This is a genomic window from Paenibacillus sp. FSL H7-0735, assembly GCF_038008505.1.
Lineage (GTDB): Bacteria > Bacillota > Bacilli > Paenibacillales > Paenibacillaceae > Paenibacillus_AQ > Paenibacillus_AQ odorifer.
On sequence record NZ_JBBOZH010000002.1, the window covers coordinates 288,358 to 519,043 of the forward strand.

Below are 230,686 nucleotides of genomic sequence, written 5' to 3' on the forward strand. Positions count from 1 at the left end.
TGTCATGTAAAATCCAATATGATTTCTACGCTCAGCCCGCAGATCTAACAACGACCTCCTGCTGGCCTGAGAATTGTTTAACAATCGCATGGGCTGCATCTTTTCCCTGCTGTGCCGCTGATACAACCATGGCCTCGCCTTTACCTGAACCAAATATGATGTCCCCAGCGGCATAAATCTGCGGATCGGAGGTTTGGCAGGTGACCTCATTCACCCTCACAACCCCACGGTCATGCATAAGACCTAAGGAATCTATTAGATCCAGACGACGCTTTTGACCAATAGCTATTACAACTGCATCTACAGGAATCAAGAACTCAGAACCCTCGATCGGCATAGGTATTGGACGCCCATCTTTGCCCAGCTCCTCCGTCAGCTTCATCTGCACACATTCCAGTGCAGTTACATTCCCAAGCCCATCACCCACGATACGTTTCGGTAAGGTAAGCCAGTTGAACTCCACACCTTCCTGCTTCGCAAATTCATATTCAAAGTCATAAGCCGTCATCTCTTCGCGGGTCCGGCGGTAGACCATTTTCACATTGGTGGCTCCCAGCCGCACTGAGCAAGTCGCTGCATCAATAGCCGTATTCCCTGCACCAATGACAGCGACCCGCTGACCCATCAGCTCTAGTAGAGGAATGCCCGTCTTAGTGGATTCTACGAGCGCAATAGCATCATAAACTCCAGCCATTTTTTCACCCTCAATCCCTATTGGAGGCACATAACCCATACCCGCTGCCAAAACGATGGCATCATAATTCGACTTCAGCTCATCTACAGAAACATCTACTCCGACTTTCACACCTGTACGTATTTCCACACCCAGCTTCTCTACCTGCTCTACTTCCCAAAGAGATACAGACTGCGGGAGCCGAAACGATACAATCCCATGTGTATCCAGCCCACCCGCTAACGCCTTCGCTTCGTAGATCACAACAGCAAAACCTTCACGAGCGAGTTCCCTAGCCGCTGACAATCCCGCAGGACCACCGCCGATAACGGCTACCTTTTTCCCATTAGGAATGCCAGCCTTAAATAATTGAACTCCGCTGTTCATCGCCCAATCTATCGCATAACGCTGCAGCAGTCCGATTTGGATCGGCGCCGAGGCATCATTTAACACACAGGCGCCTTCACACAGCTCATCTGTAGGACAAACACGAGCACAGCTGGCACCCACAGGATTGGAATCCATAATCGTCTGTGCCGAGCCTTTCAGATTGTCAGTGGCGATCCGTTTGATAAAGGAGGGAATATTAATGCTGGTCGGACATGCTTTTATACATGGGGCATCGTAGCAATATAGACAGCGATTGGACTCATCCATGGCACCTTTATGGGTCAGAGGCGGCTCAGCCTCGGCGAAATTACGCATGAACATATCAGGTGTAAATGCTGTTAACGGAGAAGAATGCTCCATCACTAGTCCCTCCTTATGGGTAATTTTTCATATTTGTGTTATATAATATAACATTATTTCAAGTTTTGTCTGAATATTTTGCTTACATCTTTTAATTATTGTAGTAATATAAGCTTTAACAGAAATTATCTCTCAACGTTCTCCCTGATTAGGTTATATATACTGACATCCGTTAATCAAACTATAGTCATTTCGAATTTTCGTTGCATTAGACACTTTGTCTAATTTCAAAACTGTATTTTTTACGTGTGAGAATAGGCTGAGAATAACAGGGCATTAACCGAAGGCCGGAGCGCAGAAGATCGAGGGGGAGTAACTATGGACTGGGAGCTTGTATTAACCATTCGTGACGCTTTAAAAAGACCACTATTCACAGAAGCCGAGGTGATCGGCGGGAAAAGCGGCCTAAGCCGTGCCATTCGCTGGGTGCATGTGCTGGAAAGTGCCAACTTCGAGACTCTGATTCATGGCGAAGAAATGATTTTGACTACGGGGATTGGTGCAAGTGTCGATCTCCCTTCCTCCTTGGAGTTTATGCAGAACCTGATCGACAAAAATGCAGCTTGCCTATGTATTGAGTTAGGTACGTATTTCAGCACCATCCCGCAAGAGATGATCGAATTAGCCGATAGGCATGACTTTCCGCTAATCATCTTCACCCGCACGGTTCGTTTCGTAGATATCACGCTGGATCTTCATTCGATTATCATCAACCGGCATCACCGGATGCTCCAAGAACTTGAAAAAATCTCACGTGAATTCCACCGTCTGACCTTAACTTCACAAGGAACGCTGAAAGTGCTGCAATTATTGTGCAAAAGCACCCGCACACAAATTGTCTATATGCAGCTGCAAGGCAAACCCTTATTTTTCCCGGCCCTTTCGCCGGAAGAGCAGGCTCCATTGCTGAATTTTTTCACCGCCTTCGGCGACGAGCTGGAAGGAATTCAACCTGACGCTGCCCCCTATATCCGGGAATATGGACAGAAGACCATCGCGCTCAAGCCTGTAGGTGCGCTGGATCAGACCTGGGCTTACATTCTGATGGTATGCAATCACAAACCACAGGAATTCGACTGTCTGCTGCTGGATTCCGCCTCTTTGTCCATTGCTCAGGAGCTGCTGCGAACCCGGTATATGGAGGAGCGCAAGCTTTTTTCAGAAAATCTATGGGTCGACGAGCTGATCAATGGCCGCATCGAAGATGATAACCGCTTAAAGGGCCTGATAGGCTCTAATTTCAATGTGGTCAACGAGCTCCCTTACCGTGTATGCCTTATAGAGATCAAGAACCCCAGAGATGTAAAATGGAACAGCTCGGAGAACGAATGGGAGTCCATCACCTTCCACCTTTCGCTCATCCTGCGTTCCATCTTTGAGAAATATTCTTTACGTCCGCTGATCACCCTTAAGAACAATCGCCTCACCGTCATCGCCCTCGACATCCAATCAAAAATGCCTGGCAAAATGCGACTTCAACAAGCACTTGAGGCCCTGCAGAACATCCGCTCCGATGAGAAACTCAAGGATTTGCAGCTCGTCATTGGAGTCAGTAAATCACATAAGCGCCTAAAACGAGCCTATTCCGGTTATCAGGAAGCCCTACAGGCATTGTCGTTATACTCCTGTTACCAGAAGTCACTGCTCTTCTATGAAGAGCTGGGTGTATTCCAGTTGCTGTTGAGCTTAAATGACGGAAAAACGTTGCAGAACTTCATTCGCAGTTATCTCGGCCCGCTAATCGACCACGACCAAACCAAAGGCAGCGAGCTGCTGCTTACCCTTCGTGTTTATCTGGATCATGATGGTTCCAAACAAATTGCCGCTCGAAACTTATTCATTGTCAGACAGTCACTTTATTATCGCCTGGACAAAATAACAGAGCTACTGGGTGAAGACTTCATGCAGCCAGAGAATCGGATCTCCATTCAAGTCGCCCTGCGCGCTTACCAATTTCTATATCCAGACAAAATCACTTTACCTAGCCCCCGTTCAGCACAGATTTAAAGGTATCGATAATAAATTCTATATCTTCATCCGTGGAGGATAACGGCGGGGCGAAGGTAAGCACATTGTTGAACCCAGCTACGGTATCGCCATTTTTGCCGATGATAAGCCCCTTGGACTTACATTCGGCAATAATTCCTTTCACAATATTCAGATCAACCGGCTTCTTACTGACCTTGTCTTCAACCAGCTCAACCCCTGTCACCAAACCAAAGCTGCGGACATCACCTACAAGCTTGTGATCAAGCAGCTCGGTAAATTCTGTATTTATTCTGTTACCTAAAAGATCCGCACGTTCCACCAGCTTCTCCTGCTCGATAATCTCCAGATTACGCAGCGCCAGCGCACAGGAGGCAGGGTTGCCACCAAAAGTATTCACATGGCGAAAATGGCCATAGTCATCGCTATTGTCCTTAAATACCTCATAGATATCCTTACGAACAGCAGTCGCGGATAAAGGAAGATAAGCGCTAGTCAGTCCCTTAGCCATCGTTACGATGTCAGGCTTCACATTAAAGTTGTGATGACCAAACTTACGTCCAGAACGTCCGAATCCACAAATCACCTCATCCATAATGAGCAACACACCGTGCTTACGGCAGATTTCCTGCACCCGATCCAAATAAACCTGATGCGGTACAATGACGCCACCACCCGTAATTACAGGCTCCATAATCACCGCAGCTACCGTCTCCACGCCTTCCCAGATGATCATATCCTCTATGGACTGTGCACACTGGAGGTTGAATTCTTCCACAGTCATCCCGGCCGGGCGGCGATAGCTGTCCGGGGGAGCTACATGCAGAAACCCACCCGCCAGCGGTTCATATTTATATTTGCGCTGGGCCTGGCCTGTTGCAGATAATGCACCCAGCGAACTGCCGTGATATCCACGATAACGGGCAATGAATTTATGGCGATAATGCTGGCCGATTTGCTGCTGGTACTGGCGTGCCATTTTGAAAGCAGCCTCATTGGCTTCCGATCCACTATTGGAAAAGAAGATCACGTAGTCGTCTCCGAGCCATTCATTCAGCTTCTCCGCCAGCGCAATCGCCGGGAGATGACTTTGTGTCAGAGGAAAATAAGGCAGGGTCAGCAACTGATTGTAAGCAGCTTCCGCCAGCTCCTTGCGCCCGTATCCCACATTTACACACCATAAGCCAGACATCCCATCCAAAAATCGATTGCCCTGTATATCCGTAATCCACGACCCACTCGCCGAGGCGGCAATCATAGGCGGATTCTTTTCACTATAAGGCGTAATGTTGTGCCATAAATATTCCTGATCCTTCTTCACCGCAAGCTCGCTATCGTTCCCCAGACTCTGCATAACATTTTCTCCTCTCAGCAGCTCATTTTCTCTAATAACGGGCAGTGATCATCTTTTTACGCGTATAGAACTCCACCCCATCACGCCCATTGGCATGCAGGTCTCCATAGAACGATTTCTTATAACCCGAGAAGGGGAAAAATGCCATGGGCGCAGGCACGCCCAGATTCACACCCAACATCCCTGCATCAATTTCTTCCCGAAATTCACGAACCGCCTTTGCGCTGTCTGTATAAATACAAGCCCCATTCGCGAATGGGGACTGATTCGTTACCCCAATCGCTTCACTCAGACTTTTCACACGAATCACTGACAATACCGGTGCAAAAATCTCATCCTTCCAGATGGTCATTCCCGGCTGTACATGATCAAATATCGTCGGCCCGATAAAATAACCCGCACCACCCGTAGCAGCATCCTTCCGCCCGTCTCTCACAAGCTTGGCTGCCTCAGCTTCACCAGTCTCAATGTAATAAAGCGTCCGCTCCTTATTCGACTGGCGAATTACCGGACCCAAAAACACCCCGTCATCGGCGCCATTACCAATCTTAAGCTCATCCGCAGCCGCAGCCAGACGGTTCACTAGCTCGTCAGCGATATCCTCATGAACCACTACGACCGAGCAAGCCATACACCGCTCACCTGCCGAGCCAAAGGAGGCCGCAATGATATTTTTGACCGCATTGTCCAGCTCCGCATCAGGCAGCACAATCGAGTGATTCTTAGCGCCTGCCAATGCCTGAACCCGCTTCCCTTGCGCCGTCCCTGCCTTATATACATATTCCGCAACCGGCTGCGAACCCACGAACGAAATCGCCTTCACTTCATCATGCTCCAGCAGCCCATTCACAACCTCGTGTGCCCCATGTACCACATTCAGCACGCCAGGCGGGAAACCCGCTTCGACAAATAGCTCGGCTAACCGATTAACCAGTAACGGCGTACGCTCGGAAGGCTTTAGCACAAAGGTATTTCCACAAGCAATGGCAAGCGGAAACATCCAGCAAGGAACCATCATCGGAAAGTTAAACGGGGCAATTCCCCCGATAACACCCAATGGATAGCGGTACATCCCGGATTCAATTCCGGTAGCAATGTCCGGGAGCTGGCTGCCCATCATCAACGTGGGGATGCCTGCGGCAAATTCCACACACTCAATTCCACGCTGCACCTCACCTTGCGCCTCTTCCAGACTTTTGCCATTCTCCAGCGTAATCAGCTCGGCCAGCTCATGCCAATGCTTTACCAGCAGCTGTTGATAATGAAAAAAGTAGCGGGCACGACGCGGCACAGCGACCCTTTTCCACGCTTGAAATGCCACCGCAGCCGCTTCTACCGCCGCACCCAGCTCTTCCTTACTAGAAATGGGTACATAAGCAATCACTTCACCTGTCGCCGGATTATAAACCTCTTCATCTCGCCCGGACGACGATTCTACCCAAGCTCCATTCACATAATTCTTAACTCTTTCAGCCTTCGTTACTAGGAGAGACATAGCTCGCACCTCTTTCTCTGTTTCAGATGCACTGATGGACTGCTGATTATAATAGATGACCGCCAAATCAGGCGGCCATCCACTATAACATTAAGCTCAGTTGGTTATTTTGCCGCCATTTCTACGATTTCGTTCGTATAAGCCTCATCTACCTTAACCGCTTCTTTAATGACACCAAATTTAAGCGAAATATCAGCGGTTTGCTGGAACGCCGCCGCATCGGTATATCCCATCTTGGCACTGTCAAAGCCTTCAGGCAGAATCAGCTTGGCAACCTCAGTCATCATTGTCAGTTGATGTTCCTTCGTCGTACTGCCGTCTTCCGCTTGTTTCATCACACTGTCCACGGCGGCCGCAGGATCAGTAATTGCATCTTTCCAGCCCTTCAGGGAGGCACGCACAAACTTTGCCGCAGTCTCTTTGTTCTCCGCAAGCCATTCCTTATTAGCGAACAAGTTATCCTCAAGCATTGCAACGCCTTCTGTATTCATGTCGATGACATTCAGATCCTCAGCCTTAATGCCTGACTCCAACACCACTTGGTACTCGTTATAAGTCATCGCTGAGGCCGCATCGATCTGATCGCCCAAGAACTGATCCATCGTGAACCCTTGCTTCGTAAAGCTTAGATCCTTATTCGGATCGAACTTATATTTATCGAATAACGCTAATAGTTCAAATTCGTTGCCACCCATCCAGTTGCCGACTTTTTTACCCTTAAGATCAGCGGCTGAGTTGATGCCCGCCGATTTTTTGGAGACCAGGACCAATCCGCTCTTTTGATAGATTTGCGCGATCTGCACCAGCGGCATTCCCTCTTCAAGACTCGGCAGCAAGCTGGCTACCCAGCCTACACCGATATCTGCGGAGCCGCCTGCCACTTGCTGTTCCGGAACGATATCAGGTCCACCCGGCAGAATTTCTACATCCAAGCCTTCTTCCTTGTAATATCCTTTATCCTGCGCCACAAAATACCCAGCGAATTGTGCCTGCGGCACCCATTTCAGCTGTAGCTTCACTGTAACCGGATCAGCAGCCGGTTCAGTAGCAGCACTTGCGTCAGGAGCTGCTGATGCTTCAGGGGCAGTCGTAGCTTCAGCTGCCGAGTTATTATTGTTGCCACCGCAACCCGCCATTAAAGAAACACTCAACATCATCACGATTGCCAACAAACCACCACGAAATTTGCGTTTTTTCCCGTTCATCAACCGAACTCCCCCTATCGTAATTTAAGTTTGTAACAAGCACAGTATGGACAAGCATCGTGGTGCGTTTATGCATACAGCCGCGGGCGGTTTCTCTTTTCCATTCCCACTATGGCCGGATGTAATGAGGGTGAGATTAAGTACGCTGCGAAGGATGCCACTTAATGAATACTTTCTCCAGCCGCTCAACCACTAAATAGAAGAGCACGCCTGCAATTGCAGCCAGCACAATACAGGACCAGCCCAGTGGCATTTTGGCAACTTTAATGGAATTGGAGAGCAGATATCCAAGCCCCTTTGAGGAGAAAAAGAATTCCCCAACAATGGCGCCAATCATACTGGCAGTTGCATTAATCTTCAGTGCTGTAAATACATAGGGCAGACTGCTCTGAATCCGCAGATAACGGAACACTGCCGGTTTACCTGCCGCATAAGAATGCATCAGATCCAGCGCCAATGGATCAATCGCCGCCATGCCCTTATAGGCGTTGATCGCCATCGCTGCCATTGTAGTTGCTGTTACTATGGCAATTCGTGAGCCTATCCCATCTCCAAACCACAGATTCATGATGGGCGCGAGGGCGACGATGGGCACAGCATTTAGGGCGGCAACCAGCGTCAAGCTTCCACTCCCCCAACGCGGCCAAGCCGTAGCGACTAAAGCGATCAGGAAGCCGATAGCAGAACCAACCAACATTCCCAGCACAGCTTCAGCAAGCGTGTATCCGGTATAGGACAACAACAAGCTGAAATTATCTCGCATAGTTTCGGCGATGGCTGTAGGCAGCGGGAGTTGATACTTTTTCAGATCAAAGATCTTATGAAAGAATTGAAATTCCCATAGTGCAAGAAATAACAGACCTGCCAGTACAGGCAGCAGCACCCCTGCACTAAATATCCTCTTCAGCATTCGTGAGCCGCCTCGACTCGCCGTAGCTTCCGCAGGTTTCGGAACGGCTACAGCATTCTTTTGTGTAGCCGTTAGCGCCGGCTGAGCCATTTCTTTACCAGTAGAGCCTATAAACGTGGTCTCCCGAACGGAGTTAGTTTCCATTAGCGGCTGCCTCCTTTCGGACGATATTCTGGCTGCCAAGGCGTTACCAGACGTTCTATCAGACTGATTAACCAGTAGCTTACGATCCCCAGCAAGGCACCCACAATCACCGTAGACCAGAACATATAGGTGTGAGAGCTTCCATAATAGAGATTGCGCAGCATAATTACACCAATGCCATGCTGGGCACCCATAAGCTCCACCAGAATAGCTCCAGTCACAGCAAGTGGGGCAGCTATCTTAAGTCCACCGAACAAACCCGGCAAAGCCGCTGGGAATCTGAGCTTCCAATAGACCGCCCAAGGTTTAGCCGCGTAAGAATGCATCAATTCGAGCGCTGATGGATCTACACTCCGCAAGCCGCGCAGCATGTTCAGAGCCACCGGGAAAAAGGTGATATATCCCGAAATAATAATCCGCGAGGTCTGCTCATCGCGCACAATCCCGTAGATGATGGGTGCCAACCCCAGAATCGGAATCATCTGCGAGGCAATAGCATAAGGAAAAGTTAATTGCTCTATTGTCTTCGACAAGCTCATCAGCACCGCCAATGAGGCACCAGCTACCGCTCCAATCAGGAAGCCAACGCCAGCATTACCGAAGGTCGCGGCCCCCTCCTTCAAGAGCGTGCCTCCATACTGCCACAAGGTAGCTAACACCTCATGAACATATGGCAGCTTGGACTGTGCTAACGGTGTCTCCACCACATGGAGTAGCATCCAGGAAGTCCCTTCCCAGACTAGCAGCAGGCCAAAAATCCAGACGAACAACGGCAGCAGACGACCTCGTACAAAGATACTGCCCCCTTTCATCACTACACCCCTTCGAAGCTGTCGCGAATACGTGCGATCAGTTCGAAAAACTCTGGGCTATTTCTCATTTCCGCCGTTCGCGGACGTGGCAGAGGAATTTCAACCACAGCGGACAAGCGACCTGGATGCGGGGAAAGAACAAACACCCGGTCAGAGAGGAATATAGATTCAGGAATACTATGAGTTACAAAAACAATTGTGTTCTGCACTTTACTCCAGACAGACAATAACTCTTCATTCAATCGCTCACGCGTAAATTCATCCAGCGCAGAGAACGGCTCATCCATGAGCAGAATTTCCGGCTCCATCGATAGCGCTCTGGCAATCGCTACACGCTGCTGCATCCCGCCGCTGAGCTGCCACGGATATTTATCCGCAAAGCTCTGCAGCCCCACCAGATCAAGAAGCTCCATCGCCTTTTCCTCACGGATCGACTTCTTCACCCCCATCAGCTCCAGTGGCAAAGTGATGTTATGCTTCACTTTCCGCCAGTCGTATAGCACTGGACTTTGAAAAACAATGCCATATTTTTGCGCCAGCCTGGCTTCTCTGGCACTTTTCCCAGCTACCACAATGTTCCCGCCTGTTGGTGCTATGAGATCGGCCATCAGTCTAAGCAGCGTCGTTTTGCCACATCCGGAAGGTCCGAGCAGGGAGACGAACTCCCCTTTGGCAATATCAAGACTCACCTGATGCAGGGCAAGCACTTCCGCAGCTTCTGTCCGATAACGCATTTCAACATTCTCCAGCTGAATCTCAGGAATATTTGTCGCTAGTGATGACATCCTCAGCCCCCCTTTTCAAAATAAGCCATGTTTATTATGTTATATAAACTGACGCCATTTAGATAAAATAAAGAAAACTTCTATTGCATGTAGTATTAACTAACATGTTACACGCTGCTCACTGGACTCTCACTAGACAATTAGTAAAATAGCTCCTGTTAAATTGCGTCATTTTGTCTAGGAGACATTTTTTTGACTACAAACCCGAAGTATTTTTTTTATATCCGTAGATATGTGGTAATATTTATCCATATCTTTCCTCGGCAGGTGACAATAGACCCATGGGATCTATAATCTCGAACTATATTGTAATTGTTGCTATATCAGGTGTGCTGAGCGTCTTATTAGCCCTTTTCGCCTATTATAAAAAAACTGATTTCTTAGGAATCAGGGCTTTTGTTATAAGCTCCTTTACCTCTGCTATTTACACCTTCGGCTTCGCATTAGAGTTATCGGGGAAAACCCTGGAGGAAATCAGCTTCTGGATTAAGTTAGAATATCTGGGGATGCCCTTCATTGCGCCAGCTAGTCTAATCATGGTGATCCATTTCGTTGGGCTGGAGACGCTGTTTAAAAAAGGCATACGGGCGGCGTTATTTATCATTCCGTTCATTACAACGCTGCTGGTTTGGACCAATGATTACCATCATCTCTTCTATAAATCCATTTATTTACGGGAAAATACGCCCACCCCACTCGTTGATGTTGTGATGGGACCTTGGTATATCGTTCACGGCAGCTTTACTTTTGGCTGTCTGCTGGCAGCCATTTGCCTCATGATATGGCAGTGGAACCGGATGAAGCGGGTATACCGCAGGCAGATCATCACAATAATAATCGGGTTAAGTCTTCCAACTCTTGGCTCTTTTTTGTATCTGATGGGCTTGACTCCTTACGGTATGGATCCCGTCCCGATCATTATGAGCCTGACCTCCTCCCTATATATTTGGGCTATTTTATCCCGGGGCATGTTAACGGCTGCGCCTATTGCTCGTGAGAATCTCTTCGAGAGCATGCGGGAGGGAGTGCTTGTCACCGACCGCTCGGACATGCTCGTCGATTACAATCGTGCAGCCGCGGATATGATAGAGGGGCTCAACTCCTCATCGATTGGCAAACCGCTAGCGCAATTGTTTCTTAACGCAGGCAAAGACGCCTTGTCCTATGTGATGGACGCCGAGCCGCTGTTGCGCGAAGAACGGGAAGTGGCTTGGAACAAAGCAGAGGAGATCTGCTATTATCAAATCCGCTCCTCTCCGGTACAAAAACAAGAGGGGCACATAGCAGGACAGATGATCATGCTGATTGACGTGACTGAACGAATACTGCTTCAGGAGAAGCTGCGCCAATTGGCTACGATGGACAGCCTAACCGGTATCTATAACCGCTCCTATTTTTTGGAGCTGAGTCGAGCACTGCTTGCCCGGTCCGCCAGCCTGCGAAGTTCATTATCTATGATTTTGCTGGATGTGGACTTCTTCAAGAGCATTAATGACCGCTATGGCCATCAATATGGAGATCAAGCTCTACAGCATATTGTCCAAGTGTGCAGCAGACATCTGCGGGAGGGAGATCTCTTTGGCCGTTATGGTGGCGAGGAATTTGTGATCTCTCTGCCAGAGACGCCGCTGAAGCAAGCTGCATTGCTCTGCGAAACTATCCGCGCGGATATTGAACAAAGCACCTTATATACCGTCATCGGGCCCATTAATGTGACCGCCAGCTTTGGAGTTGTGGAGGCCCTAAGTCCAGAGGCTACTCTAGAAGAACTGCTATCTGAGGCCGACCATGCTCTGTATAGCTCTAAACGGAATGGACGCAACGCTGTGCATCTCTCCCAAAGGTCAGAAATCATTCTTTTCAAACCTGTTTAATGACAATCATGTCCCTTCCTGCGCATTCAACAACTGGCCTTATTTTTCATAGTCTGTTTTTAAGTTTAATAAGAGTTATCTGAAAAACTAATCAGAGTGTTGAGAGTAAAATTTGCTTGATGGGATATGGAGGCGTAAGAAATAATGAGGAACCATACAATGATGCAGTTTTTTGAATGGCATGTTGCTGCGGACGGGAAACACTGGGATCGCTTAAAAGAAACTGCACCCGCGCTAAAAGCCGTAGGCATTGATTCTGTTTGGGTACCTCCTGTGACAAAGGCCGTCTCCGCAGAAGATACAGGCTATGGCGTGTATGATCTATACGATCTGGGCGAATATGACCAAAAAGGTACGGTACGCACCAAATATGGTACCAAACAAGCACTGATCAACGCAATTTCGGAATGTCAAAAGAATGGCATCGCCGTTTACGTTGATTTGGTCATGAATCATAAGGCAGGCGCGGATGAAAAAGAAGTATTCCAAGTCATCGAGGTCGACCCCAATGATCGGATGAAAGAAATTTCGAAACCTTTCGAGATTGAGGGCTGGACAAAATTCACCTTCCCTGGCCGCGGGAATGAACACTCTGCCTTTAAGTGGAATCACAATCATTTTAACGGCACTGACTTTGACGCCAAAGAAGAGCGAACCGGCGTATTCCGCATAGTAGGCGAGAATAAAGCGTGGAATCAGAATGTTGACGACGAGTTCGGAAACTATGATTATCTAATGTTCGCTAATATTGATTACAGCCATCCGGAAGTCAAAAAAGAAATGATCCAATGGGGAAAATGGCTGGTGGACACCCTCCACTGCAGCGGCTTCCGCTTGGATGCCATCAAACATATCAACCATGAGTTTGTTAAAGAATTCGCGGTAGAGATGTTTAATAAATGTGAGAAGGACTTCTATATCGTCGGTGAATTCTGGAATTCCGACTTAGAGTCCTGCCGACAATTTCTGAATACCGTCGATTATAAAATTGACCTCTTCGATGTATCCCTTCACTACAAGCTGCATTCAGCTTCCTTGGAGGGCAGAAACTATGATCTGACCAAAATTCTTGATGACACACTGGTGCAGACCCATCCCACCAATGCTGTAACCTTCGTTGACAATCATGATTCTCAGCCTCACGAAGCCCTGGAATCCTGGGTTGATGATTGGTTCAAGCAAAGTGCTTACGCGCTTATCCTGCTGCGACGGGATGGATATCCTGTGGTCTTTTACGGGGATTATTATGGGATCGAAGGACCAACACCTGTAGCAGGTAAAAAAGATGCGATTGACCCTCTGCTGTATACCCGCTATCACAAAGCTTATGGTGAACAGAAGGATTATTTCGATCATCCTAACACGATTGGCTGGACACGGCTCGGCGTGGAGGATATTGAACACTCCGGTTGTGCGGTGGTAATCAGTAATGGTGAGAATGGCCAGAAGAGAATGTTCGTAGGAGAACATCGCGCCGGTGAAGCATGGGTGGATTTCACCCATAACCATAAAGCCACCATAACCATTGAAAAAGATGGTTGGGCGACCTTCCCGGTCAATGGCGGCAGCGTCTCCGTCTGGGCTCTGCCGGATGCAGAAGCTGACAAGAAGTAAATCACTTGTACCTGATTAAAAAGGTGCCCAACGCCGTTTGGCGTTGGGCACCTTTTTTTAGTTATTCGCTTTATGCTCCGGATGTCGGGATACAAGCCTCACCAGATCCAGCGTTAAGACGGGTAATGTTAGGGACGCTGGATAAGCCAAGTAACGCGGCTCCCACTCTGGATTGAACTTTTCCTTGTAACGACGCAATCTGGCAAAACCGTAACCATGCCCATGCCCACCTCTATTAAACACTTGATGAGCCAGCTTCTCCTCCTTCAGAGCTCCGGGGTCCTGCCCCCCACTGGATGATAGAGGAGTGTTGCCTAGATTAAATCGCCGATACCCCTTTGACTTCGCCCATTCCAGCATACAAACCAATAAATAATCTACCGTCCCGTTTGGGACATTCTTCCGCTGGCGCAACAAATCTACGGACAGGGTCAATCCTTGATCATACCCCGGGGCAATAGAAGCAAATGCCAGTATTGTACCTTTGGCGTTCCGCAGCACCGCAATGGGAGCCAGTTGCAGATAGTCGACCTTAAACCAGCCTAACGAATAACCCTTTTCCGCTCGGCCATTCAACCACTCGTCCGAAATCGCTCGCAGTTCTCTCAGCAAACTATCAGCAAGCGGCGCTTCTGTAATTTCAACAAACATGCCTTCCCGTTCAAAACGATCGCTTACACTTTGCAGATCACCTTTCTTCAGACCACTGAGTGCAATGTTATCAAGGCTTACCGCTGCCTCTTCACCCAGCTTAAAAAAGCGATAGCCCTGCTCCTGATAGACCGATAAAAAAGCAGATGAAGCTTGATAGAAAACTACAACCAGACCATACTGATCTGCAGCTTGTCTAAATTCACTGATGGCTTCATTTATTAAGCTTCTCTCTCCCAGCGGATCACCCAGCACAACGAGCTTATCCCTAACTCTGGCGAAAGCGAGCAGCACTTTATCGTTCTGAGCCCAGAAGAAGCCCTTATCACCCAAAAATAACGTATGCGTTAAGGTATTGCCTTGAACTCCATCTAGAAAATGTTTCAGCTTAGCTACATCCAAGGTCCCGAACAGCTCGTTCTCCTTATGATGGGGCCTGAGGTTTACCCACATTATGAGCAGTACCCAAGACAAGACCAATCCTCCCACTGCCGTAAATGCAACATGACTATATCGCTGCAACCATTCAGGTTGCACACCCGGAGGCAGATGCTTCAGAAATCCACGATGTACATAACAGCCCATCAGATAGTAGCTTAGTGCAATTACTGAAGTGAGGGCAAACCACCGGATCGCGCTCTGCCTGCTGATTGGCGCACTAATCCGATAAAACCGCGATCTGGATATCCAAAGAATAAGCGCTACTATAAGTAGCAACAGCGCCTCTTCATAATCAAACCCCTTAGTGACTGCAAACAATGATCCAATAAACAGAAGTATGCTAGTCCATACATATGCACTATGAACCCGCAATGTAATGCCCCGCGACAATAAAATCAGCATAAAACCAATAAGTACTGACAGATGATGAGATAGCTGCATTACCGGAAACGGCAATATTTCCTCCGTAATCTTCAACCTATACAGCAATCCGGGTACTGCTGTAGATAGTAAGAGAATAAGCCCGCTAGCTAGTACCAGCTTGCCAAGAGCCCACATCCCAAGATCGCTCAGAAAGGTATACTGACCCGGCCAGCCCCAGATCTTCTGCCATTTGTTAAGAGAGGGTTCAAACCCTGGAACTGAACGATCTTGATCCTTTTTTCCTTGCAGGCCAATTTCCAGTGCAGCCAGCACCAATCCGATCAACCAAGGAATGACATAATAAAACAATCGAAAGATGACAAGCACCGCCATCGCCTTATCGGTCTGGTAGCCAAGCTGTGTCAGCCCGAGCAAGGCAATAAGGTCAAATGCACCGATACCGCCGGGTGCCATACTCAAGATGCCGGCAATGGCAGCAATCGTAAATATACCAAAGATAGCTATAAAATGGACCTCATCCAAGAGATGGCTGCTGATGGTCCAAAACGTCACGCCAGCAAAGCTCCATTCCAGAAAGGAAGCACCGACGGAATTAACGACTGTAAGCCATGGTGTTCTACCTTTTCCCCGGTTAATCCATTTCGCATAAAGCGATGAGCGCTGTACAAACACAAAAACCGGCAAATAAAGCGCCATTCCCCATACTGCAAATACCAGCCAGCGATGTTCTTCCAGCAAAGCCGTTGCCGGGAGTAAACCAAAGATATTCGCCCATGAAAGTAGCGATAACCCGGTAATCATAAGCGGCGACAGAAATACAATGGCGGGCGTTAGCACGGAGGTCGGCACTCCGCTTTTTTTATACAGCAGCGTCCTTAAACCAACTCCAGCCAGTCCTGCAAACCCAATCAAATTATTAAATGTATTAGCAATCCATGCATACCGAAAGGTACTCCACAGCCCTACTTTTAAACGAAAATGTGCCCGAATCAAATAATCATAAGCACTCATAACAGCTACGGAAAGAAGTGCAAAACCAATCATTTGCAAAATAGCAGACGTAGGTACTCGCCTTAGTTCACGCATTATAAGTCCTAAATGAACCTGCTTCAGCTCATGTTGTCCCTCCCAGTATACGAACGCTATGATAGCCACTGGAAAAAGGGCTCTGACCGCCCGGATCCGATAGATAGATAAGATCAGTCTTACAATTTTGAATCTTTCTAATGTCTGTTGCTTTGAATGCATGAGCCCACCTGCCTTTACCGCTGACACACGTTGTGCTAGACAATTTTTACAACTAGTCCATTATAGCAATTCTTGGAATAGAAGACCCGTGATAATCAACACCTACTCTATTAGACTGCCAGCAAATCCCTAACCCCTGCAACAGTTAAAGATTTTATAGAAAATGAGGATAAGCATAGTTAATATATTACGAAGCTGGACAGATCAATATGACGGAACTTTATTTTAGCGGTATCTTTCTAGTATTGGCCAACAATGTGATAAAAGAACATTTAAATTGTAGTCTAAACTTAAAAATACATAACAAAAAGGACATCCCTCACGGCAAAGGATGCCCTTTTTGTTATGTAACACGACTTAGTATGGTTTATACACGAATATCAAATCTGCCTTGGCTATTCGTTGTTGCGGTAGCGATCTCTTGCGGGCTTGCCGCAGCAAGCGCGTTGTTTGCAGGTTTGGCAGGTGCTTCTGCACTACTGCTTGCTGCGGAAGCACTGCTCTGCGACTTCTGGGAAATTTGTGCCTCGATTTGCTTGATCTGCTGCTCAATTTGTTTCGTTTTCGTTTCTTTGGTCTTCGCGTCATCCGAGCTGGCATCAATCTTGTCCAATTCGGCTTCCAGCTTCGCTTTTTGTTTCTCGAGCGCGCTGGTATCTGTAGTACTAGACGTCGAGGTGGTATACGATGTAGAACCTGAGACTGCGGATATACTCATAATCATCCCTCCCTTCCTTACCTCCAATATAATCCTTTTGCAGATAAGGAACGTTAAAACCCGCTGAAAGTTTGCTGAAAGTATTGCTCGCTTTCAAGGTTATAAGGATAAGCTGTTAGGAATTGGCGTTTCCCCGTCTGACCAACAGAAAATAAGACAGAATAGAGAGAACACCCGTACAGGCAATCACAATCGCCATCGGAAGTGCTGAGTCTACGCCCCCAAGGCCCACAAGCGGTGCTACACAGCTACCAAGCAGCAACGGTAACAGTCCGATTAAAGCCGAAGCACTGCCTGCGGCTTCTCCTTGGTCCTGCATTGCAAGTGAGAAGCTGGTTGCTCCGACAATCCCCACACTGGAGACAACGGCGAACAGACAGATTAGAATAGGGATCAGCCCTCCCCCTACCAGGATCGTAAGCAGCAGCAAGACGCCCCCCGTTGTACAGAGCAGCAACCCGCTAAGCAGTAGCTTCGTCTCACTCACCTTACCAGCTAGTCTGCCGGCGATTTGACCTGTAATAATAATCCCAATCCCGTTCACAGCAAAGATCAAACTGTATACCTGCGGAGTAACCGCAAAAATATTTTGCAAAACAAAAGATGACCCTGAGATATAAGCGAACATAGACGCTGTAACAAAACCTTGGGACAAGGCATAACCCATAAACTTGCGGTTGCCAAGTAACACCTTAAAGGTAAGCAGAGTACCCTTCAACCCGCTCTTGGAGCGCCGCTCCTTCGGCAATGTCTCAGGCAAGCGCAGGAGAATCGTCAAGCAGAAGATAATTCCGGCAGCAAATAATACGAGGAATATCCCCTGCCATGTAGTCACTCTTAAAAGCTGTCCTCCAATGACTGGAGCCAAAATCGGACCCAGACCATTAACAATCATCAATAAAGAGAAAAATTTCGTTAGTTCAGAGCCACTATACAGATCACGCACAGCCGCCCTAGAGACAACTACACCCACTGAACCAGCAAGACCTTGAATAAACCGCAAAACAATTAAAAGTCCAATCGAAGGACTAAAAGCACATAGCACTGAGGAAACGGCATAGATGAACATCCCTATAAGCAGTGGACGGCGACGTCCATATACATCACTCAGTGGTCCAGCTACTAACTGACCTGAGGCCAGTCCCAATAAAAAGAAGGTGAGACTTAGCTGCACCAAAGCAGCCGTCGTACCGAAATCGTCGACAAGTGTAGGCAGCGCCGGCAAATACATGTCAATCGACAACGGCCCAATGGTTGTAATGGAGCCCAGAATAACAGCAAGTTGCAATCTCTGCTTCCTAGAGGGTCCATCTACAGCAAGTTTATTAGCATTTTGCATTCCAATCATGATCCTTACGTCAACCTTTCTAAAGCAACCCGGGGGCCTTTTTTTGTATTCTTCATACTAACGTAAAGGAACTCAAATGATCAATCCTTTTATAAGGCCTCATTCGGGGCTAATAACTTAAAAATAACCGCCAAAAGGCGGTTATCCTAATTGTTTTATGCATTTTGAGATGTGCTAAATCCCTGCAGCCAATCTTTGGCGGCTTCGGCTTCCGCCATACTCAAACGGTGACCTTGGTTGCCCCAATGGGTTGTAACCTCAGCGCCTGCTTTCTGCAGAATCCCCTCTAGCTCCTGAGTTTCCGTAGATGTTATTAGCGGATCATTCGTACCTGCCCCAATAAAGATAGACACCCCTTCTAGAGAAGGAAGCTCCACATTGCGTAATGGCACCATCGGATGCAACAGCACTGCCGCGCGGAAAATGTCCTTATAATGAAACAGAAGGCTACCAGCAATGTTTGCACCGTTAGAGTAGCCAACCGCTACCAGATTGTTGGCATCAAACCCGTATTTCTCTGCCGCTTCATCCAGAAACTGCTTAATCTCATGGGTACGGAAAACTAAGTCCGCTTCATCGAACACTCCTTCTGCCAGCCGACGGAAGAATCGTGGCATGCCATTCTCCAGCACATTGCCCCGTATACCTAGCACCGATGAATCTGGGGATAACATCTCAGCCAGCGGCAGCAAATCCTGCTCATTACCACCTGTACCATGAAACAACACTAACGTAGGTTTAGTTATATCTTTACCTTTACGGAATACATGAATCATCCCTGCTTCACCTCAATTTCTCTTACTTGAATAGGCGTTAAGTTTTCTTCGATGGCCGCGCGATGCGGCTCAAACCAGGACGGCAGCATCAACTTTTCACCCAACGCATCTGGGGCTTCATCACGGGCAAAACCCGGAGGATCTGTAGCGATCTCGAACAGGATTCCTCCTCTTTCACGGAAATAGATCGCATTAAAATACTGACGGTCTTGAACGGGTGTAGGTCTATGCCCATGACTCTGTACATGGCGCGACCATTCCAGTTGCTCTGCATCATCCTTTGCCCGCCACGCGATGTGATGAACTGTCCCTGCACCTCCCGCTCCGAGCGGAACGGGTGATGTCTTCAAATCAATAATATTACCTAGCTCCCCATTGGTTCTATAGCGAGTATATCCATCTCCGTCAGCAATATGTTCCATACCCAGCGTATGAACAAGTGTCTCAGCTGTTTGCAACGGATTGCTGCTATACAGCACAGCCCCGCCAAAACCTTTGATCGCGTATTTAGTAGGAATCCCACCAAAGGACCACTTACTGAGCGGGCCTTCCTCACGTTCCACCAGTTCAATCCGCAGACCGTCGTAATCGGCAAAAGCTAAATAGGGTTCCGAGATCCGACTTCCTTTTGTAACCGAAATTCCGTATTCAGCAAGGCGTTGTTCCCAGAATTGCAGAGCACCAACCGGCACTGCGTAGATCGTTACACCAACTTGACCACTGCCGATTCTGCCTCTACGCCCTACAGGTGAAGGGAAAAATGTAATAATCGTTCCCGGAGCACCCTGCTCATTCCCAAAGTATAAATGATAGACCTCTGGAGCATCAAAATTAATCGTTTTTTTCACGAGCCGTAGGCCCAGAATCCCGGCGTAGAAATCAACATTGCGCTGAGCGTCTCCGACAAAAGCTGTAATATGGTGTATTCCTGCAGTTTGAAGTGTCATTATTATAAACTCCCTTCTTAGTTAAAAAACAATGCATCTAGAGAAATCGAACCTGGTCCCGTAAGCGCCACACCTACCGCAAATACCAGAACCGTGAGCGGAAACTCAATCCCGTTCGAAGTGGACCAGAAACCATTTGGAGCATGAACCTTAACGATTGCCCCCAGCATCGTGGCAGCGATCAACACCGCTGCAACAGGCGTTAACAGTCCTGCCGCGAACATAAATCCGCCCACCAGCTCCATAATCCCTGCTAAAATCGCCATAGTCACACCCGGTTTGATTCCGATGGACTCCATCCAGCCTCCCGTACCCTTCGGACCGTAACCTCCGAACCATCCAAATAGCTTTTGTGCACCATGTCCTATAAACGCAAGTCCAATCACCAATCTCATTAATAACAGTCCTACACTTATCATTTTTACATTCCCCTATTCCTTTGATTTAATTATCTTAATGTTAAGATATTGGGTAAAAAAGAGCGCCCGGCGAACCGGAATAACCTATGGGCTGCTCTCCTCTTCCCTCTTCTATCTACAACTCGGAGGCGTTAAACGTATCGCCGCCCTTAATCGTACCCGAGTTAAAACCTTTGTAGAACCAGCGCTTTCTCTGCTCTGAGGTACCGTGAGTGAAACTATCCGGCACTGCATAGCCCTGAGCCTGCTTCTGAATCGTATCATCGCCGACGGCGCTTGCAGCTGCCAGAGCTTCCTCTAAGTCGCCTTCCTCCAGCAGATTCATACCCTGAGCATGATTGGCCCAGACACCGGCGAAATAATCAGCCTGCAGCTCAAAACGAACCTGATATTTGTTGTACTCCTTCTCACTCAACGTCTGACGAAGGGAATCGAGCTGTTTCGAGGTGCCTAGTAATGTCTGTACATGATGTCCAACCTCATGGGCAATAACATAAGCCATGGCGAAGTCGCCCGGCGCATGGAAGCGTTGCTGCAACTCATCATAAAAGCTCAGATCAATATATAGTTTGGTGTCACCCGGACAGTAGAACGGACCGACTGCCGAGGTCGCTGTTCCGCAAGCAGAGTCTACACTCCCACTGTATAGCACTAAGGTGGGGTCCGTATAGGTCATTCCCTGCTGCTGAAAAATCTCACCCCAAACCTCCTCTGTGTCGGCAAGAACTACCGATACAAACTCCGCAAGCTCTTGCTCCTCTGCGGTCTGTTCATAAGGGGCCGTTGAACTGGAGCCTGTGGAAGTCAAACTTCCCAGGATATCCCCGGCATTGCCTCCACTGAGTAACGTGATGACCAGGACAAGGATAATTCCTCCGATCCCGCCACCAATCATCTTGCCGCCGCCGCTCATGCCTCTGCGGTCCTCCACGTTCGAACTCCCTCTTCTTCCCTGCCATTTCATGGCCAAGCCCCCAGTCGAAATATCAGGTAATCTTAAGTAAATGGCTACCTGGCTTCGTTAAGTTAAATATCTTATTAGTGATATACCCAAAAAAGCAGGGTTTCACTTATACTTACTGGAGTTGGGAGAATGAGGATGGAGCCGAACTACTTCCAACATTATAGAGGCGCCTAGTTATTCGTCATGTTCGCAGCGCCTACACACCTTTGCCAAGCTTTTTCATTAATTCGATAGCCTGGACTTTCTCTTCCTTATCTAATCCACCCATCAAATCATGAATTGAGGCTACATGACGAGGGAAAATCTCATCAAACAGTTCACGGCCTGCATCCGTAATCTCCGCATAAGTAACGCGGCGATCCTCGCTACAGGGTACACGTTTCAGCAGTCCCTTTTTCTCCAACTTGTCGATATTATAGGTAATGCTTCCGCTCGTAACGAGAATTTTCTCCCCGATCTGCTGCAGCGGAATCCGCGTTCTATGGTAAAGTACTTCAAGCACCATGAATTCAGCCGAAGCCAAGCCATAACTCTTCATATCCTTCACCGCATGATCCATTAGGCTCTTATAAGCTTTAGATAAGACTACGAACAATTTCAGTGAGGCGGCTTGTTCTTCGTCAGGTGCACTCTCTGTATTACGCAGATTTACTTGTTTATCACTCATCAATTCCACCTCCACTTCAATCAAACTTGTATTCAATCCATTTATTTGTCTTTACATTAAATATCTTTAAGTTAAGATAACTATATATCTTCCCATCCTCCTTGTCAACCTCATCGCTAAAAAAGTCACTTCCGTCTAGAGACCGGTAAGTTTCCTTTGACACTTTACAGGGAGTGATAAAAATCACCCCAAGTTTGACCTGACCTATAAAAGGGCGTATTCTTGTCTTTACGAATGACTCTTTAGTAAGCGATTTCAATACCCTAAAGGAGGCGACCTGATGAGTTCGTTCAATCCAACCCCTACCGAAGAAGCTATGGAAGGGCAGGCTGGAGCACGACGCGTGCTGATCGTGACAGCCGTAGACGCGGAGCGTGACGCGGTCCTGCGCGGCCTGCAAGGCAGCGACAGGTTCCATGTTATCGCTGCCGGCGCAGGGCCGGCAGCGGCGGCGGCGGGAACCGCCGCGGCACTCGCAGCCGGTTCTTACGGCTGCGTATTGAGCGTCGGGATCGGCGGCGGATTCCCGGGGCTGGCACCTTTAGGCTCGCTGGTTGTAGCCAGCGAGATGATTGCCGCCGACCTCGGGGCCGAGACGCCGGAGGGCTTCCGCAGCGCTGCCGAGCTCGGCTTCGGCAGTGTGTCCGTGCCGGCTGACCGCGGCACGGTGCAAGCGGTTTCGGCCGCGCTGACAGCGGCCGGGTTACCCGTAAGCACGGGCACCGTGCTTACGGTCTCGACGGCGACCGGCACCGCGGAGACGGCCGCCTCCCATCTCGCGCGGCATCCCCATGCCGTCGCGGAAGCGATGGAGGGCCACGGAGTCGCCGTGGCCGCCCAGGCGCTGGGGCTCCCGGTACTGGAGCTCCGCGCCATCTCGAACCCGGTCGGTCCCCGCGACCGGGCCGCATGGAAGATCGGTGATGCAATGGAAGCATTAACGGCGGCAGCCGCTATATTACTGGAGGTGCTGTAATGACAACTGAGCTTAATATCGCTTTTTCCCCTTGCCCTAACGATACCTTTGTATTTCATGCCTGGGCGCACGGGCTTGTCCCGAATGCACCTAGGCTGAATGTAACCTATGCCGACATTGATATTACCAATACGCTGGCCGCTGACGGAGAAGGACCAGAAGTCCTCAAAATCTCCTACGCTGCTCTGCCTTGGGTTCTGGAGCGGTACAAACTGCTGCCATGCGGCGGCGCTTTAGGTCGCGGCTGCGGCCCGCTGCTGCTTACAGCAAGTGGACCCCATGCGATCAAACGCCCAGAAAAGCTAGCCGGACGCCGGATTGCTGTGCCTAGCGAACGCTCTACGGCTTATTTGCTTTTCCGATTATGGGCAGCACAAAATGTAACTGGAGGCATCGGCGAAATAGTCGTAATGCCTTTCGATGAGATTATGCCTGCCGTACGGGATGGTCATATCGATGCAGGGCTGGTAATTCACGAAGCCCGCTTCACTTACGCCTCGTATGGTCTTAATATGCTGACTGATTTAGGCAGCTGGTGGGAAAGCGATACCGGACTGCCCATTCCACTCGGCGCTATCATTGCCCGCCGTGATTTAGATGCCGATGCTATCACCGGCTGGATTCGCAGCTCTCTTCAGTATGCGTGGGATCATCCAACGGATTCCAGAGACTATGTGCTTAGCCATGCTCAAGAGTTGGCTCCTGAAGTGGCTAAATCGCACATCGATCTCTACGTTAATGACTTCTCGATGAATTTGGGTGATGACGGCTATGCCGCAATCTCTGCCCTGCTTGATCGTGCTGCGGCAGAAGGACTTGTGCCTGCAATCGATCCAGCACTGCTTCGTTAACATTTACTAGATAGTTTAACAATCCCCGGCTACACCTAAAAGGTGTTCTCCGGGGATTTTATTTATTCTACGTAACATTCCCAGCCAGCCATTATTTGGCTTATCGAACCAGTGATTATACAATAGACTATAAACATGATCTATGAGGGAGGATCACATGATACCTGAAAAAAACAGCAAACAAAACATCGACCGCTTTCTGGGCTTTCAAAATGAATATGACCGCTACCGTCCCGAAGCCCCTGAGATGATTATCAAATTGCTAACAGATTACCTAGGTACCACCCCTTCACTCGTCGCAGATATAGGCTGCGGTACGGGTTTGTCTACTTTTCTCTGGAAGGATGCCGCAGAACGCGTAATCGGTGTCGAGCCTAATCCAGATATGTTGGGAAAAGCAATCGATAAACTTAGCAGATTAGAAGCACCCCAATCAATTACTTTTGTGCAAGGCTACTCCAACCAGCTTCCGCTTGCATCAGATAGTGTAGACATAGTTACCTGCTCGCAATCATTCCACTGGATGGATCCTCAAACTACACTGCAAGAAATCTCCCGGGTCTTAAAAAAAGGCGGAGTATTTGCCGCCTACGATTGCGATTGGCCTTTATCTCTTCAGCAAAATGTAGAAGAACAATACAACCAGCTGATCTCCAAAACAGAAGAATGGCTGGCTTCGCTTTTGCCTAATGAGGAGAGAGCACATAAATGGTACAAAGAAGGCCATTTGTCACGGATCAAAGCTAGTGGGGCCTTCTCTTTTGCCAGAGAAATCGTATTCCACAACCTTGAGTCCTGCGACGCCCAGCGATATATCGGTTTAACCCTAAGTCAAGGGGGAGTGCAAACCGTAATGAAACTAGACGCTACCTTGCTTGAGCAAGATATCGCCGCTTACACCGCCGCGGTTGAACAGCATTTTCAAGGCAGAACATTAGAGGTTCTGATCAGCTACCGAATGAGAATCGGCATCAAATAATCTTCGATCACAACCAAAAAAACGCCCCGCCCCCTCATATGAGGAGTTCGGAGCGTTTTCTTCTTTTTATTTAACTTCTTCCATGAATACCCTTAGGTTCTCTACGATTTCTTTCGATTTTGAATGATGTAAGTAATGTCCGCCTTCAAATGTCATTACTTTTCCATGCACAGAATCCTTGACTTGCCCTTCATGCAGAGGAATCCAGTCTTTCACGGTAGTATTATTCGCTTGTATAAAGAAGATAATGGGAAGATTCTTGTCGAATGTTAAGCCTCTGGAGGCAACAAAGTTAGGATAAATATGTTCCATTTCATTTAAGGTAGTGGAATTGTTCATATTTTTAAGCGAAATCAATTTCATTTGTTTTTTGGTTTCATCATCAAATGGCAGTCCATCATAAGGGTCACCGCTTAATTGCAAGCCCAATCTTATGATCCCTGAATCTTTAAGCAGCTTTAATTTTTTAATTGGGAATTTAACATCCATACCGCCTTGCTCCGGAACACTACTATCAATACCCACAAAAGCACTCACTTCGTTTGGATATTTCTTCGCATATTCCAATCCGTAAATACCTCCAATCGAGTGGCCCATTAGAATGTATTGGTCAATGTTAAGATTCTGAACGGCTTCATGAATTTCACTAACGATATTCTCTGTAGTTCGTTCTTTTTTTGTTTCATCACTGAGTCCATACCCAAACGGTTCAACCGCCACCACTTTGTAGAATGGTGATAACTCATCAATCAACGGCTTGAAATCAAGCGCTGGTGCTCCTGTTCCAAAGCCTGGTATGAGCACGATCGTCTGTTTACCTTCTCCTTGAATCAAAACATTCATATTTTTCCCGTCAACAGGGACTAACTGACCATAGTGCTGTATTTTTTTCTGGTCTGTTTTGTTGCTGATCACATTAACTGTATAGACAACGGCTAGAAAAAGTACGACCACGATCACTATTGCTCCTAGTATTTTGAGCAACAGGTTACGCAGTTTATGTTTTTTCTGTCCATTCCCCGTTTTTTTGTCCGCTTGTTGTGTCACCCTCATCTTCTCCTGTCTTTAATCTGTTTATTAAGCTCTCTTAATGTTTCGCTAATGAGATCATAACTAACAAAGATGTACCCCTCATGACGGCAATATGAACTGAAAATGAACAGGTAAAAAAAAATGCTACGGCAGCACAAGACAAGAAAACTTGCCAGTACTGCTGTAGCAATGAAAAATACGGGATGCATCCAAGCCCTCGCAAGGCACCGCCTGGAAGCTAATTACTCTGTCGGCGCTATAATTGGCAGGGTGACAACGATGGTCGTTCCTTGACCGGGTTCGCTTTCCACGCGGATATCCCCTTTATGAAGCGTTACGATCTGTTTAACAATGGCAAGTCCCATCCCGCTGCCACCATATTTACGACTGTGGGATCGATCAGCCTTAAAGAACCGTTCAAATATACGTTGCTGATCCTCAAGTGAAATCCCGATGCCAGTGTCTGTTATCCGAACGGTCACGTTGTTGATATCTTGTTTGAGGCTGACGTTAATTACACTGTTATCCTTAGAAAACTTGATGCTGTTGCCAAGGAGATTGGTCCATACCTGACTTAACAGGTCATAATCAGCCAGTAGGATAATAGGCTTCAGATCAAGGTCGAAGCTGATGTTACGAGCTGACCATTGCGGCTGAATTGCTACGATTACTCTTCTTATCTGTTCGTCCAGATTGAATGTAGTTAGCCGTAGCTGCTGGGACTGCGATTCTAATAAACTCAGCTTCAGCAGGCTGTCACTCATTTTAGACATCCGTTCTGCTTCAGCGATAATAATATCCAGATAACGATTTCGCTCTTGTTCTGCAAGATCTACTCGCTTGAGCGCAATCGCATACCCAGATATTGAGGTGAGCGGAGACTGGACCTCATGCGACACATTGGATACAAACTCCTTACGCATCTGCTCAAGCTGCTGCAGATCGTGCATCATTTCTTCAAAGCTGCGAGCCAAGGTACCTAGCTCACCGGTTTGTTTAATATTCAGCTCGACGTTAAAATCACCAGCTGCTATTCGTCTGGTCGCTTTGGTTAGCTTCTTGATCGGTCTGACTAAGAACATCGCGGCTACCAGAATCAAGAGGCTTCCAGCTATCAATGAATAGAGTAAGAAATTTAATACCAAATTCCTTCTGGCAGTGATGGAAGGGGGATTAAGCGTCTCCACAAACATCGCTTTGGTGCCGTCTTCCGTTCTCAGCTGTAAGCCTAGGAGAAGCGCAGAAATATTCCTGTTATGAGGTTGATATACTTCTCCTGCGAGAACTTTTTTTATTTCTTCCATAGTTACAGGGACCGGCTTGTGCCCATTAAGCGTTCCGTAAGATTGGAATTTACCCGCTTCATCGAAAATTCGGATGTGGTAGGAATCAAGCTGCTTCATTCCACTTACGAAAGAGTTGGCTCCACGAAATGGGAAGGTCTCGTAAACCCTGACAATATCCTGTCCAAAATGCAATAAGGGAATTCGCGTGTTCTCGTTCAGTTTATCTTCGAATACCCAAGTTGCCACAAACAAAGCAATGATTGTGCCCCCGATTACGGAGGCTAGGAAGGTCAGTACAACGCGTGTATATATGGATCTAATCATTCGTACACCTCAAGCCTGTAGCCAAGTCCACGCACCGTCTCAATACGAAAATCAGGGGTAGTCGCAAACCGTTCACGCAGGCGTTTAATATGCACGTCAATCGTCCGATCATCTCCAGCATAATCAATTCCCCAAATTTGATCGATCAACTGCTCGCGCGTATAGACTTGTCCGGGTGTCCCAGCAAGCTTGTACAGCAATTCGAACTCCTTGAGGGGTAAGGCAAATGACTCCGTGCCTCTCATCACCTTATAGGTCTGCCGATCAAGGATGACGTTACCAATTTGGATCATCTGCGTGGAGCCGATCCGATATCGTTTCAGCAATGACCTAACACGGACCGTCAGCTCCAACGGATCGAAGGGTTTAGTTAAATAATCATCCGTACCTAATTCGAAGCCCTTCACTTTCTCCCAGGTTTCGCCTCTGGCAGTCAATATAAGTAATGGAAGATCAGGATTAGCTCTGCGGAGCTCCTTACAAAGCATCCAACCATCCATATTTGGCATCATAATATCCAGCACGACAAGATCGACATGTGTTCCAGCATATACGGCGAGCGCTTCCTTGCCATCCACAGCTTCAACTGTTTCGAATCCGTCGTTGCGGAGAAATAAACAGACAAGTTCGCGAATGTTCGCATCGTCGTCAGCAACCAGTATAGTAGGCATTCGTTTCCTCTTTTCCTGTTGTCCATTCTTACTATTATACTATATTATACTTTCGGCTAAACTGTCTGTTGTCTTGAGACTACACGATGATCAAACCGAAAAAGAGCGTCTAACACGGTTACCCGTATGTAGACGCTCTTAATGTCGTTTCGCTTTAGCTCTAGCTTTAGTCAGCTTACTTCTTATTCATCTTAAACATTAGGAACAGCTCATTATAATGAGCAAGCATCCGTTTGCCAAGGTTGTCGTATACTTCAAGCCGGTCCGTAATTTCAGCAGGTGGATAGAAACGGGTATCCTCAGAAGTTTCCTCAGGAAGCAGCTCCAGCGCAGGAATGTTAGGCGTGGAATAACCTACATATTCTGCATTCTTAGCAGCAACGTCTGGGCGGAGCATGAAGTTGATGAACTGATGCGCTCCATCCACGTTTTTCGCTGTCCGAGGGATAACCATGTTATCAAACCACTTATTCGAACCTTCTTCCGGTACTACATAATCCAGCTTATCATTCTCGTCCATGATCTCGGAAGCATCGCCGGACCAGACAATCCCAACCGCAGCTTCTTCATTTGCCAGCAGCATCTTGATCTCATCACCGACAATCGCCTTCACGTTAGGAGACAACTTGTTGAGCTTGGTCAGTGCTTCTTGCAGATGCGCCTCATCCTTGTCATTAACAGAATAATGCAGGCTGTTCAAAGCCATGCCCATCACTTCACGGGCTCCGTCCACCAGGAAGATGCTATTATGCAGTCTGCTGTCCCAGAGAGAATCCCAGCTGGTGAAGTCCATGCCCTTGGTCATTTCCGGATTGAAAATAATCCCGACGGTCCCCCAGAAATAAGGCACGGAATATTTGTTGTCTGGATCAAACGAAAGGTCCATAAACCGTGAATCAATATTCTTTAGATTTGAAATCTTGCTATGATCCAGCGGGATGAGCAGATCTTCTTCTTTCATCTTAGCAATGGCATAATCCGAAGGGATTACAACATCAAAGGTAGTTCCACCCTGCTCAACCTTGGTCAACATAGCTTCATTGGAATCGAAGGTTTGATAAATGACTGTTAAGCCGGTCTCTTTTTCAAATTCCTTCAATAGATCCGGATCAACATAGTCGCCCCAGTTATAGATAGTCAGTGTGTTTCCACCCGAATATCCCTCTCTCGAATTCATCCAAGAGCCCAAGTACATAAGCGCAAATGCCGTGATAAGGATCGCCAGAAAAGCATTTATCAGCTGTTTCATCTAGGCACCCCCGCTTCTGCAACAGGCTCCGCCACAGCTTCTGCTGTGTTATGACGATTTTTCTTAAGGGTCAGGAAGTAATAACCAACCACAAGCAGAATGGTGAACAGGAAGATCAGTGTCGACAGCGCATTAATCGATAGCGATACCCCTTGTCGAGCTCTAGAGTATATCTCAACCGATAACGTCGAATAACCGTTGCCTGTTACGAAGAATGTAACTGCAAAGTCATCCAGTGAATACGTAAGCGCCATAAAAAATCCGCTGAATATCCCTGGTTTAATAATCGGCAAAATAACTTTAGTCAGCACATCCTTACGGCTTGCCCCAAGATCACGGGCTGCATCCGTCAACGTAGGGCTCATTTCCTGTAGATGCGGCAAAATCATCAATACGGCAATCGGCACACTGAATGAAACGTGTGAAAGCAGAACAGACGCGAAGCCCAGCTTGATGCCAGCAATGGTGAACAGGATGAGGAATGAAGCACCAATAATGACATCTGGACTGACGATCAGCACGTTATTCAGTGACAGCAAGGTGTTCTTAGCGCGGCGATTCTGCACACTTTTAATGGCCAGCGCACCAATAATAGCGATAAGGGTCGCAATAGCCGAGGATAGCAGCGCGATCACAAGCGTATTGATTACGATAATAATCAGGCGCTTGTCTTGGACCACCTCACGGTAGTAATCCAGCGTAAAGCCCTCGAACTTATGCATCGTCCCCCCACTGTTGAACGAATAGTACATTAAATAGAAGATAGGTGCATACAGAACAATGAACACCAGAACTAGGTAGAGGTTAGAGAATCCATTTTTATTTCTCATTCCGCGCCCCTTTCCGCGATCCGCCTGTGATAATCATAAACAGCGCCATGATGGCAATCAGAAACACTGCAACTGTAGAACCCATGCCCCAGTCCTGAGTGACCAGGAAATGCTGCTCAATTGCGGTGCCCAGCGTAATGACCCTGTTGCCTGCAATCAGACGGGTGATCATAAATAGGGACAGCGCAGGTATGAATACTGCCATACAGCCTGAGCGTACTCCCGAAATGGTCAGCGGAAAAATAACACGTCTAAACGTGGTCCAGCCCGAAGCTCCTAAATCACGTGCCGCATCCAGCAAGGATAAATTTAAATCCTCCAAAGCGCTGTATATCGGCAGGATCATAAACGGGATAAAAATATAGACAGATACAAATACAAAGCTGAATCCCGTAAACAGAATTTGCTGTTCTCCGATTCCAAGCAGATCAAAGAAATTATTGATCGGACCAAATGTACCGAATATCCCTATAAAAGCGTAGGTTTTTAGCAGCAAATTAATCCATGTCGGCAAAATAATCAGCAATAACCACAGCTGCTTATGTTTGGTTCTCGTCAGCAGATAAGCCGCCGGATAGGCAACCAGCAAAGAGAATGCTGTAATCAGAAACGCGTACCAGAACGAGGTCAGCGTCATTTTCAAATATACAGGGGTGAAGAAACTGACGTAATTATCCAGAGTAATATGGCCATCCAAATCAAATAACGAATAGTAGATGACAAGCACTACCGGTGCAATTACAAACAATGCGATCCAGAGGTAATAAGGGATGAGATAGTACGATTTGCCCTTATTCTTCATGACTCTCCACCTCGCCATAAGCTTCCAGACGTCTGTCGAATTCTTCCTCCGTTTCACCGAAACGCATAACATGGATCGCTTCCGGATCAAAATAAAGGCCAATTTCACTGCCTACAGTCGCCTTACGTGTAGAATGCACAAGCCATTCATGCCCGGATTCATCATAACAGCTGATTTCATAATGCACGCCCCGGAACAGCTGGGAATCAACCCGCACACGTAGTTTACCCTGTTCCAGCGTAGAAATTTCCAAATCCTCAGGACGAATAACAATCTCTACGGATTCATTCGGTTTCAGCCCGGCATCGAAACATTCGAAGCGGCGGCCGTTAAACTCCACCAGATAATCCTCGATCATAACTCCCGGCACAATGTTCGATTCGCCAATAAAATCCGCCACAAAACGGTTAATCGGCTCATCGTAAATATCATTAGGAGTGCCGCTTTGCTCGATTTTTCCTTTATTCATGACAAAAATCCAGTCGGACATCGCGAGTGCCTCTTCCTGGTCATGGGTTACAAAAATAAAGGTAATCCCTAGCCGCTGCTGCATTTCCCGCAGTATGTACTGCATCTCCGTGCGCAGCTTGAGGTCTAGCGCCGATAGAGGCTCGTCCAGCAATAGAACCTGTGGCTCATTCACAATCGCCCGGGCAATGGCGACCCGCTGGCGCTGACCGCCGGACATTTCGTTAATCGCACGCTGCTCATAACCCACAAGGTTAACGAAGCTTAGCGCTTCCTGTACCTTCTTCGTGATTACGTCCTTCTTAAGCTTCTTAATGCGCAGTCCGAAAGCCACATTCTCGAATACGTTCAGGTGCGGAAACAATGCGTAATCCTGAAATACCGTATTGACCTGCCGCTCATTGGCGGGAATGTGGTTAATTACTTTTCCATTTAAATAGATAGAGCCGCTCGTTGGCTCAGCGAACCCGGCGATCAATCGAAGAATAGTTGTTTTACCACAGCCAGATGGACCAAGTAGTGTATAGAATTTGCCGCGCTCTATCTCAAAGCTGACTCCTTTTAACACCGGATCTTCGTCGTCATATTGCTTAGTAACTTCTTCAAATGAAATGATGGTACCTTCCTGAATAGCTATAGCTAACAACCTCCCTTACCTTAGTAATACAATACTATTTTACCCGCATCTTGCGGAGAACAATCGAAATGGGTATGCTCAGCGCTAATAAGCGACAATTTCCCCTCTCCTTCGACGCTCCAATAGATATAGCATATTAGATTGTACCATTATATGCGATAGCTTACATTGTTAAATGCTAAGCATAAACTTAACAAGTTTGTAAAAAGTCCAGTCTTCCATGCCCTTTTTGAGGTGCTATAATGAAAACGAACTGAAAAGCCAGTGTGGTTTTCTTATTTTTGCGAAAGAAGATGAATGATAATGAACGAGGGGTTACTAGACCGCCTTGAAAAATATGGATTCTCACTTTACATGATACGAATTACGCTTGCCGCATCACTATCCTGGGTAGCCGTACACAGTTTATATGGTGACCAATATTTATACTTTGCACCGCTTGCAGCCATTCTCATTACTCAAGCCAGTGTGAAGGCATCACTCGAAAAAGGAATCTACCGCCTGATCGGCATTATTATCGGTGGAATTGTCAGCCTGATTGTAGGCCAATTCTTCGATGTAGGTGCATTTTCCATTCTGCTAATTCTGCTCATCGGGATTGGGATTGCCACTGCCTGTCGGATGAATATCCAAGCGGTTTCGCAGGTCGGGGTGACCTCGGTTCTGGCCCTTACCTTTTATCACAATGATTACGTGCTTTGGAGAGTCGCCGAAACCTTTATTGGTGTGCTCATTGCCTTGATCATCAATATGATTATCGTTCCACCAAACAGGTTCGTCAAGGTAAAAGCATTGGCACTCGATGGAAGCCTTCTACTTTCGGAAGCATTAAAAGGCCTCGTAGGCATAAGACGAGACTCTTCAAAGGATAATAATATGCTGGAGCAAGCAGGTAAACTGCTGTCTGCCAGCAATCAACAACAGAAGGAAATGTTCTACACCATTGCTCATTATCAGTGTCGTGGTGATCTAAAGGGACTTATACAAGCCACAGCACATCTAAAGACCATTCATTCCTATGTTAAAGAAATTTCCGACGATATTTGCTTGCTGCCAGCACATCATGCCAATTCTGACTGGATGCTGGAAGTGCTGGAGGCAACAGCCGATTGTATAGCTGTTTATGGTACGAAGACCTTATCCAAGGTTGAATGCCAACGTTCACTTACAGATTGTCTGCATCGTGCCCGCGACTTGCAGGCGGCCAGCTTCTCTGAACTGCAAGGACGGTGCTCACTGACTTCCGTTCGTGATCTAGGTGCGCTCTTCAGTCACTTAAACCGGGTACTCGAAGAAGTGGAACGTGCTAGTTCTGCTACTTACGTAGTTGCAGCTCGGCCTTCAACAGCTGAAATCACACGCGCTATACGCTTAATTAAAAAAGGACTCTCCCAGAAGCTCTAAGCTTGGGAGTGTCCTTTTTTTTATGTTCAATCCCTATTAGACATAATGCCCTTTTGCTCGATTGGTTACTACAACCATCCAACAAATTTAACTAGACTGATTGTTTGGCGGCACGCCCTATCTTCACATTTACCAGAACAATACTGCTAACAATCAGTAATAATCCAATCACAAGGTTTATGGTAATCTGTTCTTTCAAAAAAACTACGCTGGTAGCTATCGAGATCAGGGGGATTAAGAAGGTGAATGAACCTACTTTTCCTGCTTCTCCTTCGTTAATCAGCTTGAAATAGATTAGCCAGCCCAGAGCAATAACAAAAATTGCGATAAACAAGGTATCCACAATAAAGGTTCCACTCCAGGTGATATCCGACCATTTCTCCGTAGCTGACCCCGAAAGTAGCAGAATGATGCCACCAATCGTGATTTGCATAGCCGTCATCCACAGCATATCCACACGTACAGCATTCCGTTTCATATATATTGTTCCTAATGCCCAGCTTAAGGCACTGGCTAAAGCCAGCACAATTCCCCATATGGAGATACTCCCATTAATTCCACCGATACTAAGAGAGGCTACCCCGAGAAAACCAAGCAGCAAACCAGCCATTTTAAGCCCGTACATGCTCTCACCTAACCACAGCCAAGAAAAAATACCTAACAATACAGGCTGCAAAAATACAATCGATGAGAACAATCCCGCCGGAACATACTGCAAGCCAATCGTCTGAAATCCATAATAAAACACAATACTAAGGACCGCCGAGATCAGATAGATCGGCCAGAGCTGCTTGAAGCGAAGCTCCTTCACCTTGGGCAGTGCAATTAGAATCAGAATAATACCGCCTACGACGGTTCGAATACCTGCAAATAATAGAGGTGGAGCGTAGTCTAAGGCGATTTTGGATATAGGCCAATTAATGCCCCATACAATCACCAAAAAAATAAGAAGGATCATACTTTTCTTCTGCTGATTCATTTGTTCACTTCCTTGGTGTAGATTCATCACAAATGATACAATAAACAAGAGCATAAATGAAATGAATAATAATCATAAGGGGCATATCATATTTGTTATGAACAATACTCAAATTCGTTTATTCGTCAAAATCGCCGAAAGCGGCAGCTTTACTAAAGCTGGTGTAGAACTGAATATGACACAGCCTGCGGTCAGCCGGGCGATCTCGTCCCTCGAAGCCGAATTAGACGTGAAGCTCTTGCTTCGAGATCGGCGTAATGGCCTGATGCTTACGGATATCGGCAAACGTATTCTTGTTATTTTCCGTGAAATTCTAATGGGCTTTGATAAGGTCAATCAGGAGATTTATGCAGAGAGAGGTCTTGAAAAAGGGAGTATCCGCATTGGGGCTTTTCCTGTGGCATCTGCTCATTTTCTACCGAAGATTATTAGCTCTATCACTAGAAGATATCCAAACATTACGATTAGCCTACAGGAGGGTTCTATCGCTGAAGTCAGAGAATGGCTGGATTCAAAAGAAATTGATGTTGGCTTATTGCTCGCTCCCAGTGCAGAATTCGAAACCATTCCATTATATAGAGAGAAATTGTTTGCCGTTTTTAGAGATGACCATCCCCTGCAAAAGCGATCCATTGTATGTGTGCAAGAATTAGCGAACGAGCCCATGTTGATTTGCAAAGCAGGATATGAACCGCCTGTTGTAGAGCTATTCCGCAGAAGTAATAGCCATCTGAATGTAAAATATGTGGTTAATAACTTTGCAACAGCTCTTAATATGGTTCAGGAGGGGCTGGCAATCGGCGTGATGTCTGAACTGTCCTTGTTATCTCTGCCTCCAAATGTGGTTACCCGTGAGCTGCAGCCGGATGCTTATAGAGATATCCAAATTGCGGTCAGCTCGCTTGCCGACACTTCAATTGCTGTAAAGCTCTTCATTGAGACAGCGCTGGATCTTTTCACTCAAAAATAAATGGATTAATGAATAGATGATAAGGAGTGCTGAGGATGAACTTTAAAAGACTAGGAAATAGCGGATTACAGGTATCCGCATTAGGACTGGGAACGAACGCTTTCGGCAAACGTGCGGATCAAGAGACCTCCATTCAGATTGTACATGCTGCGCTTGATCATGGAATTAATTTCATAGACACTGCTAATATTTACGCTGGCTCAGAATCCGAGCGAATCATTGGTCTGGCCTTGGAAGGTAGGAGACAGGAGGCTGTTCTCGCAACTAAAGCAGGTTTAGTTAAAAATGAGGGTCCCAACGGCAGCGGCTCCTCCCGTCGCCATTTGCTGCAGGAGCTTGAAGATAGCCTTCGCCGCCTAAAGACGGACTATATCGATCTGTACCAGATTCATACCTTTGATCCCTATACGCCGCTTGAAGAAACCTTACGAACCTTGGACGATATGGTATCCTCGGGCAAAATCCGTTATATCGGGGCCTCCAACTATACAGCATGGCAATTAATGAAGGCGATTGGGATTAGTGAAGCACGCAACTTCACCAAGTACATTTCAATTCAGTGCAGCTACTCCTTAGCAGACCGGACACCGGAGAATGAGCTTCTTTCGCTCTGCCTGGATCAAGGGGTAGGGATCATTCCTTACTTTCCACTAGCTGGCGGAATTCTCACAGGCAAATATAATACAAGCGATTCAGCCCCATCAGGGTCCAGAGCAGATACCGATCCTAATTTCAAAAGATTCCTTGATGATGACCGGATCAAGCTCGGAAGCCAAGTGAGCCAAATTGCTGAGAAAATGGAAACCTCATCTACTGCGCTCTCCTTAGCTTGGCTTATGAATCGGCCTGCCGTCTCGACGGTTATTGTCGGGGCTACACGTGTGCAACAGCTGGAACAAAATTTGCTTAGTACCTCGCTTGTACTTAATGAAGAAACTTCGGCCAAGCTGGAGGAAGCCAGCGATTCCTTCCGGTATGGCGAGCCGTTCGCCTTTTACCGACTCCCATAGAGTCTCGTGCTCTAACTTCTTACAAGGATGGAGGAAAGATTAATGACAACCTATACAGCTGACAGCATTCAAGGGATGCTTGAAGAGCATAAGGATTTTTTTAATAGCGGCGTAACTAAGGAGGTTTCTTTTCGTCTCCAGCAGCTGCTCAAGCTTAAGAATATTATTAAACAATACGAAGGACGAATCATCACCGCACTACAACAGGATTTAGGAAAAGGTGAGTTCGAAGCCTATGCCACAGAAATCGGCTTTACGCTGGACAGTATCGGCTACATGATGAAACATCTCAAGCGTTGGGCGAAGCCTAAAAAGGTTCGATCCCCGCTGCACTTATTTCCTGCAAAAAGTTATATTTTAAGTGAGCCTTACGGCACAACGCTCATTATTGGCCCGTTTAATTATCCATTTCAGTTGCTAATTGAGCCCCTGATCGGCGCCATTGCCGCTGGTAACTGCGCTGTCCTCAAGCCATCTGAGAGCACACCTGCCATCTCGTCCGTGGTTGAGCAGCTTATTCAGGAGACCTTCGAGCCGCAGTATATCCGCGTAATTCAGGGTGAAAAAGAGACCACTAATTTACTGATCCACGCCAAATTTGATTATATTTTCTTTACGGGCAGTGTGCCTGTCGGCAAAATCGTAATGGAAGCGGCAGCGAAAAATTTAGTGCCTGTAACCTTGGAGCTTGGCGGGAAAAGTCCGGTTATTGTTGATAAGACCGCTAATCTTGATGTTGCAGCGAAACGGATTGTCTGGGGCAAGCTGCTGAACGCGGGCCAAACCTGTATCGCACCGGATTATCTGTTGGTCCATAAGGATATTGCCAAAGAATTGATCACCAAAATCAAACATCACATCACTGAGTTCTACGGTCAGGATGCACAGCCTAATACAGATTACGGCCGGATCGTGAATGATCGCCAGCTGCAAAGACTTGCCGACCTCATTGCGCGTGATCAAAACAAGTTGATTATGGGCGGCACCATCGTACCAGAAGAACGTTATATTGAGCCAACTCTAATCTATCCTGCTACTTGGACGGATGCTGCTATGGAAGATGAGATCTTCGGTCCGATTCTACCTATATTAGAATATCATCAATTGGATGAGGCCATTCAGAGCATTAATGAACACCCAAAGCCACTGGCACTATACCTATTCACGGAGGATAAGAGTGTAGAACAAGAGGTGCTGTCCCGGGTCTCATTCGGGGGAGGCTGTATCAATGATACGATCTCACATGTGGCGAGCACTTATCTTCCGTTTGGTGGAGTAGGAAACTCCGGAATCGGGGGTTATCACGGGAAGTATAGCTTTGAGGTCTTCTCCCATCGTAAAAGCATCGTCAAGCGAGGCACACGGATCGACCTCGGAATCGTGTATCCTCCTTATGGCAATAAAGTGAAGCTGGTTCGAAAAGTAATGAAATAAACAAAGCAGCAAACCTCCCATGATCGGGAGGTTTGCTGCTTATCAGGGTAACTACGCAAACAGCTCTAACAATTTCTCAACACTTATCTCAGCGGTGGAAGCCAGACATAGATCCGCTGTCTCGGTCACGAGCGCCACTCCAGCTCCCACTGACTTCATACCAGCAGCATTAATTGCGGCTATTCCCTCCTCGGTATCCTCAATCGCCACGCAGCAGTCTGGGGATATGCCCAGCATCTCTGCAACCTGCAAGTGAATCTCTGGATCTGGCTTGCTTCTACGCAAGTTGCCAGGGTCAGCCACCGCCTGAAACCAATGCCCGATCTGCAAGCGTTCGAGAATCAGCAGCGCATTCTCATTAACTGAGGCCAGTCCGATAGCGATCCCTCTTTGCTGTAAATCGGACAACACGCTGTGGATACCCGGATACAGCTCAGCAGGCGTCATTTGCTGAACAAGCTGTCTGTACTTCTCGTTCTTTTTGTTGCAGAGCATTCCCTTTACCGGTTGCGGCAAATTCAGTCCACTACTCTCCAGAATGACTTCTAAAGATTCCATTCGACTTAGGCCCTTGAGACTCTTATGCTTCTCTCGATCAAAAGAAAGTGCAAGCTCATCCGCCAGATCCTTCCAAGCCTCATAATGATACTCTCCAGTATCAGTAATTATCCCGTCCAGCTCGAAAATAACAGCTTCAAGCTGCTTCACATTCGAAAGCCTCAGCGGCTTCTGCGCAGACAACTGTATAAGGTTTCCCTTATGCATAATCTCAAGCTCTTCGCCCTCCAGCAGCGTATAGATCACTTCTGTATCACTCACAAAAATATCCAATAGCTGTCCAGCACTTGTTATTTTAAACCGATAGCTCTCCCACTGCGCTGGCACACTAGGATTAAATGATAACATCCCGCCGCATAAGCGCATGCCACCAAAACCATTCACAATCGACAGCCAGGAGCCTGCCATAGCAGCAGTATGCAGCCCATCCTTGACGTTGCGGTTGATGTCATCCAAGTCCATCCGTACCGTGCGGTCAAAATAGGAATAGGCTCCCGTCAAATCACCAATCTCAGCAGATATTATACTGTGAATGCACGGTGACAATGAAGAATCATGCGTCGTCAGCGGCTCATAATAATTATAATTCCGGATCTTATCCGCCAAGCTGAATTGGTCACCCAGCAGAAACATCGCCATTACCAAGTCCGCCTGTTTCAACACCTGATGCCGGTAAATTACCAACGGATGGTAGTTGAGCAGCAGCGGATATTTATCGGCTGGTGTATGCTCGAAATCCCATTTTTTCTTGGAGAGAAACGTGTCGTCTTGAGCATAAATGCCAAGTCCCTCATCAAAGGGGATAAACATTTTGTCCGCCGCTTCCAGCCACACTAATGTCTCATGCCCAGTCAGACCGATTTTTTGCTTCAGACGTTCGAAATGCTCAGGATACTGCTTAGACAATATCCCTGCCATCTCGTGTGCATAATAAAGCTGATCCTGGACCATAAAGTTGGTGTATGCATTATTGTTGACAATAGCTGTATATTCATCAGGACCGGTTACTGCATCAATACAAAAGGCACCGCCCCTAGCCGGATTAAAGTACCCCAAGTCCAACCAAAAGCGGGAAGTTTCGAATAAAATTTCCGCTCCCTTCGTAACCAAAAAATCATAATCTCCGGTAGCCAGTACATACTGCTTGATGGCATACGCAATATCCGCATTAATATGCATTTGCGCCGTGCCTGCCGGGAAATACGCAGAGTTCTCTGCCCCGTCTATAGTCCGCCAAGGGAACAAGGCACCCTTCTGCGACATTACCGCTGCACGCTCCCGTGCTTTGTCTAACGTGGCATAACGAAATTCGAGCAGCTTTCGGCTAATCTCCGGCTGTGTGAACGTAAAGAAGGGCAGCATATACATCTCGGTATCCCAGAAATAGTGCCCTTCGTATCCTTCACCCGTTAATCCCTTGGCCCCAATATTCGTAACCCCGTCACGGCCTACGGATTGAAGCAGTTGAAAAGCATTAAAGCGAATCCCCTGCTGAAGCGCAAGATCACCATGAATCTCCACATCCGTATGTGCCCAGTATCGATCCAGATAAGCCTGCTGTTCCTGGGCAAGCGCTTCAAACCCGCTATGGTCTGCTAAGTGTAATATTTCAGTACTTCTACTGAGTAGTTCGTCTTCCGGATAATCTTTAGAGGTATGGTAAGAGATATATTTGGTTAGTGAGACGCTTTCCCCACGCTCCACCGGGACGACAAACTGCATGGATAATTTCTGCCCCTCATGCTGCACGGTCCTTTTATCCTCAGATCTTGAATCGAGCTTATGACTTACCCCTGTTAATAAGGCAAACTGGGTATGCCGCGTCCGCTGCTTCATCCATAAGAAGGACTGTCCCGGTTCATGACCGGTATCCTCCAGGAGCAGACTGGGCTCCTTGCCTCCCGAGCCCAATCTGGGATCATCCGTTACCTTAGGTTTTTGGATCTTGCCGTCGATGGATGAAGTGAAGGTAAGCACTCCGCTGAAATTCAGCGCTTTAACCTCATAATCTATCGCCGCCAGATGTTTGTGCTGCAAAGTCACCATCCGCCGGATATGAAGGTGTACCCGGTGACCAGCTGGAGATTCCCAATCTACCTGCCGATGCAGAACCCCGCTTCGCATATCCAGCTTTCGTTCATAATGGTGCACTTGCCCACTGTTTAACTGAAAGGTCTGCCCTTCAATACTCAGTTCAATAATCTTGGCATCTGTTACGTTCAGCATCGCTTGATTGCGGGATGGATATCCGTAGGCTCCCTCTGGATATACAATGGGCTCCGAATCAAAAAAACCATTCAAATAATTGCCTGTTACAGACGAGCCTGAGCTGCCGTGGTAACCTTCTTCGAAATTACCGCGCATGCCAATATATCCATTGCCAAGAGCAAAAATACTCTCGCTTCTTTGATTGTTCTCTTCACTATAAGCTTCCTCATCAAGACTCCACTCCCGGTAAGGATATACCACCGCCGGATGTACGTATGGTTTCATCTTCATCTCTCTAAGCTCCCCCTGATCACAGTTTCATTCGGGTTCTAAATCATTAACCTTTCACCGACCCACCCATAAGCCCTCTGACGAAATACTTTTGCAGCAGGAAAAAAATAGCGAGCGGCATCAGCATGGAGATAAATGCAGCCGAAGTAAGTAAATGCCAATCGTTGCCTCGTGAGCCTACTAAATCGGCAATTTTCATCGACATAACTTGCACAGACGGTTGATTGCCGATAAAAATCAATGAGACTAAATAGTCATTCCACACCCATAGGAATTGGAAGATCCCGATAGAAGCCAGTGCTGGCACTGATAGAGGCAGAATTAGCCTGCTGAATATAGTGAAATGACTTGCCCCATCCATGAAAGCCGATTCGAACAAATCCTTCGGCAATTGACTGATAAAGTTGTACATAAAGTACGTAACCAGCGGTAATCCAAAAGCCGTATGCGCCAGCCAAATTCCCAGATAACTTCCGTTTAGCCCAAGTGCGGTATAATCCTTAAGCACTGGAATAAGCGCAACCTGTATCGGAATGACGAGCATTGCAATAATGATGACAAAAAGAATTTTGCGCCCAGGAAACCGCAGCCAGGCAAAAGCATATGCAGCAAAAGAAGCGATCAACACCGGAATAACTGTTGCTGGAACAGCGATCGTTAGCGTATTCCAGAAGGCCTGTGACAATCCGGAGCCTTTTTGCACCGTTTCACTGCCATCAGCCTGTTTCAGCTTGTATTCCTTACCGGAAAGCACATTATTATAGTTATCCAGCGTGAGATCCGGTGTCATCTTCCAACCTTGTATCTGTTCATTTACGGTACGTGCTCTACGATTCTCCCACATAAGCCGGCTGCCATCAGCCTTCACGCCAGCCTTCAGCTCATCATCTGTATAAGTTTTACCGTTCACCTCAATTGGCTCCCGAAGATCCACATCCTTGGATAGCTGAATCGTCTCTCCAGCCTTCCACTCCTGATGGGGAAAAGCTTTCCACCATCCAGTCTGCAGAATGTCAGCAGCCGGACGGAAGGAGGAAATGAATAGCCCAAGAGTCGGAAGCAGCCAAATAAAACAGATCACACCCAGCACGATATTTACAACCGTTTTGCTGCCTTTTCTCTTCTTTTTGCCAGCCATTAGAATCCCCCCTGCTTACGGAACTGACGTAGATTGATTATGATTACAGGCAGCACCGCGATCAGTAGAACAATAGCCAGCGTGGAGCCGTAGCCGAAATTACGGTACATAAAGAATTGCCGGTAGAACTGTGTAGCAACAACCTCTGTATCGTATTGACCTCCTGTCATCACCATGACGACGTCAAATATTTTCAACGTAAAGACGATAATGGTCGTTGTCACTGTCAGAATGGTTGATGAAATATATGGAATCATGATTCCAAAGAAAATCTTCACCTCATTTGCTCCATCCACTCGTGCAGCTTCCAAAATGTCGTCAGGAACCCCTTTGATTGCCGCCGAGAAAATCACCATTGCAAATCCAGTCTGCATCCAGATCAAAATGATAATGAGGAAAAAGTTATTCCACGGCTGAAGCATACTCGTCCAGGCTTGGGGTTCTCCCCCAAAATAAGTAACGATTGCGTTCAACAGCCCGATTTGTTCGTCGCCCGGTTGATAGTAATATACGAATTTCCAAATGACTCCTGCCGCTACAAAGGAAATCGCCATCGGCATAAAGATGATCGATTTGGCAATTTTCTCATAGCTGCTGCGATCGGCAAGAATAGCAATTAAGAGCCCGAATGCTACACAGGCCAGCGTACCGACGAATACCCAAAGTAAATTGTTACGCAATGCCGTTGCCATCAGATGATCGCTAAAGATCGCTGCATAATTGCTCAGGCCCACAAATTTTTCTGAAGAAGCATTAAAAAAGCTCAAATATAATGTTCGCAGCGCAGGCAGGACCAGTAACCAGCCCAGAATAATCACTGCCGGACCAATAAAGATATAAGGCAGCACCTTTCGCCGGATATGATCAGGGTACTGCTCAACCGCCCAAGTCAGTGTATAGTAAATCAGATAAACACCTAGAACTCCCCAGAGGACAGCCAGAACCGCTGTTAGCAGCGGATTTAATGTGGAATCCCGGAAGAATAAAAAGATTGCGCCGTTAACAACAATATTCGCTAACAACACTACTAGGGACAGCATTACCGCCTTCAGGCTGACGGTTGGCCTAGCTTGTGGTTGTGTTGGCATTTGTGGCTGTGGCTGTGATTGTGCACCCATATTAGCTCCAGCTCCTCCTATAAGTTTTGCGGAGCAAAACTCTTATCATAAGCATCGAACTCACTAGTTAGAAAACAAAAAGAGGGGCAGACATTCCTCTTTTCCCACTGCCCCTCTTTTTACTGTGCGCTTTAAATATTAGGTTAGTTGTTCCAGCCGGACTGGATTTGTTCCAAGGCTTGATCCAGTGTCGCTGTACCGCTCACATAGTCGGTCATCCCTTTCCAGAAGGTGCCTGCACCCACTTTACCCGGCATCAGGTCAGAGCCATCAAAACGCAGTGTGGAAGCATCCTGAACCAACTTCGCCATCCGGCGATCGGATTCAGAGGTATACCAATCAAGGGAAGCATCATTCATAGGAGCAATTACGCCGCCAGATTGTACCCAGCTCTTAATCGACTCTCCAGTGGTGAAGAACTCCATGACTGCACGAACCTCTGGACGATCGTTGAACATAGCGTAAATATCACCTGCAACCAGCACTGGTTTACCATATTGCGCATCAATTGGTGGCAAGTAGAACCAATCATAATCCTGATCAACCTTTGCCGTTTCAGGGAAGAAGCTTGTAATAAAGTTACCAAGCATATTAAACCAGGCTTTAGGCGGATCAGTGAACATTGGCGCTGGGGCATCCCCGAAGGATGTCGTCACGATGGACTTAGCGCCACCGTAAACATAATCCTTGTTGAGCCAAATTTTAGACATGATTTCAACAGCATTTTTTACTTCTGGTGAAGTAAATGGCAGTTCACCTTTTACCCATTTATCGTAGTTCTCAGGCGTAGTCGTACGAAGCATTATATTTTCGACCCAGTCTGTTGCTGGCCAACCCGTTGCAGCACCGCTCTCAATGCCAATAGCCCAGGCAGGATCGCCATCCTTAGCAATTTGTTCCGTCAGCGCCATCAGCTCATCCCAAGTTTCAGGAACCTTGTAGCCTGCATCATCAAATTGTTTCTTTGGATACCATACCAAGCTTTTTACATTACTGCGGTTCCAAATCCCCGCCATGATCTTCCCGTCTTTTCCGTCCATCGTAGACATATCGAGCCAGCTCTTGTTGTAATTAGCCGTCAATTTATCTTGATCCAGCACGCTGGTCAAATCGATAACCTTGCCCGTCTTAGCAATCGACGCCAGCAGTCCCGGCTGCGGGAAGTCAGCGATATCAGGAGCATTACCGCCGTCCACACGAATATTTATTGTAGCTTCGAACTCCTTGGAGCCCTCGTATTGAATATCGATCCCTGTCTTCTCTTCAAATTCTTTAATGCTGCTCTCAAATTTCACTTGGTCAGCATCTACGAAGGGGCCAAACATTGTTACTTTAGTCCCTTTATATTCACCTTTCATCGCTAAATCTAACGGGGAACCCGAAGGTTCAGCACTAGGTGTGTTTGTCGCTTTCTCGGTGTTATCTGCTGTTGGGCTGACTGTTGCCGCCGGTGGATCTGTAGGCGCCGCATTATTGTTGCCTCCGCCGCATGCGCTCAGCGTCATTGTGAAGGATAAACACAGTACTAAAGCCAACGACTTTTTACGTCCTGAGATCTTCTTCATCTTTTGTACATCCCCTTTAATGGTTATAGAGATAACATCTTATTCAATCATCCGGGCACCCTGGCATGTATTAGCAGCTTGTAGCAGATCACCTCCTTGCAAAGCTTTTCAGAAGACAGGTAAATATCCTAAAATCAAACTCCATCACAAATGTAATTTAATAATAGCGCTTACATTTTTTATATTATCATAATTAGTAACCGTTTCCAATCGGAAAATGAGATGTTTTTCATAAGAATTCATACTATTTTCTATCCTAACATTTAAATTTTAATTAAGACCGATACACAGCTCTGAAAAGCTTTTCAGAAGAAGGTCACAAAAATAAAGGGCCTTTATTTTTCCCGCGTGGATTCCCGCACAATCAGCTTATGCTCCATCTTTTCATTCAATACCTGGACACCACCTGTTGTGAGCAATTCATGCAGCATCTCCGCCGCCCGATAACCTAACTCATAAATCGGCTGTGCAATTGTGGTCAGCTTTGGAATGAACATACTCGACATACGCAAATTATCAAATCCAATCACAGATACCTGCCCCGGAACTAGAATATTACGATCCTTCAGATAAGAAATCGTCCCCATTGCAAATTCGTCAGCAACACAGAAAACGGCAGTCAGCTCGGGATAATCAGTAAACAACTCATGCGCCGCTTGATAAGCGTGTTCGAACCGGTGATTGGCATACTTGCTCTTCACAATATTCTGTTGTAGTCCAAACTCTGTTAACGCTCTTACAAAACCCTCATAACGAGGCGGGCCGGATACGGAGTTATCATGGTTAAAACCAATCATGCCAATGTCCTTATGCCCTAAATCAATCAGAAACTTTACCGCATCGTAAGCCGCCTGTTCATCATCTACCTCCACAGATGGAATGTCGTACTCATCAGAATGCGAGGATACCAACACAAAAGGAATTCTACAACCGACTAATTTGTCATGTGTCTCAGGATAAAGGACATCACTGGCGAACACGATCCCATCCACCTGCTTCTCATGGAAGTTATCAATGTAAGACAACATCCGTTCTTTGTCGCGGTCCGTATTGCAGATCATTAAACTGTATCCAAGCTTGATGCATGCATCCTGCATTCCCCGAATAACCCCTGCGAAATACAGGTTCTCAATATCCGGAATCAGCAGGCCCAGTGTAAAAGACTTCTTGTAGATCAGGCCCCGTGCAAACGCATTTGGTTGATATTGCAAACGTTCTACAGCCTCCATCACTCGATTCCGTTTGCTCTCTACGACCGTATTCGGTGCATTCATAACACGCGATACGGTGCTGATCGACACCTCCGCCATTCTGGCAACATCTCTTATGGTTGGCTTCATAACGATAACTTCCTTTTTTTCAGGTAACTTTTCGATGTGATTATAGCAAGCCCGTTAAGAAATAACAACAGATTTTTTAAAGCGCTTACATTTTATTTAAAAGACATACTTATTCCTTATCTAAACATTACAAAGTGCGTATAACTTACTTAAAGTGTGTATATAGTTTTATTACATGGTATACTAGGCGAGTAGCATTATTCGCAGCTACAAATACTGCTCTAGACTATCTGAGCGTTTATTATAGGAGGGATTACATTGAAGCAACAGCGCGATATTCGATTCTCCGTACTGGACTTAGCCTCTATTGTGGAGGGTGGCACAGCGGCAGACTCTTTTCATAACTCTTTAGCTTTAGCTCAACATGCTGAGGCATGGGGCTATCACCGGTATTGGTTTGCTGAGCATCACAACATGATTGGTGTTGCCAGTTCTGCTACCTCACTCTTAATTGGCCACATTGCTGGCGGCACAAAAAGCATACGCGTAGGCTCTGGAGGCATCATGTTGTCCAACCACGCACCACTTGTCATTGCTGAACAATTCGGGACCCTCGAATCCCTATATCCAGGACGGATTGATTTAGGACTGGGCAGAGCCCCGGGATCGGATCAACCGGCTTCCCGTGCGCTACGCCGTGGTCTCGGAAGCGACGGCAGTGACTTCCCCGAGCAGTTAAGTGAGCTCAGAGCCTACTTCGATCCTGCAGGTGCAGGATCACGACCGGCCGGAGTTCGTGCGGTTCCCGGTGAAGGCTTGAATATCCCCATCTGGCTGCTGGGCTCCAGCGGTTTTAGTGCTCAGCTGGCAGGAAAACTAGGTTTACCTTTTGCTTTCGCCAGCCATTTCGCACCAGAGTATTTACTACAGGCCTTACACATCTATCATAGCAATTTCCGTCCTTCAGCAGCACTAGACAAGCCTTATGTGATGGTCGGAGTTGGCATTACAGCGGCCGATACTGTGAATGAGGCAAGACGACTGGCTACCTCGCAGCAGCAGCAATTCCTTAATATCATCCGCGGACGTACGGGGAAGTTACAACCACCGGTTGATAGTATGGAGGGGCTATGGACGATGCAAGAAAAAGCAGCCATGCTTGAGAAGCAGCGTTACTCTTTCGCTGGTGATAAAGCAGCAATTAAAGAACGGCTTCAAGAAATTCTGCAAGAGACACAGGCCGATGAATTGATTGTTTCTGGTGGAATTTATGATCATAACGCTCGTCTACGCTCTTATGAGATTGTAGCCGAAGCTATGAAGGAAATCTAATTTATCATCATAATTAAGGCAAGACGATAGGTCTGGTATCGGGGTTTGAGCCCTATTCCAGATGTATGTCTTGCCTTTTTATTTTGCATTCATAATCGTTCTCAATAAAACACAATTAAAACAATGAATTATATAAAAATAAAGAGTTAAATAGAGAAAACTGCTGTAAATCCATTAATATAACTGATATTTGATCAAATATGATGAATTTTCTTCTAATATCCCATTTTTGTTTAGATATTATTTTGTTTATACTTTAGTTATTCGCTATAACGAACGAATTGACGGTAGATCTCTATCCTCTCCTTCCGCTTTCACGGAGATTCCTGCATGCGCACAAAAAAAGTGGTTCTGTGAGATACTACTTATTTCGACAATGTTTGATGGAAAATACGATTAGAAAAGAAGAATTTGCCGGAAACCCGCAAATGATGTCTACAAAATTTAATATGGGGTTCAGGAGAAAGGAGCGAGTAAAGTGAAGAAGAAATATCGCTCGGCTTTCATAGCTGCTTATATCCTGACTATTCTAGCAGGAGTCATCTGGCATGCTGGCGGAGTTAGTGCGCAAGATACCATTAAGCTTACGGTGAATTCGCATACGACGAGCACAACCACCATGAACAATATGCAGCCTGGTGATGAAACGAACTCAGAATACACAATTATTAATGCAGGTAGTGAGGGCTTTAATTACTATGTGGACTTCAAATTCATCTCTGGAGACGCAGAATTATACGATATTCTCCAAATGACACTCGAAAAAGAGGGAGTAATCATCTATTCAGGGGTGATGAGCGAGGCTGCCGGAAGAGTTACCATCGGTTCACTTGCCGGGGGAGAACAAAGTGTAATCCAAATGGATGTAATTTTCCCGTGGGAAGCAGGGAACGAATATCAAGGTAAAACCACAACTGTAGCCTTTGAGTTCTCCGCTTCTGGAGGACCGGAGCCATCCGCTGAACCTAGTCCTTCACCGACAGCAACGGCCACAGCTCAGCCTACACCTGAGCCAACACCGACAGCGACTACTACGCCTACAATAGAGCCAACTTCGACACCTACTGCCACGGCTACAGCTACACCTGAAGCTTCGCCGACAGCAACAGCATCACCAACCACGACACCAACAGATTCACCGACAACTACCGCTTCACCAACTGCAACGGCAGTCGCCACACCAGGGCAATCAACGACACCAACACCATCGCCAACACCTACAGCTTCAACAGTAGTAGATGAAATTAGTGTTACTGAAGCACCGATCCCACTGGGTGGAGGCGATAATGAGCCAACAGCATCACCAAGTGCTGGCAGCCAAACTACCAGCGCAACACCGCAGCCAAGCAATGAAATCGCCTTGCCTGATGATGAGCTTCCACTGGGGGCACCAGAGGTTGGCAACAAGCTTCCGAATACCGCTGAGCCTTGGTATAACTTGATTCTTGCCAGCTTAGCCATTGCGGTACTCAGCGTGATTATCATGCGCAGATTGAAATCGAAGAAATAACCACATTTTGCAGCATAAGTCTGGAGGTGAGAGAGTATGAAGGAGCGTAATGGTGTCTTGCTAGCCGTGAAGCTAATCTTCATACTCTCTTTAGTTGTGTTGATTTACTCGGTTGTACAGGTGGTCAAAGCACCGATCGAAGCTAAACAGGCTTTAAATGATTGGGCAAAAAAGAGGGAGGAAACAGTCGCCCACTCCCGTTCTGCCGAAGAAACCCCTCTTCCCTTGGGAATGGTCAGTTCAGCCAAGGAACAGCCGCCCCCCGCTCATTCCTATACAGAAGGTGAAATCATAGGAGAGATTCGTTTCCCCAAATTAAACAAAAAGATCGCAGTGCTAGAAGGCACGGAAAGCCCCGAGCTAAAAAAGGGAGCCGGACATTATAAAGGCAGCGCAGCTATCGGTGCCACCGGCAATAGTGTGCTCGCAGGCCACCGCGATACAGTGTTCCGTAATCTGGGAGAACTCGTGGCTGGAGATCTTATCGAGCTGGAAAGTACGGACGGGACTTTTACCTATGAAGTAACAGGCAGCACAATTGTTGACGGGGACGAACGTGGTGCTATAAAGCCAAGTGATAAGGCCATCCTCACGTTGATTACCTGTTATCCCTTTTCATATGTGGGATCTGCACCGGACCGTTATTTACTTTCAGCGAAGTTAGTGAAACAAGAAATATTACCGCATTAAACCTAAATATTACCTCAATCTTCTTCCTCAGGGATGAGACCTTATATGGAAAGTGATACTATATATATACAATAGTAAAGAGGAGATGACCCAAGGTGAAGAAAGAGGTTGTAGAACGGTTTATTTCGTATGCACAAATGGATACCCAATCGAATGAAGATAATGAGACTTGCCCATCCACTCCGGGACAGATGGTTCTGGCCCACAAGCTGGTTGAAGAGCTTAAGGAGATCGGCATGGAGGAAGTCCAGGTGGACGAGCATGGCTATGTTATGGCGACACTCCCTGCGAATACGGACAAGGATGTTCCGACCATTGGTTTTTTAGCCCATTTGGATACGGCGACTGATTTTACCGGAACGAATGTGAAGCCACAGATTATCGAGAACTATGATGGTCAAGATATTCTTTTGAATAAAGAGCTGAATGTTGTATTGTCCACAGCGAGCTTTCCGGAGCTGGCGGAATACAAAGGCCACACCTTAATTACAACTGATGGCACGACCCTGCTTGGCGCAGATAATAAAGCCGGTATTGCTGAGATTATGACCGCCATGCATTACCTCATTCAACATCCAGAAATCAAACACGGCAAGATTAGAGTTGCCTTCACACCAGACGAAGAAATCGGCCGCGGGCCTCATAAATTTGACGTAGCCGCTTTTAATGCTTCCTATGCTTACACTGTAGACGGAGGTCCACTCGGAGAATTAGAGTATGAAAGCTTTAATGCTGCGTCTGCTAAAATCTCAGTCTACGGCGTTAATGTTCACCCTGGTACTGCAAAAGGAAAGATGATTCATTCCGCCAAAATCGCCATGGCACTTCATCTCAGACTCCCTGCTGAGGAAGCGCCCGAATATACAGACGGTTATGATGGCTTTTATCACCTAAGCTCTATAGAAGGCACACCTGAATTCAGCAAGCTGCAATATATCATCCGCGACTTCGACCGTGAGAAATTCGAGGCACGTAAAGCTTATCTCTCAGCTGTCGTAGAAGAATTCAAAAGCATCCATGGCGAAGAGAACATCGTGCTTGAAATGAAGGACCAATATTACAATATGCGCGAAAAAATCGAGCCTGTGCGTCATATCGTCGATATTGCCCATGAGGCGATGGAGAACCTTAACATCACACCGATCATCCGCCCGATTCGCGGAGGTACAGATGGCTCGCAGCTTTCCTACATGGGCTTGCCGACACCTAATATTTTCACCGGAGGCGAGAATTTCCATGGCAAATTCGAATATGCGTCTGCGGACAATATGGTAAAAGCGGTAAATGTTATCGTGGAGATTGCTAAGCTATTCGAACAGAAAGCCTAAAGCATTATCCGCATCACTCCTTTAAAACACCAAAAATCCCTGTAGAGGCCGATCCAGACCTCTCAGGGATTATTAATGTTCTTAGACTATTCGATTAGCATCTTTCTTCCGGCGGCGTGTCCTTCCAGATCACGTTTTCTCCGTAATTCTTACCCCAATCGTACATCAATCGAAGGACGGGAAGCAGACTTTGGCCGTATGAAGTCAGGGAATACTCTACTTTTGGTGGAACCTCAGCGTAAACTTTTCTTAGAACCAACTGGTCCTCTTCAAGCTCGCGAAGCTGATTGGTCAACATTTTTTGCGTGATATGAGGAATTAGCTTTTTCAGCTCGCTGAACCGCTTTGTCCCTTCAAGCCCAAGATGCCAGAGGATAATCAGCTTCCATTTCCCTCCGATCACCGCAAGCGTTAATTCCTTCTCACAGTTAATTTCCTTCAAGTTTATGCGATCTTTAATCTCGGTTGCCATTCCTAAAGTGCCTCCTCTCTCCTGTTATCATACTAACACAAAAACGAATAACCTCCTTATAGGAAGGCATTCGTTTCTGTACGTTCACTCTAAATTAGCATGCTTGCCGAACATTTGCTGATTCGTCTGCCCCGTCTTCTCCATCATTCGCAGAATAATAGCATCATAAAAGACCAACATCGTCTGTTCGAATAAAGAAGCCATCGGCTGGATCGTGCTGTAGCTTCCACTGGCCGGATCTTTTGGAGATCCCGGCAGTTTCACTGTGTAGCCCGCTAAACGTCCAACCGTCGAATCCGGCGCAATGGTAACGGCAACAACTTCTGCACCCACCCCTTTGGCTTTCTCAGCCATAGAGATCAACCCTTTCGTCTCACCGGAACCGGAACCGAGGACTAACACATCCCCCTGTTCAATCCCCGGAGTCACCGTTTCGCCTACAACATAAGCCTCTTTACCAACATGCATTAACCGCATAGCAAAGGCCCGTCCCATCAATCCAGATCTGCCCGCTCCAGCCACGAAGATCTTGTTGGACTGAAGCAGCAGCTCAGCCATTCGCTCAGTCTCTTCTTCATCAAGCTGAGATATGGAGCGCTGGAGCTCCTCTATAATTTGCTGCGCGTATTTCATTGTATCCATTGTAATCTTAAGCCTGACTAACTAGACGTTTCATTTCTGCTGCGGCAGCCTTTTGATCCGCTTCACCTGTGATGCCTCCGCCAACGATGACAAGATCAGGGTTCGCGGCGATCACTTCTGGAAGTGTGCTTAGCTTGATCCCTCCAGCGATAGCTGTTTTTGCCTGCTTAACCACACTCTTAATCGCATTTAAATCTGCAAAAGAATTTTTACCTTCCGCTTGATGGTCATATCCAGAGTGCACACAGATATAGTCTACGCCAAGTGCGTCTACTTCAGCCGCTCTTGTTTGGATATCCTTCACATTGATCAGATCAACTAGAATCTCTTTATTGGTTTTCTTCGCTTCCTCCACTGCACCTCTAATGGTAGAATCATCAGAAACACCAAGTACAGTAACGATATCCGCGCCCGCTTCCACGGCCTTCATCACTTCATATCCACCTGCGTCCATGATTTTCAAATCTGCCAACACAGTCAAAGCAGGAAAAGCCTCTTTAATTGCTTTCACTGCATGCAAACCTTCATTTATAACGATAGGTGTTCCAATTTCAACGATATCTATAAATTCGGCAACTTTTGAGACAACCTCTTTCGCTCCCGCAATGTCCACTAAATCCAACGCTAATTGTAATTTCATATTTATTTGCACTCCTCATTAATATATTTTAGTAAGTCATGTACAAATTGTAGTTCCTTACATCCCTCTAGGGAAGTAGGCACTTTATTGTGATGTAGTTACCTGGAGGATACTAATGCGCGGTTAAAGGGCTCTTTTCGACCTAAATTAAAAACGTTTTGTCATTTTTCTGTAAAAATACTGCATTTCCATGAAAGCTGTGCTAATATTACAGTTTGTTTATGAAATTTTAGGAAGTACATCATAATATAAGAAGGTGCACAATGAAGCAAAATAATCACCAGGAATTCAACCTGGTCAAACTGACCTGGCCGATTTTCCTCGAGCTATTCCTCTTTATGCTCATGGGTAGTGTGGATACTTTTATGATCAGTTCAGTGTCCGACGATGCCGTGTCTGGTGTCGGCGCAGCGAATCAGATCATTGCGATAGCAATTTTAGTCCTCAGTGTAATTGGTAACGGTGCAGCTATTGTGGTCTCCCAATATCTCGGTTCCAAAAAACCTCTGGAAGCCGCTCAAGTGACCGGCAATGCCATTACCCTAAACCTGTTAGTCGGCATTCTTCTAAGTACGTTTTTGCTGATATTCGGAGGGACGCTACTGACTGCGCTGAATGTAAAAGGGGATATCCTCATTTACGCCAAAGCCTATATGAATATTGTTGGGGGCGGTATTTTTCTGCAAGCATTAATCAATGCTCTGGCGACCACTATCCGTACTCACGGTTTCACCAAACAGACGATGGTCGTATCCTTGCTGATGAACATTATTCACGTGGTGGGCAACTACCTGCTCATTTATGGTCATTTCGGACTTCCGGCGTTAGGTGTGGAGGGTGCGGCTATCTCAACAGTGATGAGTCGATTTATCTGCCTGATCCTTTTCTTCCTGCTGCTCTACAGAGTGATGGAGGTACGGGTGAAAGTAACCTATTACATTCATCTTTCTAAAAAATACGTGCTGCAAATTCTCAAAATTGGCATCCCGTCTGCTTTTGAATCCATCACTTATCAATCATGCCAGCTTGTATTCACACTCTATATTACTTATTTAGGCGCTGAAGCTATGGCTACTCGCCAGTACGCGCTTAATATTTCCAATTATATTTATTTATTCAGTGTAGCTGTCTCTATGGGAACTTCCATCGTTGTAGGACATCTCGTGGGAGCTAGACGCCCTGATGAAGCCTATAAGCGTGTATTCACCAGTGTAAAGTGGGCGCTGCTGGTTACCGTAATAATAGATGCTGTGGTGATTTTCTTCCGGGTACCGCTATTCGGGCTTTTCACAGACAATGAGAACATCATTAGGATGGGGGCGCAGGTCATATTGCTTAGCTTCTTCCTGGAAACCGGGCGCACAACCAATCTGGTTATCATTAACTCTTTACGCGCCTCGGGCGATGCCAAATTCCCTGTATATATGGGACTGATCTCTATGGTCTGCATGAGCTTACCTCTTGGTTATTTCCTGGTGTTCCAACTTGATCTCGGGTTAGCCGGCGTGTGGATTGCCACTGCGGTGGACGAGTGGGTGAGAGCCGTCATTATGTATTTCCGTTGGAAAAGCCGAGCTTGGGAGAAACATGGACTTATTGAACACGAAGCTCCAGAACACTGTACGCCTTCCGCTACTCCCGCAGCTGTAAATTAACATGTATACTCAGAGGTTCTTTAAGGTCATATCAGATCTTAAGGAACCTTCTTTTTTATTTACGCCAACATTACATAAAATTTGAGAATGAATGAACCATTCTACGTTACAATAGATAGAACATAATTAACAAAGCTAAAGGAGAGAGCTTCATGCCGGAGGAAACCGGAATTCATGAGTTACTGACGCTCAAAACGATTGCGGAGACTTTGAACAGTTCCAATGAGCTGAGACCCATGCTCGATACAGTCATGGGCAAGCTACTTGAGTTAACCGGAAACACTGCAGGCTGGATCTTCCTGAGCGAAGAATACATGGAATATGAGTGTGCCGCTGATCGAGGTCTGCCACCTGCACTACAACGCGACAATAAACAACCAATGCAGTGCGGAAGCTGCTGGTGCCTAAGCCGCCTATGGGATGATCGGCTCGAGCATGCCGTCAACATTCTAAGCTGCAAGCGGCTCAGTAACGCCAGGCAGTATAACTGGGGCGACACGCTGGGGATCACCCACCACGCTACCGTCCCGCTGCATTCAGGTGAGCGTTACTTGGGACTTATGAATGTGGCTGCACCAGGCAAAGCACATTACGCCGACAGCGAGCTGGCTCTGCTGCAATCCGTGGCTTTGCAAATTGGCAGTGCTATTGAACGGATGCAGTTATATAGCACCGAGCAGCGCCGCGCGAATCTGTACGCCAAATTAGGCGAATTCAGCGCAGCTTTAAATCTAACCGCCAACCAATGTATCTCGCCCAGTATTCTAATCGAGAAAAGCGCCGCCCTGATTGGCGACTATTTCGATTGGCCCTTTGCAGCGATTATCGGGCAGCATGAGGGACAATTCGAAGTCCATGCTGCCTATGCGGCTAATATAACGCCGGAAACAGCTCCCTTCGAGCTCTCGGATTCTTTTAAAGTACGTCTAGGAGATATCGCAAAAGGACAACGCTTTGCGACATTAAGCCCTGATGAAGAGCAGGAAATTACGAAGTCCTGCTGTTCTGAACAACCTGTTGCGGAGCGTGTCGTGATGCTCGCTGTGCCCTTTCGGCAGATTGCCGCACAAGGTGCAGGAATTCTACTGATCACCTCACCCAAAGCACTAGCCTCCGCAACTGCGGATGGAGAGGTGCTTGAGGCTGTCGCTGAACATATTTCCGCTACATTGGAAAGTGCTCAGCTTGGAGAGAAACGCCGCGAAATTGCGCGTCTTGACGAGCGGAATCGTCTGGCCCGTGACCTGCACGACTCCGTGAACCAGATCCTCTTCTCCCTCTCAATGACCGCCAAAGGCGTGGAAAGCATGCTGAAGCAGGAGCATATCTCCCATCCTGCTACTGAAGCTGTCCGCGATATTCAAGCTTTATCCCAGTCAGCACTCAAAGAAATGCGTGCATTAATTATGCAGCTTCGGCCTGCCGGACTGGAAGCCGGTTTATTGACTGCGCTGCAGGCTCATGGCCAGCAGCTAGGGCTGCTGATACAGACGCAACGGAGCGGTGTTCACGAACTTCCCCGCAACGTGGAGGAAGGGCTGTGGCGCATTGGCCAAGAAGCGCTCAATAATGTACGAAAGCATTCCGGAACCTCTAAAGCGGAGGTATCTCTGCATCTGAATGCAGCCGAGGTGGTAATGAGCGTTGCCGACCAAGGTAAAGGCGGGGCCAAACGTCGTTCTAACACAGACACTAATGAATCTCTTGGTCTGCATATTATGAAGGAAAGAGCAGAAGCTCTCTCCGGTCGTATTCATATCCACAGTGTGGAAAATCAAGGCACAACGGTTGAGGCAATCATACCTCTGCCCATCCAATCTACATGAAGTCGGGTGATCATAAATGACGATAAACTTATTATTAGTAGACGACCATGCAATGGTACGCCGTGGGCTGCAAGTATTTCTCTCCACACAACCCGATATCAAGGTTATTGGGGAGGCCTCCAACGGCCGCGAGGCACTGGAAAAAACAGCTGAATTGAACCCGGATGTCATATTAATGGATTTGCATATGCCCATTATGGACGGCATTGAGACCGCTCAAGCACTGAGGATCTCCCACCCGCAGGTCAAGGTCATTGTATTGACCTCCTTTTCGGATCAGGATCATGTACTCCCGGCTATCCGCGTAGGAATCAAAGGCTATTTGCTTAAAGATATAGAACCAGAAGCGCTGGTAGTTGCGATCCGCAAGGTACATAACGGGCAAGTGGAGCTACATTCCGAGGCTGCCAGCCAACTGATGAATCTAATGGCGACCTCTACACTAGAGCAATTGGAACTTAATGCTTCCGATCCGAACGGCCCAAACGCAACACCTGCTGCGATCACCGGATTAGAGCTTCTTACTCCACGCGAGCAAGAAGTATTAGACCTGATTGCGCTCGGTATGAGTAACAAAGAGATTGCCAGCAAGCTGGTCATCACCGAAAAAACCGTTAAGACCCATGTCAGCCACGTTCTCGGAAAGCTAAACTTAGCGGATCGGACTCAGGCTGCCATTTTCGCATTGAAAGGCGGCTATAACGCCTAGAATCAAAACTCCTCTACAACTTTAGTCTTAGACGCTCAGCACAATGGCTGAGCGTTTTTATTATGTATGTTCATTCCATGTGCTGATGTTAACAGAGGCCGATTCAACTATCATTGGTTTATAGCAATTGACCTCACATAGGAGTGGATACAGATGAAAGTGATGATCCTGACAGGCAGTAATCGAAAAGAAGCAACCAGCACGAAGCTGGCAGAACATGCTGCCCATTTCATTAGTCAGCATGGGGAAAAGGTTACCGTGTTTGACCTCTACAAACGCCCACTTCCCTTTTATTCACCAGACGAGATTTACACAGAGCATGAACATTTAAACGAGCTTAAACAAGAGATTTTAGCAGCGGATGCAGTAATCTTGGTTACTCCGGAATATCACGGCTCGGTAAGTGGCGTATTAAAAAATGCGATTGATCATCTAGGCCAGGCGCATTTCAACGGTAAAGTTGTGTTATCCGCCAGTTCAGCCGGGGGAGCGGTAGGGATAAGCTCATTACTTCAATTGCAAGCCATCGTACGTAACCTGCACGGCATTAATACACCAGACTGGATCTCCATCGGCGGACTGCAACGCAAGCGGTTCGAGGTCGGGTATGACGGATACGAGGGTGGGCAAGAAATCGAAGATCGCATCCACCTAGTATTAGAAGCATTCCTGAATTTAGCCCGCAAAATCGACAGATCGGCAGGTGCTATCCAATGATCAAAGGGCTATATGAAGCACATTTACCAGTAAGCAATCTTGAGGTATCCATCGAATTTTATGAGAAATTAGGTCTGAAAATGGCTTGGCGGGATGAAGAAACTGTATTCTTCTGGATCGAGGAAGGTCGGAGCTGGATTGGTCTTTGGGAAGGCCAGGAGGTTCAAACCCCATACCACCCGTCCTTGCGGCATATTGCCTTCCGTGTCACTTACGAGGACTTGAAGCAATCACTGCAATGGCTGGAATCGATTGGGGTAGAGGCTGTTCCGTTCCGCAACCGGACTTCTGTTGAGCCTTTTATCCGGGCTTATCAAGGAAATGCTTCTGTCTACTTCAACGACCCTGACGGCAACAGCTTGGAATTTATGTGCCACGTAGAGGTCCCTGAGCATCTGAAGCCTATTTCAAAGAACATAACCTTAACGGAATGGGAGAAATTACTGCACAGTAAATAAAATACTCAAACAAAAAAACAGCTGCTCCCGTCCAAGGGTCCAGCTGTTTGAGTATATTAGCTTCTTCGATTACTTAATCGAAATGCCCTTCTTCATGGCCTTCATGTCTGCATTCGTATTCACAAGCGTTGGCAGTATCTTCATACTTCTAGTCATGGGAGAGTTGCATTGCCAGCAGGTAGGTACATATTGAAAGGCGAAATTATCGCGCATCCAACCTGTGCAACCTTCCTTGGTACAGGACCAAATTGCTGTGTCTTCTTGCGGAAGTTCCTCCAGTGCTTTTTTACGAAAATACATAAGTACCCCTCCTTGGATCGAATCGAGACGATTTCGCTACCCTATTAGGGGCAGATTCATATATGAAAATAAAAAAAGCTGCCCTCAACTTGTGTTAAGGGCAGCCTGATTTTTAAACTACAGTTTTACAACGTTTTCGGCTTGTGGTCCACGAGCGCCTTGAGTTACGTTGAACTCAACGCGTTGGCCTTCGTCCAAAGATTTAAATCCGTCGCCTGTGATTGCGGAGAAGTGTACGAATACGTCGCTTCCACCTTCAACCTCGATAAAACCGAATCCTTTGTCTGCGTTAAACCATTTCACTGTACCTGTTTGCATGATATTACCTCCAATATTTTATTTAACACATGTCCTTTTATTCCTACGTAGTGTACGAACAAATAAAAATTCACACATTGGAAAAGGACTCATACGCACAAATGATAACCTTTTACAATATGTGAATTAAGGGTTAAATTTATGATTGATTTCATTGTACCACACTAAATCACTAAAAGCAATGCGTATGCCTATTTAATTTTCACTCCGGCTCTTATTGCCTGTAAACAGCAGCAGCCGAGCCGGACGAATACCCATGTTAGTCGATATAACCTGCCAATCCTTTATCCATCAAGTAATCCATTTCTGCATCAAGAATGGTCTCTACTGTGATTTCATCCAGCTTCACATCACGTTGGGCAGTGACATAGTCGACCAGATCATCGCTGTCGATGTCTACCTCACCCTTGGCGTTCACCTTGGCCTTATTGATAAAGGTCTGTTCATGCTTCAATACTAAGCGGATGATTTGCGGATCCACTTTGGTTTTGGCAGATAATACATTTACTAGCTCCTGCTCATTTACTTTGTCACTCATTTTTTAAATTTCATCTCCTTACAATTATTACACAATCATTGTAGCATATTTCGCGCTTTAACGCGTCATTACGCGAAGTATACCGCGGTTTATTCACACTTTTCTTATCATCCCAGCGTCTATAACGTTCCACTTGAAGTAAGTTATTTAATAAAAACAGTTGTGAGGAACATTGACTTGTGCCAAAATATAAAAAAAGTGTTGGACCAAATGAATACTAGAAAAGGCGGTTGAATTCATGAGCTCTGTATCTACCCAGCAATTAGACACAAACAGCAACAAGGCACATCGTTATATCGAAGACGTATACGCACAGGTTGTTGCGCGTAATCCTTTTGAGCCCGAATTTCATCAGGCCGTAAAGGAAATCCTTGAATCTTTGCTTCCAATCCTTGCTGCTGAACCTAAGTATCAGGAAAATGCCATTCTGGAAAGATTGGTTGAGCCAGAACGTTTGATTATGTTCCGTGTTCCTTGGACAGACGATCAAGGTAAGGTCAGAGTTAACCGTGGATATCGTGTACAGTTCAGCAGTGCAATTGGACCTTACAAAGGTGGACTTCGTTTTCACCCATCCGTTAATGCTAGTATTATCAAATTCCTTGGTTTCGAGCAAATCTTCAAAAATGCTCTTACCGGCCAACACATCGGTGGAGGTAAAGGCGGATCCGACTTTGATCCTAAAGGTAAATCCGAAGGCGAAATCATGCGTTTTGCACAAAGCTTCATGACTGAATTGCAAAATTACATCGGTCCTGACCAAGACGTTCCTGCAGGAGATATCGGTGTAGGTGGTCGTGAGATCGGCTACATGTACGGACAATACAAGCGGATCCGCGGAGGATATCCGGCTGGCGTATTGACTGGTAAAGGTATTGGTTACGGCGGAAGTCAGGCTCGGACAGAGGCTACTGGTTACGGTACGGTTTATTTCGTAAACGAGATGCTGAAGGCAAAAGGCCTTTCTTTTGAAGGAAGCCGCGTTGTTGTTTCCGGTTCTGGTAATGTAGCGATCTATGCGATCGAAAAAGCTGTACAGCTAGGCGCTAAAGTCGTAGCTTGTAGTGATTCGGCCGGATATATCTATGACGAAAATGGGATTAACCTCGAAACTGTCCGCCGCCTAAAAGAAGTCGAAAGAAAACGGATTAGTGAATATGTGAATGAACATCCTAACGCTGTGTATACTGAAGATTCCACGCAAATTTGGACCATTCCTTGTGATATCGCCCTTCCGAGTGCTACTCAGAATGAGATTGATGAAGCCATGGCATTGAAACTGATTGAGAATGGTGTAAAAGCAGTAGGCGAAGGTGCCAATATGCCATCCACCCTTGAAGCTATTCATCAGTTCCAACAAGCTGGCGTGCTATTCGCACCTGCCAAAGCTGCTAATGCTGGCGGCGTAGCTGTATCTGCGCTTGAAATGGCACAAAACAGCATGCGGTTGTCCTGGAGCTTTGAAGAAGTAGATACGAAGCTGCATGAAATCATGGTTTCCATCTACGAACAATCTGTAAATGCATCCGAGCAATATGGACAGTCCGGCAACCTTGTTGCAGGAGCGAACATCGCTGGATTCAAAAAAGTGGCCGACGCTATGCTGGCTGAAGGTGTAATCTAAATAAATTACCGGCGCTCTAGTCACGAACGCCGACATACAAAAGTCCCCGTAACCGGTCAGTAAGAATCCGGTAACGGGGACTTTTTGTATATCTAAGCGTTCCATCCGGGGATCTTCCGCAAATCCCCGTCCCCTATCGATTGAGTACTCTCCACAGTCGTATTGGGGGGTGAAGAAGCCGTACGAATGTAACAGGAATCTATTCCTATCGTTAGTGCCCCTGCAATATCCGTACGGGGATCATTCCCGATCATGATGGCCGAACGCAAATCCGCTCCATAATGCTCAACTAAATAACGATAAAATAGCGGATCCGGCTTACTCACTCCTGCTTCGGAGGAAATGGCAATGCCATCGAATAAAGGAAGAATATTCAGCATCGTTAATTCTGCTTCTATAAAGGTTTTCTGGCCATTGGAGAGCAAAAACACCTTTTTGCCACGTTCTCTTAATGTTTGCAGAATTTCAAGCACACCCTCATAAAGTGAGATATGGATCATCGATAATGTCCGCAGCCATCTAACCGTTTCATGTAACCACGCTTGATCCGGTTCTCCACCCAATTGACGGGCCACAGAACGAAACACATCCTCCATTACGAAATCTGGATACTGACAATTCCGCGCGGCTTTGGTGAGCTGTAAATCCCTCTCCCGCAGAAATTGTGCCTGTAGCTCACTTCCCGTTATGGACATCCCCTGATATCCGAAATGGAGTGATAATCGATCCCATACCTCCGGCTTCTCCTCATCTGTCTGAATATCGATCAATGTGCCATACAGGTCGAAAATATAAGTCTCGTACATCCACCGTCTTCCTTCCTATTATTCTCTCTGTATTTTATCCTTTAGTACCATTATCGGCGGTTGTCTGGCCCTCCTCCATCCGGTTTGACACCTTTTGATAGAGATAGGAGATGCCGAGCAAGCAGATGCCAAAGCTGGCATAGGCTATGATTTTGCTGCCAGTGTTCAGCAGACCCAAATCATAAAGCAGCAGCTTGCCCGTTGCCAGCAGTGTTAATCCAAGGCCGAAGCGCCGGATGTACACATACCTTTTGCGGAAGCCATACATGATAAACAGAACGGCTAATAGTAGATAAATGAGACTAAAAATTAACCCTGCATCACTCAATTGCAATTGCACTCCTAGGAAAGCGGTGATAATGCCGAGTAGATAAATCGCCATGAAAACAGGATAGATCTCCATACTCTTAAACTGGCGATTCAGCGCTGCAATCAGCAGATCACGTCCGCTAAACCAAACAAAGATATTAAAGATAATCAGTACGGCCAGTGCGATATAATCAGCTGCTGTATTTTGCGCGAGATTATTTTGCAGACTTGGCAGGCCTACTGTAATTACTATACAAATGACGTAGCCAATCCCAAACAGAAATCTCACAAAATATTTAACAATTGTGTCATACAGCACCTTCACCTTTGGCAGCGCGTAAGCCAGAACCAAGGTCCATACAGCGGAGAGCAGTAAATTATAGAAGGTTCTATGCGCAAAGTCCTCCGGTACAACCAGATGATACAATCTTCTCGATTCATACAAGCCGTAAATCCAGAAATTTAATAACGCCGCATATTTAAACCACAAGGCTAAGGTGATTTCATAAGGTTCGCTGCGCTGAAGAGCATCCTTACGGTTATGCTGAACAGCATACAACACCGCGACAATCAGCATGCCTGCTGTGATAAAGACATATTTTAGCGGGAAGTAGACATCTCTAAAATTCGTCCATTGATAGTCTGCGACCCACTGCGTCGGTACATTTAGACAGAAGAATACTACAAGGCAGAGCATCATAATGCCCCAGCCTGCCCTTTCCATCCCCTTAAAGCGGTTCAGATTGCCATACAGCGTAAGAACGACGCCCTCAATCAGCCAACCGATGGACCACCAAGCCGCTCCAAATTGAAATGGAATCATCAATATGCCGAAGGTCAGTGAAGTGGCGTAGAACAGCAGCATGCTTTCTTTTTCCTGTGGCATCAGCTTCTCAAGCCCTCGACCCAGACCAAGATACAGCAGGCAGAAAAGCAACGCCAGTGCACCATTGTAATCCTTCAGTCCTGCATCCATAAATAAAATATACAAGGTGAGACAGCTAATAAACGTATTACATCCTAAGAGAGAGAAATCCCACCAGGACAGCTTGGAACGATATTTGAACGGATACCACAAGGTAATTCCCAGATACATCGCAAAAGTCAAAACAGCATAACACATATTAATTCCGTTGCTATCCGACAAAGCTATTAATATAAGCATGGAGGGTGTATTAAATAAGTAGCTGATATAATTTACAACGTTCCAGCGTTTGCGGAAAGAAATCAATAAGATAAATAAATTCAATAGAAACAAGTAACCCATAGCCACATAAACCGCGTTGCCCGAAAGTCCAAACGCCCCCAGATAAGAGTATAAGGGCAGATACCCTCCGATTAAGCCCAGCGCACAAATACTCCGTGATTCATACCTTAAAGACAGGAGTACCGCAGTTAAAGTAACGAGTACAGACAAGGATAACCCTACATATATACCAATAATATCAAGCAGAAAATAGCTATAAAAAATAGAGCCATACAGCACCGAAATGCCGCCGCCAAGCAGCCCTAAAGCGAAGGTGCCTTTTCCTTTGCGGTATAACCACTCCCCGCCTCCCAGCATCAATAAGCCCAGTAGAAAAAAAGCGCTTCCCTTCATATAACCTGTGAACCAGTTGGAATAGGTATACCGGAAGCCTGCCCCCACCGCCAAAATCAACAGCAGAATACCCAGCTTATTAATCCAGCTTAGTCCAATCTTCATTTCGATCTGATTTTGTTTTCTTCGGCGCTTAAGCACCTCTTCAGTGATCTCTTCCGAGGCAAAATCATGTAATCCATTATCCATGCCTGAGTTAAGGCGAAGTTCCGCTTCCCTCAGTCTCTGCCGCTGTGCCAGCACGCGCTCATTTAATTCTGCCGCCAACGCCCCGAGTCGACTGGATATCTCTGCTTGTTCCTCACCTAACTGCCTGGAGGCTTTGTGGTACAGCTGCTGAATATGACGTTTCGTCTCCACTTCAAAAACCGTCAGCCGATCCGTATGAGCGTGGCTTCTAGAGGCAAAATAAGTCTGCAGCTTCTGCCTCGACACTTTAAGAATGCCCAGCTTCTCATCTAAAATTTGTTCCGTTAGCGCAACTCTTAGCTCAGTATTCTCTTCTTGAAGCTTACCTACCTGAGTCTTTAGCTCGACCAAAGCAAGCTTATGCTTCTCATATTGCTTCTTCAAGTATTCATTCTCGTTGACCAGATCGTGACTTTCATATTCCGCAATCAGAGCCTCATATTCCTTAATAAGCCCGTCCTGCTGTACCTTCATGAATCTCAGTCGATCTTTGAATGACTCCATAGCGCCTCCTTATGTGAGCGATTGTTAATACTTACATATTACTACATATAGCTGGGGGGTCTTATGCTTTTTTATATTTGCAGTGAATGAAGATTACGATCGGGATGCAAAAAAACTGCAACATTTTGGAGGGGTGTCCCGTCAGAATAATAACAACACTAACAAAAGATTTTAAAAGGAGCTCACAACCATGAACAACATTTTAAAAACCAGTACAGTTCTTTTAACTTTGTCCCTAGCCCTATCTACAGGAGCAGCTTATGCTGCACCCACCACAACTTCTGCTAAAAATGAGGCTACACAAACCTCCGCTAGCGTTAATCAAAAGACGTTTGCGATTGAAATCAACGGATCGACCATTAAAGAAACAGGCTTCCAAAGCACAAGCGGCAAAGAACCGATGGTGCCACTACGTTCGATTACTGAAGCCCTTGGATTTGAATTAACCTGGAATGCACAGAATAAATCCGTTGAACTTATCAATGGCGCTGTATTCACTACAGTGAAGGCTGGAGAAGACCGTTATAGCATCAACAAAATGTATACAACACTTGGAACTGCACCACAATTGGTTGACTCCACTTTGTATGTCCCAGCTTCCTTTTTAAGCGAAGTAATTCATCAAAACATGACTGTGAAGGGAGATTCCATTGTGATCAACACAAATGCCGCCGAGCAGCACACGACTAAGACTGGTGTGATTACAGCTGTCTATGATGGTGGTAAATACCAATCCGTTCAAATCCAAGGTGTAGGTACGGATGGAATCGTATTAAATGTAGGGGAAGATACGGTTATTGAGATGGCAGACGGCACTAAAATTGCACTCAAAGATCTCCATATCGGGATGACTGTAAAAGCAGAACACTCCATGGTCATGACTATGAGTCTTCCGCCACAAACACCAACTTACAAGATCACTGTTCTGGACAAGCAGAAACAAGATGATCTTCTAGGTACTGCTGGTACTATTGAAGAAGTTCAAAAAGACGATAAGGGAAATATCAGCATCACTGTTAAAGGCAGTGGCCTGAGCGAATTGTCACAAAAAGAAGTAGTGCTGCGCATTAGCGAAGATACAGTACTCATTAACAAAGACGGCGAAGCTGTTAAAAGCAGCGAGCTTGTTAAAGGTACAAAGGTTATCGGATTCTACAGCCCGGTGCTGACTAGAAGCCTGCCACCCATCGGCACAGCTGTCAAAGTTGTAGTTGATTCTGTGCAACAATAAGAGAGACACTGGAATCTTATTAAAAGGATTCCAATGAGACATTAAAACAGCGATCCTTCCATTATGGGAGGATCGCTGTTTTGCGTTTGAGACAATAGGTTGGCTGACTCGCTTCAGCCGATTTGAGGTAAATGAAAGCCGGCTTAACGCCTAGGCACACTTTTGCTCGCCTGCTGCAGAGTTTTAGATGATCATAATCGCGAAACTCAAGGACCCAGCTGACGTTATTTGCGATCTTTCCGCCTTCAGAGCAAATTTTCGGACTCCAGCGCCACTATTCATTAAAAAGAAGGGCATATTCGGTGTTTTCCATACCAATAGCGTCAGTGGGGTCCGTTAGAATTACAAATGTGGTAAAAAGCAACGTTAACAGTCAGCTGTGTCCGATAGCAGATTATAGTTACTTCGTTCGCGCAACTTCACTCGAGTTGTCCGAAGTTGGAGGTCTAGTTCAAGGTCAACAAAACAGGGGTGCCCCAGCAGCCATTGTCATGACTGCTAGGACACCCCGTGATTGTTCCCTTCCATATATCTATTTCATGAATCGCTAGCTAGAATCAATTGCATCAACGCTAATAAACGTTCCAGGTTAATCGGCTTGCTGAGATAATCTGTTGCCCCTGCCTGAAGGATTTTAGCCTTATCTTCCTTCATCGCTTTTGCAGTCAGTGCAATGATGGGAATATCCTTCTTTGCGGGCATTTGTCTGATCCGGTTGATTGCCTCATACCCGTTCATCACTGGCATCATAATATCCATAAGAACGATGTCTATAGAAGCTGCTTGCACCAGTTCATATAGGCCGCTCTCTCCGTTAGTAGCTGTAGTTACATGCAGCCCGCGCTTTCTTAGGGTATTTGATAAAGCGAACAAATTCCGTTCATCATCATCCACGATAAGTACATGCTTTTGATTCAGAGAAGTGAAGTCAGTACGTGTATCCGCAGCCGTTGTAGCGGCAAGGACCACTCCACTTCCCATCTCTTGAATAACAGTCGCATGATCAGCCACCTCCACAAGGCTTGGAGCCTCAAGCTGCAAAGGCAAATACACTGTAAAGACACTGCCCGCACCCTCTTGGCTCTCCAGCGTAATTCTACCACCAAGTAATGTCGCCAGCTCTCTGGATATGGATAAACCAAGCCCAGTTCCCCCATATTGACGTTCTGTATTTCCATTCGCCTGTTGAAACGCTTCGAAGATAATGGACTGTTTGTCTTCTGAAATCCCAATTCCAGTATCTTTGATGGCGAAGGCAATAAATACCCCAGTACCCAAATCTGCCAAATCCAGCAGCTCGCCCTTAGTTGCTAAACGGATTTCCAGAGTGACTGCACCTTCTGCTGTAAACTTAAACGCATTGGACAACAAATTTATAATAATTTGCCGTACTCTTTGAGCATCTGAATAAAATAGCAGGGGCAAGTCCTCTCCGAGCTGTATTTGCAAAGGAATCTCTTTTTTGCGGGAAAGCTGACTGAAGTTCTGGATCATTGCCTCCGGAATCTCCGATATATTTATCGCTTCAATTTCAATATTCAGCTTTCCTGCCTCAACCTTGGACAAATCCAGAATGTCATTAATCAGCGCCAGCAGATCTTGTCCCGAAGAATGAATGGCTTTTGAGAATTCAATATCCTCTTCGCTTAAAGCTCCCGACTGATTCTCCATAAGAAATTCGGAGAGCAGCAGAATGCCGTTAAGCGGAGTTCGCAGTTCGTGAGACATGTTAGCCAGAAACTCTGATTTATATTGTGAGCTTTGCTGCAATAACTCTGTGTATTCACTGAGTTCCGTTTGAGCTCTTTCCGCCTCTAGTGACTTTTGTTCCGCCAGCAGTTTCTTATCCTCCAGCTTTCTATTCGTTGCATGCAGTGACTCCGTCTGGATTTGCAGCTCCTCAGACTGAGTCTGTAGTTCCTCGGTATATACCTGTAGCTCTTCGTTTAGACGCTGAGATTGTGCCAGAAGTTGGTCAATCTTCATAATGCTAATCGTACTGTTAATTGCGGAGCCAAAGGCATTCGAAATAGACCCTAGGAACTTAACCTGCAATTGCGTAAGTGGAGCAAAGGCGGCGATTTCCACCACAGCAACTACCTCACCCGAAAAAGAAATCGGCATTAGTAGAAGCGCCTTCGGCGCAGAAATACCCAACCCAGATTGTATGCTAATATAATCCTCCGGCAGATCCTGTATTTGCATCAAGCGCGCCTCTTTAGCACATTGTCCAACTAGACCTTCTCCGATCTGGAATGCCCGCTGATCTGGAATGTTACTGCTTCCGCCAAAAGTAGAGACTCTCTTAAAGAAATCTCGATCATGGTCCTGTGTTCGAACATATAAGGAACCATATGGGTAATCGAGGACTTCTGCGGTTTTGCCAAGAAAAATGTCGCCCAGTTGCGAGATATGTGTGATGCCCTGATACCTCGCCAACAATTCGTTTGCGTTAGCCTGAATCCATATCCGCTCTTGTTGCGTGTCTATCAGATGATTCGTAGCTACGCTCAGATCCCTGATCTCATCATTCGTGGTGATCTCTATCCTTGTCTTCATATCTTCGTCAGATTCCAATTCTGCAATCGTATGGGTAACTTTACGAACCGTACTAACGATGGCGCGTGAATTGATCCACGAAGCGACCATCGCGGTAACCGCTATAATTGCCCAAGCAATATAAAGAAGCTCTAGCAATAATTTATTCTTGTCTGCTTGTCTAGCAATCAGACTGTTGGTGTTCTCTTTCATCGTCTCGCGGTAAGTGCTGATCTGATTACGAATCCGGTCCATTTGATCTTTGCCGTCGTCGGAATTGAAGTATCTTAGGAGCTCAGCGTCCTGTCCCTCTTTTTTCAACTGGATCACATAATTTCCGGACTGTTCGATCCATTGCTTAATTTTACTTTCAATACCCAACAGACGCTGTAGCTGTAAAGAATCATTAGCAGTCAGCACGTAAAGCTTATCATAATTAGCTTCCCATTCAGCCTTACCCAAATTGTAGGGCTCCAGATACTTGTTATCGCCGGTGATGACATATCCACGTTGTCCGGTTTCCATATCTAAAATATTCTTCTCAATTAGATTAGCCAAATTAGTAATCTCTCGATCCTGATGAGAGATGAAGCTGGTTTCCCGCTGTAGAGCATTGATTCTTCCATGCATGACAAAAACAAATCCTAATAGACAGATCACGATTAAAACTGTAATTGACAGTATTTTATACTGCAAAGTGAATCGACGTTTGTTCACAACTAGCCTCCGTCCTGTCTTCTAACTATAAACCCCTTTCTATTCTACATCATTGCAAAAGATTACTTGAATAAGGCTTCATTAATTCTTCTATGTAAATTTTGACTGCTGCTAATTTAAACAATTTCCGCAGGGTTGAAACACTTGTTTTTCCCGGAATAAAAAAAAACCCACAAGTGCCTTTCACCTTGAAGGGTTACCTAAATATCTAACTTAGCAAATACAAGTTTTCTTCTTCACACCAAGCTTCCCAGCCTGTTCAACCTTAGCAATATAATCAACAGCCATGGGAACTTTACAAGCGGTTTGTCCCATGTTCACCTGGACCTTACCTATACCTGCTGCGATCTTTGCTGCCTCCTCATGCAGTTCTGTGATACTGCTGCCCACCATAATTACAAAAGTATTCATCGTATAACGGACACGATTCCGCTCCTGATGAATAGTAGCGCCTACTTGTTGTAACAACTCCCTAATCTCAGCGATGTCCAGCTTATCATCCGGTGTAATTGAAATGTAATTTGCATAAGTGCTCCAGCCGCAAACGGCTATTAGTTCATCCGAGGAACGAATCCACTCTCTCGCAAGTTCCAATCCATATGGACTCTCTGCGGCGAGAGGGGATACTATATATTCCACTACCGCATGCCAACTGGCCGCCGAAGCCCAGCTTTGAAGCTCTTGCTTCGTCATAGTCTTGGGATTGACGGTTAGCCCAGCCAAATACATTGCATCGTAATTGCCTGTCTGATACAAAGCCCTTGCCAGACTCTGATCTTTTTTCACATCCTTAACCAGCTTCTTCATATCCCCTACCTTTACTCCAAATAAAGGTTCCACTGCGCCATGTCGTAAGAAGGTACGTTTCGTCTGCTCTGTACCCATCTCCTCAAGCTTGCTCATCACTTCATCAACAGTCAGATTCATTAGGCCACTCCCTTATCTTCGATGTTCTTATCCCTTTACTGTTTCTCTTATGATCGGTTCACGACCTAACGTAACTCTGTTCTTCCCTGTATTCTTAGAGTGATATAACGCTTCATCCGCTTCCCGATATAAATCTTCGAAAGTCACCTCTCTACGCTCCGTAAAAGAGATTCCGATACTTGCGGTAAGATGAATGCTATCCTGTTCATTCAAGATTATCGTGTAATCACTCATCATTGTACGAAAATTCTCTGCTTCTTTTAAGGCTGCACATTTATCTTCAGCGAAAAAGCATACGGCAAATTCCTCGCCACCCACTCTTCCAGCAATACCTTTATTCTGGTATACCTGAAGTATTTTATTCGAGAAATCAACTAACGCCTGATCGCCCGCTAAATGACCATAAGTATCATTAATTAATTTAAAATCATCAATGTCAAATAACAGCAGAGCCAATCCTAATCCATCCGGGATCGTTTGATTCTGGACCCTTTGCATGAAATGCCTGCGATTATATAGCCCTGTCAGATCGTCAACCGTTGCCTGATAGACCAGCTCACGCTCATACCGCTTCTTCTCACTATGATCACTAAATACAATAAGCATACCCTTATTCTCTGTTGTCGCATGTTCCGTAGCAATTAAAGAAACCCCATAACAGAGCTCCCCTGCGCCAGAACAAACTACCTCAAACTGTCCCTCCGTCCTCTGACTGTAATGAGCTGCAATGTCTTTGTGAGACTTCATAAAAAGATCAATGTTTTTTCCCATCCAGTTATCGTTCGCTATTCCGGTAATGTCGTATAAAATAGCAGTCGCCGCATCATTTATGCCAATGATATTATCATAACGGTCAGTCAGAACTACGCCGTCTTTCATGTGCTCTAGAATTTTGTTTTTGGTTAGAGGGAAGATGGTTAATTTGGAGCTAACAAAAAGTGCGAAATAAGCCGCTATAATCGCAGGCAAATAAGTAAACGCCGTAAAACCTGTAATGGTAATCTTCAAGAGGGGGAGTAAAAAGACGGAAATAACCGGAACTAGCAAACCCACCAACAGCAGCAAATTAGTCCGCAAATAAACTCTCGGGGTATTCAGTAGGGAAACTGCCAGCAAGCAGACTGCATATAGCCCAAAAAGCTGATCATACGCAATAAAAGCCATACTAAGGAGCGTAGGCTTTACAGCAATTCCACTAACACCCGCGACCGTCAGGACGGCCACTTCACTGCGCATCAGATGATGATAGCTATCCGTAAAAATAAGAAGTACATCCATAACAATAGGGATAGAGAAGATTGCAAGCTTCACGGGCAGGCGCCCTGTGGAAGGAGATACGTATTCTTTTACCACAGCATAAGTAAAGAGCGCACTAAAAAAAAGCGGAGCCTGCTGCACATTCTTCCACCACAGCTTAGACTGAAAAGAGAGTGACATAATCTCTCCCGCCGTTGCAACAAATATAAGGCTGACTAACAGCATTAAGATCCACAAATAGCGTCTCCCTGCTAACTTACGGTGCCGATAGGAGCTGACGCCCATGTACAGACTTAGAACACTGCCCATTAATAAGTAATACGGATATCCCTGAATCCATGGCATGCCATATTTCTCCTATTTTTCAAGTCGCTCCTATCATTATAGCCTAATCCTTGGTACAAATGAATCAACAATAACAGCACATCTTATGCCTTAAATTTCACCCGATTGGAGAACATATATTTTCTGGCTAAATCCTTAAATGTTATTTTATCTTGTGCCGATTCAAAGAAACGTTTAGGGATAATCAGCGCTCTCTGTGTGGACACAAAAAACACAAACAAGTTCGTAGTTTCACCTATCTTATGTATCTCTTCCCACTTCACTTGTCCAGTGCCCGCTTCGGAAAGATAAGATATGCCTTCATCTGAAATCGTATAATTTTGCGGTTGCTGAATTAGGCTATCTGTTTTGAACGCCTTTTTCGATTTTTTGATCAAGCTTGCCTTGGTCATATACCATAAGACAGCGGCAAGAATTATAGCAGTCACAGCCAGGATTGAGATGCTTTGAGTACTGTAATCCTTAGTAATTAATAACAAAATCATAAAGTAAGCGACTACGCTAAAAGAGTTGAGTATAATCCGGCTATTCAAGCTGAACCATAAGTTAAACTCCTGAACGTCTTCACTCTTTAGGACTGTATCTACTTTTATTACATTTTCCATCACTGATCGCTCCCTCGACGCCATGTATATTTTTAAATTCATCTCATTTTAACATGCCTGAACACAAAAAAGGGACATCCCCGAAGCGATTGCTTCTACATGGGTTGTCCCTCTTCAATCCGTAAGGATTCTTATTTCTTTTGTGCAAGACGTTGTTTGAACTTGTCAACACGGCCGCCTTGTTCTGTATCTCTTTGTTTACCAGTGTAAAATGGGTGGGATGCGGAACTTGCGTCCACACGGAGCACTGGGTAAGTGTTGCCGTCTTCCCATTCCATAGTTTCATTGGATGATTTAGTAGATGCACTCAAGAATTTGAAGCCTACGCTTGCATCCAAGAAAATCACTTGGTTGTACTTAGGATGTATGCCTTCTCTCATTCTAATCGTCCTCCTTCTGAATAAATTCGTGGAGCCTTTATGGTAAATTATCCAAATGATCTGTAGGTTTATATATAGTATAACCTAATAAACGTAGGAAAATTCGTAAATCTTACGATTTAGACCACCGCTCCATCATACGCTTATTTAGAGTACAAAGCAACTAATATTGAAATTACTAATATTTCCATAACCTTTCAAAGCCTACCCATAACGCCGGAGGTTAGAGCGATTTCACCATTCCTCCATCGACTAAAAGAGATTGTCCCGTAACATAAGTATTCGCAAAAGAGCCTAGAAAAACAGCAGCCTTGCCGAATTCTTCGGGCGTGCCCAATCTTCCTAACGGGATTTGCAGCAGCGCTTCCTCTTGAATCTGCTCCATAGGGATCCCCTCTGCTTGCGCACGTTTGCCGTCTAGTTGAAGAATCCTGTCGGTTGCAATACGCCCTGGTGCGATCGTATTAATTAAAATGCGATCCGCAGCCAGCTCAGTAGCCAAGCTCTTGGTCAAGGCATACACGCCAGCGCGAAAAACATTGGAAAGAATCAGTTCCTCAATAGGCTGCTTGATAGAAATCGAGCTTATATTAACGATTCGCCCTGCCCCAGAAGAGCGCAGATGCGGCAGTGATTCACGAATCAAACGAATAGTGCTCATCAGTGTGAGCTCAAACCCTTGGTTCCAATCCGCGTCTTCCATATCAGCGAAACCTCCGCCATGAGGACCCCCCGCATTGGTCACTACAATATCAAGCCCACCGTTTTTGGCTACAGCCGTTTGAATAGCATGTACGATATCCTCTGGGACAGTCACATCCATCTGAACAATGTTCACCTGCTGTCCTGTGGCTGCCTGAATCTCTTTCTGTGCGTCTACAAGCTGTTCCATACTCCTGCTGGCGATCATTACCTTCGCCCCCTCACGGGCATACTCCAGCGCAGTTGCGAGTCCTAACCCTTTACTTGCTGCGGCTACAAAAACTGATTTCCCACGAAGTCCCAAGTCCATCATTAATGCCTCCTTCTTAATTAAACTCCCAACAGCTAAGACTTAAATTACCATACTGATAACTTCGGTGCAGCAGCTTCGCTTCTTTCCCGTTATCGCCAGCTCCCATAGCTATTATCAGAGGGATAAAGTGCTCATTAGTCGGCACTGCATCAACGCCATAGGGAGCAAGCTCCTGATAGTTAAATAGCGACTCTGTATCCCAAGCTTCCACCCTGTGCTGCAGCCAGTCATCGAATGTCTCCGCCCATTTCTCGACGTTCTCCATTCCCCACTTCACGCTACGCAAATTATGGACGGTTCCACCGCTGCCAATAATCATAATATCCTGCTCACGCAGCTCAGATAAAGCCTTACCCATTAAATATTGCTGTTCATTGGACAGCTCTCGATTAACTGACAAAGATACGACAGGAATATCTGCATTCGGATAGATTAATTTAAGAATAGCCCAAGCTCCGTGATCTAGTCCACGCTCTGTATTTAATTTGCTGACAATCCCATTCTTGTGGAACAGAGACATAATTTGCTGTGCAACCTCATTGTCCCCTTTGGCAGGATAAGTCATTCGATACATCTCATCTGGGAAGCCATAGAAATCATAGATGGTGTCGAAAGTCTCCATAACTCCAACCGACTGTGTGTGTTCTTCAAAATGTGCAGAAAATAGAACAATCGCTTTAGGTTTGACATTCCTCTCAGCGAGCTCCCCAAGAAATTTCGTATATGCATTGTTATCAAGTACCAGAGAAGGGGCACCATGGGCAATAAAGTAAGAAGGTATCATAGTTTGTCACTCCCTAAGTTCTGCAGGAACCAAGCGATCAGGTCCTGCTGATTCTGCGGTAATACACCATGATCCGAAGGATAAGTTTTATAGGTTAATAATGGGGTTAGACCTTCGAAATAAGCGGCTGTTTCTGTCCCCACTGAAATTGGAAATACAGAATCATATTCACCATGCGAGATGAATACCGATACCTCCTGCACACTCTTCAGCTCATAATCTGTCTTCACAAACCCCGGAACATAACCGTTCAGCGCCACAATTCCCCGAAGCGAATTCCCCATTGTAAGAGCGAGTGTCATGGACAAAATGGCTCCTTGACTGAAGCCAAGCAGATAACGGTGTTTAGCATCTATAGGATATTTGTCGGTGGCGTATTCGATAAACTGCTGCAATTGCGATACAGCCTGATCAAACTGCTCACGGATGGGATGACCTAGACTTTTGAGATCATAATATTGAAATCCAGCACCTAAAATCATATTTCCCCGAATCCCGATAATAATAAACTCTTCAGACAAGGGCTCGACAAGTCCGAACATATTCTTCTCATTGGAACCTTTGCCATGCAAGGTGAAGATAACCGGATAAACCCGATTCACATCGTAGCCGGAAGGTAGACTGACATCATATATATAAGGTGCCTTCATACTAAACACTCCTTCAAAATATTTGTAATACAAAAATAATATTTGTAAGGATAATATTATAAACCTCTGGCTAGTATGTCAATTAATAATTTGTTAATATAAAAATATATTTGCTATTACTAATATTAAAAGGGGCTTTACTTATGAATATAGGTTCAAACATTCGTACAATCCGTAAAAGAAAACATATAACGATTGCCCAAATCTGTGAAACTACTGGCCTGTCACAAGGTTTTATGAGCCAAGTTGAGACTAATAAGACCTCTCCTTCGATCGCTACCCTTAGCCTGATTGCTGATGCACTGAACGTTCCGTTAGCTTATTTGCTGTTAAAAAAGGAAGAGCGGATGCAGGTGGTACGATCCAAGGAGCGGCAAATCACCAGCAGTGGAAGTGATCGACTGCAAGTTGAACATTTAAGCTCGGCAGGTGGTGTACGAATGGTGCTTGTCCATTTCCCTCCGGGTACTTCTACGGGTGAAACTCCGCAGGCGCACGAAGGCAAAGAGGTCCATTTAGTGATAAAAGGTGAGGTTTATGCGGAGCAAGGTGAAGATTTCGGGATGTTCCAAGCGGGGGATTCCTTTAGCTGGAATGCCTGTGTGCCACATCTGGTCATAAATAAAGGCGATGAGCCGGCAAGCGTGCTCATCGCCATCCATACAGAGGCTGATAGTGAAACTGTTGATTTTTAAGCTGGCCTACACGTCGTACTCCAGCTGTTTTTTGGCCTGAACAATGAAATCCAGCGGATTCTCAATCGTGCCGGCTTGGTATTCGACCGCCCCAATCTTAAGACCCAGGCTGACCTTATATTTTCTGGAGAAATTATTGTCATTCAACTCCTGAAGCTTGAGCTTAATCCGCTCGATCACAATCTTCGCCCCATCGCTGTCCGTGAACAGCAGCAGGCCCCATGTTGCTTCATCCTTATCTAGCAGATAGAGTGCATCATTGGTACGAATACTCGCCTGACTAAGCTGAGACACGTCATAGATAGCTTCTGCCAGCTGATCTTCAGGAATGATCCGTCTGATCTCTTTCCAATACTTCACCTTCACCACTAGCAGGGTGAGCGGAATCTGATAGCGGGTCGAAATGCTTGTAAATAATGTAGCATCCGTCTGAAAAGAAATACTGTTCCGCAAATTTGTGTTTTCATCGACGATAGCCATATTGGCAGTCTTTTTGCGTAGCTGCTCATTCTCCACCTGCAAATCACGGCTGCTTAAAGTGAATACCCATAGAACGACCGTTAATAGCGGAGTCATAATTAACCAGAAATAAGTATTCAGGCTAATCGTCTCCCCTAGCGTTATCGTCTGGTACATCGTGTAGAATCCGTAAGCAAAGATAAACACCAGATTCAAGACCAGCCCTGCAGTGACCGTTGTAAAATACGTAACAATGGCCAGAATAAAAGCCACCGTTAAAATGATAATATTCTGGAGGTAATCATCCGGCGCCCCGGCAATGAAGACGATACAGAGGAACGATAACACCAGGAATGATAAGAGAGCGATGTCCGACACTAAGCTGCGATTACGTCTCACGCTTATCACCACGTTTCTTCATGTGTTTGCGAAGCAGCAGGATCAGCGATAGAACCACCAGCGTTAGAACCAGTAAAATCACAATGATAAAACTGAGTACATCCGACCGTTCCATTATTTTTTGGGCCACAGAGTCCTCGGCTGCTCCAGTGATCGTTTTGAAGCGGTGTGCGCTGACATTACCGTCTTTATCAACGATTGCACCATCGCCAAACACCTTCCACTTGTCCCGTTCTGTAGCGAGCAGCTTCGATCCTAAGTAATACTCTTCCGAGCTGACTCCCGTAACCGCGAGCAATGCACGTCCCGCCTCAAATGGCGAATCAATCAGCTGCAGTGTTCCGATTCGTGCACCGTATTGCTCTTCAATACTCATTTTCTCATTGGAGCGAATTGTGGTTCCATCTCCGTTATATTGAAAATAAAGCTTAGCATTCTGATCACGGATCACCTTATTATTCTTATAAGCACCAATAGCGATGATATTATTATTTTTCAAATGATCGGCGCTGACAGTATCGGTATAGAACTGGATGTTCCCTATATTTCCGCTGGCATATTTACCAAGCAGATTAAAGATATTCGATACACTTAAATAGGCGTAATCATCCATTTGTTCGGGCAGTACAACCGCTACATGATTATAGATCCCATCGCGGATGAACGGATATGGATAGTTATTAAATAAGAGATCCGTGCGATCCTTCGTATTCAGCTGCATTACAGAATCTTTACTGATATAAGCCCATGGCATTTGATCCCGATCGATAATACATCTGGCTCCTTCGATCTCCAAATCAAAAGCCACTGTCACCGAGAAATTTCCGGAGATATTCAAGTTCTGAGGCACCGAGAGATTAAGAATATCGCCATTCGCCAGTTCCTTAGTCAGCTTCTTACTGCCAATCGGAGTATTGTTGATGCTCACGGTAACCAATGAACGAGTAAAATCCAAATTCTGTGCATAACGGAAATCCAGGCTGATTTTACCGGAATCGGCAATCGAGCGGTTCGCTGGCAATGAAATAAAATACGTCTGCTCCTGATGATGTGCCCCGGTCAGTTTATCACCTGTCTCAGTGAACGTGATGTTAGAGCTAATCGAAAGCGCAGGTGCTGACACTTCTGTAGCATCCGTTACTGTTTTCAGATCACTAGTGATCTGCCCGATCAGCTCTGGATTAGCAATCAAACGACCCGCTTTAATCAGCAAGTTCTCATCCTTCGAGGTTACAACCAAGGTGGGCTGGGTATCCTTATTCACTAGCTGGAGCAGCGCGTGCGTACCCAAATCTTCAGTGGAGCTTAGCTTAGCTTTCAGTTCGCTTGGTACTCTGTCATACATAGCTACCAGTACAACTGCGGCCTTATTCTGCACAGTGTCTGCCCGGTAGGGAAGTAGGGGAATAGTCTTATCATTTAACGTAATCCCCTTAACAAACCCGGAGAGCGCATAAGTGGCTGCTTCCATTTCTGCCGCCGTGCTTTTGTCCGGTACAGTCAGAATACTCTGACTCTTCGTTAAGGTATCTATCCCGGCGAATCGCTCGCTGAAGTCACTGATCCCTCCACTCAAGGGCTTTGCGGTATAAATCACGTTAACACTGGACGTATTGAACAGATGCAGCCAATTATCCGACGTTTCATCGACCGAACAAAAGAGGTCATCTTGACGATCTGTCTTCAAATAGCCCTGAATGCCCAGTGTATTCGTCCCTTTTTTCAGAAACCCCTTGGGTGCCGCAAGGGTCAACAGCTGTTCGCCGTTGTCTTGTAGTGACGGACGAAACGTATAGAACGGGCTGCCGTTTAGCGTTAAGGTAACACTAGAAATCTGCTCTTCGGTAATTTGTGAAATTTGAAAATGCAGTTTGATCTTTACTTGATCCACATTCCAATAATCCAGAACCTCAAAATATTGCTGCTGGGCACTCGAACCTGTTAAGGACGAGTCCGTTCCCGTAAATGAGGTTGTATAAGTCGACTTATGATCCTGCGGCAACGTCTCTGCGGCAGCTGGATGGATTGGAATTAACAAAAGGGAGAGGCAGGTTAACAGTATAACCAGCTGTTTTTTTATCTTCATGTTCTGTTTCTCCTGTGATTACATTTTTCTCATATGACTTTTTGGTGCCTCGTTAGTAGCGCTCTGTCTTGTACCATTTGGCTTCTCTTTTGAAGATGAGGTCTTTCAGGTATAGATATAACCCGTTAGCCGCGACAACCATCCACAGCTGGCAATAAGACACATACATCAACATCACAATCCCTAGATTGGACAAGCTCATCTCGCCCTTTTCTGTCGTTAGCGTGATGAAGGTCCCCACAACGAAAAGAATAATAGCGAGCAGCCATAAGAAATTACTAAGACCTGCAATAGTAGTATGCACATAACCCAAAGCATGCAGGATCAGCAGCACATCGGAGGTGATTAACGACAGCAGCAGCAAGAAGTAAATGGATAGAAAATAAAGAATATCGAACCGGACCTTTGCGGCCGATTTATTGAACAGCAGCGGAATATTTTTGACAATGACATAAATATTGCCCTTCGCCCAGCGGGTTCGCTGCTTGAACCAGACCTTTAGGGTCTGGGGTTCCTGCTCCCACGTGACGGATTTCGGCTGGAACTTGATTTGGTAACCCATCATATAAATCCGGAAGCTGATTTCTGTATCCTCGGCTATCGCTTTGACATCCCAGCCACCGATGCTTTCCACAATTGACCTGCGCATAATGAAATTGGTTCCCGGAATAGTGCAAAGCTTGAACAGCTTCCAGCGTCCCGCTTGAGCCATCCATTGAAAGGATAAGGTCTCAATATTAATGAACCGGGTCAGTAAACTTGCATCACGATTACGGGTCCGGAACTTCCCGATCACTGCACCGAGGCTGGAATCATGCATGATCTCAGCAACCAGATAACGCAAAGCTGTTTTCTCCGGAGTATTGTCGGCATCATAAATGGCGATTAGCTCCCCTTTACAGCTGGTAAAGCCTATATTCAAGGCATTGGATTTACCTTTGCCTCCTGTAACTGCATCCGTATTAATGACTACCAGCTGGCGCCCCGGATTTCGGGATTGTATTCCCGCCAGCAGCTCGGCACTGTTATCAGAGGAATTATCATTAATTACAATAATCTCATACCGATCTTGCGGATAATCCAGCGCGAGCAGAGATTCAACCGTCTTACAAATCACTACCCCCTCATTGTGAGCGGGAACCATAATTGAAACAAAAGGATATTCACCCTCTATCTCTGGTATATCCTCATTTTCGGATTTAATGTAATATAGATAGCCCGCGATAATGAGGGTCACATTCACCAGCAGCAGAGACCAAATACAGATCACCGCAATCACCATCAGCACGTCTGAAATCGTCATAGGGTCCTCCAAATCACGATTAGTTGTCTCATTTCAAAAACTTTCTGCGATATAACCGGTATCCGATCATCAGCAATCCGCCAAACAGCAGCAGAGAAATCATGATCACAACAATAAAAAATTGATTCTGAATATTGAAAAGTCTAGTAAAGCTCTTTTGCTGTTCCTCTGTGTAGCGATAATCGCTATCTACTGTTTCCGGTGTATAGTCCAGGCTTAGAGGTTGTCCATTAATAGAAATCATTCCATCTAGTGAGGAGATTGTGTTCTGATCAGTAACGACCTGATGCTCTTCTTGCTTATAATCGGCAAAAGAAACCCAATTCCGTTCCAGACTTTGCAGCATTTCTTCAAGCTGACGCTCATCCTCGGGCATGTCGACGGTGATTACAGTATCCATCGGCAATTGCGGTATCACTTTATTGGATGTAGGCAAAGCCTGAAGAAATTCCAGCGGAACGCTATATAAAGAGGATGGAAAGGATTTAGAGGTGTCGCTCTGCTCCATATAATCAATCTGTTCATCCGGATATAACACCACGGAATCAAAAAAGCTCATCCCCGCTTCTGAATACTCTTTGTCATACGACCAATGCATTTCCGCCCCGACTCCAAGCGGCCCAAGCCCATTTTCGGCCAACAGATTGATGAAATCATTCATCTTTTCTTTAAGCGTATGGTCAATGGAGCTTATCGTTGGCATCACCACTGGGGCATTGACCAGAATGCTTCCATTGCTGGATTGCACACTTTTCATGGCCACTAAATAACGCTGCATGGCCGGATAATCGGTATTGCTGAACACAGGCCGCACACTTGCAAGAAACGGAATCCCCAGTTGATACAGCCGCTCACCCGTTTCTGCCAGCAGTCGCAGATCGGAGAAAGGATAGATTTCTTTGATCGCAAGGTACATTTTAGGAGCAGCAGTGATATGGAGCCAATCCTTCAGAACATACGCCATCCCCAGCGTACTGACATTCCCTTGTTCAAAATATGGGGCATATGTATCATTCCCCTTACTCACAGCGTACGGTGCTTGCAGACCCTCCTCCGCAAAAGATAGTTTCCCAAAGGATTTGACCGCCTGACTCGCTGCAATATAAGGCATATCCTGCACCTTAGCTTGAATTCCGGAGAACTGTCCAATTTCGAGCTCAGCACTCCCGTCATAGATCACATCAGTGGTTAGCTGTAACGCCTTCATTAGACTAGCGGGTGGGTTGTACCCGATATGCAAATACTGCCCCTGATAATGCTCCCAATCCTCTATATAGGATTTATTCGTGATCGAAATATCCGCTTCGTTACGGACCATGATCACTCTGGAGTAATTTTTCAGCATCCCCTGCTCGTATTGATCTAGGCTTCGAAGTGTAACCTTTGTCGAGTAAGCTGCCAGCAGACGTTGAAGTTCAGTCACATTTCCATCCTTAGCGGTCCCCTTGGCAAGGCTGTCATAGAGCAGTAAGACTTGTTGTGGCGATGCAGCAGATTGAACAGGAGTGGTGGGAAGCAATAGGATGGTTAAGCTCAGCGTCAGCAGCAATATACAGTATAAGATCCCTCTGCGCTTCAAACACTCACATCCTTTTGAGGCTTTGTAAATGGACTAGACGTGGTGGGGCTCTCGTTAACCGGCTTTTTACGATTTTTGGAGAATCTGCGTCCGATCACACTAGATACTGTCAGAAAGGTCACCAAATCAAAAGATAAAGTGAACAAGAATTCATGCTTGGAAATGTCGGCATCACCAGCACCGATAATCGATACAAAAATGCCTGAAAGACCAATGCCTATCGTAGCGACAATCAATACCATCCGCTGCAATCCTCTAAAATTACGTGCCTTAATGGCTGTTACGAAAGAAGGCATATACAGACCGATGACAAGCACTGTCCAAAGGAAGATAAAACCTATCGTTCGTGGTGCCAAAGCCTTTTTCAGCTGACTGTATCCAGTAAAAAAGTGACTCTGTGCTCGAAATTCCTTCCCAAGGGATTGCTCGTAATTGCCCATCGCCGCTGGTTTGATCGAGAATGCACTTTGAGCAGCTACATTAAGAATCGAGTTAAGCTGATCCGGATTCGATATATAGTATTTAAGGATCGAAACAAATCCGTAACGACTGTAAAAGTTCTCTTGGAGGATCGGTGAATTCACATCAATAGTTCCGTATTTCTCGTAGTAAATGCTATTCTTCAAGATGGCATATTGTTCATCAATATCGAATGACTTCAGTGCCTTCTCCGGATCGGAGGAATCCTTCAGCACCCCGCGGGTCATGGCATGGAACTGGTTAATATTCACGAACTCATCCGAGATATTCAAATAGGTGAACACACCCGCGAACAGGATCAAAGCAAGGGAAACCATTGTCAGAATGCGAAATATTTTATCCCTGCGAATCCAAAGGAGCGAACACCCCAGAACCGCAATGATTATACCCACTGGCGCATTTTGCTGCTTGGAAGTAGTCAGGATGATCGTACTGATCAAGAACAGGGCCAGCAGCACATAGTCATTGTATCTTTTTTGATATAACAACAACCAAGCTGCGAACATAGTAATCATCGTGATCATCACGACGCTCTCGCCGTAAAAGGAGTTGAAATAAGCGGTATACCCGGTATCTCCAAATATAAAAATAGCAATACCTGCAGTGACCCATCCCTGCTTGCGGGTCATCCCCCATGTAACAGCCTCTATTAATAAGTAGATCGCCGCAACATATAAAATCGTATAAATGACTGCTTGAAACCGGATATCGAAAACCTCGCTGCTAAAAAACAGCTTATTAAGTCCAATGGCCAGCTTGATAAATAGGGACTGCGAAGAAAATAATGTCGCGCCATTCTCATTAAAATATTGAAAGATTCCATATTGCTTTACAAAATAACCAAAGTATTGCTCGTCATAATCCGGCAGATTGAAATAAATTCCGTTACTATAGATGCTGCGAAAAAAATCACCATTATCCGCCATTCCGACATACGGGGCGGTAAATAAGGCTATGATGGTTAGAAGCAACACTCCAACAGCAGTGATAAAAGCCGGGGACAATGGCAACGGTAGGTTAGCGAGTGTCATCCCCTGCCTCAGAGGTGATTTCACCGTGTTGTTTATCATGCAGATTCACCTTCGTTACTATAGGTTTAAATTAATAGACATAGGCCAATGATGCCATCAGATTATCAAAGGAATAGGCTTGGCCACTAGCTACATCGCCGAAGCCTCCATACAGTGAGCTGCCGGCATCGGTTATTCTGAACTCGTTCATTCTTTCAATGCTTTTGCGATAGAGTGCATCGTCTCCGATCTCGGCACCAATCATAGCCGTAATAGCGTAAATGGCTGTTGAGCGAATATCGTTAAGCGGCTTTCCCTCACGCGAATATTGTCCATATAATGTGCCAGCTTCGACCTGCTGCTTGATATAATCAATGCTGGAGGATTTCTGCTGGTCTACCTCTGCCAAAGCCAGAATAGACAGTAGCGATTCTACTGTATTGATATTCTCCGAAGTATAGGTTCCACTCTCATAATTAAACCTTGTTTCATAGAAGGGAAACTCATCTGATAAATATCCATCTTTCAGTATAACGCTCATATTATTCAACAAAAATTCACGAGATTCTCCAGAAACCGACAATTTTCGCATTGTACCTAAATCAATATAACATAAAGTAACGAATGTGTTGGTTTTTTTGTAATTTTCATCATAGAAGTCATACATATATCCATTTTTTACATTATAGTTATAAAATCTTTCACCATACTTATCCGCTTCCTCTGTATAGTGTTTATCCCTAAACGTATCCCCCGCTTCATAAAGCGCACGAATGATACGTAAGTCATCAACGGCAGCATTCACAGGATATAATTTCTGCTGTTTAGGGCTATATCGGTAGCTAAAACCGCCCTTCATATCAAAGGTTTGCTTAGCCAGCGCCCATTCTTCTGCAAATCGCTCTTTCTCACCACTCCGTACGGCTGCCAGCATCCTCAGAGAGGCAGACTCACTTAGAATCTCATGGCCGCTTGCCGCTTCCCCGGATTGCTCTGTTTCAATTAAATTCGTATAAACACCGGACGAGCCGGTAAGCTTCGTAACAATAAATTGCTCTAAAGCATCCAATTCCTGTGAATGGTCCCCCACATCATTATTAGCCGAACCCGTAGGATTCGGTGGCTCTGTTGTATGAACATTCGCGGAGGGCGAGGGTGTTGATGCCGGCGTTGCTGTTTGCTCGCATGCTGTTAATGCTGTAAAACCTATAAGTACCACTACAGCAACAGCTATCTCTTTCCTCAAAAAATCACCTCCCTAAGCATCTGCTTATATTGCCTAGTATTATCTATAACGGTAATATACATCACATACTTAATCCAAATGTTAAATTTATGAAACCATTAGATGAAAAAAAGAGGCATCCACACGCCTTCTGACGAGCAGACCCCTCTTTTTCTATCATCTATTTACTTTATTCCATACGTTCCCAAAAACGATGGGCAGAAATGGCCGCAACGAAGCTAGCCGCAAAAACTTCCCCACCATCGCCTATTACGACGCCCGGACTGCTTCTGTGTTCATCTGTTGCAAGCAGCTCAGCAAGTGTTGTGGTCATCGCGATGGGTTTAAAATGTGCATATGCTTGGTTGAGGAATAGCGCTGCATCTTTATGGAATTTCTTGCGCTCTGCATTTCCACCAGCCGCATAAATCGCATCGAAGAGCACCGAATCTGTAGTGGATAAGGTGTGGATGACTTCAAGCTCTGTGCCGTTTGAGCCTTTAATAAATCCAAGCTTATCACTGATTAGCTCCGGTTGAATCCCAGCTCCCATAAGCGTGTCCAATACAGGCATTACCGCAGCTTCATCAAAACCATCCCCGATAATCACGCCTACTTTACGCGTGTTGGGATGTTTTTTCGTATTAGCTTGACTTAAGGCTGGGGAAGCTTGAGTGACCTCAGAACCGCCAACTTCTGGAGCCGCTACTCCAATGGCTTCTGCCACAGGTACAGCAAGCTCAGAGGTAATGTTAGCGAGCATATTTACGACCTGCTGTCGGACCGACTTACTCTTAACCTTCCCAAGCTCGAAAGAATAAGCTTCGATAATATGCAATTGTTCCGGAGGGCTCATACTATTCCAGAATAACTTGGCTTGTGAAAAATGATCCTCAAAGCTTTTACTCCGGCTCCGTACCTTACGGCCCTCAACCTTTTCTTGATAATGCACATAACCGCCTTCAGCCTCTGGGACAGGTCTCGGTGTATTTTGGGCCAGAGAATTATTATGATAACTCACAGTGCCCTGATTAATCGTCTGCCGCCCATATCCGTCACGCTGGTTGTTGTGGAAAGGACACACCGGTCTATTAATCGGCAATTCATGAAAGTTAGGACCCCCAAGCCGAATCAGCTGGGTATCCGTATAAGAGAATAGTCTGCCCTGAAGTAGCGGGTCATTGGTGAAATCAATACCTGGCACTACATGTCCAGGGTGGAAAGCCACCTGCTCCGTTTCGGCAAAAACATTATCCACGTTGCGGTTCAAGGTCATTTTCCCAACGATCTGCACGGGCACGTCTTCCTCTGGCCATAGCTTTGTAGGGTCCAACACGTCGAAATCAAACTTGAATTCATCTTCTTCACTAAGAAGCTGAATGCCCAGCTCGTATTCCGGAAAGTTGCCGGCTTCAATCGATTCCCATAAATCACGTCGGTGAAAGTCAGGGTCCGCTCCTGATATTTTCTGTGCTTCGTCCCACACCAAAGAGTGTACACCAAGCACTGGTTTCCAATGGAATTTAACAAAATGTGCTTTCCCCTGCTCATTGATCAGACGGAAGGTATGAACCCCAAACCCTTCCATCATCCGGAAGCTTCGCGGAATGGCGCGGTCAGACATCAGCCACATCGCCATATGGGCCGATTCCTGGTTATTGGCGATGAAATCCCAGAAGGTATCATGGGCTGATGCCGCCTGAGGCATTTCATTATGCGGCTCCGGCTTAAGCGCATGCACTAGATCAGGGAACTTAATCGCATCCTGTATAAAAAAGACCGGCATATTATTGCCTACCAAATCATAATTGCCTTCTTCGGTATAAAATTTGGTCGAGAAGCCCCGGGCATCCCGCACAGTTTCGGCTGAACCCCGTGATCCTGCTACCGTTGAGAACCGGACAAACACCGGGGTCTTTACGGACGGATCTTGAAGGAATTTCGCCTTCGTATATTCTTTCAACGATTTATATACTTCAAACTCCCCGTGGGCGGCAAATCCGCGTGCATGCACGATCCGCTCAGGAATCCGCTCGTGATCGAAATGGGTCATTTTTTCCCGAAAATGAAAATCCTCCAGCAAGGTTGGCCCCCGGTCACCGGCTTTTAGGGAGAACTCATCCTCGGACACTTTCAATCCCTGATTGGTTGTTAAAGCGTGACCTTCGTCCTTACTGCGAAACTGTTCCAGTTGCTCATTTTTGCTATTTCCGTTCACTTTTTGCTGTTCACTCATTAACAATGGCTCCTTCCGAAAGGTAGAGTAACGATAATATTCATCTCTTACCCTTAAGGAAGGAACGGCAAACAAAAAGAAGCGGAATTCCGAGAAGCCCTTCTCCCGAAAATCCGCTTACTCGCTTATCTCTGACCTAACCTTTAATTCTCCGGTACGTCTCTTCATCCGAAACAATATATAATCTAGCCTCTTTAGGAATAGGCTGGCCCAGCTTGCGATTGATGCTAAGGTCACTACGATCCGAGAGTAAAGTTGCACCTTGAAGGAGCAATTCCTGAAACGCCTGCCCATAGGTCTTCCATGCACTATTCACTGGAATCTCATAAATATCATCCCCATACTGGCGGCTCAGCAGCTGCGTAATCACCTCTGAATTCCCCTCTTGTAGAGCGGATCGGACAGCCAATCTAGAAATGGCATCATGCGACAGAACGAATTCATTGACCTGAACATGCCTGAAATTCTGTATATTCTTCTCCTGCATAATTTCTACGGTAGTATGTACTTGTGGCGCTATGCGCTCAATGCTGGAGGCGATAAGCAGAGACTTCCCGTCAATTAGCGATGCCTCATCAATCCGTGTGTCTCCGAACACAATGGCTGCCCGGGCTTCGTATATGTTAGCTTTAAGGAGAATCTCATCGCTGGAAGCATCACCGCTTACAAAGTGGACCTGTTCCATATGCTCCAGCGGATGCCGTCCTATCTCATCAATGATGACGATATGACATTTAGGTGAATAGCATAACACCTCATCTACCGCAGCTTGTGCTTTCTTACTCCAATTGATTAATATCACATGATCCTTTCCCCGGAAGCTCAATGTTCCTGCTCCTCTCCTTCTCTGCACTTCTGCAATAGAGTCAATGACCTTGCCAATAACCAAGCTGAGAAGACCAATCCCAAAAATATACAGAAACATGGTGAATAGCTTACCAACTACAGTCTCGGCAAAATAATCCCCATACCCAACGGTGGCCATCGTTGTCATGACCCAATAGAAGGCATTAAACCAGTTGTGGAATGTACTCGGTTCAAGCAGGTAAGCTATCGATGCGCTAAGAATTATAAAGATCAAAATAATCAAACCGATCGACCGTTTGCGTAAACGCATCATCCTGGTGGATATTCTCAGAAAAAAATGCATCTGCCATCCCTTCCTCACATTAATAAAGCTGCCTCTCGAGGTTATTACTGAGGGCAGCCTTATCCATGTCCATCTGCGATTTTTGAACTAAACAATCAAACTGCTGACTGCAAACGCTGTGCCGATAAACACCAAGCAGAGCATAGTGCCTACTGCCACATTGCCTTTTTCCAGATGTTCTGAAATTTTAAAGCTTGGGGTCGCCAATTCAAAAATCCAGTAAGCAGCGATGAGGCACACATAACCGACAGCAAACCAAATGATCATATGCAGAATAGAGGTATTCGTATACGCCGCTACTCCAATGATAATTGCTGTGGCGAGAAATTTGCCGCCAAGCGCTAGAGCTACAGCCACATTCCCTTTTTTCAGCTCTTCCATATCCTTGAACGGGGTCATCAAGCCAAAGATAACCATACCCAACAATTGCAGAAGAATAATCACAAATATACTGACTATCAAATTAACAACAATCGTCACTTTGCCCACCCCCGAAATTTCGCATATGCCGAGTCATAATCGGCGAAATCATGTACTTCCTCAAGGACTACGGAAGCGGTCTTTTCTTTCTCTAATGCTGCATAACGCTCATCGTCTATCGGCTGCTTGATCCGGTTGCCGGAAGGCAGCTCAAGGACGGCAAAGTTTCTTGTCTTCTCATTATATTTTGTCTTGTATACTCCTACAAGATCAACATCCGTAGTTACCGATACCTTAAGGTTGGTAAGGTCCTCTACTGCTGTTTTTTCATCGGGATACGATTTAATGGTCGTCCAGGAAGATAGGCGGACTTCATTGCGTTGGTCAGCATCTGTGATCAGCTCAGCGTCCATGAACTGCAATGTCCATATTTTATCGCCAGTAGCATAATTCTCATCATTCGGCAGCAGCTCATTATCCGGCAACACCGTCATATCGCTGCCAATTAGATCGCCTACTGTACTCTCCACAACCCGGTAATCCCAAGGTACCCGTGCAACACTATCAGAAGTTTCGGCAGTGCCTGAATCAAACACACTCCCCTGATTACTGGAACATGCACTAAGCAGCAGCACCGTTAGAAGCATCATACATAAAGCGCCGATCCGGGCCTTTACTAATCTAGTAGACGACTTGTTTATAGCCTTACTTTTATCCAACTATCTCACTCCCAACGCGATAAAATGACTGGCATTGCCCGTAATCAGTCCGCCAGCCCGGCCGAGCAGCCCACACGGCTTCCCATTAATGACGAACATGCCTGTCAGTAGGTGGAATTCACCTTCGGCGGTGTGTATTCGGGCTAGTTCAGCTCTTTTTTGATATACAGAGGGAAAAAGCTGACTGCTATCATAACCCTCTTCGTCCTCAATTTCCAGAGTTCCACTATCGTCAAAGAGACGTACAGAACCGCCTTCGCGGCCAAATACAGATTTGGACACAAAGCTGCCAGAGAACACAGGCTTATTATAAGTCGGCAAAATATAACGTGAGATCGCCTCACGCTCTTCATTGTCAAATAATAAGCCAAGCTCATACATTCCCCACACAGCTGCAATCAATCCCTTAGACTGCAACAGGATACTGTGAGGTCCATTAAAAAGCTGAAGATTTCCCTGCTCAACGGCATAGGCAAGTGCATCTCCACCTTCGTCGACGGCCATCCACTCTTTAGGATATAGAGCAAACATCCGCTGTATCACCCGGTCCTCCCCATCCTTCAGAATGCCCTCATCGACCCACAGGTCGAGGCAATCCACACACTGAATAGTAAGTCCGCTATGTCTGACCAAGGCTTCAATCGTACCTGAATCTTCAAGATGGGACCCATAAGCAACACAAGCTGCGGTATCTGGACGTTCTATCTGCCATGCTGCGGCAAGTTGTTCCTTCATCGCATGATTTGGACTAGCCACACCCGCCTGTTCACAGATCCAAGGTGTTGCTATGGAAGCCTCCACATAACCTGTAGGTGTATCGGCATTCAGTTCCAGAAGCTTGATTGTTCCATCATGAGCTATCGCAAAATCAAACCTTGCATACCGGCTGATTAAGCCTTCTTCCGGAATAGGAGACCCATCAAGCATCTCCCAAAGAACAGGGGGAATGCCCAGTAGCTCATACAAATCGCGTTTTAGATGTATATACCGAACCGCCTTATCGAGGATAGCCCAAAGCTTTGCGGAGGCTTCCTCAAGCTCCTTGTAAATGTCGCTGCGCATCACAGCTATTGCATCCATCCAATACTCTTCTTCCTCTAGATCTGCCCAAGTGAACCCAAGCTCATACAGCGCTTGTACCCGTGGGCCCCGCTCCAGATCAGACAAATCCAGGATCTCAAACACGCTCTGCTGATCACTCATCCGCCGAAACCACTCTTGCTTGAACCTGATCTCGATGAAGATTTCGAGCCTGAGCTTGATTTAGAGTTCTTCGAAGAGTTTAAGCCACTGGAAGTGCCCCCGATTCCGGTCTTCGAAGAGGAACCCCTTCTCGTGATGGAACCCGTGGATGAGGTTGAGGTTTTAGGTTTCACTACAGAACCGGGCACCTTTTTATTCTGAAACTTTTCGCTGCTATAAGTAGGTGGTTTATAAGTGGTTCTCGTGCCTCCATAATAGGTAGGACGGTCCTTAGCCCATCCTCTGGAAGAGTAATTGGCACCGCTGTTAAACAACATATGATACAGAAGCAAATCCGTCCAGCCAAAACCTGAATGATAACCGCCATAGTTATTCACTACAGTTGTCCCGTTTGAAGTTACTACGCCTTGGCCTTGCTCCTCTACCTCTTTCGTACCTTCTTCGGGATAGGGAATATTCCAATCCACATTTTTATCAAAATAAGCTTTAACCTCTTCATTAGACCAAGAGACTAGCTGTGGTTCGCCCGCAGAAGTATTCGCGCTAGCCCCCGCTCCGCCAGGAATAAACATAGCATTCGCTAATAAGGCTATGCCTAGCGATGTTGATAATACACGGATGGGTTTGCCATCGGCGGTAAATAATTTTGATGCAGGCAATTCCTTATCCCTTTCTTCTTTAGCCATCGTAAGGTTCTCCTTCCCTGATGATCTTCTATCCCTCAGTGTGCATCGGAACAAGCAAAAGCTCCAGCTTGCCCTCATCCACATTCAGTCGTCCTTCAACCGCTTCATATTCCTTACTGCCCACCACTATATAATTGACATGTTCAAGTGCAGTTATCATATTCATGCTCCACGTACGCTCTTCAATTACTCGTAGATCACCCTCTGGCATTTTTTCGATTAAAACTACACTCATCCCGTTATCCATTATTACCATTCCTTCCTTATATCTGCTATAGCATCTGATACGTTTTTATCACCTTTTCGTTTCAGTTCTAAGCTTGTATAGATTGCCCAGTATTACTTTTGGAATGAGAACGTCTGTATAAAAGGAGAACTCCTAACGAACACAAGCTGACAAGAAGCAACAGTCCGTATACATGCTCATATGCTTTTGCCGGCGCAAGATCACGCTGAGCATGCAGCAACAGCCCACAGACCGCAACAGATACAGAACCTCCAAAGAACTGAATCAGTTGTAAAAGCCCCATACCTGAACCAATCCAAGTTCGCGGAAGAACCCGAGAAGCTTCATTATTTAAGGATGCCATTGTCGCCGAGAAGGCAGGAGAGAAGCAAAGATAACCAAGCAGAAGAACTACAGGAGATACAGAAAGGTTCAGCGCAAATGCAGCCATAACAGCGGCAAGGATACAATGTCCTATGATTAAGAAGCGCAAGTTGCCATACCGGTCAATAAAACGTCCAACAAAACGGGTAAGAAATGCGGATAATAACGCACCAGGTGCGATAAACAAACCAATCATCAACGCCGATTTACCAAACAGATTAGCGAGCACAAGCGGCATCAGGAACAAATTCCCCAAGTTCAGCACCAGAATACAAAAGCCTATGGTAACTAGCTTCAAGTATCCCGGCATTTTTAGCAGCTGCGGGTTAATAAAGGATTCCTTCGCCTTCTTCAAATACCAAGCGTGCACGATAATAGACACTATGCCCACTGCTAACCATACCAGAGATTGGGTAGTTACGGCTACCAGCAGACTTGCCGCATTTACAACGGTCAACGCCGCCCCAATAACATCAAAGCTTGCAGGCTGAGGCTGTTCCTTAGGTAATAACCGCAGCAGCACTGGCAATACAACAAGCACAAGGCAAGTAATTCCGAATAACCCATTCCAGCCAAAATACTGACTGATGACGCCACCGAAAATAGGGCCCAACCCAAAGGCCATTGCACTCCCTGCGGAGATCATGGCGATAGCCGCACCACGTCTTTCAATAGGTACATAACGGCTGGCCAGTACGAGACCCAATCCAGCCATCGCACCCGCGCCGGCAGATTGTACTATTCTCGTTATCAATAATGTATTAAAGTCATGCGCAAATAATCCAAACACTGAGGCTAACCCAAGAGTAATTAAGCCAACGGTCAAAAGTCTCCGAATCGGCACCACGTCTGATAAGCGGCTATAAATAACCGTCGATAAAGCATATCCAATCGAATAGCTCGAAATTACCCATGAACCTAGATCAGCAGAAATTTGGAGATCCTGAATAATGGTTGGAAGTGATACATTAAACATCGTTGTGTTCATCACTACGATAAAAAGGCACATGGTCCATAATGGCATGACTACTTTATCATTCATTACTACTTTATCATTCATTCCTATCCATCCCTGTCCTAATTTATCTATACAAGCTTATCTAAGTTTATGCCTATAAAATCAGGATGGCAATTGGAATAGGGGGATTTAGATTACTTCCGCCACATCAATCCGCACAACAATTCAAACAACTCCATGTAGTTGCGTGGATTTTTGCCCGTCAATGTATGAATGCGATTAAGCCGGTAGTTCAGTGTATTTCGGTGAATATTCAGCTTCTGTACAGTACGATTATGGTCCCCATTCTCAGCAATAAATACTTGCAGCGTTTCAATCAGGCCTGTCTTATCGCCCGACTGATCCAGCAGAGCATAAATCGTCCCGGGCCGTTCCGCCCCGTCATAGGAGAGATGAATTAAGAATTTTAGTTCCTCATAAGTGTACAGTTTCTTGAGCGGGTCGACTCTGCTGCCAACACTAATCGCCGCCTGGGCCTGTTCAAGTGAATATGCAGCTAACTCCGCTGCTTCGCCAGAACCTATTCGCCCCACATTCGTACATGAATTTAGTTTTCCTATAAGCTCTTTATAAAGAAAAGCATCCGTTATGAAAAAAACCGCCTTATCATTCTCCAAATTCCAGTAATGTGGATAAGACCTAAATACATTTTTGAATTCTTTTCCGTTCACATCGCCTTCCACAAGGATCGCCCAGCATTTTTTCTTAAGATCAAGCCCATAGCTGCCAGCCCGTTCCAAAAACTCAAGATCATATGCTTCTTTACGATAGGATAATTCATGATAAAATTTCACACGTTTTACTCGCTCATCCTGTTCCAGCTTGTTCCTTGCTTCCTGCTCAATAAGTAATATAGTAGTGACTCTGACCAGCTTACTAAACGGCCTCACCTCATCTGGATGTCCCGTAATACCTACCACACCTAAAACTTTATGATCTATAATAATGGGTTCATTCACCCCCGGCTTCATGCCGCTGCCATCCTCGTACACTTCAAAGACCTGCCCACTTTGAATGGCTATTCTCGCTCCCTCATGTAAAGTTCCGACCCGTTTTAGATCTCCGCTCCCTACAATAAAGCCGCTCTCATCCATAACATTAATGTTATAAGGAACTACGCTCATCATTTCTTGTGCTATTTGTCCTGCGAGTGATTTCGATATCTTCATGACTGTACCTCCTGTTCCTTTATATTCTACTCAGAAAGCTTCTACCTTAAAAAAGAAAAAAGGGGCTGACTCCGTTCAGTCAGCCCCTCTATCACCTTCTATAATTCAATCAGCTTCCTTGGTTCAGCATGGCTAACCTAGCTACATTCTCAGCCGTTCTTTCCAGGTTCTCTTGCCCTTTATTCAAAGCATCCTCCAATGAAGCTGCGCCTGGCATAATGCCAAAAATAGCATCGATCCCTTTATCATACAGCACTTCCGTCTGATCGCCGATCCGTCCCGCGAAGGCCAGTACGGGTTTATTATATTTCTTAGCTACCTCAGCAACGCCAAGCGGGGTCTTGCCATATTGGGTCTGGAAATCGATGCTTCCTTCCCCGGTCCACACCATGTCCGCCTGCTGCACCTTTTCTTCAAGTCCAGTATAGTCGATCACAAGCTCAATGCCCTTTTTTAATATTCCGTTTAAGAACACTACCAGTCCTGCCCCAAGTCCACCCGCTGCACCAGCTCCAGGCATATCTATAATATCGAAACCCAATTGCTCTTTGATGACACTCGCATAATGATGCAGATTACTGTCCAGCTGTTTGATCATATCTGAAGTAGCCCCTTTTTGCGGACCAAATACATTGGAAGCCCCGGTCGGACCACATAATGGATTCGTAACGTCGCAGGCCACTTCAACCTGTACATCCTTCAGGCGAGGGTCAAATCCACTCAGATCAACACGGGCTAATCTGCCAAGCTCACCACCACCAAATAACAACTCATTGCCTTCGGCATCCAGCAGCCTGCCGCCTAATGCCTGCACCATCCCGGCGCCTCCGTCATTGGTGGCACTGCCACCGATACCGATCAGCAGCTTGCTGACCCCACGATCCAGACATGCTTTGATTAACTGTCCTGTCCCGTAGGTGGTTGTAATCAATGGGTTACGTGTCTCAGGGGATACCAGCTGAATGCCACTCGCACTAGCCATTTCCAGCACCCCTGTCAGCCCGTCTCCTGTGATTCCGTAGGATGCGCTAACTTCATTGCCAAGTGGCCCTTTAACTTTTGTTATATATACTGTACCTTCCGTTGCATCGACCAAGGACTGCATCGTTCCTTCGCCGCCATCTGCCATGGGTACATGAATACAAGTAATATTAGAATTTACTTTATGAATGCCTTTTTCCATGGCTTCACAAGCTTCTTTGGCTGTCATGCTTTCCTTGAAAGAATCCGGTGCCAATACGATGACAAAGTCTTTATTCATAGAATATCCGTCCCTTCTAGTTGCAAATATAAATTATAGGATGAAGCCGTATAATATAGTGGCGACGATAGCCATCGTCAGACCCACGAGACTTTCATAAGGAATCAGTGACATCCGGTCCTTAATGTTCATCTTAACGGAATCTGCGGTCACGTGGAAGAAGTTACCATGTGGCAGATGGTCAATAACTGTAGCCCCGGTGTGCACCATAATTGCTGCATTTAGCGGCGCTGTGCCCATCGAAAGAATAGCGGGACCAAATGATCCGGCAGCCACGATAGAAGCCGTAGAGGTTGATGCTGTAGCAGCCGCCATCAGGATTCCTGCAATTGGAGCAAGGAACGTTCCGGAAATTCCCATAGCCGTTATTGCATCTACAACAGTAGCGCTCAGATCCGATTTCGAGATAATACCAGCGATAGCACCAGCACCAATCAGGATAATGGCTGTACCTGTCATTTTATTTAACCCTGAGGTTGTAAAAGAAATGATGTTCTTCGTTTGTTTCATAGCAATCAATCCAATAATGCCGGCAAGAGGCAAGATGATCATAGAATCGACTTTAAATGATTTCAGCAATTCGATATTTAGTATATTTCCGATTGGGTTAATGGCTAGAAGCAAAATAGCGACAACTGGAGCGACGATAGCACGGCCAAAGCTAGGTTTAACCTTAGTGCTGTCTTCCTCTTTAGTTACAACGTCGCCCTCTGCAATTTTCACACCTTTGTTGACCAACAGATTAGCAATAATAACAGTGACAATCAGACCCGCAACGGCTGGGATGAATCCATGAATCATGACCTGAGCCAAATCTACATCAAAGCCTTTAGCTACGGCAATGGTGTTCGGGTTCGGTGAAATAATGTTACCGGCTTTACCGCCACCGACCAGTGCGAGCAGCAAAGCGGTTTTGGAAATGCCGATCTTCTTACCTACGGACAAAGCGATTGGAGCGACAATAATGATAGCGACTGTGATGAATACGCCCACTGCTGTAATTATCATAGTAGCCAGCGCTATAGATAATAACGCTTTCTTTTCACCAAGCTTATCTACTATGGTCTCGGCCATTCGTTCGGCTGCCCCTGATTCAATCAATACCCCGGCCAGCACACCAGCTGCGAGAACACGTACAACTGCACCCATAACACTATTCGTTCCGTCGATGACATATTGTACTGTCTCTGCAATGGATGCCCCGCCTAATATCCCTCCGGCAATCGCGCCTAAAAAGAGTGCGTAGACCGGGTTAACCTTTTTGAAAATCAATACGACGGCCAGAATCAATCCCGCAATCGCGCCCATCCAGTTAATTACTGTGCCTTCCATCTCTAGTTGCCCCCTAGTATAAGAATTTGACACTATACAGTGTGTAATTTGATAACGCTTTCTAAACTGAGTATACTGCGCTTACAAACCCAATAATATTGACGGGACAACCTATTTTTTTGTGCATATGCACAAGCTCTGAGCATGAGAAAAAGACCAAGCTTAGGTTTCAGCACACCAGAGCTTGGTCTTTTAACATGAATTAGACGTATTAAGAAACTTGAGTTTCTTTCGTTAGAATAGGGGCAGCAGGATCTTCTGCCAGAACATTATCCTTTGTCTTCGAGAGGAAGATATTCAGCACAATCGCTGTAAGGGAACCGGATACGATACCGTTTTGCAGCAGCATCCGGGCGAATTCAGGCAATTGATCGAACATCGCAGGTACAGTTGCCGAACCCAAACCAACAGCGATACTACAAGCGGCAATCAGCAGATTACCATCCTTACGCAGATCTACCTCTGACAGAATCGACATCCCGGAAACAGCAACCGATCCGAACATCACGATCATCGCTCCACCCAGTACGGCATTGGGAATAACCGTTGTCAGAGCCGCCAATTTAGGCAGTAATCCAAGCACAACCATAATCCCGCCGGCTGCAAAAATAACATTCCGGGTTTTGACCCGAGTCAGCGAGACCAGACCTACATTTTGCGAAAATGCTGTGTACGGAAATGCATTAAAGATCCCGCCCAGCATAATCGCCAAACCTTCCGAACGCAGCCCGTTTACGATCTGCTTTTGTTCCACTTTCTGATCCGTTACTTTACCAATCGCAAAGTAAACGCCTGTGGACTCCACCATACTAACAATATTAACAATGATCATAGTGAAAATAGCCGTAAGATTGAACTGAGGCCATCCGAAGTAGAAAGGCTGTGCAACACTTACCCAAGAGGCTTCACCTACTGTAGAGAAACTAACAATGCCCATTCCATAAGCAATAATTGTACCCACTAAAAGACCTATCAAGACAGAGACCGAGCGAAGAAATCCTGTAGTAAAACGGTTAACCGCTAAAATGACCAGCAGCGTGATCAGTGCAAGCAACAAATTGCGGGGATTCCCAAAATCAGCGCTGCCTTCTCCGCCAGCTACGCTATTCATAGCTACAGGAATAAGAGATAACCCAATAATGGTCACGACTGAGCCCGTTACTATCGTTGGGAAAAACCTCAGCAGCTTCCCGTAAAGGGGGGCCGCCAGTACCACGAATAGACCAGATAAAATAATTGCTCCGTACACCGTTGCCAAATTGTTGGCACTGCCGATAGCGATAATCGGCCCTACTGCCGTAAAGGTACATCCAAGAATAACCGGCAGCCTGCTGCCAAAATACTTAGTGCCCATAATCTGCAGCAAAGTAGCTAACCCGCAAGTAAACAAATCAGCTGCGATAAGATAGGCCATTTGGGTGGCATTCAGGTTCAGCGCGTTTCCTACGATCAGCGGAACAACAACTGCTCCGGCATACATCGCCAGTACATGCTGAAATCCTAACGCAAATACTTTTTTCTTGCTTAACATCTCGCACTCTCCTTGATTGGCTCTTTTGAACTTTCATTATCAATGAAGTGAACTTCACCTGGTGACATAGATGTGATCCGGGCTAAAGCATGGACTTCTATCCCTCTATCCTCGAGTAGACTCCGGCCTTCTTGGAAGCATTTTTCAATCACACAACCAACGCCAAGGAGCTCAGCGCCAGCCTCTTGCACGATATCAACCAATCCAACAAGAGCAGCACCAGTAGCCAAAAAGTCATCTACAATAAGCACCTTATCGCTTGGTCCGATATATTTTTGCGAGACACTAACCATATAATCCTCTTTGCGTGTAAAAGAATGTACCGGCGCGGAATAGACCGCTTCAGATAAGGTCACTGCTTTCTTTTTCTTCGCATATACAAACGGTACGCCTAAGGCGATGGCCGTAGCCATGGCGAATTGAATGCCACTTGCTTCAATAGTGATGATCTTAGTGATAGGTAAATGTCCAAACAACCGCTTGAACTCCTGTCCAATTTGTAAGGCAAGCTCCGTATCCACCTGATGATTCAGAAATGAATCTACCTTTAGTACCGTATCTGATAAAATAAGACCCTCTTGTCTGATGCGCTCTTGAAGTACCTTCATAGTAAACTTGATCTCTCCTTCTGAATTAAAAACAAAAAAAGGACAAATCCCTTGAGTCGTTTCTCTCAAGTGAATTTGTCCTTCTGGGTTTTTGTCCCTTAGTGGTGTAACACTGCATAGTGTCCGCATCGCTCGGTCCAGTCCTTCCATAGTCAGGAAGCGGAACCCTAGATGCGCTATTTCACTCATAGTCGGATAATTACAGTGGTTATCCGGTAGAAACTTATGGGCCATATTCCCAAGATTATATGAGTTGACAAGCAAATATAAGGATAATGTATAATGTGAAACTTATATTTTTATAAATGTTCGATATGAATACCTTGTATATCTTACACGCTCTGTCTGGTGCTTACAAGCAAAATTTTAAGCAATTTGCATGCCATTTTCAGGTTATTTTCACGAAATTCAATTGTTTACATTTAGTAGTTGTTACTCCAATATCTTCTGCGCTGTTTCTTGGGTCGTTACAAGTACATTCATATAACCGCCATTTAGCGCACCACGGATCCCTGTAACCTTCTCAAGTGACTCCGCTACACCAATCGAATACCGAGCTTGCTTGATCTGCTCCAGCTCAATAGTCAGCGTTCGATCCGATATTCCGGTATGCACGGGAATCCCGTTGCCATCATAGAATCGTGAACAGATATCACCAGCGACCTTTCCATTCTCCAGCTCAGCAATCACTGCATCACCATAAAATCCGCGCCACGCCTCTTCCCCTTTCATTTCCGGTGATCCGATGCCGAACACAGCGATATCCAGATGGTCCCACGCCTTGGCAATGGTCTGATAATACTGCGAATTCATCAGTTGATCTCTAGTTTCCTTTTGCTCCGTGATCGCTGGAACATCAATCATTAACGAGCGCGCACCCCATTTCAGGGCAGCTTGATAGCAGATGTTATTTACATGGTACCCGCTCTCCATCTTTCCTGATGGGCCGCCGACCGTAGGTACACAGGTTACAAAAGGTCTCTGGGCTTGTGTTAGGCTTTCTACAACGGCAGCTAAGCTGCTTCCCCAAGAAAACCCAATCGTATCTTTCGGCTGAAGCACTTGCTCGAGCCATCTCGCACAGGCTTGTCCTATAGCTTTGCGTTTAATCGTACTGGACTGTGCAGGGTCTACCTCCACAACAATGGCTTCCCGTAGCCCGAACCGCTCCTTCAGCTCCTGCTCCAATGTAAAATGATCGCCAGTATCGTAATTAATAGTTATTGTAACGATACCTTCTTCACGTACCCTCTTTAGCATCCTGCTGATGGTGGTACGATATATACCAAGTTTGCTAGAGATTTCACTCTGCGTTAAATTCTGTTCATAATACATTTGTGCTATTTTAATGAGCAGCTTCTTATCTTCTTTTCGATCCATGTTACAACGCCCCCGCTATATTCAACAGTTTGACGGATTTAGAACCCCCCGCTATACTGTAGACGATTGTTTTGCACATTTATCATTATATTGCACAAATGTGCTTAATATCAAAACTTTTATGGAGATGAATGGTTCAGATGGAATCAAGGTTATCTCTAAATAAAAACAAACAATCCAAACAGGTGAGGTGCTGGAAATGAATCCCTTAAAGTGGGCAATTGTAGGTCCGGGAAGTATAGCTGCCGAATTTGCGGCTGCGCTGAATGAAACGGGGGAAACATTGTATGCGGTTGGATCGCGGAGCTTAGAGAAAGCACAACAATTCGCTAATCAATATGGAGCCACGAAAGCTTATGGCAATTACAGTGAAATGCTGCAAGATCCCGCAATTGATGTAGTGTACATCTCTACGCCACATAGCAATCATTATGAATACATCATTGAAAGCTTACAGAATAACAAACATGTTCTCTGCGAAAAAGCAATCACAGTGAACAGCACACAACTTCAAGAGGTCACCCGACTTGCCGCTGAAAAGGATCTGGTTGTGGCCGAAGCTATGACCATCTACCATATGCCACTGTATAAGAAACTGCGGCAGCTCATTGATGACGGCATCATTGGGCGCCCCAAAATGGTGCAGGTCTCCTTTGGCAGCCATAAAGAATATGATGTGAACAACCGTTTCTTCAGCAAAGATCTGGCGGGCGGAGCACTGCTGGATATTGGGACGTATGCGTTGTCCTTCACAAGATTCTTCCTGTCCAAACAGCCCCATGAGATTCTTACTACAGTAAAACGATTCGAGACAGGAGTGGACGAGCAATCCGGCATTATTCTTAACAATGCTGCAGATGAAATGGCGGTAATCTCCCTTACAATGCGCTCTAAAATGCCTAAACGGGGCGTGGTTGCAGGAGAATTAGGCTTTATTACCGTAGACAATTTCCCGCGGGCCAGCAAAGCCACCATTCAATATTTGGATGGCACAGTAGAGACGATTGAGGCTGGAGATACAGCCAAGGCTTTACAATACGAGATTGAAGATATGCGGCGGTATATTGCAGATAAAAGCCATAAAGAGACCCTCGACCTCTCCTTGGATGTCATGGACATTATGAGCAATGTCCGGGAGCAATGGGGGATCAAATATAGCTTTGAATAAATAAACCGATTATTAGGCAGCAACTTAGGCAAATGATTGTTTTTCGAGGTGGTCCGCCCTTATTCATCACTTAATCCCCCCATCTGCATTAATGTTAATGAAGTCAAAGTATGGGAGAGTGAATATGGGTGGCCTATAAAAGAGACCGGATCGTTGTCATTATTCAAAAAGGAAAACGGCGCATAATTACAAGGACCCCACTCCACGGAGTGGACAGATTAATCTTTGTCATCAACAATCAATATACGAACGCCCCCAACACTACACAAATTGCAAGCGGTGCAGGACGCAGCAGTGCAAGCGGCAATAATGCCGCCATTGCTTCTCCCTATACACGCCAACAACAAAGTGTCGGCGCAGGCGGTGATGCGACTAACCTAGGCAGTGGGGGCAACAAACGCGGCAAAGCTAAGCCCCTCTTATTATATCCTTATCGCAAAGAAGTTGTGGTCGTTATCAATACCCAGACGGTTAAACTGCCTAAACGGAGCCAGAATGCCTCCGCAACTCAGGTAGCAAGCGGAGGCGGAACGTTCAGCACCGGTGGAACAAACTCCGCTATTGAAAGTCCAGGAACAAGACAGCAACAGGCGGTTGGTGGAGGATCGGGTGGGCACGCCACTAACAAAGGCACAACTAAACGGCGCCACCTCAAACAACGGTCTCGTTAACCCTTTCGGGACTATATAACAAGCATAGCAAAAAGCATGGGCAAACCCGACGAGATCAGGGCGCCCATGCTTTTTTTTGGGTTTGGTGAGTTGCGTTACAGGTACTTTTTAGTACCTATAGCACTTTAAAGTACGTACTATACTTAATGGACAGATCTCTTCATAATAGCACTTACCGGCCGGTGATTAACACAGCGTAGGAGTGAAAGAAATGTCCTTAGATAAAAGAAGAAGCACCTTGGCGCTCTTAGCTCTAGCCATTAGTGCCTTTGCGATTGGAACCACTGAGTTTATCAGTGTGGGGCTGCTGCCTCTAATCGCCACGGATCTGCATATACCGGTAACCACAGCCGGGTTGACCGTTACTTTATACGCTTTAGGAGTAACTTTTGGCGCACCCATCTTAACGTCGCTAACCACGTTGATATCACGCAAAACATTGCTGCTAAGCATTATGATCGTTTTTATTATCGGCAATAGTCTTGCGGCGGCTGCGGACGGGATTACATTGCTGTTAATCGCGAGAGTGATTTCCGCCCTGGCCCATGGCTTGTTCATGTCGATTGCTTCGACCATTGCCGCCGACCTCGTGCCTGAGGATCGTAAGGCCAGTGCCATTGCCATCATGTTCACTGGACTTACAGTAGCTACTGTTACTGGCGTTCCGCTAGGTACGTTCCTTGGTCAACAACTCGGCTGGCGTGCTGCATTTGTTGCTATCATTGCAATCGGGCTTATAGCACTCATCGGCAATCTGATCCTTGTTCCTTCATCCGGGCTGCGCAAAGGTACCCACACACCCCTTCGTGAGCAAGTTAAGCTGGTCACCAATGGGCGTTTACTGCTTGCCTTCGCGATTACAGCTTTGGGCTATGGGGGCACATTTGTAGTCTTTACTTATTTATCGCCCCTTCTGCATGAGATCAGCGGATTCAAAGAGAATACAGTCGCCGTCATCTTGCTTGTCTACGGCATTGCGATTGCCATCGGGAACGTGATTGGAGGTAAAGCCGCCAACCGCAAACCAATGAATGCTCTATTCTATATGTTTGCAGTCCAAGCTGTCGTCTTATTTGTCTTAGCTTTTACCGCACCTTACAAGGTTGCCGCACTGATTACGATCTTCTTTATGGGACTGTTAGCTTTCATGAACGTGCCCGGCTTGCAAGTACATGTTGTTACGCTTGCAGATCGATATGCGCCAAGTGCACGAGATGTAGCTTCTGCATTAAATATTGCTGCTTTTAACGCTGGTATTGCCATTGGTGCGTACCTTGGCGGCATCGTCACAGATCATATGGGACTGATTCATACCACTTGGGTAGGTGCAATCATGGTTCTGTCCGCAGTATTACTGACGGCATGGAGCCGTGCTCTGGAGAAGAAAGATGAGGCTCCTCTCCAGACTAAAGCTGCTTAAACAGCAGTCCATTAACAACCCAAACAAACTTTTAAATATCTTAGGAGGTTACTTTATTATGGCTCAACATCTACAGGATACAACTACATTACACAACGGTGTAAATATGCCTTGGCTAGGGCTTGGCGTATTTAAAGTAGAAGAAGGCGCAGAACTGATACAAGCGATCAAGTCCGCTATTAAACACGGTTACCGCAGCATTGACACTGCCGCAATTTATGAGAATGAAACAGGCGTGGGACAAGCCATCCAAGAGGCTCTACAAGAGAACAACTTGTCCAGAGAAGAACTTTTCGTAACCACAAAGGTCTGGACCGCAGATATGGGCTACGAAGAGACCATTGCCGCCTACGAGACTAGCTTAGCTAAACTCGGACTTGAATACCTGGATTTGTACCTTATTCACTGGCCTGTAAAAGGAAAATATAAAGAGTCTTGGAGAGCGCTTGAAACGTTGTATAAAGAGGGCCGGGTAAAAGCCATTGGGGTCAGCAACTTCCAGATTCACCATCTTGAAGATGTACTGAAGGATGCTGAGATTAAGCCGATGGTCAATCAAGTTGAATTACATCCCTATTTGAATCAGCAAGAGCTGCTCGACTTCTGCAAAGAGCAAGGAATCCAATTAGAAGCTTGGTCTCCGTTAATGCAAGGTCAATTGTTCGATCAGCCTGTACTGAAACAAATTGCTGCCAAACATGACAAATCCGTCGCTCAAGTTATTGTCCGTTGGGACCTGCAACGTGGGATTATCACTATTCCTAAGTCTACTAAAGAACACCGGATCATCGAAAATGTAGACGTGTTTGATTTCAATTTATCTGACGAGGATATGACTCTAATTAACTCTCTCAACCAAGATCAACGGGTAGGTCCAGACCCAGATCATTTTGATTTCTAAGGGCTTACGCACCTTGCACTAACACTATAAGCACCGGCAACACGAGAAACGAAGCAAGCGTCGTCCACAAAATACATTTGGATACCAGCTCCGGTGAGGCATTAAAGCGCTCGGCTAACACTACGGCGTTGACGGCAACTGGCATAGAAGCCAAAATCAGCAGCACAGAGAACAAGGTCCCGGTTATTTGCAGGATCGATAATCCGAGGTAAGCCACTAGCGGCGCTAAGATTAATCGAATCGACATCCCTGTCCAAAAAGTAGACTGGCCCTTGCGTGCGGATGGCATGGTTCTCACTTTAACCATCTGTGCGCCAAGGATCGCCAGTACCACCGGCGAATATCCTCCAGCTACCAAGGCAACCCCTGTAGCCACCTCTGTAGGCAAATGCAGGCCAAAGATGCGGAGAAGAAGGGCCAACAGAGCTGCGTAAATGGCAGGAAGCGAAAAGACCGATTTCACTGCATTTTTTACCGAAAACTGAGATCTTGCTGCAAAATAAACGCCTATCGTATTCACGATAATCATCTGTCCGATCACATATACAGAGGCCTTATCGAGACCAAGCTGTCCGAAAGCTAGCAACACCAGCGGAAGTCCATAATTCACGCTATTCGTAAACGTTGAAATCAAGGTCAGACCGGATACTTCGGATGGATCTAGCTTCAATAATTTTCCGACTATATTCGCAATCGCCCATAAGAAGATTAGATTTAGAAGCGAAAAGGCGAGCGTCCTATAAATATCATTCATGGATATCTCGGCAGTAGCCAATGTATTTAAAATAATTGCCGGCGTTAAAAAGTATAGATAAAGCGTCAATAACGGCTTCGTATCCAGATTCTTAAACCGCCCAAGCAGCGCACCCACGATCACAGGAATGGACAAGGGCACGATGACTTGGTATAACGTCGATAACACACTTTGGATCATGAATAGAACTCCTCTGCTGTAGTTTACTTCAAACTATAAGCGCAACAGCGCAGAACGTCTAAGATATGAAATCAATATACCTCATAGCCAAAACCTATCATGCCAACAAAAAAAGCTCCCAGCCCTTACAAAGGGTTGAGAGCTTTTCGGTATATTGTTACATCATTTTGATCTCAAGCAACTCATATTTAATGATGCCCATCGGTGCATTTACACTAACAATATCGCCGACCTTTTTACCCAGCAATTCCTTGCCTAGCGGGCTTTCATAGGAAATCTTGTTATTAAGAACATCTGCCTCAGCAGCTCCAACAATTCTATATTCGATCTTCTCCGAATATTCGATGTCATTCAGAATAACAATACAACCCATACTAACCTTTGACAGATCCATTTGGCTCTCATCCACGATCTTGGCTTTGGTCAACATTTTCTCCAGAATCATAATACGAGTCTCCATGAACGATTGATCGTCCTTGGCCGAATGGTACTCACTATTTTCCTTCAAGTCTCCATAGCTGATCGCCAATTTAAGCCGTGCCGCCAATTCCTTACGCCCTGCGCCTTTCAATTCCTTCAGCTCTTCCTCTAATTGAGCCAACCCTTCTTTGGTCAAGAACACTTCTTCATTAGACATGTATACAACTCCTATTTAGATAATTTACAGCTTGAACATATAAATGCTTATATTTTAAAAAAATCCCTGCCACAATTGAACATTGGGCAAGGAGGTCAATGCTGCTTAATTATTCTGGCAAATGCTCTTTACAAAAAAGGAGTAACGCTTCTTCCTCGTCCTCTTCCATATCGAAATCGAGCAGTTGACCTGAAGTTGTCTCCTGTAGATCATAACTTACGATGCTGACTTGATCTTCATCCACCTTAATAATCGCTCTAGCGGATACTCCGTTCTCTACATACAGCTCATCATCCTCTGGAACGTCCAGTTGAACGACAAATTCATACCGTTTACCGGTTAGTATACCGAAAGGATCTTTTACATTCTCCACATTGTAGCCCGTAAATGTCAACATAACTCAATCAACCTCTTTTCCTAATACCTGCCACGTCATTGTATCACAAAAAGTAACATATTGTTGTCGAGGTAGTCCATCAAGCCATGGCTTTGGATTTCTTGATTTGTTTGCTTCGCAGCTGTCCGCAGGCAGCATCAATATCCACACCATGCTCCAGACGAGTGCTTACGCTGACACCCTGCTTCTTCAAGGTATCAAAAAAGGCCCGCACCGTCTCCCGCTCGCTTCTTTGATATTGGCTGTGTTCATCCACCGGGTTATAAGGAATCAAATTCACATTGACGAGCGGGCGTCGATCGCCAATCAGCTCGGCCAGTTCAAGCGCATGCTCTCTGCCGTCGTTTACATCCTTCATCAGAATGTATTCCAGCGTAATTCTCCGCTTGGTTTTCTCCAAATAATAATCTATAGACTCCATTAGCTTCTCTATTGGAATGGCCTTGTTAATCTTCATGATCTGCGTCCGCAGTTCATTATTAGGGGCATGCAAAGAAACCGCCAGGTTCACCTGCGTATTCGCATCCGCAAATTCAACGATTTTGTTAGCCAATCCGCTCGTTGATACGGTAATCCCTCTACCCGCAATTGCTAGTCCCTTGTGATCTTTGACAATCGCCAGGAAATCGAGCAGGTTCTTGAAGTTATCGAATGGCTCGCCAATGCCCATCACTACGACGTGACTGACCTTTTGATCCAGGTTCGCCGCATCCAGATGCTGCTGGACCTTCATAATCTGCTCCACAATCTCTCCGCTGGAGAGATCACGGCTCTTCGCCAACAGCCCACTTGCACAGAAGCTGCAGCCGATATTGCAGCCCACTTGCGTGGTTACACATACAGACAAGCCGTATTTCTGTCTCATAAGCACTGTCTCGATCAGGTTGCCATCCTTTAGGCGGAACAGGAACTTAATCGTTCCATCCGCAGATTCCTGCTTCACATGTTCTTCCAAGGTATGAATGACAAAATTCTGCTCTAATAATTCTACACAATCTTTATTTACATCGAGCATTTCCGAAAAGTCTGTAATCCGCTTCCGATAAAGCCAATCCCAGACCTGCGTAGCCCGAAACTTTTTATGTCCACGTTCTAACAGCCATGCCGCCAGTTGATCAAAAGTTAATCCATAAATGGATTCTATATTCATTCGTTATCCTCTTTTCAAAACGTTAAAGTTCAGACCATCACTACTCATTGTCTCAAATTTTTTTTATTAAAACAAGGGGAGTTATTGGGTTGTGTCGAAGTTTACACCATTAAAGTCTGTTCTATGAACATGTATCTAAGGAGCGATGGAATCATATGGGTTCAACAAGAATAAAAGCAATCAGTCTCACCCTTCTAGCTGCCGTTCTAATCCTTGGCGGTTTTTTAGTGTATATTACCCTCACTGACTACAAACCACAGGAGATTACTACCCTTACTGTAAACAATAATCCGCAGCAAGTACTGAAGCAGGGAGAGTCCTTCTCGGTAACCACCTTTAATATTGGCTACGCCGGGTTGGATAAAGGCCAAGATTTCTTTATGGATGGCGGAACAAAGTCACGCTCAAGCAGTAGGGAACAAACGAAGACAAACCTTGAGGCCGTAGCGTCCCTTATGACAACTACAGACTCGGACCTGTTCATGTTGCAGGAGGTCGACGTCGATTCTTCCCGTAGCAACGGTATAGATGAAGTCTCTTTCTTGTCGAATAAGTTCGCTGATTACAGCAATGTTTTCGCGACCAACTACAAGGTACCTTGGGTACCACTTCCAGTTCTTGATCCGATGGGCTCGGTGAACAGCGGTTTATTAACTTTATCCCGTTTTAACAGCACAAGTAATATTAGATATGATCTCCCGGGCAAAGAAACCTGGCCTCGCCAACAGTTTGATCTCGATCGTGCTTTTGTGGAGAGCAGATTGCCCGTTGATAACGGAAAAGAACTGATTCTGATCAATCTTCATTTATCAGCTTTTGACCAAGGCGGAACGATTCGTAAACAGCAGTTGGAGTATTTATCGGCTTATATCAAGAAGGAGAATGACAAAGGGAATTACCTCATCTTAGGGGGAGATTGGAACCATTCCCTTCCGGGTACAGCTCCTGATGCTTTCGAGACAACGCAGGATTGGCCGCAATGGCTGCAAGAATTCCCAGAACATTTTCAACAGGGCTTTCAGTGGGCCGTAGATGCCAAGGTACCCTCCGTCCGGACGCTCGATGTTGCCTATTCAGAAGGTGTGAATTTCCGCGCAGTGATTGATGGCTTTCTAGTCTCACCAAACGTCAGCATAAGCGGCGTACAGGGTCATGAGTTATCCTTCGAACACAGTGATCACAACCCTGTAACAGCCACTTTTATTCTGCAATAACATGGATTCTCTGATTCTATTTAAACACAACAAATTTCAGGTTTTTCTCTTGAAAATACTTAATGATAGCAGGCAAAGCTTCTACAGTAATCTTCTTTTCGTGAAATAGATAGACTCCGCCGGACGGATCGGCATGATGAACATATTGAAGAATATCCTCTGGGTTCTTGACGTTCCAATCCTCGGGATCACGATTCCACAATAATACCTTCATCTGCTGTTCCGTCACCTTGGCGGTTAACTTGTCATTGATCGCCCCATATGGCGGCCGAAAAATAGTAATCGGTGATTGTGTAATTTCCTCCAGCGCCTGATTAGTCTTCGCCAAGTTAATCCGGTTCTCCTCAACGCCATTAGCAGTCATTTTGCTATGATCCCACGAATGACTCCCAACCGACATCTTATGCTCATTAGCATACCTAACGGCTTCCGCATTATGAGCTACCTTATTCCCAATGAATAAAAAGGTGGCAGCCACCTTATGTTCTACTAGAATATCTACAATCTCTTTCGTATACTTTGACGGTCCATCATCAAATGACAAGGCAACATAACCCTTTGGCAAGCTATACAAAAATTCATTCTCAGGTAATTCATACTTTTCGTACGGTAATGTCTGTTCTTGAGGAGGGACTGAAGGTTCTGGTGTAGGCTCGGCTTGCTGGTTATGAACCGATATCGTCTGCGCAAGGGTAACGAACGGTACCGAAAGTAATGGCTCAGAGTCGGCCCCTAATACGGGTTCCTCCAGCGCTTCAGCACTATCTACGAGTTGTCCATCCATTCGCAGAGGTAACACAAATATCAAACAAGCGAACATGAGACACAGCAGTGCAACCAGTCCAATTCGTTTGGTCTTCTTTCTGCTTATCCTATGCCCTGGTTCTGTAGAGGGAAGCATGGTCTGAACTACCCTCTCCTCTTCTACTTGAGGATAGTCCTGCTGCTTTAATTGAAGAAGTTGGTTTACATAATTTTCAGAACAGGCAAAATACAATGTTTCGCTGTAAGCTCTGTTCATTATAATCAGCGTGCTGTAGTAACTATTCCGAAACGGATCCCACTTCGGATACAGCGACAATCTCATTCTCCCTCCGGAAAAGGGACCTAGCGCCTTCAATTGTTCGTATGTAAATTCATCTATGGTGAGCTTGCTTCTTGCGTACCCAACATTACGGGTTAGACCTACCTCAATCTGATAACCGGCCTGTTCATGCTCAAGCGACAGTAACTCAATCATTAGAATGGTGTCCGGTTCCTTAGGTGCCATGAATCCTATGTATCTCCGTTTCCATCGTTTCGATCCGTCAGACTACTGCCACTCCCAAAAGGAACCGTCATCCGATTGGTAAAATCGCTGATCATACCCGAGAGATACGCCTTTTCTTGGCGAATCGTATCGTACTTCTGTTTTAAATGTGCATTCTCAATCTCAACCCGTCCGATTTTCTCTTCCAGATCATTCATCTTTTTAAGTTTCTCTGCATGGGCTTCGTTATGTTTTTGAATCAGATTTACATATTTTTGCTGCTCCAGCTCAATGGTACTCTTTAATTCCTCGATCTCAGCTGTGAGCGCAGTTTGAAGCTCGCGGTAATCCTCCAGCACTTGATCGACCTTCAAATTTCTCTCAATCAACTTATGCTCAAGCTCGCGGACATTCTTTTCTCTTTCCTCAATGACCTTATTAAGGTTTTTCATATCCCGGTTTAATCGCTCCACATGACTGCTGGAATGGGTCAACCGATCCTGAAGCTCATTAATATTGGTCTCCGCATGTTGTCTGGCCTGAATAATCTGCTCCACGGAGAAGATCAAATCGAGTGATTTTTTATCAAGCTGAGCTTTGCCTGTCGTAACCAATCCAGCTAAAGTCTCGTCCGAGGTCTTTTCTTCTATTTCTTCGACCTGATCATCTAATAACTGTACCTTTTGAACCATATCCGACTTGGATTGCTTATCCACTGAATCTTTCTTTTTAAAAAAGGGGGAAATCATCGATTTTATCACCTCAATTATAAAAAAATGTCAAAAAATGTCGAGTGCCCACGAGTCTATTATAGTTTACTTATCTTGTATGTAAGTGAGCCTTTATATCTAACTTTCTGAAATGCACCTAAAGACCTATTTTCTTCTGCAAAATAAAAAAAGCACCCCTTCGGGTGCTTTGATTTCAATTGAATTTATCGGGAAATTGTTTGATCAATCCCTCGGTTAAGATATCTGCGAACATGATCATATGCTCCAGCCCTTTATCAAATGCGACAATTTCGGCATCCCAATCCTTTTTAACTCTAGCCGTCACGTCATCAGTAATCAATTCCAGATGTTCATGAAGCATTTCCTTTAATTGTTCATAAGAATATTTGGGATTCTGACTACTAAGGAACTTGGCAATGTCATCGGCGTTGGTATACCACTCTTTATTGTATTTTTCCACATCGGCCTGATTTCCAGCCTTCGCAGCATCTAGGACTTTTCCGGCAATAAGAATATGCTCCCGCAATAATTGAGCTACCTTATCTCCAACTGCCTCACCGTAATACGGTTTAAAGGCATCCCCTATGTCCTGCTGATTCTGTAACAGCCTTGCCAGTACCTTCTCCTTATCCTCGGAATCTGCAAAGGCGCTAACAATGTAGTTTTTTGTCCATACCACATGATCGATCCATAACTTCCTAAGATTATCCTTAAGCTCAATTACGGAAGGGGTTAAGCATTGCTTGTGGGAGCTCTTTTTCTCTTTAGCTGCTGCAGCATCAGCAATTGTAGGTGTAACACTTACAACCAGAAACATACACAATAAGGTTAGCTTCAACATCAAATTCTTATTTTTCAATATGACCTATCTCCTTGTGAACAGTAATGGATTTGAATATCTTGTATATTGTGCACCTTTACTTCCATTTCATTCACAGCTGATCTCAGAACACAAAAAAAGCACCATCACGTGGACGGCGCCTGAGTCTAACTATTATCTAAACATCACTTTGTCTACATTGTATTTAGATTTCAGTTCATTAATGATATAGGTTTCGTAGATCTCTCTATGAACTGGACTTTCGATTAAACATACATCAATTCTGGTGACCTCGTCCCGATGTTGCTTGATGTCAGATACGGTGTCTTCAAAATGTTTTTTAATTCTTGGTCTTAACTTTCTCGCTTTACCTACAAACAACAACTCATCTTGATCATTGTAGAACATAAAGATACCGCCGTAATCTCTCGGAATCAGGTGAAAATCAGTAAATCCGTAAATATTGCTTAACTGCGGGTTAATTTGTTTAGTAATACTAACATCCGCTTTGGGAATCGTTATGTTGATCATTAGCTCACGTCCTCTTTCTATATAGGAGTAAATAGTATCATAAATCGCTAAGTAAGACCATTCAATCTGGCGCAGTCAAATAAATACAATAAAAGCAAGTTCGATTGATCTAATGGAAATATTACTAAAAATATGGCATTATTCAAAGCCTTCCTGCCCAAGGGTTGCGGTCTTAGACAGGAGAGGATTATAAATAAAATAGAGGCGTTTGCATCATGATATATAGATATTTGTCATCTAGGAGGATTTGATTCATGGCAGTAACAGACCGGCAAAAAATAGTAGATAGCGTCCCGCAAAAGGGTTTCTTCGGACATCCTAAGGGACTTTTCACCCTTTTCTTCACAGAATTTTGGGAGCGTTTCTCTTATTATGGCATGCGAGCTATCCTTGTCTACTACATGTATTATGAAGTAAGCCAAGGCGGCCTCGGATTACCTGAAGATATGGCACTTTCTATTATGTCTATCTATGGATCGCTTGTATATATGTCAGGGATCATCGGAGGCTGGCTTGCAGATCGGCTTCTCGGAACTTCGAGGGCTGTTTTCTACGGCGGCGTTTTAATCATGTTCGGGCATATACTACTGGCTATTCCAGGCAATACCACATTATTTTTTGCTTCGATGGTTTTAATCGTACTCGGAACGGGTCTACTGAAACCCAATGTTTCAAGTATTGTCGGCGAAATTTATAGCGAGCAGGATAACCGCCGTGACGCTGCCTTCAGCATTTTTTATATGGGCATCAACTTGGGAGGATTTCTCTCCCCACTAATTGTTGGCGCAGTAGGCATGAATAATTTCCATCTAGGTTTCTCGATTGCCGCAGTCGGAATGTTTATTGGACTAGTCGTTTATATTATGACTCGCACAAAAAATCTGGGTCTGGCCGGTACGATTGTACACAACCCTATTCCTGCAGATCAGAAGAAAAAAATCTTTACTTGGATTGGTGTAGGATTAGTTGTACTTGCGATTTTGATTACGATCGGCATTCTTACCGGAGTGCTTACCTTTGAAACATTAATAAAAATAGTAGGGGTATTAGGCTTACTTATTCCTACGATGTATTTCATTATGATGTACCGCAGTCCCAAAACAACAGCCGTTGAACGGTCAAGAATTCTCGCATACATTCCTTTATTTATCGCATCGATTATGTTCTGGGCGATTCAAGAGCAGACTTCCACAGTTCTAGCTAGTTTCGCTGATAAACGGACCCAATTGGATTTTGTAGGCTTACACATTTCTCCTGCTTGGTTCCAATCGCTTAACCCGCTGTTTATTATCACTCTTGCACCTATATTTGCCTGGTTGTGGTTAAAGCTCGGTAACCGTCAACCCTCGATTCCGCAAAAGTTCTCGCTTGGTTTATTGTTTGCCGGTTTATCCTTCCTGGTGATTCTAGTACCTGCTTATTTCGGTGGAGCTAATTCACTTGTGAATCCATTATGGCTGGTACTCAGCTATTTTATCATCGTAATCGGGGAGTTATGCTTGTCCCCTGTGGGCTTATCAGCAACGACCAAACTGGCACCAGCGGCTTTTACCGCTCAAATGATGAGTATGTGGTTCTTATCGAATGCCGCTGCCCAAGCAATTAATGCTCAGATTGTGAAGTTCTATACCCCGGATACCGAAATGATGTATTTTGGAGTAATTGGCGGAGTGGCCCTTATCCTTGCGCTTATCCTCTTCCTATTCGCTTCCAAAATTCAGAATTTCATGAAAGGGATACATTAAACACACCCAAAGGCTGCCCGAGATTCTCTCGGCAGCCTTTTTTTGGTTTCCTATAGTTATCCAACCTCTACACCAGAAACATGGCGACAATCGTCGTGACTACCAGCCCAATCAATACAGGCTTAACATTCCGTCTCACCAGCTCAAAGGGGCTTACTCCGCAAATAGCGGCGGCCGGAATCAATGCCCACGGAATCAGCGTGCCTCCACCCACCCAAATGGCAGCTACCTGACCCAGCGCAGTTAAAGTCGCCGCATCGGAATGTGTGGCCACCGCAAACAATTTCCCAATGGACCCGGCAAGTGAAATGCCCGAGAACCCTGAACCATCTAGGCCTGTAATGGCTCCGGTTATAGTTGCGGTCACAGCACCCACTGCGCCGTTCAGAGGAACGTTATGAGCTAGAGCGACCCCTAGATCATTTACAATCCCCTGAGATGCGGCGGGCAGCACTTTGCCGAATAATTCAGCAAACGCCGAATCCCCCAGATAGAAAAAAGCGGCAATCGGTATCACAGGACCAAATACTTTGAAGCCAAACGTAAGTCCATCAATCAGATAAGAAGTTACTTGCTCCAATCCTTTATTACGATGTGCCAACAAGGTGACTACAACCAAAATGAATACCGCAGTTCCACCAACTAAGGCAGTTGCATCTCCACCCTGCAAATCGAGCAGGAACATGCCTGCTACATCGGCTAAAAACAGGATGGGAATGGCGATGGCCAGCCATTTTTTCAATGCTGGATGAATCACCGCTGGATCCTCTGCCGTATCATTCTCTGCAGATAACGCACTCCCGGCACTTTTCCCGGCAATAAGCCCGTCTCGCCAAGTTCCCTTCTTCTGATCTCTGCGCATCATCCAATACGCCGTTATCGTAGTCACCACGCCCATAACAATTACAAGCGGAACACTCGCCTCCATGACACTGGTCACTGGAAGTCCTGCCGCATCTGCTGTTAATTTAGGCGCACCTTGAATAATATAATCACCTGAGAGTGCAATCCCGTGGCCAAATAAATTCATTGCCATCGCCGCTCCAAGAGCAGGCAGTCCCACTCGAATGGCAACCGGCAGCAGCACAACCCCGATCAAGGCCACTGCGGGTGAAGGCCAGAAGAACCATGAGGTGACCATCATAATCAGACCGATCCCCCAAAAGGCTATGAACGGTGTGCGCAAAAAGCGGGTAAGTGGAGCAACCATGATCTCGTTAATCCCCGTGCGTGTTAATACCCGGCTCATGGCTACTATGATCGAAATAATCATGATCGTACCCATTAGCTCCTTGGTTGCATATACAAAAGAGTTGAATACACCCGTGACTGAACCACTGACGGTTTCCGTGGCTAACCACCCAAGTACAAAGATGCCCGCAATACAGATCATCGTTGTGTCCCGTCTCTTGATCAGAAGTGCCATTATAAATATGATAAATGCCAGATATACATAATGGAGCGCTGTTAACTGGATGCCCATCTCTGCACCACACCCTTCTCCTACTATCCGAGTGCTATATGGTATGCAGGGGTGTAGGCTAATGTTCGGTAGAAATAGACCTAAAACAGCAAAAGAAGCCGTCCCGCGCGTAGAGAAAATCTACGTATGGGACGGCTTCTTAGTGTTTCTTAATTAAAGATTATTATTTAGCTACGACTCCGCCATCAACCGGCAGCTCAACACCTGTAATGTAAGAAGCTTCATCAGAAGCCAAGAACAATACAGCTTCAGCTACTTCAGAAGCACGACCAACACGTGGCAGCGCAGTCTGAGACATAAAGAAGCTATGCATTTTTTCGTTATTTACAAATTCAGCACTCATTGGGGTTTCGATAAATCCTGGGTGAACAGAGTTCACACGAATGTTATCTTTACCAAAGTCTACAGCTGCTGCTTTACTTAGCATACGAACTGCACCTTTAGAAGCTGTATAAGCACCAGCACCGCTGCTGCCAGTCAAACCTGCGATGGATGAAATATTAACGATAGAACCACCTTTATTATTCTTCATTTGAGGAACAACATGCTTCATGCCAAGGAATACGCTGCTCACGTTGATGTTCATTACTTTGTTCCATTGATCAACAGTGGATTCGAGCAATTGAACCGGGAATGAGATCCCTGCATTGTTTACCAAAATGTCGATTTTCCCGAACTTGCTAATCACATCTTCTACAACCTTGATCCAGTCTTCTTCGGAAGCCACATTATGTGCATAAGCTGCTGCTTGTCCACCATTTGCTTCAATTTCCTTCACAACTGCTTGTACGGCAGCCTCGTTAATATCAGTTGCCACAACTGTAGCGCCCTCTTTGGACAATAAAAGGGCTTCTTCACGGCCCATGCCACTGCCTGCACCTGTAATAATTGCTACTTTATTAGTTAGACGATTCATAATTAGGTCTCCTCTATAATCGTATTGTGATATAATATTTGAGTGATGATAGTCACACTATCACTGTGATATACATCATATCATTTTTGTAAAAGAACTACAACCACTCCTTGCTTAATCCAATAAACGGTGGATATAATACTAATAATTGAAAATCCCAATCAAAAAATGGAAGGGTCTAGCCCTCATGAATCCTAAAACACGATACGAAAAAGAAAGATCCGATGGTAAGCAGCAACGATTAATTACGATCCTCGAATCCGCAGAACGAGTATTATCACAAAAAGGAATCGAAAAGTCGACGATGCAAGATGTCGCAAGCGAAGCCAATATCGGGATTGCGACGTTATTTCGCTATTTTCCCAGAAAAGAAAAACTCGTAGTGGCTGTAGCCACCCGAATGCTGGAGCCTATGCTCGATCATTTTAAATACGTAGCGGACTTGCCCCTTACTTGTCTTGAACAAATCGAGAAATTATTTGATTTCTTTATTCAGGATCAGAATCATCTAAGTATTATTTTTATGGTCAATTTCGAAAGCTACGCCTCACACTCAAGTGAGCCTGTTGAGGATGTTCTAAGTTTCAATGCACTCAACCGCAAAATTTGGCATGAATACTCCAGGATCATTCAAAATGGGGTAGAAGACGGTTCTATTCGTGCGGGTCTCCCCGTAAAAGAGACCTTAATTACGCTCATGAATAGCTTTGCCCTCTTTTCCAGAAAACTAACGATGAAAAAAAACATTCTCCTGCTGGAATCGGATCTAGACTCCGACGATCAGCTTGAGCTGCTTAAACAAATTTTTCTGGATCATTTAAAAGCCTAAAAAGCGCCAGTTTCCTTAGGAGGGGAACTTGGCGCTTTTTCTATAGTCAAACAAAAAGAGACATTTCCGAGGAAAATGCCTCTATCCAGACTCAAGTTGCGACCTGTATACTGCCTTCGTCAGCTAGTGAAATGGGCAGGTTGCGACGGGTGATTGTTGATAAAGAAAACGAGGGCTGAAATCATATTCTTTTAACGTACGATCATGCCAAATCGGTGTAGACGAAGGTGACATAGGCGGAATCAGCCAGGACCAGCGTCCTGAGACTTTACGCCCCTGCTCGTTCTCCTGTTGCTGGAATCGAACAAATTGATCTGCTGCTGTATGGTGATCCACGATGCTGACACCTGCTTGCTTGAAGGAATGCAGCACTGCGCGATTCAGCTCAAGAAGCGCCCGATCCTTCCAAAGCGTTGTATTGCTGGAGCGATCCAGTCCCATCACATCAGCTATAGCTGGCAAAGTGTTGTATCGTCCGGTATCCCCCAAGTTACGCGAGCCGATTTCAGTCTCCATGTACCAACCGTTAAAAGGAGCAGCCGTGTACAGAATACCGCCAATTTCCAACTGCATGTCCGTGATAATGGGTACAGAATACCAACGGAGCTGAAGCTCAGCAAAACGTTCAATTTCAGGATGTGTTAACGGTACCTCCTGAATGAGGTGATCAGGAATAGGGAAAACGTAAGGATGCCCGTTGCCAATACTGATCACTAACGGCAACACATCATAATCGCCACCTGTTCCTTGCCAACCTAGTTGCTGGCATATTTTTGTGAATTCATCCGATGCCGGATCGCCAGCGCGTCCGTGTTCTTCATCGCCAGGATACCCGGCATAACGAATCAATTGGTGGTTCCAGATCCGAATCCGCTGATTCGGATCTTCTCCGCTGCGGAAGACCGTGATGAGTGAACGAATACGTCCTCCGTTGTTCGCCTTTTCCAGATGTCGCAGCAACGCTTCAGCAACTTGTTCCTCAGTCTCTGCTTGGCGTTCATCGACCAGCTCAATGGATTGCCAAAAAAGACGCCCAATGCAGCGGCTATTGTGGCGCCAGGCCATTCTTGCACCATGCGCTAATTCTTCCGTTGTATGTGTGTAACTGCCTGATTGGTTAATTTCCTCATGTACGGCTAGGATGCGATGATCCGTCTCGGCTTCAGACTTGTCTAGTTCAGCGTAACATTGTCGAATGAAAGCTTCCGCCTGCCGGGTTAATTCTTCGATGTGCTTGCCATTCATATCCCTAATCCCCCATCTACACCCTTGCTTAAACTCTCAATCCAGTATAACATCCCTCTTCCTATGCCACATCTTTCAGGGAACAGCGCATAAGAACAACCCGTGAAGCTTGGAGCTTCACAGGTTGCGGCAGGAACATTTAGCGCTCTGAACGTTTCCCTTGCTTATTCAATGAGGCAAGTCTGCTCTTATCCTCGGTCAACAGTTCTTCAGCCAACTCCACACCTTGAGGACCTAGCCAGTCCTGAGCTTGCTGAATCGCCTGCTCAGTATGTGCCAGGCGGTTCTCAGCCTGTGCCAAAGTCTGTTCTGTTGGATGACTAAGTGCCTGAGAGACAGAGAAATGAAGCTTGCCCAAAGAATTTTTGGCTTGAGTTACATTGTCATTCGCTTGCAGACTGGAATCGGGTTGTTTCATAAATGAAATACGCTCCCTTCTGAAATGCGCCTGTTCTCTTCTAGCATGGTTTGGGTGAAGTAATCTTATGCATTCACTATCTACTGGATAATGGATTGCATAAAGGACGTCATTTCATTACTCGCTTTATTCAGGCGCTCAATGACACCGCTGAATTCAGTGACCAATTCTGCTTGTGAGTGTGAAGAAGCAGAGATCGCTTCAATTTCTTGCTCCATTTGCTTAATGGACTTTTGAACATCACTCAGTGATTTTTCAATATTATGGGTTGCTTCTTTAGTGTTAACGGACAGTTTGCGTACTTCCGTAGCAACCACCCCAAAACCAGCCCCTTGCTCTCCTACACGAGCGGCTTCAATTGCCGCATTCAGCCCAAGCAGGTTCGTCTGCTCAGAAATCTCACGAATGAAGCCGGCAACCTTATTCACTTCTTGTGATTCCGTTACGGCTCTACGCGTATTATCTAATATTTGCTGCGAAGTAGCTGATAATTCCTGAGATTGGGCAGCTACGCTCTGCACCATCTCCATTAGATGACTGCTTATCTCATTAATCTCATCTGTGAATCCTTCAAGCTTATTCTCGTTCTCTAGTGTATAGGCAATGGCAAAAACCCCGATTACATCATCATCCGTTCCGTAGATAGGTACACATGTTGAGATTACAGGAGCTCCATAAATTTCTGCTGGGATTCGGTTAGAGCTTGCTATACCTTTCAGTCCATTTGAAAGCGACAGATCTTCAGGCGGGATAGGGTTACCCTTAACCAATCCGAGATCAATAACTTTACTTGGTGCGTAATAATGGAAGATCTCCCTGTCCGTGATTCCAATCATAATATCCTGCGAGTGAATCTTTTTGAAATAAGGTGCTGCGAGGACTAAGGCATCGATAATACTCATCTCTTCATCTCCCATATAAAAAAAATGTATATGTAGTTTTATCGTCACAATGGGTTATTAAATGAATATTGTCATAGTAGAGTAACAATCCCCACGTATGATTTGTTTATGAATACTATTAGCAGACGACAATTTCTAAAGAAAAGCGCTCAATTGACTCTAGGGCTTCTTGGGACAGCTGGTGCATCCGGCATCTATTCACATTGGATCGAACCCTACTGGCTGGAAATCAAATATGTAGATATTACACTTCCTAGACTTCCTCCAGCCTTCGATAGATTTCGTATCGTTCATTTTAGTGATTTACATCAGGGGGTATATTCCAAGCCGCAAGCTTTAACGGAGTTAGCGCAGCAAATTCAACAGGTAAATCCAGATCTGATCTGTTTCACCGGCGATTTATTAGATCATTCAGCCGATTATATTTCAGAAGCCGTAGCCTTGTGCTCTCAATTGCGGGCCCCCTTTGGACAATATGCAGTATTAGGAAATCATGATGCTTTTGGGACCAGAAAGGTAGTAACGAAAGGGCTAACACAATCAGGCTTCCATGTGCTCCATAATGAACATATCGTCTTAACCCAAGGTACGAACAAGCTTTATATAGCCGGAATAGATGATCCTTGGGTTGGAAAAGCAGACATCGCCCAAGCACTGCTTCATATCCCGGAAGAGGCTTGCACAATTCTCCTTGCCCATGAACCTGATTTCGCCGATGACTTTTGTAAGCTGCCTATAGATCTGCAATTGTCTGGCCATAGCCACGGAGGACAAGTGCGACTCCCATTTGTAGGAGCTTTATATACCCCGCCTCACGGAAGTAAATATTCAAGCGGATTATATCAACTGCCCAACAGCCAACTTCAGGTCTATACCACTCGCGGGATAGGAGTAACTCGTATGCCTGTTCGTTTTAATTGTCGCCCCGAGCTCACCGTAATTACTTTACATTCTTAATGCTAGTGTCTTAATCGTACAAAATGGTTAAAAAGTATATACCTTTTGCATATCTATGCAACAACACTGTAACCGCCTTTGTAATCAAATCTATTTAGGACCTAGGTATAATTGTAGGAGTGATAGAGGAAAAAATATCATATTGCAACTACATAAGCCCATCCTTGGGAAGGAGAGATTAAGTTATGAATAAAAGTATGAAATGGACCTCAGCCATCTTGGCTGCTGGAGTATTGCTTGGAGGGTCGGGACTAGTAGGAGGAACTTCAGTTCAAGCCGCAACTACCGGAGGAAATACGGTAAAACAAGCCGCACAGCAACCCTCTGTAGTGCTTAAATATAAAGGCCAGACCTTATCGCAGCAAGCGAAAATAGTAAACGGCAATACCATGATCCCTTTAACTGTACTACGGGATGCTTTTGGCCTTTCCATTAACTATAATGCAAGCACTAAAACTTATAGTGTGGGCAGCGATTCCATGAAGCTGGACATGGAGGTCTCGGATTACGGTGTTAGTACAACCCTGAATGGCTATTACATTTATAGCATGACCGGCAGTCATGATGTGAAGGTCATCAACGACCGGATTTATGTTCCATTCAAACTCTTGTCTGACTATTTAGGAGTGCAAGGCGTTTATAATCCTTCATTGAAATCACTTGATCTAAGTAAAAAAGTAATGAATGACATCAAAATTACCTCTGAAACCTTAGATAAGAGTAATAAAAATGCTAGTATCAAAGTGCAATATCCAAAAATCAGCGGCTTAACAGATGAAGTACAAACTAAGATTAATGCAATCTTCAAAAAGCAAGCTGAACAATTCGTCGCAGAGAGCGAAGAACAGGCTAGTCATAGAGATGGCACTATAGAGAATAAATATGATTTCTCTCAAACTTTTGTTGTCTCCTTTAACCGCGAAGGGGTTCTGAGCATCGTGACTGACCAATACGGCTATACTGGTGGAGCTCATGGTGGAGCCCTCCGCACAGGATTTACCTTCTCGTTGAAGGACGGCAAGCAAATAGAACTGAAGGATCTGCTGAAGGCAGAGCCAAACTACAAACAAAAGCTAGATAAAATGTTGAAGGAAAGCACCAAGGAGCTAGCTTTTCCAGATACACCTGGCGGACTAACAGAAAAACCAAACTTCTACGTTTCCGAGAGTGGCCTTGCAATCTTCTACCAACAGTATGAAATTGCCCCTTATGCGGCTGGAATTCCTACGTACACCTTTAATTTCAGTTCAATATTACCAAAGGGAACTAACCCATTCGGTGCCTTCAAATAAACTTCTTTTGTAAAAAAAGAGCGTCACAGTCATTAGGACTGTGACGCTCTTTTGGTTTTACAGCTTATGCTTCCAAACTTCCCGCCGGGCCGAAGAATTCATAATGAATTCTGTCTTCAGCCACCTTCCATTCCTTAAGAGCCTTATATATTGCCTTCATAAAAGGAGTCGGTCCGCAGAAATAGAATTCAGAGTTTACGTCTGTTACTTCTTGCAGCCAAGCTAGATCAATATAACCTGTTTTATGGAACGTATCTCCTTCACCTGGAGTTTCATAACATACATAGGATCGTAGGGTAGGATGGGACTGCTCCAAATCCGCCACCATTTCTTTCATAGCATGCAAGCTTCCATTGATGGCTGCATGAATGTACGTTACCTCTCGTTCTGGCTGCGTAGCAATTAACGTCTCCAGCATACTTACCATAGGGGTTAGTCCAACCCCACCGCTAATAAGAACCACTGGACGATCACTATCTTTATTTAGTACGAAATCACCCGCTGGCGAGCTCACTTCCAATATAGCCCCCACTTGAACAACATCATGAAGGAAAGTAGATACGACACCAGCCGGTTTATCGGGCCCCTCACCTTCCCGTTTAACTGTGATGCGGTAATACGACTGTCCCGGCGCACTGGACAAACTATAGTGGCGAACATGGGTGTATTCCTCGTCCTCAGGCTGAACACGAACCGTGATGTATTGACCCGGCAAGTAAGAAGCTATAGCCCCTCCGTCCTCAGGAGAAAGGTAGAAGGAAGTAATAAGTTCACTTTCTTTAACCTTCTTAGTAACCACAAAGTTTCTAAATCCACTCCAACCCCCGGGAATTTCGGCAGCCTCACGATACTTCTCTGCTTCGACACCAATAAAGGCATCTGCGATCACGCCATACGCCTTTGCCCAAGCATCAATAATTTCTGGCGTCGCCGCATCGCCAAGTACTTGCCCAATGGCAGCTAACAAAGTCTCACCTACGATGGGATAATGTTCAGGTAATACTCCCAATGCCCGATGTTTCTCCGCAATCTGTTTTACCACAGGCAAGATATTTCCTAGCTGATCAATATTCATTGCCGCCGCGAGTACGGCGTTAGCAAGTGCAGTCTGCTGTTTACCTTCCCGTTGGTTGGCGTGATTAAATATATTTAGTAACTCCGGATGATTTTCAAATAACATGCGATAGAAAGTAGTTGTGATGGTCTTCCCATGAACCTGCAAGACAGGCACCGTTGATTTTATGATTTCAATTGTTTGTTGATCTAACATCTAAATACCCTCTTTCCTGCAATAAATTAATTCCTCTATAAAAAGCATATAGAAGCTTCGCATGCCATAGTGTGCGTTCAATCACACGGGAAATTGAAAAAATGTGAACGAACCAATAATTGCAATGATATCCATCACAATAACGTACCCAAAATCAAAAAAACTATCCAAGCAGCCATTATAGCTTCCGGGATAGCTTTTTATCTTATTATTTTGACAGCTCCACAAACCCTTCTCCGAATACATCTCTTACATCGTGGATGGTAATAAACGCCTCTTTATCAATGGATTTGACGATTTTCTTAAGCATAGTCACTTCCTGCTTGCTAATCACAATATACAGCAGCTCTTTAGGTGTCTTGGTATAATACCCACGGCCATATATTACTGTGACGCCTCTATCCATAATTCCATTAACCTGTTCAGCAATTTTGTCCTGCTCTTGGGATACAATCGTAACAGCCTTCTTAGGGTTCACTCCCTCAATAATGAAGTCCATTATCTTAGTGGCTACATAGAGCATCACGATCGTAAACATCAGACTTTGTACTCCAATGATGAAATACGAAGCGAACACCACAATTAAATCGACGAGCAGCAGTGCGTAACTAACGTTCCAGTCCAAATATTTATGTAGGATTCTGGCGATGATGGTTGACCCTGCAGTCGTTCCACCCACTCGTATAATCAGCCCGATCCCCACACCTGAGAAGATACCCCCGAATATTGCATTAATTATCAACTCATCACTGCCAATATTCCAATTTTTCGTAAGAATCAGGAATAATGAATTGAAAAACACCGCAATAATCGTGTATACCGTCGTAGTTTTGTCTAGAAATTTGTACCCCACAATTAATAATAAAGCGTTAAGAATCAAACTAACAATACCGGGTGACCACTGATACAAATAGTAAGTAATCATAGTCAGTCCCGTGACCCCGCCTTCACCGAACTCGTTCGGAATCACAAACAAGTTAACAGCCAAGGAGAATAACAAAGCTCCTACAATGATGGAAACAATATCCGAAATACGCTTTTTCATACGATGCCCCTTCTACCCTAGATCTATATCCACAAATACTAACACCGCTTTGATATAGATGCAATCCATCCGAAAGAAGTCAACAGTCTATAGATAAAGTAACCAACCACCCCACCGCTAGTGTTCAAAATAAGATCATCCACATCAAAGGTACCGATATACAATACTAATTGCGTGAATTCAAAACAGAAGCTCAGCGCCAGTGAGAGAAAGAAGACTCTTTGAAACAGCCTTACTTTTTGCGATAACAGCATAGGCACCAAGATCCCAAATGGAATAAAAGCCAACAGATTCCCTACTAAATTAATAGATGAAAAAGGATCTGAAAGTGACAGATTGTCCATCCCCCGTGAGATCTCCTTAAAAGGGATATAGTTGCCACGCCGATTAAAAATCCTGTCTGGATGTTCAAACATACGTCCCGCTTGATCCAAAAGCGATAATAAGTTAACCGGTGCACCTTTAAATAAAATAATTCGGATTAAAAAATACATATAGACGATAAATATCGCTGCCAGCAAAAGGTTTATAGCAGACTTTTTTTTCGGCTCTTTAGTCATTAATATGTAGTAACAATTATGCCATCCATGTTATCGCCTGAAGTCATATATTGCCCTTCCTGTGGAATTTTGATCGTAGTGTATTTGGATACCGGAAAATAACTTACTGTATAAGCTTTACCGTCTACTGTTGTCGAAATCTCTTTGTTCTCCTTCAAGAAATCCAAATATTGCTCTAACACAAGCCCTTTCTCATGAATAATGGCGCTGTGCGGCAACCCTACATAACGGAAATGCCAGGGTTCATATTTTATCCCCGTAATCTCGGTTTTGTCTTTCGGATAGCGGAGAATAAAGCCGTATTTCCAAGCATTTTTTTGCAGCCATTTTCCTTCAGGCGCTTTACTCATTTCTGCTTGGGACGACCCGATATCCAGAGATAATCCTAAATTATGTTCACTATATTGCGCCGGTAAAGCATAGTCCGAGCCTTTTTCCTGATATAATTTCTCTTGCTCTTCAAAGTCCCTGTACCCGCTGCTAATTAAAAAATGATTCACACCCTCTTTTTCGGCAGCTTTGACCATCTTATTGAATTTATGCGCTACACTTTCAGACAAACGAATCGAGGTATCCAGCAGTCCATAACCCTGCACCAGATCCGCCTGCTCATATAAGGTCACGATATCAGGCTTCACACTATCCTCATGTACCGGGTATTGTCTATTCACCAACAACAAATCCCCTTGATACACCTGATCTTGTGTTACCACCTCTAAACTATTGTTATTTGTAATAGATTCTTTGCGAATCTTATCATCGTATCCTAAATTACCCGTATTCGGTAAATAACGAGCCGCTGCATACCCAAGCAACAACACAACCAACGCCAAAAAGCCCCACTTCTTCATCAGCAATGTCCTCCCATTTCCTTGATAGGAATAGAATAACGAAGACACTTTAAAGAAAAGGCGGGACAAATATAAAGTTTTTCTTAAAATATATAAACTTCACTGGCTTTACCCATTAAAAGTATATCCAACGCCCCAGATCGTCTTAATGAATTTATTCTTATTGATGTCTTCGCCCAGCTTTTTGCGCAAGGTACGGATATGCACCATGACCGTGTTCCCACTCTCATAATAAGCATCGCCCCACACCTGTTGAAAAATGCTCTCCGCACTAAACACCTGCTTGGGATGGCTAACCAATAAATGCAAAATATCAAACTCTTTTGGAGTTAACTCTATGACCTCACCATAAAGAGTAACCGTATGCTCATCCGGTGAAATCATCAATCCCCGAACCTCTAGCACCGATTTAGTTATGGCTGCGGGCTGACTGAATTGTATGGAACGCCGCAACTGGGAATTAACCCGGGCGACCAGCTCCATTGGATTAAACGGTTTGGTCATATAATCATCTGCGCCCATAACCAGTCCGGTGATTTTATCAAGATCGGAAGTTTTAGCACTCAGAAAAATAATCGGCAGATGATGATGCTCCCGAATATGGCGGGTTACCTCGTAACCATCCAGCCCCGGCATCATAATATCCAGAATCGCCAAATCTATCGTTTGCGACTCAATGGCTTGTACCGCTGCCCTTCCATCGGACACTTTGAGGATATGATACCCCTCTTTTTGCAAATGCAAGGCCACCAAGTCGGCAATTTCCGCCTCATCATCCGCAATTAAAATGGTGATGCGCTTCATCTATTTTTCACTCCTATAGGTTGTGCTGTACACTCTTCATCCATTATACCCTAAACTCAAAAACCACTCCTAGAAAGAAGTGGTTTCCAATTAAATCTATGATTTATATAGTTTATTTACTTTTATTATAGCTGTCTAACAATAGCTCTAATGAAATACCATTTACTGTGACGCCTGAAAGATTGCAGTCTCTTATATCCACATTCGAAAGATCACAATCTACAAAGGATGTCCCGTTCAGCTGGCATCGCTCAAACTTATTGCCTTTGCCGTACAAATGAATATCGTGGAAATAAGCCTCTCCTAGTTCACTGTTACTAACCTCTATTTCCCACAGCCCCACTTCATTAAACTTAACAGAATGCATATTGATGTCATTAAAGGTGGTACTGCTCATATTAATATTATCGAATCCGGTCCCCTCCATATTTACATTGGAGAAGTTTGTCTTATGCATATCAATATCATCAAATTCACTCTGGCCCATAGCCACACGGCGAAAATTCGTTTCAGTCATTCTTTCATCCTGAAAGACTCTCTTCTTAAATTCGTCCTGTAATTTGTTTTCACTAAGATTATTATTCACTGTACTCAACATCTCCCTTTTTAAGATCGCTCTTGATCTACGGAGTCTACTCTCAACAGCTTCGCTGGATAAATCAAGGAAATCGGCGATTTCCCTAACCTTGTAATTGTCGATATAGTAGAGAATTGTGACTATACGATTAGCTTCTGATAGGGTGTTTAAGGCTTTCCACACATCTTGCTGGAGTTCTTTTCTGAGCAGCTGATCTTCGGTAGATTCTAGCTGCGGAACCTCCATTTTTTGCATGAATTCGTAAGCAGTTTTCTTTTTATTTGACCTAAACCAATCCATGCATTCCCGTGCAGTAACCGCATATAACCAACTGGCGAGTTTCTCAGGCTCCTTCAAGTTGGGTAATTTGCGATAGGTTTTAACAAAAACCTCTTGGGCAATGTCTTGTGCGGTATGAAAATCACCCAATTTACCATAAGCAACCCCGTATACTGCATTGGAATATTTGCCGATAAGTACACTGAATGCATCCATGTCACCTTTACACACCTTATCTACCAGTTCTGCGTCCGTACAAGTCACTATTTTCCTCCTTAACATCAAGCTCATAACATAGACGGAAAAGAGACTCAAAAACCGTCTTTATGCCTGCAAATAAATTTTAATGGAGAGGGGATTTCAACTTTTCTACTATGGTCTTAGCCAATCTGCTTCATCCCCCAAATGTATTCGGATGCTTATTCACCGTGATAATTATATCCTAATTATTACCTAGCTAAAACAATCTGCGAGCCGTCACCAAACGTTTCTTCCACTTGTCACTTAAGGCTTCATAATGAACGCCAAGCTCCTTGGAGTACGTATGTAGGATCTGATTATTTCCCGCGTAAATCGCCACATGTCCAATATCAAGTCCACGTGCACTGAAGAATAACAGATCCCCCTTGCGCAGCTCGTTAATTCCAACCTCTTTGCCCTCTTTGGCCTGATTGTAAGAGACACGTGGCAGGTCAATTGCCAACATATCCTTAAATACATGTCCTACAAAAGAAGAACAGTCAAAGGTTGACGTCTGGTCAGTAGCAGCGCCAAATTCATAAGGCGTTCCCAGATATTTTTCTCCGTAAGCAAGCAGCTCGTTTCCCTGCCGCTCTACAAGAGCAGCACTCGTATAATTGCTATATTTGGGTTTAGCAGAGATATATCCACTCTTGTTATCCTGCGTTCGCACTTCTAACCATAAAGCATCTACTTCTCTAACCACATGTACCTTATCTCCTGCCGACAACATTTGCTGAACCGTTGATTGGGCTGACGAATCTGGCAAACTTCGCAGATTAACTCCATATAGAATTGTCGTATCGTAATCCACTGCCGAGTAGATACGAACAGCACGAGTAGCAGTATCCCACTTCACAGTGCTGCCCAAAGCTTCGCTGACAAAACGCAGTGGCATCATCGTATAACCGCCGGCAATCTGGCCGGGAACGGCTACACTTAAGGAATGGCCATTTTTATTCGCTGCTTGATCGCCAATATGATAGGTCAGCACCAGGTCTCCCTTGGTTGCCTTAACGGTCTTGGTATCATTATTCCAAGTAATCTTTGCCCCTTGAGCTTCAAATAACTTGCGCATAGGGACTAGTACTGTATCGTTTACGAGCAAGGGCTGAGCCTCTAATTGTAGCTGTTGATCATCCAGATAGACGGCTGTAACCGGAGTCTGAGGCGTTGTCCCCGCATAGGCCGGAGCAGTATAGAGCATAGATGTAAGTAGTAAAAGTAACATAGCTTTCTTTTGAAACTTCATGATGTCATCACCTCGTTGATTGATATGTGCACCTATTGTTACTAAAAAAAGGGTAATTAGTTTTGTTACAAATATTGGGGTGAGCATCTAGCTACAGCATAAGCACCTAAAAAAAGAGGACTGCGATCACCTTTCGGTACCACAGTCCTCTTTTTAAGTATGCCCTCATGGAGCCCGCTAGACAGGTTCCTCTACCTCAAAAATGGAATCAATAATGAGCGGAAGATTGTCCCTTACAGAAACAGCACCCAATACAGAACGAGCATGAAGACCCTTGTCTCCGAACACCTCCAGCATTAAATCTGAACAACCGTTAAGCACTTTATGATGTTCTTCAAAGGGGGGATCTGCATTAACGAAGCCTTGAACTTTGACTACTCTTTTCACTTTATCCAAAGAACCTAAAGCTGTCTTAAGGACGGCAAGGATCTCTATACCCGTTAAACGTGCAAAATGGTAGCCTTCTTCGGTAGTGTAGTCTTGTCCCAGCTTTCCTTTGGGATGGCCCGCCGGTCCTTTTCCCGATACAAAACATAAGCCATTAACAATTACGTAGTTAGCGTATTTTGCCGCGGGTTCACTAGCCTCAGGCAGGACAATTCCTAATGCTTCAAGTCTGCTCGCTATAGTGTGCTCTGTCATATCCATCTCCCCCTCCATTATCAACAGCATCAATAATTTAGTAAGATCATAGTTACTACTTAGCTTCAACCTCTGCTTCCCATCTCGATATTTCAGCGCGAACAATTGGTGCTACTTGGGTACCCAATAGCTCAATGGCTCTCATTACATCCTTATGAGGCATCGTGCCAAGCGGCACATGCAGCATAAAACGTGTGATGCCTACTTGCTTGCGCAGGTGAATGATTTTCTCAGCAACGGTCTCCGGGTCACCTACATACAAAGCGCCTTCAAATCTACGTGCCGCATCATAGCTTGCACGAGTGTATTGACCCCATCCGCGTTCCCGGCCAATTACATTCATACTAGCTTGCGTAGAAGGAAAGAACATATCGGCAGCCTGCTGATTGTCCTCTGCAATAAAGCCGTGTGAGTGTGAAGCAACGGGCAGCTTCGACACATCATGTCCCGCTTGTGCTGCAGCCTTCTTATAGAGCTTCACTAGCGGAGCAAACTGTAGCGGACTGCCACCAATGATAGCCAACACAAGCGGTAATCCTAGTAACCCCGCACGAATTACAGATTCTGTATTTCCCCCGCTGCCAATCCATACTGGCAAAGGATTCTGCACGGGACGCGGATAAATCCCCAGATTATTAATGGCAGGACGGTGCGCACCGCTCCATGTTATTTTTTCGGATTCCCGTATTTTGAGCAGCAAGTCCAGCTTCTCATCGAACAGCTCATCATAATGATTCAAATCATACCCAAACAGCGGGAACGACTCGATAAAAGAACCCCGGCCTGCCATGATCTCTGCGCGTCCATTTGAGATTCCATCAAGGGTAGCGAAATCCTGAAACACACGTACGGGGTCATCAGAGGAAAGTACTGTAACCGCACTGGTCAGCCGAATCCGTGTCGTCTGTGAGGCCGCCGCAGCCAGCAAAACTGCTGGAGAAGAAGCCGCATAATCTTTACGATGATGTTCGCCCACGCCAAATATATCTAAACCCACCTGATCTGCAAGCACAATCTCCTCTACGACCTCGCGCAAACGCTGCGCATGACTTATCACTTCACCTGTCTGGACATCCGGTGTTGTTTCTACGAACGTGCTTATTCCTATTTCCACTTACAAATCCCCCTTAACTATAATTTCCTCTTTAAATTGTTTGTTTGATTATAACACAAGTTAAGGTTAAAAAAGCTAATCATTCTGTCCAACCCCAGTTTGTCGAGAAACTCATCCTTAAAATTTGCAAAACCACGCTTACAAATAGAGGATTTTGAAGGAATATGTTGAAACACTCTTAAACAAATAGCCGTTCTCGTAGAACAAATGATCATATGGCAAACCATTAAAATTCAAGGTAACATGAAAGAACTGTTAACCGGGTGGGAGAAGGTGTCACTGAAATGAATATCATGACATGGATTGATTTATTATTATTTTTTGTTTTGTTCGCTTTGTTCATCTACATATTTGCGTCTGTAACCATCACTAACCTACATAAAGCATACTTAGTATTTCATTTTACTATGATGTTATGGCCCTTCTGTCAATTTGCTATCAAAACAACCGACAATCCCAGGTTTCAATTGTTTTATGTGAAGCTCGCATTTATCGACTCGGTTCTGTTAACGATTGGCTGGCTTCTTTTTACGATACTTCTCACTGGAAATTCACATCTCCTTCGAAAAAAGAACACGCTGATCCTATACATTCTCGCAGCATTGATCATAGTAGTAGTGATCGCTAATCCAAACGGAAATTTTGTTCTCCCTATGAACGGCGGATATATCGAAAGATATTATGGTCCGATTTTTTGGCTGCTTATTATCTTCTTAACCACCAGCGTAATGATTTCTCTGTATATCATCTATTCAGCCCTAGTCTCAAACACTACACAGCGGATCAAAAAACAGGTTGCTCATGTGCTCAAAGGGGTGCTGGTGCTAACGGTATTTATATTATTGGATGTTTTTCTTAATGTGGTGTTGCTTAAATCTGATCCAGTTATTCCGGGGCTGACCTCTCTGGGGATCTTAATCTCGGCAATTTTTTTCGTAATTGCTATTCATCGGGATAAAATATTTGATCTCGTAACCATCGCCCATCAGGATATCATTGACACCATTACAGAAGGAATTCTTGTACTGGATGATAGTGAGACTGTAGTAGAAATCAATCGCTCGCTTTTCCCAAGAATCAATCTACAAACCGGTGCTCGCTTTGACGTGTCGACCATCGCACCCATGGAGCAAACTTCCGGAGCTTTCGATTTATTCCTTCATACATACTTGAACCAGCCCATGGAGAGAACCGAGGTTGAACTATTCTACACCTCACTCAATGCATACATTAACATTACTGCCGCGCCGATTGTGGTAGGTGGAATCAGGGTTGGACGCATTCTTACTTTTCAGGACAGAAGCGAGCTGCATCGCCTCATAGCCGAGACCAATCACCAGAACGAGACCCTGCAAGAGCGTAATGCTGCATTAACTGAAATCCAGAATGAACTATCGCAGACCAACCAAAAACTTAAGCAGATGGCCATAACGGACAGCTTAACCGGTTGTTATAATCGTCATTACTTAACGTTACACTTAGAGCATGAAATCATAGAAAATATGAAACTCAAGCAGCCTTTTGCTATCATTCTTCTGGATATCGACTTTTTCAAAACAGTGAATGACAATTACGGCCATTTGATTGGCGATGTAGTTATTTGCAGCACGGTAGAGGTAATTAAAAAAACGCTGAGGGAGACAGATATTCTGGCGCGTTATGGCGGAGAAGAATTTATCATTTATTTGCCAAATACAGATCAAACACAAGCAAACCACTTGGCAAAGCATATCAAATCTATAATAGAAGCTAATAAAGTACATGTAGAGGATGTTGCTCATGCCCTATCAATTACTGTTAGTATGGGACTGCTGTCCATTAGTAATTTTGCAGCTCAATATACAGAAAGCCTGACCAATCAACTAAATGATTTATTCGAATCTGTGGACAAAGCCTTATATCAAGCAAAAAATGCCGGACGAAATCAGATTGTTGAGATTAATAGATAACGTTTAAAATAAAGAATCAGCCTACTTCTGTTGAAGTTAAGCTGATTCTTATTTTTTAGATCTTTTTAACAAACTCGGACTTTAATTTCATAGCTCCAAAACCATCGATTTTGCAATCAATATCATGATCTCCGTCCACTAAACGGATGTTTTTCACCTTTGTTCCTATCTTCAGAACGGATGAGCTTCCTTTTACTTTAAGGTCTTTAATAATAGTTATAGCATCTCCATCATTTAAAATATTTCCGTTGGCATCTCTGACAACCTTGTTCTCTTCACTGCTTTCAGCCTCTGTGTCGAGGCTCCACTCATGCGCACATTCCGGGCAGACGAGCAAACTACCATCTTCATAAGTGTATTCTGAATTACATTTCGGGCAATTTGGCAAAGTAGACATCAAAGTGTCCTCCATTCGTTAATGTAAATCTAGTTGTGGTTCCAGTGCATAGCCTCAAAAGTATATTTCATATTTGGTAAGGTTTCCACTAGATATCAGCAGTAAGTTTGTCTAGATTTCGACAGCGGACAGTAATTCTCAAATATTGTCTTGTATATTTTTTCCTAATTCAATAAGATGGAAATGTCGAATTTTTATGTAAATAGATAGGAGAGTGAGTAATGATTAGTCGCAGAAGTGTTGCATTCGCCATTATTTTGTCATTAATTACATGTGGGCTCTATACAATATATTGGTTTATTGTTCTAACCAATGAGGTAGGCGAACTGAGTGGGGACTATACATTTACAGGAGGAAAACATTTTCTTTTAACGTTGGTTACGTGTGGGATCTGGAGCTTCATTTGGGCCTATCAGGTAGGTAAACATATTGCTGAAGCTCAAAGACAGCGCGGCCAGTACCCGTCAGATAATTCAGTGCTTTATGTGATCCTGACACTCTTTGGTCTGGGTATTGTCACGTATGCCTTGGTACAATCCGATGTTAATAAACTGGTATAAGTTTACGACTTATAAAAGGACACATCCTAAACTATTTTGGGGTGTGTCCTTAAGTCTTGTCGGCGTAGTTTATCTCAAAGCATGGATACCCTTAACCAAGATTAGTATCCCTTGTCCATTTCATGAATGGACTGGATTGTATTGTCCCGGATGTGGAGTCACAAGAGTTATTCTTTCCTTGCTGAAGTTCGACGTTATTCAAGCGTTTAGATTTAACCCGTTGCTGTTTATTTTAGCACCTCTGTATATGTTGTATTGGATTACTAATAAGAAGCAAATCCGGCCTCTTAGCCAGGCAATTATGACTATAATGTTGATTCTGACCGTTACATTTGGAATACTTAGGAATCTCCCGCTGTTTGAATATTTGGCCCCGACAGTAATTCGTTAACAGCAACAACTATTACAAAATAGCTTGCAGTCGCACAATCGCTTGGGCCCGATCAACCACTTCTAATTTGCTATAAAGATTGCTAATATAATTGCGCGCCGTACCTTCTGCAATATGTAATGTATCGGCGATTTCACGGTTATTCAGTCCCCGGATAATGAGCTGTGCCAGCTCTTCTTCCCGTTCTGTCAGACTGATACGATCCAGACCCGATCTTTGCCAATGTTCATAGTCCTCTGTTAACCTGTTCATCCTCGACGCCAGTTTGGCTGCTACCGGAGCTGGCAGAATAAATTGCCCGGATAACGTATCATGAATCGAAGCGATCATTTTATCTGCATCCATGTCCTTCAGCATATAACCGCTTGCTCCGTAGGCCATTCCCTCTACAATATAATCAGTCTCTATAAAAGTAGTCAGAATCAGAATGAAGATGTTCGGCCGAACCTGCTTTATTCGTTTCAAGGCGCTAAGGCCATCCATAACTGGCATTTGAATATCGAGCAGCACCAGATCAGGCTGGAGTGCCTCCACCATCTCGCAAGCCTCTTCTCCATTCTTGGCAGCACCGACCACCTCCATATCATCTTCCAGATCCAAAATGGTGCGAAGTCCTTCCCGCGTCAACAATTGATCATCGGCAATTACAATTTTTATTTTACTCATGTTCTATCCACAACCCTTCGCATGGGCAGATCAATCTCCAGTAAACAGCCTTCATCCATTTCTGAATCGATGGATAAGCTGCCTCCCAGTTGCTCAACCCGTTCCTTCATCGTCCTAAGTCCAAATCCCATCATGATTGGACTCATCCCTAGCCCACAATCCTTGAGTCTAAACTGCAAGTTCGCTCCAACAGACTCCAGACTAAAATGGAACTCGGCACTCTTTCCATGTCTGATCCCATTAGTTAAGCCCTCCTGCAAAGCATGATAGATTGCCTTTTTATAGGCTGTTGACATGGCTTCCGGCAGATCATAAATAACTGCATGAACAACAACGCCTGCATTGCGTTCTGTATCTTTAATCAACTGCCTCAGCATCACGGTTAGGTCAGAATACCTGTCCTCTTTCAGCATATGGACAGAGCCGCGGATTTCATTCAAGCTATGCCGCACAAGATCCTGGGCTTCTGCCAGACGCTGAAAGCCGCTGTCTATCTCCTTCTTCTGAAGCAGCCGCTTGCCAGCTTCAATCTGCAGAATCGTCGATGTAAGGGTATGCCCGACAATATCATGAATCTCTTGGGCAATACGATTGCGTTCCTCAAAAACAGTAGCTTCGGCCAAAGCCGCAGATGTTTCCCGCATCGAACGCTCCAGGCTGCGAGTTCTTTCTACCACTTGATCCTCCAGATTTTTTTTGAGATATTGGATTCCCGAATATAGCTTGGCATTAGCGATTGAGATTGCGCATTGTGAACCAAGCAGCTTGAGCACATCGAGTCTGCTTGGAGTAAATACACCCGGCGATAGATTATTCTCCAAATAGAGCAGGCAAACCAATTTATTCTGATTCATGATAGGGAGACATAGAACGGATTTCAGTCTATTATTCCTAACGTAAGTATTACGTGTAAATATCCCTTCACTGAGCGCATCATGTAATACAACCTGTTCTTGTGTTCTTGCCGCGTAAGCTATAATCGCTGCCGGGACCAACCCCGATTCTTCCCCAAGTGGAACAGATTCGATATGCTGGGCTTCTGAGGTCCCATAAGCTTCCACCATCCATTTGCCGTCATGATCAAAAATAACAGCCCCATATTCTGCCCCAGCATTGTGGAGCATGATTCGCATCAGCGTGGCCAATAATCGGCTCATCTCCATCTCGCCCGATAATGCTTGGGCAGACATTACCACAGAAAGGGAATCCACACGATCGAGCCCGGGCTCTCGTTTAATATGCAGCAAATGGCGATGCTGCTGCTCCAGGTCAGCCGCTTTAGCCTTTGCGCCCCATTGCAGATAAGCCTCATAGGCCTCAGTCATATAGATTCTTGCCAGATGCATTTTGCCATGACGAAGCCCAAATTTGCCATAACATTCCGCCGCCATCGCTAAATCGTGAATATGACCGTGGACCCGGGCGGTCTCAATGGATTGCTCATACAACGCTTCAGCTTGGCGGGGATCTCGCGATAGACGAGTTAACTCAGCCTTCATCAACAGATATTTATGCTGATAATTCCCCGGACAACGCATGGCAAGATTTTTCATTTTCTTCAAGCATTTACGCATTTTTGCCCGATATGTACGTTGCTCTTCAGCGTTATATTCCTCATACAACTGAGCCCAAACTAAACATTCATACATGATCTGCATGGGACTGTCTAAGCCATCTTCGCGTGATTTTATAATGGCCGCTGATTTGGCTAATGCCTCACCGGCTTCTCGGTATTCTCCAAATACATAGCCCGTCAAATACTGATAGATCCAGACCATTTCTTGTATAAAATCAAAGGTGTCCCCATGAACCGACTGTGCAAAATCAGGCTCGCTAATCTCCGCGATGGGAAAGGGATCATCTATAGAGCGATAACCTGTCAGTCGAACAAGAATGGCCGCCGCTACAATAGCCTGCTTACAGTGAAGACTGTTGTTATGGCGCAGCAAATCTCCGGAATGAGTAATTAATCGCTCATAGATATCGCCGAGAGGATGACCAAATTGCAAAAGGGAGGCACAGTTGATCAGCACATTCTGGTTGCCCTTCCATAAGTCACCTGATTCCAGTCCCACTTTACCAGCCTTCTCGGTAAATGTATGGAGCATAGCTGGATCATAATGCCGCCAGCTATCGTAGCACATGGCGAACGCGGCTAAGGTTGTCATATGCTGTTTCGGATAGGGTTCGGATAAGCTGAATGCCAGCATGGCCCATTTAAATGTTTCTTCATCATTACGGAAGTAATAGTACTGAAACATTGCATAGCCTATGAATCCAATGGAAGCCTCCGGGGTCATCCCATAATCAAGCGTTAATTCAATCATGGTGAAGGAAGAAGCGAGCCACCCTTCTCGATTGACGTAGAAACAAGCATTGCTCGAATGATCTAAAGTAGACATTGCGATTCTACGTGCTTCATCAGTCATTGGAGGTAAAAGAGTAAGCGATTCGAGTGAGACCTTCTTGAGTCTACGCCGCAATCGTAACCATTGAAGCGTCAATTGAACATAACCAGGATCAAAATGATGCTTCACTTTCAGTAACGATAAGGTATGCTGGCCTAAGGAGATCACCTCTTCGTGGTTATCATTACTTGCTTCCAACTGCACCTTCATTGCGTAGACGTAAGCCTTATCCATATTTGTCGTAGCTTTATCAATTAACAGATGGAATAATTCATTAGCCGTATCAAAATGGGAACATAAATATTCGAGCTCTGCCCTCTCACGAAATACCCGGAAGGTTAGCCCATAATGCGCCTCCCAGCTCTGCTCCTCTAATAATGACGTTGCCTGAAGCATATATTGTAAGGCTGTCTCATGTGCGGTTGTTTGCTTCGCTTTGACCCCTGCCTGTAAGTTCAGCTCTACCAGTTGAAGCCTCTGTTCAGGGCGGTCTAACCATGTAAGTGCCTGATTCAAATGCTGGACAGCTTCAAATAGGGTCGTTCCTTCACTTAGCGGGCTGCGGCCTAGCAATAACAGACCAATCTTCCAATGCAGCTCGGAACGCTCCTCTTCGGAAATAAAGGCATATGCTGCCTGATGAATGCGGTTATGCTGAAACTTATAATGCGGATATTCCTCCCCGTTAACGGGCTGCAACAAGCGCCCATGTACAGCAACCGCCAACGCTTCGCTCAATGCCTCTATCGGGGTCTCCGTAATATCAGCAAGTGTACGTAAATCAAATAGGCTGCCTATGAATGCGGCTCTGCTAAGTGCATATACCGTCTGTTCAGGAAATTGTTGCAATTTACTTGAAAGGTATGAAGCTACGTTATCGGGAACATTTAATTCAGTAATACGCTGGAGATCCCATTTCCAGCTTCGAATATTCTCATCAAATTCCACTCGCTGATCATCTATCAAATCTTGAAGGAATTGCTTAATAAATAACGGGTTTCCATCTGTCTTATGAAGCAGCACACGCGCCAGCTCGTCCAAGTCAGCTGCCTCGTAACGCATAACATCAAGTAGCAGTTGTTTTAAATCGGTGAGTTCAAGCGCTTGTAAAGAAATTCTGCTCATCGCTACGTTGCGGTCAATCAGATGCTTTTCCAGCCTACTGAGTGGGTGCAGCCTTGTAATCTCCCGATTGCGATAGGAAAGCACGATTAGCAGATGAGTCGTTGCCGTATCCTCTATAAGCGAAGTGAGATATTGCAGCGACGTATCATCAGCCCATTGCAAATTATCCAATACCAAGATCAATGGATGATCCTCATGAGGAAAGAGTTGAATAAATCGGCTCATGATTAATTGAAAGCGATGCTGAGCTTCCAGCGGTGGCAGTGAAGGCACGGAGGGTTGTGGGCCAATCAAGAGTTCAAGCTTAGGAACAAAATCGATCAGCAACTGACCGTAATTGTCCACTGCTTGTAGAATACGCAGCTTCCAAACCTCCACTTGCAGCTTTGTTTCCATCAGCAGCTGACTAACCAACTCTTCTATGACTTGATGCCAGATGCCATAAGGGAGCGAGGTATGTCGGGATTCGAATTTGCCTCTGGCGAAGAAACCATCCAAAGAGACTGTATTTCTAAGGGTCTCCTTTAGAAAGGTTGTTTTGCCGATACCACTCTCCCCGCTAATCCAGACCGTCTCTACGGCACCTTGTGATGCTCGTTGCAGCGCTTCCCTTAAGCTTTGTTGCTCAAGATGTCTTCCATAGAAGCGTCCTGATACCATCCACCGCTCTGGGATATCCCAGCTTCCTAGTGGAAAAGGCTCAATATGCCCGGATTCTTCTAGACGGGATAGACATTCCTCAAGATCCGATTTAATGCCTAATGCGCTGGCGTATCTCGCTTCAGGCATCTTCTCCATGCATTTACCAACAATATCAGAGACCGATAGAGGGATAGTGGGGAACTTGCGGTGCAGAGGCTCAGGTGTATCTGCAAGATGACGATATACAATATCAACAACATCATGCAGCTCAAAGGGGCGGCTGCCTGAGAGACATTCATACAGGATGATCCCAAGCGAATAAAAGTCAGAACGGTAATCCGGTTTGACTCCGGTTCGTCCCGTTTGTTCTGGAGCTATATAAGGAAGCAGAACATCGGGCCGACCGCTTAACGGTGACAAAGGACTCGTGATGTTTTCGGTAGAGCACATTCTTATATCAATAAATTTCACTTCAAAAGTAATGGGATTGACGATTAGATGAGCGGGGGTTAGTTCATTTAGTGTTATTTTTTCACGATGAATTTGCATAAGACAATCAGCAATAGCTGTAGCGATCCGAAGCAGCGCTGGAAGACCCAGTGAATTAACAGGCATACGCAGGATCTGCCCAAGAGTACTCCCCTCTATATCTTTTAAGAGAAGGACTGGTCGGTCCGCCATAATTTCCAAACTGTACGCCTCTATTGCACCACGTCCGCAAAGTCGCTTAAGCATGTCATACTCATGACGAAAAGCATCGACCATGGCAGCTCCCGGGTATTCTCCTATTGTTGTCTTAGCGATAACCCTTAGGCCGTCCTCTTGACGTAGGAGTCTGTATAATCTGATATCCGCGGTATTATCTATCAGATCTAAGGTTTGGTATCCTGGCAATTCAAACATCAACAGCACTCCCTAATTACAATTAGACAGAATACTCAATCTTGCAAAGTAGTTAAAGCCATTATAACATCTGATCTTGCCGTTCTACTCGTAAGACATTTCATATTTCGTTAATCCTATCGCGTTGGCGCACAGTGCCGCCTGTGTCCGGTCAGTAACCTGCAGCTTCGCTAAAATCTGACTGACATGCTTCTTCACCGTAAATTCACTGATAAAAAGACGTGTGGCAATCACTCTATTGCAAGCACCTTGTCCAAGCTGAATCAGGACTTCCTTCTCTTTTGGTGTCAATTCATCTGTTGGACTGCTGGCGCTCATTCGCATCTTTTCTTCCATTAGACCAGGATCGTAATATTTTCTCCCTTTGTTCACCAACTGGATAGCAAACAGTAATTCCTCCGGCAGTGCCTCTTTCAGTACATATCCGTCTACCAGCACTTCTTCAGCCCTCAAAAAATCCTCTCTGCTCGCAGAAGAAGTCAACAGTATGAATTTACTAACCATGCCGCGGGTACGTGCTATCTTAATGACATCCAGTCCTGATTCATCAGCAAGTTTAAGATCAATGAGGACAATGTCTGGATTTGTCTCTTCAATCACATCAAGTGCTTCCGGGCCAGTCGTAGCTTCACCTGCAAATTGCATATCCGATTGCATTGCAATGACAGATGCCAGCCCTCTTCTAACTAATGGATGATCATCTACAATGATGATTTTCACAGAAACACCTCTCTCTAAACCGCATACATTATTTACTTCTTTGTATAAAAAGCTTCAATTAGAGTATTCATTTAAATTTGACGCATTTCTGATTAAGTATAGTTAAAAGACTACACCGCTTATAGTGAGCGTTGTCATTTCTTTTGTCATATGACAAAATGGATATTTTTACATAAAAATCCCTCATTTAAAAACTGGCGAACCATGGTTATAGAGACCACAATCCGCCTGTTTTCTTGGGAATTTAATTATTATTAATAAAAGAAATGATTTGCACGAGATTACCTGCGACTTGGTAAGTTAACCCCAGCATGTAAGTTCCTTTCTCCTCGTTCGATAGGTCAATAGTAAACACATCCGGATTAGCAGCCCATTCCTTCATATCAAACACAATTTCTTTAGATGTTCTAGTGTTTCTTACCCCAGCGGAATTAGGGATCACTTTGCTGCCATCGAGCCCTTTCACCAGATTAGCTACTTCAACCACAGGTCCCTTAAATTCTCCTACCTCTACCACTTGTGGGTCGGCCAATAAGCTCGTTAGTTTAGTTAACCCTTGTAATGGGGAGAAATCTGTAATTTCATTTCCAGTAATATCAAGTGTCTCTAGGCTCTTTGCGTACTGCAAACCTTCCAAGGATCTGACTCTTCTGGTTTCGCTGGTTAACGTTGTAAGGCTATACATATCCCCTAGCGTTAGTTCTCCAGTTACGCCCAATGTAGTCTTGATCGAAGCACTTAAATACGGGTCCGCCACAGTAATCACTTGCGTAAGATCTATTTGGACCAAACCTTCGGTTGCTTGTTGCAACGCTGCTACAGCTTCGTCTACTTCACTTTGCGTAACAGAAGAGTTAACCAACACTGTCTCTGCTATCGAGAGGCTGGACGTAAATGCCGCGATGCTCTCAGGTGTGAAGCCTTCTAGAGAAATTGCTTTAGCCGCTGCAATCGCCTGTTCAAGATCTCTAGTGAATAAGTGATCTCCATTCGCGAAATGTAGTTTGGCTCCACCCCATGTAGCATGGTCAGATCCGTTGCCATTTCCCCCGTCTGTGACGACTAATTTCAGTTCTTTTGCTTCATTAATATCCAATTCGATGAATTTCTGCGGATCTCTCGAACCCATGACCCCACTATCGAATTTCTTCTCTCCATCGACAAACACCTCAAAGCTCACCGAACCAACAGAACCGTACATTTGTCTATCTACACCTACATAGGAAGTGAAATAGTCCACGTTTTTGTCGCTTAGATCGTATACAATCGTCGAGTTAGAGTGCGCTCCAATTCCTCTTTCATAGGACACTACCTGATTGTTCTCATCTGTTAATCTCAGCGTATTGACACTAATAGATTTATCCTTCAAAGGTGCAGTATAGCTGTTCTGAGTAGAATTCCAGTCGTAATCCGTCAGGTACGTAAAGTCCGTCATGTCTACTACGGCTATCGTTCTAATCTTCATGGTCGTATTTCCATCACTATCTGTTACTGTGTAAGTGATTGGATACTTTCCAGCCCGGTTGAAATTAACCTGCTCTAGGCCTGTGACCTTCACTTGAGCCGTCAAGTCACCGTCTTCCGAATCCATTGCCGAATAGCTTTCATTGATATCAATTGCTTGGCCCACTTTGGTTGAGACAGATTTAGGTATGGTAAACTCTGGTGTGTTGTTCAAGATCATAAACTTCGCATCAGCAAAATCACCATGATCTGAAGCATTTCCGTTACCTGCATTATCTAACACCAGCTTCAATTCACTTACACCCTTAACAGGTATCCGCGCAAGCTTGGCTTCTGTAACAAATTTCATCAGTCCGCTGTTATAAACCTCTGCCCCATCGGCAAAGATTTTGAAAATTACACTGGAGTTGCTCTGCTCAGGGATATTTCTATCAACCCCTACATACGTTTCAAAATATTCATAGTTTGCACCCGCCAGATTATACACGATTTCAGAGCTGGCATGGGTTCCTAAGCCCTTAGCAAACTCTTTGACCTCACCATTTACCAGCAGCTTAATCGGATTGTTAGAGCTAGCCTTATCTTTTCGAACCACATTATAATCCGTTTTTGCTGATTGCCAATCTATATCACTCAGGTATTTACTAGCGCTGTATACAACAATCTTTCTGGCCTGCACAGCGGAGTTCCCATCTGAGTCTGTAACTGAAAACTCGACGTTGTAAGTCCCTGTTTTGCTTGATGTGAACCCATTTGGGTTTACATCAACGGCTCCAATTAAGTTACCATCTTCCGTATCAAAAGCCGTAACATCGCTCAACACATCAAATTCGCTGTTCAGCTTAACGAAGGTTGTCTCTTCCGGCACTGTAATGATAGGTTTGCTTGAATTATTCGAGAACTTCGCATCGGCCCATACCGTATGGTCTGAAGCATTGCCATCCTTAGCATCTGTTGTAACCAGCTTCACCTCTCTTGCACCAGTCACAGGGATTTTCACAAATTGATGTTCTGTTCCTGCCCGGAAAACATCACTCTCAAATTTCTGTTCTCCATCCACATACACTGCAAAAGTAGCCGAGGAAGGTTTCCCTTTCATGGCTTGATCGATCCCAATGTAGCTTTCAAAGAAGTCGTAACCCTTACCTTCAATATCGTAAACTACCTCAGAGTTGGCATGAACACCAATCCCTTTCGCGTATGTCGCAGCCAATCCTTGGCGAACAAGGGTTATGATTCCCCCGGAAACGGCTTTATCTTTCTTTAATTCACCCCAGCCTACAACGACTGACTTGGCATTGAGATCGGAAATATAGGCGTAGTCGCTCGTTACCGTAACCTGTGTGGTTTTCGTTTCCGTAACCCCTTCGCTTTTCACTTCATATACAATTTCGTAGTTGCCTTTTTGCGTTACATCAACGTTATTGGCTTTCAGAGAGACATCTGCAGTAATATCGTTTCCTAGATAGTTAGCCGCTTTTACATAGCTCATCGGATCAAAGGTTTGATTAAGCTTTAAAGTGAGCTGATCTTCAACAGACAAAGCTGGCTTAAAGGCTTTAACCTGTACGGGCTTCAGTGGGTTCAGCTTTTTATCATAACCGACGATCTTGTACGTATAGTTGATACTCGCATCTACATTCTGATCCACAAATTGGTCAGTTCCTGTAAAACCAACTAACACATCATTTCTATACACTTCATATCCTAAAAAGTCTTGCTTAAGCTCTTTATCTATACTGAAACTTAACGTGTTCGTTCTAGCCGTGGTGTTAGGTGTGATATTAACCTTAATGGCCAGATTTTTATCCGCTATTCCAGTTCCCTCATAATTAATCACCGAGTTATTTAAATACCATAACTTTTGCGGTGCCGGATACTTGGCTACTTTCGCTTTTGTCTCAGGATTCACAGTGAAGCCATGTCTGGCAAAATAGCTGCTTAAATCTAATCCCAGTACTTCGGAGGAGAACTCCACCAAATACTGCTGCTTGGAATTGTCACCGTTGGGAAGGGTGACCTTCCGCTCCCGATATAGCTTGGTCAGCTCTGTCCAGTATCCCGGATGTGCCAGCTCCAGCTGCCAATAGGCTCCGAGTTGTGCAAATAAGCCCTGCTGATTCATTACCACTTTATTTTCTTCGAGGACATATTTATAGATATCTGATTCATACGGTATACGATTATCTATCGAATTCGCCGCGACAGACATAAACATAGACACCATATTATTAGTTACTTCGCCATATTCCCGTTCACCCATAGCCAAGCGATGCCCAATTTCGTGATTCAGTCCCCAGCCCGGATAAGCTTTGTTAAAATCACCTAACATGGTTCCTACTGTTCCAAGTTGGATCCCTGTATGATCTCCCGCTGCATACATCGCACCATAAGGCTGCATCAATCGAATATTCTCACGAATTAGCTTGGCATCATGAATCTCACTACTGCCATCCAAGCCATAGAAGGTAAAAATGCTTTTCATCCAGGTGTCATACCCAGTTACGGTATCCAGCGGGTTATTTCCTTGCGTAATAAATTTGTTGTACGCTTCAGTCGCAGTTCCTGTAAAAATAACATGATCGCTGGCCATTTCTACCACATCGATAAGTTTGCGATCTTGAACATTTGGATGAACCGCTTTATCTTCGTCTAATCTTTGTTTGTATGTGGTTAAGAAGGTTCTGAATTGTTCTGGATCCGTGGTCTTGGTCATAAAAGGAATCTTTTCTAAACCTTCGAAGCGGATCAGTGGCGCCTTCCCTTGCTCCTCAGCTGTATAGGGATTTACGATATAAACGGTGCCGCCCTTAGTTACATCATGAGCATAAGCACTAGTCGTTGTAATTTCAGGTACAGTTATAGTGTTCTTGCCCGCACGCAATTGTACGCCCCTAGCCCAACTATTCCAAGCTCCCTCTTGTTGAGAAAAGATCAAAGAAGGCAACTTATCACCCGAAGCAGCATCCACATAAACATTGATGGTCTCGCCAGGCATTGCCGCAAGTCCTGTAGGCTGGTTGTTCGTGCCGAAGCCTATTCTCAGGTTTTGCTGAGCATGTTTTTTCATATCTCCACGCTGCTCGGCCTCAATGATGGTGCCTTCGGTTTGAACTTCACCATTCACTAGCTTCTTAGCTAAATCCAAAGAATCTTTCAGGATTGGATAGAGCGGATGTACTTTTGCCGCTTCTTCTAATTCGTTGATTGCTTCGACGCTATTATAAGCAGGCACAACCGCACTCATCGTTCCATCTGTGAAAATACCATTTACAGCTTCGCTTACTTTATCTTCTGTATAAAATCTAAATTCAGCCGCAAAAGGTCTGTTAATATTAGCTTTTGTGAACTTAAATTTTAATCTTTTAAACTTCGTCGGCTCGAATTTAAATTCCAAAAAATCATTGGTACTAATCGCGGTTCCGCTAGATACCAGTTGGAAGGTCTCTCCTTTACTCGTCTCTGATGCATAGATTTCAAAAGCCTCTGGGAATCCTTTGCGGTTATCTCTAGCCAAAAAAGCCACTCTGTCCAGCACTTCCGCTTGCGCTAGTTCAAACACGACTTCATTCGTGAAGCTTGCATCATTGTTTTTGTTCGTTTCCCAATGCGTAGTGGGCTGGTCATCCAGCATATATTCAGGCTTCGTACCTGGGTAGCTTCCACCGTTCACCGTTACTTTTGATACGTTTGCATTTGGCATTCTATAAGCTTGGCTATAGGCATTTTCATAGGCTGTACCATACCCTTTTAGCTTCGAAACCTTGGCTGCCGTTGCGTCTACCTGATGGTTCTCCAAAAGGATCTTTGCATTCTCTATCTCTTCTTTAAACTGCGTATACAGTGGATGTGCCTGCACTTCATTCTCTAAAGCTGTTAATTTCTCTGTCGTATTAAAGGCAGCACTAACTTGGCTCAAGGTATCATCTGTAAATAAATTTTTCATTTTAGCAGAGACACTATCCTCTTTATAAAAAGAAAACTCAGCCGCACTCGCCCAATCTTGGTTGGCTTTTTTGAAGACAAATTTAAATCTCTTAAAAGCCGTAGGTGCGAACTGAATCTCCACTACATCACCGGTTGAGCCTTTATATTCTCCAGAAGACACGAGTGTGAAATCGCCCGCATCTGTAGTGGAGCCATAGATATCAAATTCTTGAGCAAAACCTTTACCTTTAGCACCAGATTGCCTAGCGGCGTAGACCATTCTATTTAATTCAGTGGACTCATTGAAAACAAACACAACCTCATTCGTAAACGTTGAACTATTCGGTTTGCCAGTCTCCCAATGCGTGCTCATATCCCCATCCATAGCCTTAGCTATAGGCGAGCCTGAGTAGTTGCCACCGTTATTTGTGATGGATTTAATATTTGCTGGATTCATTCTAAAAACCTCATTATAGGCATTTAGAGCATCCTTGCCGTACAGCTCAAACGGAATAACCGAAGCGTTGCTTAATAAGTTGACCTTACTTTGCGCGACTGTTTTTGTTACATTTACCTTGCTTGCCTCACTTGCTAAAGCATAACCTGCCTCACTCGAAAAACTGGCTAACATGGCCGCCGATGTAGCGATCGCAATCATTTTCTTCATCTCTTCTTACCCCCAGATGTCATATAAATCTCTCCAGTGCCCAAAAATGGGCACAAAAAAAACTACCCCAAAAGAGTAGCTTGATTGCGTATAAAGTCGCCTAAAAATTAAGACTTAATTTTTATTAAACCTTAACAAGCATAAACGTCTTCGGCGTCCTTATAAGGACGGTAAGCGTTTAAGCGAGAAATATAAGATATTAAGTATAGGTGTATAACTTATACTTTCTTATATTTTAACAAAAAGCGTTACACACTCTTTGGCAGCTGGCTGACAATAGTTATGATAACCTTAGTCCCTATAGCTTTGCGTCCCTACATTTCCATAGGTTTGCCTATGAAGTTTCGAATACATTCAAAGAGTAACATAAGCCTAGATCTGATCGCATGATTAATTGGTATGAAATGAGTATAGGTAATTGCAATTAGTTTTTCTCATGTGATAGATATTATTTATCGACTATCCCGGAAGAGAATGGGATCCTTTAGGACTGGAGGTCTAATTAACTCCCCGATCCGAACAAACGCCGGAACCAATTCCACACATCGCCCGTGATGGGAATTAATCCGAAACCATGTTCGCCAACTGCGATTACACCATATGCCCATTGTCCGATAGCTATGGCACCCCCAGCGATCCTGCCTATCGCTATCGCACCAAACGCCGTATCCCCTATGGCGATGGCCCCCAACGCTTTTTCCGCGATTGCGATCGCTCCTACAGCCACTCCTGCAATCGCAATCGCTCCCACTGCGAAGCCAAGCCAGCTAAGTGCTATTGCTCCAATCGCTAACCACATTCCCAGTGATATTGCTCCTAAGGAAAGTACGCCCACGCTTATCGCACCTATGGAAATCAATCCGACAGCTACATCTCCAATAGCGATTAAACCAACAGCTGTCTTTACACGGGGTTTACTTCCATGACCATACTTTTGACCTGAGTATCGCCCTAAATTACTACGAATACTGATGACCGGAAATGAGGGAGAAGGCCATTGATAATCAATTTCTCGTCCATCAAAGCCCCTAGAATCCGCCCAGCGCGTTACAAATTGATGCCATTTCATATCCATCCCGTCCCCCTTTTCAAATTACCTAAATTATACAACCCCGAGGGTTGGCTGTACTCAGACTCTGACCTGAAATTCATCTCATCCTCTGGACCGATATATACTCATTAGGATTACTGTTTGGGAATAGGATCAGGCTTTCCAAATAAATATCCCTGAAACAACTGATAACCACTCTGCTTAAGCCATTCAAAGTCCTCTCTAAACTCCACACCTTCTGCTAAAGGAACAGATTGGATTTCTAAAGCCTTTTCTAAAAATTGTTTAGCTATTTTCTGTTTGTTCGGATCACTGGACACGCCTTGAACATATTTCATATCTAACTTCATGTAATGAGGTTTAAGCTCCAATAACATCTCGATCGTGCTGAAGCCCTCACCAACATCATCTAAAGCGTATTCAAATCCCCGATCCTTGTAATATGTCAAAATAGCTTTCAAATGAGCGAGATCATCCACTTTCTCCGTCTCAACAACTTCAAAGACAAAAAGAGAGGGGTCGACGCCTAATTGATTGGCCAGTTCAACGGTTGATCTTAAGCAGAACTCTGGAGCGTAAATTGATGTAGGGATAAAATTAATAAACGTTTTTTTATTTAAGGGTGCAGCATATTTTACAGCCGTCATTCTACATAACCTGTCTAAAGCATATAAACGCCCACGATTCCGTGCCGCCGCAAAAATCTCATTAGGATAGATAAGGGATCCGTCTTCTTTTTTAAATCTGGATAGGAGCTCGTATGCAAAAATCTCTTCCCTTACGTTCACAATCGGTTGGAAGTAGCAAGTAACAAGACCCTTAGTGATAACCTCATCAATCCACTCCATATCAAGTACATTGGGTAATTCGGATAGAGGTCTCCATGTTTGGTCATCTATACGAAATTCAATTTTCCCGGACTCCATATGATCGTTACAGAAATCCAGAAGATCTCGCGCTTCAGCTTCCTTAATCGTAATCACATTTTCTTCTACCTTATGTATCGTATTCCTTCTACTCAAGTGATGAATAACCTCAGGTAAAACCCTAAGATTAAGCTCACCATGAGCCTTGATTTGAAAATTCAGCTCTCTTACTACACAATGATTACAAGCCATATTCATAACCCCTTTAATAATGGATTCTTTGAAAAAGATCCCGGAACGGCTCTTCTCAATCGAAATCCGTATACTCCAGTAAATATGTCGCGTCTAACACGGTGATCTGCTGATGTTGAATCTCAATAATCTTTTGCTCTTGCAGATCTTTAAGCACAAGGGTAGCCGTCTCCCTTAACGTTCCGATCATATCCGCGAACTGCTGATGGGTCAATCGAAGATCAATCCGCTGTTTGCCTTGCTCCTCTACTCCAAATCTTTGGTATAGTCTTCTCAGCGTAAATATCGCACGCGCTCTCGCATCATGAAATTTCATTTCATGTAATAACCGATTCGATAAAAATAAACGGTCCATTTGCAGCAGCATCAATTGCTCCTTAATCAACGGGTAATCGGCAAGCATCTGCTTAAAAAGCTCATGTTTAATCTCAAATAATACAGTATCATTCATAGCCACCGCAGACAGCACTCTTATATTGGAGGGATGGATCACTTCCAGATCGCCAAAGAAATCGCCTTTTCCAAAAAGATCTACGGTATGCTCTTTCCCTTTCGTAGTAGCGTACACCCTTATAATCCCCGAATAGATAATGTAGGCATAATCCCCCGGATCTGATTCTGCAAACACCAGGGTCCCCTTAGAATATGCCTTATAAGTGAATAATCCTGAGACCGCCTCGATCTTCTCCGAGGGTAAACCTTGAAAAAAGCGAGTGCCAGTCCAAAAAGAAGCTTCCATCTCATTATTCCTTTCTAACACATTCCATAGTTTTGTATGCCAACATACTGATAATAAATCATCATCCTGTTATATTCTATCGTAACGTTGTCACATAGGCTTGATGCCAATACAAATTACAAAGGAGATCCATTCATGAAATATAATTTTGACGGAAAAGGACTTATTGAAACGCCAGATGTCGTGTTTGAGAGCAATCCGCTACTAGAACTGAGCATGTACAACAATCATATTAAAGAGATTCCCGATCAGCTCTTCCTTCATGACGAATTAGAGGCACTTAATTATGCGGGCAATGAAATCGAACAGTTATCCGAGAACATCGGTCGCTTAGTTCACCTAAGAATGCTGGATTTAGGCCATAATCGGCTGAAGGTGTTGCCGGAGAGCATTGGCGGATTGCAGGGGTTGGATTCTTTTCTATACCTAAGCAATAATCAGTTCGAACAGCTGCCGGAGCAGCTCTGTATTCTCCAGAAACTTAAGTATCTGAACGTAACAGATAATCATCTCAAGCAATTGCCTGCCCGTATAGGCGAAATGAGCAGTCTGATTGAATTGCGGCTTTATTATAATCAGCTAGAATGTTTACCTGATTCGATCACACAAATAAAAGGGCTAAGAGAGATCCATCTCTATGGTAATCAACTGGTCATGTTACCAGAACATTTGGGTGCTATAGAAGAACTTCGGATACTTGATTTAAGTGATAATCGAATCACTAAGCTGCCTTCATCTATCGGTAATTTAAGCAAGTTAAGAAGACTGAACCTTAGAAAAAATAAACTTAATCAGCTTCCTGAGGAAATAGGTCAATTAAGCAGCCTTGTTGAGCTTGATTTAAGAGATAATCATCTGCAAGAAATCCCGGATTCGATTCTACAACTTGGACGATTAGAGAAACTGGATTTAAGATGGAATCACAGCTTAAGAAGAAAAGAATTATTAGAGCAATTAGAGCAAAGAGGATGTATCGTTTATAAATAACAAAAAAGCCTCCGATTAAAGAAGCTTTTCACTCAAATCCATAATATGCGTAACGCGATTTCTCCCCTGTTCTTTCGAAGCGTAAAGCGCATGGTCAGCTTTTTCCAGAAGAGTGATGTCTGTATCGGTTGCTTCAAAAGTAGCTATGCCGACGCTTACCGTAACCCTGCCAATCTCCCAAGTGGAGCTGGCAATGAATTGCCGCAAATTGTCCGCTATAGCCTTGGCATCCGATGAATCTATATTAGGCAGCAGAAGGATAAACTCCTCACCACCATACCTAGCTACGATATCTTCTTTACGAGATTGGGATTTCAGGATACTCGCCAATTTCTCCAGGACATAATCACCCATCTGATGACCGTAGGTATCATTCACATTTTTAAAGTGATCAATATCTAAAATACATAATGAAAAAGGCGCCTGATCACGGTGATACGCTGCAATCTGCTCTTCCAGCTTTTCTTGCAGGAACCTTCTATTCTTTAATCCAGTAAGCTTGTCTGTAGTAGATAGCTCTACTAAAACGGCATTCATCTCCAGCAATTCAGCTTGCTTTTGCTCGATTTCCAGGTGGATTTGTTTGAGCTTTGCCAGCGCCTGATCTTTTTCCCAATAGGCCTCTTCTATTTGCTTCTTCGCAGATCGTAACTCTAGCTCATAATCAATACGTTTGCCCATCTGTACGAGAATACAATCAATGACCTCTACACCTTCACACTCGAGGCGTCTACCATTTAACAAGTAAGGGACGGCTTGTCCCTTGCTGTCCTTCAAATTGATAAATAGCTCTTCTACATGTCCATTCAGATTGATAAAAGGATAGAAGTATGAATGAAAAATAAGCTTGTTGGCCGTAGACATGATAGATTCAAAATGTTTATTTACCAAATCAACCTGCTGATATCCCATCCTATCCAAAAAGGTTTGATTCACATCGAGGATCATTCCTTCATGGGTAATGGAAACATATCCGCATGGCGCATATTTTAAACGGTCATCCATTGTCTAAATATCCTTTCAACACCATAATCTTCTCCATCTCACCCAAGGTACTCATTAATCAAAGTAATGGTCTCCTGGGGATGGCTAATATGTGGATAATGGCCCTTGGCCTCCATTATCCGGAACGTACTGTTATTTAAGTGTCTATGTAAATATTCTCCTACTTCTATAGGAACGATACTATCATCCGAGCATTGCAATATGAGTGTAGGCACTGTCGCTTTAGGCAGATCTTCTCTATGATCCGAAAAAAATGTAACTTCCGCAAATTCTCTAGCGATAATAGGGTCGGCCGAAATAAAACTTCGTTCCAGCTGTTTAGTCAACATTGGGTCAGGGTTATTCATCGCAAGTGGAGCCATAAAGCTAGCCCAGCCCGCGAAATTCATCTCCATCATATCCAGAAGCTCAGTAATATCACTTTTCTCAAAGCCCCCGAAATAGGCATCTCCCTCATTTAAATAACGTGGGGAAGGTCCAATCATTATCATTTTATCAAAATAATCCGGCCGCTCGATTGAAGCAAGCAAACCGATCATAGAGCTAATAGAATGGCCTATAAAAATAATATCCTTGAGTTCAAATGTTTCGATGACATCTAGTACATCCTGTACATAACCATGGAGAGTATGATATTTATCCGATGTATATGCGCTTAAATCTGAATGGCCTGAGCCTACATAATCAAATAGAACGATTCGATACTTTTCCTCAAATGATGGCGTGATAAACTGCCACATGCTTTGATCACACCCAAATCCATGCGCAAAAAGGATAGTTTTTTCTCCTGCTCCAATGACTTTTACATGATTCCGCACCATAACATCGTTCATTTCATATAACTCCTCTATAGTTAGCATTCTCTCTATTTTGCAGGGTTCCCCTGGAAATATCAAGCGTATAAAAAACTCCGCTAGATTAATCTCTAGCGGAGTTTTATGTAGCCTCCCGTTTGGGTCATCATTTAGCAAAATGGTAGCGTGCTGGGGTACCTCTGCGTTTAATCCGATCACATTTGTCCGAAAAAATGGGTTAGCGGACCGAGCAGACCTTAAATGCGCCATTATTCCACATTTGGATTACTAACGGACTCCACTGCAGCTATTGGCGCGAAAACACCAAATATGGGCCGTTTTATATGAAATAGCGTCTCTGAAGTCCGAATACCTTCTCAAAAGGCTGAAATTTTGCAAATAACGTCATCTGGGTCCTTAAAACTCCGGGGATAAACTGTTGAGGCAGAGGTAGACAACCAACATTTAGAATGCAGAAGTCCAACCGGCATCAGCAGCGATGATAGCGCCGTTTACAAAACTGGAATCATCCGAAGCCAGGAATAACGCAACTTGTGCGATTTCTTCAGGTGTACCTACACGAGGGATCACAGCCTGTGTTAATTGTGTACGGCTCACGCCGAATTCATTTATATTTTTCATTGAAGCACTGATGTTAGTAGCAGTAGCTCCTGGTGCGATAGCATTACAACGAATCCCTTTGTTGGCATACATAAAAGCTGTATTTTTCGTCAAGCCTACTACAGCATGTTTAGAGGCAGTATAAGTTGCTCCCGCATGGGCACCACTTACGCCACCTGTAGAAGCGGTATTAACGATAACCCCTTTCCCTTTTTCCAGAAAAATAGGCAGTGCTTTACGAGTGGACCGCATTACACTTTTGGTATTGATATCAAAGATAAGATCCCATTTCTCGTCGCTAATGTCGCCAACTGGCTCAAACCCATCCATAATACCGGCGTTATTCACAAGAATATCTAGTGTTCCGTATTCTTTTACTGCGGTATCAATCATGCTATCGATATCTTCAACTAGGGCAACATTTACTTTCAATGCCTTAGCTACTCCACCATTACTGTTGATCCCTGCGGCTACTTGTTCTGCACCTTCGAGATTAAGATCGGCTACAATCACTTTCGCCCCTTCTTTAGCGTACAACTCTGCGATAGATTTCCCCATACCCGATGCCGCCCCGGTAACCACTGCAACTCTGTCTTGAAGTTTCATGTTGGAAGTCTCCTTTACGTTTATCTATAATGTAAATATCAATATATAAAATCTCTTTAACACTTAAAATTTATACTACTCAAGTTTAATCCTCTAAAATTTAAGTATCAATATACAAATGAGACACCAAATGTTCATAAATATATATAACGCAGGATTCTGTTCAAATAGGATTAGAAAATAGACAGTTAGGTGGTCTTCTGTTGCTTAAAAATAATCGGAGAACTAGCAAATCGCGTAAAGAGCTTAAAAACGCATTGATATTACTCATGGAAAAAAAGAATTTCCGCACCATTACGATAACCGATATCGTTACCCTTGCCGACTTAAACCGCGGAACCTTCTATAAACATTATCAAACCAAAGAAGAACTTCTGAATGAGCTAATTGATGATGTGTTGGAGGATTTAATTAAAGCTTATAAAGAACCCTATCTTCATACCGATAAATTTATAGTTAGTGAGCTGACCACCTCGAGCATCAAGATTTTTGAGCATGTGGTCTCTTACTCTAATTTTTATACCATCATTATAAATTCCAATGTTCTGCCAGGGTTCCAAAATAGGATTTGCGACCTCTTAAAGGAGCTCACCAAGCGGGACTTAGTCGCAGTTAATAACAATAATACGAATGTAAATATCGAATTGTTTTCCAGTTATACCGCCTATGCTCTATTTGGATTAATCATAGAGTGGGTAAAAGGCGGATTTAAATATACAGCTAACCATATGGCAGAGCAGCTGATTGAAATTCTGTCTTTTAATTCACACAATGTGATCATCAACACTTCCAATCAACCGATTAAACAGAATTCCATCCCTGTTAACGATAACTAATTTATCTCAAACTAAAAAAGCCACTCCAAAATAATGCTGGAGTGGCTTTTGATATGCAATTTATAACCTAAGGTCTTCTGTTCCCACCACCACCGCCACCTGGACCTTGATTAGTGTTTGCGGTTGTTACTCCGGATTCATTGAGCCAAGTTACGCTGCTTGTAATTTCGAACGCTACTACTTTTGTTCCTCCTGTGTATTCACCATCCGTATACAGTCTGTTCGCTTCACTACCAGTCGAGGTACCTCCCGAGTAGAGGGTGTAAGAACCGCCGTCCTTCAGATCCGGTGAACTAATCACCACCGTTTGATAGCTCTTCGAAGGAGCAAAGGTCAGGATCGTGTTGCCTTCGCTGTCCTCCAGATGAACCAATGTTCCAGCCTCCTGGGCCTGAGGGAAGGTCATGCTGACTGCATGTTGGCTAGAGGTGTCAGACGGTGCTTGTGCCATGCCCGAACTTCCCGCAGCCACCAAAGTTCCTCCACTCTGTTCAAAGCTACCGTCGAAATCAAGTGCACCGTTACCGCTATTGGTAGGTCCATTAACAATAACCGTGCCACCCGACATTGTGATGGAGCCGTTCGAATCCAGCCCGTCACCTGAAGCATCGACCGTTAGTGTTCCTCCACTAATCGTTAGCATATTGCTAGCAGAATCGCTGAATTGATCCTGCTCCTGAGGGCCGCCGCCTACAGTCGCCTCATCGTTACCTCCTGCTACATTCACTCCATCATCAGAAGCAACCACATGAGCTTCGCCACCGGAAATCTCGATGTTTGCTCCTTCAATCCCTTCGTAGCTCTTCGTAATATCAATTTTGCCACCGGATATCGCCACCAAGGCATCCGCATGGATTCCATCGTCGCCAGTTTTGATGTTGAATTCTCCATCAGCTATAGCAATGTTACTGTTGCTGTGCACTGCATCATCAGCAGAATCGATGGTAAAGGTTCCGTTGTTTACGCTAATATCTCCTCCAGCCTTCAAGCCTTTAGTACTTGGTGTTTCCGATTCTGTAGTTGTTGCCGTTGTTGTCATTGTTGATGCTTCCGTTGTTGGTATCTCTGGTTTTGTTTCTGGCATTGTCTCTGGTTTGGTTTCAGGTATTGAGGTTCCTGTTGTTCCTGGTGCTTGATCCCCTGTTCCCTGACCTCGGCCACCTCTCATGCCCATACCTTGCCCTTGATCACCTGTTTTCACTTCACCCTTCTCGTTGCCCCCACCCGTAACTAAGGTGTATGTTCCGCCATCTATGACAAGTGAAGTCTCAGCTTGAATTCCATCATTACCAGCCGTAATATCAAATGTTCCTGCTGAAATTGCTATGAAGCCTTTGTCCGTTTCAGTATCGTTGGTTGATTTCATACCATCGCCTTCTGCCGTTATGATGACATTTCCGTCTTGTACAGCGACAAGATCTTTACCTACAATCCCGTCATCGGCAGCCTTAATTTCAATAGTGCCACCCATAATTTTCAGATCGTCCTTGCTCGTAATTCCGTCATTATAGTTAGCGGAAACAGACAGCTTCCCGGTACCATTAATCGTTAAATCCGCTTTACTGAAGATAGCCGCACTCGGTTCATCTGTAGTTTCATCGGCATACACATAAGTTGCTCCATCAGATACGGAGTTCTCCGTCCCGTCTTCCAAGGTAATGATTACTTTGCCCGCTTCTTTAATATCAATTGCAGCACTATCGCTGTTCGTGATGTTCACACCGTTCAGTACCAAGTGCACACTACCTTCATCCTGATTATTAACTACAATCTGTCCATCACTCAGCTTACCAGACAGCACATAAGTTCCTGCTGCAGTAATTGTCACTGAGCCATCCTTAGACTCAGCCCCGGTGCCGTCAACAAGCGCACTTGTTCCAGCCAAAGCAATTTCCGTCGATTGGTCAGCCGTCCAAGTTGTATTAGAATCCTCTTCATCGAACGTCACCAGATCGGACAATTTGGCGCTTGCCAGTTGTACTCCCGTGGCAGCCCCGTTCTGAGTTATCGTTGTTCCCGAGGCTGCTGCTGTACCCGCCGCTTCAGACTGTGTTGTTGTGGAATTGGTGCTGCAAGCCGACATAAGTAATGCACACAATAGCAAGATTCCTACTTTACTTCCGGTTATATATTTATCCATTTTTCATCCATCCTTTCGTTATCTTAATAGTCATTAGCAGTTGGAGTCATGGTCAGCGAGAGGTCTAAATTACCGTTCCGGGTACGAATCGCATCCAAAAATTCCTTCTGGTTCACAGCCTCACCCAGCGTTACAGCGTAGACCAGCTCATATAAACTGCCAAGCTCAGTTGTTCTAATCTTTTTAAGCTCGTACCCAACATTATATTTATTGAATACTTCAGCGAAGGCTTCCTCATATCCCAGACTCTCCGGGATGGTTACCTTTAATGTTTTTTGCGACGTTGTTCTTACGCCAAAGTTAGTCCGGTTAAGGATAAACATAAGGGCACATAGGATAAGGGTGAACAAAACTGCATATCCAAAGGAACCCACTCCGCAGGCAAGTCCAGAAGCCATGGTGAACAAAACAAATGTGATATCCTTCGGATCGCCCGGCGCACTTCTAAAGCGAATGATGGAGAACGCCCCGGCAAGACTGAAAGCTCTGGCAACATTACTGCCGATAAGCAAAATGATGATTGCCACAATTACGGGCAGCAGTACCATCGTCAGTGTGAAGCTTTGCGAATAGCCGCTGGCATTCGTCTTCATATAGGTGTAGCTAATGATCCCGCCAAGAGCAATAGCTATAAAAATAGTTAGCAGTGCGTTGGTAAACGTTAACTCTGTACTAGTTGCTACGGTAAATAATGAATCAAGCATAGAGGGCACTCTCCCGTTCTGTTTTACTGTTCTTCAGCATTTTTTTATATTCGTTGCCGTACTTGGAGAAGCTTGTACGGTACATTTGATGCTCTGAGAGCATTTTGGCCAGCCAGACCGGAATCGTGTTCTCAGCCTTTACTTCCATAAGCCACTGCCCCGGCTCCAGCAAGGGTTCGCCATGAACACCGTGCTCCATCTTCAGATCGTACCGGCGGCTGCGAATATTTGTATCGAATGTAATTCTTAGATCGCGATTGTTTTTACAGAACAACGCTTTTCGGTCATAAGACAGATACACCTTGGGCTGCAAATCATAGCGTGTCAGAAAATATTTGATCTCTTCAATCACCTGTTTATTCATGTAATCCTTGAATTCCGGTTCCATGCCGGTGGCGACAAAATCATAAGCCTCGTATAATTTGAGCGACGTTCTTCTTTTATTAACAAGACCAAATACCTTCTTCTTGATTTCCAGATACACCTTCGTATCTTGATTTGGAACACCGTAAGCTCTTAAACGAAGCTTCTCTTTGTACTTGGGCTTCGCAAGACTGTTACGAATCAGGGTATTGTGCTCCGTGTCATAATATAAGTTGGTTATGGAGTAAAACTCATGTTGCTTGTTGAAATCGTCTAGTTCCATGTATTCAAGCAATTGGTTATAAAATTTATAGTAGGCTTCGTTGTCCAACAAATATTTGTTCTCATAACGGTTGAATACCTCAATCGCCATATGTGATCAATCCTTTCTGTTTATCGTTGTCTCGTGTGCTTATGAATGTATCTTAGATCCCAAACCTTTAATGAATCTTAAATGGTTTTACAAATTATTGATTATCTTTTACATTCCCTTAACACAGGTGTACATCGTAACTGCGGTGTATGTTGGACTTCCGGCCGCTGTTGTCTCTCTTCATTAAGGTTCAATAAAGGTAATACTGATATAATGACCTCAATAACAAATACTGGTTCTATGTAGGGGATGGCAAAACCATGAGAATATTAATAGTAGAAGACGAGCTTCATCTCGCTGAAGCCTTAACTCAAATATTAAAAAAACATAATTATTCGGTGGATGCAGTCCATGACGGCAGGTCGGGTCTGGATTATGCACTGAGTGGAATCTATGATTTGCTGCTGCTCGACATTATGCTGCCTGAGATGGATGGGGTTAGCGTCCTCAAGATGCTGCGAAAAAAGGGGATACCCACTCCCGTTATCCTGCTTACTGCAAAGGGTGAGATTACAGATATGGTCACTGGGCTGGACTATGGGGCTGACGATTATATCGCCAAACCTTTTTCCTCAGAGATCTTATTGGCAAGAATAAGGGCTGTACTAAGACGTAAAGGCGAGGTGATACCGGATGATGCTTTAAAGTTCGGGGATATTGAACTGAATACATCCAATCTGAAGCTTACCGTGGGTGGCAAAGAGGTCAAGCTCAATCTAAAGGAATGTGAACTATTGGAGCTTCTTATCTTGAGGAAACAAGCCGTAACCTCCAAAGAACAAATTATTGAGAAGCTGTGGGGCTTCGATTCTGATGCTGAGCACAATAATGTAGAGGTGTATATTTCTTTTTTGAGAAAAAAACTGACCTTCTTAAATTCGACCGTACGTATTAGTACGATCAGAAACGTAGGGTATGTATTAGAGGTGACGACCTAATGTTCACGAAGCTCAGAAATCGGTTTCTTATTGTTAACTTAGTCACTATCTCGGTGATCATGCTGGTGGCCTTCATCTCGATTTATGTAATTACGTACCAAGATGTCCAAAACAATATTCAGATGGATCTTCACAGAATCATGGAAAACTACAAGTCTCCCGGTGGTGATACAGGACGAATGGGCTCAACTAAGGGAAGTTCCCAGTTACCCCATGCTGATAATAAACGTATGGATAACGGGACTCCACCTCCTGAACGGTCAGTCTCATTTATGCTGAAGATAGATACAGCGTCGAACCTCATAGGGAAAGATTCCAAATTTACTATGGACGATGAATTTTATAATACGGCTCTGCAAGAAGCGCTAAGTGCCGGTAAAGATACCGGAAGGTTCACCTTGGATAGCAGCAAATGGATCTTCAACATCCAGCATACGAGTGATGGGGCGATGCTTGTATTTCTGGACATCACTGCAGAGCAAAAAATCCTCACCAATCTAATCTATACCTTCTCTGTAGTTGGCTCAGTGATGCTGATTATCTTGTACTTCGCTAGCCGCTTTTTTGCTAATCGTTCAATTGCGCCGGTAAAGGAGGCTTTTGAGAAACAGAAACAATTTATTGCGGATGCTTCCCATGAGTTGAAGACGCCGTTGACCATTATTAACACCAATGCGGATGTTCTCCTGTCCAACAGTGATGACACCATTCACAATCAGTCCAAGTGGCTGCACTATATCAAATCGGAAACAGAGAGAATGACCAGCCTGACCAATGATCTGCTGTACCTGACCGAGATGGACGATTCCAGATCGAGAATGATTTATTCGAAATTCAATCTGAGCGACGTGGTTGAAAATATCATTTTAACGATGGAAGCTGTAATCTTTGAGAAGCATATTTCCCTTGAATATGACATCGAGCCTGATCTGACAGTGCTAGGCAATAGTGAACAGATCAAACAAGTGATTATGATCCTCTTGGACAATGCTGTAAAATATTCGAACCCTAAAGGCTCAGTCACCTTATCCCTTAAAAAACAACATAATGACATGGTGTTAGCGGTCACCAATACGGGGGAGGGCATTGCACCGGAGCACTTAGCGAGCATCTTTGACCGATTCTACCGTACAAATGCCTCCCGGGCGCGTAAACAAGGGGGATATGGCCTAGGACTGGCGATTGCCAAATCCATTGTTGAACAGCATAAAGGAAAAATTTATGCCAAAAGTTTCGTCGGCGAGTCCACCACGTTTTACGTACATCTTTCATAACTACAAATAAAAAAGACTCAAACCCTGTTATCACTAAGGTTTGAGTCTTTTTATTTATTTTACACTTCGCCCCAATAAATTTCGGTCTTATAATCAAAAAACACTTGCCCACTCTGGTTATTTCGTTCAAATATATTCCGCAGCTCAGTCATCATATTCTCATAGCTTGGATCTCCGGGGACCGGAGTGTAGGAAGACGATCGAAGCCGCCCGCTTAAGCCCTCCAAATCAAATACCTGCTGATTGCTAAAATGCGCTACTTGCATCTGTCCTTTTTTGAAAAAGGAACTAAGGATCTCAGGGGTAATGTTCTTATGATTAACTTGAGTGTAGTTCGTGCCGAAGGTCTGCAGCAGCTGCTCATATTCCTCCAGAAATGGGGTACCGTAAGTAAGCCGGGAATTCCATATCAGAATAACTTTTCCACCCGGTTTTAGAATCCGCTTGAATTCCAATTGCGTTGCGTCCCTATCAAACCAGTGAAACGCTTGGGCGCATACTATAAAATCCATCGACTGATCTGATAATTCTGTATGTTCAGCAGACCCCGGCGATACAGAGAAATGGTTATCCTTTGCGAACTTCTCTTCCGCAGCTCTACGCATTTCCGGATTGGGTTCAACGGCAGTCACACAACTCCCGCGCTCCAGAAGTAATGCTGAGAATATTCCTGTTCCTGCACCAATATCAGCAATATCACAATTAGGTTGGAGCCCAATAGTATTGTACAAATAATTAATGGCTTCTCCAGGATAGCTCGGCCGATATTTCACATACGAATCTACCCGATTAGAAAATATTTCTTTGCTATTCATCCTTCGTCTCCTCCTAGGCGCTCAGGTTCATATTCACTTAATTTACCTTGGTAAACCAATCTCAGCCGATCACTTTGGCGAAAATCATCCGGAGTAACGAGTGCAGGCAGCTTATTCCATAACTTAATACCCGACCGCTCTAGAATTTCCGCTACAAATTGCGAACAAAAATAAGAGTTGCTGAATTCGACAGGCTCCTTCAGGGCAATGCCAATTACGCCGAGAATATTATAGAGATACTTTTGACGGCTTCGGATAAAGACTTGCAAGACCCGCTCCATTTTCTCCACTTCGCGGGCTGTAACTTGAAGTTCATATAGGACACATGTTGTATTTGGATATTTGCTGAACGTACCTGTCTTAATATCCTCCTTCACAAACCCTCCATTCAGGGGGTTGCTCGGATGCTTCCTGCCAAAGCTATACAGCTCGGAAAGCTCTCGATTAAAGGAGATCGAGGCATGATTATAGGGTGCTTTTGTATAGCCTTGAATGAGCTTCGTAAAAAGCGTCCCGGTATTCGTCAGTAATATAAAGACCGATGGATCTGCTGCCATTTACAATTTTCCCCTTATCAAGTTTGAGCGTTTCCTTCATAATAACATATGAACCCATTAATGGAATCTACTCTAGGACAAGTTGGTGATCAGTTATCGACCGCTCTTTATTAACTATAATTCTTATCTTTGCGGCCTTATCGGCCATTCACTTGATGTATGTAGTTATAGGAAAGCTACAGCCAAATAAGGATTATACGGGCATTGGCTTTCGCATCAAGACGTGGTGGGGAATGCTTTTTATCTTTTGCCTAGCTACCCTATTTAATCCCGTCGTCTCTCTGCTGTCTCTCATGGTGCTCTGCTTCTTTGCACTGAAGGAGTATTTCTCTATGATGAAATCACGAAAATCCGACCGCAGGCTATTTCTGTGGGCGTACTTATCCATTCCGTTACAGTTCTACTGGATTTATATCGAGTGGTACGGAATGTTTATTGTCTTCATCCCGGTTTATGTATTCTTGCTCCTACCGCTGCCCAGAATGATTAATAAAGGCACGGTTGGTTTTATGCGTAGTGTCAGCTCCACCCAATGGGGGCTTATGCTGATGGTATTCGGACTTAGCCACTTGGCCTACTTTCAATTTGCTACACCGGAGTATGGAGCGGGGCTTGTACTTTTTCTAGTAGTGCTAACGCAGCTCAATGATGTGGTCCACTATCTGGCATCACTTTATGTAGGGAAGCGGAAAATAGTTCCCACCGCCAATCCGTATTTGACTTGGGAGGGTTTCGCTTTCGCATTTGTCATCACGACAGGAGTTTCCTATCTAATCTATCCCTACCTGACGCCGCTCAACCCAATCTTCGGGTTACTGTCAGGCATGTTGATCAGCTTGAGCGGCTTCTTTGGCAGTTTAACTGTTTCCGTGTTAAAGCGGGATCTGCTAATCGGCGATGGCGATAAATTCGTGGCATTGAAGCAAAGCCATTTAAGCCGGATCGATAGCTTGACCTACACTTCACCGGTCTTTTTTCATGTCATTCGTTATTTTTTTGACTTCATGTAGATCATCTGATAGGGGGCTTGAATCAGCCCTTCCATGAATGATTATGCAGTATCTTCACCATCTGTTCTTGCTGGCTGGCGAACTGCTTATATCGATGTCCGTTGGCGCCCGAGGGGTGGGGAAATCCCCATAAGCAGCGTTGTTTATCAAGCTCACCTACGGACACAAGGAGTTGAAGTATACTTTCCACTGTTTTTCCTAAGGGAATAATTAAGGCCCGGCTCAGTATGTTCAGCTCCTCACGCAAGGACGATAATGCCTGCGCCCTGAGGAATGAATTTGAAAGTAGCTTGGGCTGGGCCCCACTATAATTTTTCTTATCCACGAACACAGGAAAACGCAATAAAGAGCTGGTGTGCAGGATCGTCTGCTGCTGCTGAAATAGTTCTTCACAAGAGATTAGGTCCAAGTGTTGCTGCAGTTTAAGTGTATCTAACATATGAATTAACGTGTTCCGCATGGAGCCTGCGAATCTGGCCGCTTCCTTTGCTGTCCTACATACTTCTTCATCTGACAAACCAGCTTCCAGACCTATGATCGCTTCTTGTATTGCTATGCCCATTTGTGTGAACCCGGGCGTTAACCCTATAATGATCACCTTAGCAGAAGGATTAATATACTCATTATGGGGGGCATAATACATTTCCACCTTGCCATTACGCTCCATTAGAAGCTTATCCACCTGCAGATCCTCTTTAGTTAGCACTGTACCCTTCGGGAGTGAGAGAATCGCCGATTTATACTGTTGCAGATAGGTAGAGAGGAGCATATCATCTGCCTCACAGGTCTCTATTTGTTATCGAACCACTCACCAGACGGCCTTCGTACCAGACGGCTTGGCGCTGCGCTCTTCGGGCTACTGCTTCAGCCGAACAGCTGGCATGCAGCAGCACAAAGCTAGCAGTGTCGCCAACCTTTGGCCATACCTGCTCACCTTTTGGATCAAGGGGTGTTAATCCTCCTGTTATAAATCTTAGGGATTGAGATAATGCCAATTCGTCATTGCAGCCGTACAACTCCGCGTAACGCCCTGCCTTCTCCAGTTGATCTCCATTTCCAAAAGGGGACCAGTGATCAGTAAGGCTATCCGTTGCCAGCTTCACTTTTACCCCTTGGCTGTGCAGCATTGGAAGTGGCATTATCATTCTTCCAATAGGCACTGTGGATGCAATAGTCATACCCAGTGATGCCATCCGCTTAGCTACCTCTTCTGCCTCTTGCTGCTGAGCTCCTGCGAACCAGAACGCATGACTGACCGTGACCTTTCCTTGCAAGCCAGCTTCTTCCGTCAGATCAGCTAACCGCGTCAGTGTTTTCTTTCCCGCTTCTTTTCCATCATGTAAATGAATATCAATGCCGGCATTACTCATCACAGCTAATTCCACCATCGTCTGAAGTGACTTCTCGATATCTCCATCCACCGTATAAGGATCTACTCCACCTACAAAGGTTGCTCCCTCTGCCAGAGATTGTTTTACCAGCTGCACAGAATCCGAGCGCAGCAGGCCATGTTGCGGAAACGCCACAATTTCAGATGAAATTTTGCCCGCGAATGTATTTAATGCTTGTACAGTCGCTTCTAATCGTTGCAAGCCGCTGACAGGCTCAATATTGCAATGGCTGCGCACATGTGTGGCACCAAACCCCTGAATAAGCGTCAGGATGCTCTCTGCTTGTTGTCTCGCCATGGGCAGCAGCTTAGGCAATAATACCTTCTCTTCCTCAATCCGTTCGAAAACACTGGACGCAGGCTTTACCGCTCTCCAAGGTCCATCGAAATATGTTTTATCTAAATGGATATGTGCTTCTTCGAAAGAAGGCAGCATCAACAACTCTTTACAGTCATATTTCGGGAGCTGGCTCTGAAGCTCGATGTCTGCTCCAACAACTTCTGAAATCTTATCCCCGTCAATGCGGAGATGACAAATCTTCGTATTCGTACCCGCTACTTGCCCATCCTCAATAACATAACCTTGTTCTAATCTTATATTGGTTAACCAGTAAGAAGCATTCAACATGCTACCCCATCCTTTTCTCAACAATTTATATAGATACGGACCGCTTTACTCTAAATGTTACCATAGCCCTTGCCATATAAAAAATGATTGAGAAATTTCAATAGCTACAGATCAATCTGCCCCCGATGTTTGACTCTGGATCTAGCTTCTCTACTATAACTAACTTCCTTGTTCAGCAGTTCATCCATCCGCAGACACTTCAGACCCTTTTTATCCATTTCTTTTAAGACTTCTTCTAATCCAGTGATCATATTCAAGGGCGCTTCTTCATCTGCCCACGGTGTATCTCCGCTGTCGTGTAGAACAATGATTGAGCCTGGTTTTATTTTTTTTATTAAGGCATCCTTTAATTGTTCTGCACTCAGTGACGCTTTCCAATCTCCGACCATGACAGACCACAATACGATTCGATAAGATTCTCTTAGCAAAAAGAAATCCCCTAGATTAAGAAGCCCCCAAGGTGGGCGGTAAAAGATAGGCCGCTCTCCTGTAATTCGCTCAACAATGTCTGCTGTGCGATCTACTTGCTTCCGTCTATTGGTCCAGGGGAACTGGATCCAGTTGGGTGTATGAGTATAATTATGAATGCCGATTTGGTGCCCTTCTCTGTGCATACGCTCGATCAGTTCCGGATATTTCTGCGCTTTTTTGCCCAATACGAAAAAGGTCGCCTTTATGCCATGCTCTTTTAATAGATCTAGAAGTTCAGGTGTATAACAAGGATCCGGACCGTCATCGAACGTAAACGCAATTTCCTTCTCTGCACCTACCTCCGAGTGAACCCCCCATCCCAATATTCGGGTAAGTGCAAAAGGAACGATCATATAAAGAACAATCACATCCACTGCTAAAATTATGAAGGCCCACATTAGGAAGCCGCCTCTGTCTTACGCGGGGCAAACCGCGCTTTCAAGGACTGCTTGCTAAGCACAAGCATCATGGGAGATAACTTCTCTGTGCTGTCCTCTATACGATGTTTCCCTTCCGGATGCAGCATGCGCAGTAAGAAACGAAGGTATATCCCGAACCAGTGCCGCTGCCATTTGGACTTGATGGGGCGCTGCTCAAACCCTATTCCATGAATAATCCCCCGGTGAAGCAGTGTAATCCCGGTTAGCACATTTACTTTGCTTAGTTCCGGATTGCTGTCTAGATCACGACTGATCTCCTTCATAGCCTCGCGAAGCATGCGTGCCGTACGAATTCCGGCCCGATCTGCGCCAAGCGTACGTGTCAGCTGCACGATCTGGCGATTGTCCAAATGAAGCTCACCCACCCAATCTCCCGGAAGTATCCGTTGCCCATCTTGGCAGACCAAACTTTCTCCGTGATATTTCAACACTACCAATTTACATATCCCGTATCTACGCACGGACTGACTACGAAATTTGGTGATGACAGCAAATATGTTCTCCCACATCATCCAAAGGGATTGTGAGAATAATTTTATAAATGGAACTGAGGTTATCATCATTTTTCCTTCTTTCCTGTTTGAGTTTATCTTCTAGCAAAATCCTTCACTAAACGCCGCGTATACCTGCCGATCATCTTTACCAGACTGTTTCCGAGATAAGCACCTATCCATAGAGACACTGCACCTAACAACATGAAGAAAAGTGAGATGTTGAATGTTTTATTTTCAATCCCAAATAGCGTTATAGAGGATACATCTAATAAATACAGGATAGGTGACAACAGGAGAATAATAGGGGTCAAGTAAAAAAGAGTGGCACAAATGAGACTGACCATACCGATGCCAAGTTGCAACATCAACCCTATAATCGCTCTCCAGTTATGATTATCCTGCAACTCCATCTTCACCTTTTCCCACAAGCTGCCTTCTTCGTGAGATCGGGTTGGTAGCGTGCGAACGGAGATATCCGTATAGACTTTAGTTCGAATTCGCTCATACTGTAAAAAAGTCTCGGTAGAACGCAAAACATAATAGAGGATCGGAATCCCCACTAAGGTGAAGGACATCGCAACTCCAAAGGTAATGCCCACCAAATAAAAACAAAAGTAAAATAGCCCTGTGGCAAAAGTAATTAATAAGAAACAGAAATTTCTCACATGTTTCCGGATCATTTGATTCATGCTTTTCTCTCCCTCTCTGCAATAAAAAATTGTTCATATCTAAGCAACTCTTATGCTAGTGCTTTTGGTGTAAAATCGACCAGTGCCATAATGTCATATGACAAAAAAAACACCCTACCGCCTACTCCCTCAAGGGAAAGCAAACAATAAGGTGTTTCTCAATTTTAACTGATTTAGATTTAGTCAGCGTTAATCCGAAATGCCAAAAGCCTTCTCGACTGCCTCCTCACGGTTTCGTACCCCGAGCTTAGCATAGATGGTGGACGCGTAATTTCTCACCGTTCCATCGGACAGATATAGTTTAGCGGCAATAGATTTATAACGCATTCCCTTCGAGAGGCATTCTAGAATCTCCAGCTCACGCGAGGTCAGCCCATATTCATTATTCTTCTCCGTCGGCGGCGCCTCTGAAGCTGGATGCATCTCATAGTGATCAATTAATACATTCGTAATATCGGGTGTAATCATCTTTACGCCCCGATGTACGAGACGTATTCCTTCGAACAGCTCCTGCGGCTCGGTAGACTTTAACAAGTAACCATCTGCCCCATTTTGCAGTGCCTCGACTGCCATATCTGCTTCTTGAAAAGTAGTCAGGATCAACACTCGTACCCCTGGCCATTTTTGCTTAATAAGCTTAGTCGCTTCTGCACCGTCCATGCCTGGCATATTTAAGTCCATCAGCACCACGTGAGGTTCTTCCTGCTCGCAGAGGCTTATTGCTTGTTCACCATTCTCAGCTAACCCAATAATCGCAAAATCCGGCTCCTGCTCTAGAATAATTCGCAGACTATCGCGGATATAGGGTTGATCATCCACCAGCAATAAACGAACCGTTTCCTCCTGTATCTCTTCAAGCCTTGGTAAACTGCAGGTCACTAAGGTTCCTTCCCCTGGCTTAGAGTAGAAATACACCTGTCCTTGCAAGTTGGAGGCACGCTCCTTCATCGCATTGACACCAAATCCTGCTTTTAAATCTTCAGTGCCTAATCCATTATCCTGCACATCCAGCCGAATCAACTTCTCTTCATAATGTAAGCTGATGACAATTTCACTGGCCTGGCCATGACGTACAGCGTTGGTTATCGACTCCTGCAAACATCTGTATAATGTCATTTGAGCCTGCTTAGATACTGTATACGGCTCTCCGAATGTTCTTAAGCGAATCTTAACCTTGGAGAAGGCCTGGAAATCATCCACTAATTTCTGTAGGGACTGCATAAGCGTCAATGCATCCTCCGAAGCGCCCACATGGTGCAAATATCGCCGAACATCATCCAAGCCATTGCGGGTTAGCTTTAACAAGGCATCTATTTTGTGCTCTCCTTCAGAGGTGTTCACCTCCGAACGTAAAGTCTCTAGCCCCATAATAATTGAAGTATAAGAATGCCCCACCGTATCATGCAGATCTTTGGATAAACGATCTCGTTCTTCCAGAAGTGTCATACGTTCAACTTGCGATATATACTGCTCTAAAACAGCATTTTGCTCCTTAATAATTCTACCCTGCTTGTGATTCACCACTAGTAAATGAAAAGCGAACCCAAGCGTATACACTAAACCCATGTTAAAAATCATTGATACAGCATCCATTTGTTGTGACAATCTAGATAACATAATTGGAATCAAAATGACCGTGATCGGAGCTGTCCAACGATAGGACTTCTCTGCACTATTGCTGGCAATCATAAAAGCGATAGGCAGAAAAGTTACGTATGATTCAGGAAACAAAGCAGCCAAATATAAGCAAAGTCCACCCGAAAAGAGGATCTCCGCGATCAGATAATACTTGTAATGCAGCTGCAAACAAAACCAAGGCACAGAAAAAGAGACCACGCCCCAAACAAACGCGATCCAGAACGGAATCGTAAAATCCTCCGAAAGATAACACATGGTGACCAAAAAAGAAGTAGAAAAACAAATCCGAAACAGGAGGACGAGCCAATCGTACCAGAACCACTGTTTGACCAGATTAAACAAGACATTTCCCCCTATATACTCTGCTGACTTAATCTTTATTATAGTGTAACCCCTTAAGGGCTCACTAGTTACAAAAAGTCATAAGTTGAGATGACATTTTTACTAATGGTGTAATTAGTATAATTAATCATTAAATGTCCCTCCGAATAAGTTGCTTTTTAAAGCAAAACACAGACTGTATGATAGTACATATTATTTGTCCATAAAATTGTAGTAGACCAATTAAACCAATAGGACAGCAAATTCTATAACGTACAACCACTATCGGAGGAATAATAAACTATGTTAGCCGCACTACTTCATGGCATTGCACTGGGCTTTGGATTAATTCTTCCACTTGGCGCACAAAATGTCTTTGTATTTAACCAAGGGGCCTCGCAACCACATTTTAAAAAAGCCATTCCCGTTATTGTTACAGCCGCTTTATGCGATACCCTGCTTATTTTATTAGCCGTATTAGGTGTTTCAGTCCTTGTGTTTGCCATCCCCGTTCTGCAGACCGCTTTATTTGCTGTAGGACTTTTATTTCTTTTGTATATGGGATGGTCTATCTGGAAAAGTACACCTACATCGTCAGCGCAAGACGCAACCCCTCTATCCTCTAAAAAACAAATCCTGTTCGCGCTGTCCGTTTCTTTATTAAATCCACATGCGATCTTGGATACTATCGGCGTTATTGGCACTAGCTCGCTTAGTTATACAGGCGTAGACAAAGTTGTATTTGCTGGCGCGACTATCCTAGTGTCATGGATTTGGTTCTTTGGGCTGGCTGTAGCCGGAAAAACTGTAGGACAAATCGACGCCAGTGGCAAAATCATGCGGATCATTAATAAGATCTCCGCGATCATTATTTGGATCGTTGCTGCTTATATTGCCTTCAAGCTTTTTTAAATGGAGGAAAAAGAATGCTGTACACCAATTTGCCGTATAATTATGTCCAATTTACACCATAATGTACTAGAATTTTGACTTACGGCGCAGAATGAGGTACATTACAATTTGGACGAACAATTAACAAACCAAAATACTATAATGTTCGCATTTAGAGGTGTAAATTATGAAAGAAGTATTCGATTATGAAGATATTCAATTAATTCCTGCAAAATGTATCGTAAACAGCCGTTCGGAGTGTGATACATCAGTCACCCTCGGTGGGCATAAATTTAGATTGCCGGTGGTACCTGCCAACATGCAAACCATCATTGATGAGAAGATCGCTATCTCCTTGGCGCAAAATGGCTATTTCTACATTATGCATCGTTTTGAACCGGAGAAACGTACGTCTTTCATCAAAGACATGCACTCCCGTGAATTAATCGCATCCATCAGCGTCGGAGTTAAAGAAGAAGAGTATGATTTCGTCGAACAATTATCCAAAGAACAGCTGGTTCCGGAATTCATCACAATTGATATTGCACACGGCCATTCCGAAGCAGTTATTCGGATGATCAAACATATTAAACAATACCTGCCTGCTAGTTTTGTTATTGCAGGAAATGTAGGAACACCTGAAGGCGTTAGAGAATTAGAAAACGCTGGAGCTGATGCTACTAAAGTTGGGATTGGACCAGGGAAAGTATGTATCACTAAGATCAAAACTGGATTCGGTACAGGCGGCTGGCAGTTAGCTGCACTACGCTTGTGTGCCAAGGCTGCAAGCAAGCCAATTATTGCCGATGGTGGCATTCGCACACACGGTGATATTGCTAAATCCGTACGATTTGGCGCTTCTATGGTCATGATTGGTTCGCTATTTGCCGGTCATGAAGAATCTCCGGGTGAAACCATTGAAATCGCTGGGAAGCTCTATAAAGAATACTTTGGCTCCGCTTCAGAATACCAAAAAGGTGAAAAGAAGAACGTCGAAGGTAAAAAAATTGCGGTTGAGCATAAAGGGGCTTTAGCAGAAACCCTAAGAGAAATGGAGCAGGATCTTCAATCCTCCATCTCTTATGCAGGTGGCAATAAATTAGAGGCTATCCGTAATGTGGATTACGTTATCGTTAAGAACTCCATTTTTAATGGAGATAAAGTCTATTAATTGAATACACAGGTGGGCAGGATGACTTAGGTCAATCTTGCTCACCTTTTTTTATGAGAACGAGTTCCGCTGGCCTACTTTGGGGTAATGGTAAGAATAAACTTCTATTAGATCACAATAGAGAGGATTATCCTTATGCGGCAAGCTATGATTATTATTAACCCCTCATCCGGTAAAGAGGAAGCCAGCCAATATGTCAGATACGCAACAAGAGTTCTAAGTGACAAAGACTACTCCGTTACGATCAACGAGACGGAAAAAGAACTAGACGCCACTCGTTATTCCATCACTGCTTGTGAGGAAGGTTATGACCTGGTTGTCTCCATCGGCGGGGATGGCACGCTTCACGAGACCATTAATGGTCTTATCGATCAGGAACACCACCCAAGATTAGGTGTGGTTCCTTTAGGAACGGCTAATGATTTCGCCCGTGCACTACAAATTCCACTGAATCCCGAAATAGCCATTCAAACCCTTGCCTCCTCTAACCTAAAAAACGTAGATATCGGTCGCTTAAATGACCGCCTATTCGGCAACGTTGTTGCTGTAGGTTCAATTGCCGGATCATTATCCTCTGTATCCTCCGAAGATAAAACCAAACTCGGCTCATTGGCATACTTGAAAGAAGGTCTTAAACAACTTACAAGCCCTACAGCCCACCCCCTTGTCATTCACCATGATGAACAATTATGGCAAGGAGACTCCTTACTCTTTCTCGCCGTATTAACCAACTCCGTCGGCGGGTTCGAGAATCTAATACCGGATGCTGCGGTGGACGACGGTCTGCTTCATTGTTTTATTATTTTGGACCTCAGTATATTCAATACCATTACAGCCAGTATATCTTTACTGCTAGGTACCCTTAAGGATCATAAAGACGTTGTCTATTTCACAGCCCACAATGTAAGTGTAAGCTCTCCAGAAACCGTAAGAACCAATGTAGATGGCGAAGAAGGTCCAACTTTGCCTATTACACTAAGTGTTCTCCCTCGTCATATCCAAGTCATTGTACCAGAAGTGGACTAACAAACAAAAAGCAGTCCGGAACTCAAAAAGTTCCAGACTGCTGCCCTTAATTTATGGACGCCCCGATCCATATCTTCCTACTAATCAAATGACTAAGAAGTTATTTCTATTCCACTACAATAAATTTTTTGCCTAATAACCACATTCCGCCGCTAATCCCTAAGAAATAAATAGGCATCGTCAGTAATGAACCATTATGAAGAGTGCTCATTCCCCACGTCGCCAAGCTAACAAGCAAATAATAGCCCAAGCTGAATATCGCACCTGCTGTTCCTACAACATCCTGAAATTGAACAAGAGCAAGACTTAGACAATTAGGTAAAGCAATCCCTGCACCCATTAATAGGACAAACAGCGTTATTAAAATACATACGATCACTATCATATCCGGCAGCGAGTCAAGACTGCTTGCGATTGTTAATAGCAAGGCTCCGCCCGCCATTACTAGACAGCCGATATGGATTATTTTTTCTGGGGCATAGAGGGTTAATAATCTTTTGGAGATCATTGCTCCTACAATCGACGCCAAAGCCACAATAATGCCGAGAAAACCATAGACTCCTGGCGAAATCTGAAAGTGTTCAATAAATATAAAAGGAGCTTCAGCATAATAGCTGAACAAAATTCCGTTAATGCCTCCAATTAGTAATCCAAACACCAATACACGCGGCAATGCGAGCATTTTTTTGACTATAGGCAGAATAGCCACCTTTTTTCTCATGGAAACATCAGTGGTTTCTGGCAGCTTCCAAAAAGCATACATAAATAACAACACACTCATCATTACTAATGTAAAGAAAACCGCTCGAAAACCAAAAGCTTGATCCACCCATCCGCCAATTAACGGACCTACTGCGGGAGTAAAAGCAATGACCGCCGAGATTTGGGCAAACATAACATGCCGTTTATTCCCAGAGACACTCTCACGAAGAATGGTTTGGGTAATAATCGAACCTGTTGCTGCTCCAAACGCTTGTATAAACCGGCTGACTAACAGCAGATGAATGGATTCTGAGTAAAAACACATCAAGCTTCCCATACCGTATACAAGAAGTCCAGCCAGCATGGAAGATCTCCGCCCGATGAAGTCAGACAACCAACCCCAGCTAAAAACACCTATAGCAAATCCAATAAAATATATACTTAACGTTAACTGTACAGAACTATTGGTGGCCCCAAGTGCTACTGCGATATCCGGTAACGATGGGGTGTAAATCGTCTCACTAATTTGCGGAAAAGCCACAAGAACAATCATTAAAAGTAACGATGGTGCTGCATATTTTTTCATCTTATTTTCGCCCTCCTACAAGCTTATATCCTCGAACAACTACAAGAATATGAGCCTAGCTAGGGAAATGGGGGCATCATTATGGCAAGACGACTATAAATCATCATGTTAGAAAATCACCTTTCATTGTTATGCTTTCATTGTTTTATAGGAGGGCTTACCCGAAAGATATCGGGCAAAGATTTGAGTTTCAATTATTCAACCAAAACATCATTATACACGGTAATAGAAAAGCTCTCAAACGAATCGCTTCGCCTGAGAGCTTATTTAGGTTAGGAATTTTGTTCTGATAATCCATGTATAGTTACGCCAACAGCGCTGGATTTCTTTTTGTCCTGAGAAGCATGTAGCTTTACCATCACAAATCTTGCAAACGGCTGTATTAATATACTTTCAGCGAACAGTGCAATCAGGAAATTTCTTGGCCAATTGGCTAAGAAGTGATTAAACGTTTGAGAACTCAACCCGTTTCCGATAATGTCTCCAATAAACGTCATACAAAATGACATCCCTAGTACGGTGAACAAGATACGGAATAGGATTTTGGCGTTGAAGCTATCGGTGGGTTGTGTGAATGTAGCTGTCAGCTTTTCGGCAATACGGCCAATAACAACAGGCTCAATAATCATGACAATTACCCAAATGATCGGAAACACCTTAAGAATCGTTAAGGCAACCTCACCATTAAATTCTCCAACCCCTAAAATGATATTTATTGAAGACATAAACAGTACCGTCAGTGTACAAATGATTGCACCATATAATGCCCCCTCCTTACCGTTTCTTGGTAATCTTGCTTCTTGATTCATGATGTTCTTCCTTTCAATATTGTCGGTAATAGTTTGGCGATAGTTTTTAAGGGAGTTGTAGATTTTTGCGTTAGGCACAACATCATCGCCCCTTCAATCGAAGCCGTCATCCACAAAGCCATATCGGAGGCTGATTCCTGCGAATAACCTTCAGTTACAAGCTTATCGCAGTAAATTCGTTCCATGTTCTCATAGAGCAAGCTACATGCCTGGCGAACAGGTTCACTCACCGTAGCCATTTCACTGACAATACTGCTAAAGGTATATCCGGTAATCGTGCCCTCAGTTTCTAAGTTGTGAACTAACTTGTCAATCATGGATTGTGTAGCTTCTAACGTCGATGGATGCTTTTTAAAAATATCCTCAATATCTATCGTAATTGCTTCATTTAAGCCCTTTAAACAAGCAATTAATAGTTCTTCTTTTCCATTTGGAAAATGATGATAAAGCGCTCCTTTGGTCACATTACAGGCTTTTAAAATTTCATTCACGCCTACATTTTTATATCCTTTTTGCTGAAAAAGAAGTGTAGCCGTATCAATCATTAGCGATTTTGTATCCACAATAACGTACTCCCCCTAACATACCAACCGGTCTGTTTGTTATTATAACAATATAAAAATGATTAATGTAAGTCTTTTTTGCTTTTTTTCAAAAAATATTTCATTATTTTCATTTATAACTGAAAACAGGATATGATCTAGTAAGTCTAGAAGTTAGTGTGAAGTTCAAAACATAATTGTTGTTATGAATAAAAAAGAATAGGGTGTATACATGAAAAAAAAAGCCTTAGTAATTATGCTGATAAGCTTGATTACTTTAATCTTTATCGCAGCTTGTAATGGTAATCAGAAAAAAGATGACTTTTTGACGCCATACCTTACTCAAGAAAATAAATCTTTTTCAATCCTAATTTTATCGGAGAACGATCGTTTTTTTGAGCAAACTAAAGAGCTTGAGGATATTTACAAGGAAAATATGACTTATATCAGCAAAGCAGGTGTTATCAAAAAAGATTCGAAAGAGGGCGACCGCTTAAAAGAGGATTTGAAGATCAACACTTACCCTTCATATATTCTATTGGATAATAAAAAAGTGCTGCTTATAAGCGAAAATATTGAGCAGTTTAAAACAGAGTCAAAACAAATTATAGAAGAAATTGTCAACAAATAATGCATAGACATTTAAGTGCCTACAGCAAAAAGGGCTCAGTTTCCTGAGCCCGCAAATACTTACTCTACTACGTTTTTATATCTGAAGAATTGTCCCAACATTCCACGTTCTCCAAACCCTCTATGCTATCTTTATAAAAGACAGGGTCCTTGCCTGCGCGCTTCTGGCGCTTATAATCCTGCAGGGCGGCAAAGGCCACCTTAGATAATAGAAGAATAGCGATCAAATTCACGATGACCATGAAGCCCATAAATAAATCAGCCAAATCCCATACCAATTGAACCTTAGCTACGGAGCCAAAAATAATCATCGCCAAGACGCTGTATCTATAGAATAGTAATACTTTTTTATTGGAGTTCAAGAATTCTATATTGGTCTCACCATAATAATAATTTCCGATTAACGTACTGAAAGCAAACAACAAAATCATGATCGCTAGGGATCCAGAGGCCCACGAACCAATATGTTCGCTTAATGCCGCTTGTGTCAGCTTAATTCCATCCAGCCCTGGCTGTTTATACGCATCAGATAACAAGATAATAAAAGCAGTACTCGAACAAATAAGTAACGTGTCTGTAAGTACACCCAGCGCTTGCATCAGCCCTTGTTTCACCGGATGACTAGTTGTTGCAGTTGCCGCAGCATTTGGAGCACTACCCATCCCCGCTTCGTTGGAGAATAGTCCTCTTTTCACCCCTTGCAGAATGACTGCCCCAAAAGATCCCCCCGCGATTTGTTCAAATCCAAAAGCACTTTTCACAATAAGCGCCAGAATCGCCGGTATTTCCGTAATATTAATTAACATAATAATAACAGCGGCCCCAATATAGATCCCTGCCATTACCACTACAATATATTCGGACATTCTAGCAATACGTTTAACCCCACCAAAGATAACTGCCGCAAAAGTAGCGGCGACTAGAAGTCCAAGAATCACCCGATTAGTGCCAAATGAATTCTCAAAGGCCACTGTAATCGTATTGGATTGAACTGCATTAAATACAAGACCAAAGGATAACGTGATCAAAACCGCAAATACCGCGCCCATCCAACGTTTTTTCAGGCCTTGCTCCATATAATAGGCGGGACCACCACGAAATCCAGTCTTGTCCTTCACTTTATACACCTGTGCCAGAGTACTTTCAATAAATCCGGACGCTGATCCAATAATAGCTATGACCCACATCCAAAAAACAGCTCCTGGTCCACCTATTGCGATAGCAATTGCGATCCCTGTAATATTCCCTGTCCCAACCCTTGCTGCCATACTGATACAGAAAGCCTGAAACGACGAAATGGAATCTTTTGACCTTTCATTGGACTCTTTAAGAACCCTAAACATTTCTTTAAACATGCCAAACTGAACAAACTTCGATCGAATGGTGAAATAAATTCCACAAACAATAAGCAGAACCACCAAAATTTTCGACCAAAGAAAGTCATTTGTTGCGCTAATCATACTGTCTAACATTTGTTGCATGTAAATCCGCCTCTCCATTGTGTCGATACCCAGTTGCTGAACCTTAAGTTACATAGTATTTTCAAATATAACAGCCCTTATTTCAAAAGCCAACAAAAAAAATTAGCCAGCAACACCATACCTTACACCGGTGTGAGAGCTATTTCTCCAACTTCATCTGAGTACACAAGCTCCTTTAGATTAATCTAGACTTTTTTCACATTAATTATATTTAATTACATACGAGTTGTATATAATTAAGGCTTTCACAATTAATAGTAAATAAGGAGGCTGAATAAAAAAGCAGCCGGTGCAAGAAATGTATGACTACAATGTATGCGCGTATTTATATCGTGGAAAACATTTGGTTTGATCCCACCGTTGTTTTGAACCATCCAACTATGGGATCGCTTGAGACATCCACTTCCAGTGTTATCTTGAATAATCATAGAGCAGATATTTTCGAGGTATTAATTAGCCACAGCTTTAAAATATTGGTACACCTGATTTAACTTCTTATCATGTTTCCCTTTCGGACTCTCCATATTCCCAAATTCAAAAAACTTCACTTTCTTGATGCCACAATATTGAAATAATGCTTTTCTCATCAGCACTTTATGGGAATTATTCAGCCAATATAAAGGATAGAGGGTCGGCCCCTTCATGCTGGAAATGCAAACCACTGACTTTCCTTTCAGCAGCCCTTCGGGGATGAGGCCACCCTTTTCTCTGTAAGCGAAATTAGAAGCAAACATTTGGTCAATATAACCGAGCAACATCGCGGGGGGACGTCCCCACCAGATTGGATACACAAACACAATTTTGTCGGCCTGACGAATCTGCTCCCGATACTTCTCGAGCTTGGGATCAATATGCATGTCTCTTCTACGTTTATTTTCATTAAAGACCAGCACAGGATCAAATTGCTCTTCGTAAAGATCAAGGACCTCTATCTTCGTGATCTTTTGATTCTCATTACTTCCCTGAATGACTTTATTGAAAAAAGCATAACTTAAACTTTTATGATTCGGATGTGTATAGATGACTAAAACGTTCATTGCTCCACCTCTTTAATTATCATTTGATAACAAAATGGTATCACAACCGTTATTTAGTTGTCAAATGATAATTGTATTATGATAATTATTTTGTTAATGTTTACAATAAGAGGTGATCCTTATGGACAAACAAGCGTTTTTTCAGAAAATTGTTACCTTTACGACAGCAGTCCATGAAGTAACATTTGACTTTACCAAAGATGTTAGACCGGAAGGCATTACGCCCGTTCAATATAGTATTCTGGAATATATTGCGGTTAGCCAGCCTGTTACCCTCAGCCAAATCAGCGATTGTAAGAATATCTCTATGCCGAATACCAGCCGTGAGCTCAAGAAATTAACAGAAAAAAACCTGTGTGAGAAGCTTGATGTCGCCGAGGACCGGCGTAAGCAAATGATTCGGTTGTCTGATGCTGGACAAGCGATGATGAACGAGGCTTTTGAACGGATCGGTGAACGTTTTCTGAACCGGATTAAAGAGGTTCCCCCAGAGGAATTAGCCGAGATTAACCATGCCCTCGATATCCTGCAATCTAAGGTGTTTAGCACCCAGCAATGATCCGAGAAAAAGACAGCAGAGCAGCGGTTCCCCATTAATGGGGGCACCGCTGCTCTGTGTTTTGGGTCGTTGGTTAGCTGACTCAAGACCGATTATTGGCTAGTAAAACCCAACGACTTCGAATCAGCCCCACCTTCAGCTAAATCGCCGAATCGTATTCGTCCACTGAGGCTTTCGGACCCAGATGACGTTATTGGCATATTTTTAGCCTTTTGTGCGTAGTTTCGGACTCCAGCGACGCTATTCCTATGAATCGGGTTCATATTGGGTGTTTTTTATGCCAATAGCTGCTATGCGGTCCGTTGGCATTCCAAATATACGAAAAAGCTGCATTTAAGGTCAGCTGAGTCCGAAAGACGCTCCCCTTATAATCACCTAATAGAAATAGGCACTCCTCTTAAGGAATGCCTTGATTTGATTATAAGTATTCTTAGCCAGCGAAATAGACTATTTCACCAGTCCGCTGATAAAGGTCTCAAAATTATCAGCCAAACGTGTGATTTTGTATTTGTTATCCCGATCTACATGAATAACCTCAGGTTCGCCATCATTCCCGAATTCGCGGTAATCCAGCATCACCACTTCATTCTCAGAAGGACAATCACAAATCACCACACCAACTTCAGGATAACGTCCATTTTCAATCACAGTCCGGCTGCCTGAAGCTCCACACAGCGACTTATTCTTATCTCGTCCAATTCCGTGGATACCAGAAATCGTAATAAATTCTCCTGTTCCCGGAATCGGATAACGATTGTTATGAGGAATTCCCCCATTATGTAACTTCATCATATCCACATAGGAAGCAGGCAGCTTGAAGACCAGCTCTTCTTGTACTGATGTAATCAATGCATCTGAAGGCGGATCAGAGATATATTCTGAGAACGCATACTCGCTGTCATCCCAGAAATTAGTGGTATCCAACGCTATTACAGGCTTCTTAGCAGGTTTGTTTACAGGCTTTCTCGCAGCTTTTTTAGCCAATTTACGTTTGATCCAGCCTAGAAACTCCAATGTGTCTTCATCATCAGGCTCCAGCTGATCGGCAATCGTAAACGCTTTTAAAGCTTCGTCATATCTTTTCAGATAATAATAAGAAACCCCGATACGGTAATGCCAGAGCGGGTCACCTTCACCCTCTTCTTCAATGCTCAAATACTGCTCTAAAGCCTCTTCATATTGCCCGAGATTATTAAGCGCCCTGCCCAAATGACTAGTCAGAACATAATCTCTTTCCTCTTCAGGAATTTCCGTGATTGCATCCACGATTTCTTGAAATTCATCTTCCTCATGCCATTCATCCAATTTTGCCAATAACTCATCACTCATCATTAATACCTCCTATTAACGATCACTCAAAATACCTATTAGAAATTATACCATTTCTAACCTATGCCCAGCCAATAACGCATGTCCTAGCCATATCAATCAAAAGACAACTTCCCTTTTTGCTGTGAAAAACAGACCGCAGCGTTTATCTGCGGTCTGTTTTTCGTATACAGAAAACCATTTATTTATGGGTAACTATAATTGCTGCCTTCTATCTTGCCTTTACGACTGCATCCCGTTTTCGATCCTCTGCAGGAACTCTTCAGCGGCACTATAGCCAAGCTGCTTAAGGTACCAATTATTCGCAGCCGCTTCGATCAGGCCAGCCACATCACGGCCAGGCTGAAGCTGAACTTCAATATGCGGAATTTGCACGCCAAGATAGTCTGTGAACTGGGGTTCGATTTCGAGCTCATTATTCAAGGAATTCTCCCGCCATGGTGACAACTCGATGTCGAGTACAATTCGTGTCTCTTCCTGAAAAGCTCTACGCCCGTACTGCCGTACAACGTTGATCAGACCAATACTGCGCAGCGCTAGGAATTCACGGGTCGTTTCATTATGTGTGCCAAGAAGCGTAGCCGGTCCCAGCTTCTTAAGCACAACTACATCATCGGCCACAAACCGATGACCTCTTCTAATGAGCGTGTGAGCGGTTTCGCTTTTTCCGATCCCGGACTTGCCCCTCAATAGGACCCCTATGCCGGACACGTTCACACACACTCCATGAATTGAAAGTTCAGGCGCCAGCGCCTTCACCAGATAAGTATCAATCTTTGCGATGAACTCTGACGTCGTCTCTTCCGTTCGAAGTAGTGGTATACCTTCTTGGTCGCAGAATAAAGTCAAATAAGGAATCTCCTGCTGACCCGTCGTCACAATAAAGCATGGGGGATGATACTTAACAATATTGCCAATATGTAACTTGCGTTGCTCAACGCTTAGCTTTAGCAGATAATTGATTTCTTTGCGGCCCAATACTTGTACTCGCTTCATGGGGAAAAAATCGAAGTAACCCACGAACTCCAGGCCAGGTCTATGTGTCTTTGAGCGAGTAATCTCACGGTCCATGCAGCTAGCACCCGCAAGCACTTCCAGCTTAAACGTTTCCGTAAGGCTTTGAACGGTAATCGATTTCAATGTTGTTCTCCTCCTGTGGCTACGTATTTTGAATACGTAATACGGTTACCGGGATATATTCAACGACGAATAGAATGATTCCTGCAAAAGAAATAGGCAGATCAAGAGATATTAACAACTATGTTCCTTCAAGAAAATTAATAAGGTATATCTCCGGCTGCGTGAGAAATTCTGCAAAACTACATAAATCCGCGTACGTCTGATGTTCCACGTCGTAACAGCCGATCAGGCCTTTTTTCTTCGGATTCCACATAAGCAGCAGATCAGAGTAATTATCTATATCGGCTGACAGACGGAGCAGCTTTTGCCGGCCGATTTTCATTTCAATGGTATCAGTTAATGTGAAAAAGTCGATATATCTAATTTCATATTCATTTTGTGTTAGCTCAAGACGCAGATTTTTTCCAGTAAGAAAGCTAACCAATTCATCAGACAATTTATATTTTCTCAGCTCAAACTTCTTGTTCTCGATATCATGAAATTCAGCCGGCTCTAACGATTTCAAATAGTCAGCCAAAGCTGTATTCTTATTACTCACTGCAATGGTGTACGGGCGATCGCCATCTTTTTCTGCCAAGGTAACGTCTGCGCCACGTTCAATCAAAAATTGTACCATCGCTTGATTACCAATTCTCGTGGCAACTGTTAACGGAGTCGCTTGATAAGGATAGACCATATCGGATTTGTTGTAATTAATGTCCACCCCATGATCCAGTAAATAAGTAACGGTCTTAAGGTCATGATCTGACACCGCTTTGCGTAATACGCCCCCACCATGCTGCTTAATATCTAATCCTAGCTCATGTATGAGCGGGATATTGTTTTTGTTGCCATAGTAGGCCTGCGAATATGCACCTGACTTGACCTGATTAAGCTTGTCCAGTTTAGCCCCTTGTGCTGCAATATAGCGGACGATATCTTCTTTGCAATAGCGAACCGCGAGCAAAAAAGCCGGATTATTCTTCACATTCAGATTTACACCGTGCTGTACCAGCAGCTTTATGACATCCATTCTCTCTGATATAAGCGCCAAATCTAACGGGGTTAACGTAGTATATTGGCTAAGGACGATGCCCTCTTCAATATCCCAGCCTGCTCTAATGGCAGCCTCTAATTCCGGAATGTTTCCATTGTAAATATGCATGGCCATTTGCGGCAGTTCCTGGAACTTCCCTATATCCTTCAGACGGATCATCCATTATCCACTCCTACTTCAAGTATTATGAAGAGTATAGAGAACCGTATAGTAAAAAACAATCCAAACTAAGGATGTTGTTCTAACAAATAGTCCTCATAATATTTAGATCGGCAAGATTCTTGCTGCTATTCAAAAAAATAAAAAGAAGCTCCGTTAATACACGAAGCTCCTGTTTACAATTTATGATGGTAAGTAAAGTTGAAGCAGCTTGCTGTTGGCAGCGAGAAAGCTGGCTATATCCCTCTTTATCCTTGGATGTCCCGTCTCGCCTCTTGCTCGGCAAGAATCTCGTTATCTTCCGCGTTATCCCGCGTCACTTTCTGAACGCCAATAGCGCTATAAGAAATCAAGAGAATAACAGCTATGTAATACCCCTTTACATTTAATTCAAATGGAGCATTGTAAAGACCAATAAAAAACATCGCATACCCGATAATCAAACCCACAAAAGCCATAATTGTGAAGGCCCCTGTGTTTCTCATCCTGTGTTTAGGGTTATCCAAACGAAATTCTTTATCCTCTGTATTGTCCCTGACCACCTTTTGCACAACGATACAGGAAATCGTAATTAACACCATACAAAGCAAATAATACCCTTTTACGTTTAGCTCCCAAGTGTCGTTGTACACTCCCAAACAGAATAGAAAAAGTCCTGCCCCCAATGCAAAATACGATGCCCCCGTAAAAGCAGCCGTGTTGCGTTTGCGATATCTCTGATTCATCTGATAATTCCTCTCCCACTACAGACTTGAATGATGATATATCCTTCTCCACTATACCGTGGAACATCGGTAAAATTCTACCATGAATCAGGTTGTTTTAGGGAATTTCAGGAATTTTTTTACTATACAAATATAAAATAACGCAAACACCGAAAGGACGGTCTCAGTCCCATACAATATAGGACAAAAACCGCCTCCCGCGATCTCAGCAACATATATTAGAAAAATGCTACTGCCTTTCCTGGTCCACCAATTGCTGCTGTGCGAGACGAATCATTTCGCGGACCATCGTTCCACCAATTTTACCGCCGATCTGGCCCACCGATTCTGTGCTCAAATGACCATTTTGACCGTGCTCCAAAGGGACACCCAGTTCTTTTGCAACTTCGTATTTCACATCATCAGGCCGCTCCGGATCTACGTCATACCCCTCGCGGCGCATCACTTCCGCTTTAAAAATTTGCATTCCGCGGCTGGCTCCCGGCACTGCATATTTCCTGTTTCTTCTAGACATCCTTATCCCCTCCCAAACCTGTTTTAAATAACATGCCCGGAAACCGGAACCTCCACCCTTATTGACTTGCCCCGATTATTTCCAAGCAGGGCGCCGTTGCAACGCGGCATTCGTAGCACGCAAGGTTACAGCCCAAAATAAAAAAGCCACAGCACTAACAGAAGCTCCAAGCCAACATACCCCGTTCCAGCCATAGTGAGAATATATTTGAGTGGAAGCAATCGATCCGGTAGCACTTCCAATGGAGTAAAAAACCATATACCCTGCGGTGAGCCGACTACGTGCCTCCATGCGCAAGGTAAGTATGATACTTTGATTGGTGACATGCACCGCCTGCACAGCCAAATCAAGCAGAACAATACCAACGACCAATGCCAACAGCGACTGCTCCGTAAAACTGATAAACCACCATGATATCAACAATAGAAGTAATGCTATGCCTGTCGTTCTCTGTCCATGACCCTGATCAGCTAGCTTTCCCGCCCGCGCAGCAGCTAATGCTCCCACAATTCCCGCCAGACCAAATGCCCCAATTGCAGTATGTGAAAGTGATAACGGCGGAGCACTAAGAGGCAAGACCACAGAAGTCCACAGAATACTGAAAGCAGTAAAAATCAGCAAAGCCAGAATAGCGCGGATACGCAATACTCTCTCTTGCACAAACAACATAAACACTGAACTAAGCAGCTGAGCGTATGACAGTGTTTTTACCTCACGTTCCACATTTGGCAACACCCTAAATAATGTACACACCATACAAAGCATTAAAGCAGCAGAAAAAAGGTATACGGAACGCCAACCTGCAAGATCTGTAAGTATTCCTGAAATGGATCGCGCAAGAAGTATTCCAATCACAATTCCACTTGTGACCATGCCTACGACTCGCCCGCGTTCGGCAGGGGCAGCCATTGTCGCCGCGAACGCAACAAGCGTCTGTGTTACAACAGCGAGTAGTCCCACTGAGGCCATACCTACGAATAGTACCGTGCTGGAAGAGGCAGTACCCACGATAATCAAAGCCACCACAGATAATAACATCTGGCCGATAATCAGGCGGCGCTGATTCAGTAAATCTCCTAGTGGCACGAGCAGTAACAGCCCCACTGCATAAAAAATCTGCGTGATAGTAATAAGAATACCAATGGTTGAATAATCAATACCAAATTCTCTCGACAAATGATCAAGCAACGGTTGTGCAAAGTAGATGTTTGCAACCGACATCCCGCAGACAACGGCAAACAAAAGTGTCATATAACGAGGCATCGAGGAAGCATGAATAGAATCAGATGGCGTATGCGTCTCTTGTGACGAAAGCTTCTCTTTAGTCCCTTGCATTTTGGACACACCCTTTCTCTGTTAAATTTAAATCGCAAACACATTACATACCGATCAGTATGTTATTGTGCTCAGTAAATTTATCTCACAAAACAAATGATGTCAACATAAATATTTGATGCCACCGACTTTCATTTGACAATTTAGACGACTAGTTCTAGTATTATAAAATACTGTTCGGTAATCAATTATTGAAATCAAATATAACGAGGGGTGTTAACAATGGCTCGAACCCGCGAATTTGACGAAGAAAAAGTATTAGAATCAGCTATGGAGCTATTTTGGGAGAAGGGATATGAGGCTACCTCATTAAGTGATTTAACTTCCAGAATGGGCATCCAACGCCCCAGTATATACTCAGCTTTTGGAGACAAAAAAGAATTGTTCGAAGCTGCGCTACGTAAATATACGATGTCCCATGCTTCTCGTGTCCGAGCCCAACTTCAAAGCAATCCATCCGTGAAAAAAGCCTTTCGTAGTTTTTTTGAAGATGTGGTGGCGGAGGAGTATTCAGGCAGTGTGAACCGAGGATGTTTTTGCATCAATACAATGGTCGAGCTGGCACCTCATGATGAGAAATTCGAGATCCTTACAAGAGAACATCAAATGTATTTATCGGTCATATTTCAAGAAACTATTGAACGCGGTATACAATCAGGTGAGCTTAAGGGTGGTGTAAATGCGAAGGCCTTGGCACAGGCACTAATCGTATCGCTAATAGGGCTTACTGTACTCTTGAAATCTCGCCCAGAGCGATCCTTTGTTGATAACGCGATAACAATGATACTTACTTCGCTTGATTAAATTCAGAGTCTTGATTTAAGTCAATGCCCGACATAGTACTCCTAATTACAATGAAATAAAAGTCCTTTAGGAGGCTATCTTATGGCTATCTCAGAAAAAGACCTGTCGAATCAGCGTAAGTCCGCTTTAACAGCTGGAATATCACTGATCATCATGACCCTCGCTTCATTTTTTTCATATGGCTTTGTCCATGGGACTCTTGTTGTGCAAGGCGATGCCAGTGCCACATTTATTAACATCGTATCTTCCAACAACCTTTTCAAAGGGGAAATCTTGGGCTGGATCATCATTATGATTGCTGACATTCTGGTCGCCTGGGCGTTTTATGTGTTTCTAGAACCCGTCAACAAAAATCTTTCATTACTCGGCGCATGGCTCCGTTTAACCTATTCCGCTATATTGGCAATCTCTATCTTAACCTTGATATTTGTGCTGCTGCTCACGGGAAACACAAATGGCTTTTCCACATTAACAATCGAACAAACTCAAGCATTTATGATGTTATTTCTGGATGCATTTCAATTCATTTGGTCTATGGGGTTAATCGTTTTTGGCGGGCATTTGTTAATAGTGGGCTATGTGGCTTTAAAATCCGATGTCATTCCTAAAGTAATCAGCATCCTGCTGCTGCTTGCTTCAATAGGCTATATTATCATTCATCTAAGCAAAATGTTTCTCCCACAATATGAGGCAGTCATTACAACACTTAATTTTATTTTTACTATTCCTATGATTGTAGGAGAACTAGGCTTTGGGATATGGCTACTGCTTAGAGGTGGAAAAATCCCCAAAAGTGTATAACGATTTTGCTATTCATCACCGGAATGAACCCGCTTCTTAATTCTACTTAATGACTCTGGCGTAATCCCCAAATAACTGGCTAGTTGATGTTGGGGGACACGGGTAAGTAAATGAGGTCTTTTTTGTAACAAGGCTTTGTAACGTTCTTCAGGATTGGAAGCAATAAAGGAAGTCAACTCATCCTGAACCTCACCCAGGTTTTCCTCTACCATTTTGCGTATCATGGTTTCCAGCTGAGCGTGTTTATGGAGCATATCCTGTTCCGCATTAAGATCACCAACCACCAATATGCTGTCTTCTAGGCAGGTTAAGGTGTACGCTGAGGGTCTACTCTCTTGATGCCGATTAAAAATCGAAACCGCTTGCTCTTCCGTATAAAAATTAGATGTGACTTCTTTGCCCGATTCATCTACCGAGGACTGCCTCACACATCCCTTTAACACAAAAAAACATTTTGAGGGAACGTCTCCTTGTCTAAGGAGTACCGTTCCCTTCTTGTATTCCTCAATAGGAATACCTTCAACAATATCCTGCTGTTCCATTTCGTTAAGAGATGTAAATTTACTCATATACTTATACAATATGCTTTTCATTTATCTCTCCAATCTCATTGCACGACCTCATATAAAGATACCTCTAACCGCTGAATAAAGTGTGACCAATCACCCGTTGTGTACAGCAGAAGCCGATGCATCGCACGCGTACAGGCTGTATAAAAAAGCTTGCGTTCGCTTTCCCGATCATACGTCTGTGTGGAAGCATCATAAATCAGTACGGCGTCGAATTCAACCCCTTTTGCGAGATAAGCGGGAATTACTAAAATGCCCTTCTCAAAAGTGAGCGTCTCCTTCGTAATAAGCCGCAGAGCTTCGCATCCTTGTTTCTTTAATTCTTCATAGGCCGCACGGCTTTCAGCTGCAGTCTTGGTAATAACGGCAATAGAGTCGAGCCCTTCAGCCATCAGCGCCGCGAGATCCTCTTTAATTCTTATCGCCCGCTCTACGTCGCTACTCGCCTTCACTAGGAACGGCTTCTCACCCTCTCTTTCAAAAGGTACGATCTCCTCCTTAGGCAGCAACGCCTTCGTAAACTCCACAATCTGACGAGTTGATCGATAACTTCGAATTAGACGGATCAGGCTCGTTTCATCTTCCCCATAAAGCCGGATCAAAGGCGAATCCACCTCGTGCAAATTCGTTGCTTGCGGGAAAATCGCTTGGCCGAAATCGCCGAGCACAGTCATGCGCGCGCGGGGAAACAGCTGTTTGAGAAACGCGTATTGGAACGGCGAATAATCCTGGCCTTCATCGATAAACAGATGCCGCACCTCTGTGTTCATACGAGTCCCCTCGACAAGTTCTTTTAAATACAGGAATGGAGTCGCATCCTCGCAAAAGAGTTCATCGCGGCTCAGCTTTTCCTTCGTTTGCTTACAGATCCCCTGCCACTGAGCAGGCAACTCAGTCTCGTTTGTCATTCTCCGATAGATGGTTTCATCAATAAACAACTGATCGTATAACCCAATCGTATCTATGAACTTGAACCGTTTGACATCGCGTCTCAGCGGTTTAAAGTGCTCCTTCACAATCATGCGGCGCAGCAGTTCTTCTTCCTGCAGACCAAAGTCAAAAACATTCTCTTCCCCTTGATCCTGATTAGGAAAATCCCCATAGTTCTCAAGATACTGAGTCGTAAAATCAAAGACGGCTTCTTCCCGCCGATATTTCTTAAGTATCTCACTGTAAGCTTCGGCATACTGATCGGTATCGAGGTAATCAAGCTCATCTTGAACCCAGAATGCCTCCTGTTCCTGACGCTCCAGCGAAGCCAACTGACGCAGTAGCCATTCACGCAATAAAACGATGCGATTAGCCAAACGAATGGAGCTATCATAGCTGTAAAATTGTGATTTCATCTGCTCCGCAGTAATCAACTCGCGATCCCGAAAACGGATACTATGAAACAACATCCCTTCCTTCCCTAACCACAACGCATAGTTTTGCAGAGCATGCAGAAAAGCTTCTGAAGCTTTATACTGCATTCCAGTTAGGCGCGCTTCATACTCTGGAGAAGCTTTGGACGTCAGTACAAATTCAATCTGCTCGAACGGGTCCTCTAAACGAACCGTAGATCCGAGCCAATAATCAACATACTCCTGAAAGGTAGTTTGCTGCATATTCTCTTCGCCAAGCTCGGGAAGCACCGTGGATACATAACTGTTAAACATCGGGTTAGGCGAAAAAAGAACAATCTGATCCGCCTTGAGCCTATCGCGGTGTTTATATAGCAAATAGGCTACCCGTTGCAGCGCTGCGGATGTTTTCCCACTGCCCGCAGCCCCCTGCACAATGAGCATACGACTACTATCGTTGCGGATAATAGCATTCTGTTCCTTCTGAATAGTCGCCACGATGCTCTTCATTTGTGAATCCGCACCCTTACCAAGCACCTGCTGAAGTAATTCATCACCGATCGTTAAGCTCGTATCGAACACGTTCTGAAGCTGACCCTGACGGATCTGGTATTGCCGCTTCAGCATCATCGTTCCCGAGATTTGTCCTCCCGGTGTATCGTAAGAGGCGGGGCCTGGCGAATGGTCATAATACATACTTGCAATAGGTGTCCGCCAGTCATATACCAGAAAATTCACACCTTCTGCATTGATGAAAGACGCCACCCCGACATAGATTTGCTCACTGGAGTTCAACCCATCTTCTTGAAAGTCCATTCGTCCAAAATAGGGCGACGGCAGCAGCCGTTTCATGTTCTTATAACGCTGCATCCGTTGGCGGTGACTACGCTCCCGTTCAGACAACAACGCTTCTTGCTGTTTTATACTGTAAAAGGTCTCCTCGAAATCCTCATGTGTGCTCGTATTGACCGTAACTTCCTCCCAAAACCGCTTGCGGATGTCCGTTACCTGTTCACGTAATCCTGTCACTTCCGGTTCCAGCTCGCCAATCTTTGATTGCAATTCTTCCGTGACCAAATCTAGCCGTTCCTGTTCTCGCTGCCAATCTTTTTCGTTTAACATTTTTACTAACACGCTCCTTTTCAAGGTTGTTATCAAGAAGCAAAAATACAAATTTGACAAACTGCTAATCCGCATGGTATTATTAATGTATAAATAAGATGTAATAAATCTGTCTAAAATACACGTATTAACAGTGGTCTTCTCATATTACCACGTTATTTCGTTGTGCGCAAATTATATATTAAGAAGAACCGGCAGCTCATGCCGGTTCTTCTTTTTTATTCCTTTTCACAAAGAGTATCCGTTCTCCTGAGTCTACTGATTTTCAGCGACTGTGGGGTCCGCTGTGTCCGATAGCGACTTCACCCGCGGATGAGTTCAATTAAACAGGGAGACCTAACAGCCATTTGATGACTGTTAGGTCTCCCTTATTCCTTATCTTATTTGTTTGCCAAAAAAGCATCAATTTGAGTTTGCAGTTCGGTTTGGATTTTATCAATGCCAGCGGACTTCAGTTGCTTGTTCAGATCTTCAAGACCTTTATCGATATCTTTAATTACGCCGTATTCGAGCGGAATCGCATAACGGAGCATTACGTTACCAATGTTGGCAATTTCCGTTTTCACTTTGCTGTTATCGAATACAAAGGTTTCAAGCGCGTAGTGATAGACATTTGCTTCCCAGCCTTTAGCCAGATCGTTTGCTTCTTGCGGGAATGCTTCATTGTCACGGTTAAGTGGCGAGTTGAAGTTCCAGTTAGAGAAGCCCATAAAGTTCGGATTCTTTTCAAGTGCTTTATATTTGTCATCGCCAACCGCTTCGTAATGTACACCGCTAAGGCCGTACATCATCAGGTCGTGCAGTTCTTTATCATTTTGCATCAGATCGAGGAACATCAAGGAGCGTTCCACATTTCTGGAAGTAGCGTGGATCGAAGTACCGTTTTGTGTTGAAATTGCCACTGATTTCTTCTTGCCTTGGTTGATGTCAGCCAAAGCTACTTCATAAGGGGAATTCTCTTGGCGCATCAAAGCCATAAGTGCTCCAAGTGTTCCGTTGTTGTGTGTAATCGATGCTGTTTTGCCTGCTTTAAAATCGGCCTGATGATCATTTTTACTGTTAAGGACGTTTTTCGACCATGCATTGTTATCAGCAAGATCTTTGTAATATACGAGTAGATCTTTAAACTCTTGGGTTTCATATACGTTAAATACTTGCCCTTTTTCATCCGTCAATTTGAAAGCAAACGGAAGGTCGAGATCAAACATATTCCATTCGTTTTGCTGCTTCAGCAATACACGGTCCAAATTATGAAATTTCCAGTCTCCTGTTTCCGGAGTGAACGGTGTAATTCCTTTTTCGTTTTGCGCTATGGTTTTCAAGTAAGTGGCATACGCTTCTGGGCTGTTGATCTCAGGAAGATTGTATTTCTTACGCAAATCCTCACGGTACAAAATCAGTTTTTCAACGGATTCCCCTCTGTTTTGTGGAACCATGTACAGTTTGCCGTTTACTTTAGCCTGATCCCAGCTCACATCAGACATGGCTGCTAAAGTCTGCGGCATATATTTGGTAAGCAGCTCATCAGTCAATTCCAGGAATCCGCCTTTCAACGCCTGGTCATTGTAGCCAGCCCAGTTTGCCGAATAGATGAGGTCAAAATCTTCATTTGCTGCCAGCTTCAACGGATATTTTTGCGCCCAGTCCGACCAATCCAGGAACTCGCCCTCTACAGTAGCATTAATTTTTTCTTTCAGCTTTTTATTAATCTCAGCAAAAACGCTATCATAGTCTATCGGTTTAGGGCCAACAAAAATCATTTTCAGCTTCACTTCTTTTGAGGTATCAAGGGTGTCTGAGGTAGTTGCAGGTTCTGAGGTGTTCGTAGTGTCGCTTCCCCCCTCTGACGCATTATTTGTAGCCTGTGCAGAAGTATTAGCATTGTTGTTTCCACCACCACATGCACTTAGAATCATTACGAAGGTTAAAACGAGCGCTAGCATTATCAATCTATTTCTCTTCAGCATCTCAAGCCTTCCCCCTTGTGTTTAATTATATTGATAAACCGAGTGTCCCCGGGTTCATCCTTTCACAGCACCAATCGTCAAACCTTGGACAAAATACCTCTGCACGAATGGATAAGCCAGCAAAATCGGGCCAGTGGCCACAACTGTCATCGCCATTTTCAAACTCTCGGTTGGGATCGATGTCGTTACGACTGCCCCTGCACCCATCATCGCTTTGCGCATGCCATCCATATTGCCTAGCATTTTATACAAATAATATTGAAGCGGCATCAAGTTTTCATTCGATACAAACAGCAATGCATTGTACCAGTCATTCCAGTAGGCTAGCGCTAGAAACAATCCAATGGTAGCTAACGCCGGCTTGGACAGCGGCAGGATTAGACGAGCATAGATCTTAAAGTCGCCTGCGCCGTCAATTTTTGCTGATTCTACAATCGCTTCCGGAATGCTGCCCATAAAAGACTTCATAACAATGATATAAAAGACATTGAGCATCATCGGAACCACTAAGGCCATCAGCGTATCCTTCATATGCAGGTAGTTGACCATAAGCAGATACCACGGAACTAAACCGCCGCTGAACAAAGTCGTAAAGAAAAAGAAGAATGAAAATTTATTGCGCCACTTAAAATCTTTTCGGGATAGCGCATAAGCAGTCATCGAAGTCAGAAACAAGCCAAGCACCGTGCCGAGTATAGTAACCCCTATTGTCACTATATAGGCTTGAATCATCTGTTCGGGATACTTAAACAAAATGCTGTAGGCCTCGGTTGAGAAGGCCGTCGGTATAAATTGATAACCATCCGTTAGGATTTTGGTTTCTTCCGTAAAGGATGAAGATACGACAAGTATAAAAGGGAAAATACATAAAACTGAGAGAAAAATCAGGGACACATAACCAATACCTGAAAATATTTTACGATCGAGCTGCTTCATATCGTTACCTCCATTATGAAAGACTTAACTCCTGATACGATTAGAACAGAGCGCGGTCTTTGTCGTATTTACGGACAGCATAGTTCACTGACATGATCGTCGCAAAGCCAAGAACGGACTGGAAAACACCAGCTGCAGCTGACATGCCGATATCATTCGAAGTAATCAGTGACCTAAATACGAAAGTGTCGATAACGTCTGTCGAGGAGAACAGCAAGCCGTTGTTGCCGATCATATTATAGAACATCCCGAAATCACCACGGAAAATATTTCCGACCGCCAGCAGCACCAGAATAATAATCGTCGGATACAAATTTGGAATGGTTACTTTCATAATTCGCTGAAAAATATTAGCCCCATCAATTTCGGCCGCTTCATACATTTCTGTATCTATCCCCGTAATCGCAGCCAAGTACATTACCGTTCCGTATCCGAGACTTTTCCATGCAGAAACTATAACCAGGATATACGGCCAATAGGAAGGTGTATTATAAATATCGACAGGCTGGAGTCCGATACCTCTGAGCAAAGCATTCACGGTGCCAATATCATAATTGAGCAGGTTATAAGCAATCGCTCCGACAACGACCCATGAGATAAAGTAAGGCAGGAACAACGCCGATTGTGTGATTTTGCGGAACCATTTACCACCGACCTCAAACAACATAATCGCTGCAAAAATTTGCAAACTGTTATTGACGACGATAAACGCAATGTTATATAGTGCTGTATTTCGTGTTACACGCCAAGCATCGCCTGATTCAAAGAAAAAGCGGAAGTTGTCGAGTCCGTTCCAGGCACTTCCAAAAATACCGCCCGCGTAATCGTAATGCTTGAAGGCAATAATAATACCCGCCATCGGGACGTAGGCAAACAGAAGGAAAAAAGCAACCGCCGGAGCCAGCATCAGCAAGAGAACCCTGTAATTTTTCAAATCGCTCCAAAATGTATGCCCTTTCATCTTTGCACCCCTCTCTTCTCTATATCTCTCATTATAAAAGGGCGAAGACGCTTAGATAATTCAGCGAAACAACTAAACATAATACTAATTCAACGATTCGACAAAAAAAGGTTAGCGGATAAACCAAAAACACCCGGCAGCGATTTTCCAATAACAGAAAAATCATCGCCGGGTTTTCATTTCACCGCTGTTTTGTTAGATTTTATTTTTCTTCCGGTACTCGCCGGGCGACATGCCCATGTAGTGCTTGAACTGTCTGTTAAAATAAATAATATTTTTATATCCGGCTTGTTCCGCAATCTCATACACTTTCTTAGTCGGATCTTCGAGCAGCTCGCATACCCGTTTCATCCGTAATTCACTTAAAAAATCGCTGAATAAACTGTTGGTTTCAAGCTTGAACAAATGACCCAGATAGTTAGGCGTAAAATCGAAGTGGGCGGCCACTTCGTTCAGCGTTATTTTTTGATCTAATCTTTCTTTCACATATTCCGTGATTTCATCAATTAACTTCCGCTTTTGTCTTTGCCGTTTCAAATAAAGCAGCTCCGACAACTCAAAGAACCTTCTTCTCAGCCACGAGAGAATATCATGCACCGTTTCGAACTGAAACAGCACAAAGGGATGATGCGAATCCCAATTTAAAATCTCGTATAGATGCTCGTTCATTTGCTGCAGATCGGCATGAAGCTTGGAGGTAATTCGAATAATGATATCGTAGATGTCGTTTTTCTGGGAGAGCGGACTGTCCCCGGCAAACAGCTTCAGCAAACAATCATCAATGGTGGTAAGGTCGTAGTCGAGCATCGCTTTAAGCATCCGGTCCACAATAACCTCTAAATCTGAGGCGATTTTTTCCTTCGGGCTCCATTCCGAAGCATCTTGGATGATTCTGTTTTTCCCAACAATCCATTTAATACTTAAAGCAGCCTGAGCTTGCCGATAGGAATCATGCAGCTTACCCAGTTCTGTTGTGTACATCCCTCTTCCAATCGTAATTGAACAGGAGAACTCCTGATAGAATGACCGAATGAGCTCTTCCATCAAAGCGGTAAAATATTGTTCCTGAACCGCAGCTAGGATCACAAAATGATAGTCATAGGTTGTGATGACCATGCCTAAATTTTGATCTTGCGCGAACTTCCGGATAAACTGATTGGCGGTGCTGCTCCATAAACTCCGCTCTTCTTCCGTCCAAGTTTGGATTTTCCGTGCCATATCGTCGATCTCGACGATGGCGACCGCCGACGCGCCTTGTAAGTATGACGTGAGAACGTTGTGAATGTGCGTCTCGACCTGCCCCGGGGCAGTCTCGTTAAACCAGCGCAGCAGCAGCTCCTGATTCACAAGCGTCAGTGTTTCCGACAAGGAAATATGCTGCTTCCTCTCCTTCTCAATCTTGGCGCAGAGTTCAGTCAGCGTCTTATTCAACTCGTCATCATCGACGGGTTTAAGCAAATAACCGGAGGCATTTAATTGAATCGCCTCTTTGGCATAGTTGAAATCCTGATGTCCGCTAATAAAAAGCAGATGGACCTCAGGGTTAATCTCCTTCGCTTTCCGGGCAAATTCCACACCTGACATAATCGGCATGCGGATATCGGAGAGAATGATATCAACGCGGTGCTGCTCCATCATTTTTAAAGCGGAAAAACCGCTCGTTGCCGTTCTCACGCTATGCAAAGGCAAATGATCACTGCCCGCCACCCGCCGTCTCAGCCATTCCAAATCGATCACTTCATCATCCACCAGCAGAACGTTGATCTCCATCGCCATACTATTTACTCCCCCATAACTTCCCGGATTTCCGCATTATCCACCGGTAAGATAATTTGAACGGTCGTTCCTGCCCCAAAGTAACTGCCGATATGAATGCCGAAATCATTGCCGTATCTCAACTTGATTCGTTCCTCCACGTTTCTCAGTCCATAGCTGCTCGAATGGAATGAGCTCGAACGCATATTTCGCAGTGTGTCCGCCCGCATACCAATTCCGTTATCGATAACCTTAAGCTCGATGCGTTCACCCAGCCGTTTTCCGGTAATCCGGATCGCAATCGTCTCCCCAAACCAAGCATGCTTGAATATATTTTCTACAAATGGCTGCAAAATCAGCTTGATGATGGGAACCTGTAAAATATCAGGATCAATATCATAATAAACCTCAAAAGCATCGGCATACTTTACCCTCTGAATTTCAAGGTACATCCTTACCTGCTCCAGCTCTTTTTCAAGAGAGATATAGACATGTCCTTCATTCAAGGTGAGGCGATAGAATTTAGAAAGACCTTGTACCATCTGTGTAACCTTCTCAACTTCGCCCAAATTGGCCAAGCTGCCAATGGTCGACAATGTATTGTACAAAAAGTGCGGACTGATCTGAGCTTGAAGCACATCCAGTTCTGCTTGCTTTTTCTGAATACCTTGCTCATAGACGTTCTGGATCAAGTCCTGGATGCTAGTCGCCATCTGATTAAAACTATTAGCAATGTAGACAAATTCATCGTTCCCGGCAAACCCAATTCTTTTATAAAAATTCCCTTCCTGAAACGACCGGACCAAATATACGATTCGCTTAATTTTTTTGCCTGATATGCGGGCAACGAGGAAGCCGATCACCGCCATGACTAAAAAGCTGATCAAACAAACCGTGGTGATCACCTTCTGCATTCGGCTAGCATCTTTATTTAAGTATGCATGCGGCACCCGTACCTCGATAGCATAGTCAGACAACGGAATATCTTCACTAATGATCAGATAAGCATCTTGCTTCGCATGTTCATCGACAATACCTTGTTCATAAAGCGTTAATCCACTAACCCTATCCACTAGGCGAAGGTCTATGCCCTGTTCAATTGGAAAAGTATCGAAATTGCCAAAAAGCTCGTCAATTCTCGCCGTGACGCGAATATAACCAATAATCGACGGGCCTCCCTTGGAAGAAACCAGCTTGCGGAAATACGAAATATTGCTTAGTTCACTGTCGCTGTCCGCCTGAAGCCACAAGCTGTCTTTGTTATTGGCAACGATCGACTTGAACCATTCCTTATTTTCAATAACCTGATCAGAAAGAATATAATAATCGCTTCTACCGATAGGTACAGACATATCATCACCGGGGATTTCAAGCATCGTCTCATTCGCGGTATAGAGCACAAGTCTCAGATTGTTCCCATACAATTGCAGAGGGGCTTTCATATAAGGAACGATGTCATCCCTCATTTTGAGCATGTTTTCCAATGCATCTCCCCTAAACTGCAGAGCATTCTGAAAATTCGTATTGAGAAACAGCGAGTTAGTCATTCGTTTGATTTCATCTGTCTGATATTCGATATTGTTCCTCGTCTGCTTCAAAGCTGTCCGGACATTCGTTTCCGCCATTTCCGTTCTGGACTCTACGAGCATCGTATAAGCTATATAACCCACCAATACATCTGTCAGCAATACTAGAATGAGGTACGGTATCATCATCTTATAGGTGAACGGAATATACTTTTTACTGAATAAAAACCTCTCCATACCCATGCTCCCTTGTATCCGAGTCAATGCTAACGTTGTTTTCATCCATTCTACAATGGAATGAAAGCGGTTACTAGATATTGTGTTTGGAAAATGGGCTTTAGAGCAACACCCTGTTTTCCAATATATTTTTCAGACTGATATGAGATTTTGAAGGTCCAAACTTTATAAGGTTGTCTTGGAATTCAGCTAACTCCTCAATCGACGCGGTTTGCACCTTTATGAGATAATTATATTCACCGCTAATCCGATATAAATCGGTAACTTCCATAGCATTTTTGCAAAAATCCGTAATCTCTTGGCAATGTTCTGTTTTTAATAGAATAAACGTAGTTGTGCCCCGATCCAGATCTCGTAGATTAAAAGCTGTATGATACCCAGAAATGATATTCCTTTCCTCCAGCTTGATCATTCGTTCTTTAACAGAGGGTTGTGACATCGAAACCTCTTTGCTGATTTGTGAAATAGACATTCGGGCATTGTACTGAAGTAATTGCATAATCTTTTTATCAATGTCATCTATAAGTTGTTCCATAGCAAGCGCCTCCTAGACCCATTTTATAAAATAAACTGATTCCACTAAAATACCTTAAATTTAATAACCATATTACTACAAAACACTTATCTTATATATATATCTCATATTTTAATACAACTATAATAAGTATATATTAAAGTTGGGAGCGATTATAAATGAGTGTAAAAGGCCTTGCACATGTAGCGATTCAAGCCAAAGACTATAAAGCAACTATTTCTTTCTATATTGACGTTTTAGGATTTAAGCTAGGTCATCATTGGAGTCTGCCATCCTTTCAGATCAAAGAAGCCTCCATGCTGATTTCACCTGACCGCAGAACCTGCATTGAGATTTTTGATAATGATGCAGTCATCGCCGCTCAAGGAAAAAAAGCCTTGTCTGATGAAGATATAGCGCACGGAGCGTTATTACATCTTGCCTTCTATGTAGATAATGTAGAGGAGATGTATCAAAAAGCCCTGGCACATGGGGCAAAAGCTTTTATAGCACCGGACTCTCTGTCTCTGGGCGAACCGCCTCTTCTAATAAAAAACGCGATCATTCACAGTCCCAATGGAGAAGTTATTGAATTTCTTGAAGAGGTTGATTTTGATATTTCCAGCAAAGTTCATGTAGAATAAACGCTAGGGAGGGTTATGAATTATAAAACATACCATTCTCAGTAAAAAGTCGCTTTTCCTCTTAATTTTTTTGATATTTCTTATAGGAGTCTACTTTTTATTCTTTGGACTTCCGTGGAAGTCTCTGGCTTTAAAAAAGCAATTTGAAATCTATTTAGAAGATAAATATCAAATCGATTTCCAGCTGGGTAAGATGGATTTTGATTTTATACATCGCACTTACCTTTCTTATGCCCATCCAGTAAATGATCCCACTCTGATTTTTTATGTAGGTCAAGATATTGAAAGCAAGGAAATTCAGGATCTTTATAAATATCAAGTTGATAAACGAAATGCTGGGAGAAAGTAAGAGAATTTGAAGCCAACTTCTAGCAGATGAAGAAGGAATGATCGTATTGATTGTGATTCAAGCCATCGCTTGGCTCATCGCCTTCGCAGCCTTGTTATCCATGGTGTCGATTGTGCTGGTGAGCTGGAGGAACGGGATATCGCCGATGCCTACGTCAAAATCTGTACGCTCGGCTGTTGCCGTTGAGGTGAATCGGATTCCGGGATATAGCAGCATTGTGGAGGCGGGATCGGGTTGGGGAACACTTGGTATGGATGTTATTCGCCAATGTCCAGGCAAAAGGCTGACAGGCATTGAAAATTCCAGTATTCCCTTATGGACATCCCAGCTGCTTACTAGGTTCGGCACACGTATGCTGCGAGCAGCCAAAGGCCAGAATCTGCTCCACGGAAGGCTCCGTTATGTACGTGGGGATATTTATAGCAGTTCTTACGAGCATGCGGATATTGTTCTTTGTTACTTATTTCCCGGAGCGATGAAACGGCTGGCGGAAAAGTTCAAGCGTGAGCTACTGCCGGGTGCGGTGGTTATTAGCATTTGTTTTGCCCTTCCAGGCATGCAGCCTGTCCGTACCATAACATGCACGGACACACTGCGTACCAAGGTATATGTATACACTTTTTAATTCAGGATTACCCCACTACTTCTTTTCAGTTAAGGTGGTAATTCTGGATTTTTTTCAGTTTATCCACTTGAAACTCCCCTTGCCAAAACAATGAATTGCACGGACTTTATACCACTACCGAGGTAAGTGATTTGTCCAGGAGAATGAATTTTATCCTAAATATAACTTTTTGTATGTCTTCTCCATCTAATTATACAGAGGGCCCTCAAGGAGGAAAAATCATTTGCTGGAAAACGAACTGGATATCAAAAAAGCGCAGAAAGGCGACCACGAGGCGTTTACCCGTCTTTTCAGGCAACTGGAATCCCAGTTGTACAGATTAGCCAAAACCATTCTGCTAAAAGATGAAGATTGCGCGGATGCTCTTCAGGAAACAACACTGAAGGTGTATAAAGGGTTGGCCAACCTTAAGCAGCCTAAGTTTTTTAAAACCTGGGTTATACGCATCCTGATTAATGAATGCAATCAGTTACTTCGTATGCGAGAACGAACTATAGCTGTGGCGGAAATTCCCGAGGAACCGGTCGTTTCCTATGTGCATTTTGAAGATTCAGGCAACGTAGACCTGCAAAGCTTCATTAATCAGTTGGACGAATCCCTGCGGCTTGCTATCGTGCTTTTTTATTATGACGATTTATCCATTAAGCAGATTGCAGATGTGCTCGACATCTCCGAGGGAGCGGTCAGGGCACGACTCCATCGCGCACGGAGATTGTTGTCCAAACAGATACATCCTGTGCCGGAGGAGGGTCTTGCTAATGAATAATAACAATTTAGAAAAGCAGATCAGGGAGCTAGGGAAAGCTAATATACAGGAGCTTCCTCCTTTACTACGATCACGGCAGGATTCGATTTATGCATCGCTGGCCACCATTGTCCAGGATCCTGTGGAAAAGGAAAAGAAAAAGAAAAAGCGGATATATCCAAAAATCACAGCTGCTGTGACTGCGGCGATATTGTTAAGTGTTATGCTAACGGCTATCTATCCGCCTACGTTGGCCAATGCGCTCAAGCAGCTTCCCTTGATAGGTGGTATTTTTGAACGGGCAGATGATATAGGATTACAAGCGGCCCAGCGTCTGGGACTGACTTCCCGTCTAAACAGCAGTGATACGCATGAAGGGATCACCTTGTCTGCCGAAGAGGCTGTATTTGATGGCAGCCGGTTGGCATTCTCGGTGAAGCGTGAGGGAGAAGAACTGGAAGGTAAGCTAGCCGGAGTAACGATTGGAGCGGATGGGAAGCCTTTTCTAGCGGAAGGTGCGATAACCTCTGCAGAAGTATTGATCGACGGGGCTTCCCTGGAGCAATTTTCAGAAGGTCTCTGGAAAGCTATGCCGTTTCTAAGCTGGATAGAAGGTGCTGAAAGCAACACAGCTATTTTTAGACTAGTGGATTCCTCGAATTCGGGGATCTCCAACAAACCTTTTCCTGATCGATTTGTATTGACCGTAACCCTTGACTTAAACGGTATTGATGAACCGTTTGTTCTCCAAATTCCTGCGCGGAAGGCTACGATTAATAAAATTTCCACACCTGATATACGCGCACAAGTTGGAGGATGGAGTTTGATCCTGAAAAAGCTGGAATATAGTCCATTAACGACACGCCTGTCGCTCATGCTGGAACAGGATACAGACGAAGATCATACAGCATTGAGTTTAGTGGGCTTTGAAGTAAAGGATCAACAAGGACAGGTGCTGAAAGATATTTCGCAGAAAGTCCTCTCGACTTCCAATAGGTCACTTAATGTCGATTTGCTTACTGAGCCATTTGAGAAACACCCTAATATGCTCACAATCCGTGGCTATCTTTATGAGTTTGAGAACCCACAAAGTAAGAATGGAGCATTTAAAACAGACAGTTCTGGAAACCCAGTGAAGCATTATATTGACGGTCTAGAGATAAACGTGCTAGTTAAATAAAAATTAAGGAGCTTGATAATATCATGAAAAAAATGACTAAGAAGATGTCTGTAATTTTAAGTGCTGCTGTATGCCTAGGAGCGTTGGGAATGCCAGCTTTAACTCAAGCATCCAGTGCCCAACCCGCTGTTGAAGCTTCCCTGAATACAACAAAAGTCGCCGATTCACACGATCAGCTTACTTTAAAGGGCAGTGCACAGTTTGACGGTAATTATATTAAGATCGACCTGAGCCGTCAGGGATCGCTATTTTCAGGAATGCTCGCAGGAGTAACCTTAAATGATAAAGGCGAACCCTATCTTGCAGAAGGTACTATTGTGGGAATAGACGCCAAGCTCGCTCAACCAGGAGGCATCGATTTAAAAACACCACGCTGGATCAGTGACGGAGATGCCAACAAGGCGGTTGTTGTATTGCAGACCGGATGGCTAACCGAGCAACAAAAGGCAAGCCTGGCTTCCTCTGAATTGAGTATCTATGTGAAGCTTAACGGAATCGAAAACCCGTATGTACTTAAATTTTCCCTCAAGCAAGCAGGATTAGTGCGTAATATTCAGCTGCCTGCTATAAAGAATGACAACCAATTTGAAATCAAAACCACCCGTGTTGCTGCGGGAGAGACTTCTGTGCGTATCGCTTTAGCGGTTAAAGGGGTTGCCACCCAAGGCCAGGCTTTAGGATATGACATTTATGATAATCTGGGCAATAAATTAGAATCTATTGCAAGAGATTCTATTGCAGCAACTCAAAATACGGTTTCTGAAGATTTATTGTTCGATGCACCTCGCTCAGCCGCTGAGTATCTAGTTATCAGACCTTATCAAGCCGTATTTGAAAAAGGCAACACCGGGGCTTATAAATTAGATGCCAAAGGCAATGTAGTTAAAAATTATAACAAGCAACTGGAGATCAAAATCCCTCTAAAATAATCGTTAACGCAGCTAGGAAAAGGGGATTACCTCTCCAGCCGAAGGCTTGAGGTAATCCCCTTTGTTCAATTGAAAGAAGGCTCATTATTACTGATCATTTATAGCTAAAAAGCGGATAGTAGCTGTTGTCCCCTTACCTTCAGAGCTACTATAATAAATTTCCCCGCCGTATTTTTCTACGATATTAAAGCAAATCATTAATCCTAAACCTGTTCCATTACTTTTTAATGAATAAAAAGGAGTGCCTAGCGACTTAACCTCAGCTTCCGACATCCCGCTTCCTTCATCGATGATTGTTATCTCAATAAAATTATTGTTCCTATTCGCCATAATAGAGACAGATTTACCAACTTCCGAAGCCTCTAAAGCATTTTTTATTATATTAATAAGCAGCTGCTTAAATTCAATTTTATTAATAGAAATCATGCAATCTTCTTCTACGTAGGTAACGATTTGATTATCAGATAACATTGCGTAGGAATGGAGCAATCCTGTAACACTTTCAAGTACATCCTTCACATCTACTTTTTCTAATTTTTGCTCTCCATTTGGCTTTGAAAGGGTTAGAAATTGCGAGATAATCTGTTCTACTGTGTTTAATTCATCAATCATTAATTTAAATTTTCTTTTCATAGGATCATCAAATGAAGGATCCTCATCAAAAAACTGCAAAAAACCTCTAACCACTGTCACTGGATTTCTAATTTCGTGCGCAACGGCAGCTGTTAATTGTCCAACCATCTTTAAACGCTCAGATTGCTGTAATTGTTCATAATAAAGCTGCTGTTTTTTCATCCGTTTAAATGATATTTGAAAAATGAAAAATAATAACACTTGAACCGCTATTATATTAATGAAATTGCCTAGCATATCATAATGTAAATATGTATATAAATCCCCTCTATCAATCAAGAGGATATAGCCAAATGTAACTACCATTAGTACCCCATTTATAATGAAGGAAAAATAGAACAATTTTAAATCAAAAAATAGAATAGACAGTGCAGGAATAAGACAAATGAGGATATAGGTAGTCCATGTTTGAGGATATAAAAAGAATAGCGTATAAAAATACGCAAATCCAAATAGAATGATAATCTTTCTAAAAGTATGTGTCTCATGCTCAGGGTAAATCCATAAACAAACCGTTAGAAACGCCACACATAAAAAATGAATGATATAACCAAAATCAATCCCATCTAACTCTAGGGTAGATAGTATCAATCCAAACATCATAAGAACGATGATCATTAACATTAATATGTAATAGGTTTTTCGATTCACCCGACTGTAGAACTCTCTCATGAATTCACCACTTTTAAATTGATTTTACCATTACGATAGTTATCTTACTTGTAAACTTATTGTCGAAATAAGAATTATATCAGTTGAAATAGTAATAAACAATAACTGAAAAAAACTGTAAACTCGATGATATTATAGTTTGTAAAAAACTAAAAAACCGGGAGATACCATTTTAACAGTATCTTCCGGTTTTCTGTTTAACTTTGCATATTCTTTAAGCAAACGTCCATGTAGGAACGCTTGAAACCGGCAAGGGCTCCCTGCCCAGTCGCGGTTGAATATAACCACGGCTTCTGCGCCGGTTAAAGCTTTCCTCATAAACTAGAGAGGTGTTTCGGTCCTGATTATTTTATTATCTCTTTCCCTCTTTCTTCTATTTATCGAATACAAAACAAATAATAAAATAAACCATAAAGGCGTCAACAATAATGCCGGACGAGTTTCATCAGCAAACAGCATAATTATGAGTATGATTGCAAACAAGGCTAGAACAACATAATTCACAAAAGGTGTGAACGGTGCCTTGAATTTTGATTTGGCCTGCAATTCCGGCTTCGTCTTTTTATATCGCAAATGGCAAATTAGAACGACGCCCCAAACCCAGATGAAACAAATGGCACTAATCGTTGTCACGATGCCAAAGGCCGTCTCCGGAATCAGCTTACTCAACAAAGCCCCTACAGATAAGACAAGCGTGGATATGAATAAAGCATTACTTGGTACATGATTTTTATTAAGCTTTGCAAAGTTGGCTGGAGCCTGGTCATTTCTGCTTAGATTGTATAGAATCCGGCTTGTTGAGAACATCCCGCTGTTACAAGCAGAAGCAGCTGAAGTTAATACAACGAAATTAATAACCCCCGCGGCAATCGGAATCCCCACTAAACTAAATGTTTTAACAAAAGGACTTTCTGCCGGGTTTAGTTCTGTCCAAGCGTTGATGCATAATAAGGCAATAATAGCACCCACGTAGAAAAATAGAATTCGTAAAGGTATTTTATTAATCGCCGATGGGATAGTTTTTTCTGGATTGGATGTTTCCGCTGCTGATACCCCCACCAATTCCACACCCACAAAAGCAAACACAACCATTTGAAATGAAAGTAAGAACCCGGAAATCCCGTTTGGAAATACTCCCCCATGTGCCCAAATATTACTGAGCGCAACCGTTCCGGTAGTTGTTTTGAATCCAATCACCAGTAAAACTACCCCTATGGCAATTAACGCGAGAATAGTGATTACCTTAATTAAAGCAAACCAAAATTCCAATTCGCCAAAGCTTTTTACAGTTAATAAATTGAGTCCTAATAAAATAATTAAACAAATGACTGCGGGTATCCATTGCGGGATATCAAACCAATATTGTACATAGACCCCAACAGCTATAATATCGGCCATAGCCGTCATGATCCAGCAAAACCAATAGGTCCATCCAGTTACAAACGCCGCCCGCGGTCCAAGATAGTCTTCGGCAATGTCTGTAAAAGATTGATAACCTGCTTTTGACAACAGAAGTTCTCCCAATGCCCTCATCACAAAGAAAATAGCGATACCCACGATTAAATAAGCAAAAATGATCGATGGTCCTGCCAGCTGTATAGCTTTTCCAGATCCTAAAAATAATCCGGTACCGATGGTTCCACCAATCGCAATGAGCTGAACATGTCGATTCTCTAAATCTCTCTTTAATTCTTGTGCTGCCATTTCGAACTCCCCCTTATGTGAAAAAAATAACAAGTGAAAATGATAACAAAAAAGAGATTGGATACGCTCCAATCTCTTAGGTATAAGAATAATAAATAAAATACATTTATTTATTCTGACGATGATCAGAATAACAAATGAATTATCTAGTACTCTTCTGTCCTTTTGCCTGAGATTGTGAACCCTTCGGCGCCGGGGGATTCCCCCACGGTCTCTCCAGAAGCTGCTCCTGCTATAGTGTGATCCATAGCAATCATAGCTTGCGAATTATTTAATTTTTATGTCGCTAACTTCATTTTTAATATTTTTCAATACTAATCATTGTCAAATATTTTGTCAATAACATTAATTACCGCTTTATTATTGTTCCATTAACTTTTATTGCACACAATTAAGGGCTTGTCAGCCAAGCCCCCAATTCTTCTGTCTGCAGGCACAACCTTCAATACGCTCTCCTTAGCACTCCATGACTGACTAACACCTTACATGTTTTCGTTTGAAGCCCAGCTGCGATTTATCAACTGCCTTTTGAATATTAATTGAAGCATTCAAAATCTTGCTTTTTGCACTACCGGTATGGACTTCCACCGGACCAACTTCCTTTGCAATCTCAACCGCTTTATCATGAAGCGGCAGATAGGATACGCCCACAGTGTAGATGAAATTGTTCATTGCGTATTTCGTTCGTTCAGGGGCATCATGAATCGTATTTTTAGCAAGCTCCAACATAGCGGCCAATTTTTCTGCGGAAAATTCACTGTCCGGGCGATTTCCGAGCAGCCAGCAGTAACAGTTCCAGCCCGCCGACATTTTCAACTCTATCTCACTTGCAATCCATTTATCAGAAACCTCTTGTGCAATATCCGTCTCCGCCAACGTTACTGCCACCACAAAGTCCGATAGCATATAAAAATAAGCCCCAGCAATCCACCGCTCAAAATCCGACTCTGTCATTGCTTTAGGCTCCGCGATCACCCCGGCAAAATACATAGCGTCATAATTTCCTGTAGCATAAAGCTGCTCGGCCAAGGGTTGATTATGTTTTATTTTTCTGAAGATAGGCTTCATCTGGCCTGTGGCCACACCAAAAAGCGGTTCGTGCGCGCCATTGGATAGATATATTTTCTTGGTGCGTTCCTTGCCGAGAGCTTCAAGCTCTTGCATGACCGTTTCTAAATCCATTGTTCGCACTTCCTTTTTTATGAATATTGGCTAGGGACTCAAACTTTACTTGAATATATCATAAAAGCCCTTATAAATATCTTCTTTTATACATCAAGGTAATTTGCCCCGCTATGTATTCAGCGCTATATTGGTTGCCATCCTTAATCCACCACATAATAATCCCCAGTAGTGAGGCTGCAATAATATCAACGGAGACTACCTCCTTAGTAGAGTCAATGTTCCTCGCGTTTCTTCGTTTTTCGACAGTATTTTTTAACAGGTTGGTCAAGTGGTTTTTGAAGCCTTTATGCTCAATCAATACAGCAAAAACTTTCCGGTATTCAAAAAAATAATTTAAAAAGGTGATCAGCTGCTCCTGTTCGTTGTTGCTCTTCATTTGTAATAGCGGTTCAACCTTCATGGATAGGTCATCGAAGATTTCATGTACGATCTGGCGCAATAAATCGTTAATATCCTCATAATGCAAATAAAACGTTGCGCGATTTAGTTCCGCGCGGTTGGCGATTTTTTGGACGGTCAATTGCGAAATCTCCACATTGTCGGCCAATAATGAAAAAACAGCGTTTTTCAACATCTTTTTTGAGCGAATGGCTCGTGGGTCAACTCTTTTATGTTCAGTCATTTCATCCCTCTATTATCGTTTAAATGGCCTTTCATCAACTAATTTGCCTATTCTGTCGATTAGTCGACATTTTCAATAAAATTGCAAATAGGAATACTTTTTAAATCCTGATATGATTTATTTTATTGACACTATGTCGAAAAAGCAATGAAGAGAGGACTGCAACATGCAAGAAGACACTAAGAACATAAATAAAGGGATCTTACTAACCATCTTAATCTTTGGTTGTTTCTTATCCACACTCAATCAGACGCTTTTAAATGTCGCCTTAAGTAGTTTGATGGATGTTTTTGATGTCACAGCAACAACCGTACAATGGATTTCAACAGGATTTATGCTGATCAACGGGATTTTGATTCCGATTACGGCCTATTTAATGAAACGTTTTACAACACGGCAATTATTTATAAGTGCCATGTCATTTTTATTAATCGGTTCTATAATTTGTGCAGCAGCGCCGAGCTTTAGTCTACTCTTAATCGGACGGATGATCCAAGCTGCCGGTGCTGGCATTATAATGCCGCTCATGATGAGTGTTGTGCTCGCGATCTTCCCCGTTGAAAAACGTGGCAGCGCTATGGGACTGCTTGGGCTGGCGATGATATTCGCTCCTGCTATTGGGCCGATCCTTGCGGGATTTGTTGTCGAATACCACTCTTGGCGCTGGTTATTTATCGGGCTTATTCCACTTGTCCTCATTGTTATAGCGTTGGCGTTCAAGTATTTAGTGAATGTATCTGAGACGTCTAAGTCGAAGCTTGATGTGGTAAGTGTTCTTTTATCAACCGTCGGATTCGGCTTAATTTTATACGGCTTCAGTAGTGCAGGAAGTAAAGGCTGGGATGATGTAATCGTGATCCTAACCTTAGGGATTGGGGTCGTGGTAACAGCCGTATTCTGTCTTCGACAAATCAAATCGGATGATCCACTGCTAAACCTGTCGGTCTTCAAAAATAAAGTGTTTACGATGACATCTCTTATTAAGGTATTAATCACAATGATGATGTACGCAGATATGATCTTATTGCCTATTTATCTGCAGAATGGTCGCGGGTTTACAGCATTTGATGCAGGACTACTATTGTTGCCGGGCGCACTCGTAAATGCGTTCATGTCACCCGTCACCGGTAAATTATACGACCGTTTCGGTGCGAAACCGCTGTTCATCATTGGCCTATTGTTTATTATTCCATCTATGTGGGCGGTAACAGATTTATCTGAATCGACCACGTATACTTATCTAATGATTCGTACCATAGGCCTGCGAATTGGATTAAGCTTCATTACTATGCCACTCAATACAGCCGGACTAAATGCGTTGCCCAAACAACTCGGCACTCATGGTACAGCTGTGAATAATACCGTTCGCCAAATTGCCGGGGCCATTGGTACTGCTGTCGTAATTACAATTTATACAGTGCAGGCAACCAGTCATGCAACTACACTGATGCAGAATAATCCCTCCGCTACTCCTGAGATCCTTAAATCCCTTACATCGATTCTTGGGGCAAGTGACGCCTACTACTTCATGATGATTTTATCCATTGCCGCATTTGTTATAACATTATTTATGCCCACGAAAAACAAGCTCATGATTGAAAAGAAAGCAAACCTAGTTAGCAAGGAACCTCAGTTGTAACTAGTAATTGCAGAGTAAATGAAGAAAAGCCATTCCTTAGCGGAGTGGCTTTTGTTATGAATGGCTTGCTTTGGATCATTGGAGCACGTATTCCTACGAGCATCAATATTTCCTTATCCATATCAGTATCCCCCTCTCCATATCAAATGTGTAGAATCTATTATAAAAACGAAAAAATATTTAAACTTTACACATAAGTTAATATATGGTATTTTAATAGCGTTATTAAAAGGAATATTAATCCATAATAAGGAGCTGATTCCATTCATGAAACTATCTTTAAAAAAGAGATTGATGCTTGTTGGAACCTTTGTTTCAGTCTTTCTTTTTTCTTTTGTTTCCCAAGCATATGCGACTAATTTAATTGGCTACCCTACAGCTACACAAGCTAAGAATAATTGGTGCTGGGCTGCGACTAGCGTTACCATACTTCAATATTACGGAATCTCTGTAAGCCAATGTTCTTTTTATGATCATGTGAAGGGAACCTCCGGCTGTACAACAGACGAGAGTGAATCTTATGGAACTGTTCAAGAAGGCATTCATGATTATGGTGTCTCCAGTTGGAATCATACAGGAGCACTATCTTACAGCGATGTAAAAAACCAGATTGATAATGTTGGCAGTCCTATATATGTAAGCTGGAAATGGAATAGTGCTACCGGTGGCGGGCACGCAGTAGTTATCTATGGGTACGACACATATAGTGGAAATGATTGGATTCAACACATGAACCCGAGTGGGGGCACAAAAACCTCCATGTTATACACCAACATTAAAGGTGGCTCCAGCTACGATAGAACCTGGAGATGGGGACTTCATGGCTTCAACAAATATATTTAAGGAGGGCTTCCCATTAAGAAAACGCTGCTGTTAACTGTAACTTCATTCGTTTTATTTCTGACTTTTTTCTCACCTGTATGGGCTCAGACCGTAACTGAAGATGTTGTTTCTTTTGCAAATACAGAAGGATTAACATTGATTAAAGAAGGGCTATCTAAAGATCCTGAAGGGTATGGTTACAACAATGAAGCAGAGATTAGTGAAATTACCGTAGGTCAAGGAATGCAGATTCATTTTATTGATGGTGCTAAGCTTAGGGCGGCTTCCGATAGTCTGATTGAAACGGTCACACCCCAAGACAACTGGGAGTTTCTTATTTTATCGGGCGGAATACCCAAATCTAAAATGATCATTCAAAAGGATTCAAACGGGTCCTATCAAGTTACTGAGTTTGGAGGAAATCCTAATACTTTGGCCTATGCTATTCATTCACTAGAAGCTGAGGGTGAAGTGAGTGAGCCTACACTTATCCGTGAGCGGGACGAATATATAGCTGCCTTCAAGAAAGACAATCAGGAACTAATCATCGCCCCACAACAAGCCTCATCAGCAGAAACAAAAGGACTAAGCAATATTTCGGAGCCTCAAGCACCCGGGCATTTAATTGATGTGTTACAAACGATGCAGAACGATTCTTCCGATGACGAGCAGGATGGGTCGGGAACCATTGCTTCCGCATATTATGCGGACGATAATAATCATCTAACAAGGTCTATCACCATTAGCGCCATTATTGCTCTAGTAGCGGTATTTGTGTTCTGGGCCTATCTCAGAAGACGTAAACAACCTAAATAAATGTAAAAATAAGTAGGCCGCCCTCCTTCATTGGATTGCGGCCTACTTTGATAGATAGTACCTCTAAAAAGCCTCCCTCTCCCCATATGATTAGGACATAAAGGCTGCCAAAGACCTCGTTAGCATAACACCATTTGTAATGGTATCTTGCGGCTAAACATCTCGTCCAGTACCCATGCCCCTTTTATACATTTTTTCTGCTTCAATAGGACTTTCTTTTGCCGTGATATGATACGGAATTACCCGATAAACTTGAACCGGACCGCCAAATACAGCCGATCTATACTTTTCCACATGCTGCTTGGACAAGGGGCGATTATAATAACCCGGTACGTATTTATTGATCAATTCCTGAAGTACGTGTGTGGCTTCATCCAAATCTGAAATCGGTTCTGCTTGTCCAAAAATCATTACGCTCATATAAGCTGTATCCGTTTTGGCTGGTACCGGGTCTGTAATAGTTCCGTATTCCTCACATACCGTAAAACATACCTCCGGATTATCACGCATGACCTGATTACGTCTTCCATCTCCAGCCCCGTGAATATACAGTTTCCCTTCAGTCCATACATAATTAAGTGGCACAACATAAGGGAGGTTCCCATCAACCAACCCCAGATAACCTAATCTCGTTTGGTGAAGGAACCTTTCAATCTTCTCTTGATCTAAGCATTCCCTGGTCTTGTAACGAACCGAATTCATATCGAATCTCTCCTTTTATTTAAATTGCGGATACCAGCGTTGTTACGGTAGTATATCAATGAATGGATTGTATTAAAATATCCAAAATTCGCTGTTTAGAGCAATCCATAATTCGTTTTTTATGATTGGAGTTTCTATTTGGAGGTATGTACGATGATGAAAGTAATTCGCAATGATAAGAGACCAATCTGGCAGCAATTGCTTGATCAAGCGATTCATAATATTACTAGCGGAGTCTGGGCACCAGGAGAATTACTGATTCCTACCCGCGAACTTGCGCACATCGTAGGTGTCTCCCGCTCAACTATACAGATCGTCTATGAGGAATTGTTAAGTCGAGGTTATACAGTTACCTCCCGCCGGGGAGGGACGCGAGTTAGTACGTGGAAGCAAGTCACTATGTCCACGAAGGAAATAGAAACAGAGGGCCCCACACCTCCGTCACTCTCCTTGCTAGACTCAGCTGTTGATCAATTACATGACTGGTTCAGAGGTAAAGAACAGCTAGAAGTGGATATTGATTTCAGTCCCCATGAACCCTATTTGGATGAACAATTTCAAAAAAACTGGCGGCAATCGCTGCTCCAGGCATCCGCTGAAATGGATTTATCAAGCTGGGCTTACGGTAACTGCTACGGGTACACACCATTACGTGAGCAAATACAGCGTTATTTATCACTTGAACGGGGCATACATGTCCAAACCAATCAGATTCTGTTGACCTCAGGAGCTCAGCATAGTATTGACTTAATCGCACAGTCACTTTTAGCTGATGGGGACACTGTCTCAGTAGAGGATCCAGGTTTCCCAGCTGCTTGGATGGCAATGAGATACCGCCGTATGAATGTGGTACCCGTTCCCGTTGATGAGTATGGTCTAGTGGTTGAGCATATTCACCCGCAATCCAAGCTGGTCTTTGCCACCCCTTCCCACCAGTGCGCAGTAGGGGTCGTTATGTCGGAGCCCCGCCGGCAACAATTGCTGTATAAGGCCGTTCAAGAACGATTTTGGATCATTGAAGACGATTATGATAGTGAATTTCGATATCGCGGGGAGCCGCTGCCAACGCTGTTTAGTCAGGTATCTAATAATACTTTGTACCTCATGAGTTTCTCTAAAATGATTGCACCAGGCATTCGTATTTCGGCTATTGTTGGATCAGTCGAGGCAATTGCTCAGCTAGCGAAGGTGCAGGAACTGACTTACCGTCATCTTCCGATTATGGATCAGCTAACACTAACCCACTTCATTAAAAATGGTCATTTTATGCGCCATATGCGAAGAGTCAGAAATGTGTACCGGCGAAGACACGAGGTCATGGCAAAAGCTATTATGGCTAGCGGATTAGGGGAGCGCTTCACGCTCAGTGGAGTAGAAACTGGATTACATATGTTATTAGAAGCTGAGGAAACATTCGACGAAGAAGCTGTGACAAAGTTAGCCCTACAACATGGAATACGTGTGTACCCTCTTGGGCCCTATTGTTTGAATAGCAAAAGAAAAGGATGGGTATTAGGGTTTGCAAAAGTAGATGAGGCAGCGATTGAGCAAGGCATTCATCGTCTTGCGGAGTTGATCCTATAAAATCACCTCCGCAGCACTCACACAATTTGTTGAACAGTCCATAGACTATTTTAGATTTATGAAACCATTGAAACTTCAAACAAAAGTTAATATATGGTAAATTTAAACTATGATAGAACCTGGAGATGGGGACTTCATGGCTTCAGCAAATATTTTTCAGGAGGGCTTCCCATTAACAAAATGCCGTTGTTAACCATAGCTTTATTTTTATTATAAGCGGTATTTGTGATCCGGTCCTATCTCAGAAGACGTAAGCAACCTAAGTAAAATAGAAATAGACGGCTCTCCTTAAAATACCCTCCAATTTTGCACACCAAGATTTCTCGCCCTACTTATGATATGGCTCACCGCGCTGTCCGTAATCGCAAGTTTTAGGACCATCTTTTGTGGGCTGGCCCTTTTTCACCCTTTTTCTTTATGAAAATCATATCGGTAGCTAAAAAAACTCCCGATGCATCCCCTTATCGGGAATACATGGGAGTCTTGAGCGATTCAATCAGGTCCTACATTACATAGCTTTTTCAGCCAGATCGCTAACTAAATTTCTCATCCACTTACGGGAGTAAATCCGGGCGTAGCCGAAGCCAAAGCGGACAACCTCCTCCAGCGAGATGACGAGATACACAAGGTAGACAGGTTGCTTCCAAATGTATGACAGCAACAGCCCGGATGGGACTCCTATCAGCCACGTTGCGGTAGACTCCATGCCGAATACGAACTTGCTGTCTCCTCCGCTGTTTAGTATACCGCCGGCTATAATCATATTGGATACTTTGACCCAAAGAAATCCAGCAAACACGATAACGATATACATGCTCATTTGTTTAGCATCCTCGGAGATATTGAACGCTGAGACATACAGCTTCGAGCCTGCCGCAATGATAACCCCGACGATCAGAGAGATAATGATGCCTAGACGAATGAACCGTTTCGCATGATCGAGTGCGATATCGGATTCATTCGCACCCAAACGGTTGCCAACCATTACCCCTGCTGCACTAGCCAGCCCCGATAATAAACCAATGCAAAGACCCTGAAGTGGGAAAGTAATGGTCATCGCAGTCATTTCCATCGTCCCCATACGGCTATAAATGACCGCATATGCTGTTTCACCCAATACCCAGATCAATTCAGTCAACAGCAGCGGATAGGTCGTTCCAAAAAACTTGCGGATGAGCGGTTTAGGAACGATGAATAAGTTCTTTAACCCGACAGCTCCCGGTAAACGATACCGGTACACGGCACCAATGATCAACAAGCATTCGAAGACTCTAGAAATAAGAGTAGCAATGGCAGCGCCCTTCAGGCCAAGCGCAGGAGCACCGAAATGACCGTAAATAAGTACGTAATTCAGTATAATATTCAAGCCAACTGCAATTAGACTTACATACATCGGCCACTTGGCATGGCCAGTACTGCGTAAAATCGCGGAATACATCATCGTGAGCATGACAGGCACAAAACCGATCGACATTATCTGGAGAAAGATATACCCCTCATCTATTACATTCACGTCTGTAGTGAATAGGCTCAGAAAGAGCGGCGAATCGATAAAGACAGCCGCAGAGAACAGGAACGAGAACGCAAAGCCGGTGATCAGTCCGAGACCCAGTACTTGAGAGACGCTTTTGGAATCTTTATTTCCCCAAAACTGGGCTGCATATATGGATACACCCGTCGATAAACCGGCCAAGACAACCGCGATGATCCCGTATATTTTGGTCGACATCCCCACCGAGGCAATTGCCACATCTCCCAACTGCCCGACCATCAATTGATCCGTCAAATTAAGCAACGCCATCAGCAAGCTTTGAAGCGTAACGGGCACAGCGATTTTATACACACTTTTGTAGAAATCTTCTTTCTCTGACATGTATCGTTCACAACCCCCATATTCTCGATTTTTCCCGAACTCATTCCCATTCGCAGTCTATGACTTAGTGTGAGGTTAGATCACCTTTTTGTAGCGCATGAGCGTGTAGTTATCTTTTGGTTGAATTTCTACAACCTTGAACTTTTTCGCAAAGTTCAATTGCTGGTACCCGTCTCCATCCACTAAAGTAATGTTTGTGGAGCCGCCTATGATGATTGGAAGCTGCATTAGAATAATCTCATCGACGATATCCTGATTGAAAATATGCCAGTTTAAGAATCCTCCGCCTTCGACCATCAGACTGGTAATCCCATAGTTCTCCTCCAACTGACGTTCAAGCTCCACAAAATCTACTTTATCCTCGCCGCAGATAAGGCACTCCTTCCCTCTTTGCCGGATCTGTTTGATTTTTTCTTCATCCCGTCCTTTCTCGGTCGTGACAATAATTGTCTTCCCTTGGTCTGAGAGTACATTGCAATCTAGCGGAATATCCAAAGTAGTTGTCGGAATGATACGAATTGGATTTTTATTCTCCTCATACCGATTAGTAAGGAAGGGATTGTCCGTCAAAATTGTATTTTTGCCGACCATAATTCCCTGCACCTTCCCCCGGAATAGATGAATAAATTCCATATCCTCACTGGAAAATAAAGAAAAAAGCTCTTTACTCGAATTACCAGCGCCCATAGTGAGCTTTCCATCAATAGAAATTTGGCTGAATATCGTTGTTTTCATTTGGCTCTCCCCATCTCTAATTAGCTTTTAAATGCACCCCAAGAGGCTTGAATAGTCTGTTCTATTTTGTTCAATGCTTGTTCAGGATTGCTCAGGGGCAGCTCAATAAGACCCGCATTTAACGCCTCCCATACATGGATCATGAAGGGATAAGTCGGCATCGGCCGTGAATGATCCAAAAGCGATAAAATCATCTTTTTGTTAGGCGCAGCAGAGGCAGCTAAACGGTTTAGCACCTCTTCCTGAGCCGGAATCCGCTGTACACCCAGCGTCCACATAGTTTGGCATTCATCACTCAGCATAAAGCGTGTGAATGATAAAATATCTTCCCGCTCCTCGGACGTTAATGAATGATTAGGGTAGATCAGGCCGATAGAAGAAGACATGGATAACGATTGCCGTCCTTCGATGCTCGGAAGCTGGCAAACCGCAAGCCTATTGTTCATATGCTTATCTAGATGGTTATAAATCCACTCGCCACAAATAATGGCGCCGATCTTACCGTCAATGAACTGCTCAAGCAGTCCTGTAGAGCCGTCGAGACTAACGAGCACGCCTTGATCCATCTTGTCGCTAATAAACTGAAGCGCCTGCTTCATTTCAGAGGTGACGATATTCGGCTTTCCATTCTGTACAGGCCAGCCGCCGAAAGCTGTGAGGAACGGAATAAACCAATAGCCTTGCTGTAAGTCTGCTCCAATCGGTACGATACCTTGGGCGGATAACCTTTCTGCTGCCTCTTCGAACACGTCCCATGTCGTCGGCGCACTAGGGTAAATCGACGGGTTGTAATACACAACCAGATGATTGCCCCGCAATACCGGTATACCATACTGAACACCATTCATTTGCATCGTTGAAAGGGCACCCTCAGTCAGCGTATCGCCTAATAGCCCGCCTGGCACTTCGGAGTAAAGACCGTTCTCAACATAGGAGGACATGTCGGCAGGAACCATCGCCAGATGCGGACCTTGCTGGGTATCCTTAATTTGGTTCAGGCGCGCAGTCAGCTCCGTAATATTCATGACTTGTGGCGTAATTTGTACCCCAAAGCGCTCTGTATACAGCTTACAAATTCCCTCCAGCACCTCAATCGAGGTATCTCCCGGACCATCAAACTCATGCCATACCACGACTTCCTTATTGTTTTTTTCCATTGCAGCCTCTCTCCCTTACCTAAATTGTCTATGATTGTTTACGAGCACTAAAGCCTGATTAGGCGCAAGCAGCAAGCAGTCCAACGCCTGACCTACGCTGCTACCCGTTAAGGAACTATCCAGTGTTACCGTCATTGGGCATCGGCCAGGTACGGCTACCTTCAAATCAACTTGGCAGAAAGCATCAGCACTCAAGTTAAAGCAGCACAGCAGCGTCTCATCCCCTTGCATATACCCGTACAAAACAATACCTTCCGGGGATTGAGCCACGAAAAAGTTTTCCGGCTTCACTAGGTGGCGCCAATCTTTCTTGAGTTCACTTAGCTCCGCCAACAGCGGCAGCATCGGTGTAGGATTGGTCCAATTAATTTGCATAACGTTAAAAAAAGCTCGGGAAATCTCCTTTCCGTTCGTGTTGTCTCCAAGACCACAGTTGAGCGGCTGCTCCTCATTCATTTCATAACCCGTCGTCACGTATGGAATTGCGTTCGGAAGAAATTGATTAAATACCGCGATCATCCGAGCAACCTCTACACCGCCACGGCTGGTGATCCGAGGAGTATCTGCTGTTTCTGCACAGGCAAATATATGAATATTCAACTCAGGCAGCTCTTCTAAGAATGAAATGAGATTCTCTTTAGTAATTTGTGTCATGACGTTCCATCCACTGCCAAGCATAATGTTATAGCCGGTGTTTGCTGCCTTCTTGTGGTTGCGATTGAACAAATCTTCGCTGATTAAGATCGCATTTGGATTCATCTCTTTAATCGTGTCAAAAATACGAGTCAACAACGGAATAGGAAGCACGTGTCCGATGTCGATGCGGAAGCCGTCAATCCCATATTTTTCGAGATTAACCCGTACTGCCTCCTCCAGAACATCCCACAGCTCCAGATTCGGCTCCTCTCCCGGGTAGTCATTGCATTTAATCGTATCAAAAAGGACATATGGCGCCTGATCCGGACTTATAAGATGTCTCACTTGCGGAGAGACATCCTGGTAGAGGCGTAAGAACGTAATGTCTGTCCAAATCGGCTGCACATCATTTATCCAATCCGAATGCGCTGGAGCAGTCGTTATCCCCATCTCTTGCTCCACCAAAGTTAATAGCTCCTCTCCTGTTTTAGCAGCTTTCTCTTTCAAGTGCTGCCAAAGGATTGGATGGAGTTCATTGGGCGGTGGCGTGAACTTCCGCAGAAATACTGCTGTCTCCTGGCTGCGGTAGACCGTCTCCAATTTGTCCGGCGTACACTCCTCAAAAAATCCAAGCTGGGGAATTGCGGGCGGCGCAAAGCCTTCTAATTCATCCATTTTGATCCAATACACCCATTCAGGATGCTCGGTAATGAACGCACTGTTTTTCGCCGTCACACGGGGAATGAAGTCAACAACAGTCTTAATATCAAGTAAATGACAAGCCTCTACCAAAGCGCTGAGCTCATCGTGGATCGTAAACTCCTCCATATCATCCAATAGGCTATCGTGCAGGTTCTCGTCCAAATGGAATAACGATTGCACTGCGTAAGGGGACCCAATATCCCCCTTCAGATTCAACTTGCTGTACTGGTTAACTGGAAGCATGTACAGAATATTGATGCCCATTTTCTTTAGCAGAGGCAGAAGAATAAAGAATCTTAAAAAAGTACCCGATTCAATTTTTCCGTCATGGTTGTAATCCCAAGCCGTAGAATAGCGAATAAGCGAAGAATAGATCGCGCTATCGTCCAGATTTGTGCGTTCCTTAAGCAGATATCTCCACGAAAGCCTGTCCAGATAATTCAAATGATCTGTCAAAAAATCATACGGGTGTACACAAATTTCACCCTCTTTTTCTAAGAGAACACGCTCATATTGGCACTCATTCCACACTGCGGGTATCCAAATTGGCTCTATGTCTTTAGCCTTTTGTGTAGACAAGTAATCTTTAATTAATCTGAATTTGCTATCATTGCTCATCAACAGTGCCACCTCTCATTGATTGTAGTCTTACGTTTAGGGAACAAAAACCGTCTTTACGGTTTCACTCCCAACCACCTTCAAAGAGTTCAATTCATAGCCGATCAACTCGTCTATCGCTGCTTCATGCTCACTGAGCTTAACTTTTCTAGTCACTAGTTTCTCCATTTCAGGAGTTTCAGCGGCAAACCGCAAAGCTTCCTCGAACATGTAGCGGTATTCACCTGCTGCTATAATTTTTATTGCATGCTGCACGAATTTAGTAGGGGAAAAGGTGTAGCGATACTTCGCATTAATACCAAAAGGAACGATGCGGCCTCCACGTTCAATCCACTTTTCCGCCATTTCGAGTTGAGTGCCCACCGTATCGATAATCACATCAAACTTATGTCCCGCACAGATTTTGTCTACGGTAGCTTGATTTAATTGGGCAGGGGTTAAAGCAAAATCTGAGATCTCTCTGGCAAAAGCTAGCCGATAGGGATTAACTTCAGTCGCTACCGTGAGCGCAGATTTCGACTTGCTCACAATTTGGCTTAACAGTCCCATTGGACCCGATCCAAGAATGAGTACCTTGTCGTCTGCTGTGACATTGGCTTCTTTGAAATTGTGCAGTACACAGGCAAGCGGCTCAATCAAAACCCCCGTCTCCCAGCTCATATGATCGGGAAGACGGTGTGCAAACGTTTGTGCAGTTGAGTAAAAAAAAGTGAATGTCCCATTTCGATTCAAACCCGCAATAGGCATCCCATTTCCATCGATGCCCGTACAGAGGTGCGGCTGTTTCTTCAAGCAAAAATAGCATTCATCACAGCTTTGATTCGGATCGATAACTACGCGGTCGCCTACCTTAACACGGTCAACGTTGCTGCCGATTTGGATTACAGTCCCTACTGCCTCATGACCACGAATGACCCCTGGAACCCCCTCCTCTTTCCCAGTTATGACTGCTAAATCTGTTCCACATACACCTGTCATCTCAATCCGGATCTTGACTTCATCCGGTGCTGCAATCTGCGGCTCTTCCCATTCGCAAAGCTCCAGCTTATGATTAGATGTCCACACCAACGCTTCCATACTCATTCCCCTTTCTTTTTTGTTATCCATATTCGCCCAGAATATATCATAACTACCATGTAAAAGTAAGGTGAATGTTGTCGAAAAATGTTAATAATTACATTTATATATAAATACTTCACGAGTAAGCGCTTTAATTTTCTTTCGCTTATTATGCGGAGTGCACTGTCTGAAACGGCAAGTTTAAGGGCCATCCTTTGTGGGATGACCCTTGAATACGATTGTGATCAACCGAGCTCCGTGCGGGAGAGTAGCCCCCGAATCAACGTCTCCTATTTTGCAGCTTCCGCTTCCAGCCGTGCAATGACCTCAGAGCGGGCTTGATCTGTGAAGCGAAGCACCCCGTTTTCCTGGACGATTAGCTCTTCCCGTATTCGCCCATCCAGCCAGTCGCTGATCCATCCCGGAGCGTATCCTCCTTGCCCGAACTCGCCGCCAAAAGCGATCATTTTCTCATATACATCCAGATATTGTTGACGGCTCGTATTTGGATAAGAGCTTGTGTACAGCCAGAACTGCACATCGTACATCAGAGTAGAAAGCTCATCCGCATGAAAGGAGAAGTGTCCCTTCTCTTCAACGATTCGGGTACAGACTTTACGGATCTTCTGCTCAAGCTGATCTACCTCAGACACATCGCTGCACAGCTTCGCAAGCAAAGGTGAGAATTGGCCTACGGCTACTTTGCGCAAATCCTCCTCTTTATCTTCTTCAGAGGTGTCGTATTCCTCATCACTCACCAGGCCGCGTATAAACGTCTCGAAGTCTTGGGCCAGAAACGTAATCTCATAATTATCTTCCTGATCCACATGAATTACCTCGGGTTCGCCGTCCCTCCCGCAATTGCGGTAATCCAGCATCACGACATCATGGCCTGCCGAAGGGCAATCACAAATTACCACGCCGATGTCGGGATACCCCCACTCCTCAATCATGAACGGGCTGCCGAGATCGCCGCAGATGGAATAGCTTTTCTCGCGTCCGATGCCCATAATGCCCGTAATCGCAATATGATCCTCAGCCCATGAGGTCGCGTCCTCGGTCGGAAAACAAGTATTATAAGGCACTCCCCCATTGTGCTGCTTCATCAGACTGATATAAGAGGCAGGAAGCTTGTAACCCAGTTCTTCTTCTACAGAAGCAATCAGCTCATCCGTAGGCGGAGAAGAAACATATTCTTTTAGCGCATAATCGCTATCGTCCCAAAAGCCGGAGAGATCCATCCCGTCAAAAGGAGCTGCAGTCGTCCCCGAATCATTATGCTGTTCTCTGATTGCCCGTCTGGCTGCGGCGTCTTGTTCTTTGCGAAGCTTGCGCTGGCTGAATTTCAAAAACATGGCCGTGTTCTCATCATCCGGATCGAGGTCATGGGCAATACTCAGCACTCTCACCGCTTCCTCATATCGATTCAAATAATAGTAGGAATATCCCACACGAAAATGCCACAGATAATCATTCTGCCCTTGTTCCGCAATCATCGCGAAGTGTTCAAGGGCTTCTTCATAACATCCCACATTGTTATACGCTCTTGCCAGACTGCTGACTACCTCGTAATCTCTGTCCGCTGGAGGAATCTCCATCAGAGTGTCTACAATCTTCTGGTGTTCATCATCTTCATGCCACTGTGTCAGCTGTGCCACTAGTTCTTTGTCCATAGTCTACCTCCCCAAGCTTATAATTAAGTTACTAGAATATAGAGAAATATGGTTTTCCCTATTCTACCAGATGGGATGTAGGTATTGAAAATCGAAAAAGAGGGCATCTCCAAAATTTTTAATTATGGATACAGCCATATCCCTGAAACCGTCATCACCGCTGGCAGTGCAGTCTCGTCAACCGCTACATTGTCATACCAGCCGCCCACTGCAAGGTTCAGCACCAGATAAAATGACTCGTTAAAGGGCATAATGCCTGGCTCCAAGCAACGCTCGGCAAAGCAATGTCCGTCTACCAGCCATCGAATCGAACTGGCATTCCATTCCAGTGCATAATCATGGAATTCATTAATGGTTCCGCTTTCAAAATGGTGCGAGAACTCCTCAACGATTTGATGTTCCCAATTCTTTCCGTAGTGCAGTGTTCCGGATATTTGCTGAGGCAAGCGGCCTTTGGCTTCCATGATATCAATCTCGCCGGAAGCTGGCCAAGGCCCGTAAGCCTGTTCCTGCGGAAGCAACCAGATGGCAGGCCATACCCCTTGCCCTACCGGCAGTTTTGCACGCACAACCAACTTGCCATAACAAAAGGAAAAATGGTCCTTTGTATCCAAACGAGCCGAGGTATATGCAAAATTGCGCCCATCCTTTTCAATGGATTCGCTGCGTGCGCATAGGTTTAGGCCAAATTCATCGATGTACAGATTGCTGGAATGATCCGTGTAATACTGCTGTTCTCCGTTGCCCCAACCTGGGTCTATGGGATTACCTTCATTATCTAATAAGTCGTTGCCAAGGCGGATATTCCATAACTTCAAATCGGCATTTCTATCTAAGAAATTCTGTTCCCATATAGGTTTATTCATCCTTTGCACACTCCCTTCATTTAATCACAGCATACTTAATTTTTGCGGCTGGTCAAACAAATCTAAAAAAATGGGATAGGGTCGATAATCATGGGCTTTTTTTCCTATGCGCTTTTTCATACGATGAAATAGAAAGGGGGCACGGAAAATGTTCCAATACAGAACGGAACAAATGAAAGCGCTTTTTAAGCAGTGGCAATTGCAAAGCATGGTTATCCCGGGAATCATCTGGATGTTTATCTTTTGTTATATCCCTATGTTTTGGCTCATTATTGCATTTATGGACTACAGCATCGCCAAACCCTTACTAGAATCACCGTTTGTCGGGCTGAAGCATTTTCAGGATTTTTTGACGGATGAGCGTTTTTGGCGTTCGATTCGCAATACTCTGGGGATGAGCAGCATCAAGCTGGTCCTGGGTTTTCCCATTCCTATCTTGTTTGCCTTGCTGCTGAATGAAATACGGAGTCTTCGATTTAAGCGAACGGTACAAACCATTTCGTACCTGCCGCACTTTATTGCCTGGACGATTTTTGGCGGCATTGCGCTCAATTGGCTGGGCGAGGGCGGTGTGATCAATCAGTTGATGATGGCGATCGGGCTCCAGGAACGCGAAATCCTGTTTAACAGCGACCCTAAGTACTTTTGGTGGATCACCTTTTTCACCGATACGTTAAAAGAAACCGGCTGGAGCGCCATTATCTACATAGCGGCAATATCCGGCATTGATCCGGGGCTGTACGAAGCGGCTGAGCTGGATGGCGCAAACCGGCGGCAGCGGATGTGGCATATCACCATTCAGAGCATACGCCCCACCATCGCTATTTTGTTCATCCTCGCTGTCAGCGGGATACTCGGCAGTAACTTTGAGCAGATCTTTATGTTGAAGAACAATATGAACATGAGGATGGCGGAAAGCCTAGACTTGTATATCTACAATATGGGGTTGGTCTCCGGGCGCCATTCCTTCTCAACAGCTGTCCTGTTCGCCCGCTCTATTGTGGCGCTAGGTTTGTTGTTTTTGGCCAATCACACATCCAAAAAACTAACCGGCGACAGCATTTTTTAGAAGGGAGAGGACAGAGGTATGGAAAGACGCAAAAGATTTCGGCAAATTGGAGTATTTGAGGTCTGCAACACCCTGCTGATGCTGGCGGTTTGCTTTTTAACACTGTACCCGATGTGGTTTGTATTCATTAACTCGCTTAATGCGCCGCAGCAGGCATCCCTGGGCACCGTCAACTGGTTTCCCAAAGAATTATCGCTGGCCAGCTACAGCGTTGTGTTCAATGATAAGACAATGATGAACGGTTTTTACATTACCACTCTGCGCACAGTGATCGGGACAGCAACGCATGTGTTGTTTACAGCCATTATTGCTTACGGAATGAGCAAGTCTAATCTGATCGGACGCAAGCTGTATCTTAAAATCGCATTGGTTACGATGTTGTTCTCAGGCGGGCTGATCCCTACATTTATTCTGATGACGAAGCTGGGCTTATATGATAATTTTTGGATATTCATCATTCCCTCTATGTACACTTTTTTTAATATGGTCATTTTCATGAGCTTCTTCCGCACCATACCCGATAGCCTGGAGGAGTCTGCGAAGGTAGACGGTGCTTCAGACTATGGCGTCCTGTTCAGAATCGTATTGCCCAATAGCATGGCTGTCATTGCGACTATATCGCTTTTTTCAGCCGTTTATCATTGGAATGATTATTACCAGGGGGTCATCTACATCCGTTCGCAGGAATTACTGCCACTGCAGACCATGCTGTACAAAATCATTGCGGAGAACTCTATGTCCTTCATGCAGCAGCAAGCTATGGCGCAATTCGGCGCAAGACTTCCCGGCAACTCTATTAAATTTGCATCCATGATGGTGGCCACACTGCCTATTCTGATAGTCTATCCTTTCATTCAACGCTATCTGGTCAAAGGCGTGATGATTGGCGCCATTAAGGGATAAGAGTGTGAGTGTCTAGAAACTGGTATACAAAAATTCAGAAGCAGCAAAGAAAGGATGATTATGTCATGAAACGCAATCTCATTAAGCCGGGGTTGACCCTCGTTCTGGCCGCAAGCCTGATGCTAGGCATAGCCGCGTGTTCCAATTCAGCGAATAGTGAAAATAAGCCGACATCACAGCCTACAGATAGTACACAGCCGCCGAGTGAAGCAAAGCTCAATCCCGATGATCCGGCATGGAAGCTGGATACCAGCCCTGTTGATTTGACCTGGTTCGTAGGTGCTAACTGGTATGCCCACACTTGGGGAGACAGCTTGACCTCCAAGTACGTAACGGAAAAAACAGGCGTAAACATCAAGCTTGAAGTACCTTCCGGTGAAGCCAATGAACATATTACCCTGATGATGACCTCGGGCAAGCTGCCAGACTTGATATCAATGGGTTCGTGGGAAACCGCTGCCAAAAAGCTGTGGGAAGGCGATCATGTCTACGCCTTAAATGAATTAGCTGACAAGTATGACCCTTACTTCTTCAAGGTGGCCGGGGACGGTACACTGAAGTGGTATCGTCAAGAAAATGGCAATACCTATGGCGTTCCGAATGATTCATATAGCCCCAACCTGATGCATGAAACTGGCATGACGGCGGCTAACCAGACTTTCCTGGTGCGGAAAGATCTGTATGAGGAGATGGGCAGCCCGGACCTTAGCACTCCAGAGGGCTTTCTGAACGCACTGCAACTGGTAAAGGATAAGTACTCCCAATATAAAGGCCAGCCCATCAGTCCCTTTTTTGCACAAGGGAACGTCCCTTACGGGATGACCGAATATCTGCAGAACCTACTGGCCGTTCCGCATGAGAAAGACGGAAAAGTATACGACCGCATTACCGATCCCGATTATATTGCCTGGCTAAAAACCTTCCGTACGGCTTACGAGCGCGGGTTGATTAATGTGGATTTCCTGGTGGATTCCGATACTCAGGTAGAGGAAAAAACAAACAACGCCCGCTATTTCATGATGGTCCGCGAGTGGACCGGTATGTCGGCTGTCAATCCTATGCTGGCTGCTAGCGGCAACCCGGACTCTTACTACATCGCAGTCGATGGGCCAAAGAACAGCAAGGGCGATAACCCTAAGTTATTCCCTGGCAACATGGACGGCTGGATGGTGACGATGATTAGCAAATCAACCGAAAACCCTGAACGAGCCATCCGCTTTTTGACCTATCTGGCCAGCGAAGAAGGCCAACGAGATTTGTTCCTTGGCAAGGAAGGCGAAACATGGGAGATGGTAGATGGCAAGCCGCAACTGAAGCCTGAAATGGTAAAATTACTCGACACTGATATTGAGAAGCTGGAGAAAGAATACGGCATCATGGATACCTATTGGATGATGCGAAACCCTGTAATCGTCAACCAGTGGAGACCGGAGAAATCTCCTGTCATTAAGCAAATGGAAGACTTCGCCAATAAGCAGGCCGATATTGATAGCGGTATCTATAAGGGCTTAGATCCACAGGGCGATTCTGATGTGTCGGTAGCCTGGTCCCGTATTTCGCAAAATTGGGAGGAAGTACTCCCTGAGCTAATTACGGCCAAAAATGAGGCTGAATTTGATAAAATCTTCGACAATTTCCTTGACCGCCGCGAGAATTACAACTTTGGCAAGGTGATGGAATACCGCCAGGCTGAACTGGATGTGCGAAAATCCAAAATGGCAGAGTAATAATGCCCGTATTAAGATTGCTGCCGGCCACCGAAAGGGTGGCCGGTATTCCCTTTTTCGCTTCTTTAACCATTTAACAAAACAGCCTAGTTACCTACCGGGCAGTTTGTAATATATGGTATATTACAAGGGTAGGAGGCTACTTAAATGAAGTATCTGCTGACTAAAATGAGGAAGCTGTACCGTAATTCCCGAATCTCCCAAAAGTTGTTTCTGGCTTTTAGCATGATGATTGCCATCCCTGCGATTGTGGTATCCTTTTTATTTATCCGCACACAGGAAAGTCAGCTATACAAGGACGCTATGGCTACCGGCAGCAGCCATGTCTCACGAATTAACGAACAACTGCGCAGCAAAATGGGCATTATTGAGAACGCTTCCTCTACTGCGCTGAATCAAAAGGCATTTGTAGATTTTATTCACTCCAATATGCGCGGGGATGGCCTGCGTCTCGTAAAATTTAGACAAAATCAATTTGAGCAAATGCATAATATCATTCAAAGCTACGAGATGATCAGCGAGCTAAGTTTCTATGTCGATAATCCAAACCTATTTGAGATTTGGCCTGAAATCTACCATTATGACAAGTTCTGGCCGAAGGACTACTGGGTGACACTTCGGGAGGAAGGCGGTGCGGCATACCGCTTATTTGCTTTTAAAGATGGAGAGCATACGCTATCCTATTACCGGCTGGTACGCCTTCAGGGGCAACAGCAGAAACTCCCTACCATTATGGAAATCCGCGCCCAGCATAGCGTCTTTTTCAGTGACCTGCTTGAGGATAGCGGGGGGGATTTCTTTTCTGTAGTGATGGATGGAGCCGACTCTTCCCGATCTGTATACAATCCTGAGCATATCTTTTCACAAAATGCCGGTGAGGAATTGGATAACATTCTAGGTAGCATTCACCAGCGGCTGGATGTGCTGCAGCAGAGTAGCCCCATTAAGGTCAAGGTAGGCGACCATACTTACTACGCGTTGTATCGCTACATCGCCCCACTGAACGCCTATGTAGTGGATATTGCCTCTCATCAAGCGCTGATGAAAGGCCCACGAAGCTGGTATTTGCTCGTAGTAGCGATCACATTGTGTGTATTGCTGCTAATGTTACTGCTCGTTTCACATACCACTCGGCGCATTTTCCGCCGGCTCGACAGGGTGCTGGCTTCTATGCGCAAGGTGCGGCAAGGCCAACTGGATGCGAAAATTGATACCGGCCTGGATAAAAACGAAACCGGTGACGAAATCGACGAGGTGGCCGTCAGCTACAATAATATGTTGGACGAAATCAAACATTTGATGACCCAAGTGGTAGATAAGCAGCTGATTGCCAAAAATGCACAGCTGCACTCGCTGCATTCGCAGATCAATTCACACTTTTTATATAACGCGCTGGAATCCATCCGTATGCTCGCGGAGGTTCAGCGACAGCCCGCTATCGCCGAAGCGTTGGTGTCTTTAGGCTCACAACTGCGATACAGCATGCAATGGCGCAGCGATACGGTTGCGCTTAGCGAAGAACTTGCCAACATACACAGCTATGTCCGATTCATAAACTTTATGGAGGGTGGCAGCATTGAGTTGACGGCGGATCTCCCGCAGGAGGTACTGCGTTATACAATTCCTAAAATGTGCATGCAGCCCATCGTCGAAAATGCCGTTCATCATGCAGCGCCCTCGGGCGGCAGCGTACGTATCCATATTACCGTATCGGTAGAAAATGAAAGCCTTCTGCTAATTGAGATACGAGATGATGGCGCAGGTGTTGACCCGGAAATGCTGTCCAGTCTGCAGGCTGTGCTGCGGGGCGACTCAGATTCACCGATTGTTACCAGCAAAAACGGACTGGGCTTGGAGAACGTGCATAAGCGCATACAGCTTCATTATGGTAAGAACTGCGGTCTTTGGATTGACAGTGTGCAGGGTGCCTATACTTGTGTAACCATACGTTTGCCTTGGGAAAATGTGAATCTTGGAGGATGGTAGGGCATGATCAATATTCTAATTGTGGACGATCAAAAGCACATTCGTGATGGGCTGCAGGCGATGCTGCGTCAATTTCCGCTGCAGCTGGACAATATTTACTGTGCAGTAAACGGAATTGAGGCCTTAGATATATTGAGTCAGCACAACATCCAACTGGTGATTACTGATATCAGGATGCCCGATATGGATGGACTGACGCTGATGGCGAAGAGCAAACAGGAGCATATTGAGGTAGATTACCTGATTATTAGCGGCTATAGTGATTTTGCCTATGCTCAAAAAGCCATCGAACTTGGAGCAAAAGGCTACCTGCTCAAACCTGTGAAACGTGAAGATCTGCAAACCGCAGTAGAACATGTAGCAAATGAGATAAAAACACGGCAGGCGCTCTCGCGTAATATGGAGCATATCTCCCGCCGCGCCCGGGAGACAGACCGCAAAGAACTGAGTATGTTCATGCAGGGTGCAATGATTGATGAAGCGTGGGTTCTCCAGACCCAGCAACAGAAGCCAGAGTTGTGGAGTAATTACCGCCTGTGTCTGCTGCGGGAGGAATTATGGATTAACCAACCGGGGGCCGACAGTAGCCACAGTATGGAATCCCTTGCCTACCGTGTGTATGGCAGACGAGGGTGTATATGCCTGCAACACCGCCCGTACCTGATTCTCGCGGTTGATGCAGCCGTAGATACGGGAGCCTTCCCGGCCGCCCTCAAAGCAGGACAGATAGATGCCATTACTGCCATGACCAGCCCGCAGCAAGGATTGAAGGAGTTGCCCCGCAGCTATACACAAGCGCTAGAGCTCTATCGCCACAGTTACCTGTTTCCAGAGAAGAGCTGCATCTTGCCAACACATATTGAGCGACTGGAGCAGCAGTGGGAGCTTCCCTATGAGGAGTTATATGCCCTGTTCCAGTTAATCGGCACCAAAAACAGCGGTACAATCACCCAAGGCATTTCTATGATATTTCACAAAGATACATTGCAACGTTATCACATCCAATACACACAGCAGCTATGCCGTGCCATTGTACAGATGCTGGAGGAATCTGTGCGTGTAATCCGCCCGTACATGGGGGAAGAAGCGCTGGACAGCGAATGTTTACGTAATCTATTCGATTATCCGGGTATTCGCGATTATATTCAGGCGCTGCAACAACAGCTGCTTCGGCTGAACCAATTTTATTATGAATATAAGTGCAGCTATCGCAACTCGCAAGATTTGAATGAAGCCATACGCTTTATACACGAAAGCTATCATAAACCCCTGGATCTCGCGATGGTATCGAACCACGTGTCGCTTAATTATGCCTATTTTTCTAACCTGTTCAAAAAAAATATCGGCAAAGGCTTTGCAGAATACTTGCGCGATGTGCGCCTGGATAAAGCCCGGCGGCTGCTGGCCGAAACCGATCATAAAATTGTAGAGGTAGCCACCATGGTAGGGTATGAAAGCTACAAAAGTTTTACACGATCATTTCGGGATGTCATGGACATGCAGCCCACAGAATACCGGCAAATGATGCGCCGGAAGCACGACAGCGAGGAAAAGTTCCGTGACACAGCGCTATAAATAATCAAAAGCCAAAAAATTGGGTTATAACAAAAATAATTGTACCTTTTAGCTGATTATTATATTCGATAGAATAGAGATGACCCTAAATGTAAGCGGTTTCGTTTCTTCATTATTTTATTAAAGGAGGGCAAGTATGAAACGACTTTACAATACGGAAAGTGGTTTTAAGCAGAAGGTATTTAGTTTGTTCTTAGCAGTAGTACTGTTGGCTGGGGTTGGTCTATTGCCGACTTCTAAGGTGCAGGCAGCAGGAACCACAGTTACCTCTATGTCTTACTTTTCAGCGGCAGACGGTCCTGTCATCTCAAAATCAGGGGTTGGGCAAGCTAGCTATGGTTTCGTCATGCCCACATTCAATGGGGGCTCTGCCACCTGGAATGATGTTTCCGATGACGTCGGTGTAAAAGTAAAAGTTGCTGGAAACTGGGTGGATATTGACCATGCAGGCGGCTATACCTACAACCAAAACTGGGGACACTGGAGCGACGGTGGCTTGAATGGCTATTGGTTCACTCTCTCCGCAACAACGGAGATTCAGCTGTTCTCCAAGGCTAATGGAGTTACACTTGATTACACCCTGGTATTTCAAAACATAAACAAAACGACCATTACTGCTATGGCCCCTACACAAGGGCCGCAGATTTCAGCAGGATTTACAGGAAGTGCAGGCTTTACTTATCCTACCTTCAACAATGATCCGGCCGTTACCTATGAAGCCGTAGCTGAAGATCTGAAGGTATATGTAAAACCTGTAAGCAGCAGTACATGGATTGATATTGACAATAATGCAGCCAGCGGCTGGATCTATGATAACAACTTCGGACAATTCACCGAAGGCGGCGGTGGCTACTGGTTCACCGTAACAGAGTCTATCAACGTCAAGTTAGAATCGAAAACCTCAACGGCTAACGTCGTTTATACCCTCACCTTTAATAAACCTGTAAGAAATTCATATGTCTTAACTCCTTATGAGGGAACGACCTTTACCGCAGATGCAAAAGGTGTAATAGGTGTACCGCTACCTAAGATTGATGGGGGCGCTCCAATAGGCACTGAACTAGGAAATTACGTATACCAAATTAACATCAACGGACAATGGGTTGCTATGAGTGATTCCAGCCAGAGCGGATTTGTATACGCCGGCAATGGCTATAACAACATGTCCGATGCCAACCAGTGGGGATATTGGGCTGACTACATCTATGGGCTTTGGTTCCAGCCTGTCCAAGAGGATGTGCAAATCCGTATTGGCTATCCATTAAATGGACAGGCGGGCGGAAGTGTCGGCAACAATTACGTCAACTATACCTTTATTGGTAATCCAGATGCCCCACGTCCGGATGTATCCGATCATGATGACATTGCCATCGGAACACCAAACGACCCGGCGATAGAGGGCATGAATCTCATTTGGCAGGATGAATTTAACGGAACAGCACTCGATACGAGCAAATGGAGCTACGAACAAGGTTATTATATTACTGACGATCCGAATAGCTGGGGCTGGGGCAACGCGGAACTGCAGCACTATACAGACAGTACACAAAATGTATTTGTACAGGACGGAAAGCTGAATATCAGAGCTTTGAACGATTCAAAATCCTTTCCACAGGACCCAAGCCGGTATGCCCAGTACTCATCCGGCAAGATTAACACCAAAGATCAGCTGTCCTTCCAGTACGGCAGAGTAGATATTCGTGCTAAGCTGCCTACAGGTAACGGCGTTTGGCCAGCACTTTGGATGCTTCCGGAAGATGCCGCTTATGGAGCGTGGGCCGCATCCGGGGAAATTGATATTATGGAAGCCAAAGGACGCTTGCCCGGCACGACCAGCGGGGCCATACACTTTGGCGGACAATGGCCTGTAAACAGATATATTGCTGGTGAATATCACTTCCCTGAAGGTCAGACCTTCGCCAATGATTATCATGTGTACTCCATGATCTGGGAAGAAGATAATATGAAATGGTATGTGGACGGCAAGTTCTTCTTTAAAGTCAGTAGAGATCAATGGTATTCCGTAGCTGCACCTAACAATCCGAACGCCCCATTCGATCAACCCTTCTACATCATTATGAATCTGGCGATCGGCGGGCACTTCGACAGCGGTCATACCCCAGATCCGTCGGATATTCCTGCAACAATGCAAGTGGATTATGTTCGTGTCTATAAAGAAGGCAACAGCGAGAATCCGGTAAACGTGCCGGTTACCGGTATTTCTCTGAATCAAACCACTGCGCAGGTGGAGGTCGGACAGACTGTGCAGTTGAACGCCAATGTTGCCCCGTCTAATGCAACCAATAAGCAGGTCACTTGGACCGTATCAGGTACCAACGTCGCTTCCGTGAATCCGAACGGTCTCGTGACGGGACTCACTCCAGGCACAACAACCGTAACGGCTACAACAGCCGACGGTAATAAAACAGCCCTCTCCACCATCACTGTTGTACCGGCAGCATCATCCGGTGTTATCATTGTCGGCGATGAGGTGCGGGGCCTGAAGAAAATAGGTGACGACCTGCTGTTCTATGTGAACGGCGCAACCTTTGCCGACTTACACTATAAGTTGAATAACGGTGGGCAGCTAAACGTAGCCATGACCCCGGCAGGGAACGGTAGCTATACCTACCCTGTAAATCACCTGCAACACGGGGATACCATCGAGTACTCCTTCACCTATAATCCGGGACAAGGGGCCGTCGATTCCCCGACGCTCTCGTATATCCATGGGGTAACCCAAGGAACACCAGAATAAAATAGTTGAACCCTAAGCAACTGCATGAACACAAATAGGCGAGGAGGAAGTGTTGAAGCTTCCCTCTCGCCTATTTTGTTGTTTTTACCGTGCTGCGGGTCTTCTCGGGGGAAGCTCGGCTAGCTAGCCTCATGATTATGGAGTGTCAGTTTATCACCTGACGCTTTCCGCACCTTCGTTCGCTTGCCTAAATTAACGCGTCGAAATGACCCTCCGCGTCCACCGTCGCCGTCCGGGGATCAGTCAGGCCGATGCCCTTGAGGCCTCCCTTTCCTTCATTTCCCCAAAGGGGGAGGTGATCTTGAAGCGGAGAAGCAGGCACAAAATTTACGGAGGTACTGCTCCCGCTTTTCTGTACCAGTTGGGACTCCAGCAGCCGGATTTGCCGCTGCAGCTGCTCCCTGCGATAAGGAGTTTGCATCTCACTTCCTTGTGCCGCATTCACTTTATCCAGTTCCATCATCAGCCGGTTTCGCTGTTTCTCCAGAGAACTGACATCACTCTGTGTACCGCCGTAGGCCGCAATGGTCTGTACGGAGCTGATGCCTGATACTGTCTGTGCCGCCATGATCTTTCCCCCGTTTCCTTGGCTCCCAATCCAAAATCAGCCAAATTTGAAAGTTCTAATCATCTTTATTACCCGGCAGGCCCCGTCATGACAACATCACAGCCTCAATTGGAAAATAATCGTCGTATAGTCTCAGTCGGCCGCTTGTTTCAACCCTACCAAAGACCCACCGAAGGCTGGCTAAAGTCCCTTCAGAGCTCCCTTACTCGTCCTTCAACCGCCGCTGATATAAAATGACAGACACTACTGTTAGCACAA

Annotated in this window: 203 protein-coding genes, 1 pseudogene and 3 riboswitches (1 of these 207 cut by a window edge); of the genes and pseudogenes, 62 read left to right on the forward strand and 142 right to left on the reverse strand. The window is 44.6% G+C overall.

Going from position 1 to position 230,686, the window contains the following annotated elements:
* Window positions 1-31: 31 nt before the first annotated feature.
* Window positions 32-1,423 (reverse strand): NAD(P)-dependent oxidoreductase, encoded by a 1,392-nt coding sequence (locus tag NSS82_RS28900; protein ID WP_076272924.1) that lies wholly within the window; start codon window positions 1,421-1,423, stop codon window positions 32-34.
* 318 nt (window positions 1,424-1,741) lie between these two features.
* Here NSS82_RS28900 and NSS82_RS28905 point away from each other — a divergent pair, with 318 nt between their 5' ends.
* Window positions 1,742-3,430 (forward strand): PucR family transcriptional regulator, encoded by a 1,689-nt coding sequence (locus NSS82_RS28905; protein WP_076140684.1) that lies wholly within the window; start codon window positions 1,742-1,744, stop codon window positions 3,428-3,430.
* On the opposite strand, the gene NSS82_RS28910 is transcribed toward NSS82_RS28905, so the two are convergent.
* The 6 genes from NSS82_RS28910 to NSS82_RS28935 form a co-directional block, all read right to left on the reverse strand.
* Entirely contained in the window at window positions 3,405-4,763 is a 1,359-nt protein-coding gene (locus NSS82_RS28910; RefSeq protein WP_076272925.1) for an aspartate aminotransferase family protein, read from the reverse strand. The genes NSS82_RS28905 and NSS82_RS28910 overlap by 26 nt on opposite strands.
* A 31-nt stretch (window positions 4,764-4,794) precedes the next feature.
* The gene (locus NSS82_RS28915; RefSeq protein ID WP_076272926.1) at window positions 4,795-6,258 is read right to left on the reverse strand and encodes a CoA-acylating methylmalonate-semialdehyde dehydrogenase; all 1,464 of its coding nucleotides are present in this window, start codon (window positions 6,256-6,258) and stop codon (window positions 4,795-4,797) included.
* A 104-nt stretch (window positions 6,259-6,362) separates the two neighbouring features.
* Window positions 6,363-7,463: an ABC transporter substrate-binding protein gene (locus NSS82_RS28920; RefSeq protein ID WP_076272927.1), complete on the reverse strand. Its 1,101-nt coding sequence runs from the start codon at window positions 7,461-7,463 to the stop codon at window positions 6,363-6,365.
* 136 nt (window positions 7,464-7,599) lie between these two features.
* Window positions 7,600-8,517 (reverse strand): ABC transporter permease, encoded by a 918-nt coding sequence (locus NSS82_RS28925; protein WP_081386647.1) that lies wholly within the window; start codon window positions 8,515-8,517, stop codon window positions 7,600-7,602.
* Window positions 8,517-9,329: an ABC transporter permease gene (locus tag NSS82_RS28930; protein ID WP_051491222.1), complete on the reverse strand. Its 813-nt coding sequence runs from the start codon at window positions 9,327-9,329 to the stop codon at window positions 8,517-8,519. Before NSS82_RS28930 ends, NSS82_RS28925 begins: the two co-directional genes overlap by 1 nt.
* A 2-nt stretch (window positions 9,330-9,331) precedes the next feature.
* Window positions 9,332-10,114, reverse strand: coding sequence for an ABC transporter ATP-binding protein (locus tag NSS82_RS28935; RefSeq protein ID WP_036682061.1), 783 nt, complete (start codon window positions 10,112-10,114; stop codon window positions 9,332-9,334).
* A gap of 281 nt (window positions 10,115-10,395) precedes the next feature.
* Between NSS82_RS28935 and NSS82_RS28940 the strand changes: the two genes are divergently transcribed.
* Complete coding sequence (locus NSS82_RS28940) at window positions 10,396-11,988, forward strand: histidine kinase N-terminal 7TM domain-containing diguanylate cyclase (RefSeq protein WP_076272928.1); 1,593 nt, start codon at window positions 10,396-10,398, stop codon at window positions 11,986-11,988.
* Between the two features lie 141 nt (window positions 11,989-12,129).
* On the forward strand, window positions 12,130-13,602 hold the full coding sequence (locus NSS82_RS28945) for an alpha-amylase (protein WP_036682065.1): 1,473 nt from the start codon (window positions 12,130-12,132) through the stop codon (window positions 13,600-13,602).
* A 57-nt stretch (window positions 13,603-13,659) separates the two neighbouring features.
* Here NSS82_RS28945 and mprF read toward each other — a convergent pair whose 3' ends face one another.
* The 8 genes from mprF to NSS82_RS28985 form a co-directional block, all read right to left on the reverse strand.
* The gene (gene mprF / locus NSS82_RS28950) at window positions 13,660-16,326 is read right to left on the reverse strand and encodes a bifunctional lysylphosphatidylglycerol flippase/synthetase MprF (protein ID WP_076272929.1); all 2,667 of its coding nucleotides are present in this window, start codon (window positions 16,324-16,326) and stop codon (window positions 13,660-13,662) included.
* A gap of 367 nt (window positions 16,327-16,693) precedes the next feature.
* Window positions 16,694-17,044, reverse strand: coding sequence for a FlxA-like family protein (locus NSS82_RS28955; protein WP_076099710.1), 351 nt, complete (start codon window positions 17,042-17,044; stop codon window positions 16,694-16,696).
* A 115-nt stretch (window positions 17,045-17,159) separates the two neighbouring features.
* Entirely contained in the window at window positions 17,160-18,383 is a 1,224-nt protein-coding gene (locus tag NSS82_RS28960) for a multidrug effflux MFS transporter (RefSeq protein WP_076273002.1), read from the reverse strand.
* A gap of 164 nt (window positions 18,384-18,547) precedes the next feature.
* Window positions 18,548-19,168, reverse strand: coding sequence for an alpha/beta hydrolase (locus NSS82_RS28965; RefSeq protein ID WP_076124044.1), 621 nt, complete (start codon window positions 19,166-19,168; stop codon window positions 18,548-18,550).
* The gene (locus tag NSS82_RS28970) at window positions 19,165-20,115 is read right to left on the reverse strand and encodes a ring-cleaving dioxygenase (RefSeq protein WP_038573722.1); all 951 of its coding nucleotides are present in this window, start codon (window positions 20,113-20,115) and stop codon (window positions 19,165-19,167) included. The genes NSS82_RS28965 and NSS82_RS28970 overlap by 4 nt, the downstream gene beginning before the upstream one ends.
* 17 nt (window positions 20,116-20,132) lie before the next feature.
* On the reverse strand, window positions 20,133-20,534 hold the full coding sequence (locus NSS82_RS28975; protein WP_036682076.1) for a DoxX family protein: 402 nt from the start codon (window positions 20,532-20,534) through the stop codon (window positions 20,133-20,135).
* A gap of 115 nt (window positions 20,535-20,649) precedes the next feature.
* Window positions 20,650-21,498, reverse strand: a complete 849-nt coding sequence (ypfJ, locus tag NSS82_RS28980; RefSeq protein ID WP_076272930.1) for a KPN_02809 family neutral zinc metallopeptidase — start codon at window positions 21,496-21,498, stop codon at window positions 20,650-20,652.
* Window positions 21,499-21,694: 196 nt separating this feature from the next.
* Window positions 21,695-22,165 (reverse strand): MarR family winged helix-turn-helix transcriptional regulator, encoded by a 471-nt coding sequence (locus NSS82_RS28985; RefSeq protein ID WP_036682080.1) that lies wholly within the window; start codon window positions 22,163-22,165, stop codon window positions 21,695-21,697.
* 280 nt (window positions 22,166-22,445) lie between these two features.
* On the opposite strand from NSS82_RS28985, the gene NSS82_RS28990 reads away from it, so the two are divergent.
* The 3 genes from NSS82_RS28990 to NSS82_RS29000 all read left to right on the forward strand — a co-directional run bounded on the left by NSS82_RS28990 (window position 22,446) and on the right by NSS82_RS29000 (window position 24,971).
* Window positions 22,446-23,141, forward strand: coding sequence for a futalosine hydrolase (locus tag NSS82_RS28990; protein ID WP_081382515.1), 696 nt, complete (start codon window positions 22,446-22,448; stop codon window positions 23,139-23,141).
* Window positions 23,141-23,992, forward strand: a complete 852-nt coding sequence (locus NSS82_RS28995) for a 1,4-dihydroxy-6-naphthoate synthase (RefSeq protein WP_038573726.1) — start codon at window positions 23,141-23,143, stop codon at window positions 23,990-23,992. Before NSS82_RS28990 ends, NSS82_RS28995 begins: the two co-directional genes overlap by 1 nt.
* Window positions 23,993-24,149: 157 nt before the next feature.
* The gene (locus tag NSS82_RS29000) at window positions 24,150-24,971 is read left to right on the forward strand and encodes a class I SAM-dependent methyltransferase (RefSeq protein WP_076272932.1); all 822 of its coding nucleotides are present in this window, start codon (window positions 24,150-24,152) and stop codon (window positions 24,969-24,971) included.
* A 66-nt stretch (window positions 24,972-25,037) separates the two neighbouring features.
* Here NSS82_RS29000 and NSS82_RS29005 read toward each other — a convergent pair whose 3' ends face one another.
* From NSS82_RS29005 to NSS82_RS29035, 7 genes are all read right to left on the reverse strand, one after another.
* Window positions 25,038-26,018, reverse strand: a complete 981-nt coding sequence (locus NSS82_RS29005; protein ID WP_036682085.1) for an alpha/beta hydrolase — start codon at window positions 26,016-26,018, stop codon at window positions 25,038-25,040.
* Window positions 26,019-26,245: 227 nt separating this feature from the next.
* Window positions 26,246-27,613: a sensor histidine kinase gene (locus tag NSS82_RS29010; RefSeq protein WP_076272933.1), complete on the reverse strand. Its 1,368-nt coding sequence runs from the start codon at window positions 27,611-27,613 to the stop codon at window positions 26,246-26,248.
* Window positions 27,610-28,284: a response regulator transcription factor gene (locus tag NSS82_RS29015; RefSeq protein WP_076272934.1), complete on the reverse strand. Its 675-nt coding sequence runs from the start codon at window positions 28,282-28,284 to the stop codon at window positions 27,610-27,612. The genes NSS82_RS29010 and NSS82_RS29015 overlap by 4 nt, the downstream gene beginning before the upstream one ends.
* Before the next feature lie 175 nt (window positions 28,285-28,459).
* The gene (locus NSS82_RS29020; protein ID WP_076272935.1) at window positions 28,460-29,533 is read right to left on the reverse strand and encodes an ABC transporter substrate-binding protein; all 1,074 of its coding nucleotides are present in this window, start codon (window positions 29,531-29,533) and stop codon (window positions 28,460-28,462) included.
* Window positions 29,530-30,363 (reverse strand): ABC transporter permease, encoded by an 834-nt coding sequence (locus NSS82_RS29025; RefSeq protein ID WP_341109924.1) that lies wholly within the window; start codon window positions 30,361-30,363, stop codon window positions 29,530-29,532. Before NSS82_RS29025 ends, NSS82_RS29020 begins: the two co-directional genes overlap by 4 nt.
* Window positions 30,353-31,165, reverse strand: coding sequence for an ABC transporter permease (locus NSS82_RS29030; protein WP_036682096.1), 813 nt, complete (start codon window positions 31,163-31,165; stop codon window positions 30,353-30,355). The genes NSS82_RS29025 and NSS82_RS29030 overlap by 11 nt, the downstream gene beginning before the upstream one ends.
* A complete protein-coding gene (locus tag NSS82_RS29035; protein ID WP_036682445.1) occupies window positions 31,155-32,264 on the reverse strand; it encodes an ABC transporter ATP-binding protein in 1,110 nt (369 codons plus the stop codon). Before NSS82_RS29035 ends, NSS82_RS29030 begins: the two co-directional genes overlap by 11 nt.
* A 309-nt stretch (window positions 32,265-32,573) precedes the next feature.
* On the opposite strand from NSS82_RS29035, the gene NSS82_RS29040 reads away from it, so the two are divergent.
* Entirely contained in the window at window positions 32,574-33,674 is a 1,101-nt protein-coding gene (locus NSS82_RS29040; RefSeq protein ID WP_076140668.1) for an FUSC family protein, read from the forward strand.
* 91 nt (window positions 33,675-33,765) lie between these two features.
* Here NSS82_RS29040 and NSS82_RS29045 read toward each other — a convergent pair whose 3' ends face one another.
* Window positions 33,766-34,653 carry a DMT family transporter gene (locus NSS82_RS29045; RefSeq protein WP_076140666.1) on the reverse strand — a complete coding sequence of 296 codons (888 nt, stop codon included), beginning with the start codon at window positions 34,651-34,653 and terminating at the stop codon, window positions 33,766-33,768.
* 61 nt (window positions 34,654-34,714) lie between these two features.
* Between NSS82_RS29045 and NSS82_RS29050 the strand changes: the two genes are divergently transcribed.
* From NSS82_RS29050 to NSS82_RS29060, 3 genes are read left to right on the forward strand one after another with little or no spacing between them, the layout of a single operon-like run.
* Window positions 34,715-35,623, forward strand: a complete 909-nt coding sequence (locus NSS82_RS29050; RefSeq protein WP_305953605.1) for a LysR family transcriptional regulator — start codon at window positions 34,715-34,717, stop codon at window positions 35,621-35,623.
* A gap of 35 nt (window positions 35,624-35,658) precedes the next feature.
* Window positions 35,659-36,633: an aldo/keto reductase gene (locus tag NSS82_RS29055; protein ID WP_076272936.1), complete on the forward strand. Its 975-nt coding sequence runs from the start codon at window positions 35,659-35,661 to the stop codon at window positions 36,631-36,633.
* 42 nt (window positions 36,634-36,675) lie between these two features.
* Window positions 36,676-38,067: an aldehyde dehydrogenase gene (locus NSS82_RS29060; RefSeq protein WP_038573737.1), complete on the forward strand. Its 1,392-nt coding sequence runs from the start codon at window positions 36,676-36,678 to the stop codon at window positions 38,065-38,067.
* Between the two features lie 51 nt (window positions 38,068-38,118).
* Here the strand turns inward: NSS82_RS29060 and pgmB are convergent, their stop codons facing one another.
* From pgmB to NSS82_RS29085, 5 genes are all read right to left on the reverse strand, one after another.
* Complete coding sequence (gene pgmB / locus NSS82_RS29065; protein ID WP_081386649.1) at window positions 38,119-41,124, reverse strand: beta-phosphoglucomutase; 3,006 nt, start codon at window positions 41,122-41,124, stop codon at window positions 38,119-38,121.
* Window positions 41,125-41,170: 46 nt separating this feature from the next.
* The gene (locus NSS82_RS29070; protein ID WP_036682107.1) at window positions 41,171-42,262 is read right to left on the reverse strand and encodes a carbohydrate ABC transporter permease; all 1,092 of its coding nucleotides are present in this window, start codon (window positions 42,260-42,262) and stop codon (window positions 41,171-41,173) included.
* Window positions 42,262-43,380, reverse strand: coding sequence for a carbohydrate ABC transporter permease (locus tag NSS82_RS29075; RefSeq protein ID WP_232061475.1), 1,119 nt, complete (start codon window positions 43,378-43,380; stop codon window positions 42,262-42,264). The genes NSS82_RS29070 and NSS82_RS29075 overlap by 1 nt, the downstream gene beginning before the upstream one ends.
* Before the next feature lie 143 nt (window positions 43,381-43,523).
* Window positions 43,524-44,945 (reverse strand): ABC transporter substrate-binding protein, encoded by a 1,422-nt coding sequence (locus tag NSS82_RS29080; RefSeq protein ID WP_036682109.1) that lies wholly within the window; start codon window positions 44,943-44,945, stop codon window positions 43,524-43,526.
* 335 nt (window positions 44,946-45,280) lie between these two features.
* The gene (locus tag NSS82_RS29085) at window positions 45,281-46,285 is read right to left on the reverse strand and encodes a LacI family DNA-binding transcriptional regulator (RefSeq protein ID WP_036682112.1); all 1,005 of its coding nucleotides are present in this window, start codon (window positions 46,283-46,285) and stop codon (window positions 45,281-45,283) included.
* 258 nt (window positions 46,286-46,543) lie between these two features.
* Here NSS82_RS29085 and NSS82_RS29090 point away from each other — a divergent pair, with 258 nt between their 5' ends.
* The 4 genes from NSS82_RS29090 to pepT all read left to right on the forward strand — a co-directional run bounded on the left by NSS82_RS29090 (window position 46,544) and on the right by pepT (window position 51,085).
* A complete protein-coding gene (locus NSS82_RS29090; RefSeq protein WP_081386650.1) occupies window positions 46,544-47,557 on the forward strand; it encodes an LLM class flavin-dependent oxidoreductase in 1,014 nt (337 codons plus the stop codon).
* Window positions 47,558-48,035: 478 nt separating this feature from the next.
* Window positions 48,036-49,067, forward strand: coding sequence for a hypothetical protein (locus NSS82_RS29095; protein ID WP_038573745.1), 1,032 nt, complete (start codon window positions 48,036-48,038; stop codon window positions 49,065-49,067).
* A 36-nt stretch (window positions 49,068-49,103) separates the two neighbouring features.
* Window positions 49,104-49,757 (forward strand): sortase, encoded by a 654-nt coding sequence (locus NSS82_RS29100; RefSeq protein ID WP_051491225.1) that lies wholly within the window; start codon window positions 49,104-49,106, stop codon window positions 49,755-49,757.
* Window positions 49,758-49,852: 95 nt separating this feature from the next.
* On the forward strand, window positions 49,853-51,085 hold the full coding sequence (gene pepT, locus NSS82_RS29105) for a peptidase T (protein ID WP_076099720.1): 1,233 nt from the start codon (window positions 49,853-49,855) through the stop codon (window positions 51,083-51,085).
* Window positions 51,086-51,179: 94 nt separating this feature from the next.
* Here pepT and NSS82_RS29110 read toward each other — a convergent pair whose 3' ends face one another.
* The 3 genes from NSS82_RS29110 to hxlA all read right to left on the reverse strand — a co-directional run bounded on the left by NSS82_RS29110 (window position 51,180) and on the right by hxlA (window position 52,839).
* Complete coding sequence (locus NSS82_RS29110) at window positions 51,180-51,557, reverse strand: winged helix-turn-helix transcriptional regulator (protein ID WP_036682121.1); 378 nt, start codon at window positions 51,555-51,557, stop codon at window positions 51,180-51,182.
* An 84-nt stretch (window positions 51,558-51,641) separates the two neighbouring features.
* Window positions 51,642-52,199 (reverse strand): 6-phospho-3-hexuloisomerase, encoded by a 558-nt coding sequence (gene hxlB, locus NSS82_RS29115; RefSeq protein ID WP_036682124.1) that lies wholly within the window; start codon window positions 52,197-52,199, stop codon window positions 51,642-51,644.
* Between the two features lie 7 nt (window positions 52,200-52,206).
* The gene (gene hxlA, locus NSS82_RS29120; protein ID WP_036682127.1) at window positions 52,207-52,839 is read right to left on the reverse strand and encodes a 3-hexulose-6-phosphate synthase; all 633 of its coding nucleotides are present in this window, start codon (window positions 52,837-52,839) and stop codon (window positions 52,207-52,209) included.
* A 263-nt stretch (window positions 52,840-53,102) separates the two neighbouring features.
* On the opposite strand from hxlA, the gene NSS82_RS29125 reads away from it, so the two are divergent.
* From NSS82_RS29125 to NSS82_RS29145, 5 genes are all read left to right on the forward strand, one after another.
* Window positions 53,103-54,494, forward strand: a complete 1,392-nt coding sequence (locus NSS82_RS29125) for an MATE family efflux transporter (protein WP_038573751.1) — start codon at window positions 53,103-53,105, stop codon at window positions 54,492-54,494.
* 152 nt (window positions 54,495-54,646) lie between these two features.
* Window positions 54,647-56,320, forward strand: coding sequence for a GAF domain-containing sensor histidine kinase (locus NSS82_RS29130; protein ID WP_076099722.1), 1,674 nt, complete (start codon window positions 54,647-54,649; stop codon window positions 56,318-56,320).
* A 16-nt stretch (window positions 56,321-56,336) separates the two neighbouring features.
* Window positions 56,337-57,029 (forward strand): response regulator, encoded by a 693-nt coding sequence (locus tag NSS82_RS29135; protein WP_076099723.1) that lies wholly within the window; start codon window positions 56,337-56,339, stop codon window positions 57,027-57,029.
* Window positions 57,030-57,182: 153 nt separating this feature from the next.
* Window positions 57,183-57,746, forward strand: coding sequence for an NADPH-dependent FMN reductase (locus tag NSS82_RS29140; RefSeq protein ID WP_076272938.1), 564 nt, complete (start codon window positions 57,183-57,185; stop codon window positions 57,744-57,746).
* A complete protein-coding gene (locus NSS82_RS29145; protein WP_076272939.1) occupies window positions 57,743-58,204 on the forward strand; it encodes a VOC family protein in 462 nt (153 codons plus the stop codon). The genes NSS82_RS29140 and NSS82_RS29145 overlap by 4 nt, the downstream gene beginning before the upstream one ends.
* 69 nt (window positions 58,205-58,273) lie before the next feature.
* Here the strand turns inward: NSS82_RS29145 and NSS82_RS29150 are convergent, their stop codons facing one another.
* The 3 genes from NSS82_RS29150 to NSS82_RS29160 all read right to left on the reverse strand — a co-directional run bounded on the left by NSS82_RS29150 (window position 58,274) and on the right by NSS82_RS29160 (window position 59,360).
* Window positions 58,274-58,504: a cold-shock protein gene (locus tag NSS82_RS29150; protein ID WP_036682139.1), complete on the reverse strand. Its 231-nt coding sequence runs from the start codon at window positions 58,502-58,504 to the stop codon at window positions 58,274-58,276.
* Between the two features lie 117 nt (window positions 58,505-58,621).
* Window positions 58,622-58,822: a cold-shock protein gene (locus NSS82_RS29155; RefSeq protein WP_019914790.1), complete on the reverse strand. Its 201-nt coding sequence runs from the start codon at window positions 58,820-58,822 to the stop codon at window positions 58,622-58,624.
* 259 nt (window positions 58,823-59,081) lie between these two features.
* A complete protein-coding gene (locus NSS82_RS29160) occupies window positions 59,082-59,360 on the reverse strand; it encodes a hypothetical protein (RefSeq protein ID WP_076272940.1) in 279 nt (92 codons plus the stop codon).
* A 238-nt stretch (window positions 59,361-59,598) separates the two neighbouring features.
* Between NSS82_RS29160 and gdhA the strand changes: the two genes are divergently transcribed.
* A complete protein-coding gene (gene gdhA / locus NSS82_RS29165; protein WP_036682144.1) occupies window positions 59,599-60,984 on the forward strand; it encodes an NADP-specific glutamate dehydrogenase in 1,386 nt (461 codons plus the stop codon).
* Window positions 60,985-61,076: 92 nt separating this feature from the next.
* On the opposite strand, the gene NSS82_RS29170 is transcribed toward gdhA, so the two are convergent.
* Window positions 61,077-61,790, reverse strand: coding sequence for an HAD family hydrolase (locus NSS82_RS29170; protein ID WP_038573759.1), 714 nt, complete (start codon window positions 61,788-61,790; stop codon window positions 61,077-61,079).
* 34 nt (window positions 61,791-61,824) lie between these two features.
* Entirely contained in the window at window positions 61,825-64,392 is a 2,568-nt protein-coding gene (locus NSS82_RS29175; RefSeq protein WP_076272941.1) for a DUF2339 domain-containing protein, read from the reverse strand.
* Between the two features lie 190 nt (window positions 64,393-64,582).
* Here NSS82_RS29175 and NSS82_RS29180 point away from each other — a divergent pair, with 190 nt between their 5' ends.
* The gene (locus NSS82_RS29180; protein WP_076272942.1) at window positions 64,583-65,623 is read left to right on the forward strand and encodes a stalk domain-containing protein; all 1,041 of its coding nucleotides are present in this window, start codon (window positions 64,583-64,585) and stop codon (window positions 65,621-65,623) included.
* 537 nt (window positions 65,624-66,160) lie between these two features.
* Here the strand turns inward: NSS82_RS29180 and NSS82_RS29185 are convergent.
* The 8 genes from NSS82_RS29185 to NSS82_RS29220 all read right to left on the reverse strand — a co-directional run bounded on the left by NSS82_RS29185 (window position 66,161) and on the right by NSS82_RS29220 (window position 74,841).
* Window positions 66,161-68,878 (reverse strand): CHASE3 domain-containing protein, encoded by a 2,718-nt coding sequence (locus NSS82_RS29185; RefSeq protein WP_081386651.1) that lies wholly within the window; start codon window positions 68,876-68,878, stop codon window positions 66,161-66,163.
* A gap of 213 nt (window positions 68,879-69,091) precedes the next feature.
* Window positions 69,092-69,799, reverse strand: a complete 708-nt coding sequence (locus NSS82_RS29190; RefSeq protein WP_036682455.1) for a DNA alkylation repair protein — start codon at window positions 69,797-69,799, stop codon at window positions 69,092-69,094.
* 33 nt (window positions 69,800-69,832) lie between these two features.
* Window positions 69,833-71,407: a histidine kinase N-terminal 7TM domain-containing diguanylate cyclase gene (locus NSS82_RS29195; RefSeq protein ID WP_038573761.1), complete on the reverse strand. Its 1,575-nt coding sequence runs from the start codon at window positions 71,405-71,407 to the stop codon at window positions 69,833-69,835.
* Window positions 71,408-71,490: 83 nt separating this feature from the next.
* Complete coding sequence (locus NSS82_RS29200; protein WP_036682157.1) at window positions 71,491-72,012, reverse strand: YcxB family protein; 522 nt, start codon at window positions 72,010-72,012, stop codon at window positions 71,491-71,493.
* 131 nt (window positions 72,013-72,143) lie between these two features.
* Window positions 72,144-72,392: a type B 50S ribosomal protein L31 gene (locus NSS82_RS29205; RefSeq protein WP_036682161.1), complete on the reverse strand. Its 249-nt coding sequence runs from the start codon at window positions 72,390-72,392 to the stop codon at window positions 72,144-72,146.
* Between the two features lie 223 nt (window positions 72,393-72,615).
* On the reverse strand, window positions 72,616-73,404 hold the full coding sequence (locus NSS82_RS29210; RefSeq protein WP_076272943.1) for an SDR family oxidoreductase: 789 nt from the start codon (window positions 73,402-73,404) through the stop codon (window positions 72,616-72,618).
* A 16-nt stretch (window positions 73,405-73,420) separates the two neighbouring features.
* A complete protein-coding gene (locus tag NSS82_RS29215) occupies window positions 73,421-74,191 on the reverse strand; it encodes a DODA-type extradiol aromatic ring-opening family dioxygenase (RefSeq protein WP_038573765.1) in 771 nt (256 codons plus the stop codon).
* Window positions 74,188-74,841 (reverse strand): alpha/beta hydrolase, encoded by a 654-nt coding sequence (locus NSS82_RS29220; RefSeq protein WP_038573767.1) that lies wholly within the window; start codon window positions 74,839-74,841, stop codon window positions 74,188-74,190. Before NSS82_RS29220 ends, NSS82_RS29215 begins: the two co-directional genes overlap by 4 nt.
* Window positions 74,842-74,984: 143 nt before the next feature.
* Between NSS82_RS29220 and NSS82_RS29225 the strand changes: the two genes are divergently transcribed.
* On the forward strand, window positions 74,985-75,536 hold the full coding sequence (locus NSS82_RS29225; RefSeq protein ID WP_036682170.1) for a helix-turn-helix domain-containing protein: 552 nt from the start codon (window positions 74,985-74,987) through the stop codon (window positions 75,534-75,536).
* Window positions 75,537-75,542: 6 nt separating this feature from the next.
* Here the strand turns inward: NSS82_RS29225 and NSS82_RS29230 are convergent, their stop codons facing one another.
* From NSS82_RS29230 to NSS82_RS29325, 20 genes are all read right to left on the reverse strand, one after another.
* Complete coding sequence (locus tag NSS82_RS29230; RefSeq protein WP_036682174.1) at window positions 75,543-76,394, reverse strand: diguanylate cyclase domain-containing protein; 852 nt, start codon at window positions 76,392-76,394, stop codon at window positions 75,543-75,545.
* Window positions 76,384-78,480, reverse strand: a complete 2,097-nt coding sequence (locus tag NSS82_RS29235; protein WP_081386652.1) for a cellulose biosynthesis cyclic di-GMP-binding regulatory protein BcsB — start codon at window positions 78,478-78,480, stop codon at window positions 76,384-76,386. The genes NSS82_RS29230 and NSS82_RS29235 overlap by 11 nt, the downstream gene beginning before the upstream one ends.
* 52 nt (window positions 78,481-78,532) lie before the next feature.
* Window positions 78,533-79,783, reverse strand: coding sequence for a glycosyltransferase family 2 protein (locus tag NSS82_RS29240; RefSeq protein WP_036682179.1), 1,251 nt, complete (start codon window positions 79,781-79,783; stop codon window positions 78,533-78,535).
* Window positions 79,784-79,811: 28 nt separating this feature from the next.
* Window positions 79,812-81,362, reverse strand: a complete 1,551-nt coding sequence (locus tag NSS82_RS29245) for a hypothetical protein (protein ID WP_076272944.1) — start codon at window positions 81,360-81,362, stop codon at window positions 79,812-79,814.
* Window positions 81,359-82,912, reverse strand: coding sequence for a glycan biosynthesis hexose transferase WsfD (wsfD, locus tag NSS82_RS29250; protein ID WP_076272945.1), 1,554 nt, complete (start codon window positions 82,910-82,912; stop codon window positions 81,359-81,361). Before wsfD ends, NSS82_RS29245 begins: the two co-directional genes overlap by 4 nt.
* Before the next feature lie 31 nt (window positions 82,913-82,943).
* Complete coding sequence (locus tag NSS82_RS29255) at window positions 82,944-84,098, reverse strand: glycosyl hydrolase family 8 (RefSeq protein WP_235219466.1); 1,155 nt, start codon at window positions 84,096-84,098, stop codon at window positions 82,944-82,946.
* A gap of 169 nt (window positions 84,099-84,267) precedes the next feature.
* On the reverse strand, window positions 84,268-86,313 hold the full coding sequence (locus NSS82_RS29260) for a catalase (RefSeq protein ID WP_076099734.1): 2,046 nt from the start codon (window positions 86,311-86,313) through the stop codon (window positions 84,268-84,270).
* Window positions 86,314-86,449: 136 nt separating this feature from the next.
* The gene (locus NSS82_RS29265; protein ID WP_340961188.1) at window positions 86,450-87,433 is read right to left on the reverse strand and encodes a potassium channel protein; all 984 of its coding nucleotides are present in this window, start codon (window positions 87,431-87,433) and stop codon (window positions 86,450-86,452) included.
* Window positions 87,434-87,550: 117 nt separating this feature from the next.
* The gene (locus tag NSS82_RS29270) at window positions 87,551-87,943 is read right to left on the reverse strand and encodes a DUF350 domain-containing protein (RefSeq protein WP_038573772.1); all 393 of its coding nucleotides are present in this window, start codon (window positions 87,941-87,943) and stop codon (window positions 87,551-87,553) included.
* A complete protein-coding gene (locus NSS82_RS29275; protein ID WP_232061559.1) occupies window positions 87,940-88,533 on the reverse strand; it encodes a hypothetical protein in 594 nt (197 codons plus the stop codon). Before NSS82_RS29275 ends, NSS82_RS29270 begins: the two co-directional genes overlap by 4 nt.
* Before the next feature lie 69 nt (window positions 88,534-88,602).
* Window positions 88,603-89,805 carry a glutathionylspermidine synthase family protein gene (locus NSS82_RS29280; protein ID WP_036682191.1) on the reverse strand — a complete coding sequence of 401 codons (1,203 nt, stop codon included), beginning with the start codon at window positions 89,803-89,805 and terminating at the stop codon, window positions 88,603-88,605.
* Window positions 89,802-90,491 carry a hypothetical protein gene (locus NSS82_RS29285; RefSeq protein ID WP_036682194.1) on the reverse strand — a complete coding sequence of 230 codons (690 nt, stop codon included), beginning with the start codon at window positions 90,489-90,491 and terminating at the stop codon, window positions 89,802-89,804. Before NSS82_RS29285 ends, NSS82_RS29280 begins: the two co-directional genes overlap by 4 nt.
* Before the next feature lie 28 nt (window positions 90,492-90,519).
* Complete coding sequence (locus NSS82_RS29290) at window positions 90,520-90,726, reverse strand: hypothetical protein (protein WP_232061479.1); 207 nt, start codon at window positions 90,724-90,726, stop codon at window positions 90,520-90,522.
* 79 nt (window positions 90,727-90,805) lie between these two features.
* Window positions 90,806-92,161: an MFS transporter gene (locus NSS82_RS29295; protein ID WP_256718541.1), complete on the reverse strand. Its 1,356-nt coding sequence runs from the start codon at window positions 92,159-92,161 to the stop codon at window positions 90,806-90,808.
* 92 nt (window positions 92,162-92,253) lie between these two features.
* A complete protein-coding gene (locus tag NSS82_RS29300; protein WP_076105081.1) occupies window positions 92,254-93,288 on the reverse strand; it encodes a CdaR family transcriptional regulator in 1,035 nt (344 codons plus the stop codon).
* A gap of 109 nt (window positions 93,289-93,397) precedes the next feature.
* A complete protein-coding gene (locus NSS82_RS29305; protein ID WP_076105082.1) occupies window positions 93,398-94,549 on the reverse strand; it encodes a glycerate kinase family protein in 1,152 nt (383 codons plus the stop codon).
* 33 nt (window positions 94,550-94,582) lie between these two features.
* Window positions 94,583-95,881 (reverse strand): GntP family permease, encoded by a 1,299-nt coding sequence (locus NSS82_RS29310; RefSeq protein ID WP_036682204.1) that lies wholly within the window; start codon window positions 95,879-95,881, stop codon window positions 94,583-94,585.
* 211 nt (window positions 95,882-96,092) lie between these two features.
* On the reverse strand, window positions 96,093-97,412 hold the full coding sequence (locus NSS82_RS29315; protein WP_076105084.1) for a nucleobase:cation symporter-2 family protein: 1,320 nt from the start codon (window positions 97,410-97,412) through the stop codon (window positions 96,093-96,095).
* Entirely contained in the window at window positions 97,406-98,020 is a 615-nt protein-coding gene (locus tag NSS82_RS29320; RefSeq protein ID WP_076099816.1) for a xanthine phosphoribosyltransferase, read from the reverse strand. Before NSS82_RS29320 ends, NSS82_RS29315 begins: the two co-directional genes overlap by 7 nt.
* A 168-nt stretch (window positions 98,021-98,188) precedes the next feature.
* Window positions 98,189-98,292: riboswitch (purine riboswitch) on the reverse strand.
* A gap of 160 nt (window positions 98,293-98,452) precedes the next feature.
* Entirely contained in the window at window positions 98,453-99,400 is a 948-nt protein-coding gene (locus tag NSS82_RS29325; RefSeq protein ID WP_076105085.1) for a sugar-binding transcriptional regulator, read from the reverse strand.
* A gap of 199 nt (window positions 99,401-99,599) precedes the next feature.
* Between NSS82_RS29325 and NSS82_RS29330 the strand changes: the two genes are divergently transcribed.
* The 4 genes from NSS82_RS29330 to NSS82_RS29345 all read left to right on the forward strand — a co-directional run bounded on the left by NSS82_RS29330 (window position 99,600) and on the right by NSS82_RS29345 (window position 103,560).
* Complete coding sequence (locus NSS82_RS29330) at window positions 99,600-100,568, forward strand: Gfo/Idh/MocA family protein (protein ID WP_076272947.1); 969 nt, start codon at window positions 99,600-99,602, stop codon at window positions 100,566-100,568.
* A gap of 128 nt (window positions 100,569-100,696) precedes the next feature.
* Window positions 100,697-101,239 (forward strand): hypothetical protein, encoded by a 543-nt coding sequence (locus tag NSS82_RS29335; RefSeq protein WP_038573783.1) that lies wholly within the window; start codon window positions 100,697-100,699, stop codon window positions 101,237-101,239.
* Between the two features lie 211 nt (window positions 101,240-101,450).
* Window positions 101,451-102,659, forward strand: a complete 1,209-nt coding sequence (locus NSS82_RS29340; RefSeq protein ID WP_076272948.1) for an MFS transporter — start codon at window positions 101,451-101,453, stop codon at window positions 102,657-102,659.
* A 58-nt stretch (window positions 102,660-102,717) separates the two neighbouring features.
* Window positions 102,718-103,560: an aldo/keto reductase gene (locus NSS82_RS29345; RefSeq protein ID WP_076272949.1), complete on the forward strand. Its 843-nt coding sequence runs from the start codon at window positions 102,718-102,720 to the stop codon at window positions 103,558-103,560.
* Window positions 103,561-103,564: 4 nt separating this feature from the next.
* Here the strand turns inward: NSS82_RS29345 and NSS82_RS29350 are convergent, their stop codons facing one another.
* From NSS82_RS29350 to rlmN, 4 genes are all read right to left on the reverse strand, one after another.
* A complete protein-coding gene (locus tag NSS82_RS29350; protein ID WP_038573789.1) occupies window positions 103,565-104,494 on the reverse strand; it encodes an AEC family transporter in 930 nt (309 codons plus the stop codon).
* Between the two features lie 157 nt (window positions 104,495-104,651).
* Entirely contained in the window at window positions 104,652-105,131 is a 480-nt protein-coding gene (gene greA / locus NSS82_RS29355; RefSeq protein ID WP_036682220.1) for a transcription elongation factor GreA, read from the reverse strand.
* A gap of 109 nt (window positions 105,132-105,240) precedes the next feature.
* A complete protein-coding gene (locus NSS82_RS29360; RefSeq protein WP_036682221.1) occupies window positions 105,241-105,528 on the reverse strand; it encodes a DUF6509 family protein in 288 nt (95 codons plus the stop codon).
* Window positions 105,529-105,607: 79 nt separating this feature from the next.
* The gene (gene rlmN / locus NSS82_RS29365) at window positions 105,608-106,678 is read right to left on the reverse strand and encodes a 23S rRNA (adenine(2503)-C(2))-methyltransferase RlmN (protein WP_036682223.1); all 1,071 of its coding nucleotides are present in this window, start codon (window positions 106,676-106,678) and stop codon (window positions 105,608-105,610) included.
* 155 nt (window positions 106,679-106,833) lie between these two features.
* Between rlmN and NSS82_RS29370 the strand changes: the two genes are divergently transcribed.
* Window positions 106,834-107,892 (forward strand): endonuclease/exonuclease/phosphatase family protein, encoded by a 1,059-nt coding sequence (locus NSS82_RS29370; protein WP_076272950.1) that lies wholly within the window; start codon window positions 106,834-106,836, stop codon window positions 107,890-107,892.
* A gap of 16 nt (window positions 107,893-107,908) precedes the next feature.
* On the opposite strand, the gene NSS82_RS29375 is transcribed toward NSS82_RS29370, so the two are convergent.
* The 4 genes from NSS82_RS29375 to NSS82_RS29390 all read right to left on the reverse strand — a co-directional run bounded on the left by NSS82_RS29375 (window position 107,909) and on the right by NSS82_RS29390 (window position 111,223).
* Entirely contained in the window at window positions 107,909-109,162 is a 1,254-nt protein-coding gene (locus NSS82_RS29375; protein ID WP_076272951.1) for a polysaccharide deacetylase family protein, read from the reverse strand.
* Window positions 109,163-109,167: 5 nt separating this feature from the next.
* The gene (locus tag NSS82_RS29380; RefSeq protein WP_036682228.1) at window positions 109,168-109,890 is read right to left on the reverse strand and encodes a hypothetical protein; all 723 of its coding nucleotides are present in this window, start codon (window positions 109,888-109,890) and stop codon (window positions 109,168-109,170) included.
* A gap of 175 nt (window positions 109,891-110,065) precedes the next feature.
* On the reverse strand, window positions 110,066-110,731 hold the full coding sequence (locus NSS82_RS29385; RefSeq protein ID WP_235219468.1) for a glycosyltransferase: 666 nt from the start codon (window positions 110,729-110,731) through the stop codon (window positions 110,066-110,068).
* A gap of 135 nt (window positions 110,732-110,866) precedes the next feature.
* Window positions 110,867-111,223, reverse strand: a complete 357-nt coding sequence (locus NSS82_RS29390) for a nucleotide excision repair endonuclease (RefSeq protein WP_036682230.1) — start codon at window positions 111,221-111,223, stop codon at window positions 110,867-110,869.
* Window positions 111,224-111,477: 254 nt separating this feature from the next.
* Here NSS82_RS29390 and NSS82_RS29395 point away from each other — a divergent pair, with 254 nt between their 5' ends.
* Window positions 111,478-112,968, forward strand: a complete 1,491-nt coding sequence (locus tag NSS82_RS29395) for a peptide MFS transporter (protein ID WP_076272952.1) — start codon at window positions 111,478-111,480, stop codon at window positions 112,966-112,968.
* 67 nt (window positions 112,969-113,035) lie between these two features.
* Here the strand turns inward: NSS82_RS29395 and NSS82_RS29400 are convergent, their stop codons facing one another.
* A complete protein-coding gene (locus NSS82_RS29400; protein WP_076272953.1) occupies window positions 113,036-114,451 on the reverse strand; it encodes a hypothetical protein in 1,416 nt (471 codons plus the stop codon).
* Window positions 114,452-114,614: 163 nt separating this feature from the next.
* Window positions 114,615-115,367: an SDR family NAD(P)-dependent oxidoreductase gene (locus NSS82_RS29405; RefSeq protein ID WP_038573803.1), complete on the reverse strand. Its 753-nt coding sequence runs from the start codon at window positions 115,365-115,367 to the stop codon at window positions 114,615-114,617.
* Between the two features lie 187 nt (window positions 115,368-115,554).
* Between NSS82_RS29405 and NSS82_RS29410 the strand changes: the two genes are divergently transcribed.
* Complete coding sequence (locus tag NSS82_RS29410; protein ID WP_076105092.1) at window positions 115,555-116,196, forward strand: TetR/AcrR family transcriptional regulator; 642 nt, start codon at window positions 115,555-115,557, stop codon at window positions 116,194-116,196.
* A gap of 123 nt (window positions 116,197-116,319) precedes the next feature.
* On the opposite strand, the gene NSS82_RS29415 is transcribed toward NSS82_RS29410, so the two are convergent.
* The 3 genes from NSS82_RS29415 to NSS82_RS29425 all read right to left on the reverse strand — a co-directional run bounded on the left by NSS82_RS29415 (window position 116,320) and on the right by NSS82_RS29425 (window position 118,761).
* Window positions 116,320-117,441, reverse strand: a complete 1,122-nt coding sequence (locus NSS82_RS29415) for a nitric oxide synthase oxygenase (protein ID WP_076272954.1) — start codon at window positions 117,439-117,441, stop codon at window positions 116,320-116,322.
* Between the two features lie 139 nt (window positions 117,442-117,580).
* Window positions 117,581-117,859 carry a hypothetical protein gene (locus NSS82_RS29420; protein ID WP_038573810.1) on the reverse strand — a complete coding sequence of 93 codons (279 nt, stop codon included), beginning with the start codon at window positions 117,857-117,859 and terminating at the stop codon, window positions 117,581-117,583.
* A gap of 80 nt (window positions 117,860-117,939) precedes the next feature.
* Complete coding sequence (locus NSS82_RS29425; protein WP_036682244.1) at window positions 117,940-118,761, reverse strand: methyl-accepting chemotaxis protein; 822 nt, start codon at window positions 118,759-118,761, stop codon at window positions 117,940-117,942.
* 108 nt (window positions 118,762-118,869) lie between these two features.
* Between NSS82_RS29425 and NSS82_RS29430 the strand changes: the two genes are divergently transcribed.
* Complete coding sequence (locus tag NSS82_RS29430) at window positions 118,870-119,718, forward strand: metallophosphoesterase (protein WP_076272955.1); 849 nt, start codon at window positions 118,870-118,872, stop codon at window positions 119,716-119,718.
* Window positions 119,719-119,903: 185 nt separating this feature from the next.
* Entirely contained in the window at window positions 119,904-121,010 is a 1,107-nt protein-coding gene (locus NSS82_RS29435; RefSeq protein ID WP_076272956.1) for a PdaC/SigV domain-containing protein, read from the forward strand.
* A 64-nt stretch (window positions 121,011-121,074) separates the two neighbouring features.
* On the opposite strand, the gene hmpA is transcribed toward NSS82_RS29435, so the two are convergent.
* The 9 genes from hmpA to NSS82_RS29480 all read right to left on the reverse strand — a co-directional run bounded on the left by hmpA (window position 121,075) and on the right by NSS82_RS29480 (window position 129,644).
* Entirely contained in the window at window positions 121,075-122,280 is a 1,206-nt protein-coding gene (gene hmpA / locus NSS82_RS29440) for an NO-inducible flavohemoprotein (protein ID WP_076272957.1), read from the reverse strand.
* 208 nt (window positions 122,281-122,488) lie between these two features.
* On the reverse strand, window positions 122,489-123,325 hold the full coding sequence (locus tag NSS82_RS29445; RefSeq protein ID WP_036682251.1) for a YitT family protein: 837 nt from the start codon (window positions 123,323-123,325) through the stop codon (window positions 122,489-122,491).
* Between the two features lie 38 nt (window positions 123,326-123,363).
* Window positions 123,364-123,885 (reverse strand): VanZ family protein, encoded by a 522-nt coding sequence (locus NSS82_RS29450; protein WP_076179234.1) that lies wholly within the window; start codon window positions 123,883-123,885, stop codon window positions 123,364-123,366.
* Complete coding sequence (locus tag NSS82_RS29455) at window positions 123,885-124,736, reverse strand: D-Ala-D-Ala carboxypeptidase VanY (protein WP_038573816.1); 852 nt, start codon at window positions 124,734-124,736, stop codon at window positions 123,885-123,887. The genes NSS82_RS29450 and NSS82_RS29455 overlap by 1 nt, the downstream gene beginning before the upstream one ends.
* Before the next feature lie 108 nt (window positions 124,737-124,844).
* The gene (locus NSS82_RS29460) at window positions 124,845-125,540 is read right to left on the reverse strand and encodes a response regulator transcription factor (protein ID WP_036682255.1); all 696 of its coding nucleotides are present in this window, start codon (window positions 125,538-125,540) and stop codon (window positions 124,845-124,847) included.
* Window positions 125,541-125,652: 112 nt separating this feature from the next.
* Window positions 125,653-126,660, reverse strand: a complete 1,008-nt coding sequence (locus NSS82_RS29465; protein ID WP_076105097.1) for a sigma-70 family RNA polymerase sigma factor — start codon at window positions 126,658-126,660, stop codon at window positions 125,653-125,655.
* 193 nt (window positions 126,661-126,853) lie between these two features.
* Complete coding sequence (locus NSS82_RS29470) at window positions 126,854-127,888, reverse strand: C40 family peptidase (RefSeq protein ID WP_036682258.1); 1,035 nt, start codon at window positions 127,886-127,888, stop codon at window positions 126,854-126,856.
* Between the two features lie 177 nt (window positions 127,889-128,065).
* The gene (locus NSS82_RS29475; RefSeq protein WP_076273007.1) at window positions 128,066-128,530 is read right to left on the reverse strand and encodes a RidA family protein; all 465 of its coding nucleotides are present in this window, start codon (window positions 128,528-128,530) and stop codon (window positions 128,066-128,068) included.
* Between the two features lie 55 nt (window positions 128,531-128,585).
* A complete protein-coding gene (locus NSS82_RS29480) occupies window positions 128,586-129,644 on the reverse strand; it encodes an LLM class flavin-dependent oxidoreductase (RefSeq protein ID WP_036682260.1) in 1,059 nt (352 codons plus the stop codon).
* A 284-nt stretch (window positions 129,645-129,928) separates the two neighbouring features.
* On the opposite strand from NSS82_RS29480, the gene NSS82_RS29485 reads away from it, so the two are divergent.
* Window positions 129,929-131,593: a histidine kinase N-terminal 7TM domain-containing diguanylate cyclase gene (locus NSS82_RS29485; RefSeq protein ID WP_076140617.1), complete on the forward strand. Its 1,665-nt coding sequence runs from the start codon at window positions 129,929-129,931 to the stop codon at window positions 131,591-131,593.
* Between the two features lie 55 nt (window positions 131,594-131,648).
* Here NSS82_RS29485 and NSS82_RS29490 read toward each other — a convergent pair whose 3' ends face one another.
* The gene (locus NSS82_RS29490; protein ID WP_036682263.1) at window positions 131,649-131,990 is read right to left on the reverse strand and encodes a zinc ribbon domain-containing protein YjdM; all 342 of its coding nucleotides are present in this window, start codon (window positions 131,988-131,990) and stop codon (window positions 131,649-131,651) included.
* Window positions 131,991-132,211: 221 nt separating this feature from the next.
* On the opposite strand from NSS82_RS29490, the gene NSS82_RS29495 reads away from it, so the two are divergent.
* Window positions 132,212-132,550 (forward strand): DUF4234 domain-containing protein, encoded by a 339-nt coding sequence (locus NSS82_RS29495; RefSeq protein WP_051491231.1) that lies wholly within the window; start codon window positions 132,212-132,214, stop codon window positions 132,548-132,550.
* Complete coding sequence (locus NSS82_RS29500; RefSeq protein ID WP_036682265.1) at window positions 132,531-132,941, forward strand: DUF2752 domain-containing protein; 411 nt, start codon at window positions 132,531-132,533, stop codon at window positions 132,939-132,941. Before NSS82_RS29495 ends, NSS82_RS29500 begins: the two co-directional genes overlap by 20 nt.
* 12 nt (window positions 132,942-132,953) lie before the next feature.
* On the opposite strand, the gene NSS82_RS29505 is transcribed toward NSS82_RS29500, so the two are convergent.
* The 7 genes from NSS82_RS29505 to NSS82_RS29535 form a co-directional block, all read right to left on the reverse strand.
* On the reverse strand, window positions 132,954-133,607 hold the full coding sequence (locus tag NSS82_RS29505; RefSeq protein ID WP_076105100.1) for a response regulator: 654 nt from the start codon (window positions 133,605-133,607) through the stop codon (window positions 132,954-132,956).
* Entirely contained in the window at window positions 133,604-138,685 is a 5,082-nt protein-coding gene (locus NSS82_RS29510) for an AAA family ATPase (protein WP_076272958.1), read from the reverse strand. Before NSS82_RS29510 ends, NSS82_RS29505 begins: the two co-directional genes overlap by 4 nt.
* Window positions 138,686-138,769: 84 nt before the next feature.
* Window positions 138,770-139,405, reverse strand: coding sequence for a response regulator (locus NSS82_RS29515; protein WP_076105102.1), 636 nt, complete (start codon window positions 139,403-139,405; stop codon window positions 138,770-138,772).
* A gap of 244 nt (window positions 139,406-139,649) precedes the next feature.
* Entirely contained in the window at window positions 139,650-145,463 is a 5,814-nt protein-coding gene (locus tag NSS82_RS29520; protein WP_076272959.1) for an NPCBM/NEW2 domain-containing protein, read from the reverse strand.
* Window positions 145,464-145,721: 258 nt separating this feature from the next.
* Window positions 145,722-145,808, reverse strand: a riboswitch (cyclic di-GMP riboswitch).
* 157 nt (window positions 145,809-145,965) lie between these two features.
* Complete coding sequence (locus NSS82_RS29525; protein WP_036682474.1) at window positions 145,966-146,532, reverse strand: hypothetical protein; 567 nt, start codon at window positions 146,530-146,532, stop codon at window positions 145,966-145,968.
* A gap of 116 nt (window positions 146,533-146,648) precedes the next feature.
* Window positions 146,649-147,632: an EAL domain-containing protein gene (locus NSS82_RS29530; RefSeq protein WP_076105104.1), complete on the reverse strand. Its 984-nt coding sequence runs from the start codon at window positions 147,630-147,632 to the stop codon at window positions 146,649-146,651.
* Between the two features lie 55 nt (window positions 147,633-147,687).
* Window positions 147,688-148,371: a Crp/Fnr family transcriptional regulator gene (locus NSS82_RS29535; protein ID WP_076140610.1), complete on the reverse strand. Its 684-nt coding sequence runs from the start codon at window positions 148,369-148,371 to the stop codon at window positions 147,688-147,690.
* 135 nt (window positions 148,372-148,506) lie between these two features.
* Between NSS82_RS29535 and NSS82_RS29540 the strand changes: the two genes are divergently transcribed.
* Window positions 148,507-149,358, forward strand: a complete 852-nt coding sequence (locus tag NSS82_RS29540) for a leucine-rich repeat domain-containing protein (protein WP_076105106.1) — start codon at window positions 148,507-148,509, stop codon at window positions 149,356-149,358.
* Between the two features lie 15 nt (window positions 149,359-149,373).
* Here NSS82_RS29540 and NSS82_RS29545 read toward each other — a convergent pair whose 3' ends face one another.
* From NSS82_RS29545 to NSS82_RS29555, 3 genes are all read right to left on the reverse strand, one after another.
* The gene (locus NSS82_RS29545; protein ID WP_076272960.1) at window positions 149,374-150,363 is read right to left on the reverse strand and encodes a sensor domain-containing diguanylate cyclase; all 990 of its coding nucleotides are present in this window, start codon (window positions 150,361-150,363) and stop codon (window positions 149,374-149,376) included.
* Between the two features lie 38 nt (window positions 150,364-150,401).
* Entirely contained in the window at window positions 150,402-151,196 is a 795-nt protein-coding gene (locus tag NSS82_RS29550) for an alpha/beta fold hydrolase (RefSeq protein ID WP_076272961.1), read from the reverse strand.
* A 426-nt stretch (window positions 151,197-151,622) separates the two neighbouring features.
* A complete protein-coding gene (locus tag NSS82_RS29555; RefSeq protein ID WP_076132788.1) occupies window positions 151,623-152,384 on the reverse strand; it encodes an SDR family oxidoreductase in 762 nt (253 codons plus the stop codon).
* A gap of 269 nt (window positions 152,385-152,653) precedes the next feature.
* Between NSS82_RS29555 and NSS82_RS29560 the strand changes: the two genes are divergently transcribed.
* Entirely contained in the window at window positions 152,654-153,220 is a 567-nt protein-coding gene (locus tag NSS82_RS29560; RefSeq protein ID WP_076273008.1) for a TetR/AcrR family transcriptional regulator, read from the forward strand.
* 67 nt (window positions 153,221-153,287) lie between these two features.
* Here NSS82_RS29560 and NSS82_RS29565 read toward each other — a convergent pair whose 3' ends face one another.
* Genes NSS82_RS29565 through NSS82_RS29575 form a run of 3 tightly spaced genes read right to left on the reverse strand, consistent with a single transcriptional unit; the run spans window position 153,288 to window position 156,800 of the window.
* On the reverse strand, window positions 153,288-155,360 hold the full coding sequence (locus tag NSS82_RS29565) for a carbohydrate-binding domain-containing protein (RefSeq protein ID WP_076272962.1): 2,073 nt from the start codon (window positions 155,358-155,360) through the stop codon (window positions 153,288-153,290).
* Window positions 155,361-155,383: 23 nt separating this feature from the next.
* A complete protein-coding gene (locus tag NSS82_RS29570; RefSeq protein ID WP_076132792.1) occupies window positions 155,384-156,064 on the reverse strand; it encodes a DUF4956 domain-containing protein in 681 nt (226 codons plus the stop codon).
* Window positions 156,057-156,800, reverse strand: coding sequence for a polyphosphate polymerase domain-containing protein (locus NSS82_RS29575; RefSeq protein ID WP_076272963.1), 744 nt, complete (start codon window positions 156,798-156,800; stop codon window positions 156,057-156,059). The genes NSS82_RS29570 and NSS82_RS29575 overlap by 8 nt, the downstream gene beginning before the upstream one ends.
* Before the next feature lie 260 nt (window positions 156,801-157,060).
* Here NSS82_RS29575 and NSS82_RS29580 point away from each other — a divergent pair, with 260 nt between their 5' ends.
* Both NSS82_RS29580 and NSS82_RS29585 read left to right on the forward strand, forming a co-directional pair.
* Window positions 157,061-157,738 (forward strand): response regulator transcription factor, encoded by a 678-nt coding sequence (locus NSS82_RS29580; protein WP_076272964.1) that lies wholly within the window; start codon window positions 157,061-157,063, stop codon window positions 157,736-157,738.
* On the forward strand, window positions 157,738-159,012 hold the full coding sequence (locus NSS82_RS29585; protein WP_036682290.1) for a sensor histidine kinase: 1,275 nt from the start codon (window positions 157,738-157,740) through the stop codon (window positions 159,010-159,012). The genes NSS82_RS29580 and NSS82_RS29585 overlap by 1 nt, the downstream gene beginning before the upstream one ends.
* Window positions 159,013-159,071: 59 nt before the next feature.
* Here the strand turns inward: NSS82_RS29585 and NSS82_RS29590 are convergent, their stop codons facing one another.
* Window positions 159,072-159,827: a class I SAM-dependent methyltransferase gene (locus NSS82_RS29590; RefSeq protein WP_036682291.1), complete on the reverse strand. Its 756-nt coding sequence runs from the start codon at window positions 159,825-159,827 to the stop codon at window positions 159,072-159,074.
* A complete protein-coding gene (locus tag NSS82_RS29595) occupies window positions 159,824-160,384 on the reverse strand; it encodes a hypothetical protein (RefSeq protein ID WP_036682293.1) in 561 nt (186 codons plus the stop codon). The genes NSS82_RS29590 and NSS82_RS29595 overlap by 4 nt, the downstream gene beginning before the upstream one ends.
* Window positions 160,385-160,479: 95 nt before the next feature.
* Here NSS82_RS29595 and NSS82_RS29600 point away from each other — a divergent pair, with 95 nt between their 5' ends.
* A complete protein-coding gene (locus tag NSS82_RS29600; RefSeq protein ID WP_076132799.1) occupies window positions 160,480-161,394 on the forward strand; it encodes a phosphatidate cytidylyltransferase in 915 nt (304 codons plus the stop codon).
* Between the two features lie 22 nt (window positions 161,395-161,416).
* Here NSS82_RS29600 and NSS82_RS29605 read toward each other — a convergent pair whose 3' ends face one another.
* From NSS82_RS29605 to NSS82_RS29630, 6 genes are all read right to left on the reverse strand, one after another.
* Window positions 161,417-162,163 (reverse strand): uracil-DNA glycosylase family protein, encoded by a 747-nt coding sequence (locus NSS82_RS29605; RefSeq protein ID WP_076272965.1) that lies wholly within the window; start codon window positions 162,161-162,163, stop codon window positions 161,417-161,419.
* A gap of 10 nt (window positions 162,164-162,173) precedes the next feature.
* Entirely contained in the window at window positions 162,174-163,412 is a 1,239-nt protein-coding gene (locus tag NSS82_RS29610) for an amidohydrolase (protein ID WP_076272966.1), read from the reverse strand.
* Window positions 163,413-163,516: 104 nt separating this feature from the next.
* Window positions 163,517-164,281, reverse strand: a complete 765-nt coding sequence (locus NSS82_RS29615; RefSeq protein WP_076132805.1) for a polysaccharide deacetylase family protein — start codon at window positions 164,279-164,281, stop codon at window positions 163,517-163,519.
* Window positions 164,281-164,886, reverse strand: coding sequence for a YkoP family protein (locus NSS82_RS29620; protein ID WP_076272967.1), 606 nt, complete (start codon window positions 164,884-164,886; stop codon window positions 164,281-164,283). Before NSS82_RS29620 ends, NSS82_RS29615 begins: the two co-directional genes overlap by 1 nt.
* A gap of 23 nt (window positions 164,887-164,909) precedes the next feature.
* Window positions 164,910-165,506, reverse strand: coding sequence for a sensor domain-containing protein (locus tag NSS82_RS29625; RefSeq protein WP_036682302.1), 597 nt, complete (start codon window positions 165,504-165,506; stop codon window positions 164,910-164,912).
* A gap of 189 nt (window positions 165,507-165,695) precedes the next feature.
* The gene (locus tag NSS82_RS29630) at window positions 165,696-167,486 is read right to left on the reverse strand and encodes a helix-turn-helix transcriptional regulator (RefSeq protein ID WP_076272968.1); all 1,791 of its coding nucleotides are present in this window, start codon (window positions 167,484-167,486) and stop codon (window positions 165,696-165,698) included.
* A gap of 282 nt (window positions 167,487-167,768) precedes the next feature.
* Here NSS82_RS29630 and NSS82_RS29635 point away from each other — a divergent pair, with 282 nt between their 5' ends.
* The 3 genes from NSS82_RS29635 (at window position 167,769) to NSS82_RS29645 (ending at window position 170,553) form a co-directional block, all read left to right on the forward strand.
* A complete protein-coding gene (locus NSS82_RS29635) occupies window positions 167,769-168,377 on the forward strand; it encodes a LysE/ArgO family amino acid transporter (RefSeq protein ID WP_076272969.1) in 609 nt (202 codons plus the stop codon).
* Window positions 168,378-168,543: 166 nt separating this feature from the next.
* Window positions 168,544-169,527: a GMP reductase gene (gene guaC / locus NSS82_RS29640; protein WP_036682307.1), complete on the forward strand. Its 984-nt coding sequence runs from the start codon at window positions 168,544-168,546 to the stop codon at window positions 169,525-169,527.
* Window positions 169,528-169,662: 135 nt separating this feature from the next.
* Entirely contained in the window at window positions 169,663-170,553 is an 891-nt protein-coding gene (locus NSS82_RS29645; RefSeq protein WP_076132812.1) for a diacylglycerol/lipid kinase family protein, read from the forward strand.
* 106 nt (window positions 170,554-170,659) lie between these two features.
* Here NSS82_RS29645 and NSS82_RS29650 read toward each other — a convergent pair whose 3' ends face one another.
* The 3 genes from NSS82_RS29650 to NSS82_RS29660 form a co-directional block, all read right to left on the reverse strand.
* A complete protein-coding gene (locus tag NSS82_RS29650) occupies window positions 170,660-171,841 on the reverse strand; it encodes a multidrug effflux MFS transporter (protein ID WP_076132814.1) in 1,182 nt (393 codons plus the stop codon).
* Window positions 171,842-172,113: 272 nt separating this feature from the next.
* Complete coding sequence (locus NSS82_RS29655; protein WP_036682312.1) at window positions 172,114-172,650, reverse strand: DUF2798 domain-containing protein; 537 nt, start codon at window positions 172,648-172,650, stop codon at window positions 172,114-172,116.
* Entirely contained in the window at window positions 172,647-173,213 is a 567-nt protein-coding gene (locus NSS82_RS29660) for a TetR/AcrR family transcriptional regulator (protein ID WP_076272970.1), read from the reverse strand. The genes NSS82_RS29655 and NSS82_RS29660 overlap by 4 nt, the downstream gene beginning before the upstream one ends.
* Window positions 173,214-173,424: 211 nt before the next feature.
* Here NSS82_RS29660 and NSS82_RS29665 point away from each other — a divergent pair, with 211 nt between their 5' ends.
* Window positions 173,425-173,823 (forward strand): hypothetical protein, encoded by a 399-nt coding sequence (locus tag NSS82_RS29665; RefSeq protein ID WP_076272971.1) that lies wholly within the window; start codon window positions 173,425-173,427, stop codon window positions 173,821-173,823.
* Between the two features lie 67 nt (window positions 173,824-173,890).
* On the opposite strand, the gene NSS82_RS29670 is transcribed toward NSS82_RS29665, so the two are convergent.
* A complete protein-coding gene (locus NSS82_RS29670; protein ID WP_076272972.1) occupies window positions 173,891-175,303 on the reverse strand; it encodes an alanine/glycine:cation symporter family protein in 1,413 nt (470 codons plus the stop codon).
* Window positions 175,304-175,752: 449 nt separating this feature from the next.
* Window positions 175,753-176,340 (reverse strand): NAD(P)H-dependent oxidoreductase, encoded by a 588-nt coding sequence (locus NSS82_RS29675; protein ID WP_036682318.1) that lies wholly within the window; start codon window positions 176,338-176,340, stop codon window positions 175,753-175,755.
* A gap of 121 nt (window positions 176,341-176,461) precedes the next feature.
* On the opposite strand from NSS82_RS29675, the gene NSS82_RS29680 reads away from it, so the two are divergent.
* Window positions 176,462-176,899 carry a MarR family winged helix-turn-helix transcriptional regulator gene (locus NSS82_RS29680; RefSeq protein ID WP_076105115.1) on the forward strand — a complete coding sequence of 146 codons (438 nt, stop codon included), beginning with the start codon at window positions 176,462-176,464 and terminating at the stop codon, window positions 176,897-176,899.
* A gap of 447 nt (window positions 176,900-177,346) precedes the next feature.
* Here the strand turns inward: NSS82_RS29680 and NSS82_RS29685 are convergent, their stop codons facing one another.
* The 7 genes and pseudogenes from NSS82_RS29685 to NSS82_RS29715 all read right to left on the reverse strand — a co-directional run bounded on the left by NSS82_RS29685 (window position 177,347) and on the right by NSS82_RS29715 (window position 183,065).
* Window positions 177,347-178,228 carry an SMI1/KNR4 family protein gene (locus NSS82_RS29685; RefSeq protein ID WP_076272973.1) on the reverse strand — a complete coding sequence of 294 codons (882 nt, stop codon included), beginning with the start codon at window positions 178,226-178,228 and terminating at the stop codon, window positions 177,347-177,349.
* A gap of 222 nt (window positions 178,229-178,450) precedes the next feature.
* A complete protein-coding gene (gene hprK / locus NSS82_RS29690; RefSeq protein WP_036682323.1) occupies window positions 178,451-179,368 on the reverse strand; it encodes an HPr(Ser) kinase/phosphatase in 918 nt (305 codons plus the stop codon).
* 118 nt (window positions 179,369-179,486) lie between these two features.
* Window positions 179,487-180,563, reverse strand: a complete 1,077-nt coding sequence (locus NSS82_RS29695) for an ankyrin repeat domain-containing protein (protein ID WP_038573856.1) — start codon at window positions 180,561-180,563, stop codon at window positions 179,487-179,489.
* Between the two features lie 248 nt (window positions 180,564-180,811).
* Window positions 180,812-181,048, reverse strand: coding sequence for a YiaA/YiaB family inner membrane protein (locus NSS82_RS29700; protein ID WP_305953524.1), 237 nt, complete (start codon window positions 181,046-181,048; stop codon window positions 180,812-180,814).
* 57 nt (window positions 181,049-181,105) lie between these two features.
* Window positions 181,106-181,288: pseudogene (locus NSS82_RS29705) on the reverse strand (YiaA/YiaB family inner membrane protein); the annotation flags it as partial.
* A gap of 229 nt (window positions 181,289-181,517) precedes the next feature.
* Window positions 181,518-181,802, reverse strand: a complete 285-nt coding sequence (locus tag NSS82_RS29710) for an alpha/beta-type small acid-soluble spore protein (protein WP_076272974.1) — start codon at window positions 181,800-181,802, stop codon at window positions 181,518-181,520.
* Between the two features lie 75 nt (window positions 181,803-181,877).
* Window positions 181,878-183,065 (reverse strand): MFS transporter, encoded by a 1,188-nt coding sequence (locus NSS82_RS29715; RefSeq protein ID WP_076273009.1) that lies wholly within the window; start codon window positions 183,063-183,065, stop codon window positions 181,878-181,880.
* Between the two features lie 294 nt (window positions 183,066-183,359).
* Here NSS82_RS29715 and NSS82_RS29720 point away from each other — a divergent pair, with 294 nt between their 5' ends.
* Together NSS82_RS29720 and NSS82_RS29725 are read left to right on the forward strand one after the other, a co-directional pair.
* Window positions 183,360-183,941 carry a TetR/AcrR family transcriptional regulator gene (locus tag NSS82_RS29720; protein WP_036682330.1) on the forward strand — a complete coding sequence of 194 codons (582 nt, stop codon included), beginning with the start codon at window positions 183,360-183,362 and terminating at the stop codon, window positions 183,939-183,941.
* Window positions 183,942-184,022: 81 nt separating this feature from the next.
* Entirely contained in the window at window positions 184,023-184,742 is a 720-nt protein-coding gene (locus NSS82_RS29725) for a DUF4386 domain-containing protein (protein ID WP_076272975.1), read from the forward strand.
* Window positions 184,743-184,750: 8 nt separating this feature from the next.
* Here NSS82_RS29725 and NSS82_RS29730 read toward each other — a convergent pair whose 3' ends face one another.
* From NSS82_RS29730 to NSS82_RS29765, 8 genes are all read right to left on the reverse strand, one after another.
* A complete protein-coding gene (locus tag NSS82_RS29730; protein WP_036682333.1) occupies window positions 184,751-185,335 on the reverse strand; it encodes a Crp/Fnr family transcriptional regulator in 585 nt (194 codons plus the stop codon).
* 14 nt (window positions 185,336-185,349) lie between these two features.
* Entirely contained in the window at window positions 185,350-187,776 is a 2,427-nt protein-coding gene (helD, locus tag NSS82_RS29735) for an RNA polymerase recycling motor HelD (protein WP_076272976.1), read from the reverse strand.
* A 380-nt stretch (window positions 187,777-188,156) separates the two neighbouring features.
* On the reverse strand, window positions 188,157-189,743 hold the full coding sequence (locus NSS82_RS29740) for an ABC transporter substrate-binding protein (protein ID WP_036682336.1): 1,587 nt from the start codon (window positions 189,741-189,743) through the stop codon (window positions 188,157-188,159).
* A gap of 54 nt (window positions 189,744-189,797) precedes the next feature.
* A complete protein-coding gene (locus NSS82_RS29745; protein ID WP_036682338.1) occupies window positions 189,798-190,679 on the reverse strand; it encodes a carbohydrate ABC transporter permease in 882 nt (293 codons plus the stop codon).
* A gap of 40 nt (window positions 190,680-190,719) precedes the next feature.
* Complete coding sequence (locus NSS82_RS29750; RefSeq protein WP_036682339.1) at window positions 190,720-191,640, reverse strand: ABC transporter permease; 921 nt, start codon at window positions 191,638-191,640, stop codon at window positions 190,720-190,722.
* A gap of 195 nt (window positions 191,641-191,835) precedes the next feature.
* Window positions 191,836-193,416 carry a response regulator gene (locus tag NSS82_RS29755; protein ID WP_306031739.1) on the reverse strand — a complete coding sequence of 527 codons (1,581 nt, stop codon included), beginning with the start codon at window positions 193,414-193,416 and terminating at the stop codon, window positions 191,836-191,838.
* Between the two features lie 5 nt (window positions 193,417-193,421).
* On the reverse strand, window positions 193,422-195,158 hold the full coding sequence (locus NSS82_RS29760; RefSeq protein ID WP_076105121.1) for a sensor histidine kinase: 1,737 nt from the start codon (window positions 195,156-195,158) through the stop codon (window positions 193,422-193,424).
* A 100-nt stretch (window positions 195,159-195,258) separates the two neighbouring features.
* Window positions 195,259-195,693: an Lrp/AsnC family transcriptional regulator gene (locus NSS82_RS29765; RefSeq protein WP_038573865.1), complete on the reverse strand. Its 435-nt coding sequence runs from the start codon at window positions 195,691-195,693 to the stop codon at window positions 195,259-195,261.
* A gap of 158 nt (window positions 195,694-195,851) precedes the next feature.
* Here NSS82_RS29765 and NSS82_RS29770 point away from each other — a divergent pair, with 158 nt between their 5' ends.
* From NSS82_RS29770 to NSS82_RS29795, 6 genes are all read left to right on the forward strand, one after another.
* Window positions 195,852-196,316 (forward strand): VOC family protein, encoded by a 465-nt coding sequence (locus NSS82_RS29770; RefSeq protein WP_038573867.1) that lies wholly within the window; start codon window positions 195,852-195,854, stop codon window positions 196,314-196,316.
* Between the two features lie 193 nt (window positions 196,317-196,509).
* The gene (locus NSS82_RS29775; RefSeq protein WP_170914150.1) at window positions 196,510-196,665 is read left to right on the forward strand and encodes a hypothetical protein; all 156 of its coding nucleotides are present in this window, start codon (window positions 196,510-196,512) and stop codon (window positions 196,663-196,665) included.
* 37 nt (window positions 196,666-196,702) lie between these two features.
* On the forward strand, window positions 196,703-197,290 hold the full coding sequence (locus NSS82_RS29780) for a class I SAM-dependent methyltransferase (protein WP_038573872.1): 588 nt from the start codon (window positions 196,703-196,705) through the stop codon (window positions 197,288-197,290).
* Window positions 197,291-197,513: 223 nt separating this feature from the next.
* Complete coding sequence (locus NSS82_RS29785; protein ID WP_235219471.1) at window positions 197,514-198,056, forward strand: sigma-70 family RNA polymerase sigma factor; 543 nt, start codon at window positions 197,514-197,516, stop codon at window positions 198,054-198,056.
* Window positions 198,049-199,215, forward strand: coding sequence for a DUF4179 domain-containing protein (locus NSS82_RS29790; RefSeq protein ID WP_036682348.1), 1,167 nt, complete (start codon window positions 198,049-198,051; stop codon window positions 199,213-199,215). Before NSS82_RS29785 ends, NSS82_RS29790 begins: the two co-directional genes overlap by 8 nt.
* Window positions 199,216-199,238: 23 nt before the next feature.
* On the forward strand, window positions 199,239-200,144 hold the full coding sequence (locus NSS82_RS29795) for a DUF5643 domain-containing protein (RefSeq protein WP_076272977.1): 906 nt from the start codon (window positions 199,239-199,241) through the stop codon (window positions 200,142-200,144).
* Between the two features lie 87 nt (window positions 200,145-200,231).
* Here NSS82_RS29795 and NSS82_RS29800 read toward each other — a convergent pair whose 3' ends face one another.
* From NSS82_RS29800 to NSS82_RS29815, 4 genes are all read right to left on the reverse strand, one after another.
* A complete protein-coding gene (locus NSS82_RS29800; protein WP_249267648.1) occupies window positions 200,232-201,395 on the reverse strand; it encodes a sensor histidine kinase in 1,164 nt (387 codons plus the stop codon).
* Window positions 201,396-201,770: 375 nt separating this feature from the next.
* On the reverse strand, window positions 201,771-203,153 hold the full coding sequence (locus tag NSS82_RS29805; RefSeq protein WP_036682353.1) for an amino acid permease: 1,383 nt from the start codon (window positions 203,151-203,153) through the stop codon (window positions 201,771-201,773).
* A gap of 147 nt (window positions 203,154-203,300) precedes the next feature.
* A riboswitch (glycine riboswitch) is annotated at window positions 203,301-203,383 on the reverse strand.
* A 244-nt stretch (window positions 203,384-203,627) separates the two neighbouring features.
* On the reverse strand, window positions 203,628-204,335 hold the full coding sequence (locus NSS82_RS29810) for a DNA alkylation repair protein (protein ID WP_038573880.1): 708 nt from the start codon (window positions 204,333-204,335) through the stop codon (window positions 203,628-203,630).
* Window positions 204,336-204,405: 70 nt separating this feature from the next.
* Complete coding sequence (locus NSS82_RS29815; protein WP_038573882.1) at window positions 204,406-204,960, reverse strand: TetR/AcrR family transcriptional regulator; 555 nt, start codon at window positions 204,958-204,960, stop codon at window positions 204,406-204,408.
* 166 nt (window positions 204,961-205,126) lie between these two features.
* On the opposite strand from NSS82_RS29815, the gene NSS82_RS29820 reads away from it, so the two are divergent.
* The 3 genes from NSS82_RS29820 (at window position 205,127) to NSS82_RS29830 (ending at window position 208,237) form a co-directional block, all read left to right on the forward strand.
* Window positions 205,127-206,599, forward strand: a complete 1,473-nt coding sequence (locus tag NSS82_RS29820; RefSeq protein WP_076272978.1) for a DHA2 family efflux MFS transporter permease subunit — start codon at window positions 205,127-205,129, stop codon at window positions 206,597-206,599.
* Window positions 206,600-206,866: 267 nt separating this feature from the next.
* Window positions 206,867-207,442, forward strand: coding sequence for a C39 family peptidase (locus NSS82_RS29825; RefSeq protein ID WP_076105127.1), 576 nt, complete (start codon window positions 206,867-206,869; stop codon window positions 207,440-207,442).
* A 135-nt stretch (window positions 207,443-207,577) separates the two neighbouring features.
* Complete coding sequence (locus tag NSS82_RS29830; RefSeq protein ID WP_076124251.1) at window positions 207,578-208,237, forward strand: hypothetical protein; 660 nt, start codon at window positions 207,578-207,580, stop codon at window positions 208,235-208,237.
* A 153-nt stretch (window positions 208,238-208,390) separates the two neighbouring features.
* On the opposite strand, the gene NSS82_RS29835 is transcribed toward NSS82_RS29830, so the two are convergent.
* Window positions 208,391-208,939: a pyridoxamine 5'-phosphate oxidase family protein gene (locus tag NSS82_RS29835; RefSeq protein ID WP_036682364.1), complete on the reverse strand. Its 549-nt coding sequence runs from the start codon at window positions 208,937-208,939 to the stop codon at window positions 208,391-208,393.
* A 153-nt stretch (window positions 208,940-209,092) separates the two neighbouring features.
* Here NSS82_RS29835 and pdxR point away from each other — a divergent pair, with 153 nt between their 5' ends.
* Window positions 209,093-210,523: a MocR-like pyridoxine biosynthesis transcription factor PdxR gene (gene pdxR, locus NSS82_RS29840; RefSeq protein WP_076140587.1), complete on the forward strand. Its 1,431-nt coding sequence runs from the start codon at window positions 209,093-209,095 to the stop codon at window positions 210,521-210,523.
* Between the two features lie 508 nt (window positions 210,524-211,031).
* Here pdxR and NSS82_RS29845 read toward each other — a convergent pair.
* From NSS82_RS29845 to NSS82_RS29875, 7 genes are all read right to left on the reverse strand, one after another.
* Window positions 211,032-212,396 (reverse strand): MATE family efflux transporter, encoded by a 1,365-nt coding sequence (locus tag NSS82_RS29845; RefSeq protein WP_076132870.1) that lies wholly within the window; start codon window positions 212,394-212,396, stop codon window positions 211,032-211,034.
* 75 nt (window positions 212,397-212,471) lie between these two features.
* Window positions 212,472-213,131, reverse strand: a complete 660-nt coding sequence (locus tag NSS82_RS29850; protein ID WP_036682374.1) for a dihydrofolate reductase family protein — start codon at window positions 213,129-213,131, stop codon at window positions 212,472-212,474.
* A gap of 20 nt (window positions 213,132-213,151) precedes the next feature.
* Window positions 213,152-214,288 carry a sugar ABC transporter substrate-binding protein gene (locus tag NSS82_RS29855; RefSeq protein ID WP_076272979.1) on the reverse strand — a complete coding sequence of 379 codons (1,137 nt, stop codon included), beginning with the start codon at window positions 214,286-214,288 and terminating at the stop codon, window positions 213,152-213,154.
* 15 nt (window positions 214,289-214,303) lie between these two features.
* A complete protein-coding gene (locus tag NSS82_RS29860) occupies window positions 214,304-216,244 on the reverse strand; it encodes an alpha-amylase (protein ID WP_081386655.1) in 1,941 nt (646 codons plus the stop codon).
* A 36-nt stretch (window positions 216,245-216,280) separates the two neighbouring features.
* Entirely contained in the window at window positions 216,281-217,351 is a 1,071-nt protein-coding gene (locus NSS82_RS29865; RefSeq protein ID WP_256717867.1) for a zinc-dependent alcohol dehydrogenase, read from the reverse strand.
* Between the two features lie 242 nt (window positions 217,352-217,593).
* Window positions 217,594-218,976, reverse strand: a complete 1,383-nt coding sequence (locus NSS82_RS29870) for an SMI1/KNR4 family protein (RefSeq protein WP_038573899.1) — start codon at window positions 218,974-218,976, stop codon at window positions 217,594-217,596.
* 122 nt (window positions 218,977-219,098) lie between these two features.
* A complete protein-coding gene (locus NSS82_RS29875; protein ID WP_076272980.1) occupies window positions 219,099-219,842 on the reverse strand; it encodes a glycoside hydrolase family 16 protein in 744 nt (247 codons plus the stop codon).
* Window positions 219,843-219,990: 148 nt separating this feature from the next.
* Here NSS82_RS29875 and NSS82_RS29880 point away from each other — a divergent pair, with 148 nt between their 5' ends.
* From NSS82_RS29880 to NSS82_RS29905, 6 genes are all read left to right on the forward strand, one after another.
* Window positions 219,991-220,911 (forward strand): ABC transporter permease, encoded by a 921-nt coding sequence (locus NSS82_RS29880; RefSeq protein ID WP_076124267.1) that lies wholly within the window; start codon window positions 219,991-219,993, stop codon window positions 220,909-220,911.
* Window positions 220,912-220,929: 18 nt separating this feature from the next.
* Window positions 220,930-221,814, forward strand: a complete 885-nt coding sequence (locus NSS82_RS29885) for a carbohydrate ABC transporter permease (protein ID WP_038573901.1) — start codon at window positions 220,930-220,932, stop codon at window positions 221,812-221,814.
* An 8-nt stretch (window positions 221,815-221,822) separates the two neighbouring features.
* Window positions 221,823-223,541 carry an extracellular solute-binding protein gene (locus NSS82_RS29890; protein WP_143761279.1) on the forward strand — a complete coding sequence of 573 codons (1,719 nt, stop codon included), beginning with the start codon at window positions 221,823-221,825 and terminating at the stop codon, window positions 223,539-223,541.
* A 147-nt stretch (window positions 223,542-223,688) separates the two neighbouring features.
* A complete protein-coding gene (locus tag NSS82_RS29895; protein ID WP_038573903.1) occupies window positions 223,689-225,527 on the forward strand; it encodes a sensor histidine kinase in 1,839 nt (612 codons plus the stop codon).
* 3 nt (window positions 225,528-225,530) lie between these two features.
* Window positions 225,531-227,102 carry a response regulator transcription factor gene (locus NSS82_RS29900; RefSeq protein ID WP_076272982.1) on the forward strand — a complete coding sequence of 524 codons (1,572 nt, stop codon included), beginning with the start codon at window positions 225,531-225,533 and terminating at the stop codon, window positions 227,100-227,102.
* 136 nt (window positions 227,103-227,238) lie between these two features.
* Window positions 227,239-229,860: a family 16 glycosylhydrolase gene (locus NSS82_RS29905; protein ID WP_076099765.1), complete on the forward strand. Its 2,622-nt coding sequence runs from the start codon at window positions 227,239-227,241 to the stop codon at window positions 229,858-229,860.
* 187 nt (window positions 229,861-230,047) lie between these two features.
* Here the strand turns inward: NSS82_RS29905 and NSS82_RS29910 are convergent, their stop codons facing one another.
* Complete coding sequence (locus NSS82_RS29910) at window positions 230,048-230,428, reverse strand: FlxA-like family protein (protein ID WP_038573907.1); 381 nt, start codon at window positions 230,426-230,428, stop codon at window positions 230,048-230,050.
* A 202-nt stretch (window positions 230,429-230,630) separates the two neighbouring features.
* Window positions 230,631-230,686 carry the 3' portion of an ABC transporter permease gene (locus tag NSS82_RS29915; RefSeq protein ID WP_038573909.1) on the reverse strand. 655 nt of this gene lie beyond the right edge of the window, so only the last 56 of its 711 coding nucleotides appear in the window; the start codon falls outside the window, past its right edge; its stop codon occupies window positions 230,631-230,633.

Bases quoted from the DNA above. Each gene is read 5' to 3' on its own strand.
- NSS82_RS29405 (WP_038573803.1), bottom strand. From the start codon at position 115,367: ATGAATCGTCTAACTAATAAAGTAGCAATTATTACAGGTGCAGGCAGT.
- NSS82_RS29685 (WP_076272973.1), bottom strand. From the start codon at position 178,228: ATGAGTGATGAGTTATTGGCAAAATTGGATGAATGGCATGAGGAAGAT.
- NSS82_RS29340 (WP_076272948.1), top strand. From the start codon at position 101,451: ATGTCCTTAGATAAAAGAAGAAGCACCTTGGCGCTCTTAGCTCTAGCC.
- NSS82_RS29290 (WP_232061479.1), bottom strand. From the start codon at position 90,726: ATGAGTGTAGTTTTAATCGAAAAAATGCCAGAGGGTGATCTACGAGTA.
- NSS82_RS29780 (WP_038573872.1), top strand. From the start codon at position 196,703: ATGATCGTATTGATTGTGATTCAAGCCATCGCTTGGCTCATCGCCTTC.
- NSS82_RS29415 (WP_076272954.1), bottom strand. From the start codon at position 117,441: ATGAATGGCAAGCACATCGAAGAATTAACCCGGCAGGCGGAAGCTTTC.
- NSS82_RS29855 (WP_076272979.1), bottom strand. From the start codon at position 214,288: ATGGAAAAAAACAATAAGGAAGTCGTGGTATGGCATGAGTTTGATGGT.
- NSS82_RS29605 (WP_076272965.1), bottom strand. From the start codon at position 162,163: ATGCTCCTCTCTACCTATCTGCAACAGTATAAATCGGCGATTCTCTCA.
- pdxR (WP_076140587.1), top strand. From the start codon at position 209,093: ATGATGAAAGTAATTCGCAATGATAAGAGACCAATCTGGCAGCAATTG.
- NSS82_RS29880 (WP_076124267.1), top strand. From the start codon at position 219,991: ATGTTCCAATACAGAACGGAACAAATGAAAGCGCTTTTTAAGCAGTGG.
- NSS82_RS29595 (WP_036682293.1), bottom strand. From the start codon at position 160,384: ATGGCAGCAGATCCATCGGTCTTTATATTACTGACGAATACCGGGACG.
- NSS82_RS29730 (WP_036682333.1), bottom strand. From the start codon at position 185,335: ATGAAAAGCATATTGTATAAGTATATGAGTAAATTTACATCTCTTAAC.
- NSS82_RS29565 (WP_076272962.1), bottom strand. From the start codon at position 155,360: ATGGATAAATATATAACCGGAAGTAAAGTAGGAATCTTGCTATTGTGT.
- NSS82_RS29455 (WP_038573816.1), bottom strand. From the start codon at position 124,736: ATGAAGAAGTGGGGCTTTTTGGCGTTGGTTGTGTTGTTGCTTGGGTAT.
- NSS82_RS29345 (WP_076272949.1), top strand. From the start codon at position 102,718: ATGGCTCAACATCTACAGGATACAACTACATTACACAACGGTGTAAAT.
- NSS82_RS29215 (WP_038573765.1), bottom strand. From the start codon at position 74,191: ATGATACCTTCTTACTTTATTGCCCATGGTGCCCCTTCTCTGGTACTT.
- NSS82_RS29885 (WP_038573901.1), top strand. From the start codon at position 220,930: ATGGAAAGACGCAAAAGATTTCGGCAAATTGGAGTATTTGAGGTCTGC.
- NSS82_RS29510 (WP_076272958.1), bottom strand. From the start codon at position 138,685: ATGTTTGAATTGCCAGGATACCAAACCTTAGATCTGATAGATAATACC.
- hxlA (WP_036682127.1), bottom strand. From the start codon at position 52,839: ATGAAATTACAATTAGCGTTGGATTTAGTGGACATTGCGGGAGCGAAA.
- hmpA (WP_076272957.1), bottom strand. From the start codon at position 122,280: ATGTTAGATCAACAAACAATTGAAATCATAAAATCAACGGTGCCTGTC.
- NSS82_RS29045 (WP_076140666.1), bottom strand. From the start codon at position 34,653: ATGAATCAGCAGAAGAAAAGTATGATCCTTCTTATTTTTTTGGTGATT.
- NSS82_RS29655 (WP_036682312.1), bottom strand. From the start codon at position 172,650: ATGAATCAAGAAGCAAGATTACCAAGAAACGGTAAGGAGGGGGCATTA.
- NSS82_RS29790 (WP_036682348.1), top strand. From the start codon at position 198,049: ATGAATAATAACAATTTAGAAAAGCAGATCAGGGAGCTAGGGAAAGCT.
- NSS82_RS29425 (WP_036682244.1), bottom strand. From the start codon at position 118,761: ATGAGTATTATCGATGCCTTAGTCCTCGCAGCACCTTATTTCAAAAAG.
- NSS82_RS29775 (WP_170914150.1), top strand. From the start codon at position 196,510: ATGGATTTTGATTTTATACATCGCACTTACCTTTCTTATGCCCATCCA.
- NSS82_RS29070 (WP_036682107.1), bottom strand. From the start codon at position 42,262: ATGGCTGGCAAAAAGAAGAGAAAAGGCAGCAAAACGGTTGTAAATATC.
- NSS82_RS29770 (WP_038573867.1), top strand. From the start codon at position 195,852: ATGAGTGTAAAAGGCCTTGCACATGTAGCGATTCAAGCCAAAGACTAT.
- NSS82_RS29560 (WP_076273008.1), top strand. From the start codon at position 152,654: ATGGAAAAAAAGAATTTCCGCACCATTACGATAACCGATATCGTTACC.
- NSS82_RS29645 (WP_076132812.1), top strand. From the start codon at position 169,663: ATGCGGCAAGCTATGATTATTATTAACCCCTCATCCGGTAAAGAGGAA.
- NSS82_RS29470 (WP_036682258.1), bottom strand. From the start codon at position 127,888: ATGAAGTTTCAAAAGAAAGCTATGTTACTTTTACTACTTACATCTATG.
- NSS82_RS29160 (WP_076272940.1), bottom strand. From the start codon at position 59,360: ATGAGTGACAAAGTAAATGAGCAGGAGCTAGTAAATGTATTATCTGCC.
- NSS82_RS29710 (WP_076272974.1), bottom strand. From the start codon at position 181,802: ATGTCTAGAAGAAACAGGAAATATGCAGTGCCGGGAGCCAGCCGCGGA.
- mprF (WP_076272929.1), bottom strand. From the start codon at position 16,326: ATGCATTCAAAGCAACAGACATTAGAAAGATTCAAAATTGTAAGACTG.
- ypfJ (WP_076272930.1), bottom strand. From the start codon at position 21,498: ATGAAATGGCAGGGAAGAAGAGGGAGTTCGAACGTGGAGGACCGCAGA.
- NSS82_RS28955 (WP_076099710.1), bottom strand. From the start codon at position 17,044: ATGAGTATATCCGCAGTCTCAGGTTCTACATCGTATACCACCTCGACG.
- greA (WP_036682220.1), bottom strand. From the start codon at position 105,131: ATGTCTAATGAAGAAGTGTTCTTGACCAAAGAAGGGTTGGCTCAATTA.
- NSS82_RS29490 (WP_036682263.1), bottom strand. From the start codon at position 131,990: ATGTCTACTTTGCCAAATTGCCCGAAATGTAATTCAGAATACACTTAT.
- NSS82_RS29505 (WP_076105100.1), bottom strand. From the start codon at position 133,607: ATGAGTAAAATAAAAATTGTAATTGCCGATGATCAATTGTTGACGCGG.
- NSS82_RS29590 (WP_036682291.1), bottom strand. From the start codon at position 159,827: ATGAATAGCAAAGAAATATTTTCTAATCGGGTAGATTCGTATGTGAAA.
- NSS82_RS29200 (WP_036682157.1), bottom strand. From the start codon at position 72,012: ATGGAAAATGTAATAAAAGTAGATACAGTCCTAAAGAGTGAAGACGTT.
- NSS82_RS29085 (WP_036682112.1), bottom strand. From the start codon at position 46,285: ATGAAGCCAACCATAAGAGATGTTGCCAGAATGGCGGAGGTGTCGATC.
- NSS82_RS29210 (WP_076272943.1), bottom strand. From the start codon at position 73,404: ATGGACTTGGGACTTCGTGGGAAATCAGTTTTTGTAGCCGCAGCAAGT.
- helD (WP_076272976.1), bottom strand. From the start codon at position 187,776: ATGTTAAACGAAAAAGATTGGCAGCGAGAACAGGAACGGCTAGATTTG.
- NSS82_RS29715 (WP_076273009.1), bottom strand. From the start codon at position 183,065: ATGCCTCGTTATATGACACTTTTGTTTGCCGTTGTCTGCGGGATGTCG.
- NSS82_RS29815 (WP_038573882.1), bottom strand. From the start codon at position 204,960: ATGACTGAACATAAAAGAGTTGACCCACGAGCCATTCGCTCAAAAAAG.
- NSS82_RS29520 (WP_076272959.1), bottom strand. From the start codon at position 145,463: ATGAAGAAAATGATTGCGATCGCTACATCGGCGGCCATGTTAGCCAGT.
- NSS82_RS29610 (WP_076272966.1), bottom strand. From the start codon at position 163,412: ATGTTGAATGCTTCTTACTGGTTAACCAATATAAGATTAGAACAAGGT.
- NSS82_RS29175 (WP_076272941.1), bottom strand. From the start codon at position 64,392: ATGGAGTCATTCAAAGATCGACTGAGATTCATGAAGGTACAGCAGGAC.
- NSS82_RS29145 (WP_076272939.1), top strand. From the start codon at position 57,743: ATGATCAAAGGGCTATATGAAGCACATTTACCAGTAAGCAATCTTGAG.
- NSS82_RS29025 (WP_341109924.1), bottom strand. From the start codon at position 30,363: ATGAGAAATAAAAATGGATTCTCTAACCTCTACCTAGTTCTGGTGTTC.
- NSS82_RS29235 (WP_081386652.1), bottom strand. From the start codon at position 78,480: ATGAAGATAAAAAAACAGCTGGTTATACTGTTAACCTGCCTCTCCCTT.
- NSS82_RS29460 (WP_036682255.1), bottom strand. From the start codon at position 125,540: ATGAAGCGCATCACCATTTTAATTGCGGATGATGAGGCGGAAATTGCC.
- NSS82_RS29040 (WP_076140668.1), top strand. From the start codon at position 32,574: ATGAACGAGGGGTTACTAGACCGCCTTGAAAAATATGGATTCTCACTT.
- NSS82_RS29615 (WP_076132805.1), bottom strand. From the start codon at position 164,281: ATGTGGGCCTTCATAATTTTAGCAGTGGATGTGATTGTTCTTTATATG.
- NSS82_RS29205 (WP_036682161.1), bottom strand. From the start codon at position 72,392: ATGAGAGAAGGCATACATCCTAAGTACAACCAAGTGATTTTCTTGGAT.
- NSS82_RS29535 (WP_076140610.1), bottom strand. From the start codon at position 148,371: ATGGAAGCTTCTTTTTGGACTGGCACTCGCTTTTTTCAAGGTTTACCC.
- NSS82_RS29795 (WP_076272977.1), top strand. From the start codon at position 199,239: ATGAAAAAAATGACTAAGAAGATGTCTGTAATTTTAAGTGCTGCTGTA.
- NSS82_RS28940 (WP_076272928.1), top strand. From the start codon at position 10,396: ATGGGATCTATAATCTCGAACTATATTGTAATTGTTGCTATATCAGGT.
- NSS82_RS29130 (WP_076099722.1), top strand. From the start codon at position 54,647: ATGCCGGAGGAAACCGGAATTCATGAGTTACTGACGCTCAAAACGATT.
- NSS82_RS29545 (WP_076272960.1), bottom strand. From the start codon at position 150,363: ATGGATGACCGTTTAAAATATGCGCCATGCGGATATGTTTCCATTACC.
- NSS82_RS29400 (WP_076272953.1), bottom strand. From the start codon at position 114,451: ATGGGCATCCAGTTAACAGCGCTCCATTATGTATATCTGGCATTTATC.
- NSS82_RS29550 (WP_076272961.1), bottom strand. From the start codon at position 151,196: ATGAACGATGTTATGGTGCGGAATCATGTAAAAGTCATTGGAGCAGGA.
- NSS82_RS29445 (WP_036682251.1), bottom strand. From the start codon at position 123,325: ATGAAAAAGCGTATTTCGGATATTGTTTCCATCATTGTAGGAGCTTTG.
- NSS82_RS29665 (WP_076272971.1), top strand. From the start codon at position 173,425: ATGAAAAAAAAAGCCTTAGTAATTATGCTGATAAGCTTGATTACTTTA.
- NSS82_RS29585 (WP_036682290.1), top strand. From the start codon at position 157,738: ATGTTCACGAAGCTCAGAAATCGGTTTCTTATTGTTAACTTAGTCACT.
- NSS82_RS28935 (WP_036682061.1), bottom strand. From the start codon at position 10,114: ATGTCATCACTAGCGACAAATATTCCTGAGATTCAGCTGGAGAATGTT.
- NSS82_RS29375 (WP_076272951.1), bottom strand. From the start codon at position 109,162: ATGGCACCTAAGGAACCGGACACCATTCTAATGATTGAGTTACTGTCG.
- NSS82_RS29030 (WP_036682096.1), bottom strand. From the start codon at position 31,165: ATGAAGAATAAGGGCAAATCGTACTATCTCATCCCTTATTACCTCTGG.
- NSS82_RS29875 (WP_076272980.1), bottom strand. From the start codon at position 219,842: ATGAATAAACCTATATGGGAACAGAATTTCTTAGATAGAAATGCCGAT.
- NSS82_RS29225 (WP_036682170.1), top strand. From the start codon at position 74,985: ATGAATATAGGTTCAAACATTCGTACAATCCGTAAAAGAAAACATATA.
- NSS82_RS28925 (WP_081386647.1), bottom strand. From the start codon at position 8,517: ATGGAAACTAACTCCGTTCGGGAGACCACGTTTATAGGCTCTACTGGT.
- NSS82_RS29260 (WP_076099734.1), bottom strand. From the start codon at position 86,313: ATGAGTGAACAGCAAAAAGTGAACGGAAATAGCAAAAATGAGCAACTG.
- NSS82_RS29530 (WP_076105104.1), bottom strand. From the start codon at position 147,632: ATGGCTTGTAATCATTGTGTAGTAAGAGAGCTGAATTTTCAAATCAAG.
- NSS82_RS29220 (WP_038573767.1), bottom strand. From the start codon at position 74,841: ATGAAGGCACCTTATATATATGATGTCAGTCTACCTTCCGGCTACGAT.
- NSS82_RS29570 (WP_076132792.1), bottom strand. From the start codon at position 156,064: ATGCTTGATTCATTATTTACCGTAGCAACTAGTACAGAGTTAACGTTT.
- wsfD (WP_076272945.1), bottom strand. From the start codon at position 82,912: ATGATAAACAACACGGTGAAATCACCTCTGAGGCAGGGGATGACACTC.
- NSS82_RS29870 (WP_038573899.1), bottom strand. From the start codon at position 218,976: ATGGACAAAGAACTAGTGGCACAGCTGACACAGTGGCATGAAGATGAT.
- NSS82_RS29720 (WP_036682330.1), top strand. From the start codon at position 183,360: ATGGCTCGAACCCGCGAATTTGACGAAGAAAAAGTATTAGAATCAGCT.
- NSS82_RS29555 (WP_076132788.1), bottom strand. From the start codon at position 152,384: ATGAAACTTCAAGACAGAGTTGCAGTGGTTACCGGGGCGGCATCGGGT.
- NSS82_RS28960 (WP_076273002.1), bottom strand. From the start codon at position 18,383: ATGCAAAATGCTAATAAACTTGCTGTAGATGGACCCTCTAGGAAGCAG.
- NSS82_RS29240 (WP_036682179.1), bottom strand. From the start codon at position 79,783: ATGACGATTTCAGACGTGCTGATGGTGATTGCGGTGATCTGTATTTGG.
- NSS82_RS29700 (WP_305953524.1), bottom strand. From the start codon at position 181,048: ATGAGAAACACAGGGGCCTTCACAATTATGGCTTTTGTGGGTTTGATT.
- NSS82_RS29410 (WP_076105092.1), top strand. From the start codon at position 115,555: ATGAATCCTAAAACACGATACGAAAAAGAAAGATCCGATGGTAAGCAG.
- NSS82_RS29895 (WP_038573903.1), top strand. From the start codon at position 223,689: ATGAAGTATCTGCTGACTAAAATGAGGAAGCTGTACCGTAATTCCCGA.
- NSS82_RS29390 (WP_036682230.1), bottom strand. From the start codon at position 111,223: ATGATCAACATAACGATTCCCAAAGCGGATGTTAGTATTACTAAACAA.
- NSS82_RS29135 (WP_076099723.1), top strand. From the start codon at position 56,337: ATGACGATAAACTTATTATTAGTAGACGACCATGCAATGGTACGCCGT.
- NSS82_RS29810 (WP_038573880.1), bottom strand. From the start codon at position 204,335: ATGGATTTAGAAACGGTCATGCAAGAGCTTGAAGCTCTCGGCAAGGAA.
- NSS82_RS29350 (WP_038573789.1), bottom strand. From the start codon at position 104,494: ATGATCCAAAGTGTGTTATCGACGTTATACCAAGTCATCGTGCCCTTG.
- NSS82_RS28970 (WP_038573722.1), bottom strand. From the start codon at position 20,115: ATGACACTTCAAACTGCAGGAATACACCATATTACAGCTTTTGTCGGA.
- NSS82_RS28910 (WP_076272925.1), bottom strand. From the start codon at position 4,763: ATGCAGAGTCTGGGGAACGATAGCGAGCTTGCGGTGAAGAAGGATCAG.
- NSS82_RS29695 (WP_038573856.1), bottom strand. From the start codon at position 180,563: ATGATCCGTCTGAAGGATATAGGGAAGTTCCAGGAACTGCCGCAAATG.
- NSS82_RS29495 (WP_051491231.1), top strand. From the start codon at position 132,212: ATGATTAGTCGCAGAAGTGTTGCATTCGCCATTATTTTGTCATTAATT.
- NSS82_RS29800 (WP_249267648.1), bottom strand. From the start codon at position 201,395: ATGATCATCGTTCTTATGATGTTTGGATTGATACTATCTACCCTAGAG.
- NSS82_RS29625 (WP_036682302.1), bottom strand. From the start codon at position 165,506: ATGAATCAAATGATCCGGAAACATGTGAGAAATTTCTGTTTCTTATTA.
- NSS82_RS29330 (WP_076272947.1), top strand. From the start codon at position 99,600: ATGAATCCCTTAAAGTGGGCAATTGTAGGTCCGGGAAGTATAGCTGCC.
- NSS82_RS29905 (WP_076099765.1), top strand. From the start codon at position 227,239: ATGAAACGACTTTACAATACGGAAAGTGGTTTTAAGCAGAAGGTATTT.
- hxlB (WP_036682124.1), bottom strand. From the start codon at position 52,199: ATGGATACAATGAAATACGCGCAGCAAATTATAGAGGAGCTCCAGCGC.
- NSS82_RS28985 (WP_036682080.1), bottom strand. From the start codon at position 22,165: ATGAGTGATAAACAAGTAAATCTGCGTAATACAGAGAGTGCACCTGAC.
- NSS82_RS29820 (WP_076272978.1), top strand. From the start codon at position 205,127: ATGCAAGAAGACACTAAGAACATAAATAAAGGGATCTTACTAACCATC.
- NSS82_RS29450 (WP_076179234.1), bottom strand. From the start codon at position 123,885: ATGACTAAAGAGCCGAAAAAAAAGTCTGCTATAAACCTTTTGCTGGCA.
- NSS82_RS29285 (WP_036682194.1), bottom strand. From the start codon at position 90,491: ATGGCTAAAGAAGAAAGGGATAAGGAATTGCCTGCATCAAAATTATTT.
- NSS82_RS28905 (WP_076140684.1), top strand. From the start codon at position 1,742: ATGGACTGGGAGCTTGTATTAACCATTCGTGACGCTTTAAAAAGACCA.
- NSS82_RS29910 (WP_038573907.1), bottom strand. From the start codon at position 230,428: ATGGCGGCACAGACAGTATCAGGCATCAGCTCCGTACAGACCATTGCG.
- NSS82_RS29805 (WP_036682353.1), bottom strand. From the start codon at position 203,153: ATGGCAGCACAAGAATTAAAGAGAGATTTAGAGAATCGACATGTTCAG.
- NSS82_RS29675 (WP_036682318.1), bottom strand. From the start codon at position 176,340: ATGAACGTTTTAGTCATCTATACACATCCGAATCATAAAAGTTTAAGT.
- NSS82_RS29525 (WP_036682474.1), bottom strand. From the start codon at position 146,532: ATGAAATGGCATCAATTTGTAACGCGCTGGGCGGATTCTAGGGGCTTT.
- pgmB (WP_081386649.1), bottom strand. From the start codon at position 41,124: ATGAAGATGAAACCATACGTACATCCGGCGGTGGTATATCCTTACCGG.
- NSS82_RS29670 (WP_076272972.1), bottom strand. From the start codon at position 175,303: ATGCAACAAATGTTAGACAGTATGATTAGCGCAACAAATGACTTTCTT.
- NSS82_RS29150 (WP_036682139.1), bottom strand. From the start codon at position 58,504: ATGTATTTTCGTAAAAAAGCACTGGAGGAACTTCCGCAAGAAGACACA.
- NSS82_RS28995 (WP_038573726.1), top strand. From the start codon at position 23,141: ATGACAACTGAGCTTAATATCGCTTTTTCCCCTTGCCCTAACGATACC.
- NSS82_RS29580 (WP_076272964.1), top strand. From the start codon at position 157,061: ATGAGAATATTAATAGTAGAAGACGAGCTTCATCTCGCTGAAGCCTTA.
- NSS82_RS29725 (WP_076272975.1), top strand. From the start codon at position 184,023: ATGGCTATCTCAGAAAAAGACCTGTCGAATCAGCGTAAGTCCGCTTTA.
- NSS82_RS29650 (WP_076132814.1), bottom strand. From the start codon at position 171,841: ATGAAAAAATATGCAGCACCATCGTTACTTTTAATGATTGTTCTTGTG.
- NSS82_RS29680 (WP_076105115.1), top strand. From the start codon at position 176,462: ATGGACAAACAAGCGTTTTTTCAGAAAATTGTTACCTTTACGACAGCA.
- NSS82_RS29850 (WP_036682374.1), bottom strand. From the start codon at position 213,131: ATGAAAACAACGATATTCAGCCAAATTTCTATTGATGGAAAGCTCACT.
- NSS82_RS29420 (WP_038573810.1), bottom strand. From the start codon at position 117,859: ATGAAACAACCCGATTCCAGTCTGCAAGCGAATGACAATGTAACTCAA.
- NSS82_RS28915 (WP_076272926.1), bottom strand. From the start codon at position 6,258: ATGTCTCTCCTAGTAACGAAGGCTGAAAGAGTTAAGAATTATGTGAAT.
- NSS82_RS29325 (WP_076105085.1), bottom strand. From the start codon at position 99,400: ATGGATCGAAAAGAAGATAAGAAGCTGCTCATTAAAATAGCACAAATG.
- NSS82_RS29825 (WP_076105127.1), top strand. From the start codon at position 206,867: ATGAAACTATCTTTAAAAAAGAGATTGATGCTTGTTGGAACCTTTGTT.
- guaC (WP_036682307.1), top strand. From the start codon at position 168,544: ATGAAAGAAGTATTCGATTATGAAGATATTCAATTAATTCCTGCAAAA.
- NSS82_RS28965 (WP_076124044.1), bottom strand. From the start codon at position 19,168: ATGATTCATGTATTCCGTAAAGGTAAAGATATAACTAAACCTACGTTA.
- NSS82_RS29295 (WP_256718541.1), bottom strand. From the start codon at position 92,161: ATGAATGATAAAGTAGTAATGAATGATAAAGTAGTCATGCCATTATGG.
- NSS82_RS29740 (WP_036682336.1), bottom strand. From the start codon at position 189,743: ATGCTGAAGAGAAATAGATTGATAATGCTAGCGCTCGTTTTAACCTTC.
- NSS82_RS29435 (WP_076272956.1), top strand. From the start codon at position 119,904: ATGAATAAAAGTATGAAATGGACCTCAGCCATCTTGGCTGCTGGAGTA.
- NSS82_RS29195 (WP_038573761.1), bottom strand. From the start codon at position 71,407: ATGCCATGGATTCAGGGATATCCGTATTACTTATTAATGGGCAGTGTT.
- NSS82_RS29865 (WP_256717867.1), bottom strand. From the start codon at position 217,351: ATGGATAACAAAAAAGAAAGGGGAATGAGTATGGAAGCGTTGGTGTGG.
- NSS82_RS29370 (WP_076272950.1), top strand. From the start codon at position 106,834: ATGGGTTCAACAAGAATAAAAGCAATCAGTCTCACCCTTCTAGCTGCC.
- NSS82_RS29360 (WP_036682221.1), bottom strand. From the start codon at position 105,528: ATGTTGACATTTACGGGCTACAATGTGGAGAATGTAAAAGATCCTTTC.
- gdhA (WP_036682144.1), top strand. From the start codon at position 59,599: ATGAGCTCTGTATCTACCCAGCAATTAGACACAAACAGCAACAAGGCA.
- NSS82_RS29265 (WP_340961188.1), bottom strand. From the start codon at position 87,433: ATGATGCGTTTACGCAAACGGTCGATCGGTTTGATTATTTTGATCTTT.
- NSS82_RS29310 (WP_036682204.1), bottom strand. From the start codon at position 95,881: ATGGAAGGCACAGTAATTAACTGGATGGGCGCGATTGCGGGATTGATT.
- NSS82_RS29280 (WP_036682191.1), bottom strand. From the start codon at position 89,805: ATGAGTGATCAGCAGAGCGTGTTTGAGATCCTGGATTTGTCTGATCTG.
- NSS82_RS29475 (WP_076273007.1), bottom strand. From the start codon at position 128,530: ATGACAGAGCACACTATAGCGAGCAGACTTGAAGCATTAGGAATTGTC.
- NSS82_RS29305 (WP_076105082.1), bottom strand. From the start codon at position 94,549: ATGAATAAAGACTTTGTCATCGTATTGGCACCGGATTCTTTCAAGGAA.
- NSS82_RS29010 (WP_076272933.1), bottom strand. From the start codon at position 27,613: ATGATTAGATCCATATATACACGCGTTGTACTGACCTTCCTAGCCTCC.
- NSS82_RS29155 (WP_019914790.1), bottom strand. From the start codon at position 58,822: ATGCAAACAGGTACAGTGAAATGGTTTAACGCAGACAAAGGATTCGGT.
- NSS82_RS29110 (WP_036682121.1), bottom strand. From the start codon at position 51,557: ATGGCAACCGAGATTAAAGATCGCATAAACTTGAAGGAAATTAACTGT.
- rlmN (WP_036682223.1), bottom strand. From the start codon at position 106,678: ATGAATATAGAATCCATTTATGGATTAACTTTTGATCAACTGGCGGCA.
- NSS82_RS29745 (WP_036682338.1), bottom strand. From the start codon at position 190,679: ATGAAGCAGCTCGATCGTAAAATATTTTCAGGTATTGGTTATGTGTCC.
- NSS82_RS29750 (WP_036682339.1), bottom strand. From the start codon at position 191,640: ATGAAAGGGCATACATTTTGGAGCGATTTGAAAAATTACAGGGTTCTC.
- NSS82_RS29170 (WP_038573759.1), bottom strand. From the start codon at position 61,790: ATGTACGAGACTTATATTTTCGACCTGTATGGCACATTGATCGATATT.
- NSS82_RS29100 (WP_051491225.1), top strand. From the start codon at position 49,104: ATGAAGGAGCGTAATGGTGTCTTGCTAGCCGTGAAGCTAATCTTCATA.
- NSS82_RS29860 (WP_081386655.1), bottom strand. From the start codon at position 216,244: ATGAGCAATGATAGCAAATTCAGATTAATTAAAGATTACTTGTCTACA.
- NSS82_RS29760 (WP_076105121.1), bottom strand. From the start codon at position 195,158: ATGGAGAGGTTTTTATTCAGTAAAAAGTATATTCCGTTCACCTATAAG.
- NSS82_RS29055 (WP_076272936.1), top strand. From the start codon at position 35,659: ATGAACTTTAAAAGACTAGGAAATAGCGGATTACAGGTATCCGCATTA.
- NSS82_RS29845 (WP_076132870.1), bottom strand. From the start codon at position 212,396: ATGTCAGAGAAAGAAGATTTCTACAAAAGTGTGTATAAAATCGCTGTG.
- NSS82_RS29320 (WP_076099816.1), bottom strand. From the start codon at position 98,020: ATGAAGGTACTTCAAGAGCGCATCAGACAAGAGGGTCTTATTTTATCA.
- NSS82_RS29755 (WP_306031739.1), bottom strand. From the start codon at position 193,416: ATGGCGATGGAGATCAACGTTCTGCTGGTGGATGATGAAGTGATCGAT.
- NSS82_RS28930 (WP_051491222.1), bottom strand. From the start codon at position 9,329: ATGAAAGGGGGCAGTATCTTTGTACGAGGTCGTCTGCTGCCGTTGTTC.
- NSS82_RS29275 (WP_232061559.1), bottom strand. From the start codon at position 88,533: ATGATGCTTCTAACGGTGCTGCTGCTTAGTGCATGTTCCAGTAATCAG.
- NSS82_RS29540 (WP_076105106.1), top strand. From the start codon at position 148,507: ATGAAATATAATTTTGACGGAAAAGGACTTATTGAAACGCCAGATGTC.
- NSS82_RS29395 (WP_076272952.1), top strand. From the start codon at position 111,478: ATGGCAGTAACAGACCGGCAAAAAATAGTAGATAGCGTCCCGCAAAAG.
- NSS82_RS28920 (WP_076272927.1), bottom strand. From the start codon at position 7,463: ATGAACGGGAAAAAACGCAAATTTCGTGGTGGTTTGTTGGCAATCGTG.
- NSS82_RS29050 (WP_305953605.1), top strand. From the start codon at position 34,715: ATGAATAATAATCATAAGGGGCATATCATATTTGTTATGAACAATACT.
- NSS82_RS29620 (WP_076272967.1), bottom strand. From the start codon at position 164,886: ATGATGATAACCTCAGTTCCATTTATAAAATTATTCTCACAATCCCTT.
- NSS82_RS29765 (WP_038573865.1), bottom strand. From the start codon at position 195,693: ATGGAACAACTTATAGATGACATTGATAAAAAGATTATGCAATTACTT.
- NSS82_RS29075 (WP_232061475.1), bottom strand. From the start codon at position 43,380: ATGGGTGCACAATCACAGCCACAGCCACAAATGCCAACACAACCACAA.
- NSS82_RS29485 (WP_076140617.1), top strand. From the start codon at position 129,929: ATGAATATCATGACATGGATTGATTTATTATTATTTTTTGTTTTGTTC.
- NSS82_RS28900 (WP_076272924.1), bottom strand. From the start codon at position 1,423: ATGGAGCATTCTTCTCCGTTAACAGCATTTACACCTGATATGTTCATG.
- NSS82_RS29140 (WP_076272938.1), top strand. From the start codon at position 57,183: ATGAAAGTGATGATCCTGACAGGCAGTAATCGAAAAGAAGCAACCAGC.
- NSS82_RS29635 (WP_076272969.1), top strand. From the start codon at position 167,769: ATGTTAGCCGCACTACTTCATGGCATTGCACTGGGCTTTGGATTAATT.
- NSS82_RS29015 (WP_076272934.1), bottom strand. From the start codon at position 28,284: ATGCCTACTATACTGGTTGCTGACGACGATGCGAACATTCGCGAACTT.
- NSS82_RS29900 (WP_076272982.1), top strand. From the start codon at position 225,531: ATGATCAATATTCTAATTGTGGACGATCAAAAGCACATTCGTGATGGG.
- NSS82_RS28990 (WP_081382515.1), top strand. From the start codon at position 22,446: ATGAGTTCGTTCAATCCAACCCCTACCGAAGAAGCTATGGAAGGGCAG.
- NSS82_RS29300 (WP_076105081.1), bottom strand. From the start codon at position 93,288: ATGAAGATATCGAAATCACTCGCAGGACAAATAGCACAAGAAATGATG.
- NSS82_RS29380 (WP_036682228.1), bottom strand. From the start codon at position 109,890: ATGATTTCCCCCTTTTTTAAAAAGAAAGATTCAGTGGATAAGCAATCC.
- NSS82_RS29575 (WP_076272963.1), bottom strand. From the start codon at position 156,800: ATGGCGATTGAGGTATTCAACCGTTATGAGAACAAATATTTGTTGGAC.
- NSS82_RS29500 (WP_036682265.1), top strand. From the start codon at position 132,531: ATGTTAATAAACTGGTATAAGTTTACGACTTATAAAAGGACACATCCT.
- NSS82_RS29430 (WP_076272955.1), top strand. From the start codon at position 118,870: ATGAATACTATTAGCAGACGACAATTTCTAAAGAAAAGCGCTCAATTG.
- NSS82_RS29080 (WP_036682109.1), bottom strand. From the start codon at position 44,945: ATGAAGAAGATCTCAGGACGTAAAAAGTCGTTGGCTTTAGTACTGTGT.
- NSS82_RS29020 (WP_076272935.1), bottom strand. From the start codon at position 29,533: ATGAAACAGCTGATAAATGCTTTTCTGGCGATCCTTATCACGGCATTT.
- NSS82_RS29125 (WP_038573751.1), top strand. From the start codon at position 53,103: ATGAAGCAAAATAATCACCAGGAATTCAACCTGGTCAAACTGACCTGG.
- NSS82_RS28975 (WP_036682076.1), bottom strand. From the start codon at position 20,534: ATGATAAGTGTAGGACTGTTATTAATGAGATTGGTGATTGGACTTGCG.
- NSS82_RS29180 (WP_076272942.1), top strand. From the start codon at position 64,583: ATGAACAACATTTTAAAAACCAGTACAGTTCTTTTAACTTTGTCCCTA.
- NSS82_RS29000 (WP_076272932.1), top strand. From the start codon at position 24,150: ATGATACCTGAAAAAAACAGCAAACAAAACATCGACCGCTTTCTGGGC.
- NSS82_RS29315 (WP_076105084.1), bottom strand. From the start codon at position 97,412: ATGTTAAGCAAGAAAAAAGTATTTGCGTTAGGATTTCAGCATGTACTG.
- NSS82_RS29060 (WP_038573737.1), top strand. From the start codon at position 36,676: ATGACAACCTATACAGCTGACAGCATTCAAGGGATGCTTGAAGAGCAT.
- NSS82_RS29835 (WP_036682364.1), bottom strand. From the start codon at position 208,939: ATGAATTCGGTTCGTTACAAGACCAGGGAATGCTTAGATCAAGAGAAG.